The organism is Bacillus sp. FJAT-49736 (genome assembly GCF_018343615.1).
Lineage (GTDB): Bacteria > Bacillota > Bacilli > Bacillales > Bacillaceae_C > Margalitia.
Genome location: NZ_JAGYPI010000002.1, coordinates 1,588 through 232,273, shown reverse-complemented (window position 1 = coordinate 232,273; position 230,686 = coordinate 1,588). Strand labels below are relative to the sequence as shown.

Below are 230,686 nucleotides of genomic sequence, written 5' to 3'. Positions count from 1 at the left end.
ATTACAATCTGCAGCTGGCTCCATGCTGTACCGAGCAGCCCACCGGATGTCCACATCGATACATCCTTTGAAATTTTAAAATATAAGCCAATTCCGTCTGCTACGCCATATAGAAAGGTAGAAACCGCAGCTCCTGCTAAAACAATACGAAGAGGCGAGAAACCGCCTTTTTTCAATGCTCCAATTCCGAATACAGCTAGGACACCACTGGCAGCACCAATAAAACAGGCTATCATAATCAAAAAATAATTAGCAGATGGTATTAAGGCGATAGTAAGTGCTAAGGCAGCATTGGCACCAGCTGTTAAGCCTAATAATCCTGGATCCGCCAGTGGATTTCTCGTTAGGCCTTGCATAATAGCACCAGAAACAGAAAGTGCAGCTCCTACAAAAATAGCGCCGATTTCACGTGGTAAGCGAATTTCGCGAATCATAGTAATCGTTTCAGAGGTTTTATTGGATGCAATCGCATTCCAGACCTCATGTACCCCTGTTTTTGCAGCACCAAACACCATGGCCGCCAAAAAACTTAAAAGGAGCAATACAATACCGATTATGCATTTAGTTAAACTTTTCATCGTAGACACCCAACTTTTCAATAATGGCTGGTTTTTATTAATTGTTACTATTCGTATATTAGAAGCATTGATAGAAGCATTTTTTCATAATAAGCTACTTGAATCTTAACAAGATCAGAATGTTTTAAAACACAATTCAAAGGTTGAAGAAAAGAGCCTATAGAATAGAGAGAAGAACAAGGGCGACAAGAAAATTGCCACCCTCGCTATTCTAACTAACGATGATTACTTGCCAAGAAAGACCTTTTTAAAGAAATCTAGCTGATAATCAAGTGTTAGTGGATCATTGAAATAAAATGCTTTAGCGTCCACTTCGAAAACATGGTTGTTTTTCACAGCTGGGATGTTTTTATACGTATTTGTTCCTTGGAAGGATGTATCACCATCCTTGTTTTTACTAAAGACGACATAGTCACCGGAAAACTGTGGAAGAACCTCTGGTGAAATGGCATAATAGCCTGGTTTCAGCGCCTTTTCCTCGACTGCTTTAGGCATTTTTAATCCCATTTCCTGATATAAAATCTCTGTTCCGCGTCCCCAGTTATTTCCGAAGACATATAGCTGTTTATCGAAGTTTTCGATTACAGAAACGGTTGAATCAGCACCAATTTTAGCTTTGATTTGTTCGCCGGTTTCGTGTGCGCGTTTTTTGAAATCATTTACCCATTCAGTTGCTTCTTTTTCTTTGTTTAATAGCTTACCAATTTCCATTTGCTGTGTTAAATAGTCTACTTTTCCATATGTAAAAACAACAGTTGGAGCTATTTTTTTAAGCTTATCTAGATTTTTAACGTTGTCGAGACCAATGATTAAGTCTGGATCCAATTCAATAATTTTTTCCAAGTTTTCATCAGATACCTCTGTAACATTCTTCAATTTATCCTGGAAATTCGGATTCATCTTCGACCATGAATCAACCCCTACAATATTTACGCCAAGAGACATTACATTTCCAGCGAAGCTTGATAAAACTACTACTCTCTTAGGATGTGCAGGAACTTCAACTGGTCCATTTTGAGATTGATAGGTAATCGTGTCCTTATTATTTTTTTTATCAGCAGTTTTCTTTTCTGTTGTGCTGGAGCAGGCCCCTAGCATTAGTACGAAGACTAACAGTAAAATCGGGATAAATTTATTTTTCATGTTGGTATTCTCCTTTTAATAAGTTATAGGTAATACAAATTGGTTTATTTGTTCTCGGGTCCAACCCGATATCAGCATCAATATGAAACACTTCTTTTAACACTTGGCGGGTGATTATCTCTTCACTTGTGCCGGCTTTGACGATTTGCCCTTCCTTTAAGGCAATAATGTAATCGGAAAAACGGGCCGCCTGATTAATGTCATGCAGAACCATTACAATCGTTCTCTCTTGTTCCCTATTGAGCTTTTGTAAAAGCTCCAGCACCTCTAATTGATGAGCCATATCTAAGTAGGTGGTTGGTTCGTCCAGAAATATCATTTCAGTTTCTTGGGCTAATGCCATTGCAATCCATACACGCTGCCGTTGGCCACCAGATAATGCATCGACCTGATGATATTTATAATTTGCTGTTCCGGTAACCTCCAATGCCCAGTTGATAATCTCGACATCCTTAGTGGATAAACGCCCAAAGCCTTTTTGATAGGGAAACCTTCCGTAGGATACTAATTCTCCTACAGTTAGGCCAGCTGCACTTTCTGGAGTTTGTGGCAGAATTGCTAATTTTTGAGCAAGCTTTTTGGTGTCGGCATTTGTAATGCTTTTTCCGTCTAAAATAATCGAACCTCCTTGATGGGGGATAATACGTGTCATAGCTTTCAATAAGGTTGATTTCCCGCAGCCATTGGAACCGAGTATCGTTGTTATTTTTTTCTCCGGTATTTCTATGGTTAGATCTTTGACAATAGACCGCTCGCCGTAGCCAATATGTACATGATCTGTATATAGGTGGACCATGAAGATGCCTCCGTAAAAAATAATATGTTGATATTGATAATCATTATCAGTTACAATGTCACTATAAGGTGATTCCATTCTTTTGTCAACAAACTTTTTTTATATAACGGAATGAGTAACCAAATGTGAATCGGTATTCTCCTTATACATAGCTGTTTTACAGTGAAATCATCCATTCACAAAGGTTTATTCCTGCAAGACTTTTTTCAGATTTGGAGGGAGCGAGAATGAGAGAGACGGAATGCTTTGATGTAACAATATTAGGTGGGGGACCTGCCGGACTTTATTCAGCTTTTTATAGCGGGTTACGGGAAATGAAAACAAAAATGATCGAATATCAGCCACAATTAGGTGGTAAAGTTCATATTTATCCGGAGAAAATGATCTGGGATGTTGGAGGACTTGCACCGCTACCTGGAGCAAAACTAATTGAACAGCTCGTGAAACAAGGATTAACCTTTAAGCCTGAGGTCGTCTTAAATGAGAAAATCGTTTCCATTTCGAAAAATGAGGAAGGATTGTTTGTTTTAAAAGCAGAATCAGGACGCGAGCATTTGTCCAAAGCAGTTATTGTTGCAATCGGAAGCGGAATTATAAAACATCAAAAGCTGAAAATCGAAGGTGCTGAACGCTTTGAGGTATCCAACTTGCATTACACTGTGAAATCCTTGAAGTACTTTAAGGATAAAATCGTGCTCATTTCCGGTGGGGGCAACTCTGCCATAGATTGGGCGAATGAATTAGAGCCGATTGCGAAAAAGGTATATGTAACCCATCGGAAGGCTTGTCTCACTGGACATGAATCACAAATCAGCCAGCTGCAATGCAGCTCTGCGGAATGTTTGGCACGAACTTCAATTAATAAGTTAATTGCTGGTAGTGGAGATAGGATCGAACGTGTACAGCTTAAAAATTTCCTCACCGGTGAAATAAAGGAAGTAGAGGTCGACGAGGTTATTGTAAACCACGGTTTTGATATAGATGCTGCCTTGTTAAACGAAAGCGAATTGGACATTAAGCTTGCCGAGGAGTTTTATATTGATGGAACATCGATGAGTGAATCTTCAGTACCTGGCCTTTTTGCAGCTGGAGATATTCTCAAGCATGACGGAAAACTAAATTTAATTGCTGGAGCATTTCAGGATGCCGCCAATGCGGTCAATAAAGCAAAGCAATATATCGACCCGCAAGCCGATTCCATCGCTATGGTATCCTCTCATAATGAGGTTTTTTATACAAAAAACAAGAAGCTTGTTCAAGCAATAGTTCGATAAAGGAGCGATAATTTTTGCAGGAGTATGAAGAATAGAAGCGAATTATGAATAAGGTAGGAAGATGTTTACAATAGCTGTTTTCGTAATGGTGTTTTTGCTACTTTAGTTTCGGTGCATCTATTCAATCAGGGTGTTCCCGAGTTTTCGTAGTCTAAGAAAATAGCGTTCATGAAGAAAGTGAGTTGGAAATATGCCTCTTCACATTCGTGAAGTTACAAAGGAGAATTGGCGGGCCGTTGCCGAATTATCGGTTTCTAAACAGCAATTGCATTTCATTGAAAGTAATGCCTATTCTTTGGCGGAATCGCAGTATGAAAAGAAGTGGATTTCTGTTGGGCTGTATGATGAGGATACACTCGTCGGATATGCCATGTTTGGTGCGTCGTCACAAGAAAGGCAAAGTGCGTGGCTTGATCGATTTATGATTGACCATCACTACCAAGGAAACGGATACGCAAAGCGCTTTCTGCCAATCCTGGTGGAACGCATGCAGAGGGAATACTCTTGTCGAAAAATCTATCTAAGCCTCCACCCTGATAATGCTCTTGCGCAAAAATTATATGAATCGTTCGGATTTTATTTAAATGGGGAAGTGGATACATCGGGCCCTGTATTTGGGGTTGTGATGGTGTTGGATATATGTTAGCGTTTTTTTAGGTTCAATGTTTACACATTGGGCCTGTTTTGTTTCTATCTATTTTTTTGTAAACTAGATTCAGAATGTATAAAAGAGCTAGAGGAGTATTTATATATGACAACCATCTTAATTGTGGACGATGATCCGAATATCATAAAGCTGGTCAGTATTCATTTAACGGAGGTAGGCAATAAGGTTTTCAAGGCGACAAATGGTATCGAAGCGCTGGAGATACTAGATAAGGAAAAATGTGATTTGGCGGTGGTAGATGTGATGATGCCGCATATGGATGGTTATTCATTAACGAAAGAGATACGGGAACATTATGATATTCCGATTATCCTTCTGACTGCGAAAAATCAAATCGAGGACAAGGAGCAAGGATTCAGGTCAGGGACAGATGATTATCTGACCAAGCCCTTTGAGCCAAAGGAACTGCTCTTCCGTATAAAAGCACTGTTGCGCCGTTTTGATAAGCAACCTGCGGATTCGAGGGTATCCATTGGAAACACTACCTTGGATAAAAGAAGCTATGAGGTGCAAATCGGAAGCAAAACCATTCTGTTGCCGCTAAAGGAGTTCGAGCTACTTTACTTCCTGATGTCGCAGCCGAAGCAGGTGTTTACCCGCGACCATTTAATAGAACATATTTGGGGATTAGATTTTGAAGGCGACGAACGGACGGTAGATGTTCATATTAAACGTTTAAGAGAGCGTTTTTCCAAGCTGAGTGCTGATTTTCAAATTAAAACGGTGCGCGGTATCGGTTATTTTCTGGAGGCGGCACAGGGATGAAGTCGTTATATGTGAAGTTTGTTGTTATCACGATTGGTATTATGCTCCTAAGCGGAATATTGGCTTTTATTATCTCGAACTGCTACTATCAGCAAAAACTCAAACCGTATAATGACGAAAAGAATACGAAGATAGGATTAAGCATTGCAGATTTTGCCGATAAGCACCCTTCCATCAATTTGCAGGAATACCTTGAGAGCATATCCTCCGTCGGGTATCAACTTTATTTAGTAGAGGATACCGGAAAAGGCAGATATTTCGGGGCGCCGTTTCGGGTGAAAAATATTACATCTTCTGCAGTGGATCAAGTATTAAATGGAAATGTGTATCATGGTATTTTGGATTTGCCACGGAAAACCTTTGTGACCGGTTTTTTTGCCAATGAATTAAGCAATACTATTGGAGTTCCATTAACCCACAATGGTAAGCAGTATGCTTTGTTTTTACGTCCTGATATCAAGTTACTTTTTAATGAAATGCATATTCTATTTGGCTGGCTGCTGGCATTGACTATTTTGCTTAGCATCGTGCTTGTTCTTATCAGTACGAAATACTTAGTCAAGCCGATTTCGCAACTAACAAAGGCAACGAAATCTCTTGCAGTAGGAAAATTTGATGTGGAATTGGATATTGTTCGGCATGATGAACTAGGGGATCTTGCCAAAAGCTTTTTACATATGTCGAAAAAACTAGAGAAATTAGACGATATGCGCAAGGAATTTATCTCGAATATTTCACACGATATTCAATCGCCTTTGTCCAATATTAAAGGATACACGAATTTGTTGGAGAGTGAAGATATAAGTCATAGCGAAAAAATACAATATATATCAGTGATTAATGGTGAAATTAATAGACTTTCTACATTAACAAAGCAGCTATTATTGCTGGCTTCCTTGGATCGAAATGAGGATTTAGTAAAGAAAAGAACGTTCAATGTTGCGGAACAAATGAAGGAATTGATACGGAATTATCAATGGACGATTAGTGAAAAGGGAATCATGCTTAGCTATTCCTTACAAGATACCATTGTTAATGGTGACCCTTCACTACTGAATACTGTATGGGATAATCTTTTATCCAATGCCATTAAATATAATAAACCAGATGGGAGTATCGACATATCTGTAGAGACAGACGAATCTTCCATTGTTGTGACCTTCGCAGATACCGGAGTCGGATTATCGGATGAAGAACTCAAGCGGGTATTCGACCGTTTTTACAGAGCCGATAATTCCAGAACACAAGCAGTTGAGGGAACTGGACTGGGCTTATCCATTGTAGAAACGATTATCCAATTACATGATGGCCGTGTCGAAGTGGAAAGAAATGAGCAGGAGGGAACGACCTTCAAGGTATATTTGCCCAATGAATAGAAGAATTTTTAATGCCACATCTTTCAATGTGGTATTTTTTATGGGAACAATCGATAAACTAGAGGGATAAGCATTTTTGCAAACCTAGCTGTTTGATGGAAGTTGTCAACCCTTTTATGATATGATACAGGTTGAATAGTTTGTTAGTGGGATTGATTAAAGGAGAATAGAATGACAATTACGACGGTCTTATTTGCATTTTTTTTCTTACTGAATTTTGTTTTGGCAGGGGTCGTTATCTTTTTAGAGAGACGGCATGTTGGAGCAACCTGGGCATGGATGCTCGTATTGTTATTTTTGCCGATCGTAGGCTTTATTATTTACTTAATATTAGGACAAAATCTGAGCAGACGAAGAATCTTCTATTGGAAGGATCAAGAGAAAATCGGGATTAAAGAGATTACCCATCATCAAATCGATTTATTGCGGCATAACGCCTTTCCATTTCATGATGAGCGGACGGTGCAGTACAAGGATTTAGTATATATGCTGCTCGTGAATGATGGGGCAGTTATGTCTCATGATAATGATGTGGAGATATTTATTGATGGGAAGGATAAATTCCATTCTTTATTTAGTGATATCAAGAACGCGAAAGACCATATCCATCTTCTGTATTATATTATTCGCAATGATAATCTTGGGAAGCAGCTGCTAGATTTACTGATTATAAAAGCGAAAGAAGGAGTAAAGGTCCGAGTCGTGTATGATGACATGGGCTCTCGCAGATTGCCGAAGAAATTTTTCAAGGAATTAGCGGAAGCAGGCGGTGAAATCGCTTCCTTCTTTGCTGCGAAAATTCCTCATGTTAATTTACGGGTAAATTTCCGGAACCATCGGAAACTTGCCATTATTGACGGTGAGATTGGTTATATCGGTGGCTTTAATGTCGGAGATGAGTATTTAGGCTTGGATGAAAAGTTTGGATACTGGCGGGATACGCATTTGAAGATTACCGGCAAGGCTGTATATGCGATGCAAACCCGTTTTATCCTAGATTGGAATCAAGCCTCTGCAAAGGATATCCGCTATGATATAAAGTATTTTCCAGAAATTTATTCAACAGGAAATACCGATGTCCAAATCGTTTCAAGCGGTCCAGATTCCGAATGGGAGCAAATTAAGAACGGTTATATTAAAATGATTAATTCCGCCAAAAAGTATATCTACATGCAGACCCCTTATTTTATCCCGGATGACAGTTTATTGAGTGCGCTAAAAATTGCTGCCCTTTCCGGTGTCGATGTGCGCTTGATGATTCCGAATAAACCTGATCATATGTTTGTTTATTGGGCAACCTATTCGAATGTTGGTGAGCTTTTAAAAACAAATGCAAAGGTATATATTTATGAAAATGGCTTTATTCACGCTAAAATGCTCGTTGTCGACGGGAAAATTGCCACCGTCGGAACTGCAAACATCGATAACCGCAGCTTCCGTCTAAATTTTGAGGTAAATGCCTTTTTATACAGTCAATATATTGCGAAAAAACTTGAAAATATCTATAAAGAGGATATGCAAAAATCTCGTGAGCTAACCATCGAGGATTATCGCCAACGCCCAATGTATATTCGCTTCAAAGAATCTATTTCCCGATTGCTATCGCCTATTTTATAGGTATGCCGAGATGATGTGTCATCTCGGTTTTTTTATGGAGGTAGAGGGGAGAGAGCCAAAGGACTGGAAACTTGAGGTGTGTTGTTTAATAGGGAGAGTATTCGGAATAAAATGGGTTATTGCCGGGGAGCGAAATCTCATAGGAAGAGACAAAAATGTGATAATCCCCAGAAGAGATATCCTTAACGATATTAGGTTCCTACAAACCAGCTCCAATAGAATAATCTTTAGACCTAATCAGAAAATAAAATATCCTTTGACAACAAGAGCATCGAGGATTACAATCTGTTTAAATTAGGCTGTTTTCGCATGGATTGTTGGTTTTTCATTGTTATTCATCCTAAGCAGGCTGACTTTCGGGGCATCTTTCTTATAAAGTTTATTTTTTATGAACTAAGAGTTTTCGCATCATATGTAACAAATTTTAGGAAATGAGCCTTAAATTAAATCAACATAGGGGTGTGACAAGTGGACGTTTCATTCGACACAAAGGTAGTACATAACTCTTTAAAAAACACGAATGCCATTCGTAGTAAAACAACGCCAATCTATCAAACTACAGCATTTACATTTTCTTCTTTAGAAGAGCTCGAAGGATTCTATCAAGGGGAGTCACCGTATTTGTATAGCAGAACCGGAAATCCAAATACGGATGAGCTGGGAGAAGCAGTTGCCGCGTTAGAAGGGGCACCGGCGGGAGTCGCAACTTCTTCAGGCTTGTCTGCGATTTTAGCAGGAATTCTAGCAACTGCTAAAGCAGGTGACCACATCGTTGCAGCGGAAGACCTGTATGGAGGAACCTATCATCTTTTGAAAGAAGAGCTTAAACAATTCGGAATAGAAACTACTTTTGTTCCATTTGAAAATCCTGAACAAATTAAAAACGCAATCCAAAAAAATACGACTCTCCTTTATACAGAAACGGTAACCAATCCATTTTTACGCGTGGAGGATATTGGAAAGCTTGTCGAAATAGCGAAAGAATTCTCCCTCACCACGATGGTGGATAATACATTCGCAAGCCCTTATTTAAAGCAGCCATATCTCGAAGGTGTCGACCTTGTTGTTCATAGTGCGACAAAATATTTAGGGGGTCACAGCGATGTGACAGCGGGTGTTCTCGTAGGTGATGCGGAGCTTGTGAAAAAGGCGCGCGAAAAGGTTGTTAATCTTGGTGCAAACTTAAGCCCATTTGAAGCATGGCTTGCCTGCCGCGGGATAAAAACACTTGCACTTCGTATGGAACGCCAAGCAGCCAACGCGAAGGAATTGGCAACTTCTCTGAAAAAAAATTCATCTGTGAAAAAAGTGTATTACCCAGAGTTCGTATCGGAAAAAGGGAATGGAGCTATCGTGACTATTGAACTCACGGAAAAATGTGATATTAGTCGATTTTTTTCTTCCCTCGGCTGGGTAAAAATTGTACCGACCTTGGCAGGTGTGGAGACGACAGTTTCCTATCCACTTGGAACCTCCCATCGTGCATTGCCACCGGAACTACAGGATAAAATCGGGGTTAATAAACAGGTGGTTCGAATCTCCATTGGGATAGAGGATGCAAAGGACATTGTGAAGCAATTTGAACATGCGATTGCCGCATCCCTATAAAAAAGTTTTTATAAAAAAACTATTGACTTATTATTTCACACTCTTCTATAATGCACATTAAGAGCAATTTAAAATTTTGTGAAAATTAAATGAATACTCTTATCGAGAGCGGCGGAGGGACTAGGCCCAATGATGCCCGGCAACCATCAAACAACTCAGGTTTGATAAGGTGCTAATTCCTACAGATCTATGTGATCTGAAAGATAAGGGGAGGAACCTGCATACTAAGCCCTCTTCTTATGAAGAGGGCTTTTTGATTTCCTCTTTTGCCCCCCTGTCTTATAAATTTCTCGATGAAACAAAAAATAGCTCTTTTCTTATTCTAAGTCGCTTTGGAAAAAAATCTCTTATTCGTATCTTGATGGCTCAAGTAGATTTATCACAACAGGAAAGATTACGGAAAGTGACAAGGATTTCTAAAACAGCTAAAAACAATTGGAGGAATGTAAAAATGACAGAATCAAAACAGCTTCGACCAGAAACATTATTGCTTCACGGAGGTCAGCAACCCGATCCGGTAACGGGATCCCGCACAGTACCCGTATATAAAACCACTTCTTATGTTTTCAAGGATACTGACTATGCCCAAGGCTTATTTGCCCTAGAGCAAGAAGGATATATTTATTCACGTATTGGAAATCCGACTGTGGATGTGTTTGAAAAACGCGTTGCCCTTTTAGAAGGTGGAACAGCAGCAGTTGCCCTTTCCTCTGGAGCTGCTGCAATCGCGTTCTCAATCTTAAACCTTGCAAGCGCAGGGGATGAAATTGTCGCGGCAGGAAATCTATACGGTGGAACGTATAATCTTTTCGCAGTAACCCTTCCGAAGTATGGAATCCAAGTAAAATTTGTCGATGCCGATGACCCAGAAAACTTCCGGAAGGCGATTACACCAAAAACAAAGGCATTGTATGCAGAAATCATCGGAAACCCAAGCTTGCATGTTTTGGATGTAGAGGCTGTTGCAAAGGTTGGCCATGAAAACGGTATTCCGTTGATTGTGGATAATACATTTGGCACTCCATACTTAGTCAATCCGATTGGGTGGGGAGCAGATGTGGTCGTCCATTCCGCAACGAAATGGATTGGCGGACATGGTACAGCAATCGGAGGAGTCGTTGTCGATGGTGGAAAATTCGATTGGAACAGCGATAAATTTCCAGGCTTCAAGGAACCGGACCCAAGCTATCATGGTCTTCGCTATGGAGTAGATGTACCGCAGGCAGCTTTTGCAACAAAACTTCGTGTTCAGCTTCTTCGTGATTTTGGGCCGGCATTAAGTCCGGATAGTGCTTTCTTGTTTTTACAAGGTCTGGAAACTTTGCATTTACGTGTTCCTAAGCATAACGAAAATGCACTCAAAGTGGCACAGTTTTTACAAAAACATCCTGCGGTAGAGTGGGTTAGCTACACAGGCTTGGAAAGTCATCCATCTCATGAACTCGCGAAAAAATACTTCAAAGACGGCTTCGGTTCCATCGTGAACTTTGGTATAAAAGGCGGACGAGAAGCGGGGCGTAAGGTAATTGACAATATTCAGCTGTGGTCCCATGTTGCCAATGTCGGAGATGCAAAATCATTAATTATCCACCCTGCATCCACTACTCACCAGCAATTAAGTGTAGAGGACTTGAAGAAAACCGGTGTTACAGAAGAGCTCATTCGTCTTTCTGTCGGATTAGAGGCAGTCGAAGATATTATTGCCGATCTGGACCAAGCAATTTTAAAGGCGACAACAGTATCGATATCATGAAACAAAGCACAACCGTAAGTATCGGAAAATTAACATTAGAAAGTGGCAAGGAATTGGATGTGGAGCTTGCCTATGAAAGGTGTGGACCCCTTGATGCACCTGTCATCCTTGTCTGCCATGCCCTAACTGGGAATCAATATTCGATTGGAAATGAGAAAGAGCCCGGCTGGTGGAGCGGGCTCATAGGCAGCGGAAAATATATTGATACCAATCATTGGCAAGTGATTACCTTTAATGTCTTGGGTGGCTGTCATGGCTCAACCGGACCACTATCCGATAATCCTGTTGAGAGGGAACCATACCGCGCATCTTTCCCTGCTATTACCATCCGTGACATCGTTCATGCGCAGCGTAAAGCACTATACCAGTTAGGTATAAGGAAATTGAGGGCAGTCATTGGCGGTTCTTTAGGTGGAATGCAGGTGTTAGAGTGGGGGCTTTTATATCCTGATGATATGGAGCAGCTTTTCGTGTTAGCCTCTACCCCTAGTTTGAGTGATTACGGAATTGCTTTTAACCGAATTGGTATCGCGGCAATTGAAGGGGACCCTAACTATAAGAACGGGCATTATACTTTTTCCCATGAGGTAAAAGGTTTTGAGGTGGCGCGAATGGCCGGCATGGTAACCTACCGCAGCCCAAAATTATTTTCCCAGAGATTTCAGCGTAAAAGTCAGTCCGCTGATTTGTATAGTGTGGAATCCTATTTGCATTATCAAGGAGAAAAACTGGCGAAACGCTTTGATGCAAATAGCTATCTGGTTTTACTGAAAGCAATGAATTCTCACGATATTGGCAGAGACAGAGGAGGCTGGATGCGAGCGGCTTCCACCATCAAGGCACATGTGATTGGAATCGCATTTGAGCATGACCTTATTTATCCTGGAGAAGAAATTCAGGCATTTATCGAGGCAGTATCTAATGGTATTTTTTACAATGTTCCAACTGATTTTGGACATGACGGATTTTTAGTAGAATTCGAGAAGTGGGGCCATTTTATCCAGCATCAGTTGAAAAAAAATATAGGCGTGGGCACCTGTCCAAATCGCTAATTCTTTGATAGGAAGGTGATGGAATGTCAAGAATAAAGGCAGCCTTATTAGGATATGGTACCGTTGGTCAAGGTGTTTATACGGCTATTAAAACTCACGGGCAGCAGCTGAAAAAACTATTAGGGGCAGAAGTGGAAATAGCGGGGGTACTGATTAAGGATCCCCATAAAAAAAGGGATATTGATCCTGGTATTTTGATCACAACCGAATTTGATGACATTTTAAAGATACCTGATTTACAAGTAATCTTTGAAGCAATTGTTGGAGAGGAGCCAAGTTTTTCGTATTTAAATAGGGCGATTGAAAACGGAATACAAGTGATAACGGCTAATAAAGTAATGTTTGCTCGCCACGGGAAAGCTCTTTTGGAAAAAGGGAGGGAACACGGAGTCCGTGTTGGATATGAGGCTACTACTGCAGGAGGAGTTCCAATTATCCGCACGCTGAAGCAGTTATTACAGGTGAACCAAATTGAAAGAATACAAGGAATCTTGAACGGTACCTGTAATTTCATTTTAACGGAAATGCGAAACCGCCGGCTCACTTTTGAAGATGCTTTAAAGCTTGCACAACTTAGCGGCTTTGCGGAAGTGGACCCGACTAGTGATATAAGCGGCAAGGATGCCTTTTGTAAAACAATGATTTTAAGTGAACTCGCATTTGGCAGGCAACCTGAATGGTCTGATGTGGAATTAGAGGGAATCACGGACATTACAAACGACCAGGTGGAGGAAGCTAGATTTCTAAATTTAAGATATAAGCATATTGCCGAAATTTTTGAAGAAGAAGGGGTAATCAGGGCTACCATAAGACCCGTTTTACTAGGAGAAAGCCACCCATTTTATTCTGTAGAAGGGGTTGATAATGCAATTACTGTAGAAACCAGTCTCCTCGGTAGAGTAACCTTGCAAGGCCCCGGGGCAGGGAAACTACCTACAGCCAGTGCAATGGTAGAGGATCTAGCAGATATTTTTAAAACAAATAGGCGAGAACTTCAAACTGTATATAAATAATTTGAGAGACGTGTGAATGGGCACACGTTTTTCTTTTTGCCTGGCGAAGAAGGACATAGATGCGAGAAAGTAAAGTGAATTGTTCTTCTTAGGAGAGATGAAGGACAAAATGATGAAAAAGATGAGGTAGAATGTCTTTCATCAAGGAGATGAAAGACAAAATAATGAAAAAATGAGTCAAAATGTCTTTCAGCGGGGGTATGAAAGACAAAAAGGTAAGTGGATTCCATGATTTTGTCCTTCATACGGGAGATGAAAGACAAAATAATGGAAAAGTGAGTCAAAATGTCTTTCATCGGGGGTATGAAAGACAAAAAGGTAAGTGGATTCCATCATTTTGTCCTTCATACGGGAGATGAAAGACAAAATAATGAAAAAATGAGTCAAAATGTCTTTCATCGGGGGTATGAAAGACAAAAAGGTAAGTGGATTCCATGATTTTGTGCTTCATACGGGAGATGAAAGACAAAATAATGAAAAAATGATTGAAAATGTCTTTCATCGGGGGTATGAAAGACAAAAAGGTAAGTGGATTCCATGATTTTGTGCTTCATACGGGAGATGAAAGACAAAATAATGAAAAAATGAGTCAAAATGTCTTTCATCGGGGGTATGAAAGACAAAAAGGTAAGTGGATTCCATCATTTTGTCCTTCATACGGGAGATGAAAGACAAAATAATGAAAAAGTGAGTCAAAATGTCTTTCATCGGGGGTATGAAAGACAAAATAATGGAAAAGTGAGTCAAAATGTCTTTCAGCGGGGGTATGAAAGACAAAAAGGTAAGTGGATTCCATTATTTTGTCCTTCATACGGGAGATGAAAGACAAAATAATGAAAAAATGAGTCAAAATGTCTTTCAGCGGGGGTATGAAAGACAAAAAAGTAAGTGGATTCCATGATTTTGTCCTTCATACGGGAGATGAAAGACAAAATAATGAAAAAGTGAGTCAAAATGTCTTTCATCGGGGGTATGAAAGACAAAAAGGTAAGTAGATTCCATGATTTTGTCCTTCATACGGGAGATGAAAGACAAAATAATGGAAAAATGAGTAAAAATGTCTTTCATGAGGGGGATTAGAGACAAAATGTTACGTAAATTCAAAGAGTATGTCCTTCAAAGGTTGTTCATTGGGGGAAACGGTTTATAAATTATTTTTAAAAAAATATTGATTTCCGACCGGAAGAAAGCCAAATAGTAAGCTTCTAGTAGACAAAATAGCAAGGAGTGGATTGCATAGTAAAAGTATCATAGTAGGACCCAATAAAGACAATAGTCGGTAAGGCCAGGCAAAAAGTATAATAGCAAGCTTCTAACCAACAATGTAGTAAGCCACAATTCTAAAAGGTCTCCATAATCCTCCAAAGGACAATAGGGTAAACCACACCACAAATATTGTCCATTATCCAACTATTAAAGCACGTCTTAGTGATAAGAAAACTTAATACACAAACACAATTATCATAACCTGTCCCCTTTAATCATATATTGAACTAGAAAGTTTTTCTGATTTCATATTTGCAAAAGGTTATTTTCGTATTGAGTATTGCTCTTCGTTGATTGTACATTTCATAAAAATCATTACAGTCTATCAGAGCAGTATAGTTCAAGAAAGACATTCAAAAAAACGATTTCCTACAAGGTGTGATATTTAGTTCGAGCAATTCTCCCGCTAAATCTCACTTGATAAAGATCGACTTATTTGTGATGAGGGGGACTTCGATGAAACGTAAATGGCTAGCAGTGTTAATATCAGGATCATTAGTTACCGGTGCTGGTGGTACATATGCCGGAATGAAATGGTATTACCATGATACCTTGCAAAAAGCAGAAAGTAATGTTCGGTTCATTTCCAATCAAAATCAGCATATCCTACCCGATTTGTCCAAAATTGCCCAAGCATATGACCTTATTATGAAGTCATATGTGAAAAAGGTGGATGAGAAGGAGCTCGTGGAAGGGGCCATTCAAGGCATGGTAAGCACATTAAAGGATCCTTTTTCTGTGTATATGGATGCGAAAACGGCAACACAATTTAATAATTCCTTGGATTCGTCCTTTGAGGGCATTGGGGCAGAGGTAGCGCAGAAGGATGGGAAAATTGTGATTGTAGCTCCATATAAAGATTCTCCTGCGGAAAAAGCCGGACTTCGGCCAAAGGATGTCATTGTAAAAATTGACGGTGTTAACACACATGGCTTAGATCTGACCGAAGCAACAATGAGAATTCGTGGTAAAAAAGGAACTACAGTGACATTGGAGATACAGCGTGAAGGCACTAGCGATCCGTTAACTTTTAAGGTAAAACGCGAAAGTATTCCGCTTGAAACCGTCTTTTCCGATGTAAAGATGGAAGGAGATCAGGCAATCGGATATTTGGAAATTACACAGTTTTCAAAGGACACAGCATTGGATTTTAATGAAAAGCTTAAAAAATTGGAAACAAACAATATTAATGGTCTCATTATTGATGTGAGAGGAAACCCTGGAGGTTATTTATCCAGTGTAGAGGAAATGCTGAAGGGTCTAGTCACGAACGAAAAGCCTTATTTTCAAATTGAGCAGCGAAATGGCGAAAAGCTTCCTTATTATTCAAAATTAAAAGAGAAGAAGCCATATCCAATCGCGGTACTGGTAGACGAAGGAAGTGCGTCAGCGGCAGAAATTTTAGCAAGCTCCTTAAAAGAAGCAGATGGATATATGCTAATAGGAGAAAGAACCTTTGGAAAAGGGACGGTTCAGCAAGCAATGTCTCTAGGGGATGGAAGCTCGATTAAATTAACCATGTATAAATGGCTGACACCGGACGGAAACTGGATTCATCAAAAAGGGATTGAACCAAATATTGAAGTAAAGCAGCCGGAGTACTTTTATGTGAACCCTCTAACGGTGGATCATTCTTTAAAATTGGATGCCAATAATGAGCAAGTAAAGCTAGCCCAGCAAATATTATCAGGCTTAGGTTACGGCCCTGGACGGGAGGACGGTTATTTTGACAGTCAAACGGAACGGGCGGTAAAGGCTTTTCAAAATCAAGAAAGACTGCCAGCGACAGGTGAAATTGATCAGAAAACGGCAGAAACCTTAGATACTGCGGTTTCTAAAGCAAAAAAAGAGGAGAAAAATGATCTCCAGCTGCAGGTTGCATTAAAATATATAAGCAGTAAAAATTAGGAAACAGGCTACGCTTGTTTCCTTTTTCTTTGTATTTACAATCTTAGAGTACCTGCCCAGCAGACAAAAAAGAACTGCTCTATTATCTTGTTATTCGTTCGTCATATCGGATTGTTCATGCAATCTAACCAACCAATTACGTTCGTATGAAATTTCATTCTTATTTTATATAAGGAACCCTTGTAATTTTTATAGAAAAGGGAATAGGTTTTACTACTTTTATTTGATAGAATAAATATAATAGATTCAAAAAGGCAATTTTCGTATTTTTTGTTGCTTTTCGAGATTAGTAAAAAATCCTTTTATAGATTTGTTTTTAGGGCATCTTTTCCTTAAAGGCTATTAATATCCGAACTTAGATAAGGATGTTCCTAAAATTTTCGATTTTAAAAGTAACATAGTTTAAGAAAAGGGCCTTTATAAAGGACGGTGATGAAGTTGGCACAGGATTGGGGATTGGAAGCGCTGAAAGGGATAGGAAAAATTTTTATGCACCCGAGCTTGTATTTTGCGGTTATCGTTGCAATACTAGTCGGCTTCTGGCGTGTGAAAAGAGAACGTGCGGATTTTCATATTAGTGTATACCCGCCATTGCAGGAACTGCGTTACCTTTTTTCATCAGGCTGGATCATCGGGATTATTTTGTCTGTCATTTCGATTGCTGCCGGATTTACGGTTAGCTTTGATATACTGGCAACGGTTTTTCTCGCATTTGCCATCCTAACGATTATTGGTGGATTCAGGCTGATTTCCTCCGCCTTTACAATCGGACTAGCTTACCTGGTTATTTATATAAGCAAACATTTTCAAATTCACTTATCCTATTTTGGAAAGTTTGAAAGCACCTCATGGACAAGCTTATCGGGATTGGTGATTTTACTAGGATTGCTGTTAATAGCAGAAGGTATTTTAATGATACGAGGTGGATATAAGGAAAGCTCGCCGAAATACCGAAAAAGCCGGCGCGGGTTAACGGTTGGGGCCTTTCGAACAAAGCGAATCTGGATGATTCCTATGTTTTGCTTTCTTCCAGCCGGACCATTAACAGCACCATTCAGCTGGTGGCCGACATTAGACTTTGGAACACACTCCTATTCACTTATTTTAGTTCCATTTATAATCGGCTTCCAGCAGCAGGTACAAAGTACGTTGCCCCAAATAGCTGTGAAAAAGCTAGGAAAACAGGTGCTTTGGATCGGAATTGTAACAGTATGTATGGCAGCTGGCGGATTATGGATTTCGATTCTATCCCTTATTGGTACCGCATTTGCCATAATATCCAGAGGCTTTATATCCTATCGTCATCGTGTACGTGAAGGAGCAAATCCGTATTATTTTACGCCAAGAGATAATGGGCTTATTATTCTTACTGTTATTCCGGGATCGCCTGCGGATAAACTGTCTCTTAAAACGGGAGAAGTCATTCATAAATGCAATGGTCATCTAGTGAGAAACACCGATGAGTTTTATCGCGCTCTCCAGAAAAATCGTGCTTATTGCAAGCTTGAGGTATTCGATACGAATGAACAAATCCGCTTTGTACAAGGAGCATTGTATGAAGGGGATCATCATGAGCTTGGCATTATCACGGTTGAGGAAAAGAAAAAATGGGGGACGGGAGAGGCTTCTTAAATGCCATTTTTCGTAGTTAATTGACTTGAAAATTAATTAGAATATTTTCTCCATTATATTTAAATGAAGAAATTAATAGTAATGATTATTTTCGGATAAGGATTAATAGGAGTATCGGATATTTGACATATTTGAAGATTTTTTTAGAAGAAAAAGCAAGATATTTATAAATATTTTTTTGAGCAGCAAATAAGCCTAATTTCTCAAATAAAATGGTGAGAAATTAGGCTTTTTACTTTCGAATTTCCTAAACATAAAAAATTCGTGGTGATGTTTCCAATTTGGATTAGATGCTTAGTTGCTGATGGTAGGAGGTACGTAGATGGGTTACCGTTATTTGTCTTACAAATTCGAGCAATTATTGTAGAAAATTATAATTCAATTTAAATTACTCATTAAAAATTGCGAATAAAATAAAGTAATTATTAGGTAGCAATAATGCACAAAAATGATTATATTTAGCATGAAATAAAAATTGACATATCCCTAAAGATTTGTGCTTTGCAAATGGTAATAGGCATTGGCTCTGTATAACTAAGTGGAAATTCACTCCTATTTTTTCTCCATTATTTTTACTATTAATCTATTGGGGGATAGAAATGTATATCGAAAAGGAATTTTTGTATTTATTATTAGTAAGTTACAGTTCTACCAAAAAGTAAACATTTTGATAGGAAAGGTGATGGGAAATGAAGGAATCGTGGATCCAAATAGTTGCATTCATCATTGCAGTCATAAACAGCGGCATTGCTGTTTTTCAAATCCTGCTTTTTTTAGGTTTCCCTTTGGCAGAATATAGTTGGGGTGGTAAATATCAAGGTATCCTGCCAAAGAAAATGCGAATCATGAGCTTCACTTCAGCAATATTACTTATGCTATTTACAAGTATTTTTTTGATCCATGTTAATGTTCTTCCTGTGAAATTCCATTTGCCCACAGATGTTTTGATAATCATCATCACGATTTTTATGGGAATAAATACATTAGGGAATCTTGCTTCAAAGAGTAATAAAGAGAGAATGGTTATGACTCCCTTGTCTGCAGTTAACTTTTTATCTGGCTTACTTATCGTAATTTATAGTTGAAAGAGAAAATGATACACTCCAATCCAATAAAGGATCAGTAAAACTTTTTCGAGTAATGCGGAAAAGTTTTTTATTTTGCTAAAATTTTCTTTAAAATTTACCGATAAAAAAAGAAAAACTTCCATTATAATAGAGATAGATTGATTGAAAACTAGAAAGGGATAGGAATCATAATCTATGAAAAAATTCAGTAAAGCCCTCATTTTATCTGCTGGTATTTGCACTGGTTCTACCTTCATGTCTTTTGGAACCTTAGGTATTGGAAAGGCAGAAGCTAGCACGGTTATAAAAATAAATAATGTACGTTTCCAAACAACAGATAATCTTTTACTACGAAGCGGTGCCGGTACGAAATATAAACCGATCCTAACCATACCAAAAAGTAAAATCGTCACGGTAACAGGGAAGAATTCAACATGGTATAAAGCGACGTATACCTATAAGTCAGGAAGTAAAACGATTAGCAAGACTGGATGGTCCTCTTCCAAATATTTAAAGGAATACTATCAATATGCTTCCATCAAAAATTATTATTTTACAAAAGCTAAGACAAAGCTATATCCAACACCAGATTTAAAGAATAAAGAATCATATACGATTTCTGCTAATAATGGTTTTTATTCCACCCAAAAAATTGTGAACAGTACTGGGCAAACCTGGTACCGTATTACTTATAAAGGAAAAACAGTATATGTACTTAGCAGTAATGTAGTCTCTCAATCTTTTAAAACAATCAAAACAGCGAAATATCAGGCCAAAAAAGATACGTATTTGTATCAGTCCTATGGAGCAGACCAAGGTCAGCTGATTAAAATTCCAGCCGGAGAAATAGTATCCTCCACTAAATATATAGGGGATTGGTATGCGGCGAGCTACAAAGGCAAGACTGGATATTTCAATGTAAAGGATTTCTCTCTTTTTAAGGAAGATCAATATATAGACACAGCAATAGCATATTATTTTACGAATGATACAACTATGTTGTATTCTACTCCAAATACAAATGATCCAACCGATTTCACCGTAGGAGGGAATAACGGATTTAGCTCCAATCAAATGGTTATCACTAAAAGTGGTGAAACATGGTATCGAATTACTTATCAAGACAAAACGCTATATGTTAATAGCAATGACGTCACAGTTAGCACCGTTACTAATATGAATCCAGCAAGTCTCATGACGGTATCCACGAATACTTCTCTACAAGAATCCTTTGGATTGGATTTTAATAGTGTTGGAGAATTACAATCAGGAGATATCGTCACAGTAACAAAGAAAATTGGCGATTGGTATTTCGTAAATAACAATGGAACCTCTGGGTATGTGAACAGTGCGAATCTGACTTCCTATCAGTCACCTAATGAAACTAACTTAGATTCCGTTACTTATGTAACAAAATTAAGTGTAAATTTAAATCAATTACCAGACAGTGCGTCTGGAATTGTAGCATCTATTCCAAATTCAAAGCTGGTTGTGGCAACTGCGAAAGCGGCTAATGGATGGTACAAAGTAACTTATAGTGGGAAAACAGGATATGTTCCCGTCTCTGCGGTTATGCAAGTAAAGACAGGTGATCCAGTTACGAGTAGAGATAGCTATCAGTTTATTGATTTACGAACTACATCACCGGTAACGGCCAAACAAATTAATGATTACATTGCCAGTTACGTTAATGCTAAAGGTAAAGCAAGTGTGTTAACCGGAAAAGGACAGGCATTTCTAGATGCAGGTAAGAAATATGGTGTGAATCCTCTCTATTTAGCTGCACACGCGATACATGAAAGTGCATTTGGAACATCCGCCATTGCTTTAGGAAAAAATAATTTATTTGGCTTCGGGTCTTATGATATTACGCCATTTTTTGCATCATATCGTTTTCCATCGGTCGACATGTGTATCGACTATATTGCCAGTCAAATAAAAACAACGTATCTAAATCCGAATAATTGGAAATATAACGGAGCCTATCTTGGTTTTTCTACTAAAACAATGGATAATACAAGAATTGATGCAAATAGCGAAGGAATGAATTTCTACTATGCCAGCGATCCTAATTGGGGCAAGGCAATCGCTAATATCATGCAAAACATTCTTCCATATGATAAAAAATATTATAGTCAGGCGAAAGCAGATACTTCTCAACCAGTAGCTGCGACCATACCTAATTATAGTGATGTATTACCTTTGAATGTACAAGCAGTTGCTAATGCAGACTTAGCATTAAAAAGCACAAAGGGCGGTACTAGTACCGTTTCAACACTGAAAAAAGGGACTTCTTTTACATTTCTTGAAAAAACAAATGATTATTGGGTAAAGCTGCAAGTAGGAAGCAATATTTATTGGACAAGTGCTATTAATTTTGTGCAATACAACAACTATATGACGGTTAAAAATCTATTCCGAACAACCGATTCCTTAAATGTTAGAAAGGACCCGGATAGCAGCGTTAATAACATTGTGAAGATTTTAAATATGAATGATTATGTGTCCGTTGTTGTGAAAGCGGATGGAACACTGACGATGGATGCTTCCAAGTCCTGGTATCAAATTTACCTTCCGGACGGAACCACCGGCTGGGTAAGTTCGAAGTATGTTGTTCAGGAGCTTCAAAAGACAAAGTAGAAAATAATAAACCGTGCCATTGTTCCATGAATGAATCAAGTACAAAACTTTTTAAGGAGCAGTTCTATTCGCAGATGAATGGAACTGCTTTTTTTATTTCTGTAGTGTAAGTCAGGAGGAGATTAGTGAAAGAAGGAATATTATACAAAAGAGTAGAATTACCCTAATAATGAGCATTAGGTGTGAGTGCAGTGGAAAATTTATTCTTTATTTAATACCTTTTATTTTGTCTTAGAAAGGGGACCATTTTTTTGGATACAAAATTAATAATAGTAGAAGGACTACCTGGGTTTGGGAAGTCTACCACTGCAAACTTACTCTACGATATTCTCGTTGAAAAAAATATCGATGTTGAGTTAATTCTGGAAGGTAATCTAGACCACCCTGCTGATTATGAAGGGGTATCTTGTTTTGATAAAAGTGAATTCGATAGGTTGCTTGCGAATAGTGGTAAATTTAGAGAAGTAATGAATGATAGAGTTATGAAGATAGGAAACGATTATTTATTACCATATCGAAAAATAATAAATGAATACAGCTCAGATTTTCCTGACCATTTATTAAATACCATTTATCAAAATGATATTTATGAATTATCACTAGAAAAGAATATGGAATTAATAACGGAAAAGTGGAAGGGTTTCGTCCAAAAAGCAAGCAATGAAAATAAAATGTATATTTTTGAATGTTGCTTCATACAAAATCCAGTAACCGTCGGAATGATTAAATATGGTGTGCAAAAAGAGAGAGTTGTAAGTTATGTAGATGCATTAGCGGGGATCATTGAAAAATTAAATCCAATATTGTTTTATATAGAGCAAGATGATTTGGAATACTCATTCAGAAAAGCTGTTCATGAAAGAGCGAAGGAATGGTCTGCTGGATTTATAGAGTATTATACAAATCAAGGATTTGGAAAAATGAATGGGTATAGCGATATAGACGGAACAATTAATGTGTTAGAAGCAAGAAGAGAATTGGAAAGCGAAATATTTGATAAGCTAAACATAACAAAGACAAGAATCAATAATTCTCAATATGAAGCTGCTAAATATAGGACCATGATAATGGAAAAATTGCATTTATTAAAGGTTCTGGAATAAGGTATTGCCCAATACGACAATGGTGTGCGACCCTTTAAGTGAAGGGTCGTATTTTAATTTGAATTGCAAGCTCCAGGTAGTTAAAGTTGAAATTTATTTACTAATGGGGCAGTTATGTGAAAGAACAGACTTCCTTGAATCCTTGCTAGATTTTCCCTGCAATTATGGAGATGATGGTTATGAATATTGGCGAAAAGTTGAAAAAGAGAATCTTTCTTCATATCTAATCCAAATAAAAAAATAAAAATCGGTGTTGGAATATTGGTATAATTTAAAAAAGATCTCATTTTGAAGGGGTGATTCCCATTATAAAAAAGATTTTACTAATTACCAAAAGTGATGAAACGTATTTTTTAATAAGAAAGCAGCTTCTGGATTTATTTAATAAATTGATATTAATAGAAAAGTATACTTTGTCTTGTCAACCTAATGAATTTGACTTTGTAATTGCGACGTACAAGCATGAGACATTCGAGGATATTCCAAGTAAAAAGAAATTACTGGCGAAGCGAACGATTAATACAGATGTTATAGAAAAACTGTTACAGCTTCCTGCGGATTCTTATTGTTACATTGCAAATAATACATATGAAGCCACTCTAGAATCTCTTGAGATGTTGCAGGGCTTTGGAATACGTTTAAAGATGTTGCCTTACCCAAAGGATGAAGTGGATATAGATCAAAATATAACAACTGTAGTCACTCATGATGTGAAATTAATAAACGCAAAAAGATTTAAAAATATCATTGAAATTGGAATGCGTCCATTAGATTTCTCAGCGATTATTGACATGGCAGTTCATCTTCAATTACCAATTAATACACATAGGGTATACAAAGCAACCAATATGGATGAGATTGTCCGGTTAAATATTAATTTATCTCAATCGATTAACCAAATAAGAAATGTATACCAACAAGTAGATGCCATAATCAATGCTACCCAGGAAGGGATCGTAACAATTAATTCCCATAACATTATTATTCAAGTGAATAAAGCGTTGTTAGGATTTTTGAAAAAAGAATCAAATCCAAGCTCTATCGTTGGCAAGAATTTCTCGGATATTTTTCCTTCACTTGATATTTATCATAATAAAGAACCACTTTTTTTCAATATAAACCAATTTCGTCTTATCGTTCAGCCCATTTCTATTACTTTATTAGATGGAGAACAGGGGATGATAATAGTATTTCGTGAAATAAAGAATATACAACAAACGGAAATGGCGATTAGGAAAAAAATTCATACTCCCGGATTCGTATCTAAGTATCAGTTCACGGATCTAATAGGACATTCACATCTATTAAAGGAAACTATCGAGAAAGCGAAAAAGTTGGGGCAGTTTGACCAGCCTGTGCTTATTAGTGGGGAAAATGGAACGGGGAAAGAAATCTTTGCCCATTCACTTCATCATGTTTCCAATAGAAGAAATCAGCCCTTTGTTCCGATTAATTTTGCTGGGCTACCGGAATCTTTGGCTGAAAGTGAACTATTTGGCTATGAAGATGGTGCCTTTACTGGTGCGAAAAAAGGCGGAAAACCTGGTTTCTTTGAACTAGCCCATAACGGGACGATTTTTTTAGATGAAATAGGCGATGCACCACCATCCATTCAAGCTTCACTTCTTAGAGTATTGCAGGAAAAGCAGATACTGCGTGTTGGGGGGACACAATTAATACCGGTCAATGTTCGGATTATTGCAGCCACTAATAAGGATTTGTTTAAGCTAGTAGAAGAAGGTAGATTCCGAGAGGATTTATACTACAGACTGAATGTCTTACCATTGCAAATACCTCCATTAAGAGAAAGAAAAGAAGATATATTACCGTTGGTAGAATATTTTTTCTCTAAGCAAACACCGAAGGCTATCTTCCTGTCGAAGGAGGTCAAGGAATATTTATTATCCTATTCATGGCCGGGAAATATAAGAGAGCTAGAAAATACAGTATATTATTTATCTGCCATTATTAGAGACGATACAGTTGAAGTGCATGATCTACCAAATAAGTTTTTGAATCCAATGCAAAAGGGACAAGATTCCATCGTGACTCATCTAGAATCGGAAGGGAGTTTATCTGAATTCAAATGGATACTATCCTATTTGCAGTTTGCTAAAGAAAATAATTTGAAAACAGGGCGTAACGCTATAGAAGAGTATTTTAAAAATGAACAAATTCCATCCCTTTCTGCACAACAAATAAAAAGTCGCATGTCTATCCTTAAGAAATATCATTTAGTTGAAATTGGTACGACAAGGCAAGGCAGTTGGATAACGAGTTTGGGGTTAGAAACTCTGAATGCTCTTTCGAATTATAGATTGAATTAGGTTTTTTAATAGAACCTAATTCAATCTAATTTTTTTATCTTAACGCTACATTTCCCGTTCAATCTTGATTTTTATTAGGATCAAATGTTGGCATGTTTCTTGCTATATATTGGGTAGGAGAAAGGAGAGAGTTAAGAATGCAAAAAATGATTGTGGAGTCGGTAGATAGGTTGCGAAATGAAATAATTCTACTTTTGCAGAAGATGATTCAAATTCCTAGTGTGAATCCTCCGGGAAACTATCAGGAAATCAGTGGATTTTTAGAAGAAAAGCTGAATGAATATGGCTTCCATGTTGAGGTTGTAGAAGTTCCAGCTTCCGTTAGTAATAAAAAAAATCTAACCACAGCACGAAAAAATGTAATTGCAACGTTAAAAGGAAGTGGAAAAGGTCGGTCTCTCATATTAAATGCTCATCTTGACACTGTTCCAGAAGATAACCCAACTAAATGGACTCATCCACCTTTTGCAGGATTGGTGGTAGATGGGAAAATATACGGTAGAGGGGCTACGGATTCGAAAGGAAGATTGGCAGCATATATTGGTGCGGTGCTAGCTTTGAAGCAGGCTGATATTCCTCTAGATGGAGATATCATTATTGCGGCTACATGTGATGAAGAAACAGGGGGAGAGCTTGGAGCTGGTTATTTGCTTCAGGAAAAATTGCTCAGAGGAGATTTTGCACTAGTAGAGGGTTACAGTCAGGAAATTATTAGAGCAATGGCTGGAGCCACACAAATTCGCATAATATCACACGGTAAGCCAGCTCATTCAGGGTTTAAATGGCAGGGGATTAATGCAATAGAAAAAATGGCAAAGGTTATAACTGGAATAGAGAGATTACAATTGGAGCTTCAAAGCGAGCCATCATCTATTGTTGGAATGAGATACACCACTATTAATATCGGTGTAATTAAGGGTGGAACAAAAGCAAATGTAGTTCCTGGAAGCTGTGAGGTAGAAGTGGACTTAAGAATTATTCCAGAGCATTCCAATGAACTAATCTTACAGAGAATACAAACGATGATTGATGAACTGCAAGCTGAGGATCCTCAAATGAATATTGTCGTAGAGAAGATGGGAGTTTTAGAGACCAATCCTACTATTACAGAGGAGAATCATCCACTAATTCTAGCATTGCAGCATGCAAGTAAAGCATTGAATGGCAAGGAGCTTCCTGTAATTGGCGTCATGGGACAATCGGATGCCCGTTGGTTTATAGAAAATGGTATTCCAGCGATTAATTACGGACCAGGAACAACCAATAACCGTGTTCATGGATATGATGAATGTATGGATATAGAGGATCTTATGAATACAGTAAAGGTGATTTCTTTATTTTGCAGGAATGTAACTAGCCAGGAAAAAATAATAACGAAGGAGTAAGATAAAATGATAACTTCTAAAAGAGTATCGTTAGAGCAATTTATGAAGCCATTTTCGATTTCAGCTTTCTCCGTTAGTCAAGATGAATCTTATATAGTTTATGGTACGAATACGACTGGGTCTTTTAATTTATGGAAAATGGATCTGAAAAATACAGAAATAAAACAGCAACTCAGCTCTCATAATCAATTTATAGAGTCTATTGCAGTGGGCAATGATTCAAATATTTATTTCACCAGTGATAAAGATGGAAATGAAAATATGCATATCTACTCAATCGATGATAACGGTGAGAATTGGAAGGATATTTGTGTAGAACAAGATTGCCGTTATTTTTTCGGTGCCTTTTCCGAAGATGGCTCTAAGCTCTATTACACATCTACAAAAGATAATCCTATACACCTTTCAATATTTTCGTATGATCTTCATGCCAATAAAGAGGAATTGCTGCACATAGGATATGGGGCGGAAACCCATTTGATGGGGGTTAGTCCAAATGGGAAGGATATCGCTTATTTTATAAGATACAATCATAGTAATATGAAAATCTGTCTAAAGAAGGCAGACCAGGAAATAGAGTTAATTCCTAATGCTGAACAAACATATCGTGTGTCAGACCTATGTTTTTTGACAGAGGACAGAATTTTGTTTACAACAAATTATAACGAAGAGTTCAATTATTTAGCAAGCTATGATGTTTCGACTGGATTATTCGAAAAGGTTTTATATATAGATAAACAAGATATTGAAAAAATTCAATACTTTACAAGTGAAAATCAAATCTATTTACAGTCGCGGAGCGGTCCAATCGATCGGCTATATGTATATAATATGGACGATAAGAGCTTAGTAGATTTAAAAGCACCAATGGACACCATTCAACAATTTGCTATAGGTGGTAGCGGAAAGGTTTATACAGCTGGTTCTTCTTCTACAAAGCCTATCACTTTATATCGAATGAATACTGATAGGGATTGGGAGGAATTAATTAAAAATCAAGTTCCTTTTGTGCCAGAAGATGACTTAGTGAAGCCAGAACGTATACAATATAAATCGTTCGATGGCTTGGAAATTGAAGGGATGTTTTATCAAGCGAAACAGGGAAAGTGGAATGGCCATACGATAATATATCCACATGGTGGTCCGCAGTATAATGAACAAATTTATTACGATGGATTCTTCCAATTTTTAATTTATAATGGATTCCATATTTTTGCACCAAATTTTAGAGGGACGCCTAACTATGGAACTTCATTTCTAAAAATGATTGAAGGAGATTGGGGAGGAGGTCCACGGTTAGATGTATTGTCAGGTATCGAGGCTCTTGCACAGCTAGGAAAGATTGATTCCGAAAAATTAATACTTTTTGGGGCAAGTTACGGTGGATTTTTATCTCTGCTACTATTTGGAAGACACCAAGATAAATTTAAAGCATGTATCGATATGTGTGGTCCAGTTAATCTATTTACATTTATTAAATGCTGCCCAGAACACTGGAAAGAAAGAATGGATTCTTGGATAGGTAATCCGGTAGAGAATCGGGAGCGATTAATAGAACAATCCCCTATTACTTATGTAGAAAATATGCTTAAGCCTATGTTAATCATTCAAGGAGCGAATGATCCGAGAGTAAAGAAATCGGAATCAGACCAAATGGTAGAAGCCTTAAAGAAAAATGGAGTGTTTGTAAAATATGTTGTCTTTGATGATGAGGGACATGGATTTTCCAAAAAAGAAAATGAAATGCTGGCATATAACTGTATTTGCGACTTTTTAATGAGAATTATAGTGGAATAGGCTTTTCCCTATATAATTATAAAAATTAATTTAGTCTTTCCATTTTAAAGTAATTATATAATCTAACAAAAGGAGAGCCAGCAGATTAATCTGTCAGCTCTCTTTTTAACTTTTACTTCGATCTTAAGTAATGTAGCAAATGGTTATGCATTTAACCATAACTTTGCTAACAATTTTATTCCTTCTTCCATTTTATTCTCATTCATACCGGCAAAACCGATAATAAATTCTTTCCCAGGATAGCAATCTTTGTTAATCCACGTAAAGGATGACGAAGCTATTCTTATTCCATTTTCCTTTGCTAACGTTATCATTTCATCTTCTGTTTTAGGACTGTTCACTATCAGAAGAACATGAAATCCTGCATCAGTCCCAAGTACCTTCGCATCTTCTCCAAAGTATTTCTTAATAGCAAAAAGTAGACTATCATGCTTCCTTCTGTATATTATCCTCATTCTACGGATATGTTTTTCTAAATAACCTTCTGCTATAAATGATTGTAAAGCATGTTGATGTAATCTGGATGAGCCCTGTTCAAATAGAATCGTATTTTTTAAGCCTGTAAAAATTGGCAATAATTCCTCGGGTAAAATCATATAAGCTACACAAATAGCTGGTGCAAGAACTTGAGAAAAGCTCCCAAAATAAATAACATTATTCCCTTGTTGAAGACCTTGTAAGGAAGGGATTGGCTTTCCGTGATACCTGAATTCTCCATCATAATCATCTTCGATAATGTAGCCATTTACTTCTCTAGCCCATTTTAGTAACTGCAGTCTTTTGGCAATTGGCATAATCATTCCCTTGGGAAATTGATGGGAGGGAGACACAACAGCAAGTCTTGCTCCACTGTTATAAAGTTCTGTGACAGAAATGCCATCTTTTTCTAGTCGAATAGGACTCACCTTATACCCATTAAGTTTAAATGTTTCTGGTATTAACAAATATCCCGGGTCCTCCACTGCAATATGACTTTGAGACTGTTGCTTTAAAATATGAGCAAGTAAAGCGGATAAATGATGTTGTTCTGCTCCTATTACTACTTGATTAGGTTTACATATTACTCCTCTATATTTTCTTAAATAGATAGAAATTTGTTCTCTTAAACCTTTTTCACCTTGGGGATCCCCATAAAATAATAGATTTTGTTCGGAGGAAATCAAAGATCTATTATAAACACGTCTCCATTCACTAAAAGGAAATAAACTGAAATCATTTTTAGAAATGTGAAAGTCAAACTCATAGTGTTGATTTCTAGGTAAGAGATTGGACGTTGTATCTAGTGGTTCATCTACTGTAAACGAAATGATATCTTCCAGCTTTTCTACGTAGAAACCACTTTTGGGCTTACTGACTATAAACCCCTCCGCAACAAGTTGATTATATGCTATTTCTACTGGGGTTGTACTTAATCCTAAAAAATCTGCTAATTTTCTAATGGATGGTAAACGACTATTATCAGGAATATTTCCAGTAACTATTTCATGCTTGTAATATTCATAAATACTAACATAATGAGGGATATCTTTTTCTAGCTGACGGAACCTAGGTAACATATATTTCTCCTATCTGTCCTTTAAAAAAAGAGAGAATTGTATATTTTTATCATGATAATTTCTTGATATAGTCAAAATTATAAGTCAAAAGGGGAGAAAAAACTATGAAAAATCATGAACAAAAAAGAATCTTAGAAGGAAATCTCGTATATTTAAAGCCTATTAGTATAAAGGATACGGACATATATTTAGAAACTCTTTTTAATCCAGAGACTCGTCGTTTAACAGGAACACAAGCTATTTTTACAAGAGAACAAATTTACGATTATCTTGAAAGAAAATCGAAAGACACGACAACAAGTATTTTACTGCTTATTATCGCTAAGGAGACAAATCAAGTAATTGGAGACATTGCCCTCCAGTCTATTGATCATCTAAATCGAAATGCGAATATACGAATTTCTATTGAAAATCAAGTGAATAGAGGGAAAGGTTATGGTACAGAAGCGCTTCAACTACTTCTTGAACATGGATTTGGAGTATTAAATTTGCATAGAATTGAACTAAATGTCTTTGCTTATAATGAGAAAGCTTATCAAGTTTATGAAAAGATTGGTTTTAAAAAGGAAGGCATTCAGCGAGATGCATTATACTATGATTTTAAATATCATGATTCCATTTTAATGGCTATTTTAGAAGAAGAATATAAAGAAAAATACAAGAAGTAACCTATGAATTTAATATATTGACTTATCGTTACAATGAATATAGCTAATTAAAGTAGCCTTTTTAATAAAGGTATTTTAATTATCGATTAAGGTTGCTTTGGAGGAAAAAGGATGACAGTGAACTCGAATCTATTCAATGGAAACAGAGTAAAATTAACAGCAGTGAGAGAAGAAGATGCAGAGGTTATGATATATTGGATGGAAGACGCTGAATATCTTCGTAACGTAGATACGGAATATGCATATCCCAAAACGAAGGAGCAGCTAGTAACCGACGAGAAAATATCGGCGAATGAAGTGTATTTCCGTATTAGAACTATTTCAGATGATACATTAATAGGCTTTGTCAGCATCCATAGCATGGAGTGGAATAATAGAACAGGAATACTAGCCGTTGGAATTGGTGACTCCAAATTCCGTAATAAAGGTTACGGGACTGAATCAATAAAGCTCATCCTTCAATATGCATTCAATGAACTAAATTTAGATCGTATAGGTTTGGAAGTTATAGAATACAATAAGGGTGGAATTAAAGCCTATCAGAAGGTTGGCTTTCAGCCGGAAGGTAGAAAGAGGTCTATGGTATATCGAGATGGAAAAAGATATGATGTTATTATGATGGGAATTTTAAGAGACGAGTGGGAAAATTTAAATGATTTGTAAAATGTGAATGAACCGAGTTGGAATTTAATAGATTCCAACTTTTTTGGTTTAGTTATGGTAATTAATGTTTGAATCAGAGCTAGCTTTGCTTTTTAAGGGACAAGGAAAAATATATTATGCTATTCTAAAGTGCCAGGTAAAATTTATAGAGGTGATAGCATGCGATTAGATTCTGAACGTATTTATATTAGGAGATTAACTATGCAAGACCTTAATGCGCTGCTAGATTTGCGATTGCGAAATAAAGAATTCCTCCAGACTTTTGAACCAATTGCTCCCCATTCTCATTATACTTTAGAAGGTCAACGGGATATATTAGAGAAAGTACAAAGGAATTGGGAAAGTGATTCTGGATATAGCTTTGGAATTTTCTTGAGAAGAAGTAATCAGCTTATGGGACGAATTAGTTTAAGTAATGTTGTTCGAGGAGCATGGGAAAGCTGTACAATGGGGTACTTCCTAGATGAGGAGTATAATGGACAGGGATTTACTACAGAAGCTGTTCGGTTGGCAATCCAATTCGCATTTGGATCTGCTGGATTACATAGGGTTCAAGCAGCGGTTATGCCTCGAAACGTAGGTTCTATTCGAGTTTTAGAAAAAGTGGGATTTCGGTATGATGGTTACTCTGAATATTATCTAAAAATCAATGGTCTATGGGAACATCACAATTTATACAGTATTACACGTGAGCATTGGCAAGGATAAAAAGCTTTTAATTATCTAACGAATGCTTGTATAAGCTGTATCGATTATAATTGTAGCTTTAGATAATCAAATACCCTTCGAAAATGAGAAGGGTATTTATGTGACTATTTTTGAACATCTCACCGGTTCTAATTTCAGTAATGGTACCTGTATCACCTTTATCTCAATCAATACTTCAATGGAGAATCCACTAGTTTTATTATAAATAAAGATAGTTTATCCCATTTGGTTGTGTGTAGGTCTAAAGTCTTGATTCGCGAGATTATACATGAAATTCGCGAGAATAAGCTTCATTTTTGCTAGAATATACGTAAAATTCACGAGAAAAGGTCCCATTTTCGCGAGAATATGCAAAATCATGCGAGAATCTGGCGCTTTCCTATTATAAAAACCACGTAAACAGCCGTATTAGAAGCCATTTTCGCGAAAATAAGCGAGTGTAAGTACTCTGTATTCAAGAAAACCAATAAATTAGCTGCTCGACACCTGCTTGGATTTTTTACTTTTAATAAAAGCCACGCACACTATGACAACTACTACACCAACACTAACATATAGGCCAGGTCGAATTTCTTTTTCTAATAAAGTCCCTGCGATAGCACTCAAAAGGAAAAGAATTCCTATAATAGAAAGTGTTATTTCCCATTTTTTTAATTTCAAAAGTCGATAAGCAGAAATTACAATAAAGAACCAATTAAATAAAAGCAAAATGCCGGCTGCGGTTGTAATATATTCATATATTTTCCCAGGTAATAGCAACGCAGTAATAATGGACATAAGCAGACCCGCTGTAGCTAGCCCAAGAGAAGGGAGGGGAAGGTCCTTCCACTTCTTTAATTTTTTTGCAAAAAAAGCTGGTGCATCTCCATCGTCAGCTAATGTAACTAGCAGCTGTGTTACTCCGAATAAGGATGCGGTCATGGTGGAGAAACCGGCAATTATAATGGCAGCATTAAAGACATGTGGAAAAAAAGGAAGATGGTAATCCTCCATCGCTTTTACAAATGGGCTTTCGTCTTCACGAAAAGCATGATAGGATTCCATGCAAACAGCAAGTCCAAGTGAAAGAACATAGATAATCGTTAGAACAATCAGCATTATAGTTCCTGCTTTTGGAGCTTCTTCTTTCTTTTTCAGTTGCATCGCCATAAGGCCAATGACTTCAATTCCGCCGAAAGCGTAAAAGGCATATATTAGTGCAGCACCAAAGCCTTTCCATCCATGGGGAAACAAGTCATTTGCCGAGTCAGGCAATCTTGGGTGGTGATCCTGTCCGTTTATCCAGCCAAAAATGGCGGCAGCTGCTAATATGATAAACATGATAATGGCTGCAGTTTTAAGAACGGCTAATATGTTTTCGATTTTATCAAAGCCCTTAGTCCCCATTAGCACAACGATGACAGAAAGAATCGCATAGCCGGCAGCGAAGACCCACAGTGGAACCTGGCTGAACCAAAATCGCGATAGAATAGACAAGGCGGTTAATTGGCTGCCCATTATTAAGATATTGGAACACCAATAATTCCACCCGGATGAAAATCCCGCCCAGCCTCCGTATGCCTTTTTCGCATAGTAGCAGAAAGAACCCTCCTGTGGATCCGCGGCAGTCATTTTGGCAAGCATATTAAATACAATATAAGTGCCGATTGCAGCTATAAGAAAGGAAAAAACAATAGAGGGCCCGGTTGTTTTAATTCCGATGCTCGAGCCGAGAAAATAGCCTGTTCCGATTGTACAGCCGACTCCGATCAACGATAATTGCCACCATTTCATGTCTCCGTGGGCCATCTGGCTTTTCTTCTTTGCATTCCCCAAAATACAAACCTCCTTCTGACTAATAATACTCTTTGTCAAAGAAGGTCTTAATATGTAATAGAAATGGAATTAAAAAAGGCTCTTTTCCTTAACTTTGTATCTTGGTCAGAAAATAATCTTAATATTGATCCGATTTTCGGTAATGAATGTTTTTCCTAAGGAAAGATGCCTCGAGCTAGGACTACTAGGATTTATAAGATTCAATGAAAACCTATACGAAAATGGCCTCAGAAAAACAATGCTTTAATCCCTTGACTGCCAAAATAGATTCCAAATGCAATCATGGATATACCTGAAACATAGGTAATAATCTTCAGGAAGTTTGTATGAAGGAACTTTCTGGAACCGCTCGACAGAATAGCTATAAAGACGTCCCAAAGCACTAATCCCAGAAATATCATGCTTGTACAAATAATGGTGTCAACAGGTCCATATTTCGTAGCAATCTTTGCTAAAACCGAACCATATATGCCTATCCAAAACATTATCGATAATGGATTCGTAATGGACATCGCAAAGCCTGTGAAAAAACAGGTGAATAAAGAATCTTTGTTGCGATCATTATCAAGCGTGAGCTTATTCCCGCTAACGATACTTTCCATTCCGGTATAAAATAAAACAAATGCACCGAAAAGCCATAAAAAAACTTGAATAAGGGGAATATTTATAAAGTTGGTAAATCCTAAATAGACAACAAGCATAAAGATTCCATCCGCAACCACCGCTCCGGCCCCAACCATCCAGGCATGAAAAAAACCGTTTTTGATGCCTTTATCAATTTCAGCGGAATTAACTGGTCCAATCGGAGCCGCTAATGTTAACCCTAAAAAAACATAACTGAGCAGTAAACCTCCACTTAACAATCGCATTCCCTCCAAGTAACGAACTTGTACATTTTATGTGGAAGGTTAGAAATATAAAACTACTACTTTTTTATTCTTCCAAAAAACGGAGGGAAAACACGAAAAGTTTTCTCCACCTGGCTCTTCTTCTATCAGGATGTTCTCTGTTTTTTGGAAAAGGTGAACGATCAAAAAAATCAACACTTATTGTAATTCCAAATACTGTTTTTGAAAAATACACATTCTAATGGCATTATGATACGTTCCATCCACAAAGAATTCATCAATAAACTCTCCTTCCTCTTGAAACCCCGCTTTTTTATAAATATGGATAGCCTTTTCATTTGTTGAATCCACAATTAAATAGAGCTTATGCATATTTAAGACGGAAAAGGCATAATCCATTGCCATTTTTGTCGCGGTACTGGCATATCCGTGGTTCTGATGCTTCGGGTCGATGATGATTTGAAATTCTGCCCGTCTATGGATGTAGTCAATTTCCACTAATTCTACGAGCCCAACCATTTCATCATCTTTTTCTAAAATAAACCTTCGTTCTCCTTGATCATGAATATGCTTATCATACAAATCTTGCAGCTCCACAAAGGCTTCATATGGCTCCTCGAACCAGTAGGACATAATTTTTGCATTGTTATTAAGTTTATGAATAAATTCCAAATCTTCTCTTTCTAAAGGCCTCAGTCTAATGTCGTCACTCATCCCAAAATCCTCCGTATACCAAATCGTTTTATCCTTAATATGATATTAATGTTTATTTCTAATTCATCCTTTTGTTTTAAAAACTCTCTAAACATTTTGCAAATATTGTCGAAATAATAAATAAGAGACTAAAAATTGTAAGGGAGAACACTTCATGAAAATGACCATTAAGAAAAAAATCATCTTAGGGTTTAGCTCCGTCATTTTATTACTATGTATTTTAGCGGGGATGTCGTATTTTCAATTAACTAATGTTAATAAAACGTATGATAATTTAATTAACGTTACCTCTAAAAAGGTTAATTTAGCGAACCAGCTTGAAACACTTTTTTATAAGCAAAGCTCAAGTATTCGCGGGTATCTTCTTACAGGAAGTCCGACTTATTATAATCAGTATCAAGTGGCAAACGATCATTACCAAGATACGATGAAAAAATTAGGTGTATTAGAAAAAAACTCTGTAGCAAAAAGACTCTATTCCACTATTGATGAGACAGATGACAAGTATTATGCAGCTATTGAGCATCAAGTGCAATTAAAAAATGATAATAAACAAGATGAATTAACGGAGTATACTAATAACACTGTTAAGGACCTTACACTTACATTTCAGCAAAGTATTGAGGCTCTTACGAAGCTTCATGAGGACGAGCTAGTAAAAGTGAATAAGAATACGAATGAAACAGTTAATAAAACCCAACAGTTATTAATCATTATCACTGTTGTAACCTTTATTATATCGATAATCATTGCGATATTTATTGGTCGTATCATCTCCAATCCAATTAAAAAAGTATCCAATGTAATGAAGCAAGTAGCTAAGGGGGACTTAAGCGTTGAGCCGTTGAAGGTAAAAAACCGAGATGAGATTGGAGAACTAGCGGATTCCTTTAACAAAATGGTTCAAGATCTTTCTTCTGTTGTACGGCAGGTTTCGGATTCGAGCTTACAGGTTGCTTCAAGCTCGGAGCAGCTAACAGCAAGTGCGCAACAAAGTACTAGCGCCGCAGAGCAAGTAACTCGAGTTATCACGGAAAACTCGGAAGGAACAGAACGTCAGCTGCAAACATTTGTTGAGGTATCGGCTTCGGTTTCAGAAATGGCACAAGGAATGGATCAAATTGCAGATGCCAGTGAAGATATGCTTCGAACCTCAGAAGAAACAAGAACACTTGCCGGCCACGGTGCAAACACTATAGCAAATATGGTTACGCAAATGAATGAAATTCATGTTTCGGTAGAAGAAGCAACAGGAATAATCCATACATTAGGACAGCGTTCAGATGAGATTAGAAGAATTACCGATATTATTACAGGTATTGCAGAGCAAACAAATCTTTTGGCATTAAATGCTGCTATTGAAGCTGCACGTGCCGGAGAGCAAGGAAAAGGCTTTGCTGTAGTTGCGGATGAGGTTCGCAAATTAGCAGAGGAATCAAGCAAATCCTCCGAGCAAATCTCAAAAATGATTACAGTAATTCAGGATGAAACGAAAAAGGCTGTATTATCCATGGAATCTGGAAATGAAAAAGTCGAAACAGGGCTTTCCTATACAACGGAAGCGAATGAATCCTTTACAAAAATTGCGAAGTCAATAGATAGCGTAACGGGTAAGGTAGCGGATGTTTCGTCCTCTGTAGAGGAAATTCAGGCAATTACGTCACAGATTGTTACAGCCATTCAGCATGCGAAAGAGGTTTCGGAGCAGGTTGCAGCAGGAAGCCAGGAAAATGCAGCTGCCTCAGAAGAACAATTGGCAACGATGGAGGAAATCACTAGCTCTGCTGAATCCCTGTCACACTTAGCGGATGAATTGCAGGTAGTAATATCAAAATTTAAATTATCATAACAGAGAAGGTGCATAAGAAGCCCTGGAAATCACCAGGAGCTTCTTATGCACCTTTTTTAGAGCGGTTCACCCCGTTAATATGTCCTCATGTGGATAACGAATGCTTGCCGATTCCGATTTTGCAATGGAAACAGCGAGAGTTAACGGTCCAAGTTTCCCTATAAACATCATGATCACAATGATTAGTTTGCCGATAATGGTTAGCTTTGTAGTTAATCCCATCGTTAGACCAACCGTTCCAAATGCTGAAATAACTTCAAATAATACTACTAGAAAAGGGGCCTTTTCAGTAATACATAAAATAAATACGGAAATTAATATTGCAAGTAATGCAATGCTTGATATGGCTAAAGACTTTAATAATATGGAATAGGAAATAGATCGTTTTGCTAATACAATATCCTTTTTTCCTTTAATAAAAGTAATAACAGAAAGAACTATTACGATAAATGTGGTTAATTTAATCCCGCCTCCTGTTGAGGCACTGCCTGCTCCAACAAACATTAATAATAAAAATATTAAAGCAGTTGGCTCTTTTAAACCACTAATGTCAATAGTTTCAAAACCAGCTGTTCTAGTTGTCACCGCTTGAAAATAGGAAGCCCATATTTTATCTGAAGTAGATAAGGGACCCAAGGTAAGCGGATTATGATACTCCAGGATGAAAATAAATGCCATTGCAAGTAAATTGGTCGCGATTGTTCCGATAATCATAATCTTCGAATGGAGACTAAGCTTGCGAAAGCTTTTCTTATACCAAATATCAGATAAAACAGTAAAACCGATTCCTCCAAGGATGATGAGACCTGTTATGCCAATATTTACGATAGGATCACCAACGTAACCTATCAAATTGTCGGACCATTGTGCAAATCCAGCGTTATTAAATGCGGAAATAGAGTGGAAGAAGCTGTAAAAAGCACCTTTCCAAAACCCGTACTCAGGGATCCACCTAATCGATAAAAACAACATAGCAATAAATTCAATTGCAAAGGAAAACAGAAATAAATTGCGAACGAGTTTTATGACACCGCCTAAGGATGTTTGGTTAAGGGTTTGCTGAATAAGAATACGTTCTTTTAGCCCTATCTTTTTGCCAAGCATAATAAAAATTAAGAGGGCAAAGGAAACGATTCCTAAGCCGCCTAATTGAATTAAGGATACAATAACAAATTGACCGAACATGGTATATTCTTTTGCTGAATCGATGGTGGAAAGACCAGTCACTGTCATTGCGGAAGTTGCAGTAAATAAAGCATCTACCCATCGAACATAATGGAAGGATGCTATGGGCAATTTTAATAGGCAGGTTCCTAAAAGAATTGCCGTGAAAAACACGAAAATAAGAAGCTGGGAAGGGCTTAGGTGTATAACCTTATGTTTTATTTTAGACACCTTCTTCCTCGAATCTGTTAATATCTTCGTTTTTTCCGATGACTATCAGCACATCGCCTTTAAATATTTTATCTTGTGCCATTGGAGAAACTACAATATCTGCTCCTCTTTTTATGGCGACGATATTACATCCATATTTTGCGCGAACATCTAAATCGGCTAAGGTTTGAAGGTGAATTTTTTCGGTTGCCATAATTTCAACGATTCCATATTCCTTTGACAGCTCAATATAATCCAATATTTTTTCAGATACGACATGGTGGGCAATTCTTTTTGCCATATCCCTTTCCGGGTTAATGATGCGATCGACACCGATTTTAGCCAGCACCTTTTCGTGATAGTTATTTTGAGCTTTGGCCCAAACCTCTTTTACTCCCATGTCTTTCAGCAATAACGAGGTGAGAATACTCGCCTCAATATCATCTCCAAAGGATACAAAAACCAGGTCAAAATTACGAATACCTAAGTTTTTTAAAGTCATTTCATCGATTGTATTGGCTTGAACTGCTGCAGTTGCATATTGTGCCATTTCATTCACTTTATCCATATCTTTGTCAACTGCTAGTACTTCAGTAGACAACTCGTGAAACTCTTGTACAAGGCTGCCTCCAAAGCGCCCAAGTCCAAATACAGCTAATTGCTTTTTCATCATACTTATCCTCTCCTGATTAAGAACAAACATCTTAAAGTATTTTTCCCTAATAGCTAAAAATAAATTTTATGGAACACATTTACTAGTGATATCAATATCATAATGGAAAGAGGTTGCGAAAAAAAGAATTTTTTGATATGATAGTGCCAATTGAATAAGTACGTGCAATATCGGAGGAGCCTGTCATTTAGGGCTCCTTTTTTGTGTTCATTTGGATAATTTTTCCTGATTGATAATAGAGATTGTTATTCTATGTGAAGGAAATACTATCTTAGAAAAAAGAAAATAAAGAGAGAAGAGGGGAAGCTTATGTCTAACGAAGCACTTATTGCTATTATTATCTTTTTTTTAACCTATGGATTAATCATTTCTGAAAAAATCCATCGTACGATCATTGCGATGCTTGGTGGAGGATTGATGGTCGTATTTGGAATTGTGAACCAAGAGTCTGCCATTCACCATATTGATTTTAATACAATCGGTCTATTAATCGGAATGATGATTATTGTTTCCATTACTGCAGAAACAGGAGTATTTAAGTATGTTGCTATTTGGTCAGCAAAGAAAGTAAAAGGAAGGCCGCTGTCTATCCTCATTGTACTTTCCATTATTACCGCGGTGGGTTCGGCATTTTTAGATAATGTTACAACTGTTCTCTTGATGGTTCCTATTACCTTCAGCATTACAAGACAGCTTGGGATAAATCCAATGCCATTTCTTATTTCAGAAATTCTCATGTCCAATATTGGAGGAACGGCTACAATGATTGGCGATCCTCCAAATATTATGATAGGAAGTGCGGTTGAATCCATTACCTTTATGGACTTTATTACGAATTTGGCGCCGATTGTCCTTGTCATCATGGTTGTTACGATGATTCTGCTTGTACTGTTTTATCGGAAAGGGCTTCATGTTTCGGATAAAACAAGAGAACGAATTATGCAGCTTAATGAAAAAGATGAAATTGCGGATAAAACCTTGATGATAAAATCATTAATCGTGATGGGGCTAACGATTGCGGGATTTTTTATCCATCAAATGGTCCATGTTGAGTCCGCAACTGTTGCCTTATTGGGAGCATTTATATTGTTGATTTTGGCAGGGGAGAGCCATCTAGAAAGTGCTCTTTCAAAAGTAGAATGGACAACTATCTTCTTTTTCGTAGGTCTCTTTGTCCTCGTTTCAGGATTGGTTGAGACAGGAGTAATTGCGAAGGTTGCCACATACACTATTAATCTAACTGGCGGCAACGAAACTTCCACGTCCTTCTTGATATTATGGTTAAGTGCTATAGCTTCCGCGTTTGTGGATAATATCCCATTCGTCGCAACTATGATCCCTTTAATCGAGCAAATGGGATCGCTCGGGATTCACGATTTGGAGCCATTATGGTGGAGTCTTGCTTTGGGGGCGTGCTTAGGAGGAAACGGAACATTGATAGGTGCAAGTGCCAACTTGATTGTTGCAGGAATGGCAGGGAAAGAAGGACATAAGATTTCTTTCATTAAGTATTCATTAATAGGATTGCCGATTATGATCATTAGTGTGGCAATTTCCATGGTGTATATTTATTTTAAGTATTTATAACTCGCTGAAAATTGGATATGAAAATAATGACCACCCTATTGAACTGCGAAGGGTGGTCATTTTAGGTTTAAAATTTAAATCTTTGAACCATTTCATTTAGATTTGCAGCTTGCTTCTCTAACATTTTTGCTGTTTTTGCAACTTCCTCCATAGAGCTGCTGGACTGTTCTGTGGTTGCTGTTACCTCTTCAACACCGGCAGCAGTCTCTTCTGAAACAGAAGCAATGGTATCAATTGATTCATTTATTTCTCTAGTGTTATCTAATATATTAAACATGGATGCGGCCATACTTTCTACCTGTTTACTAGAGCTTTCAATCGTATCCTTTAATTTTTTAAAGGTTTCTCCGGTAACATTAATTTGTTTAGTACCGTCGGTTACTAATTGATAACTATCCTTTAAAGTGTCCACTACTTGGGTAGATTCATTTTGAATATCCGCAACGATGGAGGTGATGTTTGTAATAGATTGTGTAACTTGATCCGCCAATTTACGCACCTCATCCGCAACTACCGCAAACCCTTTTCCGTGTTCTCCGGCACGTGCCGCTTCAATTGCTGCATTTAACGATAATAGATTTGTTTGTTCTGATATCTCTTTAATCACGTTTACTAAATCAGTAATTTGAGAGGTCTTGTTATCTAAACCTTTTACCATTTCTAATGATTGCTTGATTCTTTCATCGATTACATGCATTTGCTTGACGGATTGATACATATCTTTTCCACCATCTTCGGTCATCGTTAGCATTTGCTTTGAATTTTCTTTGACGTTCTCTCCATCCATTGCTACTTGCATGATAGTTTGAGAGAAATCACTCATTTTTTCTAGAAGGGTGCTTGCCGAATTAGCTTGCTCTTCAGCCCCATTGGACAGCTCCTGCATGGTGGTGGCGATTTGCGTTGTACCAATTCCCACTTCATCCGCATACTGTGTTAATTCTTCACTTTGACTTGTCACATGATCGGAAACCTTCGTAATGTCCAGAATCATATTCCGGAGCTTTTCCTTCATAAAATTCATCGAGCTCATTAACTGACCAATTTCGTCTTTTCTTTTTACTTCTACAGTTTCAGTTGAAAGATTTCCACTCGCCAATTGTCCCATTTGCACTGAAAGTTTTTTAATTGGTGTAGCCAGATGCTTGGAAAATAGAAGCGTGATAATACTACCGACTATTAAAGCAATCGCCAATGTAATTAAAAGAATATATAATATTGCATCCGCTGACTTATTAAAGTCCATGGAATAGGTTCCTGCAGAAATGGCCCAGCCCCAATTAGGATCTACTTCACTATAGGTAGTCTTTTCCGCTTGTTTCGATTTATTATTTGGTAGCGGCCAATCATAGCTGACAAAACCTCCGCCAGCCTTGGCTTTTTTTAATAATTCATGGATAAAATATTTTCCGTTTTGGTCCTTAGAGTCCCAAACATTTTTCCCTTCTAAGGATGGATGGGCAAGCTCATTACCTTTCTCATCCAAAATAAAGAAGTACCCGTTTTTCCCTAAATCAATCTTATTTGAAATAGTCCGTGTTCCATCCGCATTTTTTGGACCTATAAGGGCGGTTTTCACTTCTTCTTGAGCTTCTTCTAGGGGAATATGACCTTTTGAAACTTCTTCATCTAATCCCTGAGCCATTTGAATGGCCATCTTCACGCCATTTTTTAAGTTTGTTTGTCCCAATTCATTAAGATGCTGTTTCGCTTGGAAAAAGCCGACAAGTCCAATAATTAGTGCAGGAATAGCCAGCAATAGCAGCGACATACTAACAATTTTCACCTTAATCGATTTCATCTGCAAGATCCTTTCTGGTTTGTAATTGTATAATGGAGTTAGATATAATATCTATTACTTCTCTTTTTATATCGGAAAAAAATGAAAAATTTAAAGTATACAAAATATGGTACTTGGAACCATATTTGACCAAAAAAAACCAATGAAACTTATTTGGATTGGGTCAGTTTCATTGGTTCTTATGTAATGAATGTAATTTTGTTAATCATCGTGGTCATGGTCGTGATGATGATGATGATGATGATGATGCATCTTATTCCAGTGTGGGACATATCCATGTTCTTTCATTTCCTGATAACGCTCATCTAATCCGCGAAGGATTTTATCGCCTTTTTCCTTTGGAAGAACACCGTATTCGACATATTTCATAATAAGCTGTTTTTTCTTGCTTAGAATATCGATCTGCAGTTTTGATAATTCTTCCTGCTGCTGCTTGGTTAGCTTCACAACCTTTTTTTGCTGATCAGGGCTGCTTTGCATAGGTTCTGCATGGACAGCGGGTCCAAAAAGTAATAACAACAGCGGCGCAATTAGAAATGCCTTCTTTATGATATACATTCTTTTTCATCTCCTTTCCTTAAAGACTATTTATATACTCTGCAATTTTTATAAAAAGATACATTTTATGTAAGTATCTTTTCTTAAACTTTGTTAATTATGTATACGAAAAATCTAGCTAATATCCTAATTTGGGTTCAAAACAAGGAAACTTTATAAGAAAAGATGCCCCGAATCTTAGTCTTAATCAGGATTTATAACAAATTACAAAAACCAACAATGTATCCGAAAACAGACTTATTAAAATATAATCTTTCTTATAGTTTTCTCTTATATTTTTGAACAAGCTCCTTTAACTTGCTAAGTTCCTTTTCTGTTGGTTCAAGCTTACAATTAATTAAAGAGTCGATAACGCTTTCCACGAGGAAGAATCGAGGCTGTTTCGATTGCAGCACTTCTTCTCGAATGAAATTAAGCAACTCCATCCATTGCATCTGTAAATGTTCTTGGGGAAGCTCTTTATGAATGATCTTCTTTAAATTAATCACGGTTTCCTCCAGACAATTTCGAAAATCCTTTTGGGCCTGATTAAAGGAAGGAAACCATTCTTCTATAAGCTCGGGTTCAAATAAATATTCCCCTTTAGAAGCTACATTTTCCACGATGCTAGAAAGACGATCTACACTATAAGTAATTACTTTATTAATGGAAAGTCCAGGCTGTTTTTGCTTAAAGAAGTAATGAAAATGGTGATGAAGGATTCCAGTAAACATAATAGTACAATCTAATAGATAAGGCTTCTTTTCCTCTCCATAAATATCCACTAGACGATGAAAAACCCAGTTAAGCTGGGAGAGCTGAAAATGGATAAAAAAATCCTTAAAATCCTTGTCATTTGATACCATAACTTCTTCAAATAGGGAAAATAGCTTATTTTGTTTATTTAATTTCATCTGCAGCTCTATTTGATGGATAAATATATTAATATCGGAACGGTCTTGTCCAATCAAAATTTTATTTCTTTCTATTTCAAGCCTTTCATGAACAGAATGAAAAATGGCCATGAGCAATTCATTTTTAGAAGGGAAATAATTATAAAATGTCCCCTTTGAAATACCGCTATAATGCAAAATATCTTGAATGGATGTCGATAAAAACCCTTTTTCAATAAAAAGCTGGTGGGCTACCTTCATCACATGCTGCTTTCGATCATTCATGAATATCACCTTTACTATAATTTAGACCGATAGTCCAATTCCATACTATCGCAAACATAATGTAAACTCAAACCTAATTATTATGATGATTTTTCAATCAAAAAATATTGGGGAATTGAGCTTATAAACGGAGGGGGAATGGCAAAAGAAGAGCCAATCAGCCATAGTTGCTAACCACTGTATTGGTGCCTCCAAACTCCTGAAATTTTTTGTTGCAAAAATTGTACCAGGGGTTTAATATATTCACTATGCTGTAACGAATGTATAAAAAAATGAACCAATGGTTCATTGAGAGGGGAGAAAAAATGGAGACATCCAATTTAGATACAAAAAAACCTCCATATGGGATTATCGTTATCCTTTTGATTGGAGCATTTATTTCAATATTAAATGAAACTCTTTTAAATATTGCCTTGCCGTCCATTAAGAGCAGCTTTGATGTAACAATGCCAACGGTACAATGGCTAGCAACAGGCTATATGCTTGTGAATGGGGTTATGATTCCGGCAACCGCCTTTTTAATCCAACGGTTTTCGGTTCGGCATTTATTTTTAGTTGCCATGAGTTTATTTACGATTGGTACGATTGTTGCTGGATTTTCACCAGAATATTGGGTTCTGTTAGTAGGGCGCTTAGTTCAAGCATCTGGTTCAGCTATCATGATGCCGTTATTAATGAATGTAATGTTAACATCCTTCCCAATTGAAAAACGGGGAGCAGCAATGGGGTTATTCGGATTAGTTATGGTGTTTGCCCCTGCAATTGGTCCAACATTATCCGGATGGATCGTAGAGCATTATTCTTGGAGAACACTTTTCCATATTGTTATGCCAATTGCCATTGTAGTAGTAATAATTGCTTTCTTCTTACTGAAAGATAAAAAAGAAAAAATGCAGATTAAGCTGGATACCTTGTCATTTATTTTGTCTTCGTTAGGATTTGGAGGCATTCTATACGGCTTCAGCTCGGCAGGTGATAAGGGATGGGATGCTCCGCAAGTATATCTCACCTTAATAGTCGGAGGTATTTCACTGATTCTCTTTATTTGGCGTCAATTAGTGATACCAGTTCCAATGCTAGAGTTTAGAGTGTATAAGTATCCAATGTTCCTATTATCATCCGCGATTTCTGTTGTATTAATGATGGCTATGTTTTCAGCCATGCTCTTATTACCGATGTATATTCAACAAATTAGAGGGATTTCGCCTCTTAAATCAGGCTTAATGATGTTGCCTGGAGCCCTTTTAATGGGATTCATGTCTCCTATCACAGGAAAGCTTTTCGATAAATTTGGAGGCAGAGTTTTAGCAATTATTGGATTATCCATTACCATTATTACAACTTATTTCTTTAGCACTTTAACATTATCCACTACGTATACAGAGTTGATTTTACTTTATACTGCTCGTATGTTCGGAATGTCGATGGTTATGATGCCGGTTATGACAAACGGATTAAATCAATTGCCGCAGCGCCTCAATCCGCATGGGACAGCAATGAACAACACGTTACAGCAAGTATCCGGTGCGATTGGATCGGCATTGTTAATTACGATCATGACAAACCGTTCTGAAACACATGCGAATGAATTGAAAGTATCCGCAATGAAAAAGATAACAGGTGCACTAAATCCGGCTCAGTTAGCAGAAATGAAGCAGCATATAGGGATGCAGGCTATGGTAGAAGGTATTAATGATTCCTTCAAAATATCTGTATGTATTGCACTAGTTGCCTTGATTCTTGCCTTCTTCATGAAGCGTGTCAAACCAGTTGGCGATCCACCTCAAGAAATAGAAAACAACCAAGCCTTTACCAAACAAGCGACGGAAAGTTAATGAGGCAAAAAAAAAGCAGACAATTGTCTGCTTTTTTTTTTTGAACTTTTTTCCCCTTGCAGTGGTCTGTTTTTTATATACAAAATAATTCCCTTTTCTTTTGATGAAGATGAAAAAAGTCTGGAAAAGATGGCCATAATGGCAAATGAGGACATTGTGTTAGACAGTTTTATATATATATTTTGTTGTTTTTCGATTGATCCAAAGGTATCTTCTCTTAAAATGGCTAGTCTCTAAAATGTAAGAGTTTACAAAAAGAGCTATTGTAAAAACGGACTAAAGGACAATAAATCATCATTATATATAATAAGGCTTTTTTCATATTGGAAAATTACTAACTTATTTTAGACAGGAAAGTTTCCGAAAAGAGCATTTATAAAGTCCGATTTGGGGGAGAAATGCGTGAAAAAACAAATTAAGAAAGCGATTATTCCTGCAGCAGGTCTTGGAACACGGTTTTTGCCTGCCACAAAGGCAATGCCAAAGGAAATGCTCCCGATTGTGGATAAACCGACGATACAGTATATTGTCGAGGAAGCATTCCAGTCAGGTATCGAGGATATTATTATTGTTACCGGAAAAGGAAAGCGGGCGATTGAGGATCATTTTGATCATGCGACAGAATTAGAATTAACCCTTCTAAAAAGAGGGAAGCTCGATTTATTAGAAGGCGTGCAAAGACCATCCAAATTGGCCAATATCCATTATATCAGACAAATGGAACCGAAAGGATTAGGACATGCGATTTGGTGTGCCAGAAAGTTTATCGGGGATGAGCCATTTGCTGTTTTACTAGGAGATGATGTCGTTCAAGCGGATGTTCCCTGCACGAAGCAATTAATGGAAATATATGAGCAGACAGGTTTCAGCGTAGTTGGGGTAAAGGAGGTTCCACAAAAGGAAACAAATCGGTATGGAATCATTGCTCCATCTAAGCAGCATGGGAAAGTATATGATGTTGATTATTTTGTGGAAAAACCATCCATAGAAGATGCGCCGTCCAATTTAGCCATTATGGGACGCTATATTTTAACTCCGGAAATTTTTGCGATTTTAGAAAAACAAAAAAGCGGGGTTCAAGGGGAAATTCAGCTGACAGATGCAATCATGGAATTAAGTCACAGCCAGAAGGTATATGCTTATGCGTTTGACGGGATGAGATATGATGTCGGTGAAAAGCTTGGTTTTATTTTAACCAATATAGAATTTGCCTTAAAACAGCCTGCTTTAAGGAAGCCTTTATTACAAAAAATAAAACAAATAATGGAAGCGGAAGAGGACATTATAGTATAGAACAGAAAGTAAGAAATTGTTGAGTCTATACTTACAGCTTCAAAGGATTGGTGTGTGGTTAACGAAAATGAATGTAGAAACTGCTTCATATTGGATGAAGGAAAAAAAGTTATTAATCATTGCAGCAATTATTCTTATAGTATTCCTCGCTCCTACATTTATTTTAGGTGAGAATAGCCATATAAGAGTTCATGATAATATGGATTCCAATATTGCCTGGTATAAAGTCTTGAAGGAAAGCGGCCAGCTTTTCGGACCGCTTAATGCGACCATTCCGCAAATTATCAATGGGCTGCCGCGAAATGCCTTTGGAACTGAATTTAGCGGTATACAATGGCTATATCAATGGTTTTCGCCGATTATCGCTTATGGTATTAGCCAGATGTTAATCAGGATTTTTGCCTTTGTAGGAATGTATCTTCTGTTAAAAAGGCATTTTGTCCAAGCCGCAGATGCCTATCCAATTCGCGTGTTAGTCGCATTAGCTTTTGCACTTACCCCGGTGTGGCCGTCAGGGATGCTTAGTACCCTTGGGCAGCCACTTGCCTTATGGGCTTTTTTAACGATTCGGGAACGAAAAGGAACTTGGAGAGAATGGCTAACTCTTACATTGTTGCCTTTCTACTCCAGTTTCGTATTAGGCTTTTTCTTTTTTTTGGTTGCGATAGGACTTCTATGGCTAAGGGACTTACTTGTAAAAAGGGATTGGAATTTTAAATTTTTAGGCAGTATCGTTTTTATGACTTTGCTATATTTAGCGATAGAATACCGGCTTGTTTACTCATTAGTGTTTCCAACCGAACCTACTAGCAGAGATGAGTTTGTTAGCTCCACGCTTGGATTTTGGCATTCGATTCGTTTGACCTTTAAAAATTACTTTCTTGGGCATACCCATGTGATGACGCTACATACATTAGTAATTGTCCCTCTATCGTTTATCGTCCTCTGGAAGCTATGGAAGGACAGAGAGTGGAAAACCGCGAGAAGATATATATACATATTTATTTTAAATTTCGTACTTTCCTTATGGTATGCGTTCTGGTTCTATAAAGGCTGGGAGCCATTAAAAGAAAGAATTAATTTATTGAATACTTTTAATTTTGCCCGCTTCCATTTTCTGCGTCCTCTTATTATTTATATGATGTTCGCGTCTGGGGCATATATTCTTTGGAAATATGGACGAAACTGGCGTGAGTTTGTAAAAGTATGTTTGATCGTACAAATTATCGTTTTATGTGCATGCAATCCGGAATTATATTATCGCGTAGCTGGTGCTCCATCCTTTAAACAATTTTATGCAGTTCATGAATTTAAGGAGATTAGCGATTATATTGGAAAGCCTAAATCATCCTATCGGGTCGCAAGCATTGGACTTCATCCGGCGATTGCACAATATAATGGGTTTTACACAATTGATACTTATAATAATTTCTATCCATTATCCTACAAGCATCAATTCCGGGAAATTATTGCTGGTGAGCTTGATAAAAGCAAAGCTTTGAAAAAGTATTTTGATACTTGGGGAGGACGCTGCTATATTTTTGTTGCTGAATTAGGTAAAAGATATGATTTTCGGAAGGATTCGAAGAAGAAAATTCATCATTTGGATTTAAATATAGAAGCATTCAAGAAGCTTGGCGGAAAATATATTTTATCCTCCGTTCCAATATTGAATGCGGAGGAGGATGGCTTACATTTTCTAAAATCCTTCGATGACAAAGATGCAGCTTGGAAAATATATTTGTATGAGGCGAAATAATCCGGCGGAAGTACACAGTGCTTCCGTTTTTACATTTAAAGTTTAAAATAGAATTAGATGATTTCTAAAAGCTGAAAGGACTCGATATGTCACCATTTACAGAAGCAGTAATCCGTATTATTCGTATCATTCCAGAGGGAAGAGTGATGACCTATGGTCAAATTGCTGCGCTTGCCGGCAGTCCAAGAGGGGCAAGACAGGTAGCAAGGATACTCCATTCCATGAGCAAAAAACATAAGCTTCCATGGCATCGGGTAATCAGTTCAAAAGGGGAAATTTCTTTAAAGGACGATGAGCAAAAAATGGCTCTGCAGATGGAGGGAATTGAAGTACATCATTGGTCTGTTAATCTTTCCAAGTACCAATTTCATCCGGGGAAAAGCGAGGAAAATGCCTAACTCTGTAAGGGTTAGGCATTTTCTTCTTTTTTACGTATGGTAAGAATGTTCAATAGCCTTTCTTAACAATTCTATGACATGCTCGTCATCATGAGAATAATAGATGGTCGTACCCTCTCTTCTGAATTTAACAAGTCTAACATTTTTTAAAAAACGCAGTTGATGGGAAACGGTTGATTGAAGCAAGGATAGGGATTCGGCAATATCGTTAACCGAATGCTCACCAGAAAATAAAAGGTTCAAAATTCTTAAGCGGGTTGGATCAGATAACGCTTTAAAGGTTTGAGAAACCATAAATAATGTTTCCTCGTCTAGATCATAGCTTTGGATAGGATCATGTTCCTCATTCATCAGTTTCACCTCATTACCTTACTTATCTTTTAGGAATATATAAAATTTCACTCTTCCGTACGCTAGAGCAGGGGCATTTACGTATTTGTTATTACTTTTAGTATAAAAAAATCCACTGTATAAAACAATGAAAATTCGGATTTGGCGATGTTACTATCGATTATTTAAAATTGTCTATTATTTTGTTGACATTATCGGAATGTGATACATATAATAAAAGCAAATATTAAATATGATTAATTGTTCATATATGCATTTACCTATCATAAATCGACTGCAAATAATGAATACTATATATAAAAAAACAGTTTTACGCCGCTGTCGCATCGTGAAAAAGGAGAGTGGGGAACGATGGAAGCAATTCAAAGGAAATTTATAAAAAAAGAATTTACCCTTGAGGGACTGGATTGCGCAAATTGTGCGTTGAAAATTGAAAAGGGCGTGAAGGATATTTCTGGGGTTCATTCCAGCACGGTAAATTTTGCGACGAAGACCCTTTCCTTAGAAGTGGAAGAGCAGCAAATCGACAAGATCATTGTAGATACAAAGGAAAGAGTAAAAAAGCTGGAGCCGCATATTCTTGCGAAGGAAAAAGTGGAGCGAGATCATCATGACCATGATCACGGCAGTTTAGATAAAAAAATTTTAGTTCGATTAGTCGTCGGTGCAATATTAACCTCAATTGGAATGTTCGCGCCCATTTCAGGACTCATCGAATTAGCAATATTTATCATCGCTTATTTAATAGTTGGTGGAGACATTGTATGGCGGGCTGTGAGAAATATTTTTAGAGGACAGGTTTTTGATGAGCATTTTTTGATGGCTTTAGCAACAATCGGTGCCTTTGCAGTGAAGCAATATCCTGAGGGTGTTGCCGTCATGCTCTTTTACCAGGTAGGGGAGCTTTTTCAAGGGATAGCTGTGAATCGTTCTAGAAAATCTATCAGTGCGTTAATGAATATTCGCCCGGATTATGCAAACGTGCTAATTGGAGATGCAATGACAAAAAAAGCGCCAGAGGATGTTCGAATTGGCGATATCATTATCATAAAACCTGGTGAAAAGGTGCCTTTAGACGGTATTGTCGTAGAGGGAAACTCGATGGTCGATACCTCTGCATTAACTGGTGAATCTGTTCCCCGTACATTGAAAGAAGGCAGCGAAATCCTTAGCGGTTTTGTGAATCAAAACGGACTATTAAAGGTACGCGTTACAAAGGAATATGGTGAATCTACTGTCGCGAAAATATTGGATCTCGTTGAAAATGCGAGTAACCGTAAAGCGCCAACAGAGAATTTTATTACTAAATTCGCGCGTTACTATACACCTGTAGTTGTCATTGTTGCACTTTTATTGGCTTTCATACCTCCCATTTTTATAAGCGGAGCCGCATTTTCTGATTGGATTTATCGAGCACTAGTCTTTCTTGTTATTTCTTGTCCATGTGCATTAGTCGTTTCCATTCCGCTCGGATTTTTTGGAGGAATTGGTGCCGCATCTAAGGCAGGGATATTAGTGAAAGGAAGCAATTATTTAGAAGCGCTAAACGGCGTGAAATATGTTGTCTTTGATAAGACAGGAACGTTAACAAAAGGTGTTTTTCAAGTAACGAAAATCCATGTGGCCAAAAATATTTCTCAAGATGACTTATTAAAATATGCAGCATATGCAGAGTGCCATTCTAATCATCCAATCGCGCAATCGATTCGGACAATGTATAAGGGCGAAATCCATGAGCAAGCCATAACCAATTATGAGGAAATTTCTGGATTTGGTGTAGAAGTGACAGCAGAGAGGAAGAAAATACTTGCAGGAAATGCGAAGCTAATGAAACAACGACAAATTACCTTTGAAGAACCTACAGATATCGGTACTATCGTCCATATTGCTGTCGATAACCAATATGCGGGATATATCGTTATTTCGGATGAAGAGAAAGAAGATGCCAAAAAGACCATTCAGGACTTAAAGCAATTAGGCATCAAAAAGACAATCATGCTTACGGGTGATGTACAAAAGGTGGGCAATGCAATTGGTGGGAAGCTTGGAATAGATGAAGTTCATGCTGAATTATTGCCACAAAACAAATTAGAACAAATAGAAAAGCTGGATCAAGAAAAGCATCCGAAGGAAAAAATAGTCTTTGTCGGTGACGGGATTAATGATACACCTGTCTTGGCCAGAGCAGATGTAGGAATGGCCATGGGTGGACTTGGATCAGATGCAGCGATTGAGGCAGCAGATATTGTCATTATGACAGATGAGCCATCTAAAATTATAACGGCAATTAAATTAGCGAAGCGTACAAGAAGAATTGTATGGCAAAACATTCTGTTTGCACTGGGCATCAAGGCTGTTTTTCTGATACTCGGTGCCTCTGGAATTGCAACAATGTGGGAGGCGGTTTTCTCCGATGTGGGAGTTACACTGCTCGCGGTTTTAAATGCCATGCGTGTATTGCGAATGGAAAGTATAGTTGCTATACAATAATTTTATCCAAAAGGCAGCCCGTTTTATATAACGGGTCTGCCTTTTTTAAGTTGCCAATAATGATAAAATCGTACGTTAGAGCAGTAACAATTACGGATTTTTTATAGGTAATTAGTCACAATTCGCGAGAATAATGGTCATTTTCGCGAGAATAAGCAGAAATTTCGCGAGAATAATGGTCATTTTCAGGAGAAAATGCAGTAATTTCGCGAGAATAATATCTATTCGTATAGAAAAGCTGGAATACCTGCAGATTAAGGTGCTTTTTTCTATGAATTCCATTCCTTCACTACCGGTTCACTTTTAAATACAAAATATTTTTGCCCGATATAATTGGATACAGTATATATCCCAGTACCAAATAAAACAGCTGCATCCTTTGCGTAAACAATTGGAATAAAAGAAAGCTGTGCAAGAATAAATATGGCTAGCTTCTCTCCAATATAATAGGAAATAAAATAGCAACTTAGAATAACCACGATGAAGCGAAATATGCTGCTTCCGAATGATCTCTCGCTTTTAAATGTAAAAGATTTGTTCAAAAAATAACTGGCAATACAACCGATTGTGTTCCCGATAAAGGTGGAGAGCCAGTAGGTAAGATGAAAGAGATGCAGAAGCAGAAACATAGAGGTTAGTCCAATAATTGTGTTAATAATTCCTACCAGCAAAAAGCGAATAAAGGAATGGTTCATCCTTTTTTGCCTCGAATCATATTGAATCTTTTGCTGACATCATTTTGCGCCATTTCATTTGTATATAAATCCGACTCAATGGCATATCGCGGTCTTTGTTTTGTTTCTTCGTAAATTTTTCCTATGTATTCTCCAATAAGACCAACGCTCATTAGTAAAAGTCCGCCAAGAAACCAAATCGATACGATAATCGATGTCCAGCCTGTATTCGCATGTCCTATCAATTTGATAATAAGTGCATAAATTCCAACAAAGCTGCTTATTAAAAAGGATAAAAAGCCTATTAAAGTAATGAAGCGAATTGGCGCAACACTAAAGGAAGTGATCCCGTCAAAGGCAAAGGAAAGCATTTTTTTTAAAGGATATTTAGATTCGCCCGCAAATCTTTCTTTTCGATTATAATAAACCTCTGTTGATTTGAAGCCTATTAATGAAACCACACCGCGCAGAAACAGATTTTGTTCCTTGTAGCGGCTTAATTCCTCAAGTGCTCGTTTACTCATTAATCGGTAATCCGCATGATTATAGACAACCTTTACCCCCATTTTCTGCATGAACCGGTAAAAGCCTTGAGCGGTTGCTCTTTTAAAAAGTGTATCGCTATCTCTATTTTTACGGACACCATACACAATTTCATATCCCTCATGATATTTTGAAACGAAATCCTTAATGATAGAAATATCATCCTGTAAATCTGCATCAATCGAAATAACACAATCGGAATTCTTACCGGCAATTTCGAGGCCAGCTAGCAGCGCTTTTTGATGACCGACATTATGGGCTAGCTTTAATCCAGTAACATAAGGATGAACCCCATTAAGCTCCTCAATGATTGGCCATGTCCGGTCACGGCTCCCATCATCTACATACAATATTTTGCTTTTCTCCGCAACTAGCTTTTCTTTTATTAATAATGTAATCATTTCCGATAATTGCTTCGTTGTTTCCTGAAGTACTTCTTCTTCGTTGTAGCAAGGCACAACAATAGTAAGTACTGGACTGTTCATTTTTATTTCTCCTTTTAAAATGGTAATATAAGTATGTTTTAAAACGTCATTCTATTAATAGACACTGCGGTAATAAAAAAAGTTCGCAGGGCCAAAAATTATTACTATTATCATAAAAGGCAGTTTTCGTATAAATTATTACAATTCGAAATTGTTCTAGGTCCTAAAATAGACTTGGTTTCGGAGCATTATTGGTTTTTAACCAAAGTAAAGACTGATAAAAAGTTTTCGCTACATATGAAAGAACATACATAAAACAAAGTTTGCCACTTATACTATTTTCTGTTAGGTTATATGAAATTATTCTTCTGAAAAGAAACTAAACTTTTTTATAAGTTGCATGAACTTTTTATATTGATTAGTTGTCTTTTTACATAACAATCCATGAATAATAAGCAGGAAACGAATGGATGTATCGGCCTAGCTGATTGGCTTTCGCTTTTTGTCAAGGAGTTGAAGCTGTGGACCAAGAATTAACGTTGTTAATAAAAAAGGCAAGGGGCGGAGATGAAGAGGCATTTTCAGCGCTTGTTTCAAAATATAAAGGCCAAGTATTCCGACATGCCTATGCGATGGTAAATAATCGCGAGGAGGCGGAGGATGTTGCCCAGGAAGCTTTTGTGAAGGCATATTATTCACTAAGCAAATTAGATAATGATTTTGCCTTTGTATCTTGGTTGACAAGGATTGTATCCAATTTGTGCTATGATAGGCTCAAGAAAAGTAAAAATAAGAAACAAGTACAAATGGAAAATTTGGAGCAAAATTCACTCCGCCTTTCTTCTTCTCCGATTGAAAGCACCAACACTATGCTTGTCATCCAAGAAGCAATGGAGAAACTATCCTTTGAGCATCGTACGGCGCTCGTTCTTCGTGATGTACAGGGCTATTCTTATGAGGAGATTAGCGGGATCTTGAAAATTCCGCTTGGTACGGTTAAATCCCGAATTAACACTGCAAGAGGCATGCTAAAGAAAGAACTTTCCAGAGGTGATGAAGATGAATGAACATGTTGATGAACTCCTCTCCGCTTATATAGACGATGAATTGAGCGAATCGGAATTTCAAATAGTGAAGAATCACCTTGCTGTTTGTGATAGATGTGAGGATGAGCTTCAAGCGCTTCGCAATATGAAAGACGGGCTAGCTTTATATTATAGTTCCATCGAAATCCCTGATTTTCAATTTGAAAATGCAGTTTTGGCGAAAATTAACAATTTGAATCTGAAAAGCTCCCTTTATTATAAATGGGTTGTAGGATTGCCGACATTATTTTTGACGATTATGATTGCGATATGCTTGTTTGCTTTTGGTGATATTGTATTTGTGGGGGTAACGGTGATATCAGAAATTGTTAAAATTGCAGTCAGCTTATCCCATGCGTTTGTTTCCATTTTATCCTCGATTCCATTTTTATTAGAGGTATTTGCGATAACAACGATCATTATTGTTGGATTATCTGTATGGTCTGTACGCTATTTGCTGCGGACAAAAACAGTAGAATAAGGGGATGTAAGGATGAAAGGATTTAAGCTTCTTTTCAGTAGTTTAGTAATACTCATTATTTCCTCTCTTCTGCTGAATCCAGCGTTAGCAGCGGAAAAAAATGTTTTGAATCAAAAGGAAACAGTTATTCCGAAAAATGAAAAGGTTGAAAATGTCATTGTACTCGGTAATAATGCAACTATAAATGGCGAGGTAAAAGTGGCTGTCGTTGTAATAAATGGGAATTTGCAAATAAATAAAACAGCAAATATTAAAGGTCCGGTGCTCGTGATTGGCGGACAAATCAATCAGGAAATCGGTGCAAAGGTTACCGAACCAATTATTTCATTAAATTTCAATGATCAAACAAAAGATAGCTTTATTCTCGGGGGCTTAATTTTTCTGGCGTCATGGATTATTCGTCTGGCGATAAGCATACTCCTTGTATTGATTACAGTAATTGTAGGTATTGCAACCAAGCATAGGCTGAATGCCTTACCTGAAGGAATAGCACTGAAGCCTGGAAAATTGATTATTACTGGCTTCATATCTAGCTTGGCACTACTTGTAGTAAGTGTTTTACTAACGATTCTAATTATTGGAATTCCAGTCGTTATTTTGATTCTTATAGGGGTTCTAATATCCTTTGTAATAGGTCTCGTTTTTGTAAGTGGTCAATTAGGAAACCAATTTCGCATGTTTGAGGGCAAACCAAAATGGGTAGCACTCCTAGCTGGTTCAGCATTAATAGTTGCGGCAGCAAACTTTCCGCTATTTGGCGGTATTCTCCTACTAGTTTTATCATGGTTTTCCATCGGTTTATCCGTTTCATGGTTGCATTATAAGTTTACTAACAGAACAAAAAAGATATAATTGAAACCCTTTGTTTTTAAAGGGTTTTTCTTTTTGTAAATCATAATTTACCGTAATACTTAAATAAATTTTTTCATTTACCATGAACTATTTCTCTATTAGAGAAGTCTCTTAATAAGATCCTAAAAAATTCAAAGGATAATACCTAAGTATATATCCTCCTTTAAGAGGGAAATTCCGTTAAAGGTATTGGAGGAGAAATAATATGGTGATGAAAATGAAGGATAAAATTCTGATTTTATCAGGGACATTCGGTCAAGGACATCAACAAGTGGCAAATGCTATTAAAGAAGCGGCTGATCTCCGTCTCCATGAATATGATACAGTTGTGGTTGATTTCATGGCCTGGGCACATCCAAATATGTATCCTATTAGTCATTACGTATATATGAAAAGTATTCAAAAGCTTCCACAGCTATATGGTTATTTATATCAAAAAACACATGATCGCAATGCCTTTTCAACGGGCTTAAATACAATAATGTCAAGCGGTATGGGGAAAATGCTGAAACTATTGCAGCAAATCCGACCTAATGTGGTCATATGCACCTTTCCATTCGCGGCAGGCATCCTTTCAAAATTAAAGGAATATGGTCTAACGAATGTACCGCTTGTAACAGTTATTACAGATCATTCTACTCATAGCTATTGGATTCATCCATTCACAGATCATTATATTGTCGGCTCAAATGGAGTAAGACAGGAATTGATTCGTTTGGGGATATCCGACGAGCAAATTTCCAGTACAGGTATCCCGATTCGAACAAAGTTCCTGCAGCCGATGGAGAAGGAAAAATGGGTTCAGAAGTATGGATTACAGCCTAATTTTCCTGCCATCTTAATTATGGGTGGCGGTGATGGATTAATTGGAGAGGGATTGTTAAAGACGGATATATTGGATAAGCTGCCGTTTAAAGCGCAGTTTATAATACTGTGCGGCCGCAATGAGAAATTACGGAAACAATTAGAGATGGAATTAAAATCATCCAAACATCGTTTTCATTTATTCGGTTTTATCGAGAATGTCCAAGAATTAATGGCAATTTCCGATCTAATTGTAACCAAACCTGGTGGGGTGACAACCTCAGAAGCGATTGCAATGGAAATGCCAATGATCTTATATAAGCCGCTGCCTGGACAGGAACAGGATAATGCCTTATTTTTAACAAAATCCGGCGTTGCTGTTCAAGCAAAGAATCCATCTGAAATTATGAATGCTATTACTGGCATTTTAAATAATGTACAAACCATGTTTCAAATGAAAGAAAATGCGCGGAGCCTGCAGAAAAAAGAGGCAGCTTTTGATGCGGTCCATATTATTAGGGATTTGATGTTTTATCAAAAACCCTTCTACGAAGCAGATTTATCTCTGATGACAAAATGGAGAACGAATCGTTTATTGAAAAGGGAAGGGGCTTTTTATAGCCATATATAAAGGCTCTTTTCGGAAACTTAGATTGATTTTTCAGACGAATGTTTATTAAAAACCTTATTTTTGATTAATAGGGTTCCTTGTTAAAAAAAAGATGCCCGAAACTATTAGAATTTGTAATATGAGAATAGCTGTATCTATGCGAAAATAAGCAACGAATATGAGAAAGGGATGCACATCTTGCTTGCACTGTTCATTGTTTTGATAGCAATTATTGTTTATATGTTTGTTCCCTTTGCCTTTTCGAGGTGGATAGGCATAGGTGTCCTACGGAGGAACAAGGCAAATTCCGCCATTGCTTTTACCTTTGATGATGGTCCGGATCCTAAATACACAGGAGAGCTTCTCAATTTATTAAAAAAGTATCATGTGAAAGCTACTTTTTTTGTTGTTGGTTCAAAAGCGGAAAAGCATCCTGATTTAATTTTAAGAATGCATCGGGAGGGCCATCTAATCGGTATGCATAATTATGTGCATCGTTCTAATTGGGGGATGATGCCATGGACAGTAAGACGGGATTTAAAAAGGACTGCTTCTATTATAGAAGGGATTACAGGTAAAAGACCGATTTATTATCGACCGCCATGGGGTCTATTGAATTTCTTTGATTTATTCCTAGCAGGAAAATATAAGCTGGTCTTATGGTCGCTGATGGTTGGTGATTGGCGCAGTAGCGGCGGCAGTGAAAAGATAATTCACGGGATTCTTAATAATGTTAAGCCTGGAGATATTATTTTATTGCATGATAGCGGTGAAACCTGGGGGGCAAATGAAGATGCACCCGCTTATACGATTGAAGGCTTAAAATATGTTCTGGATGCTTTGCAAAAGCAAGGACATTATTTTACACGAATAGATAATATGTATAGAAAGAAGAAGGCTCATATGGAGCATTTTTCGATTTAGACCGATTTAAATGATTGGTCTATTTTTTTTGCTTTAGAGGTTGCGGTATTATATGCGTGCAAAACCAAGTTCTAATATTTTTTTTTACTAAATTACTAAGAACTAGCAACAATGGGTTGTTGATGAAAGGGGGGACAAGAGCAATTGGAGAAACCAAACAGGGCCATTGGTGCCCGAAAAGGGAGAAGATGAGGGAATTGGGTAACCAAACAAGGCTTTTGGTGCCCGAAAAGAGGGAAGATGAGGGAATTGGGGAACCAAACAAGGCCATTGGTGCCCGAAAAGAGGGAAGATGAGGGAGTTGGGTAACCAAACAAGGCTTTTGGTGCCCGAAAAGGGGGAAGATGAGGGAATTGGGGAACCAAACAAGGCCATTGGTGCCCCAAAAGAGGGAAGATGAGGGAGTTGGGTAACCAAACAAGGCTTTTGGTGCCCGAAAAGGGGGAAGATGAGGGAGTTGGGTAACCAAACAAGGCTTTTGGTGCCCGAAAAGGGAGAAGATGAGGGAATTGGGTAACCAAACAAGGCGATTGGTGACCGAAAAGGGGGAACAGAGCAATTTGGGAAACCAAACAAGACCTTTGGTGACTGAAAAGGAGGAAGCAGAGCAGTAAGCGTAACCAAACGCCGATCTTGTTTTCCAAAATTAATCGGAAAGTGGGAAAACCTAATCAAGCTTTAGAAAAAAAGAACGCTCAAAACTGAGCGTTCAGCATCATTTTGCTGGTGAGGATTGTTTAATCAGATTCAGCAGTCTCGACAATTCAATTAACAATATAACTAAACAAATCCAAACAGCTCCAAAGGTGTAACCTGCGACAAGATCACTTGGATGCTGGTACCCCAAATATATATTGCTGGCTGTAATAACAAGTAAAATTAGTATTTCCAGGCTTACAATAAAGGTATTCAGCAGACTGTTTTTGCTATGACGGACGACTACATACATGAAATAAGCAAATATCACAATGGATAGCAGAGTTTCTTCACTAGGGAAATTTTTGCTTACTAATTTACCCTTTGTAATCATATTAAAAAGCAGGGGTAGACCTTTGCTTAATAATATACCGCCAATAATGCCGATGACATAATACTGATATTCCAATAATTTATTTTTTCCTTTAAAGGCGATCCAAATGACGGTAAGTATTCCTACCACCAATAAGGATTTCCAGGAAGTTAGTCCACTGAACCATTTCATCAAATGCGTCCAATTTTGATTAAATACATATTGGACAACAGTATTAGCGATGTCATTAAACTGTTGGAATTCATTTGCTATAAAACCTTGAATTACACTAATCATCAAACTAAACAAAGCAATGAAAATGACTGTGATGAAAAAAATCAATAATTTTATTTTAAGAAAGCTGTTAAAGCGTTTAAACGTATACACAAATAATAGAATCAAATTTTGTTTGATTTTTTCTTTGTTTGTTTTGATTAAGAAATATAATAAATATATGATCCCAATAAGGACACAGCCAATAATCACGTAAATCTTTGCCTGCTGATGAAATTGTTCCCATTTTGGACCGAATATTTTACCAAGAGTCACAAAGGTTCCGACCCAAAGAAACACACCGATATAGGCAAAGATGGCGTATTGCTTAAAGGAAATTCTAGTGATCCCGGAAAATATACTCGTTATATGGCGAACCCCAGGAATAAAATAGGAAAACAACAATAACCTTTTCCCGTATTTGCGGTTCCATTGTCCCATTTTTTCAATTTTGTCTGGCCCCATGTGAATTTTACTTCCGTATTTATTAAAAAAGGGAGCGCCAAGTTTGTATCCGATCCAATAAGAGATTGTAACCCCAATGATGCCACCAAGCCCACCAAATAGAATAGTTAAGAATAAATTCATCTTTCCTTGATAGACTAGGTATCCGACATAACTCATCAATATCTCATTAGGTATTGGAACGATGATAAGCTCTAGCATTAGTGAAAAAAATAATACGATATAACCGTATTGGTCTATTAAATGAATAAGTAAATTCAATTTTTACTCCTCCATGTTTGATTACAAGTTTCAAGGGTCTTTTTTTAACTTTTTCGCTTTTGTAGATGAAAATCCTAGTTCCGCAAAGTTTTTGTAAGATTAGTTAATATTTTTCAAAGAAAAGATTCCCTGAACTAAGTCTTTAATAAGATATAAAACATAAAAGTAAATAAACAGTCTATACCAAAGCACCTTTCTTAATAATAGACCGCTTCACGTGCGTGAAAGTTCGCGAAAATGGTAGTTTTATTTGAATTTATTATGTAAAATAAAATGTACTTATTTTTAGTGTGTATGTAATTTTTAAATCATAAACACTTTAGTTAATGGGTAAATTTAACACTTTTATTTTATATGAACTTTTTATTTAATAATAGGGTCTCTTTATGTAGGAATCAATTTTTGCAAAAATCTCATGAAACATTCTTTAGAAAATTTCCGTCTTAAGTTTAGATTTATCATAAATAGAAAGTAGGAATTAACAGAATGAATTATCAATTATATCAATCCATTCACAATTTATCCGGTCACTCTACCATTTTAGATGACTTAATGATTTTCTTCACGAATTATGCTCTTGTCATATATGCGCTTTGTTTGCTTGGAATATGGTTTTTAGGAGGAAACAAGAGCAAAAGGATGGGACTTTATGCTTTAGGGACTGGAATTATTGCTCTAGCAATGAATTTTGTTATTTCAAAAATTTATTATGAGGATCGTCCATTTGTAACCCATCACGTACACATCTTAATTGAACATGCACCAGATGCATCCTTTCCAAGCGACCATGCAACAGGGGCCTTTGCAATTGCTTTTGCTTTATGGGCACGCAATCGAAAAATTGGGGTACCGATGATTATTTTAGCGATTATTACAGGTTTCTCTCGAGTTTGGGTAGGTGTTCATTATCCATTTGATGTGGTAGGAAGTATTGTTGTAGCTGCAATCGTTGCCTTTATTATATGTAAACTGGAGCGTTTCTTAAATCCAATACCGGATGCGATTATTAAGTTTTATAACTCCATTTTCGGCAGGAAATCGAAAAATAATTATAAAAAATCATTATAAATCGAAAGGGCTGTTCATTTGAACAGCCCTTTCCTTATTTTTGCAAAAATAAAAACGCCCAAGTATGCTTGGACGTGTTCATTTATTTGTTTAGGATGTTTTTGTACAGAATGTTAAAATCTAAAAACGATTATGATGTAAAGAACTGGCGAGCCTTTTCTAAGAATGGTTGGTCCTCATCGAGTAATTCTTCCTCATGGAAGATTGCATCCACCGGACAAACCGCTTGGCAAGCACCACAATCGATGCAAATATCTGGATCAATGTAAAATTGATCTTTTCCTTCCGCAATACAATCAACTGGGCAAACCTCTACACACTCAGCTGCTTTTTCAGCTTGACATGGGAACGTAATGACATAAGCCATATGAATTAACCACCTTTTCCTTGCACCTATGGATGAAATTCAGTTTTCGCGAATTTCTTAGGTAAATAATATTTTCACGAGATATGATTTGACATACCTTAAAGTTTTTCCTTCTATATATTATCATATTTTAAAGTACTTAATTTAATCTTAACTTATTTTTCTAATTCAAAAAACCATTTTTTCAAAACTTTTTTGCATTGTGACCACTTGTTTTGCTAGGGTATCGATTCTATTCAATACATTTTGGTCAATAATTTCATAATGTTGGTTGAAATGCTCATCATGAGCATACACATAGTTTGGAGCAACATAGGAGCGGAAAAAGCCTGCAATTGGCTTTAATTGATTTTCAATGACCAAATAATGCTGATAGGTTCCGCCATTTGCCAGGAAGCCAATTACCTTGCCGCTAAAAGCCGAAACTGGAACAAGGTCAAACAAATTTTTCAATGCCCCTGTCATGGAAGCTTGATAGATTGGAGTGCCAATAATAAATGCATCCGCAGCTGTGACCATTTCGATAACCTTCTTTGTATCACCTGTGTAATCTGACGGGTTTCTCCCGTCACAAAATTGAACATTATATTCCTTTAGGTCAAGGAGCTCTGTAGTGATATCTTGAAATTGCTCTTTTGCTGATGATAAAACTTTTTCAACCATTATTCGTGTCTTTCTGCCTGAAACTGAGCCGGAAATGCCAAGTAATTTCATGTAAAATCTCCTCATTGTAATATGTCTTTCCTGTTGTTTTTATTATAAAATATGCATACATTATCTTTTATTGAATATTTTTATACATTTATGTATAAAAAGTTGATATAATTAATGTACCAAAATGGTTTGGTTTATTCAATTATAAATAGTTGTTTTCATATATAAGAACCTTAAAAATTTGTGAGAAAATGGTGGTGAGTGTTTTGTCTACAAAGGATGAAATAATGCATCTGTTGAAAAAATATAAAAGATTATCGGTATCCGAATTGGAGGGCCATCTAGGCATTACAGGAATGGCCGTACGCCGCCATTTAAATCAGCTTGAGGCGGAGGATAATATTAAAACGGAAACGATTCGAAAAAATATGGGTCGTCCAGTTCAGCTGTATTCTTTGACAAGAACAGGTGAAGAATGGTTCCCGAAAAATTATTCGGCGATGACGGTAGATTTTCTTCGCGATATTGAAGAATTAAGCGGACCAGAAATGGTCGATGCCCTTTTCCAAAAAAGGGAGGCACGATTGGAGGAAAAATATAAAGCAAGAATAGAGGATAATGATCTAAAGGAAAGGGTTGCTGTTCTTGCCGATATTCAAAACGAAAATGGCTATATGGTGGAATGGCAGGAAAACGAAAATGGCGAGTTTGAATTTGTGGAATATAATTGTCCCATTTTCAAGGTAGCCAGCAATTATCACAAAGCTTGTTCATGCGAGCACTCTTTATTTCAGAAAGTCCTCCAAACCGATAAGGTGGAACAGGTTTGCTGCATGGCCAAGGGCGGAGATTTCTGCAAATATGTAATAAAATCAAGTTAAGAAGCGAAGGGAATCTTCGCTTTTTTTATTATTTTTCTTTCCCATTTTTGGAGCACAATGTAGAATGATATCGAATAGGTCTATTCCAGAGAGGGGATTATCATAGTGACGAAAATTTTAGTTGTAGATGATGAACCATCGATTGTAACATTGCTGAAGTTTAATTTGGAGCAGTCTGGCTACACTGTAGTTACAGCAAATAATGGTAAGGATGGCTATTCTATTGCAAGTCAGGAATCATTGGATCTTATTGTTCTAGACTTAATGCTTCCGGAAATGGATGGAATGGAAATTTGCAAGTCACTTCGTCAAGAGAAAATTAACACTCCGATATTAATGCTTACTGCAAAAGACGATGAATTAGATAAAATTCTAGGACTTGAGCTCGGTGCGGATGATTATTTGACCAAACCGTTTAGCCCGAGAGAGGTAGTAGCCAGGGTGAAAGCAATCCTCCGTCGGACAAGAACCAATGAAGAAGAAGAATCTATTATTGTTAAGGATATAATAATTGGTGATCTCCGTATTTTACCTGAACAGTTTGAAGCCCGTTTTAAAGGCGAAAAATTGGAGTTAACACCAAAGGAATTTGAATTATTGTTATATTTGGCACAACACTCAGGAAAAGTGTTAAGCAGAGATCAACTATTAAATGCCGTTTGGGATTATGATTATGCAGGGGATACACGAATTGTTGATGTTCATATTAGCCATCTTCGTGAAAAAATTGAACTCGATACTAAACAACCCCAGTATATTAAAACAATCAGAGGGTTCGGTTATAAAATGGAAGGAATGTAATGATGAAAAAGCTTTGGCTGCGCATTTCGCTCACCTTTTTAATCCTATTATTTGTTGTTTTGCTAGGAATGGGATTTTTTATTGCGGATATGATGAAAAAAACATATATGGACATGACAAGGCAGCAGCTGCTTCAGGATGCTGATTTAGTCTCCAAAGTGATTAACGTATCCAATTTAACGAGCGGGAATCCAACTTTGCAGCAATCGGTCCACCGTTTTTATCAAAAAAATCAGCCGCGGATTACTATCATAGATACATCTGGAAAGGTTTTAGCCGATTCGGAAGATGATCCTAAAAAAATGGAAAACCATTCGAATCGTCCCGAATTCAAAAAGATTGTCCAGCAGCATAAAAAATTTGGTGAATCCGTGCGATATAGTCACACGTTAGGGTTTAATATGATGTATGTCGCCATTCCAATTCAACATGATCATAAAACGATAGGTGTCATACGTGCCGCATATACATTAGGGAACATTGAACAAGCGATTATAAAGCTATGGCTAAGCCTTGGATTGGCGATGGGAGTAACGCTCCTATTATCCAGTATAATTGGAATTAAATTAGCGAAAGGCATTTCAAGGCCGATTGAGGAAATCATTCAAGTCGCCCGTAATTTATCGGAAAATGATTACAGCAGTAGAGTAAGGCTGAAAACATCCGGCGAAATTCAACAACTATCTAATGCTATCAATGTATTAGCCATTAGCTTGCAAAAACAAATGGATGAAATTCGTGAAAATCAGCAGAGATTAACTGGTGTTTTGACGAACATGGTCAGCGGTGTAATGTTGATTCAACAAAATGGCAGAATTGCACTTGTAAATCCGGCGATGGAGAAAATAATCGGAACATCTGCAAGTTCTTTAATAGGCAAGTTACATATTGAGGCTGGAAAGAGCTTCGGTTTAAGTAAACTAATTGACCAAGCACTGAAGGAAGGCTCTACTCTCCATGAAGAGGTCTACATATATGTACCAAAGGAGCGAATACTTGATGCTCACTTAGCACCACTTATTGGTGTGAATGGAGATATTAACGGAGTTATCACGGTTCTTCATGATATCACGGAAATTAGACGTCTGGAAAAAATGAGAAGCGAGTTTGTAGCAAATGTTTCCCATGAATTGAAAACACCAATCACTTCGTTAAAGGGATTTGCAGAAACATTGCTGGATGGAGCCATGTATGATGAAAATTTATGCCGTTCCTTTTTGCAAATTATATATGATGAAAGTGAGCGCCTGCATCGGTTGATTGCCGACATCTTACAATTATCAAAAATAGAACAGCATAGGCTGCCTCTCCATCCTGAATCGTTAAATATTATAGATATCATTTATGAAACAGTGGAAACTATTCAAGAGGAAATTAATAAGAAGGCAATTAACATGATTCTTCCTGAACGGGGTAAAGTATTTCTCGATGCCGATAAAGACCGATTAAGGCAAATCATTCTTAACCTTGTAGCCAATGCTATTACCTATACCCCTGAGGACGGCATGATTCAGATACATGTGGAGGAATTAGATAAAGAAATTAAACTTACTGTAAAAGATACAGGGATTGGTATTTCGGAGAAGGATTTGCCGAGAATTTTTGAACGTTTTTATAGAGTGGATAAAGCGCGGTCCAGAAATTCGGGAGGAACAGGTCTTGGCCTTGCGATTGTAAAACATTTGGTCGAATCGCATCATGGATCTATCGAGGTCAAAAGCAAAGAAGGAAAAGGGACCTCATTTTTGATCACCCTTCCTAAAAAAACATGGATAGAATAAAAATTGCATATACATTGTCAATTAATGTTGATAATATGGAAAAGGTGGGTAATTGTACTCACCTTTTAATTTTTTGAAGGAGTATATTACATGCTGCAAGGAAAAAGAATAAGGCTGGGAACTGCATTAAGTTTATTAGTGCTTTTTACCATCCTTTTTACGCTTATTGGGAGTTTGTATTCGGCTCAGAAAGCAATGAGAACCTCTTTAGCAAACAGCTATTTAGACAGTAATTATAAATATGCAAAAAAATTAGCTTCGAGTACATCACAATTGTTGGAGCATATGCAATTAAATGTTAATACTATTGCTGGTTTTTTGAGTCATGATACATTTAGTCAACTGGACCTAGATGCATGGAAGAGGGCGAATGAATTTAACTCCATCTTTATTACCGATACAAATGGGACTATTCAGCTAATCAGCCCATCAATTATTCAATATAAGGGAAGAACGGTAAAGGCTGGGGAACGCCTTCAATCTGAAACAATGAAAAAGGCGTTATCCATAAAAAAACCATTTATTTCCCATCCATATCGAGGTGCTTCTGGACAACTGATCGTCCTAATTTCCTCACCTATTTTTAATACATCAGGAAATTATAAAGGTGTAATTGGCGGCACCATTTATTTGGAAAGCGATAATGCCTTAAATAGTTTATTACGGGAACATGAGATGAAAAATGGCTCTTATGTTTATGTAGTTAATTCAGAAGGTAGAATTTTATACCATCCGGATAAAAGAAGAATTTACGAGGATGTTAGCCAAAATAAAGTAGTGCAAAAATTAATGCAGGGTCAAAGCGGTCATTCAAAAGTCATTAACAGCCAAGGAAAAGAATTTTTTGCTGGCTATACCTATGAAAAAAACAGTGATTGGGGAATTGTCTCGCAAACCCCAACATACGTGATAGGAAAACCGCTTTTTAGTTTAATGAAGAAGGTAGCTTATCAATCCTTGCCTATATTGTGCATCATTTTATTTGTATCATGGATCGTTGCCAGAAATTTATCTAAACCGATTAATGTACTGGCTGAATTTACGGAGGATGCTTATCATAAATCATCCTCCGTCGAGATGGAGAAATTTCATGTAAAGTCTCGTATCTACGAGTTTCAAAAGCTTTTTTACCATACCCGGAACTACTTGAATTTGTTAAATAATCAAGTTCAAATAGATGGGCTGACAGGCTTGGCAAACCGCCGAACAATGGAGGCCAAAATACAGGAATGGTTCGACGAAGGAATTGCCTTCTCTGTCATTATGCTGGATATTGATCATTTTAAAAAGGTGAATGATACATTTGGACATTTAGCAGGTGACGATGTATTAAAATTTCTATCTTCCCTAATGATGCAAGAAGTAGATACAAAGGATCTTGCTTTCCGTTATGGAGGAGAGGAATTTGGAATATTAGTGAAACATAAACAGGAAGAACAATCATTTACTATAGCGGAGACGTTAAGAAAGTTAATAGAGACTGTGGAAAGTCCGATTGGTTCTCCTATAACTGCTTCACTAGGCATTTCTTCCCGCCACGAAAACGATCGATATCCGAAAGATATTATTAACAGAGCAGATCAAGCTCTTTATCAATCAAAAAATGCAGGTAGAAATAGAACGACAATCTATCATTCCTAAAATAAAAGAGTTGCTCCGCAAAGTGTTTATTGCTTTGAAGAGCAGCTCTTTTTATTACAAGATTTATCTATGAATAGCTCCAGAACTAATGATTGGGCGATTCCGCTTTTCTATCTTTACAAACTCTTAACATTTCATTAATACCACATTAACACCCAAGTATTATCTTAAACTTGTAAGTTAAAGAAAATGAATTAGGGGGCAACAAAAAATGAAAAAAAGATTAGTAGCAATGTTAGGCATGGTATTCATGTTTGCATTTATTGCAGCTGGTTGCGGAAATAGCAGCTCATCGAATTCTAGCTCATCAAATGGAGATAAAAAAGAAAAAGCATCAGTAAGCGGCTCTATAACAGCAGTTGGTTCAACAGCCATGCAACAGCTTGTAGAAGAAGCTGCTAGTCAATATATGGGTGAAAATGCCGGAACTACCATCAATGTTCAAGGCGGAGGAAGCGGAACAGGATTAAGTAAAGTGGTAGAAGGCGCAGTAGACATCGGTAACTCTGATTTATTCGCAGAGGAAAAAGGTGTAGATGCAAGCAAGATTGTAGACCATAAAGTAGCGGTCGTTGGTATGGGACCGGTTGTAAATAAAGAAGTAGGTGTAAAGGATATTAAGAAGCAACAGCTAATTGATATCTTTACTGGAAAAATAACAAACTGGAAAGAAGTCGGCGGCAAGGATGAAAAAATTGTGATTATCAACCGTGCTGAAGGCTCTGGAACAAGAGCAGTTTTTGAGAAATTGGCTTTAGATGGTGCAACACCGGTGAAAGCACAAGAGCAGGATTCATCTGGTACTGTTCAAAAAATTGTCAGCCAAACTCCTGGTGCCATTAGCTATCTAGCATTCTCTTATTTCAATGATACTATCCAACCATTAAAAGTAGATGGTGTAGATCCGACAAATGCAAATGTGGAAACAAATGATTGGAAGATTTGGGCTTACGAGCATATGTATACAAATGGGGAGCCTAAAGGTTTAACAAAAGAGTTCCTTGACTACATGTTAAGTGATTCCATTCAGTCTTCATTAGTTCCGGATCTTGGATATATAGCAATGACAGGTATGAAGGTAGATCGTGACGCAAAAGGAAATGTAACGAATAAATAAAGCTGGTACAGGCCCGTTCATCTCGAAAGGATGATTGGGTCTGAAGCCTTTTATCAATCTAGTGCAAAAAAGAGTCTTACCTCTAGTGAAAGGGGAAAACATCTTGGAAATAAAAGAAATTAATGTATCGGATAAAAGCTGGGATACTACCACAAAGCTTTGGACGGAACGACGTGGAAGAATTGTAACAGCTTCAGCTGTCTTTATCATGATATTAGTAACCATCTCTATTATATCTTTCGTTGCAACAAAGGGTCTTAGTACTTTTTTTGTTAACCATGGCAGCATCGCCTACTTTTTTACGGGGAAGGATTGGTCGCCTAGTAGCCTTGATGCTTTAGGAAGACCACTGATTGGTGCACTTCCTTTAATAGCTGGCTCCTTTGCAGTTACTTTTTTTGCAGCATTAATAAGTGCTCCACTTTCGATAGGAGCAGCAGTGTTCATGACAGAGATTTCACCGAAATTCGGAAAAAAAATACTGCAGCCAATCATAGAGCTGTTAGTTGGAATTCCTTCTGTTGTATATGGCTTTGTTGGACTCTCCATAGTGATTCCTTTATTAAGAAATAGCTTTTCTGGAAGCGGATTTGGAATATTAGCCGGGACACTTGTACTGGCCGTAATGATTCTGCCAACCATTACGAGTTTATCTATTGATGCCATTCATGGAGTATCTAATCAACTTCGAGAGGCATCCTTATCATTAGGAGCTACCCGCTGGCAAACCATTTTTCGGGTAGTGTTAAAAACAGCAAGGTCAGGGCTTTTAACCGCAATTGTATTTGGAATGGCGCGTGCCTTTGGTGAAGCGTTGGCTGTTCAAATGGTTATCGGAAATTCAACCATTATTCCACATTCATTGGTAGAACCAGCATCCACCTTAACAAGTATTTTAACGATGGGAATGGGGAATTCCGTCATGGGCCAAGTGGAAAATAATGCATTGTGGTCACTTGCACTTGTCCTGCTTCTTATGTCGTTATTCTTTATTATGATTGTACGTATATTAGGCCGCAGGAGGTAATTTTAATGAATGCAAAAATAGCGGACCGTATTGCAACAGCAGTTTTTTATCTAATTGCCGCCTTTATCGTTATCTTATTGGCGGGACTCATTGGATATATTGTTTTAAAAGGGATTGCTAATATTAACTGGCATTTTATTACCTCACCGCCGCAAGGCATTCGCGCAGGTGGAGGGATTGGTCCTCAATTATTTAATTCCTTTTATCTTCTAATATTAACGATGGTCATTAGTATCCCTTTATCATTAGGAGCTGGGATATATATGGCTGAGTATGCAAAGAAAAATGCTTTTACAACCATTTTAAGAACGGCGATTGAGGTCTTATCGTCGCTGCCTTCCATTGTAGTTGGACTATTTGGATTTCTATTATTCGTCCTTTATATGGGCTGGGGATTTTCCATTTTATCCGGAGCTCTTGCCTTAACAGTATTTAATCTTCCGCTAATGGTGCGGGTAGTAGAGGACTCTATTCGGGCAATTCCTGGTGCACAGCGCGAAGCGGGTCTAGCACTTGGAGTGTCTCGATGGGAAACGATCAAACATGTTCTAGTTCCGGCAGCCATTCCGGGAATTGTTACTGGAATCATTTTAGCCTCTGGGAGAGTGTTTGGAGAAGCAGCTGCATTAATTTATACAGCTGGGATGAGCTCGCCAAATCTGGACTTTGCAAATTGGAATCCATTGGATCCTGCTTCACCACTAAATCCATTAAGACCTGCTGAAACGCTAGCTGTTCATATTTGGAAAATTAATGGGGAGGGACTAATGCCGGATGTTGCGGCTATCTCAAGTGGTGCCTCTGCACTTTTAGTAATAGTAATCTTAGTGTTTAATATTGGAGCACGCTGGATCGGAAAATTACTATATAAGCGTATGACTGCGGCGTAGCAGAAAGGAGGAAAAATGATGGTTTCCACAGTTTTAAAAAAGGAAGAAAATTCTTCCATCTATTTAGTGCAAGAAACTCCAATAGAATTGCCAAAGGAGATGGCAATTGAAACAAAGGATATAAATGTCTATTACGGTAAAAACCAAGCCATTCATAAAGTGTCCTTGCCTTTCTATAAAAATCAGGTTACGGCATTAATCGGACCATCCGGCTGCGGTAAGTCTACATTTCTGCGTAGCATTAACCGTATGAATGACGAAATCCAAGGCTGCCGAATGGAGGGGGAAATTCTCTATAATGGGATGAATTTAAATGAACCGAATGTAAATGTCTTTGAAATTCGGAAGAGAATAGGGATGGTTTTTCAACGTCCAAATCCATTTCCAAAGTCGATTTTTGAAAATGTTGCATTCGGACCAAAGCACCATGGGATAAAAAATAAACATGTCCTCCAAGAGATTGTCGAAAAGAGCCTAAAAAAAGCTGCGCTATGGGAGGAAGTAAAGGATCGCTTGCATCGCTCAGCATTAAACCTGTCCGGAGGGCAACAGCAGCGCCTATGTATAGCTAGAGCTATAGCGATGGAACCTGATGTGCTCCTTCTCGATGAACCAGCCTCTGCGCTCGATCCGATTTCAACAGGAAAAATAGAAGAGCTTATTACCGAATTGAAAAAAGATTATACGGTGGCAATCGTGACGCATAGCATGCATCAAGCAGCCAGAATTTCAGACTTTACAGCCTTTTTCTATATGGGAGAATTGATTGAATTTGGGGAAACAAAGGACATTTTTACAAATCCTCAGCATAAGCAAACGGAAGATTATGTTACCGGGAATTTTGGTTAATGCAGTGCACTAAATGATAAAGCAGGTGAAAAAAATGATAATGACAGCTGCCGAAACTACTATTATTCAAACAGATTCATTAAATGCTTTCTATGATGATTTTAAGGCTCTAAAGAATATTAATTTAAATATTAAAGAAAAATCCGTTACAGCTTTAATTGGTCCATCCGGATGTGGGAAATCGACCTTTCTCCGCACTTTAAATCGCATGAATGATCTTGTAGCAGGGTTTCATGTCGAAGGAAAGATAATGCTGAAAGATAATAATATTTATGATTCTAAAGTTGATGTTGTCGACCTGCGCAAACAGGTAGGTATGGTATTTCAGCGGCCAAATCCGTTTCCGATGTCTATTTATGACAATGTTGCATATGGTCCGCGAATTCATGGAACAAAAAACAAAAGCGTTCTGGATGAAATAGTGGAAAAAAGCTTAAAGGCGGCAGCGCTTTGGGATGAGGTTAAAGACAGATTAAATACGTCGGCAATGGGATTATCCGGTGGTCAGCAGCAGCGACTTGTGATCGCAAGGGTTTTAGCCATTCAGCCGGAAGTAATTTTAATGGATGAGCCAGCATCAGCGCTTGATCCGATTTCTACCTCCAAAATTGAGCAGCTTATCCTCGACCTTAAAGAAAAGTATACCATTGTAATCGTCACACACAGTATGCAGCAAGCTGCACGTGTTTCAGATGAAACGGCATTTTTCTTAAATGGAGAAATAGTAGAATTTGGAGAAACGAATATGATTTTTACGAATCCTAAAAAACAGCAAACGGAGGATTATATATCCGGACGTTTCGGTTAACAAAACCAGGAGAACATTACCTAAGGAAGGGAGAATGAACGGGTGGCCAGACAAACATTAGAGGATCGATTAAGAGAGCTTCACGAAAATTTGTTAAAAATGGGTCTTTTAGTAGAGGAAGCAATATATAAAGGGATTAAGTCATTAGTGGAAAAAGATGGGGATCTTGCCACAGAGGTTGTTTCAGACGATCAAAATATTAATAATCTTGAATTAAAAATTGAACAAATGTGCTTTGAGCTTATTGCTTTACAGCAGCCTGTTGGTACGGATTTGCGAAGAATTGCAACGATGCTCAAGGTATCAGCAGATTTGGAACGGATGGGAGACCATGCCGTTAGCATTGCAAAGGCAACGCTTCGGTTAAAAAACGAAACCTATATTAAACCTCTGATAGATATTCCGAAAATGGCGGAGCTTGTTAAGGATATGGTGCATGAAGCATTGAATGCATATGTAGAATTAGATCGTGATGCGGCAATTGAGGTATCCAAAAAGGATGACAAAATTGACCGATATTATTCAGAGATCTTTATGGAACTAGTCAATATCATGAAAGAAAATCCGGCTTGGATTCATCAAGCTACCCACCTTCTTCTAGTAGCACAGCATTTAGAAAGAATAGGGGATTATGTAACAAATCTTTGTGAATGGATTGTGTATTTGAAAACAGGTTCCCTTGTCGAATTAAATTAAGCTATCTTTCTTAAACAAGGCTGCTTTTGTAGACGAAAACTTAAAAGCAACCTTGTTTTTTGTAATGTTGATGAATCTTTTTCATTCCGTGTCTGTGAGCAATTATAACAAACCCTCCCCCCCCCCGATAACTTTAAGTTCTTTTGTTACTGCATGAAATTCTCATCAAAACAGCTGCTTTTTGCCATCATAACGGATTGTGTGTCCGCTTAAACATTGAAAACACCTCTTTTGTCACAAATAACGGATTGAACATGTACCCGTCAAGTAGACAAACTAAAAACCGCACAATTATCCTGCATTTAATCGATATTGAACAGGACTCATTTTAAGTTTTGTTTGTATACGATTATTGTTATAATAATTAATGAATGATTCTACAGCTTCGTAAACTTCTAGAACTGTTTCAGGTTGGCTGAAATGGTTCATTTCACACTTCATGTGACCAAAGAAGTTTTCGATGCAAGCATTGTCCCAGCAGTTGCCTCTGCGGGACATAGACTGGGTAATCCCCATGTCTTTCAAACGCTTAATGTAGCCACGGTTTGTGAATTGGACGCCTTGATCACTGTGCAAAAGTGCTCCTTTCACAAACCCTTTCTTTTTTAGGGTATCTAATGCTCTATACACTAATTTCATCTCTTGACTTGTGCCAACAGAATAGGCAATAATCTCCCCATTGAATAAATCTTTTATAGCACATACATAAACCCAGCGTTGTGATCCTTTTTTTACCTCCATATAACTAATATCAATCGATAATTTAATTCCAGGCTTTATTGCTTTAAAATTTCTATTTAATATATTGGAAAATTCCCCATGTGGTTGTGGCCTATTCTTAAAGCGTTTCCTTCTAATCTTGCAATATATTCCATACTTCCTCATCATTCTGGAGATGCGCTTCTCATTTACTTTTAAATGATACTCATTTTCTAAGGCTATCTTCATTCGCTTTCTTCCATAGGTACCCTTACTTTCTTTATATATCTTAAATATAAAAGGTAGTAATTCTTCATCCTTTTTATCTTGCTCATTATTCCCTAATCTTTTTACCCATTTATAGTACCCAGCCCGAGATACTTCTGTTATGGTGACTAATTTAGATATCGGATATTGTTTGGAGTTTGCATGTATAAAAGCAAAATGTACTTCTTTGTCATTCACCCCCTTTTTAGATCCAATAACTTTTTTAAATACATGTTCTCCAACTGAAGTTTCTCATATTTCTCTTGTAGGGATTCTTCCTCTTTTTTTCTTTTGCCTTTGCTTTTTATTCCTCTACTATCCACTAAGGCTTGAAACCCTCCTGCTTTTACTCTCTTTACCCAATCATGAACTCGTCTACGATCCACATCATACTTTTCCCCCAACTCACTTGCGGAGTTTCCCTCCATGTATTCCTCTACTACCTGTTTTTTTAACTCGTATGGATATATTTTTTTTGCTTTCATATAAACCGTTCCCCTTTCCCCACAAAAAAACTATAACATGGTTTTCAAGAGTGCGGTTTTCTAAAACTGTCTACTATATGGGTACAATATCAGATTCTCTGTCCTATTCAAAGAGTCACTCGCCCTTAATGTATCTACAAACAGCCTCATCTTGTAAATAAAGATGGGGTTTTATTATTTTTGCATTTCATGTTACAATCACAAAAACTATTCTGAGATAAGGATGATTTACATGGGTGTTCATCAATATTTTAAAAGTTTATCGGATCTAGAAAAGCTGTACAGATGTCCTGGAAAGTTCAAGTTTCAGGAGCATTCCGTTGCAAGTCACTCCTTCAAAGTAACAAAAGTCGCACAATTTCTTGGAACGGTAGAGGAGCTTGCCGGCAATACAGTAGATTGGAAATCACTGTATGAAAAAGCATTAAATCATGATTATAATGAACTTTTTACAGGTGATATTAAAACGCCTGTCAAATATGCTTCTAAAGAACTGCGCGATCTTTTTAGCCAGGTAGAAGAACAAATGTCGAAAAAATTTGTTTTAAGAGAGTTCCCAAAGGAGATGCAATCCATTTATTTGGAAAGGTTTAAAGAGGGAAAGGATGATACGCTGGAAGGAAAGATCTTAGCGGTTGCCGATAAAGTAGATCTACTTTATGAGTCCTTTGGTGAGATTCAAAAGGGGAATCCAGAAAGCTTGTTTCAAGAAATATATGAAGAGTCCTTGATGACCATACTTCAATTTAAAGATATGGAATGTGTTCAATACTTCTTAAAGGAAATTTTACCTGATATGCTGAATGAAAAGTTTATCGAGCATAGTGAATTGAACAGTATTACAAAGAAAATTATTAAGGCGACGATTTCGGATGAATAGGTACTTTCCCAATACACATTTTTTCGTTATGATATTATAAGTTAAGGATCATTTCTTAAACTATGTACTTTTTGTATATGCAGTTCTTAAATTCACCCTATTTTGTTTATATTCCATAGCCTTTTTAAGAAAAGATGCCCTGAAACTAAGTCTACTTTGGGATTAATAATTATATACGCAAAACAGCAATTAACAAGAAAACTGCCTCAGAAAAAATCAGGAGGGTTATTATGATTGGGAAAATTATCGCTGCTATCTTCCTGCCGGGTATTCTAGTGGTCTTTTTTACGAGGGTTACATACAGCAAGATTATCGGACTTCTTTTAACAGTTGCCTTAATCGTAGCCTCTGTCTATAAAGGATATACCCATACGGAGTTATTATATATAATCGATGCAGCCTCCTTAACAGCCGGCTACTTTTTTGCCAACAAAATGGGACCACCAAAACAAAAAAAACAACCAAATCAAAACGCATAATGCTTGAATAAATTAATTTAAGCATTATGCGTTTTTTCTTTAACGGATAAGTAGCAACTGAGTTGGATTTTTCCCTTTCAATCGCTGTGTTACAACTTCCTGGAAAATCACCGGCTCACAAAAAGGTACGCCGTTTTATGACATTCTGTCTGTAGACTCCAAATAAAAAACCGAAAATTTGTTCGCTTTTTTGTGGTTGAAAGTTTTATGTTTGTGGTAAAATAAGGACTATGATTATAGGTAGTGTGTATTAGAAAAATATATTTCTAGAATGGATGGGAGGTTACAGCATGACGGAACAATTTGAGCTTGTATCAAAATATAGCCCGCAAGGTGATCAACCTGAAGCGATAAAGCAAATTGTGGAGGGAATTCAAGCAGGGAAGCGATATCAAACATTGCTCGGAGCGACCGGGACCGGAAAAACATTTACGATTTCAAATGTGATTAAAGAAATAAATCGGCCAACTTTAATTATAGCTCATAATAAGACATTGGCTGGCCAATTATATAGTGAGTTTAAAGAGTTTTTTCCGAATAACGCCGTTGAATATTTTGTCAGCTACTATGATTATTATCAGCCTGAGGCATATGTACCGCAGACAGATACATATATCGAAAAGGACTCCAGTATTAATGATGAAATTGATAAACTACGACATTCCGCAACATCGTCTTTATTTGAAAGAAATGATGTTGTAATTATTGCCAGCGTTTCTTGTATATATGGCTTAGGTTCTCCAGAGGAATATCGGGAAATGGTGCTTTCGCTTAGAACTGGAATGGAGATAGAACGAAATCAATTACTGAGAAAGCTTGTGGATATTCAATATGCACGAAATGATATCGACTTCCAACGCGGAACGTTTCGCGTTAGAGGCGATGTTGTAGAAATATTTCCAGCATCTCGGGATGAGCATTGCTTAAGGGTGGAATTTTTCGGCGATGAGATTGACCGAATTCGGGAAGTGGATGCCCTGACAGGAGAAATAATTGGGGAAAGGGAGCATGTTGCTATTTTCCCTGCATCCCACTTCGTTACACGGGAAGAGAAAATGCGCATTGCAATTGAAAATATTGAACTGGAATTGGAAGAACGGCTGAAGCTGATGCGTGAAAATGGTAAATTGCTGGAGGCACAAAGACTGGAACAGCGAACAAGATATGATCTGGAAATGATGAGAGAAATGGGTTTTTGTTCAGGAATAGAGAACTATTCCAGGCATTTAACCTTGCGTCCGGCCGGTTCGACTCCTTATACCTTATTGGATTATTTTCCGAAGGATATGCTGATTGTAGTGGATGAGTCCCATGTGACTCTGCCGCAAATTCGCGGGATGTACAACGGTGACCAGGCGCGCAAACAGGTGCTAGTGGAGCATGGCTTCCGCTTGCCTTCCGCATTAGATAACCGCCCGCTGACATTTGCTGAATTTGAAGAGCATGTCAATCAAATTGTGTTTGTTTCGGCTACACCTGGTCCTTATGAAATAGAACATACGCCAACAATGGTAGAGCAGATCATCCGCCCGACAGGATTGCTTGATCCGAACATTGATGTCCGGCCAATCGAAGGGCAGATCGATGATCTCTTGGGAGAAATTAATGAGCGTATTAAACGTAATGAAAGAGTTCTTGTTACGACACTAACAAAGAAAATGTCGGAGGACTTAACCGATTATTTAAAAGAAGTTGGCGTTAAGGTTCAATATTTACACTCGGAGGTTAAGACCTTGGAGAGGATCGAAGTAATTCGTGACTTGCGGCTCGGTAAATATGATGTATTAGTTGGTATTAACCTACTCCGCGAAGGCTTAGATATTCCAGAGGTATCTTTGGTAGCCATATTGGACGCGGATAAAGAAGGCTTTCTACGCTCTGAGCGTTCCCTTATTCAAACTATCGGCCGTGCTGCCCGCAATGCAAACGGTCATGTCATTATGTACGCAGATAGAATAACGGATTCTATGGAAAAGGCGATAGAAGAGACGAAGCGTCGTCGTACTATCCAAGAGGAATATAACAAGAAACATGGTATTACTCCGCAAACGATACAGAAAGATATCCGCGATGTAATCCGTGCGACACATGCTGCAGAGGAGCAGGAAGAGTATGTTTCGAAAGAAAAATCAAGGAAGCTAACAAAGCAAGAACGCGAAAAATTATTGGCAAGTCTCGAACAGGAAATGAAGGAGGCCGCAAAAGCTCTTGATTTCGAACGGGCAGCCCAGCTTCGTGATACACTTTTAGAATTGAAAGCGGAAGGATGATGCCCATATGGCAAAAGATAAAATTATTGTGCAGGGAGCTAGGGCCCATAATTTAAAAAATATCGATATCACGATACCGCGTGACCAGCTTGTCGTGGTAACAGGGCTATCCGGCTCCGGAAAATCGTCCCTCGCTTTTGATACGATTTATGCCGAAGGACAAAGGAGATATGTAGAATCCCTCTCTGCATATGCCAGACAGTTTTTAGGACAGATGGATAAGCCTGATGTTGATGCGATTGAAGGCTTGTCCCCTGCGATTTCCATTGATCAAAAAACAACAAGCCGTAATCCGCGCTCAACCGTTGGAACGGTTACGGAAATTTATGATTATTTGCGGCTTTTATATGCGAGAGTTGGCAGGCCAATCTGTCCGAATCATGGAATTGAAATTACCTCGCAAACAGTGGAACAAATGGTGGATCGCATCTTGGAATATCCGGAAAGAACGAAACTGCAAATCCTTGCACCGATCGTTTCCGGACGAAAAGGTGCCCATGTAAAAGTTTTCGAGGACATTAAGAAACAAGGCTTTGTCCGCGTTAGAGTAGACGGAGAATTGCGTGACCTTGGAGAGGATATTGACCTGGAGAAAAATAAAAAGCATTCCATCGAGGTTGTGATTGACCGGATTGTCGTAAAGGATGGAATATCCGCACGGCTTGCAGATTCATTGGAAACAGCTTTGCGTCTTGCTGATGGAAAGGTCATTATTGATGTGATGGGGGAGGAAGAACTACTTTTTAGTGAACATCTTGCCTGCCCTCTGTGCGGATTTTCCATTGATAAAATGGAACCGCGAATGTTTTCCTTTAACAGTCCATTTGGGGCATGCCCTGAATGTGATGGTTTAGGGACGAAGCTGGAAGTAGATGTTGAATTGGTTATTCCAAATTGGGACCTTTCCTTGCGTGAGAACGCCATCGCTCCTTGGGAACCTGTCAGCTCACAATATTATCCGCAACTTCTGGAAGCAGTTAGCAATCACTATGGGATTGATATGGATATACCAGTGAAGGATATTCCGAAGCATCAATTGGATAAGCTTTTATATGGATCCGGTGATGAGAAGATTTATTTTAAATACGAAAATGATTTTGGTCAAATCAGGGAAGGAAACATCCATTTTGAAGGCGTCATACCAAATGTAGAGAGACGTTATAAAGAAACGAGCTCCGACTATATTCGCGAGCAAATGGAAAAATATATGGCCCAACAAGCCTGTCCGAAATGTAAAGGATATCGTTTGAAGGAGGAAACTCTTTCCGTAAAAATTAACCAAATGCATATTGGGGAAGTAACGGAATTTTCCATTGAACAAGCAGATCAATTTTTCAAAGGCTTAGATCTTACAGAGAAGGAAAGAAAGATTGCTAACCTCATACTTCGTGAGATTCGTGAAAGGCTTGGATTTTTAGTCAATGTCGGACTAGAATATTTAACATTAAGCAGGGCGGCAGGTACCTTATCAGGTGGGGAAGCTCAGCGGATTCGGTTAGCGACTCAAATTGGTTCCCGGTTAACAGGTGTCCTTTATATTCTGGATGAACCGTCTATTGGTCTACATCAGCGTGATAATGACCGTCTTATTGATACATTAAAAAATATGCGGGATATCGGAAATACCCTTATCGTCGTTGAGCATGATGAGGATACGATGTTAGCCGCTGATTATTTAATTGATATAGGTCCGGGAGCAGGCATTCATGGTGGAGAGATTGTTTCAGCTGGTACTCCTGAGCAAGTGATGAATGACCCGAACTCCCTAACAGGTCAATACTTATCTGGGAAGAAATTTATCCCTCTACCAATGGAGAGGAGAAAACCGGATGGACGCTTTATTGAAATAAAAGGCGCGAAGGAAAATAACCTAAAAAATGTGAACGTAAAATTTCCGCTCGGCACCTTTATTGCTGTTACAGGTGTTTCCGGTTCAGGAAAAAGTACACTTATAAATGAAATTTTATATAAATCGCTTGCACAAAAGCTATATCGTTCTAAAAGCAAACCTGGTGAATTTAAGGATTTAAAAGGTATAGAGTATTTAGAAAAGGTCATTGATATTGATCAATCACCGATTGGCAGAACACCACGTTCCAATCCAGCTACTTATACAGGGGTATTTGATGATATCAGGGACGTATATGCTGCAACCAATGAAGCCAAAATCCGCGGATACAAAAAAGGACGTTTCAGCTTTAATGTTAAAGGTGGAAGATGTGAGGCATGTCGTGGAGATGGTATAATCAAAATCGAAATGCATTTTCTTCCTGACGTTTATGTACCTTGTGAGGTATGCCACGGAAAACGATATAATCGGGAAACGTTGGAAGTAAAGTATAAAGGAAAAAGCATTGCGGAAGTATTAGATATGACCGTTGAAAATGCCCTTGAATTTTTTGAAAACATTCCAAAAATCAAAAGAAAATTACAAACAATTGCGGATGTTGGACTCGGATATATTAAGCTTGGCCAGCCTGCCACTACCTTATCTGGCGGAGAAGCACAGAGGGTCAAGCTGGCATCTGAATTACATCGCCGTTCCACAGGAAAATCTTTTTATATTTTAGATGAACCAACTACAGGATTGCATGTGGATGACATTGCAAGACTTCTCGATGTCTTGCAGCGTTTAGTAGAGAATGGTGATACCGTTCTGGTCATTGAACACAATCTCGATGTCATTAAAACGGTTGATCATATTATCGACCTTGGACCGGAAGGCGGCTCTAACGGAGGAACGATTATTGCAACAGGAACACCGGAAAAAATAGCAGAGGCTTCGGAGTCCTATACAGGTAGATATTTAAAGCCGATTTTGGAAAGAGACAAAATACGAATGGAACAACGGATTAATGAATTAGAAAGCGAAGGCATTACCATCTAATGATCCTAAAAAACCTATTTCGACTTATAAAGTCGAAATAGGTTTTTTTGCTTATGCTTTTTTGATGGCTTGGTGACTTAAGGGTATTTTTATGGTAACGTATTACATAAATAGCAGTTGAAATGCAAAATAGGAAAATTTCCGACAAAGTACGATTCTGCTAGAAATAAATAGGGGGGAGGAAAACGGAAAAAAATGAAGATATCCGTAATTATACCAGTATATAATACAGAGGAATTTTTGCCTGAATGCATGGAATCAGTAGTAAATCAGACCTATAAGGATATGGAAATATTAATTATTAATGATGGATCCACTGATTATTCATACAAGATTCTCAAAGAATACGAAAATAAGGATAATAGAATTAAATTATTCTCTTTTAAGGAACGTAAAGGGGTTGGTGCGGCCAGAAACTTTGGCATTAGTCAATCCACTGGAGAATATCTCTATTTTCTGGATAGTGATGATTATTTAGAAATATCCGCCCTTGAAAAACTCATAAATAATATTAAAAGTGGGAATATCCTATCGGGGCAATGGAAGGTCATGAAGAAAAAAGGTGACATCGATGAAATAGAAATCGAAGAAAGTGCTATCATTTATCGAGGAGCTTTACAGCATTTTAAAAGGAGATCCATCATTCATCATCTTATTTCAAGTGAATGGATAAAATCAAACAACTTGCGATTTTCGGAAGATGTAAATTGTTATTCGGAGCTACCTTTTATTGTATCGCTATTAAAATTGACATCGGAAGTTCCAAGATTAACGGACTGCCTATATTTTAAAAGATTAAGAAATGACCCAATCTCCAATCCGGCTGTTATGCAAGCGAGCAGAGAACAAAAATTACTAGATTTATTATCGATATATAATGATTTAAAAGGAAAGGAAAATCGCAATTTACTCGTTGAAGATTATTTAGATCTACAATTTCTTAATTTTTATCGAAAAAATGTAGTGATGCTGTTTGCGGATTCATCCAATATCAATGACTATTTTCATCTCTTAATTGCAACTGCGAAAAAGGTTTCCAAGCATATACTGAAAACAATGAATATCGTAGTAAGAAACGAGATTAAGTTACTAGCAAAAGGAAAGAAACAAAGCTATTCACGACTAATAGCATTTCATCATTTTGCTAGAAATTTAAAGCGAGCACTAACTGGCAGAACAAAAATGTATTATTATCTATATAATTCTATTTTTTTGAAGCTCCCTTTGAAGGAAAAAACGATTATTTTCGAAAGCTTTTTAGGAAAGAACTATTCCGACAGCCCCAAATATATTTACGAATATATGCAAGCCCAAAATATGGATTATAAATACATATGGATTTTTAATAAAAAAGTGAAGGACATTCCCGGTAATCCGAAGCAAATCAAGCGCTTTAGCCTTGCCTATTATTACTATTTGGCGACGGCAAAATATTGGGTCAGCAATTCGAGAATGCCTCTCCATTTAAAAAAAAGAGAAGGTAATATATATTTGCAAACTTGGCATGGCACACCATTGAAGAAGCTGGTATTCGATATGAACGATATATATTCTGCAAACCCGAAATATAAGAAACATTTTTATCAGCAGTCCAGAAGATGGGATTATCTTATTTCTCCAAACCAATATTCTACGGAAATTTTCAAAAGAGCCTTCAAATATGATAAAGCCGTTTTAGAATATGGATACCCACGAAATGATATTTTGTATCATATAGACCGCGATAACATTGCCAATAGAATCAAGCAAAAATTGAATATCCCCCTTGATAAGAAGGTGATATTATATGCACCGACTTGGAGGGATGATGAATTTTACGAGCCTGGGAAATACAAATTCAACATTAAGCTGAATCTCCAAGAAATGAAGGAGCAATTGGGTGATCAATATGTAATCCTGCTAAGAATGCATTATTTTATTGCCGATGATATTGACACTGCAGGTATGGAAGGTTTCGCCTATAATCTATCAAAATATGATGATATCGCAGAGCTTTATTTAATTTCAGATATTCTTATTACTGATTATTCCTCCGTCTTCTTTGACTATGCAAATTTAAAAAGGCCGATATTATTTTATACGTACGATTTAGAAAAATATCGGGATACACTAAGAGGATTTTATATTAATATAGAATCCGATGTTCCTGGTCCGCTTCTATATACCACAGGGGAAATTATTGATTCGGTAAGGAATATTGAGCAGATAAGCGAAAAATATAAGGATCGATATGATGAATTTTATCAAACATATTGTGATTGGGATAATGGAGAGGCTGCTGCAAAGGTGGTAAGACAAGTATTTTCGGATGATACAAATCATTATTACTATCAGGAAAAAGGCTCATCATTCAATCAATAAACAAAAAAGAAGAGCAGCAAGCTCTTCTTTTTTTGACATTATTTTAAAACTCCTACTTTGAACAATTATCCTTTATTACGGAAGAAATAATCCACAACTCTCTTGGATGAATCCGCATCTTGATAGTCACAATACTTGTTTTGGAATGCAGAGTACCTATCCTGGAATTGAGAAGAAATATTTTCGATATTTTTTACAGATGATACAATGTCAGAGGTTGTTTTCAAAAATGGTCCAGGAGCCTCTGCGACAAAGTCCATATAAAATCCTCTCAATGAATCTCTGTATTCTTCAAGATCATAAGTATAGTAAAGAATTGGTCTTCCAGTATGAGCAAAGTCGAACATAACAGAGGAATAATCCGTCATCAAAATATCTGAAATTAAGTACAGCTCTTGGATTTCCGGATAGCTTGACACATTAAAGACGAAATCAGAATATTCTTCTGGTATTGTTAATTTATTGCTAACAACAATGTGCATTCTTAATAATAAAACATATTCATCCGCTAAATTTTCATATAATTCCTGGATGTCGAGGTTCATATCGAATACAAATTTATTTTTATCCTTTTGGTTATCCCTGAATGTTGGGGCGTACAAAATAACCTTTTTCTCTTTTGGTATATTGATTCGGTTCTTGACCTTACGAGTAATTTCTTCCACATTTTCCTTGTAGAACAAATCATTTCTAGGATACCCTAATTCCAGAATATTGCCATCGTACCGGAAAGCACTTTTAAATGCTTTTGTTGCATAGTTACTCGGAGATAGTAAGTAATCCCATTGCTTCGTTGCATAAGCTACACGGTTTAAATAGTCCTCATCACGGCCATGGATCGTTTCGATATCAAATAGCATTTTCTTCAAAGGTGTTCCATGCCATGTCTGAATATAGGTCGTTTCTTTTCTTTTTCCTAAATACGTAGGGAAATTTTGATTATTAAACCAGAATTTCGCCCTTGCTAAATAATAATAATAAGATGGACTTAATCTTGTAATCTTTTTTGTATTTGGGTCTGTGAAGCGAACGTCATTGCGATTACATACCCATACAATTTTATAATCTAAATTCCTCTTTTGGATTTCCTCATAAATATATCGAGGACTGTCGGCATACTGCTTTCCAATAGAGCTCTCAAACAGCATTAACTTTTTATCCACCGGAAAGACCTTTTTAGCAATTCTATAAAAAAGCTTCATAGCAGGGAAGTAATACTTACTCCTTCTGAACTTCCGGAAAAGTACGGTAGCGATTTTTCCTTCCGAAACTTGCTTAACTAAATGGCGTTTTTTCTTATATGTTTGAATAACTTCGTAGATTCTTTCGTTTGCATGGCAATCCCGATATTTTAAAAACTTATTGGAACGTATTACATTTTCAGGAGTCATTTTAAAATCATTTATCGCATAAGACTCTAATGCTCCTAAAAGATCTTCCTGTGAAAAAACAATATCCCCAGGTAAATCGTTATCTAAGTCCAAATGGGAAGGTCTCTTTCCGATAAAACGATTCCGGTCAAATTGATAATAAATAATAGGTTTATGAAGAAAGCTGAAATCAAATGCTACACTTGAATAATCTGTAATCATTATGGCGCTTTCTTTTAATAATGTTTGGACGTCTACTTCACCCTGACTTATTACCTTAACTGGGGCATCCTTAAAATATGGTGTATAAATCTGCATATTTGGATGAAGACAGAAAATAATCTCGAAATGATATTTTTCTGCCATGCTGTGCAATGATTTATCATGAATTAATTGGTGATAGCGCTGAAAGTATTCCGTTTCGGTAAAATCCATGCTGCTTCCAATCCAATCACGCCATGTAGGAATGATCAGCAGTTGTCTTTTAACTTTCACATCGTTTCTTAATAAGGAATCAAATCTGGATAGTCCGGTTACAAAAACATCCTCTGGCTCATATTCGAAATCATTAACGATCATGTCCTTTTCAAAATCGGAGCTAACCAAAAAGGCGTCGGTGTTAAATCCTATTGCCTTTTTCCCATAGTTGGCAATCATGTTCTTTGTTCCCATAACACCATGTTGCAGAAATATTCTTGTTGCTTTTACCGCTTTTACAAATCTAGGTGATCTGACTGGATACAGATAATCAGCATGATGCGATGAAATAATTTTTCTAGCCATGATTGTATGCCAGATATGTTCTTTTGATTTGAATCTTAATACATTCCCAAACGGCTCTACATTACGATATTCCGGTGAACTTTCATCCATAACATAGAATACATTTTTATTAGGATGGGACTCTCTCATATACTTGAAAAAATGATAGCCCGTATCTTGTGCCTTGTAAGGACGTTCTCCAACTAACCAAATATCCTTATTACGATTCAAATTTCTTAAAAGCCAGGACCATTTCAGCAGCTTAGACATATAGAGGAAGGTTTCTTCATCAAACTTAAAAACCTCAAGCGATAAATTAGAAGCTTTAAACGTATAGTAGGGATTTACATTTGCCACAAAGCCATTAAGAAATGCATTCGCTTCTTTTGTGGAAAATCGTGTTCGGTACGTTGGTCTCCCAATTCGAACGATCTTTTCCTCCGGCTCATTTTGGAATTTAATAATTAAATATAAGTCGTATATATCTTCATCTAAAAGACCACCATTATAAATGGTTTGTAAAGGAAGCTCTGCTGTATATATATAACGATTTAGGCCATATTTTTGCTTTGTTTCCTCTTGTAGGTGGTTAAATGAAACTGGAAGCAAAATTTCTATTTCGGACAATCGTCCCTTTACCAAAAGATTTCCAGAAATAATTTGGGATTGATGGGTGAAAATTCTACCATTAAGATATAAATGATTCTTTTGGCTTTTAACTTTTTCAATTTGCAGCTTTGTATATACATCTATTTTTTCATTATAAGCGTAAGATAGATTTCCCTTTTTGGTCAGAAATGGAGTGCTAAAATCCTCGCCATTCTCATAAGTAGCTAGTCCGTTTATATTCGTTTGTTTGAAACGACCTAAACGAATAAAGTATTCTATATCATTTTCAACTTGCTCTAATTGTCTAAACCCTTTTTTCGTCATCAAATTTTCTATTTCCTCAGGGCTTAATAAGCGACTGCTAATACATACTTTCAAGTAAAAGTCATATACCTCAGGAAGAGATGAATGGATCTGTTGATGGATATCATTGAAATTTAGATGGAAATCAAATTCATTAGAAGGTTGTATGGCACCGAGCATGAATTCATTAGAACTGTCTCTTGATATAATCCAAATTTCTTTAACTTGATGGGAGGATTGAGTTAATTCGCCATTTATGCGAAGACTATGTCCATTTTGTTCTATATTTATAAAATGCTTTACTATTTTTTGTGCCTGTTTCTTTTTAAAAAAAGATATCATTATTTCCCCTCCTTGCTGCAAATTGAAAAATTGTCTGGTTGCTTTTCCAGTTACCGCGTCACTGCAAACAGTTTTTCAACGACTTTTTTAGATGAGTTGCCATTCTCCAAATAACAAAAAGTATTGTAGAATTCCTGGAAAGATTCGTCCACCTGGAACTGTGCTTTTTCAACCTCTTTAATTGCTTCCATAACTTCCTCTGTTGTCGTTAAGAGTGGTCCAGGTGCTTCCTTTTCGAAGTCAAAATAAAACCCTCTTAATTTATCACGGTAATGCTGGATATCATACGTATAAAACAATATTGGTCTCTTTAAATTAGCATAATCAAAAAATACCGATGAATAGTCTGTGATGAGCAAGTCAGATATTAAATAAAGCTCCCGAATATCCTCATGATTGGATAAATCATATGCAAACCCCTCATATGGGCTCAAATCGAAATTTTCAGCAACTAAATAATGCATCCTTAAAATAATTACATACTCATTTCCAAACTCAGTTCTTAATTTATCTAAGTCAAGCTTAATGTCAAATTTGTATTTTCCTTTACTGTAAAAATCGTCGTCGCGCCATGTTGGAGCATAAAGAATAACTTTCTTATCCATTGGAATATGACATCTTTTCTTAATTTCTTCTATTGTTTGCTGATTTCTGCAATTATATAAAAAGTCATTGCGAGGATACCCAGATTCAATCATTGTTTTATTAAAATTAAATGCTCTTTTGAAGATATCTGTTGAATATTTATTTGGGGATATTAAGTAATCCCATTTGCTTGTTGCTTTTCTAAAATTTTGTTTATACAATTCTGTATTGGTCCCAGGGATATACACTTCGTCCATATCTTCTGCGAGTTTTTTTAATGGAGTTCCATGCCAAGTTTGAAGATAAGTAGTATGTCTTGGCTTATCAATCCATAATGGCAGGCGGGCATTGTTAATCCAATATTGGGCACGAGCCATCATGATTAGCCATTTTATTGAGAATCTTCTAATATAAGGAATTTTTCTTCCGATAAAAATATTTTCATATTCTTTTTTTACACTCCATACCAGCTGATAATGTGGATAATTTTCCTTTAAATATTCATATAATGCCCTTGGATTGCAGCTATATTGCTTTCCAGAGTAACTCTCAAATACGATAAGATTTTTTTTTACCGGCAAATAGGATGCAGCATTAAATAGTCTTCTATAAACTTTGGGAACAATGCCGTGTTTTTTTATTTTGTTGAGTAATTTCATTTTTAAATCCATTACCTTTCTATTGCTAGTTTATCTATTTCTTTGCTTTCAAATCTAGGGAATATTATAAGTGTAAAAGGCTATTATTTCAAATTGTAAATGATGAGAGAAAGCCCTTTCATTATATGTTTTTATGAATTATTTTTATATGTCCGTAAAGTTAATGATATAATTTGAAGGAAATACTGTTGTTGGAAAATGGCTGAAAATGGTGGTTGGTGATATAGATGAAAAATAATATACGTAGTTTTGCTATTTGGACTTATTTAACAGCATTCCGATTGATATTTATGATAATGAATATGTTTCCTGTTAAAAGGAAGGTTACGTTTATCGTTTCTTTTGGTGATAATGCCATTTATTTATATGAGGAATTAAAACGCCAGCAAATTTCTTGTGAGGTTGTTTTTTTATTTAATAAGTCGTGTAAATATAACTTCTCTAAATATGAGGATGCAAAAGCAATTCCATTGAATACAGCAAATCTAATGCAGCTGGCGAAATCGATTTATCATATTGCCACATCGAAAACAATAATAATCGATAATTACTATGCGTTTTTATCTGTCATCCATTTTAAAAAGGAAGTAAAATGTATACAAGTATGGCATGCGGCAGGTGCTTTTAAAAAATTTGGTCTGCATGATCATTCCTTAAAAATGCGAACCAATAGGGATATAAAACGCTTTAAGAATGTTTATAAACGTTTCCATTATGTTGCCATTGGTTCAGATATAATGGGAAATATTTTTATGGAAGCATTTGGTTTATCCCCAAATCAGCTTTTGTACACAGGGATTCCAAGAACGGATATTTTTTATGATGAAAAGAGAAAAATGGATATTATGCAAAAGTTGCTTAGAGAATATCCAGATTTACGACATAAAAAAAGAATCTTATATGCCCCGACCTTTAGGGATGAACAACTAGATTTATTTGAATTTAAGCTTAATCTGGATTTAATGAAGCAAAAATTGGGTAAAGATTATATTGTTATGCTCAGACTGCATCCAGCTATTAAACATAAGCTTGATATGGAAAGTAAATATCATGATTTTGTTGTGGATCTTTCCACATATCATAATGTCAATGAATTACTTATGATTACAGATATATTAATTACGGATTATTCCTCGATTCCATTCGAATATGCATTATTGAAAAGACCAATGATCTTTTACGCTTATGATTTGGAAGCATATGGACAGGAAAGAGGTTTATGGTATGATTACAAGGAGATGATACCAGGTCCAGTTGTTTCTTCTACGGAAGATATCATCGAGCAAATTCTGAACAATTCCTATGATATGCAGCGGATAGAACAATTTTCTAATGATTGGAATAAGTATTCCGTGGGTTCATCCAGCAGCCAATTAATTCGCTATATTCGACCAACGCTTGAAACCGAAGAGCGAAGCCCAAACTATCCGGAATCTGTCTAATTCGCATGTATAAACCTAAACATAAAAATAAACACTAAAAATAAGGCTAATCTTAATATAAATTTAAATTTAATGCTTTTAACACATTTATGTAACTTTTTATATTTGAAAGTAATGGTTTTTCGATTATAATATTGGTTGTGTTTTATTTTGTACAACGTTTGTTATCTTGCTCGAATAACTGGCTAAAATACCAGTAATAAGGGAGAGGTTTTTGAAATGAAAAGAGTTATCACATATGGAACCTTTGATTTACTTCATTGGGGACATATTAATATATTAAAACGAGCAAAAGAACTTGGAGATTATTTAATTGTAGCGTTATCGACGGATGAATTTAATAAAATTAAAAATAAGAAATCTTACCACAGTTACGAAAACCGTAAATTTATTTTAGAAGCCATTCGCTATGTCGATGAAGTAATTCCGGAAAATGATTGGGATCAAAAGGTGTCCGATGTAATTGACCATGATGTGGATATATTTGTTATGGGCGATGATTGGAAAGGTCGTTTTGACTTCTTAAAAGATTATTGTGAAGTTGTTTATTTACCTAGAACGGTTGGTATTTCCACATCAAAGATTAAAAAGGATTTATTTACTGTAAAAAATGGCTAAATCTTTTAAGGGGGTAAAAATTACCCTCTTAAATTGCTTTTTCATTAAGGTTATTTTCACATAATTTGTTGTTTTTCGAATAAGCTCATCAACCTGAATAACTAAATGCCTCGTGGCATAATTTCGTTAGAAAGTTAGCGGAAATTGCCTAGAAACTTATAGTTGACTCTTATTAAGGTCCAAAAGCAACAAAGTTTACGAAAAGAGCCTTTATAGAAGCGGTGCCATACATATTATCCTCAATTTTATATAAAAGTATCTCAATATAAGGTTGTTTCCTTTTTCTCCATTTTATGTAGGGAAAAATAAATTTTTTTCCTCGTTTAAAAGGAAAGCAATCTTCTATAGGGTGCCTTTGTTTTTAAGGAAGGAAAAAATACATGAAATCTGTTTTTACCGTATTTAAGGAACAATTTAAAAGCTTTTACCTTATAAGCAGATTATCTGCATATGAAGTAAAGAGCGCTAATAAAAGCCATTACTTAGGAATTATGTGGGAAATTATCAATCCAATGATTCAAATTGCCGTTTATTGGTTTGTATTCGCACACATTACGACTAGAAGGGGAGAGGGAGATGTTCCTTACTTTCCATGGCTAATCGCTGGGATTGTTATTTGGTTCTTTATTAACCCGGCAATTACACAAGGATCCAAGTCTATTTATTCCCGAATTAAATTGGTTTCGAAGATGAGCTTTCCAATGAGCATTATCCCATCCTATGTTATTTTTGCGAAATTCTATCAGCATTTAATGCTGCTTGCGGCTATCATTGTTATATTGCATTTCAATGGTTACATCATTTCATGGCACTATTTTGAACTGCCATATTATATGTTTGCAGCCATTGCATTGACGTTATCCGTATCATTAATTACGTCGACACTCTCCATGATTGTAAGAGATGTACAGATGATTGTACAAGCAGTAATGAGAATGATGATTTATTTGTCGCCAATCTTATGGCCGCCGATCGGTAAAATGGAAAAGTTTCAACCGATATTAAAAATTAACCCGATATACTATGTGGTGGAAGGGTATCGAAATTCCTTACTCGGCCAAAAGTGGTACTTAGTAGAACATTGGCACTATACTTTATATTTTTGGGCGGTTGTCATCATTCTATTTATCATTGGTTCCAGTATCCACGTTAAGTTCAGAAATCGTTTTGTTGACTTTTTATAAAACGGATGTGAGTAAAAATGACAAAAACAGTTATTCTCCGTAATGTTGCCAAAAAATATAAAATGTATAAGCGCACATCAGAGAAAATACTTGATATACTTTTGCCCAAAGGCTATGGTGAGGATTTTTATGCCTTAAGAAACATTACCTTTGAGGCTAATAAAGGCGATGTAATTGGAATAATTGGTGTTAATGGCTCAGGGAAGTCTACGTTATCCAATATTATTTCCGGAATCATTCCTCCTACGGCTGGAACGATTGAGATAAATGGCGAGGTAGCCTTAATTGCGATTAACTCCGGATTAGATAATCAATTGACAGGTAGAGAAAACATTGAATTAAAATGTTTGATGCTTGGATTTAATAAAAAGCAAATCAAAGAATTAGAGCCGGAAATTATTGAGTTTGCCGAGCTTGGTAAGTTTATTGATCAGCCGGTAAAAAACTACTCGAGCGGAATGAAGTCACGTCTTGGCTTTGCCATTTCCGTCAATATTGACCCGGATATTTTGATTATTGACGAGGCCTTGTCCGTTGGTGATAAAATTTTTGCCGATAAGTGTGAAGCGAAAATGAATGAGTTTAAAGAAAAGGGAAAGACCATTTTCTTTATCAGTCATTCTATCTCTCAAATAAAGAATTTCTGTGAAAAAGCGCTTTGGATTGAGTACGGAGAAGTTAGAGCTTATGGGACAATAGAAGAGGTAGTTCCCAAATACGAAAAGTTTCTAAAGGACTTTAAAAAAATGTCTGATGTAGAAAGAAAAGCTTACCGTGAAAAGGTAATGCAAAAACGAAGCAGTCATTACGAACTTTCAGAAGCATAAAAAAAGACGAATCGCGCAAGAATAGCAGCGATTCGTTTTTTTATAGGCATGGAAATGATAAATTTCCATTATGAACAAAACTTTTTCTTAAAATCCTTTCTAAGTGATATTAACAGCTCACAAACCATTTAACCAAGTAAGCTAAAGTGTGATATTACCCGAAGTCAAATGGATGAGAATATTTACATCCCGAGACGGAGGTAGAAAACAAACGATTATGCGAAAATAGAAATAGGTAATAATAAACAATTTCTATCACTATCTTTATAATATGAGGTTCCCGGTTAATTAAAAGGAGGGTAAAAAGATGCAAATGGAAAGAAAACGTATATTGGAAATGGTTAAGGAAGGAAAGCTTTCCACAGAGGAAGCATTAACCCTGTTAGAAGCCCTGGAAAATGAACATAAAGGCAATGGAATGCAACATGAAATAGATTCCGTGTCCAAAAGTTATGAACAAGATAAACAGCATGAATATAAAGAGGATGAGCCATCTTCTCAGTTTTCTGGAGCTCGCGATAAAATAATGGATTTTGTTAATTCTGCTGTGAAGAAAATTAAGGAATTTGATTTTCAACTGAATCAATCGGTAGAATTTCCACATGTTTTTCAGCAAGCAGAAGCGGAATTCACCAATATTGATATCGATGTAGCAAACGGTCATGTAGAGATCAGACCGTGGGATCAGCCAGACACTCGAGTGGAATGCCAAGCAAAAGTTTATCGCAAGGATCAACGGGATGATGCACGCGCTTTTTTCATTGAAAACAGTTATTTTTCAGTAGAAAATAACCGTTTGCGCTTTTCTACGCAATCCAAGTGGATGAAAGTAGACACGGTAATCTATGTACCGAGAAGCTCTTATGAAAAAGCAATCATTCGCACCTTTAATGGAAAAATAACTGCGGAAAAACTGGATGTACAGGATTTTAAAACGAAGACTGCAAATGGGAAGATTTCTTTGCACGAAATGGTTACAGAAAAAATGGAAGCGGAAACAGCGAATGGTAAAATTATGATCCAGAATAGTAAGTCGAATAGGCTTGCTGCGGAAACAATGAATGGGCAAATCGACGTTGTAGGCTCCTACCACACAGTTGATTTACAATCCTTTAATGGAAATGTTCACTGTACATTAACAGAACAGGCGGATACTGTTCATGTTAAAGCGGTAACCGGTAATATCCATCTCTATTTACCGGATGGAAACGGTGTAGAGGGAGAATGTAAATCTAACTTTGGGAATATTAAAGTGGAGTTAGAGAATGTAGAAACCATTGTGGAAAAGAAGGAAATTGCTCAAAAGCAACTGAAATTTAAAAAATCAGGGGAATCTGAAGAGACTACAAGAGTTTTTGCTGATACAAAAACCGGCTCTGTCCATATAAAAAAGTTTGAAAAGAAAGAGACTGTTTATTAAGAAGAAACCTTCATAACAAGTCCCAATTTTTATTAGTAAGTGGGTATCTTTTCTTCAATAAGACTATATATTTTATAAAGGCTGCTTTCTGCCTTTATAATAAAGGAAAAGTGCCATAAAAGGAGTTTATTCTTGAATGAGATGGTTAATCAGCATATTTATCAATGCAATATTATTTGTTGCGATGGCAGGATTTTTTCATAGCTTTGAAGTTGCAAGCTTTGGTTCAGCAATCGTCGCAAGCTTTATACTATCGATTTTGAACGTTTTAGTTCGACCTATTTTGATTATATTAACGCTGCCAATTACGGTATTAACCTTAGGTATTTTCTTATTAGTCATCAATGCCTTTACCTTGCTATTAACCGACAGAATTATGGGAGATAGCTTTCAAATTCACAGCTTTGGAATGGCATTCCTAATGGCCGTTATTATGTCTATTACTAATATCATTTTGCAAAATACTATTTTGCAGAAAAACAAAAGAGCATAACAACGTGTGAAAAAAATCTACAGAACAAAACGCATGGATTCCATGCGTTCCTTTTTTTCATTTTTCGCGAACTCTGAGTTCCTTATTTTCGTAAAACATGATGTATTAAAGCAGTTGGAAGACACAGGATCCCTTATATCCTAAAATATCAGTAAAAATAGTACCTTTTCAGCTAGCTAACGGAACGTCAGGCCGTGAAATTCGTGAAATCACCCTTTTTGTTACGAATAACGGAACACTAGTCCGCTTAGGTTCCCCATAGTCGGCCAAAACTTTTCCAACCTATCACTTTTGAACTGTCCCCTTATTGTCTACAACGATTGGGTCAAACCCCTTACCCTTTAACTCCTTCGCTAATTGTTCAGCTTTTTTCTTATCAGTAAAAGCTCCAACTTGAACAAAATAATTAGTATTACTTTCAGGAGGTGGTGGGGCAGGTGTACTTTTCTTTTTTAAGTGGTATTGGTCTACAATTCCTTTTACGATAGCTTCCGCACAGGTTTCCTGAAAGGTCTTTGAACGCAAAAAGGCTTCTTCCTTTTTATTCGTATAAAATCCGCATTCGCAGAGAATAGCTGTCATATTTGATTCGCGCAAAACATGAAAATCTGCTGTTTTCACACCACGATCCGTTAAGCCGGTGCGAATAACAAGATTTTTTTGCACCTTTTTAGCTAATTCCATGGCCTCCTTCGGTTTAGTTACATAAGCATAGGTTTCAATACCATTTGCATTGTTCCAGTTCGTCCCATATGCGTTTGCATGAATGGATATATAGCAATCCACTTTTAGCTGATTGGCTTTATCCGTTCTTTCCTTTAAAGGAACATCCACTTTTTTGGAATGGGCAAAATAAACAGTTACATCCTTGTAATTTCCCAACAGCACCTTTACAAAATCGGCTACCTTACTATTAAATTCAAATTCCTTAAAATTGTTAGGGCTTCTTTTTCCAGCTGTATTCGGCCCATGTCCAGCATCCAGCATTATTTTCACTTGAACATCCTCCTTATGATTTTTGTAAAGGCTCTTTTCGTAACTTGTTGCTGTTAATACCAATCGCATATCATATAGATTCTACGAAAAGCTGCCCTGATTTCTGTATCGAATACGGACTAGGCATATATTCGAAAGCAACAACTTATACGAAAACAGACTGGTAATATACATTCAGAAGGTATCTATATTTATAATATGTTTAAGGTAGGAATTACGGTACCGTAAGAAGACATTTGTAAAGTATTAAGGGTAGTCTTCCGTTATAATGTAATGCTACAATAAAGAAAGCTTTACTTTTTGGCTTTGTAAGTGTTAATGCCATTTGGACACACATAGTGCATTGTTTTTTTCGCATGAATAATAACAAAAATGCCGGGCAGTGCAGCTGCAGAGCCTACTAATAAAGAATAGAAATTTGCTGATTGCTTGTCTGCATGGAAAGGCTAGTAGTGCAGATTAACGCAAGGAGGAAAAAAAATTGGCGAAGGTCCGTGTTGAGGATATCATTAAGAAATTTAATTTAGAATTAATCAGCGGAGAAGAAGGTATCCACCGTCCAATTACAACCAGCGATATTTCACGACCTGGTTTGGAATTGGCAGGATTTTTTAATTATTACCCAGCTGACCGGATTCAGCTGCTTGGCATGACGGAAATTACCTTCAGTGAGCGCTTAGACGGTGAAGAAAGAAAAAATCGTATGCAACAGCTTTGCAGTGATTTAACTCCTGGTATTGTTATTTCACGTGGTTTAGAGGTGCCGGAAGAGTTAATAGAAGCGTCTACTGAATATTCTGTACCAGTTATGCGTACAAATATGAAAACAACACGATTTTCCAGTCATTTAACGAATTATTTAGAATTCAAGCTTGCTCCTACAACAGCTGTTCATGGTGTCCTAGTTGATATATACGGTGTTGGAGTATTAATCACTGGAAAGAGTGGAGTTGGAAAAAGCGAGGCCGCTTTGGAGCTAGTTAAAAGGGGACATCGGCTTGTAGCAGATGATTGTGTGGAGATTCGTCAAGAGGATACGGACTCTTTAATCGGCAATGCACCAGACTTGATTGAGCATTTACTGGAAATTCGCGGACTAGGAATTATCAATGTTATGACACTTTTCGGAGCAGGAGCGGTCCGCAGCCATAAGCGAATTACGATGGTTGCCCATTTGGAGCTATGGGATCAAATGAAGCAATATGATCGTCTTGGCTTAGATGAGGAGAAGATTAAGATTATTGATACAGAGCTGCCGAGACTAACTATACCTGTTCGTCCGGGAAGAAACTTAGCGATTATTATTGAGGTAGCAGCCATGAATTACCGCTTAAAGAAAATGGGGGTAAATGCAGCTCAGCAATTTAATGAGCAATTAGCGAATGTCATTAAAAATGGGGAAAAAGACGTACATTAATCATCGTATAGAAAGGAGTACAGTATATGGATAATATCAAACCACTAAATCCAATTGCCTTGCATTTAGGCGCCTTTGAAGTTCATTGGTATGGAATTATTATTGGTTGTGGAATTGCAATCGGATTATTTTTGGCCATTAGAGAAGGGGAGAAGCTTGGAATTGATAAGGATTTATTTGCGGACTTAATGATCTGGGCAATTCCTATCTCGATTATTTGTGCACGGATTTATTATGTTTTATTTGAGTGGAGCTATTATTCCGTTCATCCAGGCGAAATTATTAAAATTTGGAATGGCGGGATTGCTATCCATGGCGGTTTAATTGGCGCGGTATTAACGGCAGTCATTTTTTCAAAAGCAAAAAATATTTCCTTCTGGAAGCTTGCAGATATATGCGCACCTAGTATTATTTTAGGCCAGGCAATCGGGCGCTGGGGAAACTTCATGAACCAGGAAGCTCATGGCAAAGAGGTTAGCCGTACATTCCTGGAGAATCTACATTTACCTGATTTTATCATTAATCAAATGTATATTAATGGACATTATTATCATCCTACCTTTTTATATGAATCCGTATGGGATATCGTTGGTTTTATCATTCTCCTTAGCCTAAGAAGGGTAAATTTACGTCGTGGGGAAATTTTCTTAAGCTACTTAATTTGGTATTCCATCGGTCGCTTCTTTATTGAAGGAATGAGAACAGACAGTTTAATGCTAACGGCTGATTTGCGCATGGCACAAATGATTTCTATCGCATTAATAGTGGTTGCCATGATCCTATGGATTTATAGAAGAAAAGCAGGTTTCTCTGCTATGCGTTATCGGGAAACTTCCATTTAACTTTTGAAATGACTATGGGGAGATTGAAAGAATGCTGCAAACGTTAAAAACAGGCTTACTATCGGGATTAAAAACAACCTGGACATTAGGGAAAATTATTTTTCCCATCACATTACTTATCACGATATTGCAATATACACCGATTTTACCATGGATTATTAAAATAATTTCCCCTCTAATGGGGATGATCGGTTTATCTGGTGATGCTGCCATCCCAATTGTTTTAGGGAACTTTTTGAATTTATATGCAGGAATTGCAGGGATTCTATCTGTTGATTTAACGGTAAAAGAGGTTTTCATTATTGCGGTAATGCTGAGCTTTGCCCATAACCTATTTATTGAATCTAGTGTTGCCATTAAGGTAGGGGTCAGAATATGGGTAATGATTGTAGTACGTGTTGGCCTTGCAATTTTATCAGCAATTTTTATCAACCTTTTCTGGCATGGGGGACATCAGCCTGCCCATTATAGTGCAATGGCGCCGGTTCAGGAAAGTATTACAGGGGTTTGGCCAGTTATCTTAGACGGGATCGAAAAAGCTGCTCTTGGTGTGTATAAGCTTGCAGAAATAGTGATTCCACTAATGATAGGGATCCAAATTTTAAAGGACTTGCAATTGTTAAAAATCTTCTCGCGTTGGATGGCTCCTGTAACAAGGCTATTAGGGATGAAGGAAAATACATCTACAACGCTTGCAGCAGGGTTATTTTTTGGCTTGGCTTACGGAGCGGGAGTAATGATACAAGCGGTTCAAGAAGATGGTGTCAGCAAGAAAGATGCTACGCTAGCATTTATTTTCCTTTGCGGCTGTCATGCTGTTGTAGAGGATACGCTTATTTTCGTTCCTCTAGGCATTCCTGTGATATATCTTTTACTTGTAAGACTCTTTACAGCTATCATATTGACTTTTATAGTAGGATTTATTTGGAACCGTATGAACTTTCAAAAAAGCACTCCAACAACCATAGAGGGATAAAAGTGAAACTGGCATTCGCCAGTTTCTTTTCATTTTTTTCAAAAAGCTTTATCATTAAGGAAAGAAAAGAAAATCTTAATGCTAGGAAGGGTAACATACTATGCAAAAACATATATCTACGATTCTTTTTGATTTAGATGGTACGCTAATTGACACGAATGAATTGATCATTGCTTCTTTTTTACATACGTTCAACCATTATTATCCCGGAAAATACACGAGAGAAGACGTTCTACCGTTTATCGGACCATCGCTAAAGGAAACCATGTCCTCCATTGATCCTGATCGGGTGGACGAAATGATTGAAAGATACCGTACTCATAACCTTGCAAACCATGATCTTCTCGTAAAGGAATTCGACGGTGTATATGAAACGGTACAAACACTAAAGGAAAAAGGATATAAGCTGGCAATTGTGTCCACTAAAATGTCCGCTACAGTAAAGAAAGGCCTTAAGCTGACGAATCTCGATTCATTCTTTGAAATAATTGTGGCGATTGATGATGTGGAGAACGTAAAACCGCATCCTGAACCAATTGAAAAAGCATTGAAACTGCTTGGATCGACTCCGCAGGAAAGCATAATGGTAGGGGATAATTATCACGATATTGTGGGAGCGAAAAATGCAGGTACATTATCGGCGGGAGTATCTTGGTCTGCAAAAGGCCGTGCCTATATTGAAAAATTTGAACCTGATTTCATTCTGGATAATATGCGAGATCTTCTAGATATCGTCGGGGCGGTAAATGAATGAGAAAAACGGAGCGTTTCCCCGTTTCAGGAGCAAATTCCCTATGGCATGTGTATAAAACGGTACCTTTTTGGAAAGTAGTGAAAAATTTCATCGTGATCCAATTGGCTCGATATACCCCTTTTCTGGGCTTGAAAAACTGGCTGTACAGAGTTTTTTTAAGAATGGATATTGGCAGTCAAACATCTTTTGCCTTAATGGTGATGCTGGATGTCATGTTTCCAGAGAAAATCTCAGTCGGAAAAAATACGGTTATAGGCTATAATACTACCATCTTAGCTCACGAATATTTAATAAAGGAATACCGGCTAGGTAAGGTGGAAATTGGAAGTGAAGTGATGATAGGAGCTAATTCGACCATATTGCCGGGAGTGAAGATTGGGGATGGGGCGATTATTTCTGCAGGCACTCTTATTCATAAGGACGTTCCGGCAGGTGCTTTTGTTGGTGGAAATCCGATGAAGGTAATTTATACGAAGGAACAATTAGAAGAAAGATGGGCATTAGACCCGATTTATGGAAAAGCGGATAAAAGGTACCTGTAAAAAGCAGGTACCTTAAAATTTGCCTGTTAATCATTATTACTATATATGTTATACTACAGTAGTTATGATTGTTTTCATCTAAAAATGGATGAATTTTCTTTGCATCTTTTTGTATATGCAGTGTTCGATAGCATTAATCAGCTGCAAGTTTACGAAAAGATCTATCGTTTATCTTTGAAGATTTGTGAGGGACCTTAATGGCAAAAGACTCAAAAGTAAGACAGGAGCAAGGCGTTGTCCTGTCCTTTATACCAACAGGTGAATATTATTTTAATAAAGGGATAAATGCTTATCATAGACATGATTTAAAAAAGGCGAAGAAATATTTGCAGCGTGCGATGCAGCTTGAACCATATGAACCGATGATTGCCTGCCAGCTTGGTTTAGTTTGTATGCAGCTGGATGAATTTCAGCAATCTAATGAGCTTTTTACACAAATATTGGATGAATTAGATCCTAGTATGACAGAGTGTCATTATTTTTTGGCAAATAATTTCGCAGAGCTGGGACTTTTTCATGAAGCATATAAGCATGCAAATAAATATTTGGAGCTTGATCCATATGGAGAGTTTGCTGAGGAAGCGGAAGATTTAATATATGTTATCAATACCGAAGAAGCAGATTTAGAGGATTCCTTGTATATGCAGGATGAGCTTATCATGAAACAAGAAAAAGCAAGACAGCTTCTAGAATCAGGTAACTTCCAAATGGCAATAAAGAGCTTAAAAGAAATTATTGAAAAATATCCGGATTTCTGGTCTGCCTACAATAATCTTGCGCTTGGTTATTTTTATTTAGGTGATATGGAGAAAGCGGCAAATGTGCTAAAGGATCTGCTGGACAAGAATCCTGGAAACCTCCACGCGCTTTGCAATTTAGCGGTGTTTTTATATCATCAGCATCGTGATAAGGAGCTGCAGGAATTAGTAGATGGTCTTGAAAAAATTCAGCCCATTCTCATTGAACACCAATATAAACTAGGTGCCACTTTTGCACTTCTTGGGAATCATCAAAAAGCATTTTTCTGGTTAAACAAGCTCAAAAAGCAAGGGTTTGAAGGGGATGCCAGCTTTTACTATTGGCTTTCACATGTTGCTTTTACTACCGGTCACGAACAAACAGCAAAATCTGCATGGAAGCAATTGTTAGAGATTAGTCCTGAAAAAGAAGGATCAGAACCGTGGAATAATAATCGCTCGAATGATACAGGCTTTGAAAATCATGTAACTTCCATACTGAAAAAGTTGAGAAGTGAATATTTAGAAGAGCGGTTATTTGGAATTTTTCTATTGTCTATTTCGAATAGAAGGCAAGAGGTTATTTCTCATCCGGATTTTAAAAGCTTGGACGAGTTTTCCATCACAGAGAAAATTTATTTAGCTAATGTATTAGACGCTGGGATGAAGGAGCAGTTTGATCCAGATGGAATTATTGGAAAAGGCCATGGTGTCGCAACATTATTGTACGAGCATCATCACCCAATCCATCCGCAAACAACCGGCTTATTCCTTATGTGGTTTTCCATTTTTATTAATGGGTTAAAGGATGGGGTATCTTTTACCAATATGAAGGCATATGCTGCTGCGGTGGAATATGCTTGGCATAAGCTAAATGACGAGAAAAAATCCCAATTGGAAATTGCGAATCGGTACGATATTTCAACATCAACCTTGCAAAAGTATTCGAAGCTTATTCAGCATTATAATGAGTAAGCATTTCCTTGGACGTATGATGATTAATCTACTAAGATATAGATAATCATTATCCGTATTAGTTAGGGTTATAGCAAATTTGACCACCAATTCTAGCCATTATTATTCATAAGTAAAACCGGGAATGATAAAACAGAAAAGGCGGATAACAATAGAAATAGAATATTGGGCGTTGTAAGGAGTGTTGAGATATGGATGAAAAAATATATGATTTAATCATTATAGGAGCTGGCCCTGCAGGTATGACTGCAGCTGTATACGCATCGCGCGCTAACTTATCTACCTTAATGATTGAGCGTGGAGTTCCAGGCGGTCAAATGGCCAATACAGAAGAAGTAGAAAATTACCCTGGATATGATAGCATTTTGGGTCCAGAGCTATCCAATAAAATGTTTGAGCATGCGAAGAAATTCGGTGCCGAGTATGCATATGGAGATATTAAGGAAATTGTAGACGGCGAAGAGTATAAAACCTTAAAAGCTGGATCGAAGGAATTTAAAGCAAGAGCGATTATTATTGCTACAGGTGCCGAATATAAAAAAATCGGCGTACCTGGAGAAAAAGAATTAGGCGGACGCGGTGTTTCTTACTGTGCGGTATGTGACGGCGCCTTCTTTAAAAACAAGGAGTTAGTCGTTGTTGGCGGAGGAGACTCTGCAGTAGAGGAAGGTGTATACCTTACTCGCTTTGCCAATAAAGTAACGATCGTACACCGTCGTGATCAATTAAGGGCACAAAAGATTATTCAAGATCGGGCTTTTTCTAATGAAAAGGTTGATTTCATTTGGAACCATACGGTGAAGGAAATTAATGAAAATGAAGGTAAAGTGGGATCTGTTACTCTTGTTTCAACGGAAGATGGCAGTGAAAGTGAATTTAAGACAGACGGAGTGTTTATCTATATCGGTTTAGTACCTTTAACAAAACCATTTGAAAGCCTTGGGATCGTAAATGAAACAGGCTATATCGAAACTAACGATGATATGGAAACGAAAATTCCGGGAATCTTTGCAGCTGGAGATGTTCGCGAAAAAACACTTCGCCAAATTGTTACCGCTACTGGGGACGGAAGTATTGCCGCACAAAGTGCTCAGCATTATATTGAAGAACTAAAAGAAAAAATCAAGTAATAGACACGCTTTAGTCTTTTAAAGGGATATTTGATAAAAGTAATTTTGTTTTAATTTTCCTGTAATGTTTGTGAAATATTAATCATGTATAGTATAGATAAATGAAATTGACCCCCTTTTTAATAAGACCCCTTGATGAGCCCAGGCATTGCCTGAGCTTTTTTTTTACGGCGGTTAAAAGGAATTACCCCGTAATTGGCATTTGTGAGGAAGTTAGATAAATAGTATAATAAAGAGAATAATTATAGCTTAAACTCTATTAGTAAGGCGCAATTTCTTATTTTCGTTATTGGAAATAGTAAGAGTCTGCCTTGAGAATAGACAGTAGGCGAGGTGAGAGTGTGCAGCGTGTTACAAATTGTGTATTAATAAACAATCAGAAAATCTTGCTGCTGCAGAAGCCAAGGCGTAATTGGTGGGTAGCTCCCGGCGGCAAAATGGAGCAGGGTGAATCTATTCGGGAAGCCGTTATTCGGGAATACCGGGAAGAAACCGGAATCTATTTAAAACAACCTACATTAAAGGGAGTTTTTACCTTTATCATTATGGAGAAGGAAAATGTAGTCTCGGAGTGGATGATGTTTTCCTTTGTGGCAAAGGACTTTGATGGTATGCAGCTGGAGACTTCGGAGGAAGGAACTTTGGCTTGGCACCCGATTGATGAAGTGAATAATCTTCCGATGGCAAAAGGTGATTATCATATACTTGATTACCTTATCCATGGAAAAGGCATCATTTATGGCCAATTTACATATACACCAGACTTCGAGCTTATTTCATATCGCATAGATCCTAGTTAAAGCATAATACACATGCTTTAGGATGGAAGCTTAAAATATTATTATTTTCAATCATTCTTAATGGAATTTTTATAGAGGGTTCTTTATTTACGGGGGGACATGATCATGAGCACAGATGCAAATAATGTACAATTAGTTATCATTACAGGCATGTCTGGGGCTGGAAAAACAGTTGCCATACAAAGCTTCGAGGATTTAGGATTCTTTTGTGTTGATAACTTGCCGCCGACATTGCTTCCAAAATTTTTGGAGCTAATGAAGGATTCTAATAATAAAATGAATAAAGTGGCTCTTGGCATGGACCTTCGTGGGAGAGAATTTTTTGATTCCTTGTTTAAAGCATTAGATGAATTAGCAGAAATTTCATGGGTCTCGCCAAAAATTCTGTTCCTTAATGCTGATGATTCCGTCTTAGTAAGAAGATACAAAGAGACAAGGCGACTGCATCCATTGTCTCCTACAGGATTGCCGCTGGAAGGCATTGCTCAGGAGAGAATGCTTTTAGAGGAACTAAAGGGTCGTGCCCAAATTTTATATAATACATCGAAAATGTCACCGCGGGAACTAAGGGAAAAAATTCTAACAGAGTTTTCAATTAATAAACAAGCAACTTTTACAGTGAATGTAATGTCATTTGGATTTAAACATGGGATTCCTATTGATGCGGATTTAGTATTTGATGTCCGTTTCTTGCCGAATCCATATTATATACAGCATATGCGCCCAAAAACGGGGCTTGATCAAGAGGTATATGATTATGTATTAAAATGGAATGAGACGCAAAAATTCCTTGAAAAAATAACTGATTTGCTTTCCTTCATGCTTCCTCATTATAAACGCGAGGGAAAAAGCCAACTAGTAATAGCGATAGGCTGTACTGGCGGTCAGCATCGTTCAGTAGCATTAACGGAGTATATTGGTCATTATTTTGAAAAGGAATATCAAACGTGCATTTCCCATAGGGATATTAAGCATATAGAAGGGAAACAACAGCATGAAAGCGGAAAAAAAGCCTAAAATCGTTATTATTGGTGGGGGAACCGGATTGCCCGTTTTATTAAGGGGTATTAAGAAATATCCAGTTGATATTACCGCTATAGTAACGGTGGCCGATGATGGTGGCAGCTCCGGTAGAATTCGGGAAGAAATGGATATGCCATCTCCCGGTGATATACGAAATGTATTGGCTGCATTATCAGATGTAGAGCCATTAGTGGAGCAAATGTTTCAGCACCGTTTTAAAACAGATCATGAATTATCAGGACATTCCTTAGGAAATTTGATTATAGCAGCTTTAACTTCTATAACCGGTAACTTTGTCCATGCAGTCCAAGAGATGAGCAAGGTTTTAAATGTAAATGGGAAGGTTTTGCCTGCTGCAAATCAAAGTGTTGTCCTCCATGCAGAAATGACAGACGGAACAATCGTATCCGGAGAGTCCAAAATACCATTTTCAGGTAAAAAGATTAATCGTGTATTTTTAACTCCCGAGGTTATATATCCACTTTCAGAAACTATTAGAGAGATCCGACAAGCAGATTTAATTGTTGTCGGCCCAGGAAGCCTATATACAAGTATATTACCTAATCTAATTGTTCCTCAGCTTGGGGAAGAAGTATGCCGGGCGAAGGCAAAGAAGGTATATATTTGTAACCTAATGACTCAAGCAGGAGAAACCCTTGACTATTCGGCAAGTGATCATGTAGAGGCGATCTATAAGCATTTAGGATGTAAATTTATCGATACTATTTTAGTAAATAATGAGGAAATACCTCACCATATACAGGTTCGATATAAGGAAGAATTGGCAAAGCCTGTTGTATATGATGTAGATAAGCTTATTGATCTAGGTTTGGATGTTATTTATGAGCAAATATTGACATATGAAAATGGATTAATTCGCCACGATACAGAGAAGGTAGCCCGTATATTATATAATTTGTTGAAACAGAGTTAATGGAAATCGAAGGTCCATTTTCACTTATTGGAGGTTTTGGGGTTGTCATTCGCATCGGAAACTAAAAAGGAATTAACCAATTTACAAGTGAAGGATTGTTGTGCTAAGGCGGAACTCTCCGCACTAATTAGGATGAATGGTTCGTTATCCTTTTCTAATAGACAATTAGTTGTAAATGTGCAGACGGAAAATGCTGCCATTGCACGCAGGATATATATCCTTATTAAAAAAATATATGATGCCCCAGTTGAATTGCTAGTACGAAAAAAAATGCGCCTTAAAAAGAATAATGTCTACATTGTCCGTTTAAAAAGCATGGCAAAAGATATACTGGAGGATTTGCAAATTTTAGGCGAGAATTTTACATTTGAACATCATATTTCACCGAACTTAGTAAAAAAGAAATGCTGTAAGCGCTCCTATTTAAGGGGAGCGTTCTTAGCCGGTGGATCGGTCAATAATCCGGAAACGTCTTCCTATCATTTAGAGATTTTCTCTTTATATAAGGAGCATAATGATTCACTATGTGAATTAATGAATTCTTTTGGCTTAAATAGTAAAACACTTGAAAGAAAAAAAGGGTTCATTACTTATTTAAAGGAAGCGGAAAAAATTACGGAATTTCTGAATGTAGTTGGAGCACACAGTGCATTATTACGTTTCGAGGATGTTCGGATTGTTCGTGATATGCGAAATTCTGTAAACAGACTCGTCAACTGCGAAACTGCAAACTTAAATAAAACAATCGGTGCATCCTTGAGGCAGGTAGAAAATATACGCTATATTGAATCGACGGTAGGTCTCCAGATTTTGCCGGAAAAATTACGGGAAATTGCTGAACTGCGGGTAGCATATCAGGATGTAACGTTAAAGGAGCTAGGTGAAATGGTTTCCGGTGGAGCAATCAGCAAATCTGGGATTAATCATCGGCTCAGAAAGATTGATGAAATTGCAGAAAAGCTGCGGGCAGGAGATTTATCAATTTCAAATAAATAAAGGCACTTTTCTTAAACATGCTGCTCTTAACAAAAACCTAGTTGTTTGTTAAGAATGAAAAATCCTTAAGAAAAGATGCCCCGAAGTTAAGTCTATATTAGAATTTATCACTTATACAATTAAAAACAGCCTAAACTAAAAGTAACATGGAGGGGGAGTCGAAATGGAAGAAAAACAAGTGGAGGTTAAACGAAAATCTGGCTTGCAGGCACGTCCGGCCGCAATGTTCGTTCAAGAGGCAAATCGTTTCTCATCTGAAATTTTTTTAGAGAAAGACGGTAAAAAAGTAAATGCAAAAAGCATCATGGGCTTAATGAGCCTTGCCGCAGGAGCTGGTGCAATCGTAACTCTTAGCGCAAGCGGTCATGATGAAAAAGAAGCTGTCCATCAATTAACGAAATTCATTGAAGACGAAAATTAATATGAAATGATATGTTACAGGTAACTAAACTGCGGGGGTTCGGTTTAGTTGCCTGTTTTTTTCATGATGGGATGAGCGTTTTTGTGGTGAGAATGTGATGTTGGTTGAAGGACAAAATATGTGATAGGGCGGAGTTTGGGAATTTCTCACGATGGGGATGAAGGACAAAATATGTGAGAGGCGAAGCCAAAATGTCTTTCATAAGAGGGATGAAGGACAAAATGTGTGAGCGGCGAAGCCAAAATGTCTTTCATAAGGGGGATGAAGGACAAAATATGTGAGCGACGAAGCCAAAATGTCTTTCATAAGGGGGATGAAGGACAAAATATGTGAGAGGCGAGGCCAAAATGTCTTTCATAAGGGGGATGAAGGACAAAATATGTGAGCGGCGGAGCCAAAATGTCTTTCATAAGGGGGATGAAGGACAAAATATGTGAGAGGCGAAGCCAAAATGTCTTTCATAAGGGGGATGAAGGACAAATTCCGGAGCAGTCAGGTTAAAATGTCTCATATCAAGGTTCAATTGAAAAAAAACCGAACGAACAAGGAAGAATATCTCTAATAAAATGAACTCGTATAATTAGCTGAACTATAAACAATCCTCCATAATACAACCCGCATAGCATGCAAGAAAACTTAGTTCTATATCTATTCAAGGCAAAAAAAAATAGCCTTTTAATTTCAAAGGCTATCTTGATTTCTTGATTATTTTTTCGTATCTAATTCATTACGCGTAATAATTTTATCCACTAAGCCATATTCCAATGCCTTTTCAGCTGTCATGAAGTTATCACGATCGGTATCCCTGCTGATTACTTCAAGTGGCTGTCCAGTGCGTTCTGAGAGAATGGTATTTAGTTTTTCACGTAAGAACAAAATACGTTTTGCAGCAATTTCGATTTCGGTTGCTTGGCCTTGAGCACCGCCAAGTGGTTGATGGATCATTACTTCACTGTTAGGTAAGGCAATACGCTTGCCTTTTTCCCCAGCAGCAAGCAGGAAAGCTCCCATCGATGCAGCCATACCAATACAAATAGTTTGAACATCTGATTTAATGTACTGCATTGTATCATAAATCGCCATACCTGCTGTAATGCTTCCGCCTGGGCTATTGATATAAAGGGATATATCTTTTTCAGGATTTTCAGCATCTAAGAATAATAATTGAGCAACAATCGAATTTGCTACTTGATCATCAATGGCACTGCCTAGCATAATGATGCGATCTTTTAACAATCGGGAGTAAATATCATATGCGCGCTCTCCACGATTGGTTTGTTCAATAACTGTAGGGATTAAGTTCATACTTTCTCCTCCTAACATTTTTTCATTATTCAGGGCAATACAAACCCGAATGGTTATTAAGGAAAATTCATCCTCATGTACTTAACATCATACACTAATGGTCAATAAAGGTCAAACGAATCGCTTATAATTTTAAAAAAACTTGGGAAAGGCGAATACCTTAAAGCTACTTTTAAAATCCAGATGAAATATTCAAGGAAATCTATCAACCATTTATTGTACAAATAAAAATATCCTTTATTCATCATTAACAAATTCGGTCTATTTTAAACGAGAAAATTACTTGCAATAAACTGATTTCTGGACTATAATTAAAAATCGTACAGTTCTAAAATGCCCTCGTGGTGCAACGGATAGCACGTAAGATTCCGGTTCTTAAAATGGGGGTTCGATTCCCTCCGAGGGCGCTACATAAAAAACACACCTTCCTATTTAGAAAGGTGTGTTTTTTCATTTTTTTAAGGAATTACTACCCAAGCATTTGGCAGGTAACGCATTCCTACCGCTGTGTCCGTTGCAGGCTTTAATAGCAATTGCTCATTATAGATCATCGTTGTAGATCCTCCGCCATCCATAGCAATAGCATTCGTTACATGATACTTTTCAAACATACCGGCCATATCGGACATAGATGCACCACGATGTGTTTTATCCCAATAAAAGCGTCCATCCGTAATAATCATTATTACACTGCCGTCCTTTGCTTGCCCAATAGCTGTTCGAGGTGCCCAGCCCCAAGCGCCATCGATACTGGATGTAACACGATTCACCCCATCCACAATCAATTGAGGACCAAAGCTCACGGCATCCGTTACGCCAAGATTCAAAAGTTCATTTACGGAATATTTCCCAGTAATAAATTGACCATCCTTTAGAAATCCTCCTACAAGAAGAGGAGTATTACGATTTCCTCTTGGTGAGGTAAGGACATCCCCCTTACTAATAACGATTCCTGTCGCCGTTCCTCCTGATCCGGTTCCCCCCCGATCTACAAAGCCTCCGCCATTAATGCCTGCAATCCCGTTATTTTCTTTTATCAAATCAGATAGCGGCTGGCCCTTGTTGCTGAGTCTTGATTGAACAAGGTGAACCTTTGTAGGATCAGAAATAATTAATACCTTTGCTGTGTAATTAGATGTTTCGATTGTATCCACTCGAACTGAAAGTTTTTCTTTTTTATTAGGGTCCATTCCTGTCACTGTTGATTGGGCGGTAGGAGGATGGTGGAATGCCTTGAGCAATTCCTCCATTTCCGTTTTTGTGAGCAAAAACCCTAAGTATTTTGCATATCTAGCATGCTGTGTAGACAAAACAGTTCCGACAAGCATTTTTCTTAATTGCAATCCAGTATCTGTTGTATATATAAAAATGCATCCTAGCAAAAAGGATGTTAAAAAAATAGCTCCAATTATTCGCCAAATGCGTTTTTTGCTTCGTTTTCGACGTCTGCTTGATCTTGTTGCGAGTGTAGTTTCCATTTTTAATTCACTCATGCCAACTCTCCCTTAAACTTGAAATAAGCCGAGGATACCAGTATATTTTACCTATTTTTCAATCAATCTGCCAATCTATTTTTTCAGGATTTTAGTCCAGTTATTTCATATAAAATACAGATTAACCCAATATTCATAATACTTTAGCGCCTTCGAAAAAAAGAAAAATAATATACGAAACAATGAATCTGGTGTAAAATAAACCTAGAAAGGGGATGTTTTTTATGGATATGCAAATTGGGATTTTGCAGCAACAGTCATTAAAATTGACCATGACACAAGAATTAAAGCAGGCTATACAAATATTACAATATTCTGCACAGGAATTATCCTCTTTTTTGGAATCAAAAGCACTTGAAAATCCCCTTATACAATTAGAAAATTCAAATATTAAGTTAATGGACCCTCATTTTGACTATACAAAGAAAAGCAAATTTAGAGCGATGGAGAAGGATGATAAAGATTGGATGCAGCAAATTGCTCATCGGTCAGGAACATTGCAAGAATATTTATTATTTCAAACCAATTTGAAAGCGCTAACAAATAGTGAACAGAAAGTCATATATTATCTTATTTATAATCTCGATTCGAATGGGTATTTAACAATAGATAAACAAGAAGGATTGATTACTCTCCAAGTAACGGAAGAGGAATTAAATAAAGCGATTCATTTTTTACAGTCACTTGAGCCAGTAGGAGTCGGTGCCCAAAGCTTGCAGGAATGTTTATTGCTGCAAGCGAATAAAAAAAGAAACTGTCCGCCTGTAGTAAAAGAGATTCTTCAAGACCACTTTATGGACTTTGCTGAAAAAAGGTGGAAAATCATTGCTAAGCAATTAAGTGTCAGTATTGGGCAGATTCAAGAAGCTGCAGATTTTATTCAGACCTTGGATCCGAGACCTGGGGCACAATTTATTACCGAACGCCCTTCTTATGTAGTGCCGGATCTAATTGTAACGTTTGATCAGTCGATGCTCGGAGTGCAGCTTTTTGAAAAGCATTTACCACGTGTGCAATTTCAAAGGGATTATTATACAATGATGTCATCCTATAAGGATAGCCAAGTGAAACAGTTTCTTAAGGAAAAATCTCATGATTTTCATTGGTTAATGAAAGGGCTTGAGCAGCGGAAGGAAACATTGTTAAAGGTGGGCTCTTCTATTTTGCAAAAACAAGTGAACTTCTTTCTTAAAGGAAAGGAATACTTAAAGCCTATGACCATGAAGGAAGTAGCAGATGAGATTGGAACTCATGAGTCAACTGTCAGCAGGGCCGTTCGGGAAAAATATATCCAGACCCCTTTTGGAACCTTTGAATTGAAATATTTTTTTTCAGCAGCTTTACTCAGCCTAGAGGAATCAAATGCATCCGCAGTTCAGGTGAAAAATAAAATTGCATATTTAATCCAGCACGAAGATAAAATAAAACCACTTTCTGACCAGGCGATTGTGGAGCATTTACATGGTGAAGGGATAGTTGTTTCCAGAAGAACGGTTGCGAAGTACAGGGATCAATTGAAGATACTACCTTCATCAAAACGGAGGCGTTTTGTGTAGGAAAGGAGCAATACGAGTGCAGCAAGTGATACTTTACTCAAGAAAGCAATGTCATCTTTGCGAAGATGCAAGGATCATTCTTCAGGAATTACAGCAGGATTATTCATTTGAAATTAAAGAAAAAGATATTGATAGCAACGACGAATGGACGCAAAATTTTGGATTGATGATTCCGGTCGTCGAAATAGACGGGGAAATTATTCAATATGGACAAATCGATTCTTTTACCGTTAGTGAATGTTTACGAAAAAAAGTTGATGCAATTTAGTTGAATTATAAAAATACCCTTGCTAAAATAAAAATTGTAGCAAGGGTATTTTTTTTCGAGGTAACGGGACATAATATGTCTATGCGGGACTCTTTTTGACCCGATGTAAAGAAAAAGGGGCAATGGAAGATGTACTCATTCATTGAGGTTCAAAAAAAATTATTACCCGATTTGCTTTCCACTATGCAAAAACGATATCAGATCTTAAAATCAATCTATTTTATGGAACCTGTTGGTAGAAGAACTTTAGCAGGGGAGCTTGGACATTCAGAAAGAGTGTTGCGAAGTGAAGTGGAGTTTTTAAAAGATCAAAAGCTTATTTCCATCCAGTCATCCGGAATGAGTGTCACGGACCAAGGCTTAAAGGTATTGCAGGATTTGGAAAGTATGATGAGAGAGATTACGGGTATTAATGAAATGGAAGAGCAATTAAAAAAAATATTGAACCTTCAGGAAGTTGTCATCGTACCGGGAAACAGTGATGAAACCCCTTGGGTCAAAGGTGAACTTGGCAGGGCATGTGCAAAGAGAATGAAACTTCATCTTGACGGGAAAAATATCATAGCTGTTACAGGCGGGACTACAATGGCTACTGTTGCGGACATGTTAACATCCAATTTTACCGAGAATGAAATTATTTTCGTCCCTGCAAGAGGGGGAATTGGAGAGGATGTTAAAAACCAAGCAAATACGATTTGTGCCAAAATGGCAGAAAATACTGGTTCCCAGCATCGTGTTCTATATGTTCCAGACCAGGTCAGTAAGGAAGTGTATGATTCCATTGTAAAAGAACCGATGATTAATGAGGTTCTGCATCTAATTAAAAATGCAAATATCGTGCTTCATGGTATTGGCGATGCCCATACGATGGCTAAACGCAGGAAAACCAAAGAAGAGGATATGCGTAAAATCATCGATGGTCATGCTGTTGGGGAGGCATTCGGTTATTATTTCAATGAAGATGGGGATATTGTTCATAAGGTACCTACAATCGGTCTTCAATTAAATGATTTGCCCAAAGTGAAGAATGTCCTTGCCGTAGCCGGTGGAACATCAAAGGCAAAGGCAATAAAAGCGTTTATGAAAGCTACTACTAAATCAACTGTATTGATTACAGATGAAGGGGCAGCTAAGGAAATACTAAATTTATCCTAGAATTAGTAAGACTCGTATACTTAATGGTTTCTTTTAAAAGGGACTATCCCTTTTGAAATATATTAAAAGGTTTATAATCCAAAGGAGGAAATATAAATGGCAGTAAAAGTTGGTATTAATGGTTTTGGTCGAATCGGACGTAATGTATTTCGTGCAGCATTAAAAAATCCTAATGTAGAAATTGTGGCAGTAAATGATTTAACAGATGCAAATATGTTAGCACATCTTTTACAATATGACAGTGTTCATGGAACACTAGAAGAAACAGTAACTGTAGATGGAGATTCCTTAGTAGTAGGCGGACATAAAGTGAAGGTTCTTGCGGAACGCGATCCTGCACAACTTGGCTGGGGAGATCTAGGCGTTGATATCGTAGTAGAATCAACAGGTCGTTTTACAAAACGCGCGGATGCAGCGAAGCACTTAGAAGCAGGAGCTAAAAAAGTAATCATCTCTGCACCTGCAACAGATGAGGACATTACCATCGTAATGGGTGTTAATGAAGATAAATATGATTCTAAAAATCACAGTGTAATTTCCAATGCATCATGTACTACAAACTGTCTTGCACCATTCGCAAAAGTGCTTAATGAAAAATTTGGAATTAAACGCGGTATGATGACAACTGTTCACTCATACACAAATGACCAACAAATTCTTGATTTACCACACAAGGATTATCGTCGTGCACGTGCAGCAGCGGAAAACATTATTCCAACTACAACAGGTGCTGCTAAAGCTGTTGCCCTTGTTTTACCAGAACTTAAAGGTAAATTAAATGGTATGGCTATGCGTGTTCCTACATCTAACGTTTCTGTAGTAGATCTTGTTGCTGAACTTGATAAAACAGTTACAGCTGAAGAAGTAAATGCTGCTTTAAAAGAAGCTGCTGAAGGCGAATTAAAAGGAATTCTTGCATACAATGATCTTCCATTAGTTTCTAGAGACTATAATGGATCTACTGTTTCATCTACAGTTGATGGATTATCTACAATGGTCTTAGATAATAATATGGTAAAAGTTCTTTCTTGGTATGATAATGAAACAGGCTATTCTAATCGTGTTGTAGATTTAGCTGATTATATTGCTCAAAAAGGATTATAATAACCATTAATATGATATATTAATTCTATTTATGTGTTATACTTTTTGAAAATTTTGATGGATATTTATGGTCCTGACATCTATAATAAAAAAGGGAGAATCAGGGGAGCGGGGAACATTCCCCACTCTTTTTTTTATATAAGGAGGCGCTAATAATGGACAAAAAAACGATAAAAGATATCGATTTAGCAGGAAAACGTGTATTTTGCCGTGTTGATTTTAACGTTCCGCTTGAAAATGGAAATGTAACGGATGATACGCGAATTCGTGCTGCATTGCCAACAATTCAATATTTAATCGAGCAAGGGGCAAAGGTTATCCTTGCCAGCCATTTAGGTCGTCCAAAAGGAAAAGTAGTAGAGGAGCTAAGATTAACTCCTGTTGCGAAACGTCTGAGTGAGCTTTTAAAGAAGGACATTCGTAAATCAAATGAAGCATATGGAGAAATTGCCAAAAGCGATGTAGAAAAGCTGGAGAATGGTGATGTTCTACTTTTAGAAAATGTACGTTTTTATCCTGGTGAGGAGAAAAATGATCCTGAGCTTGCAAAGGCTTTTGCTGAGCTTGCCGAAATTTATGTGAATGATGCATTTGGTGCGGCACATCGTGCACACGCTTCAACAGAAGGAATTGCAAAATTCTTGCCTGCAGTATGCGGCTTCTTGATGGAAAAAGAATTAGAGGTATTAGGCAAAGCTCTATCCAATCCAGAGCGTCCTTTCACTGCTATTATTGGGGGAGCAAAGGTCAAGGACAAAATCGGTGTCATCGACAATCTATTAGACAAAGTCGACAATCTCATTATTGGTGGCGGTCTAGCTTATACATTTGTGAAGGCTAAAGGCTTCGAAGTTGGAAAGTCCTTGTTGGAAGAGGATAAAATTGATTTAGCGAAATCATTCATGGAAAAAGCGGAGCAAAAAAATGTGAAGTTTTATATGCCAGTTGATGTCATTGTAGCAGATGATTTCTCTGATTCTGCTAATAAAAAGGTTGTTTCCATTGAAGAAATTCCGTCTGATTGGGAAGCGTTAGATATCGGTCCGAAAACCGTTGAAATCTACAAAGACGTAATCCAAAGCTCCAAGCTTGTTATTTGGAACGGACCAATGGGTGTCTTTGAATTAGAGTCCTTCGCAAATGGAACAAAAGGTGTGGCCCAAGCATTGGCTGATGCTGAACATACATATTCAGTAATTGGCGGTGGAGATTCTGCAGCTGCAGTGGAGAAATTCCATCTTGCCGATAAAATGGACCATATTTCTACAGGAGGCGGGGCATCCCTCGAATTCATGGAAGGGAAAACGTTACCTGGAGTAGCAGCTTTAAATGATAAGTAATGGCTGTTTTCGTATAGACTGTTAAAATCTCAAAGCTGATTTTAACCTGTTGGTTTTCGTATACTGTTATAAATCTTAATATAGTCTTAGCTTGGGGCATCTTTTATGAAAAAGATTATTTTATAACCAAAAATTATGGCATTATTAAGATTTTCGTCTGAAAAACAACAAAGTCAATAAAAGAGCCAAAGGAATTCTTGCAATAGAAGGGAAGAATGAAAATGCGCAAGCCGATTATCGCAGGAAATTGGAAAATGTTCAAAACATTACCGGAGGCAACTGCATTTGCAACAGAAGTAAAAGGTCTTGTACCTAGTACGGATGTAGTGGATTCTGTCATTTGTTCTCCTGCATTATTTTTAGAGCGTCTAATCGAGATTACAAAGGACTATGATGTAAAAATTGGGGCACAAAACATGCATTATGAGGAAAGTGGTGCTTTTACCGGTGAAACCAGTCCAAAAGCACTGGAAGACCTTGGTGTGGATTATGTTATTCTAGGTCATTCCGAACGCCGTGAAATGTTTAATGAAACAGATGAAGCAGTCAATAAGAAGGTTTTATCTGCATTCAAATATCATTTAACACCAATTGTTTGTGTTGGTGAAACTCTTTCGCAGAGGGAAAACAACGAAACAAAAAAACTTGTTGGTTCACAAGTGAAGCAAGCTTTAACTGGGCTTACTGAAGAACAAGTGAAACAAACGGTTATTGCCTATGAACCAATCTGGGCTATTGGTACAGGCAAATCTTCTACAGCAGAGGATGCAAATGAAGTATGTGCCCATATTCGTAGTGTAGTAGCTGACAATTTTTCTAAAGAAGCGGCAGATGCCATTAGAATTCAATACGGCGGCAGTGTTAAGCCAGCTAATATTAAGGAATACATGTCCCAGCCAGATATCGATGGCGCATTAGTTGGTGGCGCAAGCCTGGAACCACAATCATTCCTTCAGCTTTTGGAGGCGGTAAGTCATGAGTAAATCTCCAGTTGCACTCATCATTTTGGATGGGTTTGGTCTTCGCAGTGAAACAAAAGGAAATGCTGTCTCTCATGCGAAAAAGCCAAATTTTGACCGCTATTGGAATGAATACCCACATCATACTCTTACAGCGAGCGGCGAGGCAGTTGGATTACCAGAAGGACAAATGGGAAACTCCGAAGTTGGCCATCTTAACATTGGTGCAGGACGAGTTGTGTATCAAAGCCTAACAAGAGTAAATGTGGCCATTCGTGAAGGTGAATTCGAAAAGAATCCAACCCTTGTAGAAGCGATTGAGCATGCGAAAAAGAACGGAACAGCACTTCATCTTTTTGGGCTCTTGTCTGATGGCGGTGTTCATAGCCATATTAATCATATGTTTGCTTTATTAAAACTCGCTGCTGAAGAAGGCCTTGATAAGGTTTATGTTCATGCCTTTTTAGACGGACGTGATGTTGGTCCGAAAACAGCTGCTAAGTATATAAAAGAAACACAAGAAAAGTTCAAGGAATTTGGCGTTGGTGAATTCGCAACTATTTCCGGCCGTTATTACTCAATGGATCGAGATAAGCGTTGGGAACGTGTGGAAAAATCTTATCGTGCCATGGTATACGGAGAAGGTCCTACTTATACTGATCCATTACAGCTTGTAGAAGATTCTTATGAGCACGGTATCTATGACGAATTCGTCATACCTTCTGTCATTACAAAGGAAAATGGAGAACCGGTTGCTACTATTCAGGATAATGATTCCGTTATCTTCTATAACTTCCGTCCTGACCGGGCAATCCAAATTTCTAATACATTTACAAACAAAGATTTCCGATCCTTTGATCGTGGAACGAAACACCCTGAGAACTTATTCTTTGTATGTATGACGCTTTTCTCTGAATCAGTAGATGGATATGTTGCTTTTAAACCGGTAAATCTTGATAATACACTTGGTGAGGTGCTTTCACAAAACGGCTTAAAACAGCTTCGTATTGCTGAAACAGAGAAATATCCGCATGTTACATTCTTTATGAGTGGTGGACGTGAAGCGGAGTTTCCAGGTGAAACAAGAATTTTGATCAACTCACCGAAGGTTGCAACCTATGATTTGAAGCCGGAAATGAGCGCTTACGAGGTAACGGAGGCACTTTTAGACCAAATTCAACATGACAAGCAAGATGCAATTATCTTGAATTTTGCTAATCCTGATATGGTCGGTCATTCCGGTATGCTTGAGCCAACAGTGAAAGCAATCGAAGCGGTTGATGAATGCTTAGGGAAGATTGTTGATTTGATTGTAGAAAAAGGCGGAACAGCGATTATAACTGCCGATCACGGCAATGCCGATGAAGTTGTTACCCTGGAAGGTCAGCCTATGACTGCCCATACTACGAATCCAGTGCCAGTAATCGTTACTAAGCAAGGTATTGAATTACGTGATGGCGGGATTCTTGGAGATTTAGCTCCAACGATGTTAGATTTGCTTAATGTGGAGAAACCTCAAGAAATGACAGGCACAAGCCTTATTAAACATTAATTTTTTTATAAAAGGAGATTGAAACCATGTCACTTATTACAGAAGTATATGCACGCGAAGTATTAGACTCTCGTGGTAATCCAACCGTAGAAGTAGAAGTTTATACACAATCTGGAGCATTTGGCCGCGCATTAGTGCCAAGCGGTGCATCTACAGGTGAATACGAAGCAGTCGAGCTTCGCGATGGAGATAAAGACCGTTATTTAGGAAAAGGTGTACAAAAAGCCGTTGAACATGTGAACGAAATAATTGCCGAAGCTATTATCGGTTATGACGTTACGGAGCAAGTATTAATTGACAAGGTGTTAATTGAACTAGATGGTACAGAAAACAAAGGGAAATTAGGTGCTAACGCAATCCTTGGAGTTTCTATGGCGGTTGCACGTGCTGCTGCAGACTTCCTGGGATTGGAACTATATCAATATCTTGGCGGCTTCAACTCAAAGCAATTGCCAACTCCAATGATGAACATCGTAAACGGTGGAGAGCATGCTGACAATAATGTTGATATTCAAGAATTCATGATTATGCCTGTTGGTGCTCCAACTTTCAAAGAAGCACTTCGTATGGGTGCAGAAGTATTCCATAACTTGAAATCAGTATTAAAAGCAAAAGGCCTAAACACAGCTGTTGGGGATGAAGGTGGTTTTGCTCCTAACTTAGGATCCAACGAAGAAGCACTTCAAACAATCATTGAAGCAATTGAAAAAGCTGGCTACAAACCAGGAGAAGATATTATGCTAGCAATGGATGCTGCCTCTTCTGAGTTTTATAATAAAGAAGACGGCAAATATCATCTATCCGGAGAAGGCGTTGTGAAGACATCTGCTGAAATGGTTGATTGGTATGAAGAGCTTGCTTCTAAATATCCAATTATCTCTATTGAAGATGGTTTAGATGAAAATGACTGGGAAGGTCATAAGCTTTTAACTGAACGTCTTGGTAAAAAAGTTCAATTAGTTGGTGACGATTTATTCGTTACAAATACGAAAAAGCTTGCAGAAGGTATTAAAAATGGTGTAGGAAATTCCATTTTGATTAAAGTGAACCAAATCGGTACTTTAACAGAAACATTTGATGCTATTGAAATGGCAAAACGCGCAGGCTACACTGCAGTAGTTTCTCACCGCTCTGGTGAAACAGAAGACACTACTATTGCTGATATCGCTGTAGCGACAAACGCAGGTCAAATCAAAACTGGTGCACCTTCTCGTACAGACCGCGTTGCTAAGTACAACCAATTGCTTCGCATTGAAGATCAACTTGGTGAAACAGCGCAATACCTTGGCAAAAAATCATTCTATAACTTATCAAAATAATGAAGATAAGGGAAAAAGCTGTCAGATCAAAAATCTGACAGCTTTTTAAAATGATTCATGGACAGAGTGAAATCATAATTCAGGCGAAATTGGAGATAATTCAGGCACAACTGAAGATAATTCAGGCGAAATTGGAGATAATTCAGGCACAACTGAAGATTATTCAGTCACTTCTCCAAATAATTCACGCGTATGCCCCAAATTTCATTAAATTCATTGTGTCTTTTTCCTGATTATGTTACATTAAAGTTAACTATTTGTGTTTCGGATGCTTAACTTAGATTGGACAACCGTCTAAAATCAGCATTCTTTCTCGATTGATTTTCAGGAGGTGGGTCTTCGTGCATACATTATTTTTGACTCTGCTTATTATTGATGCTATTGCCTTAATTCTTGTCGTGATGTTACAGTCTAGTAAAAGTGCTGGACTTTCAGGAGCGATTTCTGGTGGAGCGGAGCAGCTTTTTGGAAAGCAAAAAGCTCGTGGTATGGATTTAGTTTTACACCGAATTACGATTGTTCTCGCGGTATTATTTTTCATTTTTGCTTTAGCAGTCACTGTATTTGGAGAATAATAAACAAGTAATCAACCTGGCCACAAATGGGTCAGGTTTTTTTATACACTTAAAGGCATATCTCTGGAATGTTTGTATGTACTTTGTTAAAAATAATATGGGATAGTATTTGAAAAGGCTGTTTTCCTGTTGCTTTTGTTTCTTATTCTGTTATTTGGATCAAACCTTTATAAGGAAAGATGGCCCGAAACAAGCAAAATGAAGGATTTGAGAACATGTATGAAAAACAACAATCTAATCAAAAACAGCATATACAATAAAGGAGTATATACATCATGAAAATAGTTGCACCAAAGCCATTCACATTCGAGGGCGGGGAAAGATCTGTATTGCTGCTTCATGGTTTCACGGGCAGCTCTGCTGATGTTCGAATGCTTGGAAGATTTTTAGAGAAAAAGGGATATACCTGTCATGCCCCGATATATAAGGGCCATGGCGTTCCCCCAGAGGAGCTCGTTCACACTGGACCGGAGGATTGGTGGCAGGATGTATTAAAAGGTTATGAACATCTCAAGGAAAAGGGATATGAGGAGGTAGCTGTTTGCGGCTTATCGCTTGGTGGAGTATTTTCCCTTAAATTGGGTTACACTGTAGCTGTAAAGGGTATTATTCCTATGTGTGCACCAATGTACATAAAAAGCGAAGAAACGATGTATAACGGAGTGGTAGATTACGCCCGTCAATATAAAAGATTTGAAGGGAAAAATCACGAGCAAATTGAAGCAGAAATGGAAGAATTTAAAAAAACACCAATGGGGACGCTGAAAGCACTGCAAACCTTAATTGCAGATGTACGTCAAAATGTCGATATGATCTATGCTCCTACCTTTGTAGTTCAAGCAAGACATGACGAGATGATCAATACAGACAGCGCTAATATTATCTATAATGAAGTAGAGTCGGATAATAAGAAAATAAAATGGTATGAAGAGTCCACACATGTAATCACCTTGGACAAGGAAAAAGAACAACTTCATGAAGATATATATGAATTTTTAGAAGCACTTGATTGGTCTGTTTAAACAGTAGTATTAACGAATATAGAGGTTCCCATTATTGGAGGGATGAAATTGGAAGAAAATATACTTTCACAGGTTGAACGCATCTTGCATTATATGAGAGATGAAACATATAAGCCATTAACGGTCCAAGAGCTTGAAGAAGCATTTGGAATAGTAGATTCAACTGATTTTAAGGAATTTGTAAAAACACTTGTTTATATGGAAGAGAAGGGTTTAGTAGTTAGAACTAGAAGTAACCGCTATGGCCTTCCGGAAAAAATGAATTTAGTACGAGGAAAGCTGACTGGGCATGCGAAAGGCTTTGCCTTCGTGACACCAGAAGAGCCTGGATATGATGATATATTCATTCCGCCTCATGAAACAAATAATGCCATGCACGGGGATATTGTGCTTGTTCGAGTATCTGATCAGAGCTCCGGAGCAAGGCGTGAGGGTACGGTTGTCCGTATTTTGGAACGTGGCATTCAAGAAATTGTCGGTACTTACACAGAAAGTAAACACTTTGGATTTGTTATTCCCGATGATAAAAAGCTCGATAGTGATATCTTTATTCCGAAAAACGCCAATGCAGGAGCAGTTGAAGGCCACAAGGTAGTAGTCCGCTTAACTTCCTATCCTGAAGGCAGAAAAAATGCGGAGGGAGAAGTAATTAAAATCCTCGGCCATAAAAATGACCCTGGTGTTGATATCCTTTCCGTCATTCATAAGTACGGACTTCCGCAGGCGTTTCCGGATGACGTTATCGACCAAGCGAATCGGGTTCCTGACACCATTGACGAAAGTGAAATCGGAACACGCCGTGATTTACGCAATGAAGTAATTGTAACGATTGATGGAGCAGATGCAAAGGATTTAGATGACGCAGTTACAGTATCAAAATTAGAAAATGGTAATTATAAGCTTGGCGTTCATATTGCCGATGTCAGCCATTATGTAACGGAAGGCTCACCAATCGATCGGGAAGCATTTGAAAGAGGAACGAGTGTGTATTTGGTTGACCGAGTTATTCCGATGATTCCGCATCGTTTATCGAATGGAATATGCTCTTTGAATCCGAAGGTGAATCGATTCACTCTTTCCTGTGAAATGGAAATCAATGATCACGGTGAAGTAGTGAAACACGAAATTTTTGAAAGTATTATTAAAACGACGGAACGAATGACTTACTCGGATGTTAATAAAATTTTAGTAGATAAAGATGAGGAATTAATAAATCGTTATGAACCACTAGTTCCGATGTTTGAAACAATGGAGGAGCTTGCTGGGATACTTAGAAAGAAAAGAATGCTTCGAGGCGCAATCGATTTTGATTTTAAAGAGGCAAAGGTGTTAGTAAATGAAGAAGGCAAGCCTACAGAAGTCGTTCTCCGCGAACGGTCTGTTGCAGAAAAATTAATTGAAGAATTCATGCTTGCAGCTAATGAAACGATTGCCGAGCACTTCCATTGGTTAGAAGTACCATTCATGTATCGTATCCATGAGGATCCGAAGGCGGAAAAGCTGCAACGCTTTTTTGAGTTCATTACGAACTTCGGTCTAATTGTCAGAGGAACAGCAAATGCTGTGCATCCTCGAGCATTGCAGGAGATTATTGAAGCAGTGCAGGGGAAACCAGAGGAAATGGTTGTCTCTACTGTCATGTTAAGGTCCATGCAGCAAGCGAAATATGACCCTGAAAGTCTCGGACATTTTGGTTTGTCGACTCAATTTTATACACATTTTACATCGCCTATTCGAAGATATCCGGATTTAATCGTTCATCGCCTAATTCGTACTTACTTAATTGAGGGGAAATTGGATGCAGCTACCCAAGCAAAATGGGACGCAGAACTACGAGAAATTGCAGATCATGCCTCAAAAATGGAACGCAGAGCGGTAGATGCTGAACGTGAAACCGATGAGTTGAAAAAGGCGGAATTCATGGAGGACAAGATTGGCGAAGAATTCGACGGAATTATCAGCTCCGTCACCAATTTTGGAATGTTCGTGGAGCTTCCGAATACTATTGAGGGTCTTGTTCATGTCAGCTATATGACGGACGATTATTATCGATATGATGAACGTCAATATGCTATGATTGGAGAAAGAACCGCAAATGTATTCCGAATCGGTGATGAGATTACAGTACGAGTGATCAATGTTAATAAGGATGAGCACGATATTGATTTTGAAATTGTCGGTATGAAGAATAACCGGCCTCGCCGGGGAATAGAGGATAAGCCGCGTATTGTAAAGGTTCGTGATCATAAAAAAGATACAAAGCGAATGGGCCCAGGCCATGAGGGAAAGGCTGACGAATGGTCCACACGTCCTCCAAGCTCTAAGAAGAAAAAGAAGTCCTTCTCTAACAAACCAAAAAATACTCGAAAAAAGAAAAGAAAATAGGGTGCCTGGCACCCTAAGAATGGGGGAGTAAGAAATGCCAAAAGGGGAAGGAAAGGTTGTTGCTCAAAATAAAAAGGCAAATCATGATTATTTTATAGAGGAAACATATGAAGCCGGAATTGTACTTCAGGGAACAGAAATTAAATCCATCCGTAATGGGCGTGTTAACTTAAAGGATGCCTTTGCCCGCATTCAAAAGGGTGAAGTGTTTCTCTATAATATGCACATCAGTCCGTATGAGCAAGGTAACCGCTATAACCATGATCCTTTAAGAACCAGAAAGCTTTTGCTGCACCGAAAACAAATTAATAAATTGATTGGTGAAACAAAGGAGCAAGGATATTCACTAGTTCCTTTAAAAATGTATTTAAAGGATGGTTATGCAAAATTATTGATTGGCCTTGGAAAAGGTAAGAAGAATTACGATAAACGCGAAGACCTAAAGAAAAAAGAAGCAAAGCGTGAAATGGAAAAAGTATTTAAGGCAAAACAACAGTCGTATTAAACGACATATGAACTTTGAATGTAATAGTATACAGGAATTTACAATTGAAAAATACTAATTTCATGTTATAATAAAACATGTAAGAGCCAGTTAGATAATAAATTGTAACGCATTAGCTCAAGATGGATTGATCCTAAATCCCAATATTATATATGGGGACGTTACGGATTCGACAGGGGTAGTTTGAGCTTGGGTTGCGAGTCGAGGGGGTCGGCCTCGTTAAAACGCCAAAGCCAATAATAACTGGCAAAACTAACAAAAACCTCGCTTTCGCAGCGTAAGCTAGCGTAGCGGATCCTCCCTCCATCGCCCATGTGGTAGGGTCAGGGTCTCAACTTTAGTGGGCTACGCCGGACGTCCTCCGCCTGGGGACTATGGAAGAGAACAATCAGGCTAGCGCTCCGGGCGCCTGTCGATAGGCAGATGGAGTCGCGAAGCGCGAATATATCGACTACACTCGTAGACGCTTAAGTGGCAATATTTCTGGACGTGGGTTCGATTCCCACCGTCTCCACCAAATACATACTTGGTGGATTTTTCATTTTAATCACAATAAAGCATAAATTTTCCAATTGGAAGGTTTATGCTTTTTTATTTTTTTGAAGAAGTTTTTAAATGAGTTCCACTCCCACCAATCCATAAATTGTAATAATCAATATTCTATTTGGTTAAATTAAAAAAAACATAAACCGAAAAGAGGCAAAGAAAATGACCTCAGGTCAAATTCCAATCACATCATCAGAATTAGCGAACCTATGGAATTCTTATCAAGAAAAAACGATGATAATGCGGATATTGGAGCATTTTTTAGAGCATGCGGACGAGGAAGAAAAGCAGCTGCTTAAAATACATTATAATAATGCCGCCCAAACAGTAGAAACAATTACAACTATTTTTCAGCAGGAAGGAGCAGTCATTCCTGTTGGGTTTAACGATAGCGACATACAGAAAGGTGTTCCAAAATTATATGACTATTTGTATAACATCATGTATTTACATATGATGACGAAGGTGGAAATGAGCCTTTATTCTTTATATACGGGGATGTCCTATCGAAATGATATTTCGGAGTTCTTTATCGAATTAACAGCACAATCACAAGAAATCAATAAGCAAACCACGCTATTTCTTTTGGAAAAAGGGGTTTTGACAAGACCGCCATATGTGTCTATGCCAAAGGAAGTGCATTTTGTACAAGATAAGGATTATCGAAGCGGCTTTAAATTATTTGGTGAAAAAAGATCGCTAAATACAGTTGAGGTTTCCCTTATTCACCATGCTATTGAAACAAATCTCATAGGGATGCAATTAATGATTGGCTTTGCGCAAGTGGCGACAAATAAAGAGGTGCGGAATTATTTTGTCCAAGGTATGGATTTGTCTAAAAAAATTGAAGTGGAATTAGGCGGATTTTTGCGGGAAAGCTTTATTGAACCTCCCGCTACACATGCCGGAAAAGCAACGGATTCCAAAATTCCACCTTTTTCGGATAAATTAATGATGTTCCAAGCAAGTTTGTTAGCATCCTTTGGACTGGGAAGTAATGCTTTAGGCGGAGCATTTAGTTTACGTAATGACTTACCTGCTAAAATGGCATTCATAGCAAAGGATATCTTTACTTTCGCACAAGACGGAGGAAAGATCATGATTAAAAATGGCTGGATGGAAGAACCGCCTCAGATTGAAGACCGTAATCAATTAACTTAAAAATTTGGATTTTTCGTAATCAAAATAATAATAGGTGCAGAGCTCTGCACCTTTTTCATACTTACTTTACCATTTCCTCAATAAACCTTCGAATAATATTCTGATAGTTCCTTCTTACTTCATCCAGGGTAGCTGGCAAAGCAGTAGCCAAATGGCGAATATAATCATTATCGAAACGAAGCCAAGAAGCAAAGTTCCTTTTAATATAGAATTCTGCACTCTCATAGGAATCAAAGGCTTGTTCGATTCCTTTCCCATTATGGATGACTTCATACACTTTCTCAGAAGCTAGCCGGATATATGAAATTTCACCTTTTCTGTTTTCATAACTCGTTCCGTAAGCGGCACCTTTTACATTAATTTCGTTTCGATCTGGATCTGGCTTATGAGGCAGTAAAGAAAATACATTTGCAACAAACTTTTCAAAGGTTTCCTGAGATAAATCACAGCCTGATGCCTTCGGATGACCACCCCCACCATATCGGGATGCATATTCCGATACATCTATATGATCGTAAATGGTGCGAAAACCAATTTTTTTGTTTCCTGAATTAATTAGAACGATCATATCAAGATGTGGATTTAGTTTGTGCAATGCATTCCCGAGTTCCGATAAATATTGTTCCGCATGCACGATTCCAACACAATATTCATCCACAAATGCCTGAATGAGCTGGCGGTCTTTAGAGTGGATGTATCTATGTATTTTCTTGTCCTCCATATCTAATAGAAGATTTTCTTTATCTGTTAAAGAAAAGGAATCTGGATTGCTTTTCAGTCTTCTAATCAAGTCCTCCTCAAATTGCTCTCGATCCATCATATAAAATAAATCGTTTAAGCGTTTAGCTTTTATATTATTATTTTCGTCCCATTCCCATGTATCATATTGGCGGACGAGATCGACAAACTCATCTAATGCATCTGTTTTTTGTATTTTCTGATGCTTTGTGAGGTAATCATAAAATAGCGAGGTAGCACATGTTTTCTTGCCTGTTTCGTATGCTGGAACGACTTGAGCCCATTTATATTTGTTAAAATGCATGGCTGTTACATGATGGTCGAGCATCTGAATAGGATGTCCGTTCTGAAACCTTTTTTCTAGCTTTTTTTCTACATGCTCATTAACAGCAAGATCGGTAATAAATGTATCCGTTTGGAAAAATTCCGGATTATCAATAAAATGCTCGACGCGCTGATTTAAATTACGATAAGAACAATAAAAAACATTCGCATCATCTCCATATGCAAGCTTCGCAACAATACCACAGCCTAGTCCATCTAAATCTATATCAGTAAAAAGCTTCATCCTTTTGCTATCTCCTTCTCATTCACTTCATAAAGATTATTTTTAACATGAAAATATTTCTTATACTTAGGAAACGATTGTTTTATTTTGATTTAATACGAGAGTGGAATATACCTATTTATTAGAAAATAAAAAAAATTAGTAAACACCGTATAGTTTTCTAAGGTAGAATCGTTATATAGATAGATTTGGAAAAGGAGGAGTTATGTGCATTGTATAAAACGGAAATGCAGTTAATTGGAGAAGAAAGCAAAGATATTTGGGGGAAGTTCTGGAATCTGATTCAACCGTATCGTCATGAACTTTGGCACTATTGTCTAAAATTAACGGGTTCACCTTGGGATGCAGAGGATTTGGTACAGGATACTGTTTTAAAATCGTTTGCCTCTCTTTCTGCCTTATCACATCGAGAACAACCTTTAAAGCCGAAACCCTATCTCTTCCGTGTCGCAACCAATCATTGGCTGGATCAATGCCGAAAAAAAGGACTATTGTTGGATGAAAATCTGGAGGAGAAAAGCGGCATCGCAGAAGATTTAAACGACCAATTGGAAATAGGTGAAGTAATAGAAGGATTGCTGCGTAACTTGGCTCCTAGGCAGGCAGTAGTTTTTATCCTAATGGAGTCATTTCGTTTTACTGCTAAGGAGGTGGCAGAATTAATCGCAACGACAGAGGGTGCGGTACATGCCATGCTTCATAGAGCTAGAAAAAGGTTACAAACAACTAGTTTTCAAGATTTGACTAGCAGAAGTAGCGAAGTATCTTCTATCAATAAGGATGCCATTCAACTATTTATTGAGAAATATAACCAAAAGGATTTTAGAGGATTAGCCAATTTGATTATTGACGAAGCAACATATAGTTTTGTCGAAATGGGAAGTACGGAATACGGAAAGGAAACTATCACAAAATACTCACTTAATCCTGATAAAGAACGTAAGCACGAAAGTGTCTATGTTCATTCTTCATATCTGTGGGATAAGCCTGCCCTTATATTTGTGGAAAAAACGGAAGATGGTGAACGATTATTCGATATAAATACGATTGAATGGAAAAATGGCAAAATAGAAAAGTGGAAGTGCTATTATTTTTGCAGGAACTTTATGGAGCATGCGGCAGATGAATTGAAGCTGCCTTTAGCACCAATTAAATTTTAAAAAAGGAGACTTAAAAATGGAAAGAATACAATCTTTAACGGTTTTACTTGTTTCGGACTTAGAGAAATCAAAGGTTTTTTATCAGGATGTTTTAGGTTGTGAAGTAACAGATTGGTGGGCACTCCGGAATGATACAATAAAACTAGGATTTAAATTATTGCAGGCAAAGGAGGCTCAAACGATAAATCCAAACAGTTCGGAGGATGAAGTCGTGTGGGACGCTTATGCATATGCGGATGATTTTACTGCCTTAGAAAATATATATAATGAATGGAAACAAAAAGGCGCCACCTTTGCACAGGAACTTACAGTTTCAGAATTTGATTGGGGAATATGGAAAGAGTTTGCAATTCAGGATCCGGACGGTTATGTTTTGGCTATTGGCTCTGCGAATAAAGGGTAAATGAAAAAGGTACATCAGTTAAAATAACTGATTGTACCTTTTTTCTATTTAACAGAAGCTTTCTTAGGTCCATTACGAGGATGGACCACTTTCCATATAACTAATCCGCAGACGATAATAGCAGTAGAATAATAGAAAAACGAAATTAATCCCATTTTAGTATCCGGTCCTAGCCAAATACCATGTATAAGTCCAAGCAAATAGCCGGGAAACGATAAAAAGTGAATCGCTCGCCAAAGCTTTGCTCCTATTTTTTTCATGAAGTCAGAGGTTAAAATCAATATCAGCATTATATACAAGGAAATGGTTCCGATACCAATGGGAAACGCATCTGTTTTAGCTGTAAATGGGATTAGGATCTCTCCAAGGGATAAAGTTACATCTTGATCAAACATTAGAACAAGTCCATGCACTAATCCGAATAGAACCCCGAACCAACCGGTAGATTCATGAATAATATTCAATGTTTTGCGTTTCTTTGGATGGATAGATTTAAAGCTTTGGGAAATTCCCGTAACAATTGAAATAAACAATAAAAGATATGAAGTTAATCCTGCAGCTCTTGTTGTATTCCAAACCGGGAAAAGGTGGCTGAAATTAGCAAATAGTTGATTCAACTTTTTTCACTCCTTCCAAGCAATAGGTTTCCATTGCTCCGCCAACATGAATAGATAGATCCCTTTTAATACCGATTGCAGCGAGAGTAGGTTTTTTTCGGTTCAGCCACTTAATTCCATCATCCCATCCAAGAATGAGCAGACATTTGGCGTAGACCTCTGCAGTCGTTAAATCATTTGCTAGAATAGTAACCTGAATTAAATCCGATCCACTGCTATTATGGGAACGCGGATCGATAATATGGTGCTTCGTATCTCCTTTTGTTGTTTTCCAACTTCTTTTTAAAGTGCTGCTAGTTGCAACTCCAGCTTCTCGGATCACTTTTAAAGAAAATAAATCTTTATTTGTATACCGAGGATGTGCAATCGTGATATCCCAGCCATTCTGCCTTTCACCCCAGAGGAATATATCACCTCCAGCTGAAATTGCACCAAGAAGCTCTCCACTAGCTTGAAGCTGATTGGCAATTTGCTGAGCAGTCCAGCCTTTGGCAATCCCGCCTAGATCAATAGAAGCATCGATTAGTTTTAACCCTTTCATACTCTCATCAAAAATAATCGGATTCATAGGTATGACGAATTCTTTATCACCCTTCATAACTTCCTGCAAACCTAGCATTTCGAAGCTTCTATCATATCCAAGATCACAGATGATTTCACATAAGTAAGGATTGAATAAACCTTCTGTCTCTTTATAGAAGTCATCCGATGTTTTTAATACATCATATAGAATGGAGGTTGGGAGAAAGAGATGCCCTTTTGACCGATTAAATTGGGAAAGCTCGCTGTTTGGCAAAAAGCGGCTGAATATATTTTCTGCATAAAGAAACCATGATTGTACTAATGAGTGTTTTTCTTCCGATATATAAAAAGTGCTAATTGTAGTATTCATTGACTTAAAAGAATACATTAATGTACCAGTCCTTTTTAGGATGCATGTCCTCTAATTTGATTTCCTCCATCATTCTCGCTGCTATTATCTCCAAATCCACCACGGTCAGAAAAGCCACCATCATAATTTCCATCATCGGATGAACCTCCGAATTGGGAATTATTATTGTCTCTCCAAGAACCTGATTTCCCCCATGCTCCTTGACTGTCATTTGGAAAATAGGAGTTATTGTTTAGCTGCGAGGTTGTATCGGAAGAGGAGCTTTGTTGATCATATTTCTGTGACAATCCGACCAAGCCGGTAAAAACTGCTACACTAGATAAACCAACTAGCCATTTAATCCCCTTGTTTTTAGCCATATATATCACTCCATTTTGTATTATGAAAAAGCTCTTTTCATAAACTCTGTTGCATTTTGGACGAAAACATTATGTCCATCCTTTCATTGGTTAAGGATCAATAATCATCTAAAATAAAGATGCTCCGAAACCAAGTCTATATTCGAATGGAGACAATATACGAAGAGCAACAATAAATGCGAAATCTGCCTTTGAAAATGATTATATTCCCCCATGCTTAAAATAAAATTAACTTTTATCAAAGATTAAGAATCAATAATCTATTAAAGAAAAATAATCGGAAACTAATCTTAAGCTTTGATTGAAAACAAAATATGAAGCAAACATCAATAGGAAAACAGCGTTGCTAAAAAAGATTTTGAATGGGAGCATATTCTAAGCTAAAATAAATCACAGAACAATTTAAAAAAACGACTTTAGAGGTGCTAAAATGGCAGAGGAATTATTCGATATATTTGATGAAAAGATGAACCATATTGGAATTAAAGAACGGAAGGAAGTACACAAAAACGGATATTGGCATAAATCTTTTCACTGTTGGTTTTACCAAATAGAGGACGACAATTTGTATGTGCTTTTTCAAAAACGGCAGCATGATAAGGATACCCACCCCAATTCATTGGATATTACCGCTGCGGGACATCTTACCTCTGGGGAAGAACCAGAGGATGGCATTAGAGAGGTAGAAGAGGAATTAGGCATTCCGGTGAAAATGAGTGACCTTGAATGGATTGATATTATTCCAGTAAGCTATGCTGGAGATACATTCTTAGATAGGGAGTTTTGCTATACGTATCTTTATTCATTTGAACAGCCATTATCGGTTATTATTCCAGATATTGAAGAAGTATCCGGTATTTATAAAATTCCATTTCAACTGCTAACCGACTTATTTAAAGGAACGATAAAATCTATTACGATCGAAGGTTATGAATATTTAAATGATGTGTTAGCAAGTAATCAAATGGAAGTAAAAATAACAGATTTTGTTCCACATTCTCCAGAATATTACGATATCATTTTTGAAAAGCTTTCAAAGATACTCAGTAAACTTGAAGAGTAGAGGAATGAATATGTCATCCTGGAATTTAGTTGCAATTCATCCACTTGACATTTTCTTCATAATTAATCTATGATAATATCGATATCAATTTAATAGTGAGAAAGATAGGTTGATTGATGATAAATCGATCATTAAAAGGGAAGTCCGGTGAAAAACCGGCGCGGTCCCGCCACTGTATATGGGAGCTCTTTAAAAGACTAATATTAGTCTGAAACCACTGTCATGATGATGGGAAGGATTTAAAGAGTGTTGATCATGAGCCAGGAGACCTGCCTATTTTTTTGCACCAAAAACCTACGTGGATAGGTGGTGCTGAGCTCGAGGAATGATACATGATTATATAGCCTCCTGCGACGCACGACATCTTCACTTTAGGAGATGTTTTTTTATTTTCACAATTAATCGGGGGGAATATGAAGTGAAGTCAATGCTATTTAAGAGAGGTTCCGTTATTTTAACGGCAATCCTACTCGTCATGTTTCAATTATCAGGTTTATTTTCACAGACAGTTTCTGCTGCGACATTAAAAAATGCAGCGATGATTACAGTAGTCGATGAAAAGGGAAATACGATATTGCCACACGCTGTTTTGGAGATTAAAGATGGAGAAACAGCATTTGAATTTTTGAAGGAAGCAACATCGAAGGAAAACGTTGTTTTCGATTATTCAATGGATCCTAATTACGGGGCAAGTGTACAACAAATCGGACAATCTAAACCTGACTTTAATAAGGACGGCACCTATTGGGGATTTTTCATTAATGGTGCAGTATCTCAAGTCGGTGTTTCCACCTACAAGCTAAAAAATGGGGATGATTTATTCTTTAAAGTAGTCTCCTATCCGCCCAAAATGGTAACTGCCAAGGTATCAGCAAAGGACGCTAAAGGAAATGCCGTTATCTCGGACACAGAAGTCAAGGTTGTGGACGGTGCTAACGCATATGACGCATTGGTTCAAGCAGCCTTAGTGAAAAAAATAAACTTGAACATTGCGGTTGATTCTAGTTACTTTGAATTCATCCAAAATATCGGCAATACAAAATTAATGGAAGGAGATTTTTGGAAGACAGCTCTGAACGGGAAGGATTTACTCTCCTCTTTGTCTACAAATCCGGTTAAAGACGGCGATCATGTTCAATTAAGTCTTGATAATTATTTAACACCGCCGGATCCAAATACCGGAAAGGATAATGAAAATGGTACGGGCAATTCTGGAAATACAGACGGACAAAAACTGCCAAGTGTATCAAAACAGCAGCTTTCTGCCGCAATCAATAAAGCAGTAGCATATGTAGAAAAAAATGGCGGAAGCAATGAGTTTGAGCTAGTTGCTCTGCAAAAGTCCGGCAAAAAAATTCCGACTAGTTATTTAAAAAACATAAAAAAGACACTTAAAGAAAACAACGGTACATTCCGCAATGTGACTGATTATGAAAGATTGGCAATCGGTACTTCTGCTTCTGGAGGAAATGCCACAAATATCGAAGGATATAATTTAATTAAGAAAATATATACCAATGACCGAATGACTAATCAAGGGACAAATGGAGTTATCTATGCGCTACTTGCATATGACGGTAAAAATTATAAGGTTCCTACCAATGCGAAATGGTCAAGACAAAAGCTTGTAAATTATTTAGTGAGCCAACAATTGAAATCAGGCGGCTGGGCATTATATGGCAAGAGTCCGAGCATTGATATTACCTCTATGGCATTGGCGGCACTTGCACCATACAAAAATCAACCTAAAGTAAAAACTGCTATAAATAAAGCGGTGAAATGGCTGTCTTCCACACAGGATAAAAATGGCGGCTTTACGAGCGATATCAATGGCGGTGATGCGAGTGAAACAACCGCACAAGTTATTATCGGCTTATCTGCTGTCGGAATAGATCCTGCAGGAAAGGCATTTACAAAGAAAAACGGTAATTTGATCCAGCATTTAATGCAATTCCAACAGAAGAATGGCGGATTTGCCCATATTGTTTCTGACCACGATGCAAATTTAATTGCAACAACACAAGCTTTATTAGGCTTAACTGCATATCAGCAATATGTAAATGGTAAAGGATCCATCTATAAATTTTTAGGAACGAACGTATCCGCGGGCAAAAGCAAAAATACAATGCAAGCTACAAAGTCTACAACCGATGGACAGCCGCTTCCGAATACGGCTACGAACTATTATAATGTGCTTGCATTAGGTGCCATCTTATTAATTGCAGGAGCAGCCCTATATTTTTATAATCGCAAACAGAGAGTGTCATAAAATGAAAAAAATAGCTGCGTTAGTGATCTTGACCACAGGCTTAGTTTGTATCATCTATAGTGGCTTTCAAATCTGGAAAGGGCGGGAGCTGCAGGCATCCGCCCTTCATCAAGCGAAAGTGATGACAAAAGAATTGGGCAACTCCACTCAGGTAAATGATATAAAAAAAACAAAGCATGTAAGAATTACAGATAAAAATATTATCGGTTTATTAACAATTCCAAGGTTAGAGGAAGATCTGCCAATTGTGGAAGGAACATCTCCGGACCAACTTGAAAAAGGTGTTGGCCATTATGAAACTTCCGCTTTACCGGGCAGCAACGATCAAATCGTCTTATCCGGACATCGTGACACAGTTTTTCAACGTTTTGGCGAGTTGAAAAAAGGGGATGAGGTCACAGTAAAGCTTAAAAACGGTTCCTTTCCTTATATCATTGATCATATGAAAATTGTCGCTGCGGATGACCGAACCATCATTCATTCAACGAAACCGAGGGAAGAACTTGTATTAACCACCTGTTACCCGTTTCATTACGTAGGAAATGCACCAAAACGTTATATCATATATGCATATCCAAAAACATCTTAGGAGGCGGATAAAGTTGAAAATATTAAAAAAAACCTTCATCATGCTATTTGCTCTCATCTATATTTTCGCCATTGCCGGCTGTCAAAAAGACTCAGTAGGTCCCGCCAATCAGCCAGAAACCAAAATGAAATCCTCTACACCTAAGGAAAATGCTTCTGTTGAATCAAAAAAAGAACAGAAAAGTGACAACTCTAATAAAGCAGCAACTAATAATAAGAAAGCAGCATCTTCCAAAAAATTAGAGAGTGAAAAGGAAAATGTAAAGCTAAGCAAATCAACAACAGAAAAAAGCCAGCAATCACCTGCAAAAGCAATCACAAATACAAACAAAAATACAAATAAAAATTCAAACAACAACAGTAGCGCTACAAAAAAATCGAATACGAAAACTGCAACCAATAAACCAGAACCGCAATTAACGGTTACGATATCTATTATCAGTAAAGATCTGAAAAAAACCCTCGTAGCACCGAAAAAGGTTGAAATTCATAACGGAGACACGGTTTTATCGGTCACAAGGCAGGTCATTTCGTCTGTTAGTGTAAGAGGAAGCGGCGCTACCGCCTACGTCGAAGGGATCGGTGATCTCTATGAATTTGACCATGGTCCGTTAAGTGGCTGGACAGTTGCAAAGAATGGTATAAAGCTAGACCGCAGTGTAGGAATTAAAACGGTTAAAAACGGGGACTCTATCGTTTGGAATTATACGACAGATTATACAAAGGATTCAAAATAAATGAATAGAGGAATTCGTTCATTTCATCCTATCGTTTGTTTCCTATATTATGTGGGAGCAGCAGCACTGGTTATGCTTTACAAGCATCCGGTGTTTTTATTTATTGGTTCTATTATTCTAATTCTTTTCAATATTTCCTTGGACAAGGGAGAGACACTAAAAAAGTGGTGGAAGCTGCTTGCAATTCTTTCCGTCTTTTTCCTACTCCTGACCCCCTTAACCAATCATCGCGGGTCACATATCTTGTTATATTTACACGAAAATCCTATTACGCTTGAAGCTGTTATCCAAGGTATTATTCTTGCGTTATCACTATTTTGTCTAATGGTATTATTTACCTCTTATAATCAAGTAGTAACGGCCGACAAGTTTTTGTACTTATTTTCAAAATGGGTGCCGCAATGGGCTTTGCTAACGATGATCTCCATGCGTTTTGTGCCGCTGCTTAGAAGGAGATTATCGGATATAGAATTGACCCAGCGAAGCAAGGGTCTTTCCGTAAAAGATGGATCGCTGAAACAACGCTCGAAAAACGGCATCCAATTCGTGCAAATATTACTTACATGGTCTTTAGAAGAGGCGTTGCAAACCGCAGATTCCATGGCTGCAAGAGGGTATGGATTACGAAAAAGAAGCAAGTATAGCCCTTTTCAAATGAAAAACAGGGATTGGCAGGCACTTATTTTGCTTTTCCTCTTAAGTGCTTTAGGGATTTTTGGCTGGTGGCTTGGTGATGGCGTATTATCTATTACCCCTATTTTAGAGCCAATTTTTTTAGAAGGAAGAGAATGGTTTTATTTTACCGTATTTATCGCATATATCGGATTTCCGCTTGTTATCGAGGAAAGAGAGGCACTTCAATGGCATTACTGGAAGCGAAAAATATAACATTTCAATATCCCGACGAGGATCAGAAAGCGCTACATAATATATCCTTAAAAGTAGCAAAGGGAGAGTTTATTGTTCTGTGCGGCCCATCTGGGAGCGGGAAATCCACACTACTCCGCTTAGTGAAAAGGGAAATTGCACCGCATGGGAAAATGACTGGGGAAATTTTATACAATGGACAATTACTTGCTGATATTTCAAATGAAAAACTAGCTACGGCTATTGGAATGGTATTTCAGGATCCGGAAAACCAAATCGTAATGGACAATGTTATGGAGGAACTCGTTTTTGGACTTGAAAATATTGGAATGCCTACAGCTGAAATGCGTAAAAAAGTAGCGGAAATGATTCATTTCTTTGGGTTGGAGGATTTGTTGGAGCGAAAAACACATGAGCTTTCAGGCGGACAAAAGCAATTATTAAATTTAGCAGCAGTGTTATTAATGGAGCCTGATATTTTGCTGCTTGATGAACCGACAGCCCAACTAGATCCCGTTGCGGCAAAGGAATTTATCGGCATGCTTCATCGCATGAATGAGGAATTCGGGATAACCGTAATCATTGCAGAACATCGCTTAGAGGAATTATTTTCCCTGGCAGACAGGGTCATCGTCTTAGAACGTGGTGGAAAAAGGTATGATGGTACTCCACGCGGTATTATATATGATATTGGAAGAAATTCTGCCAATAAAATGTATTCCTATCTTCCAAGCAGTGCCCTTTTATATTTGGAAGGCACGTCAGCCGTTAATGAGGCTGAAATTCCACTTACTATTAAGGAAGGAAAACGCTGGATTGAGAAATTAAGAGTAGCGGAGGAAGCTGGTGCCTCGGATTCTAACTCCGATATACATTCATTTTCTAAACCACTCATTCAACTGAAGGGAATTGACTTTCAATATAATAAGCATCATAAGAGGATATTGAATGACCTTTCGCTGAATGTGTATGAAGGGGAATGGCTGTCTATTGTTGGAGCAAATGGAACAGGAAAATCAACTTTAGTAAGGATAATCGCCGGTTTGCAGAAGCCCCAACGTGGGTCATTATTTTTAAAAGGCAAAAAGATAAAAGGACCCTTTCCTTTTGAAATCGGATATTTACCGCAAAATCCAAAGTTATTCTTTTTACAGGATACAATTTATAAAGAACTCGAACAGATTGCCGATAGGTTTATGCTTCAGGATCCTGAGGGAAAGATACAACAAATGCTCGATGCATTTGATTTAATAGAATTAAAAGATCGGCATCCATATGATTTAAGCGGCGGCGAGGTTCAAAAGGCTGCTCTTGCGGGTGTCATGCTTTCCAAGCCTTCAATATTGGTAATCGATGAGCCGACAAAGGGATTGGATCCGGAAGCGAAAATAAAATTAGGAAACCTGTTGAAATCGCTTCAAAATAATGGACTGACGGTTATAATGGTTACCCATGATATTGAATTTGCCGCACAATATGCAACCAGATGTGCGATGATGTTCCAAGGAAATATTACCTCCATAGCTTCACCGCAGGAATTTTTTCGGGGAAATGCATTTTATACTACGGTAGTTAATCGAATAACAAGAGACAGTCATGTTCCGGAAGTTCTAACAGTAGAGGAGGCTAGGAAAGTATGGCACGTCCTCGATCGCTCCTAATATTTTTAATCGTATTACTATTTTTTATCTTAATAGCTTTTCAACTGATTGCTGCCCATCATTATTTACTCGTAAGCATTTTGTTCATGATTTGTACGTTTCTTCCATTATTCATTCGTTTTGAACGCCGTAAAGTTACGGGAAGGGAGCTTGTCATGCTAGCGGTTCTGGCAGCAGTTGCAGCCGTAAGCCGTATTCCCTTTGCATCTATTCCGAGCGTACAACCGACAACTTTTGTAATTATAGTTACTGGGATTGCCTTAGGTGCAGAAAGCGGATTTGTCGTCGGGGCTCTTGCTGCCTTAGTGTCAAATCTCTTCCTTGGACAAGGCCCATGGACACCGTGGCAAATGTATGCTTGGGGAATGATTGGATTGGCAGCTGGATTTTTGAAACATACATGGTTCATGAGAAAAGCGATTCCAAGATGTATTTTCGGATTTATCGCCGGAATATTATTCGGCTGGATGATGAATCTCTCCTATGTAGTCTCCATTTTTCAAACGATCACCTTTTCCCAATTCATTGCTTACTATGCTGCAAGCATATATTTCGATATCGCACATGCCATCTCTAATGTCTTCTTCCTTGCGGTATTCTCGAAAAGCTGGGTAAAAATATTGCACCGGTTTCGAAAGAAGTATGGTTTAATGGAAACATGAAAAACAATCTTTCGTAGGGAATAAGGGGGACAAAATGAAGTACTTTCTATTAATATGGATATCGATTGGTTTTCTATTGATTTGCGGATGCTCTCAAACTACATCCAGAGAAAGTAAGCACTTTACGGAGATTGTTGGTAAGAAGTCTTTAACAAAAGTAGTTTTTGTGGATGGCAGAAATGGGAAACGAGAAAATTTATCGAAAAAAGATAAAATACAAGCATTTCATCTGCTATTGAATGAAAGACAGTATAAAGAAATGTATAATCATGATAAAACAAAAGGATATATTTATAATGCCAATCTTTATTATGGCAACAAACAAATAAATGTCACGTTTTTGAGGGAAGAAATCATCATTAATAATATCTATTATTTAATGGATAAGCCCATTTCAGAAGAAGATATAGCCGATCTACTAAAGTAAAAATATATTATTTAAGCAAAATTTAAGAATTCCTCTCCATAATAAGCTTATCGCAAACAAGGCGAAGGCTTATTTTTATTTTGGAGAGGAGTTATGACAAGTGAAAAAGTGGATTATTTCTATTATTATTGTAGTTCTTTTAATCGGAGGCGGAACATGGTATTACTTCAGCAATAAGCAAAACCAAAATCCAGTGCTTGCAGATACGAACCCTATTGCAACGGTTCAAAAGGGTAAGCTGCAAGTGAAAATCAGCGGGTCGGGATCTGTAGAATCAGCCAGCACAGAAGATGTTAAGGCAAGCACCAATAGTGTAATAGATGAAGTTTTAGTATCTGCAAATGAAGCGGTAACAAAAGGACAAAATCTCGTAACCTTTACTGATGGCAGCGACCCTATTACGGCACCCATTAAAGGGACTGTCACTTCCTTAACGGTGGAAAGCGGGGATAGAGTCAATAGCGGCACAGTCGTCGCACATATTACAAACTATAAGGATCTTCAAACAACTGTAAAAATAGATGAATTGGATATTCCGAAAATTAAGAAGGGTCAAAAGGCTGAAGTAACGGCGAGCGCATTTCCGAATACGACCTTCTCGGGAAAAGTTAAAGATATTGCGCAAGAAGGGGATGTTTCAAATGGAGTTTCAACCTTCGACGTAACGATTCATCTCTCCAGTCCGAAATATCTAAAGGTTGGAATGACAACGGAAGCAAAAATTTTAACAGCTAGTAAAGATAATGTTTTATATGTTCCAGTAGAAGCTGTTCATACGAACGGAAATCAAATATTTGTTTTGGTAAAAGGTTCTAACGGACAACAAGGTGTTACAAGTCAAGTGGTGAAAACAGGCATCAATAATGACAGTTATGTAGAAATAACGAGCGGATTACAAGAGGGAGAACAGGTCCAACTTCCAGCGATTGCAAAAAGCTCTTCCAATGGTGTTAGTAATATGCGTGGCTTTGGTGGCATGGGCGGCTTCGGAGGCATGGGTGAAATGGGAGGCATGAACCGAGTGAACCGTGGTAATTGGGGCAATAACGGCGGAGGTATGAAAACTGGAGGAGGCAATTAATCATGACAGAACCGCTTATTTCCATTCAAAAGATGGTGAAATCCTATAAAATTGGCGGAGAAACAGTGACAGCTCTCCATCGTATATCCCTAGAGATCCAGTCCGGGGAATTTTTAGCTATCATAGGTCCTTCCGGCTCCGGTAAATCCACTCTCATGAATATGATTGGCTGCTTAGATAAGCCTGACTCCGGAGAATATTTACTAGAAGCCAAAAATGTCGGAAAGATGAATGATAATCAGCTTGCCGTCATTCGTAACCAAAAGATTGGTTTTATCTTTCAAAATTTTAATCTACTGTCTAAATTAACAGCATTAGAGAATGTAGAATTGCCACTGTTGTATAGAGGAGTTCCTACTCAGGAAAGAAAAAAGATTGCAAGTGAATGTTTGGAAAAGGTAGGGCTAATTGATCGCTCTACACATCTCCCAACCCAGCTATCTGGAGGGCAGCAACAGCGTGTCGCAATTGCTAGGGCTCTCGTTTGCAATCCGCCTATTCTACTTGCGGATGAACCAACGGGAGCTCTCGATAGTAAAACAAGCAGTGAGATTATAGATGTAATGAAAGGGCTAAACGAAATGGGTCACACCATCATTTTAATCACCCATGATTTAGAGGTTGCACAGCAGGCAAGAAGAATTGTGCAAATTAAGGATGGCAAATTATTTGAGAAAGGAGGAGGTCTTCGTGAAGCTTCTTCCATCCATTAAGATGGCTTTAAGAAATATTAAAAGCAGCAAGCTTAGAGCTTTTCTAACCATGCTGGGGATTATTATCGGTGTATCTTCGGTTATTGTCCTTGTTTCCATTGGGCAATCCTCTACAAAAACGGTTACGGATCAAATCAATAGTCTTGGGACGAATCTTTTATCCGTAAATATTTTGGATTCGGGATCGGCTGATTTTAAAGAAGCAGATGCGGAAGGTTTAAAGAAAGTTCCCGGAGTCAAAGAAATTGCGCCTGCTGTTCAAGGACGAATAACCGCAAAGAATGGCCGAACATCTGCACAGGTAAGCATGATTGGAACGACATCATCCTATAAAACAATTCGAAATACTCTTGTATCAAATGGACGCTTCCTAGCTGATATTGATAATGAGTTTCGCATGAAGGTAGCTGTATTAGGGTCTGAAACTGCACAGTCACTGTTTGGAACGGATAATCCGGTAGGCAAATATGTGCAAATAAATGGGACCTCCTTTAAAATTGTCGGGGTTCTAACGTCAAAAGGCAGCTCCATTGGAACAAGCGGCGATAATGTTATTATCGTTCCTCTTAGCACTGCAGAGAGAGTTCTGGCATCGTTAAATGTCCAAACGGTATATGTGCAAGCACATTCAGAGAATCAGTTGGCCTTCGTACAAAATATGCTAGAGCGATCTCTTTATTCTATTTTTCATAATCAAGATAGTTATAGTGTTGTAAACCAGCAAGATCTAATGGATACGATGAGCTCTGTATCGAAAACAATGACGATGATGCTTGGTGGAATTGCCAGTATCTCCTTACTTGTAGGCGGTATTGGGATAATGAATATTATGTTTGTTTCCGTTACAGAACGGACAAAGGAGATTGGTATTCGGAAAGCTATCGGTGCAAAGAGAAAGGATATTCTTACTCAATTTTTGATTGAATCAGTCGTTCTCAGTGCGATGGGGGGTGTTATAGGAATAGGATTAGGTTTTATTGCCATTAAAACATATGCTTCTATCACTGGTTCAGCAGTAGCATACTCACTTCCTGTAATTGGAGTTGCTTTCATGTTTTCTTTGTTGGTCGGTGTTGTATTTGGCGTATTTCCTGCAAACAAAGCATCGAAGCTCCATCCAATACATGCTTTAAGATTCGAGTAAAATGAAACGGTTGCGTATAGAACGCAATCGTTTTTCCATGGGATATATTTTATGAACATTTGTATATCTGATAAAATGATGAAAATGGAGGTCGCATATAGCAATGAAAATATTAATTGTGGAAGATAATGTAGATTTATTAGAATCAATGAAAAAAATATTAGCTGATGAGTATGAAATAGAATCTGCCACGGATGGAGAAGAGGGCCTATTTCTTGCCTATCAAAATATTTATGATGCTATTATCCTCGATGTCATGCTGCCGGAAATAAATGGATTCGAAATCTTAAAAAAGCTACGTGCAGATCGAATTATGACCCCCGTTCTTTTTGTCACCGCGAAGGATGCATTAGAGGACCGTGTAACTGGTCTTGAGATTGGCGGGGACGATTATTTAGTAAAACCGTTTCAAGCCCCTGAACTCACTGCGAGAATTAGAGCATTGTTGCGAAGAAGCGGCAGTTTAACCATTGATCATACGATTTGTTATCGAGGAGTGGAGCTTTTTGGCAAAGAGCAGGAAATAAAAGTGGATGGAACTCCATTGAGATTAACGATAAAGCAGTACGAGCTATTGGAATACCTAATCCAAAACCAAGGAAAGATTTTAACAAGAGAACAAATTTATGATCGGATTTGGGGATTTGATTCCGATACAACCATTGCGATTGTAGAAGTTTATATTCATCATCTTCGGAAAAAGCTAGAGGTTTTCGGCTACCATAAAGATATTCAAAATGTTCGTGGGGTTGGGTATATACTGAAACAATTTAAGGAGTAAAAAATGTTTAAAAAAACACGGATACGTCTAACGATACTTAATTCCATTGTATTTATTCTAATAATAAGTATTTTAGGAAGCATGATATATTCTTATATTGGAGTATATGTGTATAGAGATGCGGATAACTCCTTACAAGATATGGTCAGACGGGTTGGCATGACAGGTGAAATTCCGAAGTTTATTGGTCCAGACAGAAATCCTCGTAATAATATTACTGTTTTAATTTGGAAAGAGAACAATGAGTTGTTGAATAAGGATGACATACAAGGGGACGATCTAAATGATTTTATACCTCGCACCTTGAATTCTATTCAGCAAGTAGAGGTTAAAGGCTTTTCCTTTCATACCATAGCGATTCGAGCGGAGTTAAATAATCAGCCCGTAAAGCTACAATTTATTCGTAATGTGGATATCGAAAAAAATATATTGCACCGTCTGCTAATGATGATGTTTATTGGTGGCATAATTGGAATAGTTCTTGCCATTGCCGCAGGATTGTTCTTGGCGGGGAGGGCATTACGTCCCATTAAAAATGCTTGGGAGAAACAACAACAATTTGTATCGGATGCTTCCCATGAGCTAAGAACCCCTCTAGCAGTTATTCAAACACGTGGAGATTTATTATTGCGGACACCGGAAGCGACCATACAGGATAAATTACCAGATATCTCGATTATATTGAAAGAATGCCGGCGGTTAGCAAAGCTGGTGTCCAATTTATTAACCTTAGCGAGATCAGATTCCAATGAAATTGAAATAGAAAGAAAAGAATTTTATTTAGATGAATTGCTCAGAGATATTGTGGATCATTTTTCAGAGGTAGCCTCCTTTCAAGGGAAGACGATTGCCTTAATTTCTGCACCGCCGATTACCTTTTGCGGCGACCGTGATCGCATTCATCAGTTGATTGTAATCTTGCTAGATAATGCCATGAAATACACAGGAGAAAATGGATGGATAGAGTTGTCGTGCTTTGAAACGAAAAATCATATTGGTTTGACGATTAAAGATAACGGGATAGGAATCAAGGAGGATAATATTCCGCATATTTTTGACCGTTTCTATCAAGTGGATAAATCTAGAACGAAATCAGAAAGCCTTGGACTCGGCTTATCGATTGCCAAATGGATTGTGGATAAGCATGCTGGAAAAATAAAAGTAGAGAGCAAACTTGGCAAAGGAACGAAATTTGAGATTTTGTTTTCTAAAAAGAAAAAGTAATAAAAAGAGGTGACGATTAGTCACCTCTTCATTCAAAATGTAAAAAAGTATAAGTTTATTACCATATGGAATTAATTAATAAGTTTACTCTTGTCTAGCTCCAGCGCCTATCGGCTAGCGGATTTCTACGTCTCCTCCCTACGATAAGTCAACATCAGCTGCAACTACACCACTAATTTCATTCGGTAAAATTAAACTACTAATTTCACTTGGTAAAATTACACTACTAATTTCACTTGGTAAAATTACACTACTAATTTCACTTGGTAAAATTACACTACTAATTTCACTTGGTAAAATTACACTACTAATTTCACTTGGTGAAAATGGTAGTTCCATTTTCAATAGCTCGTGAAATACCTCGCTGTATCTCCTTTATCTCAGTCAAAGACTACGAAGGTGAAATTACACTGCAAATTTCACTCATCCGTACGCCGATAAGCAAGGCGCTTGTGCTTTTCTCATTTAAGCGTCTCTAGTTTTCCTCTTCCTATTTGCGCGGGCAATGATCACTGATAATACTAGGCCTGTACCCGTCATGATCAGCATTCCAATACCTGCAATTAAGCCGATAATGCCGCTGTGTAATTGCCTTAATGTCATTCCAAACGAATTCATATTCCCTTGTCTGTTAAAATTCATTTCTCCTCGATTAAAAGGTGGTTGTTGACCGCTGAAGGAAGACCTATTATTTTGTTCGGAGCTATTGGAATTGGCTCCTCGCTGATGTTGAATGTTGGAGCGTTGCTGCTGGAAAAACGCCTGCCTATCGCTGAACGTATTTTCTCTACCTTTCTCCTGAAAATACAAATAAATGCCTGAAACGGATTCGATAAATAAAAATACCGAGGCAATTATGCCAATCCAATAATGAATTTTTCTCGTTTTTCTCATAAGTCATTCTCCTCGAAAATAAATTTACTATGATTATGAGATATGTAACTTAATTTTTTCTTAAAAAGGGATAGAAAACGACGGATTAGGGGTCATACTAAGAGGGGACTACAGAAGCGTTGTTACCTTGAATATTGGTTAGTTGATTGTTTCCTGTTTAAAATTAGAAAACAAAAAAGACTTCTTTAAAAAGTCTCACGGAAATAGTATGGTATATACCATTTAAATATGGTATGATAAAAGTTGGTTGACACGATTATTATTACTAGATATAAATATCCTATAATAACACTAACACAAAATGAATATGATGTCAACTATTTTCTCTCGGAGGTGTTTTCATGGAAAATCATACAACAGAATGGACTAAGGAGCAGGAAAGAGTAGACTACACAACAAAAAAAGTAAAGAATCATATAAAGGAATTAGTATCGCGTGCGGAAAATGTCAAGCAGCAGGCCGAAGAAATTCGAAATAATTTCTGGGAGGATGTAACGGTAAATTTCGATGAGCCAGATGATGTTATTGAAACAATAACAAGTATCAAGCAACAGGCGGAATTACTTTCCGAACGGGAACGAAGCTATGGACATGTGGAAGAAAACGTGAAAACACTTCAGAAGCTAGCATTTTCTCCTTATTTTGCAAGAGTGGATTTTCGGGAGGAAGATGAGCCTTTAGAACAAATTTATATCGGAATTGCTTCCTTTTTAGATGAACAGGATCAATACCTTGTGTACGACTGGCGTGCTCCTATTTCAAGCATTTATTATGATGGCATACCAGGACCGGTATCGTATAAAACACCTGAAGGTAAGCGCTTTGGGGAAATGGAATTGAAAAGGCAGTTCCTTATTCGAGATGGCATTATTCAGTCAATGTTTGATACAGGTGTTACGATTGGAGATGAAATGCTTCAGGAAATACTGGGTGCGAAAGCAAATACACATATGAAAAGCATTGTTGCCACTATTCAAAAGGAGCAAAATAAAATTATTCGAGATATTAAAAGTCAGCTTCTTTTCGTGCAAGGCGCTGCAGGAAGTGGGAAAACCTCTGTGGCATTGCAAAGAATTGCTTTTCTTTTGTATCACTTTCGGGAATCGCTTAGTTCAGAGCAAATTATTCTATTTTCCCCGAATCCATTATTCAATAGCTATATTTCAAAGGTACTACCAGAACTCGGGGAAAACAACATGGTGCAGACCACCTTTTATGATTATTCCCGACATAGAATTGGCAAGGATCTCGAAGTCGAGAGTCTATTTGAGCAATTTGAGAATCGTCTCAAAGGGGAGGAACAAGCTAATATTAGAGAAAAGGCTATTACTATAAAAGGAAGCATCGATTTTTACCATGCGATTGAACGGTATGTGAAGGAACTCCCGGAAAATGGTGTATGCTTTCGCGATATTGTTTTCCGCGGAAAGCAGTTAATTTCCAAACAAGAAATCTCAGAACTGCTTTATTCCTATGATGGTTCTTATTCCCTTCCAAACCGCTTTCCACTAGTGGCAAAGCAGCTGTTAAAAGTATTGGATGAAAAAGCAAGGGAAGAGGAAGAGGAAGAATGGGTAGAGGAGGAAATGGAGCTAATGGACAAAGAAGATTTCCTCGAAGCCTTTAAAAGCATAAAGTCAAATAAAAAGGATGACGTTTTTGATTCTTTTACGCAAGAAAAGTCCTTTCTTGCGAAGCAAATAGTTGGTCGTTTTTTTAAAAAACTGAAAAGAAGTGTGAGGCAATACAGATTCTTTCATAAAAAAGCCCAATATCTTCATTTCCTAGAGCAAATACCTAACTTGCTCGATCTAAGTAGATATGGTATATCTCATTCGGAATGGCAAAGAATTCGCTCCCAGACTATTGAACAACTGCGAAATAGGCAAATACAAATGGAAGATGCTGTTCCGTTTATGTATTTGTCTGATTTAATAGAAGGAAAAAAGTCGCAAACATCTATGAAATATGTTTTTATAGATGAAATTCAAGATTATACACCAATACAGCTTGCTTATTTACGCTTTTTATTTCCTTACAGTAAATTTACGATGCTGGGTGATATTAATCAATCGATTCATGGGGCGGACCATACATCTAAAATAAAATTAGCAGAGGAAATTTTTGGTCAAGAAAAAAGCGAGATTGTCTATTTAAAGAAAAGCTATCGCTCTACTCTGCCGATTACCCGTTTTACAAAGGCTATTTTAGCAGATGGAGAAGAAGTGGAACTATTTGAAAGGGACGGAGAACTACCTGAGGTTCTCGTTACGAATAATAAGAATGGAATGCTGGAAGCTGTATATGAGGAGGCAAAGCGGCTTTCAACGAAAAGTAATACAGTAGCCATCATCGGAAAATCAATGCAACAATGTGAGGAAGCTTATAAATATTTGCAAATGAGAATGGAAGTTACCCTTTTAGGAATGGAAACAAGAGAGTTCAACGAAGGTGTGATTGTAATCCCCTCCTACCTTGCAAAAGGGCTGGAATTCGACAGTGTCATCGTACTGAATGCTTCTGATGAAATTTATCATAAAGAATCAGAAAGAAAACTGCTATACACAATCTGCACAAGAGCTATGCACCGGCTATTCATTACAAGCATTGGGAAACCGACAAGGCTGCTGGCTTCGATCCCTGAGGAGTTTTATAAAAGGATATATTTAAATGAAAGATAAGCATTCATTTTCTTATTGATTACAAATGATTTTTCCTGTACTTCAATCCCCTCCATGTTTATAGGCATATTTTCTCAATTTGAAAAAAATAATATTTTTTTCTTCTTGGTTAAAGGTAAATATTGTAAAGTATACATGAGTGAAATGTTCATGGAAGGGGCCATTTAAAAATGAAAAATTGCTTTAAAATTTTTCTAGCCTGTATCATTGGATTTAGCATTCTAAGTTTCACACTAAATAATAACAATACTCAAACAGTAAAAGGTGCGTTAATCAAATCCCATTATGGAGCTTGTAGTACTCAATGCTTAGCTCTACTGTTGTTGATCTTTATATGAAGCCAAAAGAAGCTCGAATATATGCATCTAAAAGTGAGGCAAGTGTAAAAGAAGGACTTGCGTGGTTAGGAGCTAGTTTTATCCCCGGTGCTGGACCTTATCTTAGTGTAATAGGTTTTATTAATACTAGTGAGAGGTCCGAATTAAGTTCAAATATAAGAAAATATACTAATAAGGATCAATCTGTACACATTACGATTATGAAGGATGAAAAGTACAAATTTTCAACGTACGTAGTAAAAAAGTGGGATGGAAAAAAATCCAGTATCAAACCGTTTAAAACACCTGCGCCCCAATATCTGAATGTGTTATATAAAAAATATAAATATTAATCAGCAGTAAAAATGAAGATAAAGGAATAAGGCATCTTGCTTTATTTCCTTTATTTTTTCTTTGCGCTGTTTTGTATAGTTTTTTCAAATGGTCATAATACCAATTTAAATATAAAAAAACATTCATCAAAAAAGCAATCAGCATTAAAGTTTCCATTCTTAAGTACAAAATTATTTCCATTTCATAAACTGAAATGAAAGTCAGAAAATAAAATGATTTTTTTTTCCATTGTCCTTTAATGCATTTGGGTATAAGATTAACATGAAGCATACTGTAAAGGAGTTGGTATATTTGGATTCCAATGGTCCTGAACCAAGTAATTACGAGGAAGTCAAGAATCTACCATCACAAGGAAATGGTAATAACTGAATATCCACTCTGATGAAGGTACAATGACTTCCTCTAGATATGAGAGGAGGTAATTTATGCTTGAAATTTACAAAACAACAGAAGCTAGAAAACTGGAAGTGGTGGATGAAATCACAAAAGGCTGTTGGATTAACCTAAGCTCTCCTAATGAGCAGGAAATTCAAAAAGTCGCAAAGGAAGCGAATGTCCCTGTTGATTTTATTCGTGACGCACTCGATGATGAAGAAAGATCCCGTATTGAAAAGGAAGATGGGGATGTTTTTATCATTATTGATTACCCATACATTGTGAAGGATGAATCCGGTTATTCCGTATATGAAACTTTACCATTAGGAATGATCTTAACGGATGACTGCTTCATTACGATTTCATTAAAGGAAACACCTGTTTTAACTGACTTCAAGAATAATAAAATTAAAGAATTTTATACGTATAAAAAAACTCGCTTTGCTTTACAAGTACTTTTTGTCATTGCATCCTATTATTTGCGTTATCTCAAGCAAATTAATAAAAAAACAGATGAGGTTGAGCGTGAGCTTCATCAAACATCGATGAAGAATAAGGAATTATACTCTTTATTAGCTTTAGAAAAAAGTTTGGTATATTTCACTACATCTTTAAAGTCCAATAAAATGGTATTAGATAAAATTCTTCGAATAAAATATTTGAAAATGTATGAAGAAGATGAAGATATTTTAGAGGATGTTATTATTGAAAATACGCAGGCGATAGAAATGGCTGCCACATATAGTTCCATTTTAACTAGTATGATGAATGCATTTTCATCGATCATTTCAAACAATCTTAATATCGTTATGAAGTTTTTAACTTCCATCACTATTATTTTAGCCTTCCCGACCATGGTGGCAAGCTTCCTAGGAATGAACGTTCCTCTCCCATTTGGCCTGGAGCATTTTTCACATGGATTTTTATCAGCAATATTAGTTTCCGTTTTTCTAGCATCCACAATTGCCTTTATTTTTTGGAAAAAGAAATATTTTTAAATTCGTAGACTGATCCTTATGGTGATCAGTCTTTTTTATATGATAAGAAACATAAAAGTACATAACATTTTATTTTAATTGCATACAATAAAAGGACATCAATTGGATGATATGAATACGGAATGGGGGTATCGTTCATGGAATTAGAGGAAAAAGAAGACATTTTAAAGATCGATGAGTTACGTTCCTCACACCATTCTGATAAAGTGAAAAAAAACTTAATGACCCGTTTAAATCGAATCGAAGGGCAAATTAGAGGGATAAAAGGATTAATTGAAAAAGATACCTATTGTGATGATGTCATCACGCAAATTTCCGCAACTCAGTCAGCATTAAATAGCGTGGCAAAAATATTGTTAGAGGGCCATATGAAAAGCTGTGTGGTAGAGCGTATACGGGAAGGTGATCTGGAAGTATTGGATGAAGTGTTAACAACCGTTCAGAAGCTTATGAAAAAATAAACCTTTATTTGCTAAAGGTTTATCCATGTAAAATGGGACAAGCCTAATTTTCGAAAATTTACTTTTCTTAGTTGACATAGGGTAGGGGGGTATGGTAATTTAAGAATAAGGGGTGAAGCAAATGGAAAATCTAGAATTGGAAGTACATTGTTCTCCTAATGAGGAGAGAAGAAGCCATCATTCTGAAGCCGTAAAGAAAAATTTAATCACCCGTTTAAATCGAATTGAAGGTCAAATTCGCGGCATCAAAGGGCTTATTGAGAAAGATACGTATTGCGATGATGTCATCACTCAAATTTCCGCTACTCAATCTGCAATTAACAGTGTAGCTAAAATCCTTCTTGAGGGGCATATGAAGAATTGTGTCGTAGAAAGAATTCAAGAAGGCGATATGGAAGTATTAGATGAAGTACTGGTAACCATCCAGAAATTAATGAAAAAATAATCGGAGGGATAACGATGGGAAATATAACACTCAAGGTTAATGGTATGTCTTGTGGTCATTGTGTAAAGGCAATTGAAGGAAGTGTTGGAGAGCTTAACGGAGTTAGTGCGGTTAAGGTGGATCTTGCTAACGGGCTTGTGAACGTAGCATATGCAGAAGATGCTGTTTCCCTAAAGGAAATTAAAGAAACTATTGATGAACAAGGCTATGATGTCGAAAAAGTTCTTGTAAGCAATTCATAAAAAATAAGTTTCATTACTTATTTTTTTTACCTTTTTATATAGGGTACCGGGGTATAGTAAGTTATCGTTCATTACTTGTCAAATGGATAAAATGAGGGAAGAATCGGTGGGAAATGTCCCTTAGAGTGTCAATCAACTGGGAAACAGAGAGAAATGTCTCATAAACCAACTCTAATGGACAAAATGAGTTGGTGACCGAGAAAAATGTCCATTTGAATTCCTCTTATGGACCAATCTAATAGCCGTTTCCAGGCAAGGCTTTGTTGCGATTGGACTTTAATCTGGGGTCAAAGTTTCTAAAAATTTTTGCAAATGTTCTTACGAAAAGATGCACGAAGCATTAAGTTATACGGGTTGATGAACTTATACCAAAAGCAACAGGTTAAAGCCTGCTTTTGGATTTTAAACAATCGAGGCGAAAATAACCTCTGGTAAAAATGAAGAAGGTGGATAAAGTGACTCAGGCAACATTGAAGGAAATTCAATTACCAATTACAGGTATGACCTGTGCAGCTTGCGCAACAAGAATTGAAAGAGGCCTAAACAAGCTGGAGGGTATTGAGAACGCTACTGTCAATCTTGCCCTTGAAAAGGCTACCGTAAAATTTGATAGTGATATAACAAATATGGAAAATGTCGAGAAGAAAATTGAGGCATTAGGATATGGTATTGCAACTCAAAAAGTAGAACTTCACATTGTGGGAATGACGTGTGCAGCATGTGCAACTAGGATTGAAAAAGGATTGAAAAAGATTTCTGGAGTAACGAACGCTTCCGTTAACCTAACATTAGAGACAGCTACTGTCGAGCATCTTTCCGAACAGGCTACATTACAGGATATGATAGAGAAAGTAGAGAAGCTTGGCTATCAAGCTTTTCTGAGAGAAGATAACAAGGAAGAAACACTAGACTATCGAGAAATGGCAATTACAAAGCAAAAAGGCAAGTTTGTTTTTTCGCTTATATTGTCCATCCCGTTATTATGGGCGATGGTTAGTCATTTTTCCTTTACATCGTTCATCTATTTACCAGATGCATTTATGAACCCCTGGGTTCAGTTCGCTTTAGCCACCCCCATCCAATTCATCATAGGGAAGCAGTTTTATGTTGGAGCATATAAGGCACTGAGAAATAAGAGTGCCAATATGGATGTGTTGGTTGCATTAGGAACTTCAGCGGCTTATTTATACAGCGTGTATTCTATCATTCGATCTATTTGGTCGGACAGTCATATGCCAGAGCTTTATTTTGAAACTAGTGCGATCCTCATTACCTTAATCATTTTAGGAAAACTGTTTGAAGCTCGTGCAAAAGGACGTTCTTCTGAAGCGATAAAAAAACTGATGGGACTGCAAGCGAATACAGCAACTGTTTTAAGAGACGGAAAAGAAATAGAAATACCTCTGGAAGAAGTTATACAAGGTGACCTCATTCTAATAAAGCCTGGTGAAAAAGTTCCAGTCGATGGGGAGATTCTGGAGGGACAGTCTGCCATTGATGAATCCATGCTAACAGGCGAAAGTGTACCTGTGGACAAAATGATCGGTGATATGGTATTTGGAGCAACCATTAATAAAAATGGATTTATAAAAATGAAGGCAACAAAGGTTGGAAGAGATACAGCCTTAGCACAAATCATCAAAGTAGTAGAAGAAGCACAGGGATCCAAAGCGCCAATTCAAAGACTAGCCGACCAAATTTCCGGTATTTTTGTTCCAATTGTTGTAGGATTAGCAGCAATTACGTTCCTTGTGTGGTTCCTATTTATCAGCCCCGGTGAGTTTACTATTGCACTAGAAAAGCTAATTGCAGTATTAGTAATAGCATGTCCATGTGCATTAGGCTTAGCTACACCAACTTCTATCATGGCTGGATCAGGACGTGCAGCAGAGGCGGGGATTTTATTTAAAGGCGGAGAGCATCTTGAACAAACTCATCGAATTACTACTGTTTTATTGGATAAAACAGGGACAGTAACAAATGGGAAGCCAGTTTTAACGAATGTTTTTATAGAAAGCAATCAGAATGAAGAGGAATTTTTACAGCTTGTTGGCTCTGCAGAAAAAAAATCCGAGCATCCGCTTGCTGAGGCAATTGTGCAAGGCATTAGAGATCGCGATATTACCTTGCTTCCAGCTGAGGAATTTGAAGCTATACCTGGCTATGGTATCCAAGCAACCATTAATCAACAGGTTGTAATGATCGGTACACGCAAACTAATGGCTAAGCATCATATACAAATTGGAGAAGCAAATGAAAAAACTATGGTTCATTTGGAGGAGCATGGAAAAACAGCCATGTTGGTGGCCATTAATGGATCATACTCTGGAATTGTCGCTGTAGCAGATACCGTAAAAGAATCCTCCCAACAAGCAATTACTCAATTAAAGAATCTTGGTCTCGAGGTCGTCATGATTACAGGAGATAATGAGCGAACTGCCCAAGCTATTGCAAGGGAGGTTGGAATTGACTCTGTCATTGCAGAGGTACTCCCTGAAGGTAAAGCCGCTGAAGTGAAGAAAATTCAAGAACAAGGGAAGGTGGTTGCCATGGTGGGAGACGGATTAAATGATGCGCCAGCTCTTGCAACAGCTGATATAGGTATGGCCATTGGGACTGGTACAGACATCGCAATGGAAGCTGCTGATATTACACTAATGCGCGGTAATTTAAATTCGATTGCTGAAGCTATCATTATGAGCAGAAAAACAATCCGCAATATTAAACAAAACCTGTTCTGGGCCTTTGCTTATAATACACTCGGAATCCCTATTGCAGCATTAGGGTTCCTGGCACCATGGTTGGCTGGTGCCGCCATGGCATTTGGTTCTGTTTCCGTTGTTTTAAATGCACTGCGGTTACAGAGAGTTAAACTATGAGGGATGTGTTGAACGTGAAAAAATGGGCCGTTGCAGCTATTTTATACTTAGCCATTGTTATTGGGGGCTATACAGCATATGCGCAATTTTTTACCGATAAAACTCAAGCTGATATGAACCATCCGGATGAAGGTATGAGCCATATGCATGAAGATTCACATGGTAAAAGCGAGGTACAAACAGCCTTAAACTATTCGAATGGTTTAATGACCCTATCTATTAAGGATTTAAAAGGGAAAACAGGGAGAGATTTAGAGGTAAATCACGAGAAGCTGCTTCATTTAATTATTGTGGATAATTCATTGCAGCACTTTTATCATTTGCATCCGAAGCAGCTTGAAAATGGGGAATTCAGCATAAAAAAAGCGTTGCCAGATGGCACTTATAAAGCATTCATTGATATTAAGCCGAAGGATTTAGCTTATAATGTTGAACCTGTTTCATTCCAAGTTGGTCATGAAGCTGGAACACATAATCATGCTTCTCTTGTTGCTGATAAATCTTTAACAAAAACAGTAGATCACCAAACAGTGTCATTAAAGTTGAATACAATGCAAGCATCCAAACCAGTAACTTTAACATTTGAACTAGATAGAAGTCAGCTTGAACCTTATTTAGGCGCGGTTGGACATGTCGTCATTCTGGATGAAGATGGCGAAAAATATATTCATGTCCACCCCAAAAATGAAGTGGATCCTGTATTTGAAACAGAATTTGCAAAGCCTGGGAAATATAAAATCTGGACAGAATTCAAACAAAATGGGAAAGTACGAACCTTTCCGTTTGTTGTAGAAATTAAATAAAGGAAAGGCCAATTCAATGCTGAATTGGCCTTTATAATTCTAAAATTCTGTCTAATAATATTACCATTGCATAATTCCAAGTTCAATGCTATGTTTTAAGCTGAAATAATAATATTGGGGGACATAGCATGTTAAAAGTACATACTATTAAACGCCTTCCTATTATACTGCTTCTTGTAGCGGTAATGCTGATAACTGCAGCATGTGGAGGCAATAAAGCAGAAAATCAAAAGCAATCAGCATGGGATAAAATAGAGAAGAAGGGTGAACTTACCGTGGCAACATCTGGAACTCTTTATCCTGCTTCTTTTCATGATTCCAATTCTGATAAACTAACGGGCTATGATGTGGAGGTAGTTCGTGAAGTAGCGAAAAGACTTGGCTTGAAAGTGAAGTTTGTAGAAATGGGATTTGATGGTATGCTTACATCCGTTAATAGCGGAAAAGTAGATCTTGCGGCAAACGACATTGCCATTACAAAGGATCGAGAAAAGAAATTTGCCTTTTCTACTCCATATAAATATTCCTTTGGTTCTGCCATTGTTCGAAAAAGTGACAGCTCTGGCATACATTCTTTAGAAGATTTAAAAGGAAAAAAAGCAGCTGGTGAAGCTACTACAACTTATATGGCGATTGCCCGCAAGCATGGTGCCGAAGAAGTTATTTATGACAACGCAACGAATGATCAATACCTAAGAGATGTTTCAACTGGCAGAACGGATGTCATTTTAAATGACTATTATCTACAAAAGCTTGCGATTGCCTATTATTCTAAATTAAATATAATGATAGAGCCTCACATTCGTTTTTCACCTAGCAATGGGGGAATGATCATGAAAAAGGATAATCAGGAATTAAAGAAAAAAATCGATGGCGCTCTTGCAAAAATGAAGGAAGACGGAACGATTACGGAACTGTCGAAGAAATTCTTCGGCGGTGAGGATGTCTCGAAAAAGCCGAATATCAAATTTTCAAAATAGGATTGGAGGGAAGGATAAGTGGACAGTATTCAATGGGAATATTTTTTTAATGTGAAATTGGCTATTAAGTCCTTCCCTTACATACTCCAAGGCATTGGCTATACGATGTTGCTATCTTTTGTTAGTATGGCGTTTGGGCTTGTCCTTGGCTTTTTCTTATCCTTGGCAAGAACATCTAAGAATCGCTTATTAAGATGGCCAGCACGGTTGTATATCTCGTTTATGCGTGGAGTTCCAATTTTAGTATTATTGTTTCTACTATTTTATGGTCTACCGATTGTTGGGATAGAATTTTCAGCTGTAACAGCAGCCATTATTGGTTTTACACTGAACAGTGCAGCATTTATGGCAGAAATTTGGCGTTCTTCCATTTCTTCTGTTCAAAAAGGACAGTGGGAAGCTGCTGCGTCACTTGGTTTTTCTTACTGGCAAACAATGAGAAGAATAATCCTTCCGCAGGGTACAAGGATTGCCATTGCACCGCTTTTTAATGTATTTCTAGATTTAACAAAAGGTACTTCGCTTGCAGCGATGATAACCGTGCCGGAAATGTTTCAAAAGGCGAAAATAGTCGGCGGAAGAGAATTTGATTATATGACGGTGTACATATTAGTTGCCTTAATTTACTGGGGAGTTTGTACATTGATTTCCTTACTCCAGGATTTTATGGAAAAAAGATATGAAATGGATATATAAATAGAGGTTGTCTGAAAAGGTATTTCAACTTGATAATATAGTAAAACCCAAGAATGGTATAAAATCAACATTCTTGGGTTTCTTTATGTACTTTTTCCTCAAAAACAGACTTTCTGGACGGCCCCTTTATTATTTCTTAAAGGATGATGGATATAGTTTTTTACTGGATAATGTACAGGATACTGAATTTTCGGCATTACTTGAAAGTAACAGGAATCCGCCAGCTACTTTCAGGGAATAACAGAAAAAATATAATAGCAGGTGGAGAAAAACGATTCGCTTTTCTCCACCTACTTATTTTAAGGACTTATCGGACAGCCATTTCGTTCTTAGGATTCTACAACCTTTTTCTTCTTTTTAAACTTCATCAAAAACTCATACACTACTGGCACAATGATCAATGTTAGTAATGTCGAGCTGGTAAGTCCACCAATTACTGTGACACCAAGATCCTTGGAAATAAGGCCGCTGCCTTCAAAGCCGAATGCCAATGGCAATAACGCACCGATGGTAGCAAGTGCTGTCATCAGAATCGGACGAATCCGTGTTGCTCCGGCTTCCAATAATGCTTCTCGAGTCGATAGCCCGTCATTTTGCTTATGAATGACGCGGTCAATTAAGACAATGGCATTGGTAACAACGATACCAATTAGCATAAGCGCCCCAATCATGGAGGAGATACTTAATGTCTCTCCAGTAATAAGCAATGCCACAAGTCCGCCGATAACGGTAAACGGCAGTGAGAATAGGATAGCAAATGGTGCAACTGCTCCGCCAAAGGTGATGACAAGAACTAAATATACTATTGCAATTGCAGCTAGCATGGCAATTCCGAGTTGTGAGAAGGATTCATTAATATCCTTCGTAACACCACCCATGGAAACTTCCACATTACTAGGCAACTTAATCTTATCAACTTTTTTCTTTATGTTTGCAGAAACCTTAGAGACATCCTTTCCTTTAATTTCCGCACTTACTTTTTCATATATCTTTCCATCACGTCTTGATATGGTATCAGGAGATTCCCCTGTTTGTACTTTCATAACATCCTTCAAGGCAACTTCTGTTCCAAGGGAGGATTTAACTTTTGTATTCGTGAGAGCATCGATGTCTCTGTACGATTTCTGGTCTACCGTTACATACACATTTAGATCCTTGCCGTCTTTTTGAATAGTAGTTAAAACAGGATTTTGACCAACACGATTTAATTGCATTCCAATTTGTCCCGCGGTTAATCCATATCCTGCAAGCTTGCTTTGATCAGCAACAAGCGTATATTGCTCGTAGGACTTCGATAGACTTGAGTCCACATTTTTTAAGGATTTATTTTGTTTCATGATGTTCTCGATTTTGTCTATAACCGGCTTAATTTGCTCTACATTATCTCCGTATACGAGAAGTTCTAAATTGTTGCTGCCACCGGAGGAGGCGAAATTCTGTGATTTCCATTCGCCCTTATTAGTCATAGCTTGTAAATCCTTAATGACTTTTTCGGGTTCCTTATCAAAGTTTTTCGCATCTTTATTGTATTCGACATAAAATAATGCTGAATTATTATTGCCTGGATTCATCGGATTATCTGCGCCTACCGAGTATTGAATATTTTTAACACCGGCACGATTTTCAAAGTATTTCTCAGCTCGAGAGGTAACCTTTTCTACATCACTTTTTGTTTGTCCTGGATCCGGCTTATAGGTTGCCATCACCATTTTTTGCTCGTCGGATGGAATAAAGCTTACCCCGATGGCAGGGATTAATAGTAAGCTTCCGATAAAAATTAATATAGCTAGTCCAAAGGTAATCAGTTTATGGTTTAGGGACCAATTTAATATTTTTTTGTAGAAAGAAGCAATTTTACCATGCTCTTTTTCTGGTTCATGCTTTTTCTTAAGTCCGCCTTTAAATAATGAGTTTGCGAACATTGGTACGATTGTAATTGCCACGAGTAAAGATGCCAGTAAGGCAAATACAATCGTTAAGGCAAATGGCAAGAATAGCTCGCCAACCATGCCAGTTACTAAACCAAGCGGCAAAAATACGGCGATTGTTACAATCGTCGAGGACATAATTGGTTTAAACATCTCTTTTGTTGCTTCTCGAATTAAATCCATGCCTCTTAGTTTTTCTGATGATAAGGACATTCTTCGGTAAATATTTTCGATTACAACAATCGAATCATCCACGACACGGCCAATTGCAACGGTCATAGCGCCTAAAGTCATCATATTAAGTGAAATATCCATTTGCTTTAACAACAGTATTGCAATTAATAAGGATAAAGGTATAGAAATAACCGAGATAATAGTTGAACGGAAATCTCTTAAAAATAGTAAAATAATGATGACAGCAAAAAGAGCACCAATAATTGCTTTGTTAAGCATAGTGTTGACCGAATCTTTAATTGGTGTAGCTTGATCAAACATTTTGACTACTTTTAAGCCATCATGATTTTTCTTCAGTTCATCCATTTTTTGGTTAACTTTATCAGCAACATCTACTGTATTTGCATCTGATGACTTTGAGATTTGTACACCGATAGAGTTTTCACCATTTGTTTTCGAAATAGATTCATGCTTTCCAACAATCTTTACATCGGCAATGTCTGCCAGCTTTACAGTTGGAATCGTAATTGCAGTACCTCTAGTAGTGCCCGGTTGTTGGGAGGCTGCTTGACCTGCCCCAGAAGGCATTTGTCCATTCATAGAGGTTTTTCCAATCTGTGTTTGTCCACTTATAGAAGATGGACCACTAATAGATGCTTGTGGGGTGTATGGAATCTTAAGATTCTTCAGATCGTTAATAGAATGGATATTACCATCTACCACAACCGCTTTTTCATTTTTATCGAATGTCAACAATCCAAGTGGAACAGATACGTCAGAGCCTTGGATAAGCTGTTTTACAGTATCTTCTGTTAAACCGTATTTAGCAAGCTTTTTCTTATCGAATGTAATATCAACTTCCTTCTCATATTGCCCAGAAGCCTGAACCTGAGCGACACCGTCAATTCCTTCTAATGAAGGGACAATATCTTCTTCTACAGTTTTCGTCAATTCTTCAAGTGACTGCTTGCTATTGGTAATACTTAAAGATAGGATAGGAAACTCATTAAAATTAAATTTTGATACTTTTGGTGCTTGCACCTTATCCGGTAATGTCACCTCTGAAACTGCTTCTTTTACTTCTGTTTCGGCTTTATCCATGTCTTTTGAATATTGATATTGGACTTGAATGGATGAAACATTTTGGGAGGATGTGGAGGTGACAACATCAACACCCGGGAGATTTTTAATTCTTTGTTCGATTGGTTTCGTTACTTTTTCTGCGATATCATCGGGAGTTGCCCCTGGATACACAGTGGAAACCATGATGACTGGCGCCGTAATATTAGGAATGGTCTCCAACTTCATTCTAACGCCGGAATATAAGCCTGCAGCGACGACAATGATAGTTAAGAGCCATACCGCAAACTTATTTTTCATGCAAAAATTAATAATTGAATTCAAATTGTATCGCTCCTTCATAAGGTTGACCGACTAGTCATATCAAATTATAATATAAATGACTGGTCATACATTATCAAGTGAAAGTTCTGTTAAAATGGAAACTTTTATAATATACAGTATGAACTATAAAGGAGAATTTAAATGTACGATACAAATCAATGGAAGGAATTTATTCTTCCATATAAATTTGGACTGGATGAAATAAAAACTAAAATTAATATAATGGTCGAAGAAGCCTTTTTAATGGGGGAAAATAATTCCATAGAGCATATTAAAACAAGAATAAAAACACCACCAAGCATTCTGGAGAAATTAAAGCGTAAGAATCTGGATCAAACATTAGAAAATGCCAAGAAGCATCTTTTTGATATCGTTGGTGTAAGAATTGTTTGTTCGTTTGTTTCTGATATTTATGAGATTTATAACTTATTTTTAAAAAGAAAAGATTTAAAGGTGACAGAGGTAAAAGACTATATTAAAAATCCAAAGCCGAATGGCTATCAAAGCTTGCATCTCATTGTGCAAATCCCTGTTCAGCTTACACATAGGGTGGAGCATGTTTACGCGGAAATTCAGTTAAGAACATTAGCGATGGATTTTTGGGCGAGTCTCGAGCATAAGATTTTCTATAAATACAATCGTGATATTCCCCAGTATTTAAAGGATGAATTAAAGGAAGCTGCCGATAGTGTGAAAATGCTGGATGAAAAGATGAAAGGAATTAGGGATGAGGTAAATATCATTGAATCAACTAGGGATTCGATTTTTCTACCACTATAATTAGCAGGAACTAAAAGAGGGGACCATTATGAAGCAGAAAAGGAAGGAACTAATAGAAACAGCGATAAAGCTATTCGCAGATAAAGGATTTCAAGCCACATCTGTGCAAGATATTGTAAGCAGCTATGGAATATCGAAAGGAGCATTTTATAATTATTTTTCCTCTAAAGAGGAGCTCCTTATTGATATTTTTAAACATTATCATGAAAAATTAAACAATAAGATCCTTGAGATTGATAGTCTTAGTATTACATCAAGGGAAAAATACAAAAATAGAATTCAGCTGCAATTCAAATATTTTATGAAGCATAGGGATTTTATCGTGATGTATTTTCGGGAACAAAATCAGTCTATTAATGAAGAATTGCGGAACCTCCTTAATGAACACGCATTTCGGATGCTGGAAAAGGAAGAAGCGCTACTCATGGACTCCTATGGTGAAGATCTCCGACCATATATAAGTGATTTAGTGCTAATTTGTATGGGAATTAGGAATGCATATATGAAAATCACTGTATTTGATGGAGTGGTACTGGATCCCGATAGAATGGCTAGTTTTATAATGGAACGAATTGATGATATTGTAGAAGGATTAAAAAAGGGTGGAAAAGATCCGCTTCTATCGAAAGGTCAGTTTACTAAATACACGTCAAGCCTAATGACTAATCGCCAAATAGTATTAGAAAATTTAAGCGCTATGAAAGATACGCTTGAGTCCTTGGATATTGCTGAAGGGAAGAGAGAAGAACTTCGGAATGTCATCCATTATTTAATGGAGGAAAATAACAAAAAGGAAATAAAAAAGTATATTTTTCAAGGAATGCTTGCTAATTTTAAGCCAATCGAGCAGCTGGACTCCTATAGAATAGAAATTGCAAAAGCCTTAGATATTGAACTTTTATAAAGAAAAAGCCGTTTGCTTGAAACGGCTTTTTCCTCTATCTTCTACCTATTCTTCTTATCAGTTTCAAAATAATGAGAACTACCGCAATGATAAGCAGCAGATGAATGAGGCCACCTGCAATATGACCTATTAATCCGAGAACCCATAAAATAATTAATATAATTATTATGGTCCAAAGCATATCTCAAAACTCCTTTCTCTTTATGGTTACAATACCCAAAAGTATATAAAATTACACATGCTGTCCGTTTATTAAAAGGGCATGTTTCCCTACTCTCTTTATATTCCGTTACATGGAGAATGTTTAATAGGACCACTTCAAAAAGGCAGCTGCCTAACTACTCTCCTAAAGTTCATTGGACAAACTGCAAAAAAGATTTAATGGGCATATGATACATAAAAAATTAAAAGGGAGTAACTTGCATGAATCAGTTGGCATGGCATGAATCATTGGAGCTCCATGAATTATTAACATTCCAGGCAAACTGTTTAATTCAATTAAAAATGTCTGTCCGAAAAGTAATTGACCATGAACTCCATGATTTATATCTTTACTCGATAAAATTAGTGGAAAAGAATTTAAAGGATTTATTGCCTTATACTGCAAATACACCGAATGAATATAGCCGCCGAAGAAATGAGCCGCACTTTTTTGCAGGGGATTTATTAGGAGCGGCAAAAACTTCCATTAAAATGTATGCAAGTGCTATAGCGGAAACAACCCCGTCGGAATTGCGTTCTGTTTTTCATCGCCATCTTAATATCGTTATTAGCTGGCATTCGAGGATTTTTGAATACATGAATAATAATAGCCTTTACCCAGCACTTAATTTACAAAAAATATTAGAGAAGGATGCGCAAAATGTTCAGAATGCTTTGTTAATGAAATACTGAATATTTATAAGCTAAAAAACACAGTTAACTCCTCTATATTTCGTTGACAATTTGTCAAAATAAAAATATATTATAAATAGTTTAATATTACTCTATGTATTCTGTTAGGTGAGGCTCCTGTATAGAGATATGCTGCTGCCCAAAAATGTCGAGAGACGCCAATGGGTCAACAGGAAGGATCGGAATAAGGTCTTTCTTAATGTAGCTGGTATTGTTTACCTATGCTATACAGTGCTAAAGCTCAAGCGAGGGAAACAGAGTGTGCTAGTTAAAGCTGATTTCTTGTGCAGTCTGTCATGGTTAATAGTTTTACGAACAAAGCCTTTATTTCCTTATGTCTGAGAAATAAAGGCTATTTTTTTTGTTTAGTATGGTCTTTTGTACAGGAATGAACCAACTTTCAACATAGAGTACTACTAGTTTAGATGTTTTATAACGAATGTATATTCCGTAATCTGGAGGTGACGTCGATGGACGAGGACCCGAGTACAAAATATGTTTATGAAACAAACTATGCAGGAATAAGAAAGTTGTATCAGTCTTTGTCTAACGGCTTGCAGAACCCCTTATTCCTTGCATCATAAGGAGGAAAGGTCATGGAACAAAACAACATTCAAGAAATCAAACAACTTCTAAATGAACAGAATCTGGATCAGATAAATGATTTCGTATCCCATTTTCAACCTTTCGATATTGCAGAGATGTTGGTTGAGTTAGAAAAAGAAGAGCAATTATTATTTATTTCCTTATTGCCAATTCAATTAGGTGCTGAAATCCTTGAATATATAGAACCGGAACTGCAATATAAGGTCTTACATCATATTAAGGATAATTTCACTTCCTCATTATTAAATGAAATGTCTAGTGATACTATCGTAAATTTGCTTTTATCCATTCATCCACATCAGGCTAAGAGATTAATGGACTTTTTGCCTGATGATTATCGGGCAAAAATAAATATACTAATGAGCTATGAATCAAATACGGCAGGGAGACTTGCAACCGTAGATTATATTGCTGCCCGAATTAATTGGACGGTTGATCAAACATTACAGCATATAAGAAAGGTGGGCAAGGAGGCTGAAATTGTTTCTTATATATATGTACTGGGGAGCCGCGGTGAACTAGTTGGAGTCGTTTCCTTAAAAGAAATCATTTTAGCAAAATCGGGTACAAGATTAGAAGAAATAATTCAAGGTGATACTATTTCCGTTTTGGTTCATGCCGATCAGCAGGAAGCGGCAGAGGTTCTGAGTAAATACGATCTTGTAGCTATTCCGGTTATAACACAAGATCAAAGGATGATTGGAATACTTACGGTAGATGATCTTATTGATGTTATTCATGAGGAGGCAACGGAGGATTTTCAAAAGCTAGGAGGAAGTCAGCCGCTAGATGAGCCGTATTTTAAAAATTCTATTTGGAATCTATATAGAAAAAGAATTGGCTGGTTATTAGTATTGTTTATAGCAGAAGCTTATACAGGAACAGTATTAAGACATTATGAAGACACGCTTTCAAAGCAAATTGCATTGTCTTTTTTTGTACCATTACTAATAGGAACAGGTGGGAATACAGGATCTCAAACCGTTACCACGTTAGTTCGGGCATTGGCTGTCGGTGAAGTGCAGTTCAAGGACATGTTTAGAGTATTTCGAAAGGAAGTATCTACAGGTGTTTTCTTAGGGATATCAATGGGAATTGTTGCAATTATTCGTGCCTTTTTCCTTGGGGTTAGTATTCATATCAGCTCTGTTGTCGCCATATCAGCACTATTCATCGTCATCTGGGCATCAATGGTTGCGGCTGTACTACCGATGATTTTGCACAAATTAAAAATTGACCCGGCTGTCGTTTCTGGGCCATTCATTACTACTTTAGTCGATGGAACAGGTCTCATTCTGTACTTTTCCTTGGCCAAAATATTGCTTCATATATAAAGCTAACACCAATGCCCGCCTTTTTTTGAGCTATTAAAGGATGGCGGGTTATTGGATTATACATTATTTCCCTCTAGTTTTGAAAGTCTCTCCAAGCCTATTTGAACCGCTAGACAATCATCTACATATCCAAATGGAAACACATAATCAGGTATAATATCCGTTGATAGAATAAAATATAATAGAACACTCCCAAGAATTCTCCTTCTTTCAATGGATTGTGTATCAGCACAATAGTTCTTGTACATAACCTTCAGTTCATCAATAAAAGGTCCTGCACCTTTAACCTGTTCTACTTTTTGTTCGAATTCCTTCAGTATCGTTGACTTTCCTTCGGAAGTAAGAGCGTAATGCTCATATTTTGCCAATTCCTGATGTATTTTTTCTATAGTAAACTGGTGTTCCAATAAATCGGATGAAACGAGTATATCTTGAATCGATTCAAGCGAACGAAATAAATCGGATTGCCTGTCTTCAAGCTGATCTTGACTGTACCCTGCCGCATTCATAAGTGTAGATAACGGTACTTGTAGATGAAAGGCGAATTGCTGTAAATGTGTAGGCTTGGGCTGTTGTTTTTGGTTAGCAATCCGTGAAATAGTCGCTGTATCGATCCCAGTAAGCTGACTGAGTTTCCTCATAGAAAGAGAGCACTCCTTTAGTAAATCCTTCAATAACTTTCCAAATTGATTCTCACCTTTTCTTTTTTCGGTCATATGGAATCACTCCTTTGTAATTATTTAAAAGGTGTTGAGATTTTCTCAACATTATTGGGATAGACGTGCACTTTCTGTCAATTTGCTCAATACAATGTAAAAAAATGAAGGAGTGTTCTACATTGATTTGGATTATGATATTAGCCTTTGCGGCTTCATCAAGTATAGATAATTTAGGTGTCGGAATTTCATACGGTATTCGGAAAATACGAATAGGGCTGTGGGCAAATACGCTGATTTCTCTCATTTGTTTCCTCTTGAGTATGGGAGGCATTACATTTGGAATGTGGCTATCGAAAGTGATTCCAGGAGTGTTTCCAGTAGTCATTGGAGCAGTTCTCTTGTTTATCATCGGTATAAGGATTATTTTATTAGCCGTTCCACGGAGAAATGGTGCCTCTCAAACAGACAAAATGCAAGAAAGACAGTCTAAGAGTCTGAAGGGTATTCTAAAAAATCCAGAGGTTGCTGATATGGACCATTCTGGAGAAATTAATTGGATAGAAGCTTCTTTTCTTGGAGTAGCACTTTCCGCCAATGCCCTCACGAATGGCCTGGGTGCAGGATTGCTTGGTTTGTCCCCTTTAGCTATTTCCATAACTGCGGCAATAGGAAGCTTTTTAAGTGTTTGGGCAGGGGTGAAGCTAGGAAGCAGAGTGGCAGATATTCGGATTGGTTCCTTTACAGTGGGCCAATTTGGAGCAATTGTAAGTGGAGTGATTATTTTAATCATTGCATTCACAGCCTTTTTCTAAATAAGTCTGGTAGAATTTCCGTCTTTATATTTTACGATATTAACAAGTTCTGTATGACAATAAAATATTATTACAAGATTCAATGCTTGTCCTATAAATAGGGCGCATCGATTTGTTAGGCTTTTTGCTGTTTATTTTCAAAATCCGTTGAATGTTGACAAAATGTCAATAAAAAAGTATGGTAACTTAGTAGAATTATTTAATAGATAAATAAATAATCTGTAGTTAAAAGAAGAAATGTACGAAAGTTTTCGACACCTATATCCAATCTTATAGAAGGAGAAAGGAAAAAATCAAAAATGACGATAGAGGGAAAAAATGATCAGGTAGGTATTCTCTTAAAAGAATTGCTTAAGGAACGATCACTATCAATGAGGAAATTTAGCGAGCTTACGGGAATTGATACTGCAACCATTTCGAGGATTGTTAATGGAAAACGAAAAGCAACACCTGTACACCTACGAAAATTTGCAGAGTGCCTAGATATGCCATTGACAAAATTTTTAGAAGCGGCAGGCTATCCAATTGAAGATTGGAACGATCGGCAGCTTTCCGATATCCATGTATCCGTTAATAACATACAAAGCTTATTAGAATCCTCTGATGTATATGATAAAAATTTTTCAATAGAAAATATCGAAAAACAATTAGTAAAGTATGAGCAATACTCACAAACGGAAGAAGGCAAAGAAACTATTCTGGAAGGGTTCGAAGAGAAACTTCAGAAGGTTGGCAGCATTGGTCCGTTTATTAATCAGTTGAAAGCGATGTATGAAAAATTTCGTTTAAGTAATGGAACCCCTAAAGAGCTTATCTTAATAGGGAGTGCCTTAATTTATTTTATTCTACCGGTAGATGTTATTCCCGATTATATTTTTCCTATAGGCTATTTAGATGATGCAACAGCTGTGCAGATAGTAATGGGACTATTATTAATGAAAGACTAATATAGGACATTTTTAAGAAGATTAATAGATTAATTAACAGAAAATAAGAACATAGTTTGCGTCTATTAGTTTGGCTATTTTCTTACACTTTGTTGCCTTTAGTGATGATAACCTAAAAAACAATCCTTTAATCGTTTTAACAAAAGATGTCCCGAACCGATTTTTATTAGCGTTGAGAACAAAAAAAGTAACAAAATATACGAATACAGCTATTAGTAAAAATAACAGTTTATTTTTTGTTAGGGGAATTTTAGATGGAACAAAGAAAGAAAAAGAAGCCAGGACTGCGGAAGTGGATACGAAACCTCCTATTATTATTTATCTTAGTCATAATTGCAGTGGCTGTTTATTGTATTTACCAATATAACAAGGGCTTATCGGAAGCAGCAGATGGTAAATACAAAAAGGATGGGCAATCCTTTACACCATTTCAAGGGGCAGAACCGCAATTTGGAGAAATAAATATCTTATTAATTGGAAGTGATTCTCGAGGAGAAAAGCATTCTAGATCCGATACGATAATGATTGCTCATTATAATCAAAATACAAAAGGCTTAAAAATTGTATCGTTGATGAGAGATATGTATGTAGATGTTCCAGATCATGGAAAGCAAAAATTGAATGCAGCCTTTGCATATGGAGGACCGGAATTATTAAGGAAAACAGTTAAAGAAGAATTTGATTTGGATATTAATTATTATGCAGTTGTTGATTTCGAAGGATTTTCGAAGATTGTGGATATTATTGCGCCGAAAGGAATTGAAGTGGACATCCCATATGAAATGTCCTATGGAATTGGGATGACACTTCATCCAGGGAAACAAGTGCTACAAGGAAAACAACTCTTGGGATATGTACGTTTTCGTCATGACCGTTTAAGCGATTTTGGACGTGTGGAGCGGCAACAAGAAGTCATTGGAAAACTAAAGGAGCAAGCAGCTTCTGTACACAGTTTAGTGAATCTTCCTAAGATATTAGGTATTGCAGACCCTTACATTGATACAAACCTCGATACCCCGACCATTCTGGCAATCGGGAAGGGCTTAATAATTGGTAAATCTCAAAAAACAGAAACTTTAAGATTACCAGTAAAAGATTCCTTTAAGAATGAACGGGTGGATGTCGGGGACGTATTAAATATTGATGTTGAGAAAAACAAACAGTCGTTGATGGAATTTTTACAAACAAACGAACATCTATAATGTGGATGTGAGCACCATATTTGCAGGAGTATTATATGAAGACAGAAAATGATTTTTTGAAAAGATTGGACCCAACTATTGTATTTATTATTATTATGCTAGCCCTGCTAAGTATTGTATTTATCCATAGCAGCCAGCAAACCGGACAATATGGTCATGATAATTTTGCTCTAAAGCAAGGGATTAACTATCTAATTGGGTTCACCTTACTATTTTTCATGGCATATTTAGATCCGGATCAAATTCAAAGATTAGGCTGGATTTTATATATTATTGGATTTTCCTCCATTATTATTTTGGCACTGCCTTTACCGGATACTATTGCACACCCAATCCTTGGTGCAAAAAGATGGTATCAGATTCCATTGCTTGGATCGATACAGCCCTCCGAATTTTTTAAAATTCCATTGTTAATTGTAACGGCAAATATAGCGATGAATCATAATGAAGTTTATGAGCAACGGACAATGCATTCAGATTTGTGGTTGATTGGAAAAATCTTTTTGGTTACAATCCCACCATCCATATTTGTATATCAGCAACCTGATACTGGAATGGTGTTTTTATATCTTGCAAGCATTTCAAGCATTATTTTTCTTTCTGGGATTAATAAAAAGCTGATTGTAGGGTTAATTATCATCCCATCCCTGCTAGTGTCCGGTTTAGTATATATATATTTCATACATCCTGATATTTTATATAAGGATTTGATTCCGATGTTAAAACCACATCAACAAGAGCGTGTTATTGGGTGGTTGGAACCAGATCAAAATCCAAATCAGGGTTATCAAACGAAAAAGGCTATTTTAGCGGTAGGTAGTGGAGAATTATACGGAAAAGGTATTGGACATGGAGATGTATATATTCCTGAAAAGCATACCGATTTTATTTTTGCGACAGTGGCGGAAGAAGGGGGATTTGTTGGTGCTTCCCTAGTAATCTGTTTGTTTTTCTTACTTATATATCGACTGACTAGTATTGGAGTCAAAACGAAAACTCCTTTTGGTACATATTTTTGCATAGGGGTGGTTGCTGAGTTATCTCTGCAAATCTTTCAAAACATAGGTATGATGGTTGGAATAATGCCTGTTAAGGGGATTTCCCTACCATTTTTAACTTATGGTGGAAGTTCCTTATTTTCCAATATGCTGCTGTTTGGTATTGCTCTATCTATACACAAAATGTATGGGAAATATATGTTTGAGACAAAGTAAAAACGACCAGTCATATGACTCGTCGTTTTTTTACAACAATTATTGAGCGTCCAGAAATTCTCGCACTTGTTCAGGAGATTTTGCATTAGCAGAGTGCAAATGTGCAAGCTTTTCTCCGTTTTGGAACAAAAGCAAACTAGGAATTCCCATTACGGAATATTTTTCAGCAAGCTCAGGAAATTGATCACGATTAATTTCAAACCATTTATATTGGCTGTAATCTTTAATGATATCATCAATAAACATATTCATCCTTGTACAATCCGGACACCAGCCGGCAAAAAACTTCATGATGACAGGTTTATCACTGGATATTATCTGTTCGAATGTTTCAAGATCTTTAATTTCTTCCAAAATAGATCCTCCTTCCTCAAAAACAAAATTTTACTGTGCATTTCATTAGTATTGTATAAGTTCTCTTCTTTTCATTCAATTTATTTGTTTTGCGTTGATGTATTATATACATTATTTTTTGGTCATCACAATGCCACAATTTGTGACTTTGTATCGTTGACAACACCCTGTATAATGTTATTATGACTATACTTGTTGAAAACGGAAGGCTGCTTTTAAAAAAAATTGTTGCTTTTCGTATATTTTTATTTAAGAAAAGACCGATTGAACAAGTAGTTTAAGACTTAGTAGGAGACGAGACAGTATGACTTCTCAGACAACAAAAACATCGAAAATAGATTACGGACTTGTTTTAACGTTAATGCTAATGTGTCTAGCAAGTCTAGTATCTGTATATAGCGCTCAAAAATCGGGGCAGTATTCCGATAACTTTGTATTGAAACAAGCAATTTGGTATATAGTCGGTACAGGGATAATTGTGTTTAGTATTCGGCTGGATTCTGATCAATTAAAAAAATTGTCCTGGTATTCTTATGGATTTGGAATTTTATTATTATTCCTGCTTGTAATTGCTCCAGCATCCATCGCTCCTGAAATTAAAGGAGCAAAAAACTGGTTCAAAGTTCCGTTTCTTGGAACTTTTCAGCCTTCTGAAATAACAAAGGTATTTTTCATTCTGGCATTATCACGATGTGTCTTAGATCATCATCAAAAGTTTATCATCAAAACGGTGAAAACTGATTTTTGGCTTTTAGTGAAATTAGGAATCGTAACCATTATTCCGTGCGCATTAATTATGCTAGAGCCGGACCTTGGTACCGTTTTAGTTTATCTGGCAATAATGCTTGGGGTTATTTTTACCTCTGGAATTACATGGAAGCTATTGTTACCGATATTCGGAGGCTTTTCTGCTATTGCTGGCACTTTGCTTTATTTTGTTATTTGGGCTCCACAGATTTTAAGTAAATATTTGCATGTCCAACCATATCAATTCGGACGTATTTATTCATGGCTAGACCCTTATAATTACCAAAGTGATTCCGGCTATCAATTAATTAAGTCTTTATTGGCAATCGGTTCTGGAGAAACATTAGGGAAAGGCCTGAACCATAGAGAGGTCTATTTGCCAGAGAGTCAAACCGACTTTATTTTCAGTGTGATCGGGGAGCAATATGGCTTTATCGGGGCAAGTATTGTCGTCAGTTTATTTTTTATGCTAATTTACCATATTACAAAAGTAAGTCTTGAAACGAAGAACGATTATTATTCCTATGTTTGTTCCGGTATTATTGCTATGATTACCTTCCACGTATTCCAAAATATCGGAATGACTATTGGTATTTTACCTATCACCGGAATTCCTCTGCCTTTTATAAGCTATGGAGGAAGCTCGCTTATGGGGAATATGCTGGCAATTGGGCTGGTTTTTTCTATGAGATATCATCACAAAAAATATATGTTCTCTACTGAAGTGTAAATATAAAGCTTTAACTGAAAAAGCCTGTTGATAAGAACAATCAACAGGCTTTTTCATGTTAAGGAGAAAGGCGCTTCCGCTTTTCTTATTCTACTGTACCGCTCTCTACGATTGAAACCTTTGGTTTTACCTTAAAAGTTACATTTTTATATTCAGAATTCCACCATTTGTCCCAATCGAAATGTCTGGATACGTTCTCAACACGTTCTCCAATTCCAACTGGGTCGATATTTCTTTTTTGAAAATCCTTTAATAAAGCTGTTGTTTCTCTTTTTATTTTTTTATTGAATGCCTTTTCAAATTTATCCATAATTTTATTATCTATTTTTTCACCAGTGTACTCACGAATTATTCCTTCAATGTTAATATGAACCACGATTTCGTAAGGTTTCTTTTTTTTATTCACCTTAATGCTATTACTTGAGTTAATGCTTCGTATAACTACCTGCTGCTTATTTAAATTAACTGTTTGGTTTCCCGCAGTATGACGGTCTACTAATAGTTTAAAATTAAACATTTTACTTGGCGGGATTTCCATTACCATCCTTTTGGTGTTAAATAAGGCTATTCCGCTAATTTCAAGTTCGCTATTGTTTACTTGTTTTATAATAGGTAAATAAGTGGTCCTACCCTTTTCAAATAAGTAGGCACCAAATAAATGCAAGTTTTGCCTTGGAACATCAAGATACTTCATATTATGGTCCAGAAGATCTTTTATATAGACACCATTTCCAGTACTTCCGTATTTCCCCATAAGTAAAGAGGAGGTACTTCCATCTACAACTGCAAGGTGAATTCTGGACCCAATGTTAGGATCTCTCTGCAAAGAATCGATCAAATGAAAGAAACCGCGTCTCGCAAGACCTTTTCCAAATAAAACAACCTGGAGACTGCCCGTGACTAATGGCTGATCCGATTTTTTTTCAAGTTTTTCTAATATGTCACGACTGACTTTCGCTTCTGTTACAAGAATATTGTTCGTAACACTTTTGTCGGTATTATAGGTAGGATAGAGGACCGTTCCTTCGATTCTTCCATCCGCCAAATCAAAACCAACCGCTGTTTCAATATTTTGCTTATCAATGATTTCCTGCTGAACACAGCCGCTTAAAATAAAAATTAGAACGGAACTGAGTATGAGGATTTTTTTCATGGCGTACTTTCACCTTCTTTGCGGCAAGTCTAATTAAGCTACTCATCAATATCCTTTTTACGTTTCCCATCCTTTGGTGGAAAACGTAAAGTATCTTTTGTTTGTAAATAAAGTGGTCGAAATGCCTGTTTATTAAAACCTAAACGTATAATCGTATCTTTTAAATCAGGAAAGCGTAATGGATATAATGGTTCTAAATATGGCCTACCAAGAGATGTTAAACGAATTAAATGGGTTAACAGAATACAAAAGCAAAACACAATTCCAAGCAATCCCCATAACTGAGCAAATAGTAGGAATGGGAAACGAATTGTACGAATCGTATTACCAATCTTATAAACAGGCGTCGTAAAGGATGCTAGTGCTGCCAATGCGATTAAAATGAGAAGTACGTTACTAGTAAAACCAGCATCCACTGATGCGGTTCCGATAACGATACCACCCACGATACCAATTGTCTGTCCGATTTTCGTAGGCAGCCTAGCGCCGGCCTCCCGTAAAAGCTCAATCGTAAGCTCCAGCACGAGCGCCTCCAGAATTGGAGGAAATGGCACCCCTTGTCGTGAACTGATCAGTGTTGCCATTAGATTGGTCGGTATTAAATGATAATGATAGGTTAATGCCGCCACATATAAGGGGGTAACCAAGATGGAAAATAGAACGGAAAATATCCGTAATAACCTAAAGAAAGTAGCAAGGCCCCAGTTAATATAATAATCCTCAAAGGATACAAAAAACTCCACAAGAGTCGTCGGGCCAATTAATGCATGAGGTGAGCCATCTACCAGAAGTACCACTTTCCCTTGACTTAAAACACCTGCTGCCCGGTCAGGTCTTTCCGTATCCAGAAAGGCAGGAAAGGGTGATGAGTGATTATCTGATAAAATCTGTTCGATAAAAGAACTATCACTAACGGTATCAAAATCAATATCATTTAATCTTTGGCGTACAGTTTGAACATTATCCATGTTAGTTGTTCCATTAATATAAAGTACCGCAACTTTTGTTTTAGAAAGAGAGCCAACCTTAAATTCTTCGATTATGAGTTCTTTAATGGGCAATCTCTTTCTAATTAAATTTAAGTTTTGATCAAGCGATTCAATGAAAGCTTCCTTTGGACCAATTACACTGAACTCAATTTCAGGAGCACTGACCGTACGGGTAATTTCTTTTTGAGCCGAAATAAAAGCAAATTTGCTGTCTCTCTCTAGCTCTGTTCGAAGTAAAATATATCCATTATATAATTTTTGCTCTATTTGAGTGATATCTGTACTTATTTCGAAATCTGCAATAGGAAGAATATTATAGATATCTTCAATTTTTTCAAACCATTCCTCTTGTAAATACGGCAGTACACTTCTTTGCAGAATTTCTTCATCTACTAAGGTAGCGACAAATCTTATCGAAAAATGCAAATTTGTCCGATGGTTGAAATATTTAGCCTCTTTTACATCAGAGGATTTCGGTTGGTTATCCTGTGTATTTTGTTGCTCTTGTTGATTGTTATTGCTCGATTCCTTCTTTTTTCTTCTTTTTTTAAAAAAGTCCATATCCGTTCCCCCGTATTAAATAGTTATATGGCCCGTCATCAGAGGGAAAATCCAATTATTATCATTCTTAGTCTTTGCCAATAATAGGTGTAATATGTAAAAGAAGTGAAGAGAACCAGGATAAGTGGAGAATACTTTCTGATATAAAAAGAGTTCATTAAAGGGGGAGATGAAAGATAGCAACGGCTAAAAAATTTTTTAGAGACTATGTAAGACAAAACAAAAATTCCATAAATGAAAAAGTCCTTCATAGAAGTGAAGGAAGACAAAATGAAACACTCTACAATTAGAAAAGTCCTTCATACAAATAATGAAGGACAATATAAAGGGAAACCTGCAATCCATTTAGAAGGATAAAATCCCCTAAATAAATCAATGCATTTGATTTCCATATGGAAACTGTGATGAATATTCCTGATGCTTCTGGTAGGATTGCTGCATTTTTTGCTGGTCTGCTTCTTCAAGCTTGTACCAGCCTTTTCGAAACATAAGATTATACATTTCGCGCTGTTCATTTTGTGTTTCGTTAAAAATGGATAATAGGTCCTGATATAGACCTTGGTGACTCGCTTCATTTAAAGCATTATTGTAAGAAGCAGTCATATACTTCTCCATAGAGAGTAGATCGTTCGCAAAATCACGATCATTCATACGGGATGTTTTTGGCACCTGTGTTTGCGAATTTTGAATACCTTGTTGATTTTGCAAGAGTGGACCTCCTTTTTCCTTACATCATTTGCTGATTTTGTTGGTACTGTTGATTTTGCTGAAATGGTTGATTTTGCTGACTTTGTAGGTGGTGCTGTAAGTGACCGAGAATTTGACTATAATGACGTTGATGCATTTCACCACATTTTTCACAGGCTGCCTTCACTTCTTGATCTTGGCAGTGCTCAGCTGCGAAATGTGCCTTTTTCATGGCAAGTAAATTCCATGCCAGCATATCATCAATATAGGATAAATCCTTCGTTGAGATGATACTTGGCGGTTGATTCATTGCCATTTGCTGATTCTGCTGCTGATTTTGTTGCTGCATGTAAAAGCCTCCTATCATTCCATCTATAGTATCGTTTAACGTTTTTTAAACTGGTTATTTTGACTGTTTACCTTTCCACCACCATCCCCTTCAACCGTAGGGCCAGCATTGCCTTTTACGCTTGCTGCACTCACACCTGCTTTAGATGGATTTTTTTTCATTCTTGCCATTTTGATCACCTCCCGGACAGATTCTAACTTTAGATTCCCCATTAAGTAATTTAATATGAGCTAATAGGCAATTTGGATAGCTATCTTTTTCAGTGGAATAGGAGAGAGGTGCCTAATATGAAAATAGATATGGGGGATATGATTTAAATAATCCAATAATGTTGCTTTTTCATATATTGCAGGTACTAAAATAGACTTGGTTCTGAGAAACTGTTTTTAATATGATTACGGATTCTAAACTAAAGTAAGGATTGTTATAAGGGTAACGTCACCAAATGCTACAAAGTATAAGAAAAGAGGGCTTTTTCAAAAAACTTATAAAATTTTTTGAAAATAAATTATTGATGGAATTTGAATATTCATATATATTAGAAGTAGTAAAACTCATTCGTGAGATATTTTTTTGGCAGCAAAATGAATGAGTATTCATTCAAAATGTCGTCGAAGGGGGAAAAAGCATTGGGTTACAGTATTAGAAAAGCAGCCGTTTTAGGATCTGGCGTAATGGGATCTGGAATTGCTGCTCATTTGGCGAATATCGGAATTCCAACATTGTTGTTGGATGTCGTCCCGAAAGAACTAACGAATGATGAAATCGCAAAGGGATTAGCATTAGAGGATAAAGCTGTTCGAAATCGATTTGCAAACACAGCTGTACAAAAATTATTAAAACAAAAGCCAGCTCCGCTTACAACGAAGGACAGTCTTGCATTAATACAAACAGGAAATATGGAGGATGACTTAGAAAAGCTTTCCGAAGTGGACTGGGTTATTGAAGTAGTAGTAGAAAACTTAAATGTTAAAAAGGTTGTTTTCGAGCAGGTAGATAAATATCGCAAACAAGGAAGTATTGTAAGTTCCAATACTTCAGGTATTTCTGTTGAAGCAATGGCTGAAGGTCGTTCAGAGGATTTTAAAAAGCATTTCCTTGGAACACATTTCTTTAACCCGCCTCGATACTTAAAATTATTAGAAGTCATTCCTACGAAAAACACGGATCCAGCGGTTCTAAACTTTATGAAAACCTTCGGGGAAGATGTTCTCGGCAAAGGGGTGGTATTTGCAAAGGATACACCAAACTTTATTGGAAACCGCATTGGTACTTACGGACTTCTTGTTACTGTTCAGGAAATGTTAAAAGGTGGATACAGTATTGGAGAAGTTGATTCTGTAACAGGTCCCCTTCTTGGCAGACCAAAAAGCGCTACATTCAGAACACTGGATGTTGTCGGTTTAGATACGTTTATTCATGTGGCAAATAATGTATATGAATTAGTTGAGGGGAAAGAAAAAGAGGTATTTACCGTTCCTGCCTTCATGAAGAAAATGTTTGAAAAAGGCTGGTTAGGCAGCAAATCAGGTCAAGGCTTTTACTTAAAAAAGGGCAAAGAAATTCTGGAGCTTAATCCGGAAACACTTGAATATGGAGAACGCAAAAAACTGACTGCACCTTCCTTGCAAATGACAAGCCAGTTAAAAGGAACAGCAGCAAAAATGAAAGCGCTAATATATGCAAAAGATAGAGTCGGCTCTCTCCTATGGAACATAATGGCACCAGTATTGGTTTATTCAGCAGAATTGCTAGATATTATTGCAGATGATATTGTTTCCATCGACAATGCCATGAAATGGGGATTCGGCTGGAAGTTTGGCCCATTTGAGACTTGGGATGTAATCGGTGTTGAAAAATCTGTTCAATTAATGGAAGAGTCTGGATTAACCGTTCCTACATGGGTTAAAGAAATGCTGGAAAAGGGCATTACTTCCTTCTATAAAGAAGAAGAGGGAGTTCTATATTATTTTCATAAAGGCGAATACAAGCAAGTTGAACGGAATCCAAAGGTTATTGATTTAAACCAGCTGAAAAAACAAGGAAAGCTGATTAAGAAAAATACAGGTGCAAGCCTGATTGACATAGGTGATGGGGTAGCACTATTGGAATTCCATTCACCAAATAACGCCATTGGTCTTGATATTATTCAAATGATTAATTTCGCTGTGGATGAAGTGGAGAAAAACTATAAAGGACTTGTCATCGGAAATCAAGGCAAGAATTTCTGCGTTGGAGCTAACTTAGCCCTCATGCTGATGGAAGCTCAAGATGATAATTTCTTCGAATTGGATATGGTGGTACGCCAGTTCCAGAATGCAATGATGAAGATTAAATATAGTCCCAAACCGGTCGTAACCGCTCCATTCCAGATGACTCTAGGTGGAGGAGCAGAGGTCTGTCTTCCTTCTTCCCATATCCAAGCAACAATGGAAACCTATATGGGGCTTGTAGAAGTTGGAGTTGGCCTGCTTCCAGGTGGAGGCGGAAATAAAGAGCTTTACATGAAACATTTAAAGAACATACCAAACGGTGTTGAGTTTGATTTGCAAAAGGTAGCGAATAAAGTGTTTGAAACAATTGCAATGGCAAAGGTTTCAACCTCTGCAGAAGAAGCACGGCTTAATAATTTCTTAAGCCAAGCGGACGGAATCAGTGTGAATGCTGACCATCAGTTGTATGACGCAAAACAAGCCGTATTAGCACTTCATGCCCAAGGCTATAAGCAGCCAGTTCGCAAAAAAATTCCGGTAGTTGGGGAAAGCGGCTACGCTACTCTATTGTTAGGTGCTCAGGCAATGCAGTTGTCTGGTTATATTTCGGAGCATGATATGAAGATTGCTAAGAAAATTGCATATGTGATTGCCGGAGGAAAAGTGCCATACGGAACAGAGGTAGATGAACAATACTTACTTGATCTGGAGAGAGAAGCTTTCTTAAGTTTAATTGCAGAAGGCAAAACACAGCAAAGAATGCAATATATGCTGACTAAAGGCAAACCGTTAAGAAATTAAAAATAGTTTTCTAATAGATGTGACATTTATCTAGAGGTGATGCGTGTCACCTGGAAAGAGGGGAAGAAAATGCGTGAAGCGGTCATTGTTGCTGGTGCAAGGACACCGGTTGGAAAGGCGAAAAAAGGAACACTCGCCAATGTTCGACCGGATGATTTGGGTGCGTTAGTCGTAAAGGAAACATTAAAAAGAGCTGGAAATTATGAAGGAAATATTGATGACTTAATTATCGGCTGCGCGATGCCAGAAGCAGAGCAGGGTTTAAATATGGCACGGAATATTGGTGCACTGGCAGGACTTCCGGATACTGTCCCTGCTGTAACCATTAACAGATATTGTTCCTCCGGCCTGCAAGCCATTGCATATGGGGCAGAAAGGATCATGCTTGGAGCTTCTGATACGATTTTAGCCGGCGGTGCAGAATCTATGAGTCTAGTTCCCATGATGGGTCATGTTGTTCGTCCAAATGCAACTTTAGCTGAAACTGCCCCTCAATATTATATGGGAATGGGGCATACTGCTGAGCAAGTTGCTACTAAATTTGGGATATCGCGTGAAGATCAAGATGCTTTTGCCGTTCACAGTCATCAAAAAGCGGCTAAAGCAATTGCGGAAGGAAAATTCAAGGACGAAATAGTTCCTGTCGAAGTGGCGATTCGTTCAGTAGATTTCAAAAATAAATTAGTAGAAAAAAAGGTTTTATTTACAGAGGATGAAGGAGTTCGTCCAGATTCAAATACAGCAGTTCTAGGGAAGCTACGTCCAGCCTTCTCCGTTACAGGAAGCGTTACAGCTGGAAACTCGTCACAGACAAGTGATGGAGCGGCAGCAGCGTTACTAATGGATGGAGAAAAAGCAAAATCATTAGGCTATCAGCCAATGGCAAAATTCCGTTCCTTTGCAGTGGCCGGAGTTCCACCTGAAATTATGGGGATTGGTCCAGTGGAAGCCATTCCGAAAGCCTTGAAAATTGCTGGATTAGAGTTATCGGATATTGGGTTATTCGAATTAAACGAAGCCTTTGCATCGCAATCCATTCAAGTCATACGCAAGCTGGGTCTAAATGAAGAGATTGTGAATGTAAACGGAGGTGCCATCGCTTTAGGACATCCACTTGGCTGTACAGGTACAAAATTAACGCTTTCACTTATTCATGAAATGAAAAGACGCAACGTACAATTTGGTGTGGTAACAATGTGCATCGGCGGAGGTATGGGTGCTGCCGGAGTATTTGAATTAATGTAAGAAAAAATTATAAGGAGGAAAACACAATGACTAATCAAACAGATAAATTAATTAAAGGCGGGAGCTTTTTAATTGACGATATTTCCTATGATCGAATTTTTACACCGGAAGATTTTTCCGATGAACAAAAAATGATTGCTAAAACGACAGAAGATTTTATTGAAAACGAAGTACTACCGCAAGTGGAGTATTTAGAAAAGCATGAATTTGACCGCTCAGTGAAATTATTAAAATCAGCCGGAGAGCTTGGATTATTAGGTGCTGATGTACCGGAAGAATACGGCGGTCTTGATCTTGATAAAGTAAGTTCTGCTCTAATTGCTGAAAAAATGTCAAAAGCAGGAGGCTTCTCGATTACTCACGGAGCACACGTTGGGATTGGTTCTCTTCCTATCGTTTTATTCGGAAATGAAGAGCAGAAGCAAAAATATTTGCCTGCATTAGCAACAGGCGAAAAAATCGCAGCTTATGCTTTAACAGAGCCAAGCTCAGGGTCAGATGCACTTGGAGCAAAAACAGTAGCAAAATTAAATGATGCTGGAACACACTATATTTTAAATGGTGAAAAGCAATGGATTACAAATGCGGGCTTTGCAGATGTGTTTGTTGTATATGCAAAGATCGATGGTGATAAATTCTCTGCATTCATAGTAGAACGTGAATTTCCTGGAGTTTCAACAGGGGCAGAAGAAAAGAAAATGGGAATCAAAAGCTCTTCTACTCGTACATTAATTTTAGAGGATGCAGAAGTTCCAGTTGAAAATCTATTAGGGGAAATTGGAAAAGGTCATAAAATTGCATTTAACATTTTAAATATTGGCCGTTATAAGCTAGGGGTAGGTACTGTCGGCGGTGCGAAAAGTGCGTTCGAAATCACAGCAAAATATGCAAACCAACGCAAGCAATTCAAGACACCAATTTCACAATTCAATTTAACGAAAGAAAAGCTAGCAACAATGGCATCCAAAATATATGCATCTGAAAGCTCTGTATACCGTACAGTAGGCCTATTCGATGAAAGAATGAGCCAGCTTACAGAGGAACAATCCAAAAATGGTTTAGAAGTTGCAAATTCCATTGCAGAATATGCCATTGAATGTTCCCTAAACAAAGTGTTTGGATCGGAAGTTTTAGATTATGTGGTAGATGAAGGGGTACAAATACACGGTGGCTACGGCTTCATGGATGAATACGAAATCTCCAGAGCATACCGTGACTCCCGCATCAATCGTATTTTCGAAGGTACAAATGAAATCAACCGCTTAATAGTGCCTGGCACCTTCATGAAAAAGGCGCTGAAAGGGGAATTGCCGTTACTTCAAAAAGCTCAAGGGTTACAAGAAGAACTAATGATGATGATGCCGGAGGAAGTTGGTGATGCACCATTAGAGCAAGAAAAATATTTAACACGTAGTGCGAAAAAGGTAGCCTTAATGATTGCAGGTCTTGCTGCTCAAAAATTTGGTACTGCCTTAGAACAAGAACAAGAAATCCTGGTTAATATAGCAGACGTTGTTTCACTAGCTTATTCAATGGAATCTGCAGTGCTTCGTACAGAAAAAGCAATTGCAAAGGATGGAGCAGAAAAGAATTCACAAAAGCTTCTATATACTCAAATCTTCTGCCAAGAATCCTTCAATGAAATTGAGCAATTGGCTAAAGAATCATTGGTTGCGATTGAAGATGGAGATACATTAAGAATGATGTTATCTGCTCTAAGAAAATTAACTCGCCATACACCTATTAATGTAATTGCCAAAAAGCGTGAAGCTTCTGTAAAATTAATTGAAGCGGAAAAATACGTATTATAAGATGCATATTAGGCAAACAAATGTAGAATTTGTTTGCCTTTCTTTTTGGAAAAAGTTTTCTTTCCCAGCTATAAAAATTAGGGCAAACTAATATGAAAGATTTTCTTATCGGGGGTTGCAATGAATTTTTCAAACTTGAATCCCATTAGAAGCTTGCAATCAAAAATCTACTTATCGGTGTCCTTGAAGTTTTGGATTAGCCATGCATTAGCTTTGCTCTGGATGCTACTGTCCGTTTACCTTTCCATTCCTTGGATAAAGGACCTAGGAAAACTGATATCTATACCGGCTGCTGTTGTAGTCATTTCCGGAATATCGTATATACCTGGATATATGAATGCATTCTTAGTAGTTAGTTTGCTGTTTGACCGGCAGCCTCCTTTTAAGGAAGAATATCCTGATACTCCTGTTACAATCATAATTGCCGCTTATAATGAAGAAAAAGGGATATATAGTACATTGAGGTATATTAAAAATCAGGATCATAAAGGAGATATACATATTATTGTTGTTAATAACGCATCCAAAGATCGAACAGTAGAAGAAGTTAACAGAGCAAAGGAGGATCTTCAATTAAATGTATCCATATTTAATGAAGAAAAGCCTGGTAAGTTTCACGCTTTGAACAAAGGTCTGCAATTTGTAGAGACAGAGGACGTAATTACACTGGACGCGGATACTATCATTCATAAATCAGCGGTAAGATATTTAATGGCAAGAATGAAAAGTAGTCCGATGGATGTCGTAGCAATTGCAGGTTCTGTTCTTGTTCGCAATAGCCGAGAAAATATTTGGACTATGATTCAAGAGTGGGATTATTTCTTAGGAATAGCATCTATTAAGCGATTGCAGGGATTGTATCAAGGAACTTTGGTTGCCCAAGGTGCATTTAGTGTGTATAAAACAAAATATATTCAAGAGGTCGGTGGCTGGCCAGATGCCATTGGGGAGGATATTGTATTGACTTGGAAGCTGCTGGAGAAGAAAAAAAGAGTTTTTTTCGAACCGTTAGCGGTAGCCTTTACAGATGCTCCGTCATCCCTAATACATTTTATTCGGCAGCGTTCTCGCTGGGCACGGGGAATGATAGAAGGTTTAAGGGAGATAAAACCATGGCAGCAGCCACAAATTTATACCAAGTATTTAACTGGAATTAATTTTGTAATGCCCTATTTAGATATTAGCTACACTTTATTTTGGATTCCAGGTCTTGTTTTATCTTTTTTTGGTCATTTTTGGATTGTTGGGCCTATGACACTTTTTGTTTTACCGTTAACCTTTTTAAGCTTTGGGATTCTTTATTTATATCAAAAAAGAATGGTGTTCAGACCCTTGAATTTAAGAATACGAAAGAATATCATCGGATTTGTTCTGTTTATTTTAGTCTATCAAATGATCATGTCTCCTGTTTCAACCTACGGATATATCCAAGAATTATTTAAGGTAAAACGGAAATGGAAATAGAAAGAACACTGGTATAATAATTTGTTTTTATATAGAAGGTAAAATAAAATAAAGGTCGAATATAATTAATGCAGCCTGTATGAGCTACTTTGTTTGTAGGAAGGAGTGGGAACGTTATGGCCTTGACATTTTATTGGTATCCTAATTGTGGAACTTGCAGAAAAGCAAAAAAATGGTTGGAGGATCATAAGCTTTCATTTGATGCCGTGCATATTGTAGAATCACCGCCATCGAGACAAGAAATAGAAAAGCTATACCGATTAAGTGGTTTAGATCTAAAAAAATTCTTCAATACCAGTGGCCAGAAATATCGTGAATTAGGGATAAAAGATAAGATGAAGGATGCAAGTGATGAAGAATTATTGGACATACTTGCATCAGATGGCATGTTGATAAAGCGTCCTCTGGTAACGGATGGAGAAAAGGTAACAGTTGGTTTCAAAGAAGAAGAATTTTCGCAAAAATGGTTATAAGAATAGAGGAAATTCTTGATTTACATACACCTTTTATGTAAAGATAAATTTGTGAAGGTAATGGATTATGTAGTAAGACATCGACATGAAAAGTCAGGTGGAATAAGTACATACTATTTATGGAACAGTGCCTGTCATTTTTTGAACATTTAAGTGGAGGGATTTTCAATGAGTTTACCAAATGAACTGCGTTATTCGGAAGAACATGAATGGGTAAAGGAAGAAGGCGGCAATGTTCGCATCGGAATCACAGATTTCGCTCAGTCAGAACTAGGAGATATCGTTTTTGTGGAGCTTCCAGAGGTAGGCACAGAAGTGCAAGCAAATGAACCGTTTGGCAGTGTTGAATCTGTAAAAACAGTATCTGAACTTTATGCGCCTATTAGCGGTAAGGTTGTTGAAGTAAATGAAGATTTAAATGACAGTCCTGAATTTGTTAACGAATCACCATATGAAAAAGCATGGATGATTGTAGTTGAACCTTCAAATAAAGAAGAAATCAGTGAATTGTTAACTGCTGAACAATATCAAGAAATGATTAATGAAGATTAAAAAAAGCACCTTGGATTTCCAAGGTGTTTTTACTAGTTAGGATGATGGAATGTGCAAGAATTAAGAAACAGCGAACTTGAATATATCACTAATAATAATTATGATTATTTCATCCTCTATCTATACACGCCTCTTTGTGGAACCTGCCAAGTTGCTAGTAAAATCCTTGGTGTAATTGAAGAACTTCTGCCAGCATTACAAATGTTTAAAGCGGATTTAAATTACTTTCCGAAACTCGCAGAGGAATTTCAAATTGAGAGTGTCCCATGTCTCCTTCTTTTACAAAATGGAAGGCTTAAAGAAAAGATTTATGCCTTTCAGTCTGTTCCATATATATATGAAAAACTAAAAAAAATAGCCAAATAGTAACATATTTCTCGGGAAATACACAGAACAGCAGTCAAATAATGATGATTGTTGTTCTTTTTTGCTATAAAGCGCGAAAGTTGCCGATAAATATTAAGAGGATTTCTGCTGAAAACATAGTATGTTTATTTGTAAAGGTTGTTTTCGAATATTGTCATTTCCAACTATATTCTTATTTTTCGAGGAGTCTTTATTAAATGACAATTATCTTTGATAAAAATAGAGATGTTAATTAGATTACGTCTGCACCAGCATAGTTTAAGAAATGAGCCTTTGTAAATAAAAGTTGAGATAGGGTGATATAATTGGAGCTTTATTTAAGACAATTAAAATACAATTTTAATGCCCGTCATCATTTACATGCTTTGCTTCCAAATGAGGCATTTGTATTTTGTATTTGTACGGATAAGGAAATATGGAACATAAGCTGTTCAAAAGACTCTTTTTCTTATGAACAAAGTAGTAATTTAGAGAATATTGACAGCTTTATTTCAACAACAAAATCTACAGCAATAAGATTATTAAATGGAGACACTCGATTATCACAATTAAAAAAACAAAATGAAATTGTGTATGAAGGGTCATTCCGACACTTTCTATTACTGGAATCTGTAATCTGGTTATGCAGAGAATATGATGAACTGGATAGTGCTGCTTCCTTCTGAGTATAAAAAACATTTACATGATTTTCTACAATATAAAAGCACCTCCCAATTTGCACCAATAAAACCTCGGAATACTCTGAGGTTTTTGTTGTTTAAGCTTTGTAAGGGAGGATTTTTTATTATTTCTAAGTATAGATTCTATATGATGCAGCTTTTAAAAGATTAGAAGAGGATGGAGCTAATAATGAAACGATATCACCTTTGTTTTATTTCGTTATTCTTGCTAAGATGAACATCGTAAATAAAAAGAAGGGATTGGTTCATTATTAACTCTCTTGAAATCAAGTACACAACTGACATGGAAAAAGCAATGCAAAGTGCGCATGGTGTAGGCTACGAAGTGTACAAACGTGAAGCTCGAGTGAGATTGCAAATCGAGGAAAAAAGAGAGCGGGAATACATTAACTCCCAACGTATAATAGCTGACCTTGGTCGTAAATTATATAATGAATAAAATTAACTTAAAAAGTCGGCTATACTGTCTGCCGACTTTTTTGATTACATTTAATTGAATTGATAAAATTTAATGATAATGGATAGCAAGGAGGATTGACTTTTCGGAGTTGTCTAGCTACAAGTGAAATTTGAAATGCCAATTTCACCCGCACCTACCGACTAACAAACTTCCGGTCTTCTTCCTGCGATAAGTCAACATTGACTCGTTCCTCATCGTGTTTCCATTATCTCAGTCGAAGAATCCAAAATCTGTATGCCGATGTTCAAGGCGCATCCGCTTTTTGAGTTGCTTATAGATTTAATTTGTTATAAGATTAGAATGAGAATAGATTGAGAATGAGATGTAGAAATTTTTATATACAACGGAGGTATAATCATGGCAGGTTCAACGTTAAATATCAAGGATCTTCATGTTGAAATTGAAGGGAAAGAAATTTTAAAAGGTGTTAATTTAGAGATTAAAGGTGGAGAAATCCATGCAATCATGGGTCCAAACGGTACAGGTAAATCCACTTTATCTTCTGCGATAATGGGACATCCTAAATACGAGGTTACACAAGGATCCATCACATTAGATGGTGAAAATGTATTGGAAATGGAAGTAGATGAGCGTGCTCGTGCAGGTCTATTCTTAGCAATGCAATACCCAAGTGAAATTACTGGTGTAACAAATGCGGACTTCTTACGTTCAGCTATTAATGCAAGACGCGGAGAAGGCAATGAGGTATCGTTGATGAAATTCATTCGTGAATTGGATAGCAAAATGGAATTTCTTGAAATGGACCCTGATATGGCACAACGTTATCTTAATGAGGGATTTTCCGGTGGAGAGAAAAAACGTAATGAAATCCTTCAATTAATGATGCTTCAACCGAAATTAGCAATCTTAGATGAAATTGACTCTGGTCTAGATATCGATGCTTTGAAGGTTGTATCGAAAGGCATTAATGAAATGAGAAGTAGTGAGTTTGGATGCTTAATCATAACTCACTATCAACGTTTACTGAACTACATTACTCCTGACTTTGTTCATGTTATGATGCAAGGCCGTGTGGTGAAATCCGGTGGTCCTGAGCTAGCACAACGCTTAGAAGCAGAAGGATATGATTGGATTAAACAAGAACTAGGTATCGAAGACGAAACTGTCGGCCAAGAAGCGTAAGATTAGGAGGATTATCATGACTGTAGAGACTAAACTATCCGTGAGTCAGGACTATGTTCACTCTTTTTCAAAAGAAAATGGTGAGCCAGAATGGTTTACGAAGCTTCGTGTCGACGCCCTCCAAAAGGCGGAAGAGCTTCCAATGCCGCGACCTGATAAAACAAGAATCACTACTTGGAATTTTACTCAATTTACACAGCATTCAGTAGAAAGTGAAACATATGCTTCATTAGACTCACTTCCGGAAGATGTGCGTGCTTTAATTGAATTAGAAAACGAGAGCAAGAATCTTTTTATCCAGCATAATCAAACAGCTGCTTTCCTTTCTCTTTCTGATGAATTAAAAGAGAAGGGTGTTGTTTTTACAGATATTATTACCGCTGTAAAAGAACACTCAGAATTAGTACAAAAATACTTTATGCAGGAAGCAGTGAAAATAGACGAGCATAAATTAACAGCCTTACATGCTGCCTTAATGAATGGCGGAGTATTTTTATATATCCCTAAAAATGTTGAAGTTACGGATCCTGTACAAACAGTTTATGTTCATGATCATGCAGATGCGCCATTGTTTAATCATGTTTTAGTTGTGGCAGATGACAATAGCTCCGTAACAATAGTGGAAAATTATATTTCTACAAATGACAAATCTAGCGGCATAGTAAATATCATTACCGAATTAGTAGCTAATTCAGGAGCGAAAATTTCTTATGGCGCGGTCGATACTCTTGCTGAAGGTATAACTACCTATGTGAATCGACGTGGATATGCAAAGCGTGATGCACATATTGAATGGGCTCTTGGAATGATGAATGATGGAAATACCATTTCTGACAATACAACCAAACTGGTTGGAGACGGTTCTTTTGCACATGCTAAGACAGTTGTTGTCGGACGAGGTAAGCAAATTCAAAACTTTACAACGCAAATTACTCATTTTGGTAAAAATACAGAAGGCTATATTTTAAAACATGGAGTTATGAAGGATGCTGCATCCTCGATTTTTAATGGGATTGGAAAAATCGAGCATGGTGCATCAAAATCGAATGCAGAGCAAGAATCTCGCGTTTTAATGCTAAGTGAAAAGGCACGTGGTGATGCTAATCCAATGCTTCTCATTGATGAGGATGATGTAATGGCAGGGCACGCTGCTTCTGTTGGTCGTGTAGATCCAATCCAATTGTATTATTTAATGAGCCGCGGAATCTCACGTAAAGAGGCAGAACGTTTAATTATTCATGGATTCCTTGAACCGGTAGTTAGTCAATTGCCAATTGAAGGAGTTAAAAAGCAATTAACCGAGGTTATTGAAAGGAAAGTAAAATAATGAATGCGAAAGAGATCCGTAAACTGTTTCCCATCCTTGACCAGGAAGTAAACGGACATCCGCTAGTATATTTAGACAGTGCAGCAACATCCCAAAAACCTCTTACTGTAATTGAAGCAATGAATCAATATTATAGATTGGATAATTCTAATGTACACCGCGGGGTGCATACATTAGGTACAAGAGCTACCGATAAATATGAAGGTGCCCGAGATAAAGTACGTAAATTCATCAATGCAGCTTCAAGAGAAGAAATTGTTTTCACTCGTGGTACAACAGCATCAATTAACATGATTGCAAGCAGCTTTGGAAATGATAATGTTGAGGAAGGCGATGAAATAGTAATCTCCTATATGGAGCACCATAGTAATCTTATTCCTTGGCAGCAATTAGCAAAACGTAAAGGTGCAATTTTAAAATATGTACCAATGCAGCCAGATGGCACTCTTCGAATGGAAGATATTGAAAATACAATTACTGATCAAACGAAAATTGTAGCCATTGCTCTTGTTTCCAATGTACTTGGTACAATGAACCCAATCAAAGAAATTGCAAAGGTCGCTCATCAGCATCATGCATTTATGGTGGTGGATGGCGCTCAGGGTGCTCCGCATATGAAAGTGGACGTTCAAGATTTAGATTGTGATTTCTTAGCCTTTTCCGGTCATAAAATGTGTGGACCTACTGGCATAGGGGTTATGTATGGCAAGAAGAAACTATTAGAAGTAATGGAACCGGTAGAATTTGGCGGAGAAATGATTGATTTTGTTGATTTGTATGATTCCACATGGAAGGAATTACCGTGGAAATTCGAAGGTGGAACACCTATTATAGCAGGTGCAATCGGTTTAGGAGCGGCAATTGATTTTCTCGAGGAAATTGGTCTTGAACAAATCAAGGTTCATGAGCACAAACTTGCTGAATATGCATTGAATAAAATGTCCGAAATAGAAGGACTAACAATCTATGGACCGAAAAGTCCTGATGAACGTGCAGGTCTTGTGACGTTTAATATAGAAGAAGTGCATCCTCATGATGTAGCAACTGTTTTAGATGCTGAAGGTATTGCAGTTCGTGCCGGACATCATTGTGCACAGCCATTAATGAAATGGTTGAATGTATCTGCAACAGCTCGAGCAAGCTTTTATCTATATAACACCGAAGAAGATATAGACAGATTAATCAGCGGTCTTCTTAAAACGAAGGAGTATTTTAGCGATGTCCTCTAATAATCTAGATGCATTATATCGAAGAGTTATTATGGATCATTATAAAAATCCAAGAAATAAAGGCAATTTAGACAACGGGAATTTAACTATTGATATGAATAATCCAACTTGTGGCGATCGTATTCATTTAACGATGAATGTGGAAAATGGTATCGTAACCGATGCTAAATTCGAAGGAGAAGGATGTTCTATATCAATGGCTTCCGCTTCCATGATGACACAAATGATAAAAGGTAAAGATGTGGAAACAGCGGAAAAGCTATCCCATATTTTTTCTGAAATGGTACAGGGAAAAGAATACGATGACGATATCGATTTAGGTGATATTGAAGCACTTCAAGGTGTTTCCAAATTTCCTGCCCGCATCAAATGTGCTACGTTAGCTTGGAAGGCAATGGAGAAAGGCTTAGGTCAGGAAAAAGAGTAGTAGCACTTGTAAAAAGGAGGAATGATTGAAATGGCGAAGAAAATGCCTGAAATCGGTGATTATAAATATGGCTTTCATGACAAAGACGTTTCCGTATTCCGTTCAAAACGCGGATTGACTCGTGAAATTGTGGAAGAAATCTCTAAAATGAAAAATGAACCTCAGTGGATGTTAGATTTTCGTCTTAAATCATTGGAACATTTCTATAATAAACCAATGCCGCAATGGGGTGGAGACCTATCCGGTTTAAATTTTGATGAAATTACCTATTATGTAAAGCCTTCTGAGGCACAAGGCCGCACTTGGGATGAGGTACCGGAAGAAATCAAGAACACATTTGATAAGCTAGGTATTCCTGAAGCAGAGCAAAAATATTTAGCAGGTGTATCTGCACAATATGAATCTGAGGTTGTCTATCATAATATGAAGGAAGACCTTGAAAAAATGGGAATTATTTTCAAGGATACAGACTCCGCCTTACGTGAAAATGAAGATATTTTCCGCGAGCATTGGGCAAGCGTAATTCCGCCAACAGATAATAAATTTGCTGCATTAAACTCTGCAGTTTGGTCAGGCGGTTCCTTTATTTATGTTCCGAAAGGTGTTAAAGTGGAAACTCCATTACAAGCATATTTCCGCATTAATTCCGAAAACATGGGACAATTTGAGCGTACCCTTATTATTGTAGACGAAGGTGCACATGTTCACTATGTGGAAGGATGTACAGCACCTGTTTATACTACTAATTCTCTTCACAGTGCAGTAGTTGAAATTATCATTAAGAAAAACGCATATTGCCGTTATACTACTATTCAAAACTGGGCAAATAACGTATATAACTTAGTTACAAAACGTGCCGTTTGTGAAGAAAACGCCACAATGGAATGGATTGACGGCAATATTGGCTCTAAGTTAACAATGAAATACCCAGCTGTCATTCTTAAAGGTGAGGGTGCTCGCGGTATGACCCTTTCCATTGCGATAGCAGGTAAAGGACAGCATCAAGATGCTGGTGCAAAAATGATGCACTTAGCACCTAATACATCTTCAACAATCGTGTCTAAGTCGATTTCGAAGCATGGCGGTAAAGTAACGTATCGCGGTATAGTTCATTTTGGTCGTAAAGCAGAGGGTGCAAGAGCAAATATCGAATGTGATACTTTAATTATGGATAACCAATCTACATCTGATACGATTCCTTATAATGAAATCTTGAACGACAATATTTCATTAGAGCATGAAGCAAAGGTATCAAAAGTATCAGAAGAGCAGCTCTTCTACTTGATGAGCCGTGGAGTTTCTGAGCAAGAAGCAACAGAAATGATCGTTATGGGCTTTATCGAGCCATTTACAAAAGAGCTTCCAATGGAGTATGCGGTTGAAATGAATCGTCTTATCAAGTTCGAAATGGAAGGTTCTATTGGATAATATAGAAAAAATCCTTTTTATATCAAGGATTTGAGAGATTGTTATAAATTGTACATTCATCGGCATGCCGATTGAATTTTATCTTTTAGTGTAGGAGGCGAACTTTTGAAGTTCGCCTTTTTCTATTTTTACGGTTATATCAAGATAGGTATCTGTTGCATTAACACTAACTAGTCCATTTACGTCACAAGTCTTTATCTGACCTAGGATTAGGAAGTCATATTACATCGTACCAGTTATTGAAAGCGTAACTGAATGAGTGACTAAGAATGTCCATGTATTTAATATCAGTGAGACATTAATGGGATTTGGTGGTCTACCCACAAATAAACCTTTGAAATACGTCTAGAAAAATACAGAAGATTTCAAAGAAGGATTGGAAGGATTATGAAGCCAATTGTATTCCATCGTATAAAATTGTGGGTAATTTGATGTTGCTTACGGCTTTTTTATAGAGTTTTTTGTCTTCCTTGAATTATTTACTTTTTCCTTCTTCTTCGGTTATTAATAATTTGTCTATACATAGATTTGTCAGCTAGTTCGCTATAAAAAGCAATACTGGGTATAGTATTAACTTCAAATATCCACGGTTGTCCATTTTGATCTATTCCAAAATCAATTCCACACTCTTCGCACCAAGGATATTTAACACCAAATATTTTGCTGACCTTCAGTGAAATCATTGTAATTTCATTTTCCAGTTCTGTTGCTTTCTTTTCATCCATTCCGGCTTGTTGTATAACAAATTCTCTAAATGGTATTGCCCAAGCACCTCTATTTCGATTGACAATGCCATCCTCAGAATTAACCATTTTCCCAAGAATACCGCTTCTTATCCATTCATTATTCACCTTTTGGGTATGAACTCGAATACCTAAGGGCAACCCATCCTTTGAGATACTATTGATTCCGGCCTGTAAAATAAAGCTTCTATATTTATCTAAAAAGGGTGTAGGTTGGATTATTTTCTTCACTTGTTTTAAATCGGTAATTTCTACAGCAATATTTTCCCCTTTAGTGGAGAAACCTTGGACCTTATATAATCTATTAGCAAAAAGGGTAGATAAATTGGCCAAAAATAAGCGAGGTTTTAGAACCATTTTTATGATGGAGGCAATTCTTGATGAAAAAGATTTTGAGCTTATTCGTAAAATGCCTTTTCCTTGCCCACCGCCATCGGGTTTAACGTAAACAAATCGATATCGGCCCAGAAAGTCCTCTAATGCTTGTGTGCTATATTGTACAGTCTCCGGAAAGTACTTTGAGACAGTTGAATCACTTGTTATTAATTGTGCTTGTTTCCACTTTTTAATATTAAAGGGCATGATTCTCTTGACTCCTTAACATGGACTTTATGTAGTCTATTCTTTAAAACAAGCTTTGACTGTGTCTTTATCTTTTCCAGGATGGAAATTGTCCATTTTGCATATACACAAAAGTTAATACTTTGGAATAGGATAAGGAAAAGTCATTTGGAAAAGGTGAGGGAAGTGAACTATATCAATAAATGGGAACAGGCTTTAATATTTCGGGAACATCCAACATTATGTCGACATTATCCTAGTACTGAAAGATTAACGGATAATAGAATAAATGAATTTTTAAACCACTACCCTTTTGTATATGTTAAACCTGTTGGCGGAAGAGAAGGCAGGGGGGTCATTCGGATTGAAAAAAATATGAATGGATCTTATACTGTTAATGGTTATACTTATAAAAAAGAAAAAATAAATAAAGAATTTAGCAATTTAGAGGAAGTCATAGCCTTCCTTCATTATAGTAATGTAAAAAAATCTCTTCCAAGTTGTATCATTCAACAAGGTATCTCGAGTTTAACTCCAAATGGACAAGCACTAGGTGTTCGTGTACACATTCAAAGCATTGGAGATAAATGGGTTCTCGGAGGGATGCTTGGAAAACTAGGCAGCCAAGACGACGGAATAGTTAATCGGAATTGCGGGGCAAAGGCACTATTGGTTCGGAAACTGTTTGTCGAGCACTTACAAATGAACGAAGCAAAGGCACAAGCGTTAGAGAATAATATACAAGAGATTTGTCTTGAAGCAGGCAAAGTGTTTCGGGAGCAATATGATTGGATTGTCGAATGCGGGATTAATATTGGAATTGATCGGAATGGTGATGTTTGGATTTTTGAAGTGAATATGAGACCAAGTATTAAATTTTTTTATGAACTCGAGGATCAAACTGTCGTTCATCAGATTTTAGAAAATCGAAAATTGCGTCTTAAGACGAAGTAACGTAAAAAGCCCCTTACATGGTAGGGGCTTTTTTGCATCCAAGTCTTTATTCTGCCATCTGTTTTAACCTCATGATCCTTTGATAAAGCGTTTTATCAGCTAACAGCCTGAAGTTTGCTCGTATAAGCGGAGCTGTATTTACTTCATATAACCAGACTTGTTTGTTACCATCTAACCCGATATCAATGCCAAATTCTTTGTTTTTAGGGAAAAGGGGACTTATCTTCCTGGCTGTATTTAAGATACAATGGTGAAGGTTTTCTAAGACCTGTTGCTGATCTTCTTCAGAATAATGAAGCAGTTCCGCAAAAAGAGTTTCTAGTGTAATCGGTTTTCCTCCTATAAGGGAAGTTGTTACGATATTTCCTGGAGCCCCAAGGCGGCAGCAGATACCACCAATGGTCCACTCCCCATTCACCCGAAGGACGTGTGCTCGAATATCAAAATTTCTTTGGTCTATAGTAGCATTTTCAATTCCTTTTTGAACAATATAACGAGAATTAGAAGTCATATCCTTTAACCTACTCCACAATTTATGGAAATTACGGAACTCTTCAATGGTCTCTGATTCGCTTGTCCGTAACAAAAACGAACCATTTTCTTTCTTTTCAATTCGTATGATTCCATTTGATTTGCTACCTTGGTCAGGCTTTACATAGATTTTCTTGTAAGCTTTGGTCATCTTGCCCAAAGTATGGTATTCAAGTATTTCGGTAGGTGGAAGAAAAATTTTCGTTTCGGGATGGCATTGAAGTACATAGAACATAACTGCTTTACTTTTAATTTGGCGTCTACCTATAGACATTTAATTCCTTCCTTCTAGTTCTTTAAAATTAAGGCACTACCCTTAAAACCACTTCACAACAATAAAAAGGATGGGATGTTTTTTACAACTATTAAAATAAATTATGTAATTTAGTAACTAAATGTATAGATACTTGTCCACAATTTTAAATCCTTATAAATCCTGGAAAATCTTACAACGTACCATTTGCTGTTACTTTTCCGTAATTGAATATATTTGAATCAAAATAATATATTTTGATGAGTTACAGCATTTCTTCTGAGAAACACACCTCGCAAGAGTACTTTCTCCTGCGAGGTTTTTTTACGTTATTATGATAAAATGAGGTATATGAAATGCAGGTGATCTTATGATTTATATAGGTTTGGCGGGATGGGGCGACCACGATGGTCTTTATAAGCATGGTATCTCACCTAGAAATAAACTAAGAGAATATGCAGGCCATTTTCCTATAGTAGAGGTAGATGCATCCTTCTATGCCATTCAGCCTGAAAGAAATGCGCTTAAGTGGGTTGAGGATACCCCAAGTTCCTTTCAATTTATCGTAAAAGCCTATCAAGGTATGACAGGGCATGAAAGAGGGAATATACCATACTCCACGAAAGAGGAAATGTTTAGAGCATTTCTACAATCGATTAAACCTTATGAAGAAGCTAAAAAGTTGGCAATGGTCCTTTTTCAATTTCCGCCTTGGTTTCAATGTACAAAAGCAAATGTTCAATATTTACGGTTTTGTAAGCAAATGATGGAAGATGTGCCGGTTGCACTTGAATTTCGCCATCAATCATGGTTTACACCGCAATTTAAAGAAGGGACATTGAGCTTCATGGAAAAGGAAGGATGGATTCATAGTATATGTGACGAACCACAAGCAGGCGAGGGATCTGTACCAACTATTTTAAAAACAACTCACTCAGAAAAAACGCTTATCCGTTTTCATGGGCGAAACGTATATGGCTGGAGAAAGCCTCAGCAAGGGGATTGGCGTGAGGTTCGGTATTTATATAGATATAATGATAAAGAATTACAGGAATGGAAAATACAACTGGATGCTTTTACGGAGCTCTCAAAGGATTTATATATTATTTTTAATAATAACTCCGGTGGAGATGCTGCAGATAACGCCAAGCAGTTTATCGAATTATTGGGGATAGAATACGAGGGATTGGCGCCGCGACAATTAGATTTGTTTTAATATACCTAGTTAGTATAAGTGTAAACTTTCATGTTTGTAATGAGCTAGATAGGAGCATATAAATGATTGAACAAGTTCACATCTATCATACCAATGATGTTCATAGCCATTTTGAAAATTGGCCGAAAATCCGTACCTTTTTACAAAGGAAAAAATCTCTTTATAAGGATAAAGATAATTTTCTGTTGTTTGATATTGGTGATCATGTTGACCGTTGGCATCCTTATACAGAAGGGACAGTTGGCAAAGGCAATGTCCAGCTATTGAACGAATTAGGATATACCGCCGTTACAATAGGTAATAACGAAGGAATTACCTTATCACATACAGAATTAGATTCACTCTACAAAGAAGCAAAATTTGATGTTCTTGTTGCGAATTTATTTAATCAATCAGGCAAAAGGCCAAATTGGGCAATGCCTTACAACATTTATACGACGAAAAATGGCATAAACATTGGAGTGTTAGCAGTAACAGCGGACTTCGGAAAATTATATGAATTACTAGGGTGGCGTTTAACAGAACCAATTCCACAGGTGGCAGCAGAGCTTCAATATATGAGAAAAATAGCAGATATTATTATTGTCCTTTCCCATTTAGGGATTTATGAGGATGAAAAGATGGCTAATCTCTATCCTGAAATAGATATCATATTAGGCGGGCACACCCATCATGTCTTACCCGAAGGAAAAATGATTCATAACACCTTATTAGCTGCCGCAGGTAAACATGGAAATTACGTTGGAAAAGTTTCTGTTACGATAGATACCCACCGTAAAAAATTAATAGATAAAAGCGCCTTATTATATAATACGAAACAATTGCCTGCTCCAAAGGAAGAGGAAAGGGATATTGTTGCTTTTCAATCAGAAGGAAAACAGCTTTTAAATAGCGTTCTCGTAAATCTCCCAGAAACATTGGAAATAGATTGGTTTGGCCCTTCCTTATTGTCAAAAATTTTATGTGAGGCCATTAATGAGTGGTGTGAGTCAGATTGTGCATTTATTAATGTCGGTCTTCTGCTTGGAAATCTGCAAAAAGGTAACGTTACAAGATACGATATACATTCTATACTTCCCCATCCGATTAATCCTTGTCTAATAGAGCTGTCAGGTGCAGAGCTAAAAGATGTTTTGCTGCAAACATTAGACTCAAAATGGCCAACTTTGGAATTAAAGGGATTAGGCTTTCGAGGCAAAATCCTTGGGAATTTCATTTATCATAATATAACAATTAGAAATCAGAACCTTTTTATTAAAGGAAAGCCACTTGAGGAAAATAAAAAATATACACTTGGCACGGTAGATATGTACACATTTGGTCATTTTTTTCCACAACTTTTAGAGGCAAAGAAAAAATACTTTATGCCGGAGTTCATTCGTGATGTAATGATTTGGAAGCTGCAAAAGAAATATGGGGATTTGTAAGAAAGTCAGGCAACCATTTCTCGTCCTTTACATACAGATGGTATAAAGGGGTCTTATTTTGACTTAATCAGTAAAGGAGAGAATACGTTGGTTACTATTACACCTGTTGACATTAATGGTCATACATTTATTGCGACGACCGTAGCCCTTCCAAAGACCAATCTGTTAACCATCTCTAATGATAAAGGGTATATTATGTGCGGTGCACTGGATGTCGCACTTTTAAATAATCGTCTGAAGGATCGAAACATAATAGCAGGAAGAGCGGTTGGAGTAAAAACAGTCGAGGAATTATTAAATGCTCCGCTTGAGTCTATAACATGGGAAGCGGAAAAACTCGGGATTACAGTAGGCATGACCGGTAAGGATGCTCTATTAAAAATGATATAGGGCCCTTTATCTTTAAACTTTGTTGCTTTTGTTGACGGTTTTAATCTTTAAAAAATGCCCCGAAACGAAGGTATTATAAGGATTTTATACTGATATACAAACAGCAATAATTTAAAAAACAGTCATGATGTAAAACAATGATAATTTTATCCCTCAAACAAGCATACATATAGCTTGTAAGGGGGGATTTTTTTGGCTAAATTTCGTGCTCGTAAACCCCGGCGAGGAGGTCCTTTGCCGTTACGGTATGTTTTACTTTTGACTTTTGTATTTTTTATATTATCCACCGTTATTGGGATATGGATTGTCAATAAAGGACTTGCACCGACCTTAATTAATTATGCAGATAGTCAAAATCGAAAAATTGCTGAGGAAGCAGTTAACTATGCAAAAAAGCAAATACAGGATGAGATTGATCCAGAAAATATTGTAGTAACTAATAAAAATAACAATTATTTTATTACAAATCCTTCTATTAGCAATAAAGTGGAAGCAAAAGCTCAAAGTATTATTCAAGCAGTGTTAAACGGACGTGAGGCTGGAAATATAGCAGCGTTCTCTGATTTGGGGATTGTCCATGATTCAGAGGGACTTGTCTACTCGATTCCAATCGGACGTGCAACGAACAATGCATTATTAGGAAATATTGGTCCTAAGATTCCTATTAAGCTTCAAGTGATTGGGGATGTCCAAGCAGATTTAATTTCCAACTACAAGCCGGTTGGAATTAATCATATTTCCGCGGATGTCTATATACAATTGACAGTAAATGTTCAGACCATTATTCCTTTTGAAACAAAAGTAACACCATACAAACAAAAGATAACGCTATTTAGCGGCGTAATACCTTGGGACCCTCCGCAATATTATAATGGCGGATCATCAACACCTACGATACAATTACCGCCCAAAAAATAAAAAGGAAAGAGCTTCAGGATCCAAAGGGTTCCTGAAGCTCTATTTCTTTCTTCTATCCATCCTTTCCCATTGCTTTAAATGTGGGAACGGATCAAATGACCACTCGCCATATCCGTTATCTTTATACATCCCGTAATGAAGATGTGGCGGGAATTTCCCTGAAGTGCCTGGAGGTCCATACCCTGTACTTCCGACGCTACCAATAAGCATGCCAGGTTGCACAATTTGTCCGACATGCAAATCCTTAGCATATCCATTTAAGTGTGCAAAATAATGGTACGTATTATTTATATCACGAATACCTATTCGCCATCCCCCAAATTTATTCCAGCCTTTCATCTCTACGATGCCGTAGCAGGTTGAGCGGACCGGTACCCCATAACCGGCAAAAATATCTGTGCCTTCATGAATTCTGCGTCCTCCCCAACCGCGACGATCTCCCCACGTATCCCGGTAGCTATAGTTGAAACGGAGAGGGATTGGAAACGATTTTGCATTTAAATCCAATTTTCCAAAATGCCTGTATAATTTTGCTTTTTCCATAATTAAGCCTACAGCTTTATCTCTTTTATAATAATCCCATAAAGCAATCCGAAAATGATCCTCATCAGTGCCATACTTTAAAATATGATTGGCAAAGGAATATAGTATGTCCATATCATCATTCATATTCGCTTTTCCATCGCCAGTTCCATCCACACCAAAGCCGTTAAATAAGTCGATAGACAACAGTGATGGGTCCATTTGATTCGGATTTAACCAGCCTGACCATTGAGCAGGATTAATATAGATTCCAGTAATACCGTTTGATTTTGGAATATCTTTACGAACGGATCGGATGCTTCTTTCATAATGATCAACAGCTGCAATGAAATACCATGGAATTTGGGTTGTTGTCTGTATCCTTTTATAAAGCTCCATTCTTTTCTGATATATTTCTTCTTCAGACATTTCCTTTCCATATGTTATATGGGAAGATGAGAAAACAATAAAAAATATCAGAAAGCAAGTAAAAATGCGCAACGGTTTTGCCTCCTTGTACATTTATGAACTTAGTTTGCGTCGGAAGCATTTTTTCATATACATCAAATATTGGAAGGAACATTTCAATGGAAAAAACTGCGTCCGAAAGACGCAGTCAACCTTACAAGTTTCCTTTATCGAATTGCTCATGAAGGTTATCAGTATCCTCCATTTTTCCGCGATTTATATCATTTGATTCACCATTTTCATTTTCTCCAGTACTCATTTTATGGCCTTGAGGAGTGCTTTTCAGCATCATCTTAACTGTTTGCTTTATAACTCTCTCTTTATTGGCATCACTGGATTTCATATAGGAGATATTCTCAACATATTGCTTTAATGTCGGGTTATCGGTAACATAAACATGATACCAACGAGGTACAACCGAGAAAGCCGTTTTCTTTACTTGATCGGCTACATCATTTCGGTCTTTTTTGGATTTGGCATCTGTCTTATATGAGATTAATACTTCTTCATCTGTTACTAACGTAGCGGCATCATGTACCCTTGGATTAGTTACAGCAATTTTACTAATGGCATCTGCTACCTTTTCCCGATTAATGGTATAAATATCTTGATATTTAATATTCTGTCCAGGAATGGGGCTTTTTACATGTCGAACATAACCGAATTCATTGGATTTTTCAGCACTCGTTTTTTCCAAGCCGGCATTGTACATATCAACACGTTCGTATTTGTTCACTGTATTCCCATTCTTTTTATAAACAGCGGGATTTTCTGCCACATTTTTGCCATTGTTATTGTTGCTGCAGGCAGTTAGTAAAGCGGCACTTAGCAATGTCGCAGTTATTATTTTTTTGCTCAATATCAGCACCCCCTTAATATTTAGAGTGTGCACGTTTTTTTATTTTTCTCTTAGTAATTCATGGGGAATTAGTTATAATTTAAAGTATAGTTATGAGATGAGGTGAATTACGTTGATCTGCATTAATAATCAATGTTATGAAATTATAAAGGAATTTCGAAATGGATTTAATGAAGAAGCATTTCGAACAAGATATAGCGATATTTTAACCAAGTACGACTACATTGTTGGAGACTGGGGCTATGGCCAGCTAAGGCTAAAAGGCTTTTTTGCCGATGACAATCCAAAGGCTACATTTGATACAAAAATAAGTGTATTATCTGAATACCTTTACGAATACTGTAATTTTGGCTGTGCCTATTTTGTAGTACAAAGAGTGTCATAGTGCCAGAAGAGATATCCACTTTATATTATGTTAAAATAGTATTGAAGATAAGGAAAGCTGGTGTATTTGCATGTATTTTGTAGATCGTGAAAAAATGGAAAAAACCTTGCAATATATGGAGGCTAAACTGCAATTATTTCAATCAAACTCCAATTGGAAAAGTGAAGTAGAACAATTGGCGTTAGAACGAATTGCCCATACTATTATTGAAGCTATTCTAGATGTTGGAAATGCGATGATTGATGGATTTATTATGAGAGATCCTGGAAGCTATGAGGATATTTTGGACATATTAACCGACGAAAAAGTTATAACAGAAGATATGTCCAAAAGCCTGTTGAAAATCATATTATTTAGAAAGGTTCTTGTACAACAATATATCGAAATTGATCACGCTGTTCTGCTACATACCTTTACAGAGGGAATACCTTCCTTGATGGATTTTCCGAAAAAAGTAAGGGAATACTTAACAAATGAATTAGGTCCAGTTTCAGCTTTTAAAAGCTAATCTTTCGCTTTCGGTATGAAAGCGTTTTTTCTTGTAAAGGAGACGAACATGAAAAGTTACAAAGGTTATTTAATTGATTTAGATGGAACAATGTATCGGGGAAAGGAAAAAATTGAAGCGGCTGGAGATTTTATTCTTCGTCTAAAAAAGAAAGGGATTCCCTATCTGTTTGTGACCAATAATTCATCAAGAACACCGGATCAAGTTGCTGCTAAGCTTAATGAATTTGACATTCCCACTCTACCTGAACAGGTTTTTACAACCTCTATGGCTACAGCACAATATATGCATGAGCTAAAGCCGCAAGCATCGGTCTACGTTATAGGAGAAGAGGGGATTAAAACTGCATTGAAAGACAAAGGTTTTCAGTTCATAGATGAAAAACCAGATTTTGTTGTAGTAGGAATTGACCGTGATATAAATTATGAAAAATTAGCTCTTGCATGTCTTGCTGTGAGAGGAGGGGCAACCTTTATTTCAACCAATGCAGACATTGCTCTCCCGACAGAAAGAGGATTTTTGCCGGGCAATGGCTCCATTACCTCTGTAATTTCTGTGTCAACACAAACAAATCCAATTTTTATTGGAAAGCCTGAATCAATCATTATGGAACAAGCCTTAGCGTTCTTGGGAACTAAAAAGGAGGAAACCATAATGGTAGGAGATTTTTATGATACGGACATAATGGCAGGTATTCGTACCGGAATAGATACATTATTAGTTCATACTGGAGTAACAACGAAGGAACAGCTTAAGGACAAGGACATTCAGCCTACTTACAGCGTTGACTCCCTTTCTAAATGGATTATATAAAAATAAGAGGCGTGTAGATAAAACACGCCTACTTTTTTCAATTTTAATTATTGTCGGCCCTATGGGCTAATCTGCTGGAGGCTGCAGCGGCGATTGCTCCTACTATATCATCTAGAAATGTATGGCATTCTCCGCTTGTATGATCATTTAATCTCTGCAAGATACCGGGCTTTAGTTTGTCAATATATCCATAATTGGTAAAGCCGATCGATCCGTACACATTCACAATGGAGAATGCAAGAATCTCATCCACCCCATATAGGCTTTCATCTACGGCAATAATAGATTGTAATGGTTCATCTAATAATCCTTTTTCTGCAAGCATATCCAATTGGATTCCTGTTAAAATGGCATTTTGAACCTCGCGCTTTGAAATAACCCGATCTACATTTTCGAGGCATTCCTCAAGCTGTAAATCAGGGTGATATTTTTTTTGCAAAAACATCACTAGCTCTGCAATATCTTTCAATTCCACTCCGCGATTTTTAAGCCAAAGCCGTGCTGTTGTTTCGGATATACTCATTGCTCGGTTATTTTCCATATTGTCACCTTTTTCTTTTTTATATTTCTTATTTTTCCCTAAAAGATGCGAAAATAGAATTTTGTTTTGGATTTTACCGTCTAATTTGAAACGTGATAATTAATGGGGTTAATTCATATATATGATTGAATACAGATTTATGGCATTTTCCTTGAATGATTTTCTTCTATAAGGAGGATTAGCATGTCAATTGAAATCCTTAGGGAATATTTTAATATAACTCCTGATACTTCTTTTTTAGACGGTAAATACTTAAGATATGTAAAAGAAGAGAAAATATATACTCTTGTTCCTGTTACCAATATGAAGGAAGAAGTGTTGGTGGAATTATATTTAATGTCTGACCATTTGGCGAGTCAAGGGGATCGAAATGTTTCCGTCTTTTATGCAGCAAAGGATCAAAAGTTTCTAGTTACACATCAAGAGGAAGATTATGTACTATTATTAAATTCATATACAAAAGTCCCAGCAAAAAGAAGCTTTGGAAGGAAATTAGCAAAATTTCATCAGCGCGGACGTTCCATCCAGGTCGAAATTCAGCATACAAGCAGCCTCGGAAAATGGAAAGTATATTGGGAGAAAAGATTAGAACAAATTGAAAAGGTTTGGTATCAGGTTGTTCAAGAAAATCCTAATAATGATTTTGATCATATGTTTGTTGAAACATACCCATATTATATGGGATTATGTGAAAATGCAATTCAATATATAGTGGATACAGAGCTGGATGAGGAACCTCTTGATATTGATGTTGGAACAGTATGTCATGAACGTTTTAACAATGATATTTGGGGAAATCGAATGTGGATTCGAAATCCTTTTGATTGGGTTTTTGATCACGCATCGAGGGATATCGCTGAATGGATAAGGCAACAATACTTTCGAAAAAATAAATCATTTTTACCGGATGTTCAAAATTTCCTGGATGAGTATCAAGGTGTAACGTCCCTATCCAGTTTTTCTTGGAGGTTGATTTATGCAAGACTCTTGTTTCCTCTCCACTATGTTGAATGCATAGAGCAATATTATTTAACGAATTCAGAAAAACAACATAAACAACTGGAAGAGCGACTTCATAAACATATACGTGATTCGGCGGAATACGAAAGTTTTTTAGGTAATTTTTTTCAGTTGTTAGGGAGGAATCCTGTAAAATGGAATATTCCGGAGATTGGCTGGTTTAATGTTTTAGGATAAAGTATTTATGAAATAAAGCGATCCTATAAGGATCGCTTTTCAAAGGTCTTGTTACCAGACAATAGATTATTTAGAAAATCCGCTTATCTAATTAAAATACTTGTTCTACTTCGACGACACCGGGAACTTCTTCAAATAGTGCGCGTTCAATACCGGCTTTTAACGTAATAGTAGAGCTTGGACATGTTCCACAAGCACCTAGCAAACGAAGTTTCACGATGCCATCTTCCACATCCACTAATTCACAGTCACCGCCATCACGTAATAAAAATGGACGCAATTTATCTAATACTTCTTGAACTTGTTCAATAATAGTTTCTTCAGCCACGCAAAATCGACTCCTTTCCATATTCTTATTATAATAAGTTCATGTAAAAAAATCTATTATGGAATTCGAATTGAATTTACCAATTCTTCTTCCGTTTCCTAAAATCTTGTGTAAAATAAAGAGAGAAGGGGAGAGAAATAGTGATGAAACAAGTTAAAATTGTCGTCTACGGTGCTGAACAACTATGTGCAAGCTGTGTCAATTTACCATCCTCAAAAGAAACCTATGAGTGGCTGGAGGCAGCAATCTCAAGAAAATACCCGGAACAGCCATTTGAAATTACTCATGTGGACATTTTTGATCCTCCAAGTGATGAAGAGCTTGCAGGATTTGCGGAGAGAGTTATTTCGGAGGATATGTTCTATCCAGTTGTTACATTAGAAGGAAATATTGTCGGTGAGGGGAATCCCCGCCTAAAAGATATATATGAGGAATTGGAAAAGCACGGATACGTATCCAGAAATTAATATCAACAGGAGGTCCAAATGTATGGACCTCCTTTTCTTTTTTGAAATAATAATAATTAATCCTTTGGATTCCTTTTTTAGAAATTTTCTACGTTTAGCGCAAGCTGCTATCGGCTCGAAGATTTCCACGTCTCTTTTCTACACGTAAGGGCATTAAGTGAAATTTAAAGGTTAATTTCATTCGGATGTACGCAAATGAGCAAGTCACCAAGCCTATTTATGTTCATGATAGAATATCTTATTGCTGTCTCGTTGACGATAGTTTGTAAATGGAGTAGGATAATCATTGGTAGAGAGGTGATGATCTTGAATCCTATTATTGAGTTTTGTGCAAGCAATCTTGCTAGCGGTTCATACAAAGCTTTGGAAATTTTAGAAGAAGATCCAAATCTGGACATTGTAGAGTACAGCTGTCTGGATTTTTGTGATATATGTGGCGAAGCAATGTTTGCATTAGTGAATGGCGAGTATGTGAAAGGGGATACTGCCGAGGAACTAGTGGAAAATATATATAAATACTTGGAAGAGAATCCAATGTTTTAAAAAAAGGAACAGTATTGTACTGCACCCGGTTAGATTTTACTCTAACCGGGTGCAGTATAACTGTTCTTTTCCTTTTTGCGTTAACTTGTTGCTTTTCTCATTTCATTCCATTGATCTCGTGCCATTTCTACAATTGTTCTTTCTGTAGCCGAGGATTGTTTCTCTATTACTTTTGAAAAATAATAGACAGCTTCGTCATATTGATCCGTTCTCCGTAGTATTTCAGCAATTAAATATAAAAGTTTCATTTCAGACATTTGGGTACCTAGAAAATCCTCATTAATATAGGAATCTTTGTATTCCTGAACGGCTATTTGGAGAAATCGCTGCTGTTCCTGTTCTTTTTCCAATAATCGATAAAGCCATGCTATACGTAGAAAAATTCCTGCTATTGTAACCTTTTTCTCTTGTTTAATTACAGCGCAATAGGAGGCAAGCTTATAGGCATTAATAGCTTGCTGAATGGAGCGATTTTGACCGAAATCCTGATGAACCCAATGATTACTTACCTTTTCAATTAATTCGCTTTTAATAACAGGAATAATATGCTTGGAAAACTCATCTGAAAATGAAAATCCGCAATGTGGACATACATAAATATTATAGAGTACTGGGTTTAATTCTTTAGTTTTGTAGTTAGGGCAAAAGTCCTTATCATAATAATCAACCTTTACAAACCTGGAACGTATTTTTAAAGAAGTAAATGTTCCTTTGCATAAATAACATTCAAATGATTTTTCATAAAAAGGTGACAATTGGTCCATTCTTATCAACACCTTATATATAATTTTGTGACATTTGTACTGAGACTATATACCTTTATTATATATATATATTTAGAGAAATGAAATAATAAGATGGGATTTGCATAACAAGACGGAAAGGTTGAGAGATAAGAAGGAAGGGTTTATAATAAACAAAAAGAAGTAATGGAACATATTCATATATATATGATTTATTGATTCATATGGGAGGTGTATATTGTGAGCGAATTGATTATTTTATCTGAATCAGCTGCAAATCAAATTAAGGATATGATGAAGCATAATGAGGAAGAAGGAGCATTTCTGCGAATTTCCATCAATGGCGGAGGCTGCAGCGGTCTTTCCTATGGCATGGGCTTTGATCATGAGAAAAAAGAAGGAGACCATGAGGACGAACAATTTGGAATCTCAATTTTAGTTGATAAAGAAAGTGCTCCAATTTTAAAGGGAACAAAAATTGATTATAAAAACTCCCTAATGGGCGGAGGATTTACAATCGATAATCCAAACGCGCTTGTAACATGCGGCTGTGGTTCTTCATTCAAGACTGCAACGAATGCGGGTACACCAGAAAATTGCTAAGAAAGATTTTTAATTGTAATAAGTACGGGTTTTGATCTCGAATAAATAATATATCCATTAACAGTCCAATTAGCTTAGTAATTGGACTGTTTTTTTATTAATTGATATTTTGGAATTTTTGACAGAAAAATAAGTTGTTCATCAACAGAAGGCACTTTAGTGAATCTTTAGTACATTTAAGCTGTATAAATAGGAAAAAACGTTTTTATCTAAATGGAGGTGAATGTATTGAGCTTAGCTGTATGGTTTGGGGTGGGCATTGGCGTGGCAGCTGCAATAGGTTTATTAGGAAAATCGAAAAGGAAAAAATAAAATCGTTTCTTTGTTGGGTTAGAACGTGCATTTTTTACTAATGGGGACAAGAGCTAAAGATGGAGTGACTGTCGTCCTTTCCATTCCTTGTTGAGATAGAAGGACACTTGTTTAAAAAAATCATTAATGTGATATTAAGTACTATGAGGAACAAAAAACATTTTAGGAGTTTTGTAATAATTGACGTAGTATAATGTTATCCCTTTTCAGATAGATGTTGTTTTAAATCTAATATCTACCAATTCGTGGTCCTTGTGAGGGTTATAACCTTTTTATAATTATGGGTATGTAAGTTGTACTTAAATTATTGAAAGGTAATAATTCCATAAGCCGATTAAATTGCAAAATGCTCAGAGCTTTTTATACCCTGAGCATTTTTAATTACTTATGTTGTTTTCATTAAATACAAACAGTCATCGACTACATATAAGGAAAGCGCTAGCGCCTTGCTTCCAAGAATAAGTAGAAGCCTAAAGCAATAACTTTTTTATGAAGGGAACAATGAAGTACTATGCATTGGCTGCAAGCGTGATTTTGGATCTATGTATGCCTTCGCGTTGCTTACAGCTGTTGGGGCCTCACCAAAACCGGTAGCAATGAGCTTAATTTTGCCTTCAAATGTGCAAATATCTCCAGCCGCATAGATACCAGGTATATTTGTTTCCATTTTTGAATTAACAACGATTGAGTTTTTCTCAATTTTTAGTCCCCAATCTTTTATTGGGCCAAGAGAGGAAATAAATCCGTAATTGACAATAAGTGCGTCAAATTCAATTGTTTCTTTCCGTTCACCTTTAACCTCTTCTAATATAAGCTGCTTTGCCTCATTTTCATCCCCAATCAATTCAATAGGGACAAATGGGGTCTTTATTTCAACCTTTGAAGCCTGAAGGGTTGCTACACTATGTTCATGGGCACGAAACTTGTCCCTTCGATGGATAAGAGTAACCTTTTCTGCAATAGGCTCCAGCATTAAAGCCCAATCTACTGCAGAATCACCGCCCCCAAGGATGGCAACCTTTTTCCCTTCGAATTGCTGCATGTCATTTATAAAATAGTGAAGGTTTTTCCCTTCATATTGAGCAGCATTTTCTAATTCTAGACGACGTGGCTGAAAGGCACCGACTCCGGCTGTAATGATGATTGTTTTAGAATAATGAATTTCCTTATCCGTTACAAGCTTGAAAGTTTCATCCTCAAGCCTTTCTATATCTGCTACTGCTTGGTCCAAACATATGGTTGGAGAAAACATGGAGATTTGCTCCTTTAAATTATCGACCAAATCTTGAGCTTTTACCTTTGGGAAGCCTGCCACATCATAAATATATTTTTCAGGATAGAGGGTTGAAAGTTGTCCGCCTAATTGTGGTAAGCTTTCGATAATCTTTACGCTCGTTTGCCGCATTCCACCATAAAAGGCAGTAAACAAACCTGCAGGTCCTCCTCCGATAATTGTTATATCATATACTTTTTGATCCTCTTTCAAAAGAACCCCTCCAATAATACAATTATTCCTATATATAATATCACATCACATCCATCATCATGTAATTTAAATAATAAGGGAGTAGAAAATACTGATATCAAGTTTACTGAATATTCCTAAGTTTTCTTTTTCCTAAATATATATTGAAAAACAACTGCAAAAGGCATATCATGTAATAGGGAATTATGTTAATTTTTTATGACATTTATATTTATTTTTTTTTACATCAAAGTGCTGTGATAAGTGAAAATCATCACAAACGAAAAAACTTTAATAAGGCAAGATATATGATGGAAATAATAAAGATACCATCATCAACAAAAAATAAAAGGTGGAAGTGATACAAGTGAGAAAGCCAAAGATTGTAGTTTTAGGTGCCGGGTACGGTGGATTAATGACAGTAACTCGACTTCAAAAGCAGATTGGAAGCAATGAAGCGGAAATTATTCTTGTGAACAAAAATGAGTATCATTATGAAACAACATGGTTACATGAAGCATCTGCCGGTACTTTACATCATGATCGTGTTCGCTACGACATTAAAAAAGTAATTAATCGCAGCAAGGTCCAATTTATTCAAGCAACTGCAGAAGAAATTAAAGTGGATGAGCAAAAGGTTATCTTAGATAATGGCGAAGTGGAGTATGATTATCTAGTTATCGCACTTGGTTCTGATTCTGAAACATTTGGTATTAAAGGTCTAGATAAATATGCATATGCTATTACAAATGTAAATGCGGCACGTCAAATTCGTGAGCATATTGAATATCAATTTGCTACTTATCATAATGAGGAAGAGAAGAATGATGATCGCTTAACCATAGTAGTTGGTGGTGCAGGATTCACAGGTATCGAATTCCTTGGAGAATTAACAAATCGTATTCCAGAGCTTTGCAAGGAATATGATGTGGATCGTTCAAAGGTTCGTATCGTATGTGTGGAAGCATCTCCTATGGTATTGCCTCAATTCGACCGAGACCTTGTTGATTATGCCATTGCTTTACTTGAAAGCAGAGGAGTGGAATTCCATATCGGAACGGCTGTACAAGAAGCTAAGGAAGATAGCGTTATTATTGGTAAAAAGGATGAGGAACCACAAGAAATTAAATGTGGAACATTAATTTGGTCTGCAGGTGTTCGTGGTAATTCCATCATTGAAAAATCAGGAATTGAAAATATGCGCGGACGTGTAAAAGTAAATCTTGATTTACGCATTCCTGATAAGAACAATATCTTTGTAGTTGGAGATTGCTCACTCATTATTAACGAAGAAAGCAACCGTCCATATCCTCCAACTGCGCAAATTGCAATGCAGCAAGGTGAGGTTTGTGCGAAAAACTTGGCGAAGCTTGTGCATAATCAAGAAAACTTAGAATCATTTGTATTTGATGATAAAGGAACTGTTTGTTCATTAGGTGAAGATGATGCGATTGGTGTTGTTTTCGGTAAGAAAATTAAAGGCTCCAGTGCTTCCTTTATGAAGAAAGTTGTCGATAATCGTGCATTGTTTATGGTCGGCGGAACATCACTTGTATTGCAAAAAGGTAAATTTAAATTATTTTAATAAATAAAAAAGACGGGGATAAGTTTCCGTCTTTTTTATTGCAGTTTTTAAAATATTTAGAAAAATGGAGATTGAGTGTGTATAGAGGAAAAAAGATTACTTGTATTCGCTTACATGGGTGGAATTAGATGTTTACGGATTTTCTATTAGATGGTATATTATCAGAAAATTCGAAAAGGGAGTGACGAGTAAATGACAAGAAAAACTTCAGCTTCCAATAACAATAATTGTACTTACTGCTCAGGAAAAGGATATTTTCAGCTATTACTTGGCGGTTCAGAAACATGTCCATGCTGCAGCGGTACAGGTAAAAAGAACTAAATAAGCTTTTAAAACAAAGATGCCTTGTTGTACCCTTTTTGTTCTGGAATTGTTCAAATCTTCTTCATTGACTCCTATCGATCCTTTTTAGTACACTTAATTTTAGTGTTTAATGGACGTAGGAGGTGTTTTGAATGTGGCTGACGGGGCAAATGACTATTCCGGTATTAATTATATCGATGCTATTATTTTTCATCTTATTTTTTGGTATAGGATTTATTTTAAATATGCTTTTAAGAATGACATGGTTAATGGCAATAATTTACCCAATTATTGCATTATTAATTATTGATGATGTTCGATTTATCGATTATTTCACAGATACAAGCAGAGCTTTTCATAAACTAGGTGATAAATTATCATTACTCCATGCTCCCGATATTATTATATTAATTTGTGGGTTACTTGGTGCCATTGTTGCTGGTATTACGATGAAAACATTACGTAAAAAAGGATATCGAATGTTTTAAAGCCTCTACTCTTTGTAGAGGCTTTTTTTTATTCTTTAAAAAGGTGTGAGACAGTCTTAAAATATGGTGTTACAAGCTTATCTGTTGATTTTCTACTATTTTTACTCATTTGAATTTTAAGTTTTTTTCTCTCTCCATGAATATTTTAAAAAAGATTGGGAAAGTAATAGATTTGGGAGGAGTGAAAAAACAATGAATATGAATAAAACGTTGAAACGATTATTGATGAGTTTGCTTTTTTGTATTGCAGTAGTTACTACCTTTCAAACACTTTCCGGAATTAAGGCGAAGGCGGCTGAATTGGATTTAGTATCAGAAAATATCTCAGGTGATCATGATTTTGTGGATGACAATAGTACTTATCACAATAATAGCTATAAATCTTTAGATATCTCTTTAAAATCTTTAAAGCATATGGATAGCATAAAGACTCAAATTTCTTCAAGTACGTCTATAAAGGGGACCACTCCGAAATTAGAGGATGCGTTTAATTGGTCGCAATATCCAAAAGTGACCGTAACAGCTACTGGTTATACAGCTGGCGTAGAATCTACAGGGAAATATGCTAATGATCCGGATTATGGTATTACTTATTCGGGAGTAAAGGTAAAAAGGGACTTGTATTCCACTATAGCCGCTGACTTAAATGTATTCCCAATAGGGACCATTCTTTTTATCCCTGGTTACGGATATGGTGTCGTTGCGGACAAGGGTGGTGCCATTCAAGGGAACAAATTAGATTTATATTATGAAACAGTTGCGGATGTCTATCAGCAATGGGGGAAAAAGACACTCGAAGTCTATGTTGTCCAAAAGGGCGAGGGCAGTCTGTCGGAAAAGGAACTGACCGCGTTAAATGATAATAAAAAAATGCAGGTATTCCGTCAACAATATGTGAAAATGAAGAAACAGTAAAAGCGCAGAATACTGCGCTTTTGTTTATTTATCCTTACCAAAAATATGCGGGTGAAGAATCTTTCCAAGTTTATCAATACCGTTTAGCAAGCGCGGGGAAGGTCGGCAATATAAAGCTTCCTCCAGCACTAAAATTTTATTTTGTTGAACAGCTTTCATGTTTGACCAATTGGGTCTCTGCTTAACAAGCTTAGGATTTACCCGTTTTTCTTGTATACCAACCCATGCTAGGCATATGTAATCCGGATCGCGCTCGAGAACATCATCCCAGTCGGTTTGAACACTAGCCTTTTCTATATCTGCAAATATATTTTCTCCACCAGCGTATCGACTCACTTCGGTAAGCCAATTTATTCTTCCTGGTGTAAAGACCGGTTTCGGCCACCATTCCCAATACAAGGAGGGAGGGTTTGGAATTTGTGAGGAAGCTTTCTCATATTTTAAGAGCCTCTCCAAAAATTGTTCTGAAGCATCATTGCCTTTTTTTGCTTGCCCAATGGCTTCACCAACTCTGATTAAGTCATCTGCAATATCCTGGAGGCTTTGCGGGTTTAAAACGATGTGTGGTATTCCACGTTCCGATAATTTTTCGATATTTTTTTCCATACCCGGAACACTCAGGGACGCTAGAACGAGATCAGGCATAAGATTCTCTAAGTCGTCCATTCTAATCGATAAATCAGGCCCAAGCATTGGCAAGGATTGAATACTAGCCGGCCAATCAGAAAAATCGTCCACGCCTACAAGCATAGAAAGAGAGTCTAAATAAGCCAAAAGTTCGGTATTACTTGGACAAATAGAAATAATCCTCATTGGACACCTCGTTTTGTTGCATTTATGAATATTTTATCATAACGGGTAAATGATTCTGACAAATATATTTTCACATTCGAAATAATTCTTATATTCCATTATAATATAAAGGGGGTGATAAGGATGTTTTTAATTGAAAGCAATAATCCTTTTAAAAATGAACAGGAATGCATCATTATCGGGCTAAAGGACCAGCCTGAAAAGTTTTCTGGTATGCTTTCAGAATTGGATCTAGCATTGGAAGGTCAATTAACAGAGCTTGTTAAATCTGGTGATATTTCCGCCAAGCTTAAGGAAGTTTCTAAAGTACATACTCTTGGGAAAGTTCCTGCAAAACGGCTATTCTTTGTCGGATTAGGAAAAGAAAAGAAAATAACCTTCCAAGAACTAAAAGAAGCTTTTGGAAAGACTTTTAAACAGGTTCATTCATCAGGTGTTCATATGGTTGCTGTTGCATTAGATACTTTTGTGGGAGAAACTTTTTCACATGAGGATGCTGCTCATGCATTAAGTGAGGCTTTAGCATTAGCAACATATAAGTTTGATGGCTATAAGGAAAAGTCCAATGAACCCGAAAAAAATATTGAAAAAGTAGTTGTATATTCTAGCTATGATTCGGGAGAAGTAGAAGCTGCCCTTTCCGTTGGCTATGCATATGGTAAAGCAACTAATTCTGCACGTACATTAGTGAACTTGCCTGGGAATATGCTGACTGCAACAGATTTAGCAAATTATGCAGCAGAACTTGGTAAGAAGTATGAATTTGAAGTGGAAATTTTAGAAAAAGAGGACATGGAAAAGCTTGGTATGGGAGCTCTATTAGCTGTCAACAAAGGTTCTGTGGAGCCTCCAAAAATGATTGTCCTGAAATATCAAGGAAAAGAAGATTGGACAGATGTAATTGGCCTAGTAGGAAAAGGTATTACCTTTGATACTGGAGGCTACTCATTAAAAACAAAAGCAGGTATCGTTGGAATGAAAACAGATATGGGTGGAGCTGCAGCTGTATTAGGAGCAATGGAGGTAATTGGGGAATTGCGTCCGGAACAAAATGTTGTTGCAGTTATTCCATCCACGGATAATATGATCAGCGGTTCTGCATTTAAACCAGATGATGTTATAACGTCTATGAATGGAAAAACTATCGAAGTATTGAATACAGATGCAGAAGGCCGCTTAGCGTTAGCGGATGCCGTTACTTATGCGAAACACCATGGTGCAAGCTATTTAGTGGACGTTGCTACATTAACAGGTGGTGTTATTACAGCACTAGGCTTGGATAAATCAGGTGCGATGACTAACAATGAAGCATTTTATGAGCAAGTATTAGAAGCATCGTTTGAAGCGGGTGAATTTATTTGGCTGCTTCCATATACAGAAAATGATAAGAAACGAATTCGAAGCAGTAAAATTGCCGATCTAAATAACTCTCCAGGTAGTGAAGGTCATGCCATTATGGGCGGGGGATTTGTTGGTGAATTCGCCGAGGATACTCCATGGGTACATTTGGATATAGCAGGAACTGCTACAACAAGTAAAGAACATGAATTAGGACCTTCTGGCGCAACCGGTGTTATGGTACGTACATTGGCACTGCTTGTAGAACGATTTGAAACATTATAAGAAGAAATTAGGAAGCCTTTCGTTTTTGGCTTCCTTTTCTTATGAGTTATTGAGTCTTTGTATTGTTTAGTGTAAGTAGCCAGCGACTAGCAGTTTTCTACGTTTTCGAAAGGTCGGGGATTGACTCGTCCCTTGGTCAAGTTTCCTACAGGCGCCAATGGAGAAATTACACTGCCAATTTCACTCATCTATAGCTAGAGCTGTGGCGCTTTTGCTTTTCTGCTATGCTTGTGCCCAGTCCATTTTTGTGACAAAAGCATATAGTGTAGGGACAGGAGAAAGAAGGAGGTAACCTATTTTGAACTATTATCATCATGCACCTGTTCCCTATCAAAATCGGCAATTTCCATTTCTAATTGGTGCACCGCTAATTGGTGGATTTGTTGGAGGATTGCTTGGCAGTGCCCTAATTAGACCACGACCGCCGATATATGGCGGGTACCCTTATCCCGGAGGCTATCCGTATCCACCTTATGGAGGGTATGGACCATATTATTAAAGGCTGTTTTCGTATATTGTTATATATATTCTAATATAGTCTTAGCTCGGGGCATCTTTTCTTAAGAAACTTATTCATTCATAATCAATCATCATGACTTTATTAAGATTTTTGTTTGAAATAGCAACAAGGTTTAAGAAAAGAGCTTTATTAAAATAAAGCAAGTATTACCAGAGAGAGAAAAAGTCTCTGTTGGATACTTGCTTTTTACATCCATCTAACACGCAATTCAACATGACAGCAATCAGAAGGGTCGTTTTTCGGTGTTAAGATAAGGATGAGCCCACTTGGATTAAAACGAATCTCGGATTTACTTTTAATACCTGTTTCTGAAATCATTTTTTTGACTTCATTTATTTTAGAATGCTGAGCTGCATCCATTAATTTTTTGGCAAATGCTTCTGTGGTTGAAATATGACGCATTAAAGCTTGTGCATCCTTTATTAGCGGGTCCATTTTCCTCGCAGAATTCATAAACATTTTAGGATCTACTGGAAGGTATTGACGAAGAGGATAACAATATTTGGGGTAAGGAGGATAGTGATAATAATATGGTGGATACCTTCTCATCCATTCATCCCTTTCTTATGAGTAAGTCATCTTTAAACAGTATGTGGAAAATCAATAATTATGAAAAGGATTTTTAAGTTATTTCTTGAATATGTAATAATGAGCTAATACAAGAGAGGAGGCAGCAAGGTGGACGTTAAAAATACTTTAATTGAAGCACTTGGAATTGAAATGATTGAGTTACAGGAAGGCAAGGTAGTTGCAACAATGCCGGTTAATGAGAATACACGTCAGCCATTTGGCTATTTACATGGGGGAGCATCTGTAGCGTTAGCGGAAACCGTGGCGAGTGTTGGGGCTGCAAATTTAATAGATCTGGAGACAGAAATCTGCTTTGGATTAGAAATTAACGCTAATCATATTCGCTCCAAACGTGATGGGAAAGTAACGGCTGTTGCTGAAGTGGTACATAAGGGGAAAAGCACTCAAGTTTGGCAAATTCAAATTAAAGATGAGGAAGAGAATTTAATTTGTTTATCTAGATGTACGATGGCTGTAGTACCTAAGAAGAAGTAAAAAAGGAAAACAATCTGTTTCTAAATAGATTGTTTTCCTTTTTATTTAGAAAGATGGTATTGGTGATTACCAATTTATCGAATACATCGCTGCATATTCCTTTTGAATACTATTTAAGCACTCGATGCTTTTTCGATTAAATGCATTCTCTTCCGAATTTAATTCTCCATAGAGCTTATGAAAAGCATCTTGTAATGACTCACTATAATCCGGTACATCCCCCTCATAAGGCTTAACCATTTTCAACGGGATATTAGTTTGCTCACGATATGCCAATGCTTTTCTTTCGTGAAAAAAAGCTACTTCTGTTTCCTTCGGATGATGCAGATCACCTTGCATTGGATGCTTTAATACAGCCAAGGTTTTAACTAAATATCGATCAGAATAGCATGCTGTAATTTCTCCAACATATTTTCCTGTTTTATTAAAAAAGGTGACAATTTGTCCTATTTCCATGAGTAATCTCCTCCACTCTGCACTGGTAAATATATTCATTATTATGAAGAAGTTTAAAAAAAAAGCAAAGAAAAGGTATGGATGCTTGGCTTAACGGCAAAATTCTAGTAAAGTAAGGAAGAGTAATGACATACAAATAAAGGAGATTGAACCGATGACAGAACAATATACATATCCGCAATTAACGAATGAAGTGTTGGAAAATGAAAAGCTTGTTGAAATGAAGACCAATATGGGGACTATTAAAATTAAGTTATTCCCTGAGCATGCACCAAAAACAGTCGAAAATTTTGTTACACATAGTGAAAACGGCTATTATGAGGGCATTATTTTCCATCGCGTCATTAATGGCTTTATGATCCAAGGCGGGGATCCTTCTGGAAATGGTACAGGTGGCCAAAGTATCTACGGAGAAGCTTTCGAGGATGAATTTTCTAAAGAGCTATTCAATTTGCGCGGAGCATTGTCCATGGCTAATGCAGGTCCTAACACAAACGGAAGTCAATTTTTTATCGTTCAAAGCAAACAAATGGATCCTAGCATGAAGGCACAGCTAGTACAAGCTGGATACCCAGAAGAGATTGTGAATACTTATACAGAAAACGGCGGCACTCCTTGGCTTGATTTCCGCCATACTGTGTTTGGTCATGTAATTGAGGGGATGGATGTAGTAGATAAAATTGCGTCCGTTTCAACAAAAATGCATGATAAACCGGAAGAAGACGTTGTTATTGAAAAAATAACTGTATTAAAATAAAGAGCTGCTAAAATGCAGCTCTTTATTTTGTAAAAAAGTTGTCAATCACCGCTATTGGTTTTCAATATGGGAAATTGATATAATAAAAGCAATGGTTATGATATAATATTATGCTCCATAAATTTATTTGATCGAAAGGGAGATTTTCATGCTTAACCCTTTACATGCAATGGTTTTAAATTTGTTCCTATATTTCCCGGAGGATAAAAGAGAATATATCCCGGCATTTATTTCATTATCTATTTTTGCCATTTTAGCTGTGATTACCTTTATCGTTATTTTAAAGGTTAATAAAAAACAATTATCAAAAGCAAATGAAATGGAAGAAAAGATTCGCAGAAATATGGAAAACAAATAATAAGCAAAGGCCAACATTACTATAAGTTTTGTTGGTCTCTTTTTATATAAGGCTCGTTTTAAACTTTGTTGCTTTTTTAAACAAAATTCTTAGTAATGGCCCATTTCTGTAATGAAGAAAAACTTCTTTAGAAAAAAGCACCGAGCAATGACTATAATAAGATTTGTTACAAAATTATATTCTATACAAAAACTGCCATATCTATAATTGTCCACAAGTGGGACTACACAAGTGATACAAGGAACCACATAGACTTAGTGCCAGGCTTCACTAGTGTGGTAGAATGAACCTGGGTGATGTTAAAGTGAATATGCAAGAGATGAATTGGAAGCTAAGGGTTTCCCTCCAGGATTGGGATCCTTTTGGCTATGGCTCGGATGCTTATGAGACAGAAATTGTGGATGTGATTCAAGTGGTGCATGAAATTGGGGATGATGTTCAAGCTTTAGCAAAGAGCATTCAAACTATTTATGAATTTTCTTATGAGGAAGTTATACCACTAGACAGCTGCATGAATATAGCTAACACATTAATATCCATACAGCAGCAAGCATCATGTGAGCTTTAAAATAATAAAGGGCGAAATGAATTCGTCCTTTTTTTCTAAAAAAAAAGGACGAGGCAAGCTTGTCTCGTCAAAAAATAAATAAAAAGGGGGAATACTAGTGTAGTTTTAGCCCAACTGTATTGAGCCTCCACTATCAGAAAGCCTTGTGGTATAAGGATAACCAATTTTCAATAATAATAAACTAGGTAAAGAAAAAATTATTCCTGATATTATTAATCTTCACCGGATAATGATGATGCCGGTACATCTAAAATAGTAGAAAGCTTAAAGATGGTATCTGTATTTGGAACCTGTTCTCCGGATTCGTATTTTTCAATCACCGCTGTTCCTAATCTTGCCTTTAACGCTAATTCCTCTTGGGACATATTTCTTTGTTCACGGTAAAATCTAAGATTTTCTGCAAAAGAAGCCAATTGTACATTCCTCCTAATGAAAGCATTTTCCTATATTGTACCACAATAATATAATTGCCATTTATTTAGCATTTTGAATTTTTTGTATCAAATATGCGGTTTAATTGAATATAGTATTCGAATGTGGATAAGCTTATTTTTGCTTCAATAAGGCTGTTATGATATAATTTTTTATTGCGTATATACAGGAGAAAAATATTAATATTATTAGGAGTGGTTCCATGACAACAAATTATGAAATTGGATCAGTTATAACTGGAAAGGTAGCGGGAATTCAGCCTTACGGAGCGTTTATTGCACTAGATGGAGAAACTCAAGGATTAGTTCATATTTCTGAAATTAAGCACGGCTTTGTGAAAGATATTCATGATCATTTAAAGGTTGGCGATGAAGTGAAGGTAAAAGTTCTTTCTGTTGATGAAGAAAGCGGAAAAATCAGCCTTTCAATCCGTGCAACAGAGGAAGCTCCTAAAGCGGCTCAACCGGCTGCAAAACCTCGTCGCCGTCAAATTAGCGTAAAAACAGAGGAACCAACTGAGGGCTTTAATACCCTAAAAGAAAAATTACAAGAATGGATTTCTCAATCAGAACGGGAAGATTTAATCAAAAAATAAAAGTAAAGCCACTGGCTTTACTTTTATTTTTTTGCAATACCATGCTTGCGTAGCCGATATTGAAGGTTTTGCCTGCTCATTTGCAAGGAGTTTGCTGTTTTTGTAATATTGTAATCATGAAATTGCAATGCCTTTTGTATATAATAAATTTCTGCCTCCTGTAAATAATCCTCCAAAGGTTTTATTTCTTTATCCTTATGAAATAAAAACTCATTCTCCTCCGCTGTCTTATGGTTGAAATTGGCAGGTAAATGATGAGAGTCAATGAAATCCTCATCTCTCATTAATTTCATCGTGTTTTCAATGATATGCTCTAATTCTTTCATATTGCCTGGCCAGTCATACTCTTTAAGCTCATATAGCACTTCTTTTGAAACTGATCTTACATTCATCTGAAATCTTTCATTATATTTTTTTATTAAAACCTTCACCATTTCCGGAATGTCCTTTTTGCGATCTCTCAATGGCGGAATGACAATCGATGATTGACTGAAAAAATAAAAAAGCTCTTTTAAGAACTTGCCTTCCCCAATGGCGTTAATAGGATCATCACTTATGCTGCCAATGATCCTAACGTTTGTCGGCCTTTCCACCCTCTCACCAAGTCGCATTACTTTTTTATTTTTCAAAGAAGATAGCAATCTTGTTTGTATTTCTATCGGAAGGAAGTGGATTTCCTCCAGCAAAAGAGTACCTCCATCAGCAATTTCCAATATACCAGCTTGATCCTTATCGCCAAATAATAATTTTTCCATATAGACATCTGAAAGCTCTGCACAATTTTGGGAATAAAAATTTCCTTCTAATGCACTATTGTAATGGATGCATTGGGCAATAATATTTTTGAATGTTCCATGCTCCCCAATGACTAATAGTGGGGAAGACATTGTGGAAGCTTGTTTTGCTACAACCAATACATCTTGAGGGAACCATTTATTGGCTTCTACTTGCTCAAAGGTATAAGCGTCCGATTCGCTTTTTATAAACTTGCTGCTGTCGAGAATTCTTTCAAGCTTTGTGACATCACGGACAATTTCTACTGCACCTATCGTTCCACCCTCATTTGTAAGAGGATAGGAGTTATGAACTGTGTTAATTTCCATGCCTTTATTGTTAAAATACTTTTGCTTGTAATTAAGGATAGATTCACCAGATTTCAAAATTTTCATCAGTGTACTTTCTTCATCTTGAAAAAATTGAAATACGTCCAGGATATTTTTGTCAAGAACATCCTCTATGTCCATGCCTTCTATTTCCATCATTTTCTTATTGTAAATAACGGTTTTACCATCTTTATCTACTGCATGAACCCCCACATCTAAATAATCTAGAATGATTTTATAAATTGCCAATAAGGTTTCATTATCCATTTGAAACCACCCCTGAAATTTTTTATAAAAAAGACTTGAATTATGCAACGTATTTTTGCATTATTATATTGTAAGGGTTTTCTAAATGCAAATATTTTTTGCACTTGGTTATGAGATTCTTTTTAGAAAGTTACGTTATAACGTAGAAAGCAGCTACTTCATACAGCCAACCATTTTTGCTGATCTTGATCCTAATTCTCGATTAATGCAAGAAGAAATATTTGGACCTGTTGTTGCATTCTCAAAAGCAAAAGACTTCACACATGCAATTGAAATTGCAAATAATACGGAATACGGATTGACAGGCGCAGTCATCACCTCAAACAGAAATCATATGGAGCAAGCTCGCGAAGACTTCCATGTCGGTAACTTATATTTTAAACGCGGCTGTACAGGTGCAATTGTTGGTTACCAACCATCTGGCGGCTTTAATATGTCTGGAACCGATTCTAAAGCAGGCGGGCCTGATTATTTAGCTCTTCATATGTAAGGTAAGACTACATCTGAAATGCTGTAATCGCAAAAAAAATTCAATTCTGGCCATCTTGCGTGGAAGGCCACCTAATATTTGATTGGAGGATATTATAATGGAAACTATTACTAAATCAGCGAAACTGATAGAACAAACAGAAAACTATGGAGCACATAATTATCATCCACTACCAGTTGTTATTTCTGAAGCAGAAGGTGTTTGGGTCAAGGATCCTGAGGGTAATAAGTATATGGATATGTTAAGTGCTTATTCAGCTGTCAATCAAGGACATCGCCATCCAAAAATTATTAAAGCACTTAAAGAGCAAGCAGACCGTGTGACATTAACTTCACGTGCATTCCATAGCGACCAGCTAGGACCTTGGTATGAAAAGGTATCTAAGCTGACAAATAAGGATATGGTATTGCCAATGAATACTGGCGCTGAAGCGGTAGAAACTGCTGTTAAAGCAGCACGTCGCTGGGCATATGATGTAAAAGGTGTAGCTCCTGACCAAGCAGAAATTATCGGCTGCGAAGGAAATTTCCACGGACGTACGATGACAGCGGTATCTCTTTCATCAGACGAGGAATATAAAAGAGGATTCGGTCCAATGTTGCCTGGAATTAAATTAATTCCTTATGGTGATATTGAAGCGTTAAAAAAGGCAATAACTCCAAATACAGCAGCATTTTTAATTGAACCAATCCAAGGAGAAGCTGGTATAGTGATTCCAACGGAAGGATTCCTAAAAGCTGCTTATGAACTATGTAAGGAAAATAACGTGTTGTTTATAGCAGACGAAATTCAATCAGGATTATGCCGTTCCGGAAAATTATTTGCTTGTGACTGGGAAGAGGTTACTCCGGATATGTATATTTTAGGTAAAGCACTTGGAGGCGGTGTTTTCCCAATTTCATGTGTAGTAGCAAATAAAGATATTCTTGGTGTATTCAATCCTGGATCACATGGTTCTACTTTTGGAGGAAATCCACTTGCATGTGCTGTATCCATTGCGGCATTAGATGTATTAATAGATGAAAAGCTTGCAGACCGTTCCCATGAGCTTGGCGATTACTTTATGAATAAGCTTAAAGAAATTAATAACCCAATGATTCAAGAAGTTCGCGGAAGGGGATTATTTATTGGGGTTGTTTTAAATGAACCTGCAAGGAAATATTGTGAAGAATTAAAACAAGAAGGCCTATTATGTAAAGAGACACATGAAAATGTTATTCGTTTTGCTCCACCACTAGTAATTTCTAAGGAAGATTTGGATTGGGCAATTGAACGTATTAAAAAAGTTCTTTCTTAATGTTACAATACAAGCGTCACACGATTAATCAAATAAAGAGGCGAAATCGATGGAAGAGAATCTAAATTTATTTACATCAACACAAGCAATTATTCAAGAGGCACTCTCAAAATTAGGTTTTAATGATGAAATGTATGAACTCCTAAAAGAGCCATTACGTGTATTGAAGGTAAGGATACCTGTTAGAATGGATGATGGAACAGTAAAAGTTTTTACTGGTTATCGTTCACAGCATAATGATGCTGTTGGACCAACCAAAGGAGGGGTACGTTTCCATCCTGAAGTCAATGAGGATGAAGTGAAGGCATTATCTATGTGGATGACCCTAAAATGCGGAATAGTTGGACTCCCATATGGTGGTGGAAAAGGTGGAATTGAGTGCGACCCAAGAACTATGTCCATGAATGAAATTGAACGTCTTAGTCGCGGTTATGTTCGGGCAATCAGTCAAATTGTTGGACCAACAAAAGATATTCCTGCTCCGGATGTATATACAAATTCACAGATTATGGCATGGATGATGGATGAATACAGCCGATTGCGTGAAAATGATTCGCCAGGATTTATTACGGGGAAACCGCTTGTATTAGGTGGTTCGGAAGGACGTGAGAAGGCTACCGCTCAAGGTGTTACCATTTGCATCGAAGAGGCAGCTAAAAAAAGAGGAATTAACTTAAAAGGTGCACGCATCGTTATACAAGGCTTTGGTAATGCTGGCAGCTTCCTTGCGAAATTCCTTCATGATTCCGGTGCAAAAGTAATTGGTATCTCCGATGCATATGGAGCTTTACATGATCCTGATGGGTTAGATATCGATTATTTGCTTGATCGTCGTGATAGCTTTGGTACAGTAACAACGTTGTTCGAAAATACCATTACAAATAAAGAGCTTCTTGAGCTTGATTGTGATATTTTAGTACCTGCAGCCATATCCAACCAGATTACGGCTGACAATGCTCATAATGTTAAAGCATCTATTATTGTAGAGGCTGCAAACGGACCTACTACTATGGAAGCTACAAAAATTTTAACAGATAATGGCGTGCTATTAGTACCTGATGTACTGGCTAGTGCTGGTGGTGTAACCGTTTCTTATTTTGAATGGGTGCAAAATAATCAAGGGTATTATTGGTCAGAGGATGAAGTGAATGAAAAGCTTCAGAAAAAATTAGTGGAATCATTCAATAATGTATATTCAACTGCAGAGGCACGCAATATTAATATGCGTTTAGCAGCATATATGGTTGGTCTTCGAAATACGGCAGAAGCTTCTAAATTTAGAGGTTGGGTATAAGAGAATATAAAAAAGTATTTAAAAAAGAAAAGCAACTCTTCTATGAAGAGTTGCTTTTCTTTTTTTTTTAACGGGTTGTTCTTGCCTCAGACCGTTCCAGCTCCGGATTAGGTTTGAATAGTAATCCAAGATTAATAAGGCCGGCAATTCCAACAATTCCATATATGATTCTCGTTAACGCACTGGCATGTCCAAAAATGGCAGCTACTAAATCAAATTGAAAAAATCCGATGAGACCCCAGTTAATTGCGCCAATAATAGTAAACACTAATGCGATTCTTTGTACGGCACTCATCCGTTTTCCTCCTTTTTTTAATGGTTCACTATTAGCATGCATTACTTCATGAAAATTATTCATACTAACGAATATGATTAAAAGAATATAACTTGAAAAACAAATTTTCTTTCGTTACAGTGAAAAAGTGAGATGGAAAAGGAGGAATAAAAATGAAACATATCCGCTTCGACTATTCAAAGGCATTATCTTTTTTCGGTGAACACGAACTTACATATTTAAAAGATGCTGTGAAAACAGCTCATCATTCTTTACATGATAAAACTGGTGCAGGGAATGACTTTTTGGGGTGGATTGATCTGCCTGTAAACTATGATAAAGGAGAATTCGAGCGTATTAATCAAGCAGCAGCTAAAATAAAGAGTAATTCAGATGTCTTGCTCGTCATCGGTATTGGTGGTTCCTATTTAGGGGCAAGAGCGGCAATCGAGATGCTCAATCATAGCTTTTACAACGCACTTTCCGCGGAAAAACGGCAATCCCCACAAATTATATTCTTGGGGAATAATATAAGCTCTACTTATATGAGAGATGTAATGGACCTTTTACAAAATAAAGATTTTTCTATTAATGTTATATCTAAGTCTGGGACAACAACTGAACCAGCAATTGCTTTTAGGATTTTCAAGAATCTGCTGCAAGAAAAATATGGAACTCAAGAAGCGAAAAACCGTATTTATGCAACCACTGACAAAACGAGGGGAGCTCTTAAAACGCTCGCGGATGAAGAAGGCTATGAAACCTTTGTAATTCCGGATGATGTTGGCGGAAGATACTCTGTGTTAACGGCCGTTGGGTTATTGCCTATTGCGGTAAGCGGTGCAAATATTGAAGAAATCATGAACGGGGCAGCACAAGCAAGAAATGATTTCAGTGTAGAGGAACTGGATAAGAACCAAGCTTATCAATATGCTGCAGTTAGAAATATTCTCTATAATAAAGGAAAAACAATCGAAATGCTTATTAACTATGAACCGGGATTGCAATATTTTTCTGAATGGTGGAAGCAGTTATTTGGAGAAAGTGAAGGAAAGGACCAAAAAGGGATATTTCCTTCTTCCGCTAATTTTTCAACAGACCTTCATTCATTAGGACAATACATTCAAGAGGGACGCCGTGATTTATTTGAAACAGTTATTAAAGTTTCTAAACCACGCCATGAACTTTCTATTGAAGAAGAAAAGAATGACCTTGATGGGCTAAATTATCTTGCAGGACAAACAGTTGATTTTGTTAATAATAAAGCCTTTGAAGGAACGCTTTTAGCTCATACGGATGGAGGAGTTCCGAATTTAATTGTGGAAATACCGAAACTGGATGCATATACCTTCGGATATCTTGTCTATTTCTTTGAAAAGGCTTGTGCTATCAGCGGATATTTATTAGGAGTAAATCCATTTGACCAACCGGGAGTCGAAGCATATAAAGTAAATATGTTTGCATTACTCGGCAAACCAGGATTTGAAGAGAAGAAAGCTGAATTAGAAAAAAGATTAATGTAGAAAAATAAGAATAGTAAAGTCATTCCTTTGGAAAGCTATGAAAAACAAAGGAGTGGCTTTTTTTATGTATAAAATTCCATCAAAAATAGAAGGAAAACAATATGAATTGTATAAATTGGAGCAACTATTAAAGCCAATAGGCTATTCCATAGGTGGAGGATGGGATTATGACCAGGGTTATTTTGATTTTAAAATGGCAGATGATGATGGGTATCAATTTTTAAGAGTGCCATTCAAGCCGATAGAAGGTGCTTTAGATTCTGATGGAACCATTGTAGAATTAGAAACCCCATTTATTTTGACTCATGTCTATCAAAATGATCTCGATGATTATACAAGTTCAGGAAATGTATCTGCATCCTTTAACCAGTTTCAAGAACCGAAAGAGGAAGATGCAGATACCCCCAAAAAGTATATTGATTTTGGTAAGGAACTAGTTCGTGAGTTAGAGCAAATATTGCAATGAATGCTAATTAGAAATGACGAGCAGTTGATCGAAAGAGTGTATTCGGAAATCCATGGGGGGATTGATAATTGTTTCCTCTCCCCTCTTTACTCCTATCAATAGCTTTCTATTCTTTTTTAATAGCATACTAACTGCCTCGAAGCTTTTTTCACTCCAAGCATCGTCCACTGATATAAACTTTAAATGATTCCCTTGTATATGATCTAGCATCATTAAGATTGTTTCAGACATTCCATGTGAGATTAATGAGTTCATCATTATGTAGCTTGATTGAGCATTTGTTTGAATAACTTCATCTGCACCTGCTCGTTTTGCATTGATGACGTTTTCGTTCATCAAAATTTCTACTACACAGTAAATTTCAGGATGAAATCCCTTAACTGCCAGTAAGATTAGAATAGAGCCCATATCTGCATGAGATTCATTTTCGTTTTGATCGGCTGTTATTAAAATATATTTTGCTTTTTGCAAATTTGCTCGCTGCAAGGTCTCATCTACAGATGCTTTACCTTTTATAAAATGCACTTGATGTGTGGGATAAGGGTTTTGCTCAAGTGTATCATCGATTAAAACTATGGATTGATGCTGGTCTAAGTGAAACCATTGATCGATAACATTTTTAGAACGGCCATTCCATCCTACTATAATAATATGATTTTTCCCTTTAAACATTTTTGTTCCTTTCATAGCAGCATTTTGCATGCGAATAGTCGTTGCCGCAATAGAAGCAAAATAGGCAGAAACGACACCAGCACCGGTTAGGACAAGCAAAATTCCTATAATCCTTCCCTTTACTGTTACAGGATATACATCTCCATACCCAACAGTTGCAGTAGTAATAACAGCCCACCAAATTCCTGTGAAAATAGTTGGGAAATGTTTTGGTTCAACATAATGAATGATAATCCCGAACGAAATGATCAAACCAAATATAAGAAGCAGCAGCTTTATGATAATTGGCCAGCGAAGAAAGCGAAAATAGATATGCTGAAGCATATAATCAGCTCCTTACATCCATTATTTCCTCTTTAAGAAAGCTATATAACTATTTCGCAAAATTACACTTGAAGTTTTGGGAAAAGCTACTATAATTTAAAATAAGATTATATAAAGGGGCATTAGCTCAGCTGGGAGAGTGCTTGCATGGCATGCAAGAGGTCAGGGGTTCAATCCCCCTATGCTCCATACATTTTCTAACGACATTGTTTCTCGTAAAAACGAGGGAGAGTGTCGTTTTTTTTGTGTGTATTTGGAACTTTGTTGGATGTATGTGATGCTTGGAACGTACAGACAATCCGTTATCTGTGACAAAATGGGAGTTTTCCTAGGTCAGGTGGACAGTTAATGGAATAAGTAACCACCACTTCTGGTAATAATGTTCTTTTTGTGATGGGGATTCTATCAGTTTGCGGTTGTAGTATCTTAAAATTTTGTATGCCCGCAAAAGTTCTGCAACTTGTCTAACTCTAAAGTAAGTATCTCTTTTTATCCTGGCAGATTCATTTTCCGTCATATATAACCCCTTATTCCCATATGATGAATTATCTAAGATTATGGGGGAAATGAAATGAATACAAAAAAAGAAAATGTATTAACGGAAGAAATGGTGGCTAAATATTTCGAATTAAATCAGCAAAAAAAGGACATTGAAAATAAAATGGAAGAATACAAGAAGGCGTTTCATCTTTATTTTGACACAAATGTTGGTCTCCTAACAAAAGGACAAGTTAAAATTGGAAACTATAAATTGCAAAGGATGATTAGAAAAACGGAGAAGTATGATGAAGAGCAAACGGTTAAGCGATTGGAAGATCTTAACTTCAGTGATTTAATTCAAATTGTAAAACGCCCAGATGAAGAAAAAATAAAATCTGCAATCCAATTGGGACTCTTAAAAGAGAACGATTTAGAAGAATGTTTAAAGGTATATTCATCTCCTGCTATATCGGTAAAACTGGATAAGTAATAAGGGAATGGGATCACTATAGTGGTCCCATTTATTTTTCTGGGGTCCGTTATTGAAAGTATTGTTTTTTGTAATTTGTATTAAATTCTAATTCTGACTTGGCTAAGGGTATCGTTTCTATAGATTCATTGTTAACTTGGAATAAGATGTTTATGAGATTCTCGAAATAAAATAGTACAAGAATAGAGCCTTTCTAAAAGCTTGACTATATCTACTTATTTATATAGAGTAACTAACTGAAAGTAACTTTCGGAAAAACGAATGGATGTGGCAATTTGAAGAAATCTATCCATTGAATTACACCTTCGTTATCCAAATATAGTATGATTTGATAGAGAAGACTTACACTTATTAATTATAGAGGTGTCCTAATAATATCTTTGAGGTGAAATAATGGCAAAGCAAATGACCAAATCAAAAACCACTAACAATTCTTCGAGGAATTTCTTCTTTTGGGTAGTTGGCCTTGTGGTGATCTGTATAATTGGATTGGTTCTACTAACGAAATTAACTGGTAAAGATAATGTTGAATTCGACTTTGACTATAAAAATCAGCCATATGTAGGAAAAAGCGATGCCCCGGTAAATATCGTAGAGTTTGGCGATTATAAATGTCCTGTTTGTAAAAATTTCACAGAAAACGTGTATCCGGAAACTATCAAAAAATTAGTTGATACCGGAAAAGTTAAATTTTACTTTTTTCACTATCCATTTATCAATAAAGATTCTACACGTGCAGCTCTTTTCTCCGAAGCAGTTTATGGGGAGCTAGGAAATGATGCTTTTTGGAAATTTCATGAATTGTTATACAGCAAGCAACCGGAAGATAAAAAATACGAGCTCATCGATGTTTATACTGACTCTTTCTTACAAAAAACATTAAAGGAAATTGTTAGTGATAAAGATGTCCAAAAGGTTGAAACGGCTATTAAGGAAAATCGATATGCTAATGCTTTGAATAAAGATCAGGAATATGTAGAAAAATTAAAAATCGATTCAACTCCAACCTTTTTTATAAACGGAAAAAAATTCACTGGACAAACGTATGATGATCTAATCAAAACAGTTAATAATGCAGCAAAGGGGAAATAAAGATGAATAAGGCTTTAGGCTTTGCTTGGATAACGGCGATTATAGCTATGCTTGGAAGCTTATATTTTAGTGAGGTTATGAAGTTTATTCCTTGCACCCTTTGCTGGTATCAACGCATCCTTATGTACCCATTAGTGTTTATTTTAGGTGTTGCTGTGTTTAATCATGACACGAAGGTTTATAAGTATGTATTGCCACTTTCAATTATTGGAATGTTCGTTTCTATCTATCACTACAGTATACAAAAAATACCGTTTATGAAGGAAATTCAAGTTTGTACGAGTGGTGTCCCGTGTTCTGGTCAATATATTAATTGGCTTGGCTTTATAACTATTCCTTTATTAGCGTTTATTGCATTTACCTTTATCACAATTGCAATGGTTAAAATTCGTAAAAATTAGCATGGAAAAAGCGAGTCTAAATGGCTCGCTTTTTTATTTTGTTTTAAATTCATGATTCAAAATTAAGACCTTCTGTTTAGCTGATAAAGGAGGGGGTGGAACAAACGTCCAAAATCTCCAATAATTTAACATTTAAAACATCTATACCCTTATATTAGAATTTTATTACACAGCTAGATAAAACAACTAAAAGAGGTGTTGGAATGAAAAGAAAATTATTTTCAGCAATTGGAACAACAGGTTTGCTTTTATCCATTTATAGTGGGGCAGCACATGCTAGTGAAAAACAATATATTGTTCAATCTGGTGATACCTTGTGGAAGATTGCCCAAAATAATCAAATTACTGTTCAAGATTTAACAGCTTGGAATAATTTATCCTCTAATATTATTCACTTTGGTCAAAAGTTATTGGTTTCGCCCCCTCAGGTACAAAAGAAGGATGTAAGTTATACCGTTAATCCAGGAGATTGTCTTTCCAGCATTGCGAAAAAGTATAATATAACTGTTTCTGACTTAAAATCTGCTAATCATTTAACCTCCGATATTATTAAAGTTGGACAAGTGCTAAATATTCAGGCAGCATCACAAGTGAACAGTAATTCAGGAAATTCTATTCAAACAAATGATAAGATAAAACCAGTATCATATAATGTTAAATCTGGAGACAGTCTATCCTTAATTGCCAAAAACAATAATATGTCTGTATCTGATTTGAAAACAATCAATGGATTAACCTCAGACACTATCTATGTTGGCCAAGTTTTAAAGTTGTCAACTGAAAAAGTCGAAGCAACAGCAGTTACAACAAATGTGAAGACATACAATGTTGATGCCCTAATTACAGAGGCGAAAAAATATATAGGGGTTCCATATCTTTGGGGAGGGAGCGCTCCATCCGGCTTTGACTGCTCCGGGTTTATAAACTATGTATTTAATAAACAAGGTATTTCGATTCCTAGAACTGTCAAATCAATATGGGATGATACAAAAACTGTTTCAAGTCCTGAAAAAGGTGATATTGTGTTTTTTGAAACTGCTTCTGGGCCATCTCATGCAGGAATATACATCGGAAATAATCAATTTATTCATGCGAGCTCATCTAGTGGTGTCATGATAAGTGATTTAAAAAATGTATATTGGAAACCAATTTATTTAGGTGTCAAAAGAGTTTATTAGATTAATTGAAAAAAGGCGGCTCCGTTTGGGGCCGCTATTAAATTTCGATATCTGTGCTAATAACATCTTTTATATCTGATATTTCAGTATAGATTTCAGAAACAGGCTTCCTATAACCGACTAACGCCTTAAGCTCGATTAAATGACCTTTATCCAGTAAATCTCTTATTCTTATGCTTTCTAATGTAATTTGCATCGTTTCTAAATTAGAAATAACGCTATCAATATTTTCTTTATGCTGAACAATAATTTTAATTTGAATATCCTTTTGGCTTAATTGCTTTAAACCGACTTTTCTGAGAAAAGCAGGAATGATTTCCACACTAATCATTAATAAAACAACACCAGCTATAGCTTCTAAGTAAAATGAAGCCCCTACGGCAATCCCAATCGCCCCAGCTCCCCAAATCATTGCTGAGGTTGTCAGTCCTGTAATATTATCATTACCCTTTTTTAAAATAACTCCCGCACCAAGAAAACCGATTCCTGAGACGATCTGTGCAGCAAGTCGAAGAGGATCCATATTGACTGGTACGTTATGGAATTTTGGGAATGTATAGGCAGATTGGATTGATACAATGGTTAATAAACAACTTGTAATCGAAATGACAAGACTAGTTTTCAACCCTGCAGGCTTCCTTTTTAATTCCCTCTCCAAGCCAATAATTAGTCCGAGTATTGCTGAAATTCCTAATTTTAATAGTATCTGGTTATCTATTAATTCCAATATAGTGAACCCCTTTTATTTTGTATATTATTTTTATAAATCAGATGGAATTTGCAGTGAAAAGGGTTTAAAATGGTGTAAGTCATTTTAACACATCTAAAAATGCTGTAAAAGGAGAAAATAATGAAAACTACAAAAATACAATCATACATCGCGTTAATGGTTGGAGTTATTGCTGTCTCCACTTCTGCTATTCTAGTAAAATTATCATCCGCAGATGCAGGAGTAATTGCATTCTATCGATTATTTTTCACTGTTCTTTTAATGCTTCCGCTTTTTCTAATTAAAAATGTAAAAGAGCTTCGTTTTATTTCTGTAGGTGACTGGATTAAATCTATTTTTGCCGGGGTGTTTTTAGCATTTCATTTTATTTTATGGTTTGAATCACTGAATCTTACATCTGTAGCCAGTTCCACTGTTCTTGTTACCCTTCAACCTCTATTTGCTTTCGTGGGAACCTTTTTTATTTTCAAGGAATCTTTTTCTTTGAAATCCATTATTAGCGGGATAGTTGCAGTAATCGGAAGCTTTATTATAAGCTGGGGGGATTTCGCTATTAATGGAAAAGCACTAATGGGTGACTTAATTGCACTCGCAGCGTGTGCGCTCATAACAGGATATTTATTAATAGGACAAAATATTAGAAAAAGACTTTCCTTAATGACCTATACTTTTATTGTATATGGGATAAGCTCTATTGTTCTTTTTATATACGTTGTAATAAAGCAAGAACCGTTTTATCATTTACCATCACAGGACTGGATTTATTTTTTATTGCTTGCTATTTTTCCTACATTATTAGGGCATACAATTTTTAATTGGTGTATAAAATGGATCAGCACATCTACCATTTCAATGGCAATCCTTTTTGAACCTATTGGAGCCGCTATTCTAGCGTATTATATATTTAATGAAAAAATCATTATGACTCAGGTAATAGGCGGTATTATCATAATATTTAGCGTTCTGGTTTTTGTTTTTGATAAATCCCCCCAAAAAGAACTTAATCAATAAATCAACAATTATCTCATGAAAAACGACTTTAAATGAATAAATATGCTATTCCAGAGAATACAAAGGCCATTATGATAGCTAATAAATAATTTATTGGTGATACGGTCTTGTATTCTTTTTTTATTTCGGAGAAAGCATAAAAAAACAAATAAACCGTCATTAATATGGATAATCCGAATGCAAAATTCATTGCCATCTTGAAATACACCTTCCATTTATTATTGGTTTTTGCTAATATATTTGTATATGGGACAAAGTATGAGCATAAGCTGTCTAGATAAAAATTTATCTTAAAATAGTATTGCAATCATATAGTATCCATGGTATATTATTATTCGTCCGATAGAGAAAGTGACTTGAAAGAAAAACTTTTCAAAAACATTCTTTTAAAAAAGTGTTGACAACACTTCGGATAAAATGATATTATATAAAAGTCGCTTCTGAGAGGGAACGACAGATTGATCTTTGAAAACTAAACAGAACAAAACGTCAATGTTTTAAATTTTTTATGAGCTAATCAAACACTTTTTTGGAGAGTTTGATCCTGGCTCAGGACGAACGCTGGCGGCGTGCCTAATACATGCAAGTCGAGCGAATCAGATGGGAGCTTGCTCCCTGATGATTAGCGGCGGACGGGTGAGTAACACGTGGGTAACCTGCCTG

At 37.0% G+C, this 230,686-nt stretch carries 220 protein-coding genes, 2 tRNA genes, 1 other RNA gene, 4 pseudogenes and 3 riboswitches (1 of these 230 cut by a window edge); of the genes and pseudogenes, 168 read left to right on the top strand and 59 right to left on the bottom strand.

Going from position 1 to position 230,686, the window contains the following annotated elements; translation table 11 throughout:
- The 3 genes from KHA87_RS12695 to KHA87_RS12685 form a co-directional block, all read right to left on the bottom strand.
- On the bottom strand, positions 1-578 hold the 5' portion of the coding sequence (locus KHA87_RS12695; RefSeq protein ID WP_213094535.1) for a FecCD family ABC transporter permease. The gene continues 409 nt to the left of window position 1, outside the view; only the first 578 of its 987 coding nucleotides appear in the window; the start codon lies at positions 576-578; the stop codon falls past the left edge of the window.
- A gap of 225 nt (positions 579-803) precedes the next feature.
- Complete coding sequence (locus tag KHA87_RS12690) at positions 804-1,721, bottom strand: iron-hydroxamate ABC transporter substrate-binding protein (protein ID WP_213094534.1); 918 nt, start codon at positions 1,719-1,721, stop codon at positions 804-806.
- Positions 1,711-2,517 (bottom strand): ABC transporter ATP-binding protein, encoded by an 807-nt coding sequence (locus KHA87_RS12685; RefSeq protein ID WP_213094533.1) that lies wholly within the window; start codon positions 2,515-2,517, stop codon positions 1,711-1,713. Before KHA87_RS12685 ends, KHA87_RS12690 begins: the two co-directional genes overlap by 11 nt.
- 227 nt (positions 2,518-2,744) lie before the next feature.
- Between KHA87_RS12685 and KHA87_RS12680 the strand changes: the two genes are divergently transcribed.
- From KHA87_RS12680 to KHA87_RS12590, 21 genes are all read left to right on the top strand, one after another.
- Complete coding sequence (locus tag KHA87_RS12680; protein WP_213094532.1) at positions 2,745-3,791, top strand: NAD(P)/FAD-dependent oxidoreductase; 1,047 nt, start codon at positions 2,745-2,747, stop codon at positions 3,789-3,791.
- 190 nt (positions 3,792-3,981) lie between these two features.
- The gene (locus KHA87_RS12675) at positions 3,982-4,437 is read left to right on the top strand and encodes a GNAT family N-acetyltransferase (RefSeq protein WP_213094531.1); all 456 of its coding nucleotides are present in this window, start codon (positions 3,982-3,984) and stop codon (positions 4,435-4,437) included.
- A 105-nt stretch (positions 4,438-4,542) separates the two neighbouring features.
- The gene (locus KHA87_RS12670) at positions 4,543-5,223 is read left to right on the top strand and encodes a response regulator transcription factor (RefSeq protein ID WP_213094530.1); all 681 of its coding nucleotides are present in this window, start codon (positions 4,543-4,545) and stop codon (positions 5,221-5,223) included.
- Positions 5,220-6,599, top strand: a complete 1,380-nt coding sequence (locus KHA87_RS12665) for a sensor histidine kinase (RefSeq protein ID WP_213094529.1) — start codon at positions 5,220-5,222, stop codon at positions 6,597-6,599. Before KHA87_RS12670 ends, KHA87_RS12665 begins: the two co-directional genes overlap by 4 nt.
- A gap of 171 nt (positions 6,600-6,770) precedes the next feature.
- On the top strand, positions 6,771-8,216 hold the full coding sequence (cls, locus tag KHA87_RS12660) for a cardiolipin synthase (RefSeq protein WP_213094528.1): 1,446 nt from the start codon (positions 6,771-6,773) through the stop codon (positions 8,214-8,216).
- 468 nt (positions 8,217-8,684) lie between these two features.
- On the top strand, positions 8,685-9,824 hold the full coding sequence (locus tag KHA87_RS12655) for a trans-sulfuration enzyme family protein (protein ID WP_213094527.1): 1,140 nt from the start codon (positions 8,685-8,687) through the stop codon (positions 9,822-9,824).
- Positions 9,825-9,920: 96 nt separating this feature from the next.
- Positions 9,921-10,034, top strand: a riboswitch (SAM riboswitch).
- 241 nt (positions 10,035-10,275) lie between these two features.
- Positions 10,276-11,577 (top strand): O-acetylhomoserine aminocarboxypropyltransferase/cysteine synthase family protein, encoded by a 1,302-nt coding sequence (locus KHA87_RS12650; protein WP_213094526.1) that lies wholly within the window; start codon positions 10,276-10,278, stop codon positions 11,575-11,577.
- Positions 11,574-12,629 carry a homoserine O-acetyltransferase MetX gene (gene metX / locus KHA87_RS12645; RefSeq protein ID WP_213094525.1) on the top strand — a complete coding sequence of 352 codons (1,056 nt, stop codon included), beginning with the start codon at positions 11,574-11,576 and terminating at the stop codon, positions 12,627-12,629. Before KHA87_RS12650 ends, metX begins: the two co-directional genes overlap by 4 nt.
- Before the next feature lie 23 nt (positions 12,630-12,652).
- On the top strand, positions 12,653-13,642 hold the full coding sequence (locus KHA87_RS12640; RefSeq protein ID WP_213094524.1) for a homoserine dehydrogenase: 990 nt from the start codon (positions 12,653-12,655) through the stop codon (positions 13,640-13,642).
- A 200-nt stretch (positions 13,643-13,842) separates the two neighbouring features.
- Positions 13,843-14,001, top strand: coding sequence for a hypothetical protein (locus tag KHA87_RS12635; RefSeq protein ID WP_213094523.1), 159 nt, complete (start codon positions 13,843-13,845; stop codon positions 13,999-14,001).
- A gap of 47 nt (positions 14,002-14,048) precedes the next feature.
- Positions 14,049-14,183: a hypothetical protein gene (locus tag KHA87_RS22425; protein WP_283249447.1), complete on the top strand. Its 135-nt coding sequence runs from the start codon at positions 14,049-14,051 to the stop codon at positions 14,181-14,183.
- A gap of 71 nt (positions 14,184-14,254) precedes the next feature.
- Complete coding sequence (locus KHA87_RS12630) at positions 14,255-14,464, top strand: hypothetical protein (protein WP_213094522.1); 210 nt, start codon at positions 14,255-14,257, stop codon at positions 14,462-14,464.
- Positions 14,465-14,511: 47 nt separating this feature from the next.
- On the top strand, positions 14,512-14,637 hold the full coding sequence (locus KHA87_RS22420; protein ID WP_283249446.1) for a hypothetical protein: 126 nt from the start codon (positions 14,512-14,514) through the stop codon (positions 14,635-14,637).
- 727 nt (positions 14,638-15,364) lie between these two features.
- The gene (locus tag KHA87_RS12625) at positions 15,365-16,816 is read left to right on the top strand and encodes a S41 family peptidase (RefSeq protein WP_213094521.1); all 1,452 of its coding nucleotides are present in this window, start codon (positions 15,365-15,367) and stop codon (positions 16,814-16,816) included.
- Positions 16,817-17,248: 432 nt separating this feature from the next.
- Positions 17,249-18,448 (top strand): PDZ domain-containing protein, encoded by a 1,200-nt coding sequence (locus tag KHA87_RS12620; protein ID WP_249310381.1) that lies wholly within the window; start codon positions 17,249-17,251, stop codon positions 18,446-18,448.
- Between the two features lie 689 nt (positions 18,449-19,137).
- Positions 19,138-19,533: a hypothetical protein gene (locus KHA87_RS12615; protein WP_213094519.1), complete on the top strand. Its 396-nt coding sequence runs from the start codon at positions 19,138-19,140 to the stop codon at positions 19,531-19,533.
- Positions 19,534-19,710: 177 nt separating this feature from the next.
- A complete protein-coding gene (locus KHA87_RS12610; RefSeq protein WP_213094518.1) occupies positions 19,711-22,155 on the top strand; it encodes an SH3 domain-containing protein in 2,445 nt (814 codons plus the stop codon).
- Positions 22,156-22,406: 251 nt separating this feature from the next.
- Positions 22,407-23,258 (top strand): P-loop NTPase family protein, encoded by an 852-nt coding sequence (locus KHA87_RS12605; RefSeq protein WP_213094517.1) that lies wholly within the window; start codon positions 22,407-22,409, stop codon positions 23,256-23,258.
- A gap of 389 nt (positions 23,259-23,647) precedes the next feature.
- Positions 23,648-25,585 carry a sigma-54 interaction domain-containing protein gene (locus KHA87_RS12600; RefSeq protein ID WP_213094516.1) on the top strand — a complete coding sequence of 646 codons (1,938 nt, stop codon included), beginning with the start codon at positions 23,648-23,650 and terminating at the stop codon, positions 25,583-25,585.
- 137 nt (positions 25,586-25,722) lie between these two features.
- Positions 25,723-26,970: a M20 family metallopeptidase gene (locus tag KHA87_RS12595; protein ID WP_213094515.1), complete on the top strand. Its 1,248-nt coding sequence runs from the start codon at positions 25,723-25,725 to the stop codon at positions 26,968-26,970.
- A gap of 6 nt (positions 26,971-26,976) precedes the next feature.
- Positions 26,977-28,767 carry a S9 family peptidase gene (locus KHA87_RS12590; RefSeq protein WP_213094514.1) on the top strand — a complete coding sequence of 597 codons (1,791 nt, stop codon included), beginning with the start codon at positions 26,977-26,979 and terminating at the stop codon, positions 28,765-28,767.
- A gap of 143 nt (positions 28,768-28,910) precedes the next feature.
- On the opposite strand, the gene pdxR is transcribed toward KHA87_RS12590, so the two are convergent.
- Positions 28,911-30,323, bottom strand: a complete 1,413-nt coding sequence (gene pdxR / locus KHA87_RS12585; RefSeq protein ID WP_213094513.1) for a MocR-like pyridoxine biosynthesis transcription factor PdxR — start codon at positions 30,321-30,323, stop codon at positions 28,911-28,913.
- A 104-nt stretch (positions 30,324-30,427) separates the two neighbouring features.
- Here pdxR and KHA87_RS12580 point away from each other — a divergent pair, with 104 nt between their 5' ends.
- From KHA87_RS12580 to KHA87_RS12570, 3 genes are all read left to right on the top strand, one after another.
- Entirely contained in the window at positions 30,428-30,991 is a 564-nt protein-coding gene (locus KHA87_RS12580) for a GNAT family N-acetyltransferase (protein WP_213094512.1), read from the top strand.
- Between the two features lie 111 nt (positions 30,992-31,102).
- Positions 31,103-31,654 (top strand): GNAT family N-acetyltransferase, encoded by a 552-nt coding sequence (locus KHA87_RS12575; RefSeq protein ID WP_213094511.1) that lies wholly within the window; start codon positions 31,103-31,105, stop codon positions 31,652-31,654.
- Positions 31,655-31,813: 159 nt separating this feature from the next.
- Positions 31,814-32,362, top strand: coding sequence for a GNAT family N-acetyltransferase (locus KHA87_RS12570; RefSeq protein ID WP_213094510.1), 549 nt, complete (start codon positions 31,814-31,816; stop codon positions 32,360-32,362).
- Between the two features lie 471 nt (positions 32,363-32,833).
- On the opposite strand, the gene KHA87_RS12565 is transcribed toward KHA87_RS12570, so the two are convergent.
- From KHA87_RS12565 to speG, 3 genes are all read right to left on the bottom strand, one after another.
- Positions 32,834-34,177 (bottom strand): amino acid permease, encoded by a 1,344-nt coding sequence (locus tag KHA87_RS12565; protein WP_249310380.1) that lies wholly within the window; start codon positions 34,175-34,177, stop codon positions 32,834-32,836.
- Positions 34,178-34,404: 227 nt separating this feature from the next.
- Complete coding sequence (locus KHA87_RS12560; protein ID WP_249310379.1) at positions 34,405-35,040, bottom strand: LysE family transporter; 636 nt, start codon at positions 35,038-35,040, stop codon at positions 34,405-34,407.
- 183 nt (positions 35,041-35,223) lie between these two features.
- Positions 35,224-35,739, bottom strand: a complete 516-nt coding sequence (speG, locus tag KHA87_RS12555) for a spermidine N1-acetyltransferase (RefSeq protein ID WP_213094508.1) — start codon at positions 35,737-35,739, stop codon at positions 35,224-35,226.
- A gap of 154 nt (positions 35,740-35,893) precedes the next feature.
- On the opposite strand from speG, the pseudogene KHA87_RS22635 reads away from it, so the two are divergent.
- Both KHA87_RS22635 and KHA87_RS22630 read left to right on the top strand, forming a co-directional pair.
- Positions 35,894-36,643 (top strand): annotated as a pseudogene (locus KHA87_RS22635) (HAMP domain-containing protein); the annotation flags it as partial.
- Positions 36,638-37,588, top strand: coding sequence for a methyl-accepting chemotaxis protein (locus KHA87_RS22630; protein WP_481748370.1), 951 nt, complete (start codon positions 36,638-36,640; stop codon positions 37,586-37,588). The pseudogene KHA87_RS22635 and the gene KHA87_RS22630, both read left to right, overlap by 6 nt.
- A 66-nt stretch (positions 37,589-37,654) precedes the next feature.
- Here KHA87_RS22630 and KHA87_RS12545 read toward each other — a convergent pair whose 3' ends face one another.
- Both KHA87_RS12545 and KHA87_RS12540 read right to left on the bottom strand, forming a co-directional pair.
- Positions 37,655-38,974, bottom strand: coding sequence for a TrkH family potassium uptake protein (locus KHA87_RS12545; protein WP_213095155.1), 1,320 nt, complete (start codon positions 38,972-38,974; stop codon positions 37,655-37,657).
- A gap of 1 nt (position 38,975) precedes the next feature.
- Positions 38,976-39,632: a potassium channel family protein gene (locus tag KHA87_RS12540; RefSeq protein ID WP_213095156.1), complete on the bottom strand. Its 657-nt coding sequence runs from the start codon at positions 39,630-39,632 to the stop codon at positions 38,976-38,978.
- A 288-nt stretch (positions 39,633-39,920) separates the two neighbouring features.
- Here KHA87_RS12540 and KHA87_RS12535 point away from each other — a divergent pair, with 288 nt between their 5' ends.
- On the top strand, positions 39,921-41,222 hold the full coding sequence (locus KHA87_RS12535; protein WP_349305593.1) for an ArsB/NhaD family transporter: 1,302 nt from the start codon (positions 39,921-39,923) through the stop codon (positions 41,220-41,222).
- A gap of 67 nt (positions 41,223-41,289) precedes the next feature.
- Here KHA87_RS12535 and KHA87_RS22625 read toward each other — a convergent pair whose 3' ends face one another.
- The 4 genes and pseudogenes from KHA87_RS22625 to KHA87_RS12520 form a co-directional block, all read right to left on the bottom strand.
- Positions 41,290-42,108 (bottom strand): methyl-accepting chemotaxis protein, encoded by an 819-nt coding sequence (locus KHA87_RS22625; protein ID WP_481748369.1) that lies wholly within the window; start codon positions 42,106-42,108, stop codon positions 41,290-41,292.
- A gap of 123 nt (positions 42,109-42,231) precedes the next feature.
- A pseudogene (locus KHA87_RS22620) lies at positions 42,232-42,993 on the bottom strand (cache domain-containing protein); the annotation flags it as partial.
- A 231-nt stretch (positions 42,994-43,224) separates the two neighbouring features.
- On the bottom strand, positions 43,225-43,581 hold the full coding sequence (locus KHA87_RS12525; protein WP_213094504.1) for a DUF2680 domain-containing protein: 357 nt from the start codon (positions 43,579-43,581) through the stop codon (positions 43,225-43,227).
- Between the two features lie 257 nt (positions 43,582-43,838).
- Complete coding sequence (locus KHA87_RS12520; RefSeq protein WP_213094503.1) at positions 43,839-44,738, bottom strand: TetR/AcrR family transcriptional regulator; 900 nt, start codon at positions 44,736-44,738, stop codon at positions 43,839-43,841.
- A 305-nt stretch (positions 44,739-45,043) separates the two neighbouring features.
- Between KHA87_RS12520 and KHA87_RS12515 the strand changes: the two genes are divergently transcribed.
- The 4 genes from KHA87_RS12515 (at position 45,044) to KHA87_RS12500 (ending at position 50,023) form a co-directional block, all read left to right on the top strand.
- Positions 45,044-46,573 (top strand): DHA2 family efflux MFS transporter permease subunit, encoded by a 1,530-nt coding sequence (locus tag KHA87_RS12515; protein WP_213094502.1) that lies wholly within the window; start codon positions 45,044-45,046, stop codon positions 46,571-46,573.
- Between the two features lie 402 nt (positions 46,574-46,975).
- Positions 46,976-47,866: a UTP--glucose-1-phosphate uridylyltransferase GalU gene (gene galU / locus KHA87_RS12510; RefSeq protein WP_213094501.1), complete on the top strand. Its 891-nt coding sequence runs from the start codon at positions 46,976-46,978 to the stop codon at positions 47,864-47,866.
- 67 nt (positions 47,867-47,933) lie between these two features.
- Complete coding sequence (locus KHA87_RS12505; RefSeq protein WP_213095154.1) at positions 47,934-49,625, top strand: DUF6044 family protein; 1,692 nt, start codon at positions 47,934-47,936, stop codon at positions 49,623-49,625.
- 86 nt (positions 49,626-49,711) lie between these two features.
- Entirely contained in the window at positions 49,712-50,023 is a 312-nt protein-coding gene (locus KHA87_RS12500; RefSeq protein ID WP_213094500.1) for an MGMT family protein, read from the top strand.
- A gap of 30 nt (positions 50,024-50,053) precedes the next feature.
- Here KHA87_RS12500 and KHA87_RS12495 read toward each other — a convergent pair whose 3' ends face one another.
- Positions 50,054-50,374 carry an ArsR/SmtB family transcription factor gene (locus KHA87_RS12495; protein ID WP_213094499.1) on the bottom strand — a complete coding sequence of 107 codons (321 nt, stop codon included), beginning with the start codon at positions 50,372-50,374 and terminating at the stop codon, positions 50,054-50,056.
- 354 nt (positions 50,375-50,728) lie between these two features.
- On the opposite strand from KHA87_RS12495, the pseudogene KHA87_RS12490 reads away from it, so the two are divergent.
- Positions 50,729-52,864 (top strand): annotated as a pseudogene (locus KHA87_RS12490) (heavy metal translocating P-type ATPase); the annotation flags it as partial.
- Positions 52,865-53,133: 269 nt separating this feature from the next.
- Here the strand turns inward: KHA87_RS12490 and KHA87_RS12485 are convergent.
- Together KHA87_RS12485 and KHA87_RS12480 are read right to left on the bottom strand one after the other, a co-directional pair.
- Complete coding sequence (locus KHA87_RS12485) at positions 53,134-53,559, bottom strand: GtrA family protein (protein ID WP_213094497.1); 426 nt, start codon at positions 53,557-53,559, stop codon at positions 53,134-53,136.
- Positions 53,556-54,572: a glycosyltransferase family 2 protein gene (locus tag KHA87_RS12480; RefSeq protein WP_481748368.1), complete on the bottom strand. Its 1,017-nt coding sequence runs from the start codon at positions 54,570-54,572 to the stop codon at positions 53,556-53,558. Before KHA87_RS12480 ends, KHA87_RS12485 begins: the two co-directional genes overlap by 4 nt.
- 455 nt (positions 54,573-55,027) lie before the next feature.
- Between KHA87_RS12480 and KHA87_RS12475 the strand changes: the two genes are divergently transcribed.
- The 5 genes from KHA87_RS12475 (at position 55,028) to KHA87_RS12455 (ending at position 59,262) form a co-directional block, all read left to right on the top strand.
- The gene (locus KHA87_RS12475; RefSeq protein ID WP_213094495.1) at positions 55,028-55,573 is read left to right on the top strand and encodes an RNA polymerase sigma factor; all 546 of its coding nucleotides are present in this window, start codon (positions 55,028-55,030) and stop codon (positions 55,571-55,573) included.
- A complete protein-coding gene (locus KHA87_RS12470) occupies positions 55,566-56,072 on the top strand; it encodes an anti-sigma factor family protein (protein ID WP_213094494.1) in 507 nt (168 codons plus the stop codon). The genes KHA87_RS12475 and KHA87_RS12470 overlap by 8 nt, the downstream gene beginning before the upstream one ends.
- 12 nt (positions 56,073-56,084) lie before the next feature.
- Positions 56,085-56,924, top strand: coding sequence for a hypothetical protein (locus KHA87_RS12465; RefSeq protein WP_213094493.1), 840 nt, complete (start codon positions 56,085-56,087; stop codon positions 56,922-56,924).
- A 205-nt stretch (positions 56,925-57,129) separates the two neighbouring features.
- Positions 57,130-58,359, top strand: coding sequence for an MGDG synthase family glycosyltransferase (locus KHA87_RS12460; protein ID WP_213094492.1), 1,230 nt, complete (start codon positions 57,130-57,132; stop codon positions 58,357-58,359).
- Positions 58,360-58,527: 168 nt separating this feature from the next.
- Entirely contained in the window at positions 58,528-59,262 is a 735-nt protein-coding gene (locus tag KHA87_RS12455) for a polysaccharide deacetylase family protein (RefSeq protein ID WP_213094491.1), read from the top strand.
- A gap of 715 nt (positions 59,263-59,977) precedes the next feature.
- On the opposite strand, the gene KHA87_RS12450 is transcribed toward KHA87_RS12455, so the two are convergent.
- Positions 59,978-61,270 carry a VTT domain-containing protein gene (locus tag KHA87_RS12450; protein WP_213094490.1) on the bottom strand — a complete coding sequence of 431 codons (1,293 nt, stop codon included), beginning with the start codon at positions 61,268-61,270 and terminating at the stop codon, positions 59,978-59,980.
- Positions 61,271-61,756: 486 nt separating this feature from the next.
- Here KHA87_RS12450 and KHA87_RS12445 point away from each other — a divergent pair, with 486 nt between their 5' ends.
- Positions 61,757-62,338 (top strand): undecaprenyl-diphosphatase, encoded by a 582-nt coding sequence (locus KHA87_RS12445; RefSeq protein WP_213094489.1) that lies wholly within the window; start codon positions 61,757-61,759, stop codon positions 62,336-62,338.
- A 130-nt stretch (positions 62,339-62,468) separates the two neighbouring features.
- Here KHA87_RS12445 and KHA87_RS12440 read toward each other — a convergent pair whose 3' ends face one another.
- Both KHA87_RS12440 and KHA87_RS12435 read right to left on the bottom strand, forming a co-directional pair.
- Positions 62,469-62,705, bottom strand: coding sequence for an indolepyruvate ferredoxin oxidoreductase subunit alpha (locus tag KHA87_RS12440; RefSeq protein WP_213094488.1), 237 nt, complete (start codon positions 62,703-62,705; stop codon positions 62,469-62,471).
- Positions 62,706-62,873: 168 nt separating this feature from the next.
- Positions 62,874-63,419, bottom strand: a complete 546-nt coding sequence (locus KHA87_RS12435) for an NADPH-dependent FMN reductase (RefSeq protein ID WP_213094487.1) — start codon at positions 63,417-63,419, stop codon at positions 62,874-62,876.
- A 206-nt stretch (positions 63,420-63,625) separates the two neighbouring features.
- Between KHA87_RS12435 and KHA87_RS12430 the strand changes: the two genes are divergently transcribed.
- The 10 genes from KHA87_RS12430 (at position 63,626) to phoU (ending at position 73,850) form a co-directional block, all read left to right on the top strand.
- On the top strand, positions 63,626-64,240 hold the full coding sequence (locus KHA87_RS12430; protein WP_249310378.1) for a helix-turn-helix transcriptional regulator: 615 nt from the start codon (positions 63,626-63,628) through the stop codon (positions 64,238-64,240).
- 102 nt (positions 64,241-64,342) lie between these two features.
- Positions 64,343-65,041, top strand: coding sequence for a response regulator (locus KHA87_RS12425; protein WP_213095153.1), 699 nt, complete (start codon positions 64,343-64,345; stop codon positions 65,039-65,041).
- A gap of 2 nt (positions 65,042-65,043) precedes the next feature.
- The gene (gene pnpS, locus KHA87_RS12420; RefSeq protein WP_213095152.1) at positions 65,044-66,822 is read left to right on the top strand and encodes a two-component system histidine kinase PnpS; all 1,779 of its coding nucleotides are present in this window, start codon (positions 65,044-65,046) and stop codon (positions 66,820-66,822) included.
- Positions 66,823-66,912: 90 nt separating this feature from the next.
- Complete coding sequence (locus tag KHA87_RS12415) at positions 66,913-68,463, top strand: sensor domain-containing diguanylate cyclase (RefSeq protein WP_213094485.1); 1,551 nt, start codon at positions 66,913-66,915, stop codon at positions 68,461-68,463.
- Positions 68,464-68,674: 211 nt separating this feature from the next.
- On the top strand, positions 68,675-69,580 hold the full coding sequence (locus tag KHA87_RS12410; RefSeq protein WP_213094484.1) for a phosphate ABC transporter substrate-binding protein PstS family protein: 906 nt from the start codon (positions 68,675-68,677) through the stop codon (positions 69,578-69,580).
- 85 nt (positions 69,581-69,665) lie between these two features.
- Positions 69,666-70,607 carry a phosphate ABC transporter permease subunit PstC gene (gene pstC, locus KHA87_RS12405; RefSeq protein ID WP_213094483.1) on the top strand — a complete coding sequence of 314 codons (942 nt, stop codon included), beginning with the start codon at positions 69,666-69,668 and terminating at the stop codon, positions 70,605-70,607.
- A gap of 5 nt (positions 70,608-70,612) precedes the next feature.
- On the top strand, positions 70,613-71,497 hold the full coding sequence (pstA, locus tag KHA87_RS12400; RefSeq protein ID WP_213094482.1) for a phosphate ABC transporter permease PstA: 885 nt from the start codon (positions 70,613-70,615) through the stop codon (positions 71,495-71,497).
- 15 nt (positions 71,498-71,512) lie between these two features.
- Positions 71,513-72,346 carry a phosphate ABC transporter ATP-binding protein PstB gene (gene pstB / locus KHA87_RS12395; protein ID WP_213094481.1) on the top strand — a complete coding sequence of 278 codons (834 nt, stop codon included), beginning with the start codon at positions 71,513-71,515 and terminating at the stop codon, positions 72,344-72,346.
- Positions 72,347-72,380: 34 nt separating this feature from the next.
- Positions 72,381-73,154, top strand: a complete 774-nt coding sequence (gene pstB, locus KHA87_RS12390) for a phosphate ABC transporter ATP-binding protein PstB (protein WP_213094480.1) — start codon at positions 72,381-72,383, stop codon at positions 73,152-73,154.
- A gap of 42 nt (positions 73,155-73,196) precedes the next feature.
- Positions 73,197-73,850, top strand: a complete 654-nt coding sequence (gene phoU, locus KHA87_RS12385; protein ID WP_213094479.1) for a phosphate signaling complex protein PhoU — start codon at positions 73,197-73,199, stop codon at positions 73,848-73,850.
- 291 nt (positions 73,851-74,141) lie between these two features.
- Here phoU and KHA87_RS12380 read toward each other — a convergent pair whose 3' ends face one another.
- Together KHA87_RS12380 and KHA87_RS12375 are read right to left on the bottom strand one after the other, a co-directional pair.
- Positions 74,142-75,014, bottom strand: a complete 873-nt coding sequence (locus KHA87_RS12380) for an IS3 family transposase (RefSeq protein WP_213092307.1) — start codon at positions 75,012-75,014, stop codon at positions 74,142-74,144.
- On the bottom strand, positions 75,011-75,301 hold the full coding sequence (locus KHA87_RS12375; protein WP_213092306.1) for a helix-turn-helix domain-containing protein: 291 nt from the start codon (positions 75,299-75,301) through the stop codon (positions 75,011-75,013). Before KHA87_RS12375 ends, KHA87_RS12380 begins: the two co-directional genes overlap by 4 nt.
- A gap of 232 nt (positions 75,302-75,533) precedes the next feature.
- Between KHA87_RS12375 and KHA87_RS12370 the strand changes: the two genes are divergently transcribed.
- From KHA87_RS12370 to KHA87_RS12350, 5 genes are all read left to right on the top strand, one after another.
- Positions 75,534-76,181 carry an HD domain-containing protein gene (locus KHA87_RS12370; RefSeq protein ID WP_213094478.1) on the top strand — a complete coding sequence of 216 codons (648 nt, stop codon included), beginning with the start codon at positions 75,534-75,536 and terminating at the stop codon, positions 76,179-76,181.
- A gap of 230 nt (positions 76,182-76,411) precedes the next feature.
- Positions 76,412-76,660, top strand: a complete 249-nt coding sequence (locus KHA87_RS12365) for a CsbA family protein (RefSeq protein ID WP_213094477.1) — start codon at positions 76,412-76,414, stop codon at positions 76,658-76,660.
- Positions 76,661-76,950: 290 nt separating this feature from the next.
- Positions 76,951-78,930, top strand: a complete 1,980-nt coding sequence (gene uvrB, locus KHA87_RS12360; RefSeq protein ID WP_213094476.1) for an excinuclease ABC subunit UvrB — start codon at positions 76,951-76,953, stop codon at positions 78,928-78,930.
- A gap of 7 nt (positions 78,931-78,937) precedes the next feature.
- Positions 78,938-81,817 (top strand): excinuclease ABC subunit UvrA, encoded by a 2,880-nt coding sequence (gene uvrA, locus KHA87_RS12355; RefSeq protein WP_213094475.1) that lies wholly within the window; start codon positions 78,938-78,940, stop codon positions 81,815-81,817.
- A 195-nt stretch (positions 81,818-82,012) separates the two neighbouring features.
- Positions 82,013-84,178: a bifunctional glycosyltransferase/CDP-glycerol:glycerophosphate glycerophosphotransferase gene (locus tag KHA87_RS12350; RefSeq protein ID WP_213094474.1), complete on the top strand. Its 2,166-nt coding sequence runs from the start codon at positions 82,013-82,015 to the stop codon at positions 84,176-84,178.
- A 65-nt stretch (positions 84,179-84,243) separates the two neighbouring features.
- Here the strand turns inward: KHA87_RS12350 and KHA87_RS12345 are convergent, their stop codons facing one another.
- The gene (locus tag KHA87_RS12345) at positions 84,244-87,564 is read right to left on the bottom strand and encodes a CDP-glycerol glycerophosphotransferase family protein (RefSeq protein WP_213094473.1); all 3,321 of its coding nucleotides are present in this window, start codon (positions 87,562-87,564) and stop codon (positions 84,244-84,246) included.
- Positions 87,565-87,614: 50 nt separating this feature from the next.
- Positions 87,615-88,811, bottom strand: a pseudogene (locus KHA87_RS12340) (CDP-glycerol glycerophosphotransferase family protein); the annotation flags it as partial.
- 224 nt (positions 88,812-89,035) lie between these two features.
- On the opposite strand from KHA87_RS12340, the gene KHA87_RS12335 reads away from it, so the two are divergent.
- From KHA87_RS12335 to KHA87_RS12310, 6 genes are all read left to right on the top strand, one after another.
- Positions 89,036-90,250: a CDP-glycerol glycerophosphotransferase family protein gene (locus KHA87_RS12335; protein ID WP_213094471.1), complete on the top strand. Its 1,215-nt coding sequence runs from the start codon at positions 89,036-89,038 to the stop codon at positions 90,248-90,250.
- Positions 90,251-90,469: 219 nt separating this feature from the next.
- Positions 90,470-90,868: a glycerol-3-phosphate cytidylyltransferase gene (gene tagD, locus KHA87_RS12330; protein WP_213094470.1), complete on the top strand. Its 399-nt coding sequence runs from the start codon at positions 90,470-90,472 to the stop codon at positions 90,866-90,868.
- Between the two features lie 380 nt (positions 90,869-91,248).
- Entirely contained in the window at positions 91,249-92,052 is an 804-nt protein-coding gene (locus KHA87_RS12325; RefSeq protein ID WP_213094469.1) for an ABC transporter permease, read from the top strand.
- 17 nt (positions 92,053-92,069) lie between these two features.
- A complete protein-coding gene (tagH, locus tag KHA87_RS12320) occupies positions 92,070-92,879 on the top strand; it encodes a teichoic acids export ABC transporter ATP-binding subunit TagH (protein WP_213094468.1) in 810 nt (269 codons plus the stop codon).
- A 307-nt stretch (positions 92,880-93,186) separates the two neighbouring features.
- A complete protein-coding gene (locus tag KHA87_RS12315) occupies positions 93,187-94,299 on the top strand; it encodes a DUF4097 family beta strand repeat-containing protein (protein WP_213094467.1) in 1,113 nt (370 codons plus the stop codon).
- Between the two features lie 136 nt (positions 94,300-94,435).
- Complete coding sequence (locus tag KHA87_RS12310; RefSeq protein WP_213094466.1) at positions 94,436-94,792, top strand: phage holin family protein; 357 nt, start codon at positions 94,436-94,438, stop codon at positions 94,790-94,792.
- 285 nt (positions 94,793-95,077) lie between these two features.
- Here KHA87_RS12310 and KHA87_RS12305 read toward each other — a convergent pair whose 3' ends face one another.
- The gene (locus tag KHA87_RS12305) at positions 95,078-95,779 is read right to left on the bottom strand and encodes an N-acetylmuramoyl-L-alanine amidase (RefSeq protein WP_249310437.1); all 702 of its coding nucleotides are present in this window, start codon (positions 95,777-95,779) and stop codon (positions 95,078-95,080) included.
- A gap of 490 nt (positions 95,780-96,269) precedes the next feature.
- Between KHA87_RS12305 and hprK the strand changes: the two genes are divergently transcribed.
- The 12 genes from hprK (at position 96,270) to KHA87_RS12245 (ending at position 107,335) form a co-directional block, all read left to right on the top strand.
- Positions 96,270-97,205: an HPr(Ser) kinase/phosphatase gene (gene hprK, locus KHA87_RS12300; RefSeq protein WP_213094464.1), complete on the top strand. Its 936-nt coding sequence runs from the start codon at positions 96,270-96,272 to the stop codon at positions 97,203-97,205.
- 26 nt (positions 97,206-97,231) lie between these two features.
- Positions 97,232-98,047, top strand: coding sequence for a prolipoprotein diacylglyceryl transferase (gene lgt / locus KHA87_RS12295; RefSeq protein WP_213094463.1), 816 nt, complete (start codon positions 97,232-97,234; stop codon positions 98,045-98,047).
- Between the two features lie 31 nt (positions 98,048-98,078).
- Positions 98,079-99,023, top strand: a complete 945-nt coding sequence (locus tag KHA87_RS12290; RefSeq protein ID WP_213094462.1) for a nucleoside recognition domain-containing protein — start codon at positions 98,079-98,081, stop codon at positions 99,021-99,023.
- A 100-nt stretch (positions 99,024-99,123) separates the two neighbouring features.
- Positions 99,124-99,777, top strand: a complete 654-nt coding sequence (ppaX, locus tag KHA87_RS12285; protein ID WP_213094461.1) for a pyrophosphatase PpaX — start codon at positions 99,124-99,126, stop codon at positions 99,775-99,777.
- The gene (locus KHA87_RS12280) at positions 99,774-100,319 is read left to right on the top strand and encodes an acyltransferase (protein ID WP_213094460.1); all 546 of its coding nucleotides are present in this window, start codon (positions 99,774-99,776) and stop codon (positions 100,317-100,319) included. Before ppaX ends, KHA87_RS12280 begins: the two co-directional genes overlap by 4 nt.
- Before the next feature lie 197 nt (positions 100,320-100,516).
- Positions 100,517-102,031 (top strand): tetratricopeptide repeat protein, encoded by a 1,515-nt coding sequence (locus KHA87_RS12275; RefSeq protein ID WP_213094459.1) that lies wholly within the window; start codon positions 100,517-100,519, stop codon positions 102,029-102,031.
- A 191-nt stretch (positions 102,032-102,222) separates the two neighbouring features.
- The gene (gene trxB, locus KHA87_RS12270) at positions 102,223-103,161 is read left to right on the top strand and encodes a thioredoxin-disulfide reductase (protein WP_213094458.1); all 939 of its coding nucleotides are present in this window, start codon (positions 102,223-102,225) and stop codon (positions 103,159-103,161) included.
- A 341-nt stretch (positions 103,162-103,502) separates the two neighbouring features.
- Positions 103,503-103,961 carry an NUDIX hydrolase gene (locus KHA87_RS12265; RefSeq protein ID WP_213094457.1) on the top strand — a complete coding sequence of 153 codons (459 nt, stop codon included), beginning with the start codon at positions 103,503-103,505 and terminating at the stop codon, positions 103,959-103,961.
- A gap of 105 nt (positions 103,962-104,066) precedes the next feature.
- Positions 104,067-104,978, top strand: a complete 912-nt coding sequence (gene rapZ / locus KHA87_RS12260; RefSeq protein ID WP_213094456.1) for an RNase adapter RapZ — start codon at positions 104,067-104,069, stop codon at positions 104,976-104,978.
- Positions 104,956-105,918, top strand: a complete 963-nt coding sequence (locus tag KHA87_RS12255; protein ID WP_213094455.1) for a gluconeogenesis factor YvcK family protein — start codon at positions 104,956-104,958, stop codon at positions 105,916-105,918. Before rapZ ends, KHA87_RS12255 begins: the two co-directional genes overlap by 23 nt.
- Before the next feature lie 42 nt (positions 105,919-105,960).
- On the top strand, positions 105,961-106,914 hold the full coding sequence (gene whiA, locus KHA87_RS12250; RefSeq protein ID WP_213094454.1) for a DNA-binding protein WhiA: 954 nt from the start codon (positions 105,961-105,963) through the stop codon (positions 106,912-106,914).
- A gap of 163 nt (positions 106,915-107,077) precedes the next feature.
- Positions 107,078-107,335 carry an HPr family phosphocarrier protein gene (locus tag KHA87_RS12245; protein ID WP_213094453.1) on the top strand — a complete coding sequence of 86 codons (258 nt, stop codon included), beginning with the start codon at positions 107,078-107,080 and terminating at the stop codon, positions 107,333-107,335.
- Positions 107,336-108,040: 705 nt separating this feature from the next.
- Here the strand turns inward: KHA87_RS12245 and clpP are convergent.
- Positions 108,041-108,658, bottom strand: coding sequence for an ATP-dependent Clp endopeptidase proteolytic subunit ClpP (gene clpP / locus KHA87_RS12240; RefSeq protein ID WP_213094452.1), 618 nt, complete (start codon positions 108,656-108,658; stop codon positions 108,041-108,043).
- A gap of 317 nt (positions 108,659-108,975) precedes the next feature.
- Here clpP and KHA87_RS12235 point away from each other — a divergent pair.
- Positions 108,976-109,047 (top strand) — tRNA-Arg (locus KHA87_RS12235).
- Between the two features lie 51 nt (positions 109,048-109,098).
- On the opposite strand, the gene KHA87_RS12230 is transcribed toward KHA87_RS12235, so the two are convergent.
- On the bottom strand, positions 109,099-110,133 hold the full coding sequence (locus KHA87_RS12230) for a phosphodiester glycosidase family protein (RefSeq protein WP_213094451.1): 1,035 nt from the start codon (positions 110,131-110,133) through the stop codon (positions 109,099-109,101).
- Positions 110,134-110,357: 224 nt separating this feature from the next.
- Between KHA87_RS12230 and rpoN the strand changes: the two genes are divergently transcribed.
- The 14 genes from rpoN (at position 110,358) to KHA87_RS12160 (ending at position 125,580) form a co-directional block, all read left to right on the top strand.
- A complete protein-coding gene (gene rpoN, locus KHA87_RS12225; protein WP_213094450.1) occupies positions 110,358-111,689 on the top strand; it encodes an RNA polymerase factor sigma-54 in 1,332 nt (443 codons plus the stop codon).
- A gap of 16 nt (positions 111,690-111,705) precedes the next feature.
- Positions 111,706-111,957: a glutaredoxin family protein gene (locus tag KHA87_RS12220; protein WP_213094449.1), complete on the top strand. Its 252-nt coding sequence runs from the start codon at positions 111,706-111,708 to the stop codon at positions 111,955-111,957.
- A gap of 129 nt (positions 111,958-112,086) precedes the next feature.
- Positions 112,087-113,112 (top strand): sugar-binding transcriptional regulator, encoded by a 1,026-nt coding sequence (locus KHA87_RS12215; RefSeq protein WP_213094448.1) that lies wholly within the window; start codon positions 112,087-112,089, stop codon positions 113,110-113,112.
- A 96-nt stretch (positions 113,113-113,208) separates the two neighbouring features.
- Positions 113,209-114,216, top strand: a complete 1,008-nt coding sequence (gene gap / locus KHA87_RS12210; protein WP_213094447.1) for a type I glyceraldehyde-3-phosphate dehydrogenase — start codon at positions 113,209-113,211, stop codon at positions 114,214-114,216.
- Positions 114,217-114,371: 155 nt separating this feature from the next.
- Entirely contained in the window at positions 114,372-115,556 is a 1,185-nt protein-coding gene (locus KHA87_RS12205) for a phosphoglycerate kinase (protein ID WP_213094446.1), read from the top strand.
- 221 nt (positions 115,557-115,777) lie between these two features.
- Positions 115,778-116,539, top strand: a complete 762-nt coding sequence (gene tpiA / locus KHA87_RS12200) for a triose-phosphate isomerase (RefSeq protein WP_213095151.1) — start codon at positions 115,778-115,780, stop codon at positions 116,537-116,539.
- A complete protein-coding gene (gene gpmI / locus KHA87_RS12195; RefSeq protein WP_213094445.1) occupies positions 116,532-118,067 on the top strand; it encodes a 2,3-bisphosphoglycerate-independent phosphoglycerate mutase in 1,536 nt (511 codons plus the stop codon). Before tpiA ends, gpmI begins: the two co-directional genes overlap by 8 nt.
- Before the next feature lie 26 nt (positions 118,068-118,093).
- Positions 118,094-119,386, top strand: a complete 1,293-nt coding sequence (gene eno / locus KHA87_RS12190; protein WP_213094444.1) for a phosphopyruvate hydratase — start codon at positions 118,094-118,096, stop codon at positions 119,384-119,386.
- A gap of 341 nt (positions 119,387-119,727) precedes the next feature.
- Positions 119,728-119,961: a preprotein translocase subunit SecG gene (secG, locus tag KHA87_RS12185; protein ID WP_213094443.1), complete on the top strand. Its 234-nt coding sequence runs from the start codon at positions 119,728-119,730 to the stop codon at positions 119,959-119,961.
- 275 nt (positions 119,962-120,236) lie between these two features.
- Positions 120,237-120,983 carry an alpha/beta hydrolase gene (locus KHA87_RS12180; RefSeq protein WP_213094442.1) on the top strand — a complete coding sequence of 249 codons (747 nt, stop codon included), beginning with the start codon at positions 120,237-120,239 and terminating at the stop codon, positions 120,981-120,983.
- Between the two features lie 93 nt (positions 120,984-121,076).
- Positions 121,077-123,368 carry a ribonuclease R gene (rnr, locus tag KHA87_RS12175; RefSeq protein WP_481748367.1) on the top strand — a complete coding sequence of 764 codons (2,292 nt, stop codon included), beginning with the start codon at positions 121,077-121,079 and terminating at the stop codon, positions 123,366-123,368.
- 34 nt (positions 123,369-123,402) lie between these two features.
- The gene (gene smpB / locus KHA87_RS12170) at positions 123,403-123,873 is read left to right on the top strand and encodes an SsrA-binding protein SmpB (protein WP_213094440.1); all 471 of its coding nucleotides are present in this window, start codon (positions 123,403-123,405) and stop codon (positions 123,871-123,873) included.
- 154 nt (positions 123,874-124,027) lie between these two features.
- Positions 124,028-124,390: a transfer-messenger RNA gene (gene ssrA / locus KHA87_RS12165) on the top strand.
- 191 nt (positions 124,391-124,581) lie between these two features.
- A complete protein-coding gene (locus KHA87_RS12160; protein ID WP_213094439.1) occupies positions 124,582-125,580 on the top strand; it encodes a DUF3231 family protein in 999 nt (332 codons plus the stop codon).
- 61 nt (positions 125,581-125,641) lie between these two features.
- Here the strand turns inward: KHA87_RS12160 and KHA87_RS12155 are convergent, their stop codons facing one another.
- Complete coding sequence (locus tag KHA87_RS12155; protein ID WP_213094438.1) at positions 125,642-126,886, bottom strand: DHH family phosphoesterase; 1,245 nt, start codon at positions 126,884-126,886, stop codon at positions 125,642-125,644.
- 212 nt (positions 126,887-127,098) lie between these two features.
- On the opposite strand from KHA87_RS12155, the gene KHA87_RS12150 reads away from it, so the two are divergent.
- Both KHA87_RS12150 and KHA87_RS12145 read left to right on the top strand, forming a co-directional pair.
- The gene (locus KHA87_RS12150) at positions 127,099-128,046 is read left to right on the top strand and encodes an RNA polymerase sigma factor (RefSeq protein WP_213094437.1); all 948 of its coding nucleotides are present in this window, start codon (positions 127,099-127,101) and stop codon (positions 128,044-128,046) included.
- Positions 128,047-128,062: 16 nt separating this feature from the next.
- A complete protein-coding gene (locus tag KHA87_RS12145; protein ID WP_213094436.1) occupies positions 128,063-128,449 on the top strand; it encodes a VOC family protein in 387 nt (128 codons plus the stop codon).
- Positions 128,450-128,493: 44 nt separating this feature from the next.
- On the opposite strand, the gene KHA87_RS12140 is transcribed toward KHA87_RS12145, so the two are convergent.
- The 3 genes from KHA87_RS12140 to KHA87_RS12130 are packed head-to-tail and all read right to left on the bottom strand — an operon-like array spanning position 128,494 to position 130,317.
- The gene (locus KHA87_RS12140; protein ID WP_213094435.1) at positions 128,494-129,066 is read right to left on the bottom strand and encodes a ferric reductase-like transmembrane domain-containing protein; all 573 of its coding nucleotides are present in this window, start codon (positions 129,064-129,066) and stop codon (positions 128,494-128,496) included.
- A complete protein-coding gene (locus tag KHA87_RS12135) occupies positions 129,047-129,976 on the bottom strand; it encodes an FAD:protein FMN transferase (protein ID WP_213094434.1) in 930 nt (309 codons plus the stop codon). Before KHA87_RS12135 ends, KHA87_RS12140 begins: the two co-directional genes overlap by 20 nt.
- 17 nt (positions 129,977-129,993) lie before the next feature.
- Entirely contained in the window at positions 129,994-130,317 is a 324-nt protein-coding gene (locus KHA87_RS12130; RefSeq protein ID WP_213094433.1) for a hypothetical protein, read from the bottom strand.
- A 430-nt stretch (positions 130,318-130,747) separates the two neighbouring features.
- Here KHA87_RS12130 and KHA87_RS12125 point away from each other — a divergent pair, with 430 nt between their 5' ends.
- The 13 genes from KHA87_RS12125 to KHA87_RS12065 all read left to right on the top strand — a co-directional run bounded on the left by KHA87_RS12125 (position 130,748) and on the right by KHA87_RS12065 (position 143,534).
- Entirely contained in the window at positions 130,748-131,380 is a 633-nt protein-coding gene (locus KHA87_RS12125; RefSeq protein ID WP_213094432.1) for an NUDIX hydrolase, read from the top strand.
- An 89-nt stretch (positions 131,381-131,469) separates the two neighbouring features.
- A riboswitch (cobalamin riboswitch) is annotated at positions 131,470-131,671 on the top strand.
- Positions 131,672-131,807: 136 nt separating this feature from the next.
- On the top strand, positions 131,808-133,649 hold the full coding sequence (locus KHA87_RS12120; protein WP_249310434.1) for a DUF4430 domain-containing protein: 1,842 nt from the start codon (positions 131,808-131,810) through the stop codon (positions 133,647-133,649).
- A 1-nt stretch (position 133,650) separates the two neighbouring features.
- On the top strand, positions 133,651-134,238 hold the full coding sequence (locus KHA87_RS12115) for a class D sortase (RefSeq protein WP_213094430.1): 588 nt from the start codon (positions 133,651-133,653) through the stop codon (positions 134,236-134,238).
- 13 nt (positions 134,239-134,251) lie between these two features.
- Positions 134,252-134,974: a DUF4430 domain-containing protein gene (locus tag KHA87_RS12110; RefSeq protein WP_213094429.1), complete on the top strand. Its 723-nt coding sequence runs from the start codon at positions 134,252-134,254 to the stop codon at positions 134,972-134,974.
- Positions 134,975-135,862, top strand: coding sequence for an energy-coupling factor transporter transmembrane component T (locus KHA87_RS12105; protein ID WP_213094428.1), 888 nt, complete (start codon positions 134,975-134,977; stop codon positions 135,860-135,862).
- A complete protein-coding gene (locus KHA87_RS12100) occupies positions 135,835-137,502 on the top strand; it encodes an ABC transporter ATP-binding protein (protein ID WP_213094427.1) in 1,668 nt (555 codons plus the stop codon). Before KHA87_RS12105 ends, KHA87_RS12100 begins: the two co-directional genes overlap by 28 nt.
- A complete protein-coding gene (locus tag KHA87_RS12095; protein WP_213094426.1) occupies positions 137,478-138,164 on the top strand; it encodes an ECF transporter S component in 687 nt (228 codons plus the stop codon). Before KHA87_RS12100 ends, KHA87_RS12095 begins: the two co-directional genes overlap by 25 nt.
- A 34-nt stretch (positions 138,165-138,198) precedes the next feature.
- A complete protein-coding gene (locus tag KHA87_RS12090; protein WP_213094425.1) occupies positions 138,199-138,591 on the top strand; it encodes a hypothetical protein in 393 nt (130 codons plus the stop codon).
- Between the two features lie 100 nt (positions 138,592-138,691).
- A complete protein-coding gene (locus KHA87_RS12085; protein WP_213094424.1) occupies positions 138,692-139,672 on the top strand; it encodes an efflux RND transporter periplasmic adaptor subunit in 981 nt (326 codons plus the stop codon).
- Between the two features lie 2 nt (positions 139,673-139,674).
- A complete protein-coding gene (locus tag KHA87_RS12080; RefSeq protein ID WP_213094423.1) occupies positions 139,675-140,385 on the top strand; it encodes an ABC transporter ATP-binding protein in 711 nt (236 codons plus the stop codon).
- On the top strand, positions 140,363-141,529 hold the full coding sequence (locus KHA87_RS12075; protein ID WP_349305582.1) for an ABC transporter permease: 1,167 nt from the start codon (positions 140,363-140,365) through the stop codon (positions 141,527-141,529). The genes KHA87_RS12080 and KHA87_RS12075 overlap by 23 nt, the downstream gene beginning before the upstream one ends.
- 103 nt (positions 141,530-141,632) lie before the next feature.
- The gene (locus KHA87_RS12070) at positions 141,633-142,310 is read left to right on the top strand and encodes a response regulator transcription factor (RefSeq protein ID WP_213094422.1); all 678 of its coding nucleotides are present in this window, start codon (positions 141,633-141,635) and stop codon (positions 142,308-142,310) included.
- A 3-nt stretch (positions 142,311-142,313) separates the two neighbouring features.
- Positions 142,314-143,534, top strand: a complete 1,221-nt coding sequence (locus KHA87_RS12065; RefSeq protein ID WP_213094421.1) for a sensor histidine kinase — start codon at positions 142,314-142,316, stop codon at positions 143,532-143,534.
- A gap of 138 nt (positions 143,535-143,672) precedes the next feature.
- On the opposite strand, the gene KHA87_RS12060 is transcribed toward KHA87_RS12065, so the two are convergent.
- Positions 143,673-143,873, bottom strand: a complete 201-nt coding sequence (locus KHA87_RS12060; protein WP_213094420.1) for a hypothetical protein — start codon at positions 143,871-143,873, stop codon at positions 143,673-143,675.
- A gap of 126 nt (positions 143,874-143,999) precedes the next feature.
- The gene (locus KHA87_RS12055) at positions 144,000-144,428 is read right to left on the bottom strand and encodes a PepSY domain-containing protein (protein ID WP_213094419.1); all 429 of its coding nucleotides are present in this window, start codon (positions 144,426-144,428) and stop codon (positions 144,000-144,002) included.
- A 341-nt stretch (positions 144,429-144,769) separates the two neighbouring features.
- On the opposite strand from KHA87_RS12055, the gene helD reads away from it, so the two are divergent.
- The 10 genes from helD (at position 144,770) to KHA87_RS12005 (ending at position 155,659) form a co-directional block, all read left to right on the top strand.
- Positions 144,770-147,109, top strand: a complete 2,340-nt coding sequence (gene helD, locus KHA87_RS12050) for an RNA polymerase recycling motor HelD (protein ID WP_213094418.1) — start codon at positions 144,770-144,772, stop codon at positions 147,107-147,109.
- A gap of 304 nt (positions 147,110-147,413) precedes the next feature.
- Positions 147,414-147,779, top strand: coding sequence for a hypothetical protein (locus KHA87_RS12045; RefSeq protein WP_213094417.1), 366 nt, complete (start codon positions 147,414-147,416; stop codon positions 147,777-147,779).
- A gap of 426 nt (positions 147,780-148,205) precedes the next feature.
- Entirely contained in the window at positions 148,206-149,153 is a 948-nt protein-coding gene (locus KHA87_RS12040) for a magnesium transporter CorA family protein (RefSeq protein ID WP_213094416.1), read from the top strand.
- 137 nt (positions 149,154-149,290) lie between these two features.
- The gene (locus tag KHA87_RS12035; RefSeq protein WP_249310374.1) at positions 149,291-149,614 is read left to right on the top strand and encodes a metal-sensitive transcriptional regulator; all 324 of its coding nucleotides are present in this window, start codon (positions 149,291-149,293) and stop codon (positions 149,612-149,614) included.
- Between the two features lie 121 nt (positions 149,615-149,735).
- Positions 149,736-150,059 (top strand): metal-sensitive transcriptional regulator, encoded by a 324-nt coding sequence (locus KHA87_RS12030; protein ID WP_213094415.1) that lies wholly within the window; start codon positions 149,736-149,738, stop codon positions 150,057-150,059.
- 14 nt (positions 150,060-150,073) lie between these two features.
- Positions 150,074-150,301 carry a copper chaperone CopZ gene (copZ, locus tag KHA87_RS12025; protein WP_213094414.1) on the top strand — a complete coding sequence of 76 codons (228 nt, stop codon included), beginning with the start codon at positions 150,074-150,076 and terminating at the stop codon, positions 150,299-150,301.
- Positions 150,302-150,738: 437 nt separating this feature from the next.
- The gene (locus KHA87_RS12020; RefSeq protein ID WP_213094413.1) at positions 150,739-153,180 is read left to right on the top strand and encodes a heavy metal translocating P-type ATPase; all 2,442 of its coding nucleotides are present in this window, start codon (positions 150,739-150,741) and stop codon (positions 153,178-153,180) included.
- Positions 153,181-153,194: 14 nt separating this feature from the next.
- Positions 153,195-153,983: a hypothetical protein gene (locus KHA87_RS12015; protein WP_213094412.1), complete on the top strand. Its 789-nt coding sequence runs from the start codon at positions 153,195-153,197 to the stop codon at positions 153,981-153,983.
- Between the two features lie 128 nt (positions 153,984-154,111).
- A complete protein-coding gene (locus KHA87_RS12010; RefSeq protein WP_213094411.1) occupies positions 154,112-154,963 on the top strand; it encodes a transporter substrate-binding domain-containing protein in 852 nt (283 codons plus the stop codon).
- A gap of 18 nt (positions 154,964-154,981) precedes the next feature.
- Complete coding sequence (locus tag KHA87_RS12005) at positions 154,982-155,659, top strand: amino acid ABC transporter permease (RefSeq protein ID WP_213094410.1); 678 nt, start codon at positions 154,982-154,984, stop codon at positions 155,657-155,659.
- 329 nt (positions 155,660-155,988) lie between these two features.
- Here the strand turns inward: KHA87_RS12005 and KHA87_RS12000 are convergent, their stop codons facing one another.
- Positions 155,989-159,165, bottom strand: a complete 3,177-nt coding sequence (locus KHA87_RS12000; protein ID WP_213094409.1) for an efflux RND transporter permease subunit — start codon at positions 159,163-159,165, stop codon at positions 155,989-155,991.
- 141 nt (positions 159,166-159,306) lie between these two features.
- On the opposite strand from KHA87_RS12000, the gene KHA87_RS11995 reads away from it, so the two are divergent.
- Both KHA87_RS11995 and KHA87_RS11990 read left to right on the top strand, forming a co-directional pair.
- Positions 159,307-159,945, top strand: a complete 639-nt coding sequence (locus tag KHA87_RS11995) for a GTP pyrophosphokinase (protein ID WP_213094408.1) — start codon at positions 159,307-159,309, stop codon at positions 159,943-159,945.
- 28 nt (positions 159,946-159,973) lie between these two features.
- Positions 159,974-160,849: a TetR/AcrR family transcriptional regulator gene (locus KHA87_RS11990; RefSeq protein ID WP_213094407.1), complete on the top strand. Its 876-nt coding sequence runs from the start codon at positions 159,974-159,976 to the stop codon at positions 160,847-160,849.
- Positions 160,850-160,883: 34 nt separating this feature from the next.
- On the opposite strand, the gene KHA87_RS11985 is transcribed toward KHA87_RS11990, so the two are convergent.
- A complete protein-coding gene (locus tag KHA87_RS11985; protein WP_213094406.1) occupies positions 160,884-161,030 on the bottom strand; it encodes a lmo0937 family membrane protein in 147 nt (48 codons plus the stop codon).
- Between the two features lie 242 nt (positions 161,031-161,272).
- Between KHA87_RS11985 and KHA87_RS11980 the strand changes: the two genes are divergently transcribed.
- Positions 161,273-161,743 carry a spore coat protein gene (locus tag KHA87_RS11980; RefSeq protein ID WP_213094405.1) on the top strand — a complete coding sequence of 157 codons (471 nt, stop codon included), beginning with the start codon at positions 161,273-161,275 and terminating at the stop codon, positions 161,741-161,743.
- Between the two features lie 93 nt (positions 161,744-161,836).
- A riboswitch (M-box (ykoK) riboswitch) is annotated at positions 161,837-162,004 on the top strand.
- Positions 162,005-162,339: 335 nt separating this feature from the next.
- Entirely contained in the window at positions 162,340-163,683 is a 1,344-nt protein-coding gene (mgtE, locus tag KHA87_RS11975) for a magnesium transporter (RefSeq protein ID WP_213094404.1), read from the top strand.
- A 56-nt stretch (positions 163,684-163,739) separates the two neighbouring features.
- Here the strand turns inward: mgtE and KHA87_RS11970 are convergent, their stop codons facing one another.
- Positions 163,740-164,399 (bottom strand): DUF1232 domain-containing protein, encoded by a 660-nt coding sequence (locus tag KHA87_RS11970; RefSeq protein WP_213094403.1) that lies wholly within the window; start codon positions 164,397-164,399, stop codon positions 163,740-163,742.
- Positions 164,400-164,458: 59 nt separating this feature from the next.
- On the opposite strand from KHA87_RS11970, the gene ytaF reads away from it, so the two are divergent.
- Positions 164,459-165,154 carry a sporulation membrane protein YtaF gene (ytaF, locus tag KHA87_RS11965; RefSeq protein WP_481748366.1) on the top strand — a complete coding sequence of 232 codons (696 nt, stop codon included), beginning with the start codon at positions 164,459-164,461 and terminating at the stop codon, positions 165,152-165,154.
- Between the two features lie 299 nt (positions 165,155-165,453).
- The gene (locus tag KHA87_RS11960) at positions 165,454-166,101 is read left to right on the top strand and encodes a DUF1232 domain-containing protein (RefSeq protein WP_213094401.1); all 648 of its coding nucleotides are present in this window, start codon (positions 165,454-165,456) and stop codon (positions 166,099-166,101) included.
- A gap of 98 nt (positions 166,102-166,199) precedes the next feature.
- Here the strand turns inward: KHA87_RS11960 and KHA87_RS22615 are convergent, their stop codons facing one another.
- A complete protein-coding gene (locus tag KHA87_RS22615; protein ID WP_213094400.1) occupies positions 166,200-166,295 on the bottom strand; it encodes a sortase B protein-sorting domain-containing protein in 96 nt (31 codons plus the stop codon).
- A 60-nt stretch (positions 166,296-166,355) separates the two neighbouring features.
- Between KHA87_RS22615 and KHA87_RS11950 the strand changes: the two genes are divergently transcribed.
- Positions 166,356-167,303, top strand: coding sequence for an LCP family protein (locus KHA87_RS11950; protein WP_213094399.1), 948 nt, complete (start codon positions 166,356-166,358; stop codon positions 167,301-167,303).
- Between the two features lie 35 nt (positions 167,304-167,338).
- Positions 167,339-168,517: an FtsW/RodA/SpoVE family cell cycle protein gene (locus tag KHA87_RS11945; protein ID WP_213094398.1), complete on the top strand. Its 1,179-nt coding sequence runs from the start codon at positions 167,339-167,341 to the stop codon at positions 168,515-168,517.
- A 39-nt stretch (positions 168,518-168,556) separates the two neighbouring features.
- Here the strand turns inward: KHA87_RS11945 and KHA87_RS11940 are convergent, their stop codons facing one another.
- Positions 168,557-168,862, bottom strand: coding sequence for a thioredoxin family protein (locus tag KHA87_RS11940; protein ID WP_481748365.1), 306 nt, complete (start codon positions 168,860-168,862; stop codon positions 168,557-168,559).
- A 313-nt stretch (positions 168,863-169,175) separates the two neighbouring features.
- On the opposite strand from KHA87_RS11940, the gene KHA87_RS11935 reads away from it, so the two are divergent.
- The gene (locus tag KHA87_RS11935) at positions 169,176-170,348 is read left to right on the top strand and encodes an FtsW/RodA/SpoVE family cell cycle protein (protein WP_213094396.1); all 1,173 of its coding nucleotides are present in this window, start codon (positions 169,176-169,178) and stop codon (positions 170,346-170,348) included.
- An 85-nt stretch (positions 170,349-170,433) separates the two neighbouring features.
- Here the strand turns inward: KHA87_RS11935 and KHA87_RS11930 are convergent, their stop codons facing one another.
- The 5 genes from KHA87_RS11930 to KHA87_RS11910 form a co-directional block, all read right to left on the bottom strand.
- On the bottom strand, positions 170,434-171,501 hold the full coding sequence (locus KHA87_RS11930) for a Ger(x)C family spore germination protein (RefSeq protein WP_213094395.1): 1,068 nt from the start codon (positions 171,499-171,501) through the stop codon (positions 170,434-170,436).
- A gap of 38 nt (positions 171,502-171,539) precedes the next feature.
- A complete protein-coding gene (locus KHA87_RS11925; protein ID WP_213094394.1) occupies positions 171,540-173,051 on the bottom strand; it encodes a spore germination protein in 1,512 nt (503 codons plus the stop codon).
- Between the two features lie 372 nt (positions 173,052-173,423).
- Positions 173,424-173,702, bottom strand: coding sequence for a spore coat protein (locus KHA87_RS11920; protein ID WP_213095148.1), 279 nt, complete (start codon positions 173,700-173,702; stop codon positions 173,424-173,426).
- 76 nt (positions 173,703-173,778) lie between these two features.
- The gene (locus KHA87_RS11915) at positions 173,779-174,087 is read right to left on the bottom strand and encodes a hypothetical protein (RefSeq protein ID WP_213094393.1); all 309 of its coding nucleotides are present in this window, start codon (positions 174,085-174,087) and stop codon (positions 173,779-173,781) included.
- Between the two features lie 35 nt (positions 174,088-174,122).
- The gene (locus KHA87_RS11910; protein ID WP_213094392.1) at positions 174,123-174,257 is read right to left on the bottom strand and encodes a YuzL family protein; all 135 of its coding nucleotides are present in this window, start codon (positions 174,255-174,257) and stop codon (positions 174,123-174,125) included.
- Positions 174,258-174,716: 459 nt separating this feature from the next.
- Here KHA87_RS11910 and KHA87_RS11905 point away from each other — a divergent pair, with 459 nt between their 5' ends.
- The 14 genes from KHA87_RS11905 (at position 174,717) to sufB (ending at position 189,706) form a co-directional block, all read left to right on the top strand.
- Positions 174,717-177,101 carry a 3-hydroxyacyl-CoA dehydrogenase/enoyl-CoA hydratase family protein gene (locus tag KHA87_RS11905; protein ID WP_283249445.1) on the top strand — a complete coding sequence of 795 codons (2,385 nt, stop codon included), beginning with the start codon at positions 174,717-174,719 and terminating at the stop codon, positions 177,099-177,101.
- A gap of 69 nt (positions 177,102-177,170) precedes the next feature.
- Positions 177,171-178,346 carry an acetyl-CoA C-acetyltransferase gene (locus KHA87_RS11900; protein ID WP_213094390.1) on the top strand — a complete coding sequence of 392 codons (1,176 nt, stop codon included), beginning with the start codon at positions 177,171-177,173 and terminating at the stop codon, positions 178,344-178,346.
- Between the two features lie 26 nt (positions 178,347-178,372).
- Positions 178,373-180,157 (top strand): acyl-CoA dehydrogenase family protein, encoded by a 1,785-nt coding sequence (locus tag KHA87_RS11895; protein WP_213094389.1) that lies wholly within the window; start codon positions 178,373-178,375, stop codon positions 180,155-180,157.
- A gap of 120 nt (positions 180,158-180,277) precedes the next feature.
- Positions 180,278-181,621: a glycosyltransferase family 2 protein gene (locus KHA87_RS11890; RefSeq protein ID WP_213094388.1), complete on the top strand. Its 1,344-nt coding sequence runs from the start codon at positions 180,278-180,280 to the stop codon at positions 181,619-181,621.
- 116 nt (positions 181,622-181,737) lie between these two features.
- Complete coding sequence (locus KHA87_RS11885) at positions 181,738-182,094, top strand: arsenate reductase family protein (protein WP_213094387.1); 357 nt, start codon at positions 181,738-181,740, stop codon at positions 182,092-182,094.
- A gap of 168 nt (positions 182,095-182,262) precedes the next feature.
- On the top strand, positions 182,263-182,646 hold the full coding sequence (gene gcvH, locus KHA87_RS11880; RefSeq protein WP_213094386.1) for a glycine cleavage system protein GcvH: 384 nt from the start codon (positions 182,263-182,265) through the stop codon (positions 182,644-182,646).
- Between the two features lie 51 nt (positions 182,647-182,697).
- A complete protein-coding gene (locus KHA87_RS11875; RefSeq protein WP_213094385.1) occupies positions 182,698-183,012 on the top strand; it encodes a thioredoxin family protein in 315 nt (104 codons plus the stop codon).
- Between the two features lie 305 nt (positions 183,013-183,317).
- The gene (locus KHA87_RS11870; protein WP_213094384.1) at positions 183,318-183,677 is read left to right on the top strand and encodes a hypothetical protein; all 360 of its coding nucleotides are present in this window, start codon (positions 183,318-183,320) and stop codon (positions 183,675-183,677) included.
- Between the two features lie 298 nt (positions 183,678-183,975).
- A complete protein-coding gene (locus KHA87_RS22610) occupies positions 183,976-184,131 on the top strand; it encodes a YuzK family famiily protein (protein ID WP_481748359.1) in 156 nt (51 codons plus the stop codon).
- A 378-nt stretch (positions 184,132-184,509) separates the two neighbouring features.
- A complete protein-coding gene (gene sufC / locus KHA87_RS11865; RefSeq protein WP_213094383.1) occupies positions 184,510-185,295 on the top strand; it encodes a Fe-S cluster assembly ATPase SufC in 786 nt (261 codons plus the stop codon).
- 16 nt (positions 185,296-185,311) lie between these two features.
- A complete protein-coding gene (gene sufD / locus KHA87_RS11860; RefSeq protein WP_213094382.1) occupies positions 185,312-186,622 on the top strand; it encodes a Fe-S cluster assembly protein SufD in 1,311 nt (436 codons plus the stop codon).
- Positions 186,622-187,851 carry a cysteine desulfurase gene (locus KHA87_RS11855; RefSeq protein WP_213094381.1) on the top strand — a complete coding sequence of 410 codons (1,230 nt, stop codon included), beginning with the start codon at positions 186,622-186,624 and terminating at the stop codon, positions 187,849-187,851. Before sufD ends, KHA87_RS11855 begins: the two co-directional genes overlap by 1 nt.
- Positions 187,841-188,278 carry a Fe-S cluster assembly sulfur transfer protein SufU gene (gene sufU, locus KHA87_RS11850; protein WP_213094380.1) on the top strand — a complete coding sequence of 146 codons (438 nt, stop codon included), beginning with the start codon at positions 187,841-187,843 and terminating at the stop codon, positions 188,276-188,278. The genes KHA87_RS11855 and sufU overlap by 11 nt, the downstream gene beginning before the upstream one ends.
- Positions 188,279-188,308: 30 nt before the next feature.
- Complete coding sequence (gene sufB, locus KHA87_RS11845; RefSeq protein ID WP_213094379.1) at positions 188,309-189,706, top strand: Fe-S cluster assembly protein SufB; 1,398 nt, start codon at positions 188,309-188,311, stop codon at positions 189,704-189,706.
- A 479-nt stretch (positions 189,707-190,185) separates the two neighbouring features.
- Here the strand turns inward: sufB and KHA87_RS11840 are convergent, their stop codons facing one another.
- Positions 190,186-191,031, bottom strand: coding sequence for a YheC/YheD family protein (locus tag KHA87_RS11840; RefSeq protein ID WP_213094378.1), 846 nt, complete (start codon positions 191,029-191,031; stop codon positions 190,186-190,188).
- Between the two features lie 165 nt (positions 191,032-191,196).
- On the opposite strand from KHA87_RS11840, the gene KHA87_RS11835 reads away from it, so the two are divergent.
- Positions 191,197-191,964, top strand: coding sequence for a YheC/YheD family protein (locus KHA87_RS11835; RefSeq protein WP_213094377.1), 768 nt, complete (start codon positions 191,197-191,199; stop codon positions 191,962-191,964).
- 46 nt (positions 191,965-192,010) lie between these two features.
- Here the strand turns inward: KHA87_RS11835 and KHA87_RS11830 are convergent, their stop codons facing one another.
- Positions 192,011-192,769, bottom strand: coding sequence for a YheC/YheD family protein (locus KHA87_RS11830; protein ID WP_213094376.1), 759 nt, complete (start codon positions 192,767-192,769; stop codon positions 192,011-192,013).
- Positions 192,770-193,118: 349 nt separating this feature from the next.
- Here KHA87_RS11830 and KHA87_RS11825 point away from each other — a divergent pair, with 349 nt between their 5' ends.
- The 4 genes from KHA87_RS11825 to yunB all read left to right on the top strand — a co-directional run bounded on the left by KHA87_RS11825 (position 193,119) and on the right by yunB (position 196,699).
- On the top strand, positions 193,119-193,964 hold the full coding sequence (locus tag KHA87_RS11825) for a DUF72 domain-containing protein (protein WP_213094375.1): 846 nt from the start codon (positions 193,119-193,121) through the stop codon (positions 193,962-193,964).
- A gap of 62 nt (positions 193,965-194,026) precedes the next feature.
- Positions 194,027-195,391, top strand: coding sequence for a bifunctional metallophosphatase/5'-nucleotidase (locus tag KHA87_RS11820; RefSeq protein WP_213094374.1), 1,365 nt, complete (start codon positions 194,027-194,029; stop codon positions 195,389-195,391).
- 87 nt (positions 195,392-195,478) lie between these two features.
- Positions 195,479-195,781, top strand: coding sequence for a YunC family protein (locus KHA87_RS11815; protein WP_213094373.1), 303 nt, complete (start codon positions 195,479-195,481; stop codon positions 195,779-195,781).
- A 192-nt stretch (positions 195,782-195,973) separates the two neighbouring features.
- Positions 195,974-196,699, top strand: a complete 726-nt coding sequence (gene yunB, locus KHA87_RS11810) for a sporulation protein YunB (protein ID WP_213094372.1) — start codon at positions 195,974-195,976, stop codon at positions 196,697-196,699.
- A gap of 39 nt (positions 196,700-196,738) precedes the next feature.
- On the opposite strand, the gene KHA87_RS11805 is transcribed toward yunB, so the two are convergent.
- A complete protein-coding gene (locus KHA87_RS11805) occupies positions 196,739-197,722 on the bottom strand; it encodes a M23 family metallopeptidase (RefSeq protein ID WP_481748358.1) in 984 nt (327 codons plus the stop codon).
- 121 nt (positions 197,723-197,843) lie between these two features.
- Entirely contained in the window at positions 197,844-198,548 is a 705-nt protein-coding gene (locus KHA87_RS11800; RefSeq protein WP_249310371.1) for a YhcN/YlaJ family sporulation lipoprotein, read from the bottom strand.
- Between the two features lie 112 nt (positions 198,549-198,660).
- Here KHA87_RS11800 and KHA87_RS11795 point away from each other — a divergent pair, with 112 nt between their 5' ends.
- The 3 genes from KHA87_RS11795 to KHA87_RS11785 all read left to right on the top strand — a co-directional run bounded on the left by KHA87_RS11795 (position 198,661) and on the right by KHA87_RS11785 (position 200,254).
- On the top strand, positions 198,661-198,933 hold the full coding sequence (locus KHA87_RS11795; protein ID WP_213094369.1) for a YutD family protein: 273 nt from the start codon (positions 198,661-198,663) through the stop codon (positions 198,931-198,933).
- Positions 198,934-199,003: 70 nt separating this feature from the next.
- Positions 199,004-199,441 carry a DUF86 domain-containing protein gene (locus tag KHA87_RS11790; RefSeq protein ID WP_213094368.1) on the top strand — a complete coding sequence of 146 codons (438 nt, stop codon included), beginning with the start codon at positions 199,004-199,006 and terminating at the stop codon, positions 199,439-199,441.
- 48 nt (positions 199,442-199,489) lie between these two features.
- Positions 199,490-200,254: a TIGR01457 family HAD-type hydrolase gene (locus tag KHA87_RS11785; RefSeq protein ID WP_213094367.1), complete on the top strand. Its 765-nt coding sequence runs from the start codon at positions 199,490-199,492 to the stop codon at positions 200,252-200,254.
- A gap of 43 nt (positions 200,255-200,297) precedes the next feature.
- On the opposite strand, the gene KHA87_RS11780 is transcribed toward KHA87_RS11785, so the two are convergent.
- Positions 200,298-200,795, bottom strand: coding sequence for a phosphatidylglycerophosphatase A family protein (locus KHA87_RS11780; RefSeq protein ID WP_213094366.1), 498 nt, complete (start codon positions 200,793-200,795; stop codon positions 200,298-200,300).
- A 183-nt stretch (positions 200,796-200,978) separates the two neighbouring features.
- Here KHA87_RS11780 and yutH point away from each other — a divergent pair, with 183 nt between their 5' ends.
- The gene (gene yutH / locus KHA87_RS11775; protein ID WP_213094365.1) at positions 200,979-201,992 is read left to right on the top strand and encodes a spore coat putative kinase YutH; all 1,014 of its coding nucleotides are present in this window, start codon (positions 200,979-200,981) and stop codon (positions 201,990-201,992) included.
- 91 nt (positions 201,993-202,083) lie between these two features.
- On the opposite strand, the gene KHA87_RS11770 is transcribed toward yutH, so the two are convergent.
- On the bottom strand, positions 202,084-202,341 hold the full coding sequence (locus tag KHA87_RS11770; RefSeq protein WP_249310370.1) for a NifU family protein: 258 nt from the start codon (positions 202,339-202,341) through the stop codon (positions 202,084-202,086).
- 122 nt (positions 202,342-202,463) lie between these two features.
- Between KHA87_RS11770 and KHA87_RS11765 the strand changes: the two genes are divergently transcribed.
- Both KHA87_RS11765 and KHA87_RS11760 read left to right on the top strand, forming a co-directional pair.
- Positions 202,464-202,787: a YuzD family protein gene (locus tag KHA87_RS11765; protein ID WP_249310369.1), complete on the top strand. Its 324-nt coding sequence runs from the start codon at positions 202,464-202,466 to the stop codon at positions 202,785-202,787.
- Positions 202,788-203,090: 303 nt separating this feature from the next.
- Positions 203,091-203,330 carry a YuzB family protein gene (locus KHA87_RS11760; protein WP_213095146.1) on the top strand — a complete coding sequence of 80 codons (240 nt, stop codon included), beginning with the start codon at positions 203,091-203,093 and terminating at the stop codon, positions 203,328-203,330.
- A gap of 80 nt (positions 203,331-203,410) precedes the next feature.
- Here KHA87_RS11760 and KHA87_RS11755 read toward each other — a convergent pair whose 3' ends face one another.
- Positions 203,411-204,094 carry a DUF2225 domain-containing protein gene (locus tag KHA87_RS11755; protein WP_213094363.1) on the bottom strand — a complete coding sequence of 228 codons (684 nt, stop codon included), beginning with the start codon at positions 204,092-204,094 and terminating at the stop codon, positions 203,411-203,413.
- 219 nt (positions 204,095-204,313) lie between these two features.
- Here KHA87_RS11755 and KHA87_RS11750 point away from each other — a divergent pair, with 219 nt between their 5' ends.
- Positions 204,314-204,676: a HesB/IscA family protein gene (locus KHA87_RS11750; RefSeq protein ID WP_213094362.1), complete on the top strand. Its 363-nt coding sequence runs from the start codon at positions 204,314-204,316 to the stop codon at positions 204,674-204,676.
- Positions 204,677-205,475: 799 nt separating this feature from the next.
- On the opposite strand, the gene KHA87_RS11745 is transcribed toward KHA87_RS11750, so the two are convergent.
- Positions 205,476-206,474, bottom strand: a complete 999-nt coding sequence (locus KHA87_RS11745) for an NAD(P)/FAD-dependent oxidoreductase (RefSeq protein WP_213094361.1) — start codon at positions 206,472-206,474, stop codon at positions 205,476-205,478.
- A 346-nt stretch (positions 206,475-206,820) separates the two neighbouring features.
- Here KHA87_RS11745 and KHA87_RS11740 point away from each other — a divergent pair, with 346 nt between their 5' ends.
- From KHA87_RS11740 to KHA87_RS11725, 4 genes are all read left to right on the top strand, one after another.
- Entirely contained in the window at positions 206,821-208,038 is a 1,218-nt protein-coding gene (locus KHA87_RS11740; RefSeq protein ID WP_213094360.1) for an NAD(P)/FAD-dependent oxidoreductase, read from the top strand.
- Positions 208,039-208,230: 192 nt separating this feature from the next.
- Complete coding sequence (locus KHA87_RS11735; protein WP_213094359.1) at positions 208,231-208,359, top strand: YuiA family protein; 129 nt, start codon at positions 208,231-208,233, stop codon at positions 208,357-208,359.
- A 134-nt stretch (positions 208,360-208,493) separates the two neighbouring features.
- Positions 208,494-208,829, top strand: a complete 336-nt coding sequence (locus KHA87_RS11730) for a YuiB family protein (protein ID WP_213094358.1) — start codon at positions 208,494-208,496, stop codon at positions 208,827-208,829.
- A 198-nt stretch (positions 208,830-209,027) separates the two neighbouring features.
- On the top strand, positions 209,028-209,744 hold the full coding sequence (locus KHA87_RS11725; protein ID WP_213095145.1) for a 3D domain-containing protein: 717 nt from the start codon (positions 209,028-209,030) through the stop codon (positions 209,742-209,744).
- A gap of 24 nt (positions 209,745-209,768) precedes the next feature.
- Here KHA87_RS11725 and KHA87_RS11720 read toward each other — a convergent pair whose 3' ends face one another.
- A complete protein-coding gene (locus tag KHA87_RS11720) occupies positions 209,769-210,557 on the bottom strand; it encodes a cobalamin-binding protein (protein WP_213094357.1) in 789 nt (262 codons plus the stop codon).
- 123 nt (positions 210,558-210,680) lie between these two features.
- Between KHA87_RS11720 and KHA87_RS11715 the strand changes: the two genes are divergently transcribed.
- The gene (locus KHA87_RS11715; RefSeq protein WP_213094356.1) at positions 210,681-212,180 is read left to right on the top strand and encodes a leucyl aminopeptidase; all 1,500 of its coding nucleotides are present in this window, start codon (positions 210,681-210,683) and stop codon (positions 212,178-212,180) included.
- A gap of 298 nt (positions 212,181-212,478) precedes the next feature.
- A complete protein-coding gene (locus tag KHA87_RS11710; protein ID WP_213094355.1) occupies positions 212,479-212,679 on the top strand; it encodes a hypothetical protein in 201 nt (66 codons plus the stop codon).
- Positions 212,680-212,886: 207 nt separating this feature from the next.
- On the opposite strand, the gene KHA87_RS11705 is transcribed toward KHA87_RS11710, so the two are convergent.
- On the bottom strand, positions 212,887-213,249 hold the full coding sequence (locus tag KHA87_RS11705) for a YuzC family spore coat inner layer protein (RefSeq protein ID WP_213094354.1): 363 nt from the start codon (positions 213,247-213,249) through the stop codon (positions 212,887-212,889).
- Positions 213,250-213,378: 129 nt separating this feature from the next.
- Here KHA87_RS11705 and KHA87_RS11700 point away from each other — a divergent pair, with 129 nt between their 5' ends.
- Complete coding sequence (locus tag KHA87_RS11700; RefSeq protein ID WP_213094353.1) at positions 213,379-213,765, top strand: hotdog fold thioesterase; 387 nt, start codon at positions 213,379-213,381, stop codon at positions 213,763-213,765.
- A gap of 66 nt (positions 213,766-213,831) precedes the next feature.
- Here the strand turns inward: KHA87_RS11700 and kapB are convergent, their stop codons facing one another.
- A complete protein-coding gene (gene kapB / locus KHA87_RS11695) occupies positions 213,832-214,221 on the bottom strand; it encodes a kinase-associated lipoprotein KapB (RefSeq protein WP_213094352.1) in 390 nt (129 codons plus the stop codon).
- 154 nt (positions 214,222-214,375) lie between these two features.
- On the opposite strand from kapB, the gene KHA87_RS11690 reads away from it, so the two are divergent.
- From KHA87_RS11690 to KHA87_RS11680, 3 genes are all read left to right on the top strand, one after another.
- The gene (locus KHA87_RS11690) at positions 214,376-214,978 is read left to right on the top strand and encodes a peptidylprolyl isomerase (protein WP_213094351.1); all 603 of its coding nucleotides are present in this window, start codon (positions 214,376-214,378) and stop codon (positions 214,976-214,978) included.
- 148 nt (positions 214,979-215,126) lie between these two features.
- The gene (locus KHA87_RS11685) at positions 215,127-215,336 is read left to right on the top strand and encodes a hypothetical protein (RefSeq protein ID WP_213094350.1); all 210 of its coding nucleotides are present in this window, start codon (positions 215,127-215,129) and stop codon (positions 215,334-215,336) included.
- A gap of 310 nt (positions 215,337-215,646) precedes the next feature.
- Positions 215,647-215,904 (top strand): DUF1871 family protein, encoded by a 258-nt coding sequence (locus tag KHA87_RS11680; protein ID WP_249310423.1) that lies wholly within the window; start codon positions 215,647-215,649, stop codon positions 215,902-215,904.
- 212 nt (positions 215,905-216,116) lie between these two features.
- Here the strand turns inward: KHA87_RS11680 and KHA87_RS11675 are convergent, their stop codons facing one another.
- A complete protein-coding gene (locus KHA87_RS11675) occupies positions 216,117-216,317 on the bottom strand; it encodes a helix-turn-helix domain-containing protein (protein WP_213094349.1) in 201 nt (66 codons plus the stop codon).
- Between the two features lie 221 nt (positions 216,318-216,538).
- On the opposite strand from KHA87_RS11675, the gene yugI reads away from it, so the two are divergent.
- Positions 216,539-216,931, top strand: coding sequence for a S1 domain-containing post-transcriptional regulator GSP13 (yugI, locus tag KHA87_RS11670; protein WP_213094348.1), 393 nt, complete (start codon positions 216,539-216,541; stop codon positions 216,929-216,931).
- Between the two features lie 23 nt (positions 216,932-216,954).
- On the opposite strand, the gene KHA87_RS11665 is transcribed toward yugI, so the two are convergent.
- Positions 216,955-218,301: a sigma 54-interacting transcriptional regulator gene (locus KHA87_RS11665; RefSeq protein ID WP_213094347.1), complete on the bottom strand. Its 1,347-nt coding sequence runs from the start codon at positions 218,299-218,301 to the stop codon at positions 216,955-216,957.
- Between the two features lie 85 nt (positions 218,302-218,386).
- Between KHA87_RS11665 and KHA87_RS11660 the strand changes: the two genes are divergently transcribed.
- The 3 genes from KHA87_RS11660 to KHA87_RS11650 all read left to right on the top strand — a co-directional run bounded on the left by KHA87_RS11660 (position 218,387) and on the right by KHA87_RS11650 (position 221,382).
- A complete protein-coding gene (locus tag KHA87_RS11660; RefSeq protein WP_283249443.1) occupies positions 218,387-218,791 on the top strand; it encodes an aldehyde dehydrogenase family protein in 405 nt (134 codons plus the stop codon).
- 97 nt (positions 218,792-218,888) lie between these two features.
- Complete coding sequence (locus KHA87_RS11655; RefSeq protein WP_213094346.1) at positions 218,889-220,088, top strand: ornithine--oxo-acid transaminase; 1,200 nt, start codon at positions 218,889-218,891, stop codon at positions 220,086-220,088.
- Between the two features lie 49 nt (positions 220,089-220,137).
- Positions 220,138-221,382 (top strand): Glu/Leu/Phe/Val family dehydrogenase, encoded by a 1,245-nt coding sequence (locus KHA87_RS11650; RefSeq protein ID WP_213094345.1) that lies wholly within the window; start codon positions 220,138-220,140, stop codon positions 221,380-221,382.
- Positions 221,383-221,449: 67 nt separating this feature from the next.
- On the opposite strand, the gene KHA87_RS11645 is transcribed toward KHA87_RS11650, so the two are convergent.
- The gene (locus KHA87_RS11645; RefSeq protein ID WP_213094344.1) at positions 221,450-221,677 is read right to left on the bottom strand and encodes a DUF378 domain-containing protein; all 228 of its coding nucleotides are present in this window, start codon (positions 221,675-221,677) and stop codon (positions 221,450-221,452) included.
- Positions 221,678-221,829: 152 nt separating this feature from the next.
- Between KHA87_RS11645 and KHA87_RS11640 the strand changes: the two genes are divergently transcribed.
- Both KHA87_RS11640 and KHA87_RS11635 read left to right on the top strand, forming a co-directional pair.
- Positions 221,830-223,179 (top strand): glucose-6-phosphate isomerase, encoded by a 1,350-nt coding sequence (locus tag KHA87_RS11640; RefSeq protein WP_213094343.1) that lies wholly within the window; start codon positions 221,830-221,832, stop codon positions 223,177-223,179.
- 64 nt (positions 223,180-223,243) lie between these two features.
- On the top strand, positions 223,244-223,645 hold the full coding sequence (locus KHA87_RS11635) for a YugN-like family protein (RefSeq protein ID WP_213094342.1): 402 nt from the start codon (positions 223,244-223,246) through the stop codon (positions 223,643-223,645).
- A 3-nt stretch (positions 223,646-223,648) separates the two neighbouring features.
- Here KHA87_RS11635 and KHA87_RS11630 read toward each other — a convergent pair whose 3' ends face one another.
- Positions 223,649-224,641 carry a potassium channel family protein gene (locus KHA87_RS11630; RefSeq protein WP_213094341.1) on the bottom strand — a complete coding sequence of 331 codons (993 nt, stop codon included), beginning with the start codon at positions 224,639-224,641 and terminating at the stop codon, positions 223,649-223,651.
- Positions 224,642-224,757: 116 nt separating this feature from the next.
- Between KHA87_RS11630 and KHA87_RS11625 the strand changes: the two genes are divergently transcribed.
- The 5 genes from KHA87_RS11625 to KHA87_RS11605 all read left to right on the top strand — a co-directional run bounded on the left by KHA87_RS11625 (position 224,758) and on the right by KHA87_RS11605 (position 228,282).
- Positions 224,758-224,830: transfer RNA gene (locus KHA87_RS11625), tRNA-Ala, on the top strand.
- A 382-nt stretch (positions 224,831-225,212) separates the two neighbouring features.
- On the top strand, positions 225,213-225,611 hold the full coding sequence (locus tag KHA87_RS11620) for a hypothetical protein (protein ID WP_213094340.1): 399 nt from the start codon (positions 225,213-225,215) through the stop codon (positions 225,609-225,611).
- Positions 225,612-226,004: 393 nt separating this feature from the next.
- Positions 226,005-226,703, top strand: a complete 699-nt coding sequence (locus tag KHA87_RS11615; RefSeq protein WP_213094339.1) for a DsbA family protein — start codon at positions 226,005-226,007, stop codon at positions 226,701-226,703.
- Between the two features lie 2 nt (positions 226,704-226,705).
- Positions 226,706-227,104: a disulfide oxidoreductase gene (locus KHA87_RS11610; protein WP_213094338.1), complete on the top strand. Its 399-nt coding sequence runs from the start codon at positions 226,706-226,708 to the stop codon at positions 227,102-227,104.
- Between the two features lie 203 nt (positions 227,105-227,307).
- Complete coding sequence (locus KHA87_RS11605) at positions 227,308-228,282, top strand: C40 family peptidase (protein ID WP_213094337.1); 975 nt, start codon at positions 227,308-227,310, stop codon at positions 228,280-228,282.
- 37 nt (positions 228,283-228,319) lie between these two features.
- Here KHA87_RS11605 and KHA87_RS11600 read toward each other — a convergent pair whose 3' ends face one another.
- Complete coding sequence (locus KHA87_RS11600) at positions 228,320-229,009, bottom strand: MgtC/SapB family protein (protein ID WP_213094336.1); 690 nt, start codon at positions 229,007-229,009, stop codon at positions 228,320-228,322.
- Positions 229,010-229,132: 123 nt separating this feature from the next.
- Between KHA87_RS11600 and KHA87_RS11595 the strand changes: the two genes are divergently transcribed.
- Complete coding sequence (locus KHA87_RS11595; RefSeq protein WP_213094335.1) at positions 229,133-230,023, top strand: DMT family transporter; 891 nt, start codon at positions 229,133-229,135, stop codon at positions 230,021-230,023.
- A gap of 28 nt (positions 230,024-230,051) precedes the next feature.
- Here the strand turns inward: KHA87_RS11595 and KHA87_RS11590 are convergent, their stop codons facing one another.
- Complete coding sequence (locus KHA87_RS11590; RefSeq protein ID WP_213094334.1) at positions 230,052-230,219, bottom strand: hypothetical protein; 168 nt, start codon at positions 230,217-230,219, stop codon at positions 230,052-230,054.
- Positions 230,220-230,686: the final 467 nt, after the last annotated feature.

Excerpts from the sequence above, each read along its gene's own strand:
- KHA87_RS12690 (WP_213094534.1), bottom strand. The coding sequence starts at position 1,721 with ATGAAAAATAAATTTATCCCGATTTTACTGTTAGTCTTCGTACTAATG.
- KHA87_RS12685 (WP_213094533.1), bottom strand. The coding sequence starts at position 2,517 with ATGGTCCACCTATATACAGATCATGTACATATTGGCTACGGCGAGCGG.
- KHA87_RS12680 (WP_213094532.1), top strand. The coding sequence starts at position 2,745 with ATGAGAGAGACGGAATGCTTTGATGTAACAATATTAGGTGGGGGACCT.
- KHA87_RS12675 (WP_213094531.1), top strand. The coding sequence starts at position 3,982 with ATGCCTCTTCACATTCGTGAAGTTACAAAGGAGAATTGGCGGGCCGTT.
- KHA87_RS12670 (WP_213094530.1), top strand. The coding sequence starts at position 4,543 with ATGACAACCATCTTAATTGTGGACGATGATCCGAATATCATAAAGCTG.
- KHA87_RS12665 (WP_213094529.1), top strand. The coding sequence starts at position 5,220 with ATGAAGTCGTTATATGTGAAGTTTGTTGTTATCACGATTGGTATTATG.
- cls (WP_213094528.1), top strand. The coding sequence starts at position 6,771 with ATGACAATTACGACGGTCTTATTTGCATTTTTTTTCTTACTGAATTTT.
- KHA87_RS12650 (WP_213094526.1), top strand. The coding sequence starts at position 10,276 with ATGACAGAATCAAAACAGCTTCGACCAGAAACATTATTGCTTCACGGA.
- metX (WP_213094525.1), top strand. The coding sequence starts at position 11,574 with ATGAAACAAAGCACAACCGTAAGTATCGGAAAATTAACATTAGAAAGT.
- KHA87_RS12640 (WP_213094524.1), top strand. The coding sequence starts at position 12,653 with ATGTCAAGAATAAAGGCAGCCTTATTAGGATATGGTACCGTTGGTCAA.
- KHA87_RS12635 (WP_213094523.1), top strand. The coding sequence starts at position 13,843 with ATGAAAGACAAAAAGGTAAGTGGATTCCATGATTTTGTCCTTCATACG.
- KHA87_RS22425 (WP_283249447.1), top strand. The coding sequence starts at position 14,049 with ATGAAAGACAAAAAGGTAAGTGGATTCCATGATTTTGTGCTTCATACG.
- KHA87_RS12630 (WP_213094522.1), top strand. The coding sequence starts at position 14,255 with ATGAAAGACAAAAAGGTAAGTGGATTCCATCATTTTGTCCTTCATACG.
- KHA87_RS22420 (WP_283249446.1), top strand. The coding sequence starts at position 14,512 with ATGAAAGACAAAAAAGTAAGTGGATTCCATGATTTTGTCCTTCATACG.
- KHA87_RS12625 (WP_213094521.1), top strand. The coding sequence starts at position 15,365 with ATGAAACGTAAATGGCTAGCAGTGTTAATATCAGGATCATTAGTTACC.
- KHA87_RS12620 (WP_249310381.1), top strand. The coding sequence starts at position 17,249 with ATGAAGTTGGCACAGGATTGGGGATTGGAAGCGCTGAAAGGGATAGGA.
- KHA87_RS12615 (WP_213094519.1), top strand. The coding sequence starts at position 19,138 with ATGAAGGAATCGTGGATCCAAATAGTTGCATTCATCATTGCAGTCATA.
- KHA87_RS12610 (WP_213094518.1), top strand. The coding sequence starts at position 19,711 with ATGAAAAAATTCAGTAAAGCCCTCATTTTATCTGCTGGTATTTGCACT.
- KHA87_RS12595 (WP_213094515.1), top strand. The coding sequence starts at position 25,723 with ATGCAAAAAATGATTGTGGAGTCGGTAGATAGGTTGCGAAATGAAATA.
- KHA87_RS12590 (WP_213094514.1), top strand. The coding sequence starts at position 26,977 with ATGATAACTTCTAAAAGAGTATCGTTAGAGCAATTTATGAAGCCATTT.
- pdxR (WP_213094513.1), bottom strand. The coding sequence starts at position 30,323 with ATGTTACCTAGGTTCCGTCAGCTAGAAAAAGATATCCCTCATTATGTT.
- KHA87_RS12580 (WP_213094512.1), top strand. The coding sequence starts at position 30,428 with ATGAAAAATCATGAACAAAAAAGAATCTTAGAAGGAAATCTCGTATAT.
- KHA87_RS12575 (WP_213094511.1), top strand. The coding sequence starts at position 31,103 with ATGACAGTGAACTCGAATCTATTCAATGGAAACAGAGTAAAATTAACA.
- KHA87_RS12570 (WP_213094510.1), top strand. The coding sequence starts at position 31,814 with ATGCGATTAGATTCTGAACGTATTTATATTAGGAGATTAACTATGCAA.
- speG (WP_213094508.1), bottom strand. The coding sequence starts at position 35,739 with ATGAGTGACGACATTAGACTGAGGCCTTTAGAAAGAGAAGATTTGGAA.
- KHA87_RS22630 (WP_481748370.1), top strand. The coding sequence starts at position 36,638 with ATGGTTCAAGATCTTTCTTCTGTTGTACGGCAGGTTTCGGATTCGAGC.
- KHA87_RS12540 (WP_213095156.1), bottom strand. The coding sequence starts at position 39,632 with ATGAAAAAGCAATTAGCTGTATTTGGACTTGGGCGCTTTGGAGGCAGC.
- KHA87_RS22625 (WP_481748369.1), bottom strand. The coding sequence starts at position 42,108 with ATGCAGGAGCTGTCCAATGGGGCTGAAGAGCAAGCTAATTCGGCAAGC.
- KHA87_RS12525 (WP_213094504.1), bottom strand. The coding sequence starts at position 43,581 with ATGTATATCATAAAGAAGGCATTTCTAATTGCGCCGCTGTTGTTATTA.
- KHA87_RS12520 (WP_213094503.1), bottom strand. The coding sequence starts at position 44,738 with ATGAATGATCGAAAGCAGCATGTGATGAAGGTAGCCCACCAGCTTTTT.
- KHA87_RS12515 (WP_213094502.1), top strand. The coding sequence starts at position 45,044 with ATGGAGACATCCAATTTAGATACAAAAAAACCTCCATATGGGATTATC.
- KHA87_RS12505 (WP_213095154.1), top strand. The coding sequence starts at position 47,934 with ATGAATGTAGAAACTGCTTCATATTGGATGAAGGAAAAAAAGTTATTA.
- KHA87_RS12500 (WP_213094500.1), top strand. The coding sequence starts at position 49,712 with ATGTCACCATTTACAGAAGCAGTAATCCGTATTATTCGTATCATTCCA.
- KHA87_RS12495 (WP_213094499.1), bottom strand. The coding sequence starts at position 50,374 with ATGAATGAGGAACATGATCCTATCCAAAGCTATGATCTAGACGAGGAA.
- KHA87_RS12485 (WP_213094497.1), bottom strand. The coding sequence starts at position 53,559 with ATGAACCATTCCTTTATTCGCTTTTTGCTGGTAGGAATTATTAACACA.
- KHA87_RS12470 (WP_213094494.1), top strand. The coding sequence starts at position 55,566 with ATGAATGAACATGTTGATGAACTCCTCTCCGCTTATATAGACGATGAA.
- KHA87_RS12465 (WP_213094493.1), top strand. The coding sequence starts at position 56,085 with ATGAAAGGATTTAAGCTTCTTTTCAGTAGTTTAGTAATACTCATTATT.
- KHA87_RS12460 (WP_213094492.1), top strand. The coding sequence starts at position 57,130 with ATGGTGATGAAAATGAAGGATAAAATTCTGATTTTATCAGGGACATTC.
- KHA87_RS12455 (WP_213094491.1), top strand. The coding sequence starts at position 58,528 with ATGCACATCTTGCTTGCACTGTTCATTGTTTTGATAGCAATTATTGTT.
- KHA87_RS12445 (WP_213094489.1), top strand. The coding sequence starts at position 61,757 with ATGAATTATCAATTATATCAATCCATTCACAATTTATCCGGTCACTCT.
- KHA87_RS12440 (WP_213094488.1), bottom strand. The coding sequence starts at position 62,705 with ATGGCTTATGTCATTACGTTCCCATGTCAAGCTGAAAAAGCAGCTGAG.
- KHA87_RS12435 (WP_213094487.1), bottom strand. The coding sequence starts at position 63,419 with ATGAAATTACTTGGCATTTCCGGCTCAGTTTCAGGCAGAAAGACACGA.
- pnpS (WP_213095152.1), top strand. The coding sequence starts at position 65,044 with ATGAAAAAGCTTTGGCTGCGCATTTCGCTCACCTTTTTAATCCTATTA.
- KHA87_RS12415 (WP_213094485.1), top strand. The coding sequence starts at position 66,913 with ATGCTGCAAGGAAAAAGAATAAGGCTGGGAACTGCATTAAGTTTATTA.
- KHA87_RS12410 (WP_213094484.1), top strand. The coding sequence starts at position 68,675 with ATGAAAAAAAGATTAGTAGCAATGTTAGGCATGGTATTCATGTTTGCA.
- pstA (WP_213094482.1), top strand. The coding sequence starts at position 70,613 with ATGAATGCAAAAATAGCGGACCGTATTGCAACAGCAGTTTTTTATCTA.
- pstB (WP_213094481.1), top strand. The coding sequence starts at position 71,513 with ATGATGGTTTCCACAGTTTTAAAAAAGGAAGAAAATTCTTCCATCTAT.
- pstB (WP_213094480.1), top strand. The coding sequence starts at position 72,381 with ATGATAATGACAGCTGCCGAAACTACTATTATTCAAACAGATTCATTA.
- KHA87_RS12375 (WP_213092306.1), bottom strand. The coding sequence starts at position 75,301 with ATGAAAGCAAAAAAAATATATCCATACGAGTTAAAAAAACAGGTAGTA.
- KHA87_RS12370 (WP_213094478.1), top strand. The coding sequence starts at position 75,534 with ATGGGTGTTCATCAATATTTTAAAAGTTTATCGGATCTAGAAAAGCTG.
- KHA87_RS12365 (WP_213094477.1), top strand. The coding sequence starts at position 76,412 with ATGATTGGGAAAATTATCGCTGCTATCTTCCTGCCGGGTATTCTAGTG.
- uvrB (WP_213094476.1), top strand. The coding sequence starts at position 76,951 with ATGACGGAACAATTTGAGCTTGTATCAAAATATAGCCCGCAAGGTGAT.
- uvrA (WP_213094475.1), top strand. The coding sequence starts at position 78,938 with ATGGCAAAAGATAAAATTATTGTGCAGGGAGCTAGGGCCCATAATTTA.
- KHA87_RS12350 (WP_213094474.1), top strand. The coding sequence starts at position 82,013 with ATGAAGATATCCGTAATTATACCAGTATATAATACAGAGGAATTTTTG.
- KHA87_RS12345 (WP_213094473.1), bottom strand. The coding sequence starts at position 87,564 with ATGATATCTTTTTTTAAAAAGAAACAGGCACAAAAAATAGTAAAGCAT.
- KHA87_RS12335 (WP_213094471.1), top strand. The coding sequence starts at position 89,036 with ATGAAAAATAATATACGTAGTTTTGCTATTTGGACTTATTTAACAGCA.
- tagD (WP_213094470.1), top strand. The coding sequence starts at position 90,470 with ATGAAAAGAGTTATCACATATGGAACCTTTGATTTACTTCATTGGGGA.
- KHA87_RS12325 (WP_213094469.1), top strand. The coding sequence starts at position 91,249 with ATGAAATCTGTTTTTACCGTATTTAAGGAACAATTTAAAAGCTTTTAC.
- tagH (WP_213094468.1), top strand. The coding sequence starts at position 92,070 with ATGACAAAAACAGTTATTCTCCGTAATGTTGCCAAAAAATATAAAATG.
- KHA87_RS12315 (WP_213094467.1), top strand. The coding sequence starts at position 93,187 with ATGCAAATGGAAAGAAAACGTATATTGGAAATGGTTAAGGAAGGAAAG.
- KHA87_RS12310 (WP_213094466.1), top strand. The coding sequence starts at position 94,436 with ATGAGATGGTTAATCAGCATATTTATCAATGCAATATTATTTGTTGCG.
- KHA87_RS12305 (WP_249310437.1), bottom strand. The coding sequence starts at position 95,779 with ATGCTGGATGCTGGACATGGGCCGAATACAGCTGGAAAAAGAAGCCCT.
- lgt (WP_213094463.1), top strand. The coding sequence starts at position 97,232 with ATGGATAATATCAAACCACTAAATCCAATTGCCTTGCATTTAGGCGCC.
- KHA87_RS12290 (WP_213094462.1), top strand. The coding sequence starts at position 98,079 with ATGCTGCAAACGTTAAAAACAGGCTTACTATCGGGATTAAAAACAACC.
- ppaX (WP_213094461.1), top strand. The coding sequence starts at position 99,124 with ATGCAAAAACATATATCTACGATTCTTTTTGATTTAGATGGTACGCTA.
- KHA87_RS12280 (WP_213094460.1), top strand. The coding sequence starts at position 99,774 with ATGAGAAAAACGGAGCGTTTCCCCGTTTCAGGAGCAAATTCCCTATGG.
- KHA87_RS12275 (WP_213094459.1), top strand. The coding sequence starts at position 100,517 with ATGGCAAAAGACTCAAAAGTAAGACAGGAGCAAGGCGTTGTCCTGTCC.
- trxB (WP_213094458.1), top strand. The coding sequence starts at position 102,223 with ATGGATGAAAAAATATATGATTTAATCATTATAGGAGCTGGCCCTGCA.
- rapZ (WP_213094456.1), top strand. The coding sequence starts at position 104,067 with ATGAGCACAGATGCAAATAATGTACAATTAGTTATCATTACAGGCATG.
- KHA87_RS12255 (WP_213094455.1), top strand. The coding sequence starts at position 104,956 with ATGAAAGCGGAAAAAAAGCCTAAAATCGTTATTATTGGTGGGGGAACC.
- KHA87_RS12245 (WP_213094453.1), top strand. The coding sequence starts at position 107,078 with ATGGAAGAAAAACAAGTGGAGGTTAAACGAAAATCTGGCTTGCAGGCA.
- clpP (WP_213094452.1), bottom strand. The coding sequence starts at position 108,658 with ATGTTAGGAGGAGAAAGTATGAACTTAATCCCTACAGTTATTGAACAA.
- KHA87_RS12230 (WP_213094451.1), bottom strand. The coding sequence starts at position 110,133 with ATGAGTGAATTAAAAATGGAAACTACACTCGCAACAAGATCAAGCAGA.
- rpoN (WP_213094450.1), top strand. The coding sequence starts at position 110,358 with ATGGATATGCAAATTGGGATTTTGCAGCAACAGTCATTAAAATTGACC.
- KHA87_RS12215 (WP_213094448.1), top strand. The coding sequence starts at position 112,087 with ATGTACTCATTCATTGAGGTTCAAAAAAAATTATTACCCGATTTGCTT.
- gap (WP_213094447.1), top strand. The coding sequence starts at position 113,209 with ATGGCAGTAAAAGTTGGTATTAATGGTTTTGGTCGAATCGGACGTAAT.
- KHA87_RS12205 (WP_213094446.1), top strand. The coding sequence starts at position 114,372 with ATGGACAAAAAAACGATAAAAGATATCGATTTAGCAGGAAAACGTGTA.
- tpiA (WP_213095151.1), top strand. The coding sequence starts at position 115,778 with ATGCGCAAGCCGATTATCGCAGGAAATTGGAAAATGTTCAAAACATTA.
- gpmI (WP_213094445.1), top strand. The coding sequence starts at position 116,532 with ATGAGTAAATCTCCAGTTGCACTCATCATTTTGGATGGGTTTGGTCTT.
- eno (WP_213094444.1), top strand. The coding sequence starts at position 118,094 with ATGTCACTTATTACAGAAGTATATGCACGCGAAGTATTAGACTCTCGT.
- KHA87_RS12180 (WP_213094442.1), top strand. The coding sequence starts at position 120,237 with ATGAAAATAGTTGCACCAAAGCCATTCACATTCGAGGGCGGGGAAAGA.
- rnr (WP_481748367.1), top strand. The coding sequence starts at position 121,077 with ATGAGAGATGAAACATATAAGCCATTAACGGTCCAAGAGCTTGAAGAA.
- smpB (WP_213094440.1), top strand. The coding sequence starts at position 123,403 with ATGCCAAAAGGGGAAGGAAAGGTTGTTGCTCAAAATAAAAAGGCAAAT.
- KHA87_RS12160 (WP_213094439.1), top strand. The coding sequence starts at position 124,582 with ATGACCTCAGGTCAAATTCCAATCACATCATCAGAATTAGCGAACCTA.
- KHA87_RS12155 (WP_213094438.1), bottom strand. The coding sequence starts at position 126,886 with ATGAAGCTTTTTACTGATATAGATTTAGATGGACTAGGCTGTGGTATT.
- KHA87_RS12145 (WP_213094436.1), top strand. The coding sequence starts at position 128,063 with ATGGAAAGAATACAATCTTTAACGGTTTTACTTGTTTCGGACTTAGAG.
- KHA87_RS12135 (WP_213094434.1), bottom strand. The coding sequence starts at position 129,976 with ATGTATTCTTTTAAGTCAATGAATACTACAATTAGCACTTTTTATATA.
- KHA87_RS12130 (WP_213094433.1), bottom strand. The coding sequence starts at position 130,317 with ATGGCTAAAAACAAGGGGATTAAATGGCTAGTTGGTTTATCTAGTGTA.
- KHA87_RS12125 (WP_213094432.1), top strand. The coding sequence starts at position 130,748 with ATGGCAGAGGAATTATTCGATATATTTGATGAAAAGATGAACCATATT.
- KHA87_RS12120 (WP_249310434.1), top strand. The coding sequence starts at position 131,808 with ATGCTATTTAAGAGAGGTTCCGTTATTTTAACGGCAATCCTACTCGTC.
- KHA87_RS12115 (WP_213094430.1), top strand. The coding sequence starts at position 133,651 with ATGAAAAAAATAGCTGCGTTAGTGATCTTGACCACAGGCTTAGTTTGT.
- KHA87_RS12105 (WP_213094428.1), top strand. The coding sequence starts at position 134,975 with ATGAATAGAGGAATTCGTTCATTTCATCCTATCGTTTGTTTCCTATAT.
- KHA87_RS12100 (WP_213094427.1), top strand. The coding sequence starts at position 135,835 with ATGGCATTACTGGAAGCGAAAAATATAACATTTCAATATCCCGACGAG.
- KHA87_RS12095 (WP_213094426.1), top strand. The coding sequence starts at position 137,478 with ATGGCACGTCCTCGATCGCTCCTAATATTTTTAATCGTATTACTATTT.
- KHA87_RS12090 (WP_213094425.1), top strand. The coding sequence starts at position 138,199 with ATGAAGTACTTTCTATTAATATGGATATCGATTGGTTTTCTATTGATT.
- KHA87_RS12080 (WP_213094423.1), top strand. The coding sequence starts at position 139,675 with ATGACAGAACCGCTTATTTCCATTCAAAAGATGGTGAAATCCTATAAA.
- KHA87_RS12070 (WP_213094422.1), top strand. The coding sequence starts at position 141,633 with ATGAAAATATTAATTGTGGAAGATAATGTAGATTTATTAGAATCAATG.
- KHA87_RS12065 (WP_213094421.1), top strand. The coding sequence starts at position 142,314 with ATGTTTAAAAAAACACGGATACGTCTAACGATACTTAATTCCATTGTA.
- KHA87_RS12060 (WP_213094420.1), bottom strand. The coding sequence starts at position 143,873 with ATGGAACTACCATTTTCACCAAGTGAAATTAGTAGTGTAATTTTACCA.
- KHA87_RS12055 (WP_213094419.1), bottom strand. The coding sequence starts at position 144,428 with ATGAGAAAAACGAGAAAAATTCATTATTGGATTGGCATAATTGCCTCG.
- helD (WP_213094418.1), top strand. The coding sequence starts at position 144,770 with ATGGAAAATCATACAACAGAATGGACTAAGGAGCAGGAAAGAGTAGAC.
- KHA87_RS12045 (WP_213094417.1), top strand. The coding sequence starts at position 147,414 with ATGCTTAGCTCTACTGTTGTTGATCTTTATATGAAGCCAAAAGAAGCT.
- KHA87_RS12040 (WP_213094416.1), top strand. The coding sequence starts at position 148,206 with ATGCTTGAAATTTACAAAACAACAGAAGCTAGAAAACTGGAAGTGGTG.
- KHA87_RS12035 (WP_249310374.1), top strand. The coding sequence starts at position 149,291 with ATGGAATTAGAGGAAAAAGAAGACATTTTAAAGATCGATGAGTTACGT.
- KHA87_RS12030 (WP_213094415.1), top strand. The coding sequence starts at position 149,736 with ATGGAAAATCTAGAATTGGAAGTACATTGTTCTCCTAATGAGGAGAGA.
- copZ (WP_213094414.1), top strand. The coding sequence starts at position 150,074 with ATGGGAAATATAACACTCAAGGTTAATGGTATGTCTTGTGGTCATTGT.
- KHA87_RS12020 (WP_213094413.1), top strand. The coding sequence starts at position 150,739 with ATGAAGAAGGTGGATAAAGTGACTCAGGCAACATTGAAGGAAATTCAA.
- KHA87_RS12010 (WP_213094411.1), top strand. The coding sequence starts at position 154,112 with ATGTTAAAAGTACATACTATTAAACGCCTTCCTATTATACTGCTTCTT.
- KHA87_RS11995 (WP_213094408.1), top strand. The coding sequence starts at position 159,307 with ATGTACGATACAAATCAATGGAAGGAATTTATTCTTCCATATAAATTT.
- KHA87_RS11990 (WP_213094407.1), top strand. The coding sequence starts at position 159,974 with ATGAAGCAGAAAAGGAAGGAACTAATAGAAACAGCGATAAAGCTATTC.
- KHA87_RS11985 (WP_213094406.1), bottom strand. The coding sequence starts at position 161,030 with ATGCTTTGGACCATAATAATTATATTAATTATTTTATGGGTTCTCGGA.
- KHA87_RS11980 (WP_213094405.1), top strand. The coding sequence starts at position 161,273 with ATGAATCAGTTGGCATGGCATGAATCATTGGAGCTCCATGAATTATTA.
- mgtE (WP_213094404.1), top strand. The coding sequence starts at position 162,340 with ATGGAACAAAACAACATTCAAGAAATCAAACAACTTCTAAATGAACAG.
- KHA87_RS11970 (WP_213094403.1), bottom strand. The coding sequence starts at position 164,399 with ATGACCGAAAAAAGAAAAGGTGAGAATCAATTTGGAAAGTTATTGAAG.
- KHA87_RS11960 (WP_213094401.1), top strand. The coding sequence starts at position 165,454 with ATGACGATAGAGGGAAAAAATGATCAGGTAGGTATTCTCTTAAAAGAA.
- KHA87_RS11950 (WP_213094399.1), top strand. The coding sequence starts at position 166,356 with ATGGAACAAAGAAAGAAAAAGAAGCCAGGACTGCGGAAGTGGATACGA.
- KHA87_RS11945 (WP_213094398.1), top strand. The coding sequence starts at position 167,339 with ATGAAGACAGAAAATGATTTTTTGAAAAGATTGGACCCAACTATTGTA.
- KHA87_RS11935 (WP_213094396.1), top strand. The coding sequence starts at position 169,176 with ATGACTTCTCAGACAACAAAAACATCGAAAATAGATTACGGACTTGTT.
- KHA87_RS11930 (WP_213094395.1), bottom strand. The coding sequence starts at position 171,501 with ATGAAAAAAATCCTCATACTCAGTTCCGTTCTAATTTTTATTTTAAGC.
- KHA87_RS11925 (WP_213094394.1), bottom strand. The coding sequence starts at position 173,051 with ATGGACTTTTTTAAAAAAAGAAGAAAAAAGAAGGAATCGAGCAATAAC.
- KHA87_RS11920 (WP_213095148.1), bottom strand. The coding sequence starts at position 173,702 with ATGAATGATCGTGATTTTGCGAACGATCTACTCTCTATGGAGAAGTAT.
- KHA87_RS11915 (WP_213094393.1), bottom strand. The coding sequence starts at position 174,087 with ATGCAGCAACAAAATCAGCAGCAGAATCAGCAAATGGCAATGAATCAA.
- KHA87_RS11910 (WP_213094392.1), bottom strand. The coding sequence starts at position 174,257 with ATGGCAAGAATGAAAAAAAATCCATCTAAAGCAGGTGTGAGTGCAGCA.
- KHA87_RS11900 (WP_213094390.1), top strand. The coding sequence starts at position 177,171 with ATGCGTGAAGCGGTCATTGTTGCTGGTGCAAGGACACCGGTTGGAAAG.
- KHA87_RS11895 (WP_213094389.1), top strand. The coding sequence starts at position 178,373 with ATGACTAATCAAACAGATAAATTAATTAAAGGCGGGAGCTTTTTAATT.
- KHA87_RS11890 (WP_213094388.1), top strand. The coding sequence starts at position 180,278 with ATGAATTTTTCAAACTTGAATCCCATTAGAAGCTTGCAATCAAAAATC.
- KHA87_RS11885 (WP_213094387.1), top strand. The coding sequence starts at position 181,738 with ATGGCCTTGACATTTTATTGGTATCCTAATTGTGGAACTTGCAGAAAA.
- gcvH (WP_213094386.1), top strand. The coding sequence starts at position 182,263 with ATGAGTTTACCAAATGAACTGCGTTATTCGGAAGAACATGAATGGGTA.
- KHA87_RS22610 (WP_481748359.1), top strand. The coding sequence starts at position 183,976 with ATGGAAAAAGCAATGCAAAGTGCGCATGGTGTAGGCTACGAAGTGTAC.
- sufC (WP_213094383.1), top strand. The coding sequence starts at position 184,510 with ATGGCAGGTTCAACGTTAAATATCAAGGATCTTCATGTTGAAATTGAA.
- sufD (WP_213094382.1), top strand. The coding sequence starts at position 185,312 with ATGACTGTAGAGACTAAACTATCCGTGAGTCAGGACTATGTTCACTCT.
- KHA87_RS11855 (WP_213094381.1), top strand. The coding sequence starts at position 186,622 with ATGAATGCGAAAGAGATCCGTAAACTGTTTCCCATCCTTGACCAGGAA.
- sufU (WP_213094380.1), top strand. The coding sequence starts at position 187,841 with ATGTCCTCTAATAATCTAGATGCATTATATCGAAGAGTTATTATGGAT.
- sufB (WP_213094379.1), top strand. The coding sequence starts at position 188,309 with ATGGCGAAGAAAATGCCTGAAATCGGTGATTATAAATATGGCTTTCAT.
- KHA87_RS11840 (WP_213094378.1), bottom strand. The coding sequence starts at position 191,031 with ATGCCCTTTAATATTAAAAAGTGGAAACAAGCACAATTAATAACAAGT.
- KHA87_RS11830 (WP_213094376.1), bottom strand. The coding sequence starts at position 192,769 with ATGTCTATAGGTAGACGCCAAATTAAAAGTAAAGCAGTTATGTTCTAT.
- KHA87_RS11825 (WP_213094375.1), top strand. The coding sequence starts at position 193,119 with ATGATTTATATAGGTTTGGCGGGATGGGGCGACCACGATGGTCTTTAT.
- KHA87_RS11820 (WP_213094374.1), top strand. The coding sequence starts at position 194,027 with ATGATTGAACAAGTTCACATCTATCATACCAATGATGTTCATAGCCAT.
- KHA87_RS11790 (WP_213094368.1), top strand. The coding sequence starts at position 199,004 with ATGTATTTTGTAGATCGTGAAAAAATGGAAAAAACCTTGCAATATATG.
- KHA87_RS11785 (WP_213094367.1), top strand. The coding sequence starts at position 199,490 with ATGAAAAGTTACAAAGGTTATTTAATTGATTTAGATGGAACAATGTAT.
- KHA87_RS11780 (WP_213094366.1), bottom strand. The coding sequence starts at position 200,795 with ATGGAAAATAACCGAGCAATGAGTATATCCGAAACAACAGCACGGCTT.
- yutH (WP_213094365.1), top strand. The coding sequence starts at position 200,979 with ATGTCAATTGAAATCCTTAGGGAATATTTTAATATAACTCCTGATACT.
- KHA87_RS11770 (WP_249310370.1), bottom strand. The coding sequence starts at position 202,341 with ATGGAAAGGAGTCGATTTTGCGTGGCTGAAGAAACTATTATTGAACAA.
- KHA87_RS11765 (WP_249310369.1), top strand. The coding sequence starts at position 202,464 with ATGAAACAAGTTAAAATTGTCGTCTACGGTGCTGAACAACTATGTGCA.
- KHA87_RS11755 (WP_213094363.1), bottom strand. The coding sequence starts at position 204,094 with ATGGACCAATTGTCACCTTTTTATGAAAAATCATTTGAATGTTATTTA.
- KHA87_RS11735 (WP_213094359.1), top strand. The coding sequence starts at position 208,231 with ATGACAAGAAAAACTTCAGCTTCCAATAACAATAATTGTACTTACTGC.
- KHA87_RS11730 (WP_213094358.1), top strand. The coding sequence starts at position 208,494 with ATGTGGCTGACGGGGCAAATGACTATTCCGGTATTAATTATATCGATG.
- KHA87_RS11725 (WP_213095145.1), top strand. The coding sequence starts at position 209,028 with ATGAATAAAACGTTGAAACGATTATTGATGAGTTTGCTTTTTTGTATT.
- KHA87_RS11720 (WP_213094357.1), bottom strand. The coding sequence starts at position 210,557 with ATGAGGATTATTTCTATTTGTCCAAGTAATACCGAACTTTTGGCTTAT.
- KHA87_RS11715 (WP_213094356.1), top strand. The coding sequence starts at position 210,681 with ATGTTTTTAATTGAAAGCAATAATCCTTTTAAAAATGAACAGGAATGC.
- KHA87_RS11705 (WP_213094354.1), bottom strand. The coding sequence starts at position 213,249 with ATGAGAAGGTATCCACCATATTATTATCACTATCCTCCTTACCCCAAA.
- kapB (WP_213094352.1), bottom strand. The coding sequence starts at position 214,221 with ATGGAAATAGGACAAATTGTCACCTTTTTTAATAAAACAGGAAAATAT.
- KHA87_RS11690 (WP_213094351.1), top strand. The coding sequence starts at position 214,376 with ATGACAGAACAATATACATATCCGCAATTAACGAATGAAGTGTTGGAA.
- KHA87_RS11685 (WP_213094350.1), top strand. The coding sequence starts at position 215,127 with ATGCTTAACCCTTTACATGCAATGGTTTTAAATTTGTTCCTATATTTC.
- KHA87_RS11680 (WP_249310423.1), top strand. The coding sequence starts at position 215,647 with ATGCAAGAGATGAATTGGAAGCTAAGGGTTTCCCTCCAGGATTGGGAT.
- yugI (WP_213094348.1), top strand. The coding sequence starts at position 216,539 with ATGACAACAAATTATGAAATTGGATCAGTTATAACTGGAAAGGTAGCG.
- KHA87_RS11665 (WP_213094347.1), bottom strand. The coding sequence starts at position 218,301 with ATGGATAATGAAACCTTATTGGCAATTTATAAAATCATTCTAGATTAT.
- KHA87_RS11660 (WP_283249443.1), top strand. The coding sequence starts at position 218,387 with ATGCAAATATTTTTTGCACTTGGTTATGAGATTCTTTTTAGAAAGTTA.
- KHA87_RS11655 (WP_213094346.1), top strand. The coding sequence starts at position 218,889 with ATGGAAACTATTACTAAATCAGCGAAACTGATAGAACAAACAGAAAAC.
- KHA87_RS11650 (WP_213094345.1), top strand. The coding sequence starts at position 220,138 with ATGGAAGAGAATCTAAATTTATTTACATCAACACAAGCAATTATTCAA.
- KHA87_RS11645 (WP_213094344.1), bottom strand. The coding sequence starts at position 221,677 with ATGAGTGCCGTACAAAGAATCGCATTAGTGTTTACTATTATTGGCGCA.
- KHA87_RS11640 (WP_213094343.1), top strand. The coding sequence starts at position 221,830 with ATGAAACATATCCGCTTCGACTATTCAAAGGCATTATCTTTTTTCGGT.
- KHA87_RS11635 (WP_213094342.1), top strand. The coding sequence starts at position 223,244 with ATGTATAAAATTCCATCAAAAATAGAAGGAAAACAATATGAATTGTAT.
- KHA87_RS11630 (WP_213094341.1), bottom strand. The coding sequence starts at position 224,641 with ATGCTTCAGCATATCTATTTTCGCTTTCTTCGCTGGCCAATTATCATA.
- KHA87_RS11620 (WP_213094340.1), top strand. The coding sequence starts at position 225,213 with ATGAATACAAAAAAAGAAAATGTATTAACGGAAGAAATGGTGGCTAAA.
- KHA87_RS11615 (WP_213094339.1), top strand. The coding sequence starts at position 226,005 with ATGGCAAAGCAAATGACCAAATCAAAAACCACTAACAATTCTTCGAGG.
- KHA87_RS11610 (WP_213094338.1), top strand. The coding sequence starts at position 226,706 with ATGAATAAGGCTTTAGGCTTTGCTTGGATAACGGCGATTATAGCTATG.
- KHA87_RS11605 (WP_213094337.1), top strand. The coding sequence starts at position 227,308 with ATGAAAAGAAAATTATTTTCAGCAATTGGAACAACAGGTTTGCTTTTA.
- KHA87_RS11595 (WP_213094335.1), top strand. The coding sequence starts at position 229,133 with ATGAAAACTACAAAAATACAATCATACATCGCGTTAATGGTTGGAGTT.
- KHA87_RS11590 (WP_213094334.1), bottom strand. The coding sequence starts at position 230,219 with ATGGCAATGAATTTTGCATTCGGATTATCCATATTAATGACGGTTTAT.